Below are 197,345 nucleotides of genomic sequence, written 5' to 3' on the forward strand. Positions count from 1 at the left end.
GGTGCCGCTGCTCAAGTCCTGACCCCGTCCGAACGACGAGAAGGACGCCGGCGGAGCCCGCCGGCGTCCTTTTCGTCGGTACGGCTACCTCAGCGAGCGGGCGAACGCGCGGACGTCGCCCACCAGCAGCTCCGGCTGCTCCATGGCGGCGAAATGGCCGCCCCGCTCGAACTCGGTCCAGTGGCTGATCGTCGGGATGTCCCGGTCGGCCAGCCGGCGCACCGGCACGAAGATGTCCTTGGGGAAGACCGCCACGCCCACGGGGACGGTGATGGGCGGCGGCCGGTGCCCCTCGGCGGCCATCTTCAGCCCCGCCGCGCCCTCGTAGTAGAAGCGCGCCGACGACCCGGCCGTCGCGGTCAGCCAGTAGATCGACACGTTGGCCAGCATCCGGTCCCGGTCCACGGCGTCCTCGGGCGACTTGTCGGAGTCCGTCCAGTCGTGGAACTTCTCCACGATCCAGGCCAGCTGCCCCACGGGCGAGTCGGTGAGCGCGTACGCCAGCGTCTGCGGGCGGGTGGACTGCAGCTTCATGTAGCCCGACAGCTCCTCGTCGAACCGCGCCAGCCCGGCCAGCCGCCCCTGCTCGGCGGGCGTCAGGCCGGCCAGCTCGGCCGGATCGCCCGAGGGGAAGGCCATCAGCATGTTGACGTGCGCGCCGATCACGTGCTCGGGGGCCAGCCTGGCCAGCTCCAGCGAGATCACCGCGCCGGCGTCGCCGCCCTGCGCCAGGTAGCGGTCGTAGCCCAGCCGGCGCATCAGCTCGGCCCACGCCAGCGCCACCCGGTACGGATGCCAGCCCGCCTCCCTGGTGTGCCCCGAGAACCCGAACCCCGGGATCGACGGGATGACCAGGTGGAAGGCGTCGGCCGGGTCGCCGCCGTGCGCGCGCGGGTCGGTGAGCGGCCCGATCACGTCCAGGAACTCGGCGACCGAGCCCGGCCAGCCGTGCGTCAGCAGCAGCGGCACGGCCTGCGGCTCGGGCGAGCGCACGTGCAGGAAGTGCACGTCGGCGCCGTCGATCTCGGTCACGAACTGCGGGTGCCGGTTCAGCTCGGCCTCGGCCGCCCGCCAGTCGAAGCCGTGCCGCCAGTGGTCGGCCAGCTCCTTGAGGTAGCCCAGCGGCACGCCGCGCTCCCAGCCGGTGCCGGGCAGCTCGTCCGGCCAGCGGGTGGCGTCGATCCTGCGGTGCAGGTCGGCCAGGTCGGCCTCGGGGATGTCGATGCGGAATGGACGCATGGGTGGGTTCGCCCTTCTCTTGTCAGGGGTGGGTCGAGCGGGTCAGCCGGTGCCGGTGCGCCGCAGCTCCTCGAAGGAGGACAGGTCGGGCACCGTCCAGCCGTCCAGGTCGTACTCGCCGAGGCAGCGGTCGACGAAGGCCGCGTACTCGTCCAGCTGGCCGCCGGCCATCTGCGAGAACAGCAGCTCGACCCGGGTGTTCTCGTGATTGCCGCCGTAGTTGCGCTCGTAGAGCTCGTGGCGGCCGCCGAACTCCGAGCCGATCGCGTCCCACAGCAGCTTCATCACCTTGACGCGGCCCTCGGCGTCGGTGCCGTCCGAGCCGCGCAGGTATTTGTCCAGGTACGGGCGGATGTCAGGGTTCTTGAAGTCGGCCGCGCCGGAGTTGACGTAGATAAGCCCGCTGGCCACGTCCTGAAGGACGATCTCCTTGATCCGCGGGTAGCCGATCTGCATGAACCAGCGGTAGGCCAGGCCGTACTGCGGGTTGGGCAGCAGCGCGCCGTTGCGCCACTCCACCGGGTTGCGGGCGGCGGCGTCCGACAGCGCCCAGAACAGGTTGCGCCAGGCCAGCACCTCGCCGATCCGGGTCTGCACGCCGCGGAAGTCCTTGGTGCCGGTGATCTCCAGCGCCCTGACCAGCAGCCCGGCGATGAACTCCAGCTTCACCGCCAGCCGGGTGCAGCCGTGGAAGGTGAACCGCTCGGTGAAGCCCGACTGGCCGGTGAACAGCTGCGCCTTGCCGAGGTCGCCGTAGATGAACACGTTCTCCCAGGGGATGAGCACCTTGTCCAGGACGAGGATGCTGTCGTTCTCGTCCAGCCGGGAGGAGAGCGGGTAGTCGAACGGGCCGCCGGTCAGCGCCGCGTTCATGCCGTAGGACGGGCGGCAGATCAGCTTCAGGCCCTGCGCGTCCATCGGCACGGTGGCCACCAGCGCGAACTCGCGCTTCTTGACCGGCAGGCCGTAGTGGGCGATGAAGTTGTAGTGCGTCAGCGCCGAGCCGGTCGCCACCACCTTGGCGCCGCTCACCACGAGCCCCGCGTCGGTCTCCCGCTCGACGTGCACGTAGACGTCGTTGACCTCGTCCGGCGGCCGGTTGCGGTCGACCGGCGGGTGCACGATCGCGTGGTTCCAGAACAGCACCTTCTCCTGCGACTCGCGGTACCAGCGGCGGGCGTTGCCGTCGAAGGGCGCGTAGAAGCCGGCGTTGGCGCCCAGCGTGCCGAGGAAGGAGGCCTTGTAGTCGGGGCTGCGGCCCATCCAGCCGTAGCTCATCCTGGCCCACGTCGCGATGGCCCGCTGGTCGGCGACCAGGTCCTCGACCGTGCGCGGGGTGGTGAAGAAGCGGTGCGTGTAGCCCTCGCCGCCGCTGTCGGTGGGGCAGGTCAGCAGCTCACGGGTGCCGTCGGCGTGGAGGGCGTCGTAGAGCCTGGCGGTCATCCGCACCGGGTTGTGGAACGCCGGATGCTCGGTGACGTCCTTGACGCGGTCACCGTAGAGGTAGATCTCACGATCGTCACGCAGGCTCTCGACGTACTCGCTGCCCGTGAGCGGGCGGGTCTTCGGCGCGGCATCGGGCATCGGACATCTCCCTGGGCAGGCAGCACGGTGCATCCTCAGCGTGGCACCCGCGCCCGCGGCGGCCATCTCGCGATGTGCGCTGTTCGGCCGGCGCGGGCGCGGGCGGCATTCTGGAAGGTGCCCGTGCGCGCGCCCCGATGTGACGATGACCGCGTGACGGAGCATCGCCTGTGGGCGCTGGCCCACCTCGGAACCCCGATGGCGATCCGGGTGGCCGCGACGCTGAGGATCGCCGACCGGCTCGCCAAGGCGCCGGCCACCGGCGCCGAACTCGCCCCCGCCGTGGGCGCCGACCCCGGCGTGCTGGAGCGCCTCATGCGCTACCTGGCCGCCAGGGGAGTGCTCGGCCGCGACGACGACGGCAGGTACACGCTGACCGCCATCGGCGAGGAGCTGCGCGACGACCATCCGGCCGGGATGCGCGCCATGCTGGACATCGAGAGCTGGGAAGGCCGGGCCGAGCTGGCCTTCGCCCACCTGCTGCACAGCGTGCGCACCGGTGAGGCCGCCTTCCCCCGGCAGTTCGGCCGCTCGTTCTGGGCGGACCTGGCCGCCGACCCGGCCCGCGCCGCCGCGTTCGACGCACGCATGGCCGCCGAGGTCCCCGGCCGGGCCCCCGCCATCGTGGCCGGCTACGACTGGGGGAGCCTCGGCCGGATCGTCGACGTCGGCGGCGGCGACGGATCCCTGCTCATCGCGCTGCTCACCGCCTACCCCGGGCTGCGCGGCACGGTCGTCGACCAGCCCGCCACCGCGCGGGCCGCCGCCGCGGCGCTGGCGGCCGCCGGGTTGTCCGGCCGCGGCGAGGCCGTGGCGGGCAGCTTCTTCGACCCGCTGCCGCCGGGCGCCGACGGCTACCTGCTGTCGTGGATCCTGCACGACTGGAGCGACGACGACGCCGCCGTCATCCTGGGCCGCTGCGCCGAGGCGGCCGGGCCGGGCGGCTCGGTCTTCGTGGTGGAGGACTTCGGCCCCGACGGCGAGTCGCCGCGTACCGGGATGGACCTGCGCATGCTCGTCTACTACGGCGGCCGCGAGCGCGCCGTCGCCGACCTGCGGGCCCTGGCCGCGCGGTGCGGCCTGGAGGTCGCCTCGGTGCATCCGGCGGGCGCGCTGCGGATCGTCCGGCTGGTGGCACGCCCGTGACCCCCGCCGAGATCGTCGCCGCCCTGGTCGCCCCCGAGGGCCGCCGCGACCCCTACCCGCTGTACGAGCTGCTGCGCGCCCACGGCCCCGTCGTCCCGGTACGCCCCGGTCTCACCGTCGCCGTCGGGTACGCCGAGATCAACCGCGCGCTGCGCGACAACCGCCTCCGCGTCCAGGACGCCGCCGGGTACGACCACATCTATCCCGCCTGGCGCTCGCACTCCTCATTGCGCGGCTACACCGACTCCATGCTGTACCGCAACCCGCCCGGCCACACCCAGACCCGGCGCCTGGTCAGCAGCGGCTTCACGCCCGCCCGGGTGGCCGGGATGCAGGAGTCGGTCGAGCGGATGGTCCACCGGCTGCTGGACCGGCTGGCCGACCTGGGCGCCGGCGGCACGCCCGTCGACTACGTCGCCGAGTTCGCCTCCCGGCTGCCGATCGCCGTCATCAGCGCGCTCATCGGCGTGGCCGAGGAGGACCAGAAGTGGTTCCGGCAGGTCGCCTCGGACCTGACGATCGCCCTGGAGGGCATCACCAACGTCGCCAGGCTGTCCATCGCCGACAAGGCCATGGACGAGCTGGCCGGCTACTTCGGCGAGCTGATCGACGACCGCCGCCGCCACCCCGCCGACGACATGCTGACCGCACTCGTCCGCGCCCACGACGACGGCACCCGGCTCAGCCACGACGAGCTGGTCGGCAACCTCATGCTGCTGCTGACCGCCGGGTTCGAGACGACGAGCTTCCTGCTCGGGCACGGGCTGCGGCTGGCGTTCGAGCATCCGGGCCTGGCCGCGCGGCTGCGCGCGGAGCCGGGGTTCGCCACCGCGTACGTGGAGGAGGTCCTGCGGTTCGAGGCGCCCGTCCAGGCGACCAGCCGGTGGGCCGAGACGGCGACCGACGTCTCCGGCGTCCCGGTGCCGGGCGGGACGAAGGTCGTCCTCATGCTCGCCGCCGGCAACCGGGACCCGCGCCGCTTCCCCGATCCGGCCCGCTTCGACCCGGACCGTCCGGACGTCCAGCCGCTCAGCTTCGGCGCCGGGCCGCACTTCTGCCTGGGGGCGCCGCTGTCGCGCATGGAGGCCCGCATCGCGCTGCCGCTGCTCCTGCGGCGTTTCCCGGCGCTGTCCGCGGCCGAGCCGCCGGACCATCGCGACCGCTGGGTGGGCCGCGGCCTCCACCGCTTCCTCGTCACCACCTCCTGACCTCCAGGCGCCCGCAGGACATCGTGCGGGCACCAGGCGGTCACGCCCTGACGCGCATCCGCCGGGCCGCCGCCAAGGAGGTCACCACGAGAACGGTGAGCACGCTCCAGTACAGGAAACCGCTCACCCGGGTCACCAGCAGGTTCTCGGCCAGGTGGACCAGGCCGGGAACCAGGTAGACGGCGGCGGCCAGCGCCCAGCGGCCGTCCCGGGCGGCCAGCGTGGCGGCCAGCACCAGCAGCAGGGCCACCACCTCGACGCCGGCCCGTACCACGCCCCAGACCGTCTCGTCCGCCGGCCCCCGCGCGAGCTGCAGCGCCCAGCAGACCGGCGGGACGACCAGCCACCACGGCGACCGGACCGGCATCGTCCCGCCCCACCACCGGGCCTGCCCCGACGCGCGGCCCGCCCCGGTCCGCCGGACGGCGAGCACCGCCGACGCGGCCGCGACCACCCAGTAGGGCGCGACCGGCCCGAGGTCGCCGTACAGCGGGCCGACGTCGACCACCGGGCTGTGCAACCATCCCAGGACGATGGGCCAGCTCGTCAGGAGCGCGGCGATCGCCGCGACAGGAGCCGCGACCCGCGTCCATCCCCGCACCAGCGCCACCACCAGGACGACCCCGACCCCGGTCCACACCTTGAAGACGAGGTAGGGCAGGACGGGCAGCTGCGCGACGGTGACGACCGCCACGGCCAGCGCGCCGAGGTGCAGACCGTCGGCCCACCCCGGCACGCCGGCGCGGTAGCCCTCGGGACAGGCGCGCAGAAGACGGCGGTACCGCTTTTCGAGAACGTGGCCCATACGCTCCTCACCCCGTCCGGCCGCAGGACAAGTGCGGCGGCGCGCCACGACCGGACCATCGCCGCCCCCGCGCTGCTCACTGAGAGCCTGCCGCAAATGTCGCACAGGTGGATCGATCCCTCAATGCCGGCCGGTTGGCGACGTGGCTCATAACGCTTCACGACGATTCGTCCAAGTAGGGGTGTGGCACTCACAACTTTGCGAACAGGATTAGTGGCCGCCGTACTGGCCGGTTCCTTGGGAGCCGTCACGGCTCAGGAACCCTCCCTTGCCGCGGCCCCGGCAGGAACCGGCCCGGTCGTGGCCGGTAGCGTGACGCTCCTGACCGGGGACAAGGTGACGGTCAGCGGCCGGGGCCACCGGGTGGAGAGCGCCCCCGGACGGCGGGTCCGCTTTTCGACGCAATTTCGCGACGGACACCTCTACGTGATCCCCTCGGACGCGTTCCCGCTGGTCAGCGAGGGCCTGCTCGACGATCGGCTCTTCGACGTGACCCGGCTTCTGGCGTGGAAGTACGGCGACGCCGACACGGACGAGATCCCGCTGATCAGCCAGACCCTGGGGGAGCAGCCCGCCCCGGCACTGAGCGGCACCCGCCTGACCCGCAAGCTCGACGACCTCGGCGTGGCGGCGGTGCGGCTGCCGAAGAGCACCGCCGCGCGGACGTGGCGGGACCTGGTGAGCGGGGCTCGTACGCCGGCCGCGGGGAAGGGCAAGATCTGGCTCGACGGGCGCCGGTCCTTCTCGCTGGACCGCAGCACCGCGCAGATCGGCGCGCCCGAGGCGTGGAAGCAGGGGTTCACCGGCCAGGGCGTCACGGTGGCCGTGCTCGACAGCGGCTACGACGCCGGTCATCCCGATCTCAAGGGCGTCGTCACCCAGGAGCGCAACTTCTCCGACGAGCCGGACATGACCGACCGCGTCGGCCACGGCACGCATGTCTTCTCGATCGTCGCCGGAGCCGGGACGAAGTATCGGGGCGTCGCGCCGGGGGCCCGCATCGCCGTGGGGAAGGTGGGCGGCGTGGACGGCATCGCCGACTCGGCGTTGCTGGCGGGCATGGAGTGGGCCGCCACCGAGGTCCGCGCCAAGGTCGTCAACATGAGCCTCGGCACGGTGGACGAACCCGGCGACAATCCCGTCGAGCAGGCCGTGAACACCCTGTCGGAACGGACGGGCACGCTCTTCGTGGTCGCGGCCGGCAACGGCGGCGGCGAAGGGACCGTGTCCAGCCCGTCCACCGCGGACGCCGCGCTCTCCGTGGGCGCCGTCGACCGGTCGGACCAGGTGTCCAGGTTCTCCAACCAGGGCCCCAGAACGGGCGATCACGCGATCAAGCCCGAGATCACCGCCCCTGGCGTGGACATCGTCGCCGCCGCGGCGGAGGGCACCGCCGACGGGCCGTACGTGGCGCACAGCGGGACCTCCATGGCGGCGCCGCACGTGAGCGGCGCGGCGGCGATCCTCGCCCAGCGACACCCCGGCTGGACCGGGCAGCAGCTCAAGGCCGCGCTGGTCGACAGCGCCAAGCCCACCAGCGGGACCGGCCTCTACGAGCAGGGCGCCGGGCGGGTGGACGTGCCCCGCGCGCTGGCGCAGCAGGTGATCGCCGCTCCCGCCACCGTCTGGGCCGGTTTTCCGTGGCAGCACACCGGCGGCGACCAGGCCACCCGGACGATCACGTACACCAACGACGGGGACGCCCCCGTCACCCTGAACCTCACGACCGACACCGACGTGCTGAAGCTGCCGCAGGACAAGCTGGAGGTCCCGGCGCGCGGGCAGGCGTCCCTCACCCTCACTCTCGACGTCACCGGCAAGCCCGCGGGCGACTACCCGGGCGTGCTCACCGCCGCCTCCGGCGACACGATCCTGCGTACCCCGGCGGGCGCGTACGTGGAACCGGAGTCCCATGACGTCACCGTCACCGCTGTCGCCAGGTCGGGCGCTGCGCCCGGCGTGGCGTTCGGAATGGTCTACGACCAGGCGCGCGGCGCCCAGCGGATGCTCACCTTCCGCGACGGGGTCGCGAAGACACGGCTCCCGAAGGGCGCCTGGAACCTCTACACCGAGATCTACGACTTCGACCCCGTCGTCCTGACGGTCGGGCACCGGCCGCTCGCGGTCGGTGCCGACGACCTGCGCGTCACGGTCGACGCGCGCGAGGGCAGGCAGGTCCGGTTCGCCGTGGACGACCCCACCGCCGCGGCCGACCGGGAGTTCGGCCTCTACCTCGCCAACGGTCCATGGCAGTACGGCTGGTACGCCTCCGGCCAGGACCCCAATGCGGGCTACTACGTCATTCCGGTCCGGCAACCCGGGCTCACCTACGAGTCCTGGACCGTCTGGCACAAGAAGGACGCCGCGCCCAGCCCCTACCGTTACGACCTCGTCGACCGCCGCACCGGCGGCATCCCGGACGACCCCACCTATTCCGCGCGGACCAGGGACCTGGTCAAGGCGTCCGAGACGTTCCGCTCCACGGGCGCGGCCGGCACCGGCACCATGTGGACGGGACCGCTGGACCCGGCCGGCACCGGAGCGCTCACCCTGCCCACCAAGGACATCCCGCTGCCCTCCGCCATGACGCACTACCGCAGCCCCGGGCTCGCCTGGTCCTCGGAGTTCCAGACAGGCGGTTCCCGGCAGATCGGCACGAGCCCGGTGCGCGAGCGCGGCTTCTCCGAGGTCTGGAACGCCGCGGTCGCGGGCCCGTCGTTCGCCACGCCCGGCGGCAGCCGCACCGGAGACACGCTCCAGTTCTTCGCGGGCCGGCTCCACACCGACGGCGTCGCGGGGCTGACCGGCATGGACGCCACCGCCACCGGCACCCTGACCCTCTCCCGCGACGGCAGGCAGCTCGCCACCAGCGACATCGCCGGGTGCGCGCCGGGCGACAGCGACCAGTGCGCGCTGTCCGCGACGCTGCCGCAGGACGCCGGCACCTACACCCTCGCCGCGTCCTCGCGCCGGGACACGTCCGTGAACACCCTGTCCACGGGCGTCGACGCCGTCTGGACGTTCCGCTCGGCCCGTACGGCGCAGGCCACGCCCCTGCCGCTGACGGCGGTCAGGTACGCGCCCAAGGGCCTCGACACCGCGAACCGGGCCAGACCCGGGTCGCGAACCCCGCTGTCCATCTGGATCGAACGCAACCCCGGCGCCCGCGGCGCCGCGGTGCGCACGGTCGAGCTGGAGTTCTCCACCGACGACGGCGCCACCTGGCAGCCCGTCAGGACCCGGGCGGCCGACTCCGGCTGGACGGCGACCGTCGCCAACCCGGGCTCCCCGGGGTTCGTCTCCCTGCGCGCGACGGCCAAGGACACCGCCGGTGACGGCGTCACCCAGACGGTGACCCGCGCGTACGCGGTCGGCTGACCGCGCCCGGGCCGCGGGACGTCCCGCGGCCCGGTCCTCGCCCGGGGACGTCCCGTCCCGGCCGCGCCCCGGGGCGGTCTCAGCCGGTCACGGTGAGGACGAGCTTGCCGCGGGTGCGGGCGGTCTCCAGGCGGGCGTGGGCCGCGGCGGCCTGCTCCAGCGGAAAGGTCTCCGCCACCTCGACGGCGACCTCCCCGGCGTCGATCAGGCCGGCGATCGTGGTCAGCGCCGCGGCGTCCGGCTCGACCAGGTACGGAGTGACGCGCACGCCGGCCGCCTCGGCGGCCCGGGCCAGCTCCGGGGACACACCGGCCGTGAGGGCGACCAGCAGGCCGCCGGGACGCAGGACCTTGAGCGATCGGGTGCCGGTCCGGTCATGGGCGTCGCCCACCAGGTCGATGACGACGTCGACGTCGGTGGCGGCGTCCTCGAAGCGGGTGGTGGTGTAGTCGATGGTCTCGTCGGCGCCGAGCTCCTTGAGCCAGGGGTGGCGTGCGGCGCCGGCGGTGGCGATCACGTGGGCGCCCAGGCGCCGGGCGAACTGGACCGCGAAGTGACCGACCCCGCCGGCGGCGGCCGTGATCAGGACGCGCTCGCCGGCCCGCACGTGGGCGGCGTCGGCCAGGGCCTGCCAGGCGGTCAGCGCCGCCAGCGGCACGGCGGCCGCGTGCGCGTGGTCGAGGGTGGACGGTTTGCGGGCCCACTGGCGGGCCGGTGCGGTCACGTACTCGGCGTAGCCGCCGGCGGCGCGCGGGAACCACGGCATGGCGTACACCTCGTCGCCGGGGGCGAGCGTGGTGACGCCGAAGCCGACCTCTTCGACGACGCCGGAGACGTCCCAGCCCAGGATCAGCGGCAACGTCTGCAACTCCGCCATGCCACGACCCTCGCGGGTCTTCCAGTCCACCGGGTTGACGCCGGCGGCGTGCACCCGCACCAGCACCTCGGTCGGCAGCGGCTCGGGGCGCGCGACCTCCTCGACGGTCAGCACCTCCGGCCCGCCGAACTCCCTGACGGTGACAGCCCGCATGATGTGCTCGCTCATGTCCGTCTCACTCTCTGTTCTGCCGGGACTGGCCGGCATCGACCTGTGCCTGCACCTGGTCCGGCTGGACCACGGGGCGGCGGTGGCCTCGACCGCCGCCCGGCACTGCGTGGTGGCGCCGTGGCGCGAAGGCGGGCAGGCGCAGTTCATCGAGCACCCGGTTCCGCAGGACACCGGGCGTTCCACCTCGGCGACCCGGCAGTGGGCGCTGGACCGGCTGGCCGAGCCGGTCACGCTGGAGGACCTGGCCCGGCACGCGCACATGAGCGTGCGCACCTTCACCCGGCGGTTCCGCGGCGAGGTGGGCAGCAGCCCGCAGAAGTGGCTGGCCCAGCGGCGGCTGGCGCACGCGCGGCTGCTGCTGGAGTCCACCGACCTGAGCGTCGCGCGGATCGCCACCGCCTGCGGCTTCGGCGACCCCGTCGCCCTGCGCAAGCACTTCCACACGTACCTGGGCCTGTCACCGCTGGCCTACCGTCGCGCCCACAACGCACCGGATCCGACGACGGCTCGTCAGGGTTGCTTCAGTCCGTAGGCCCTGTGGATCGTCTGGTCCACGGTGTTGCCCTCCTGGTCGGTGGCCTGGGCGCGGAGGCCGACGGCGCCGTCGGTCCGGGACAGGGGCGGGTGGGTGATGGTGCCGGTGAAGGCGTGGTCGCCGGAGGCTGACATGGGGACGGGCACCCAGTGGGCGCCGCCGTCGAAGGTGGCCGAGAGCCGGAGCGCGGTCAGCTTGGCGTCGGGCTGCCCGAAGGAGCCGTTGTAGCCGCTGACGGTGATGCGGCGGGTGGCCCCGGCCGTGGCCTGGTTGTCCAGGTCGAGGTCCAGGTCGTAGCTGAGGTTGAGCCGGCGTACCGGCGCGCAGGGAGCCAGGACCTGGGTGACGAGCCAGCCCGCGCACAGGCCGTCGGTGAGGTCCTTCATCCCGGATTCGGGGCGCTTGGAGCGGAACGTCCAGGCCGTTTCGACGTCGGTCGCGAACCGCTGTCCCGGCTGCGGGGTGTGGAAGGTGTCGGTGAGCCGGTATTCGGCCTCCTCGGGCGGAAGGGTGAAGGTCGGCAACTTGATCGCGACGGGACCGAGCGCGCCGATCTTCTCCTCCAGGGGAACCTCCCGGCCGTCGCGGTAGAGGTGCAGCTCGTCCTTGCCGCCGGCCCACGCCTGGAAATTGGCGCTCCAGGTGAAGGGCTCCTGGTGGTGGGGTTCGGGGCCCATGACGGGCACCGCCGAGGTGAACAGGTCGCCGGTACGGCACGCGAAACAGGTGACCGTGCCCGAGTCGATCACGCGGTCGCCGTCGCGCGGGCCGCCGGGGACCCTGGGCTGCATGCCCCACCGCTCGGTCCGGCGTCCCGCCTTGGTGAAGACGTCGAGCGCGACCGTGGTGTAGCCGGTCCTGGAGAGGTCGCCCTCGTCGTACCGCATCCTGACCTCGCGCTGCCAGGTCACGTCGGGCGAGACCGGCCCGACGTACTCGGTCACGGTGGTCCGCGCCTGCCAGGCGCCGCCGAGACCCCACGCGGCGAACGGTTCGGAGCCGTTGATCAGCACGGGGGTCCAGCTCATGCGCACGGCGCCGGGGCGGTCGGAGTGGAAGCGGTCGTCGATCTCCTGGAGGTTCTTCCTGGTCACCCGGTAGTCGAGACCGGCGGGGATCCGGCCGCGCTCGGGGAAGAACAGCGAGTACATGTACGGCGTGGCCGGGCTGCCCTCGACCTTGACGTCCACCGGCTTGCGGGCCAGCGCCCTGCCCTGGTCAGCGGGCAGGCTCATGGTCGGGATCGGGTAGAAGGCCCAGCTTCCGGTCGGGTCGAGGAAGGCCCGTCCCGACGCGCCGTAGCCGAGCACGCCCACCGCGCCGGCGGCCGCCAGGGCCTGCACGCGGTCGAGCCCGTCGCCGGAGCAGGTCGTGTCCGGGCAGAGGTCGCCGAGGTCGAGCAGCGCGAGCTTGCCCCGTACGTCCAGGCCGGACAGGTCGACGCCGTGGCCCACGTCCACCAGCGGGAGGGTCTGCTTGCCGGTCAGCTTGGGGAGGTCGGGGGTGACGCCCGCGTAGCGGGGGGCGAGCGTGCGTCCGCCGGCCTTCATCGTGACGAGCGGCGCGCCCTGCCAGAACTGGCCGGTGAGGTCGAGGGCGCCCTGCTTGACCGGTTCGGTGGGCAGCATCCAGTAATGGTGCAGCCCGTACGCCGGGTAGGAGGAGAGGAAGTCGGCCACGACGCCGTTCGCGGTGGTGCGCCGCAGGGCGTAGTGGGACAGGTAGGTCTCGGTCGTGCGGGGGGTGTCCAGGCGGACCTCGCGGGCCTTGCGCAGGTCGAGGGTGACCGTGGTGTCCCGGTCCACCTGGACCTCGGGGGCGGTCGGCAGCGACTGCTGCCACTCGCCGTCCTCACCCCGCCAGGCGGCGATGGTGTTGACGCTGAAGGTGCCCGGGTAGACGCTCGCCTCGCCCTCGGCCGTCTGGTAGAAGGAGTCCAGGTCGTCACGGTCGTCGGTACGCAGGAACAGCCACGGGACGGAGACCGCGTCGGCCGCGCCGTCCGGCATGATCAGTTCTGTCCTGAGCTTGACCCTGCGCGGCTCGACGAACGCGCCCACGGCCGTGCGCACGACCACGTCGCCGCCGGTGGCCGCCACCGAACCCGCGTACCAGGTGGCCGGTCCCGACGGGTCGAAGGCGACGGCCACGTCCGCGGCGCCGTGGGCGGGGACGGTCACCGTGTCGCGGTCCAGCTTGAGCGCCTGCTCGGGGGCGGCGCCGCGGTGGGCCGCGATGCTCGCGCGCAGGGTCAGCGTCACCGGCTGGTCGCCGTCGTTGGTGTAGGTGATCTTCTTGGTGACCGGGCCGCTCTGCGGGGAGGTCAGGAAGCCGAAGTCGAGGTTGCCCGAGCCGCGTACCTGCTGGGTGACCGCCCTGGCCACGTCGATGCGCCCGGCGCCCTGCTGGTAGGCGGTCAGGCCGTCGTCCTTGGCGGTGCCGATGAGCGCCGCCTTGAGTCGCGGGCCCGTCCAGTCGGGGTGTTGCCCGGCGAGGATGGCCGCCGCGCCCGACACGTGCGGGGTCGCCATCGAGGTGCCGGAGGCGGCGGTGTGGAGCTCGTCCACGGGCGAGCCCATCGACGTCCCCCGCGCGCGGGCCGCGACGATGCCGACGCCGGGCGCGACCACGTCGGGCTTGAGCCCGTAGTCGAACGGGGCCGGGCCTCTGCTGGAGAAGGGGGCCAGTCTCTCCTCACGGTCGACCGCGCCGACCGTCAGCGCCGCCGCCGCGGATCCCGGCGCGTTGACGGTACGGCTTCCGCCGTCGTTGCCGGCGGCCACGACGAACAGCGTGCCCGTCTCGGCGCTGAGCGTGTTCACCGCCTGGTTGACGGGGCCGTTCTGGTCCTCGTACTCGCCGCCGATGCTGATCGAGACGACCTTGGCCTGCGCGGCGGCCCACTGCATGCCCGCGATGACCTGCGACGAGGTGCCCGTGCCCGACGAGCTGAGCACCTTGCCCACCAGGAGCGTGGCCTCGGGCGCCACGCCCGTGTACCGGCCGGAGCCGGCGATCGTGGAGGCGACGTGGGTGCCGTGGCCGTGGCCGTCGCGGGTGTCGGGATCGTCGGTGAAGTTGGCCGTCGCCCCGATCCGGCCGGCCAGGTCGGGGTGGTCGGGATCGACGCCGGTGTCGAGCACGGCGACCTTGACGCCCTTGCCCCTGTAGCCGGCGGCCCAGGCCTGCGGCGCGCCGATCTGCGGCACGCTCTTGTCGAGCACGGCCTTCATCTTGCGGTCGAGCCAGATCGCCGTCGGCGCGGTCGCGCGCGCGGAGGGGGACGCGGTGGGGGACGCGGTGGGGGACGCGGTGGGGGACGCGGCGGCCGCGGCCCAGAACTCCCGCGCCGCCTTCTTGTCCACCTTGACGGCGGCGCCTCCCACGCTGGCCAGGGCGACGGGCGAGGCGGTGGCCGGGAGCGCGTCGGCCCGTGCCGACAGCGTCGCGGCGGCCTGCTCGGCGGCGCCGTACTGGACGATGACCGGCAGGGTCGGGCGTTCGGCGTCGGTGTAGCCGTTGGCGGCCAGGTACGCCACGTCGAACAGGCCCTTGTCCACCTGGCCCGAGGCCACCGGGGCCAGCGCGTCGGAGGGGAAGACGTAGAAGGAGTCGCCCTTGCGCAGGGTCATGAAGGACACCGGCGCTCCTCCGGCGCGCCTGGCCGGTTTCACGTCGGCGCGCGGGGTGCCGTCGGCGGCCTTGGCGTACGTCACCACGTCGCCGGTGATCAGGGTGAGCTGGGTGGCGGCGGGTAAGGCGCCCGGGGTGGGGGCCGGGGTGTCGGCGGACTCGGGTGAAGGGGAGGGCGTGGCCATCCCCATGGACAGGACCAACCCCAACGCGGTCAGCCCGGCGAGCGGGCGGCGAGCCATGATTCTCCTCGGAGTAGTTCATGATCGAGCACACAAAACCTCCCATTCCGCGCCATATCAGGAAAGATGACCTTTCGTCCTCTTCACGCCGTTGGCGGGAAGAGGACACGATGGGCGCATGCTCGAATCCCTGGGCCTGTCGACGGCCGAAGAGGCGCTGTACCAGACGCTGATCGAGGTATCGCCGATCACCGCCGCCGACCTTGAGCGGCTGGCCGGCCCGCAGGCCGCGCTCTGCGCGAGGCTCCAGGAACTCGGCCTGGTCACCCGGCTGCCGGAGGACCCGCCCAGGTACGCCGCGGTCGCCCCGAGCATGGGCCTCGACGCGCTGATCAGCGCCAGGGCCAGGGCGCTGACCGCCGCCCGGGCCCGCATCGCCGGGCTCAGCGCCGCCTTCCACCGGGCGGGCACCGAGCGCGACGCCGCCGGGCTGGTCGAGGTGGTGATCGGCAGACAGGCGGTGAACGACCGCTTCGAGCAGGTCCAGCGGGAGACGCGCCGCTCGATCCGGGTGTTCGACGCGCCGCCGTACGTGGGGGTGGTCGGGGCGAACGCGCGCGAGTTCGACCTGCTGGCAAGGGGAGTGAACTACCGCGTCCTGTACGACAGGAAGGCGATGGAGCTGCCCGGGGCGCTGACGGTGGTCACCGACTACATCACCGCCGGCGAGCAGGCCCGGGTCGGCGAGGTGCCGATGAAGCTCGTCCTGAACGACCGGCCGACGGCGATCGTGCCGCTGCGGCACGACCGGCACCTGGTCGAATCCGCGCTGGTGGTGCACGACCCGACGCTGCTGGCGGCGCTCGGCGCGCTGTTCGAGATGAACTGGCAGCGCGCCGTCCCGCTGGGCGTGCGGCAGGGGCAGGCCCGGCTGCCCGAGGAGCGGAGCCCCGCCGACGCGCACGAGGACCTGCTGCCGCTGCTCATCTCCGGGCTGACCGACGCGGCCATCGGGGCGCAGCTCGGCTGGAGCGCGCGCACGGTGCGCAGGCGGGTGCAGGCGATGATGGTCCAGCTCGACGCGCAGACCCGGTTCCAGGCCGGCTACCAGGCCGTCCTGCGCGGCTGGCTGCGGTGACGCTCGAAGCGCTCGGGCTGGGCCCGGCCGAGGAGGAGCTCTACGAGCTGCTCGTCGAGTGCTCGCCGGCCACCCTCGACCGGCTCGCCGCGGGCTTCGCCGGCTCCGGCCTGCCCGCGCTGCTGGCCGGGCTGGAGAGCAAGGGCCTGGTCGACCGGCTGCCGGACGAACCGGCGCGGTACGTCGCCGTCGCCCCCGACGTCGCGCTCGACGCGCTGCTCACCGTCGCCGAAGAGGGGCTCGCGCGAGCCAGGGAGCGCGCCGCCGACCTGGACGACGCCTTCCAGCAGCGCGCCTGCGGGCAGCAGCCGCCGCTGGTCGTGGAGGTGATCACCGGCGCCGCCGCGGTACGGCAACGCCTCCTCCAGCTCCAGCGCGCGGCCCGCCACCAGGTGCGGACCTTCTCCCAGCCGCCGTACTTCGACCGGCACGCCAGCGTGGCCGCCCACCGCGAGCTGCTGGAGCGCGGCATCACCAGCCGGGTCATCTACGAGCGCGACTTCATCGACCGGCCGGGCGCGCTGCGGCTGATCGAGGGGATGATCGGCGCGGGCCAGCTGGCGCGGGTGCTGCCCAGCCTGCCGATGAAGCTCTACCTGGTCGACGACCGGTTCGCGCTGCTGGTGCTGCGCTACGAGTCACCCGACTCCGCGGCGCTCCTGGTGCACCCCTCCGGGCTGCTGGAGGCGCTGAGCAGGCTGTTCGAGGGGCTCTGGGCGCGGGCGCTGCCGATGCGGCTGACCGGTTCGCGCGAGGCGCCGCAGGACGACGAACGGCTGATCGCCCTCCTGCTGACCGGCCTGACCGACGAGGCCATCGCCCGCCAGCTCGGCATCGGCTACCGCACCGCCCAGCGGCGCATCGCCGAGCTCATGGCCAGGCTCGGCGCCCACACCCGCTTCCAGGCCGGCGTGCAGGCCGCCCGCTCCCAGGCCCGGAGCACCCCGCAGGACCCGCACGGCCCGTACGGGCGGCCGGGCTCATGAGCCTTCCCGGCCGGCCGACGGTGGGGTGACGGTCGGCCGCCTGATGCGCATGGCCACGGCCCCGAGGACGGCCATCGCCGCGAGACAGAGCCAGGCGAACACGTCCCCGATACGCGCATATATCGTCGGATCACTGGCGACAGGCACATACGCCGCCATCGTCTGCTGCCTGGTGGTGAAGTAGTCGGCCGAGGTGAGCGTCCGGCCCTGCGGGTCGAAGACCGCGGCCAGGCCGTTGCCGGCCTGTCGGATCAGCGAGTAGCCGTTCTCGACCGCCCGGACGGCCGCCTTCTCGGTGTGCGTGGCGCCGAAGCCGTACCAGTCGTTGGACGGCACCAGCATCAGGTCCACGTCGGCGGCCTGCCTCATCAGGGCGGGGAAGTCGGCGTCGAAGCAGATGACGTTGGCCAGGCGGCCGAACGGGGTGTCGGCGGTGGGCACCCTGCCGTCCCCGGGGGCGAACGGGTCCATGCCCGGCACCGGGCGGGCCTTCTCGTACGTCCATCGGGCCCGTCCGTTCGGATCGACGAGCACCGTCTCGTTGCGCATGTACGGCGGCGCGCCGGTGATCACGATCAATCCGGCGTCCACATAGCTGCCGGTCCGGACGGCGACCGCGGCGATCGCGTCGATCAGCCGCTGCTTGTCGGCCTCGCGTGCCGCGCCGCCCGCCTCAGGCCAGACCACGATCCTGGCTCCGGCGCTCGCCTCCCGTTCGGTGGCGGTCAGCAGGGAGTCGTTGACCGGGGCGAACGCCCGCCGAACCGTGTCGGGATCGGCCCCTGCGAGCTGTTCCGGCGAGGGGAAGCCGTTCAGGGCCTTGTCGGACGCCTCCAGAACCGAACGTGCGGGACTGACCCCGGCCACCCGCACGGTCTCGCCGGCTGGCGCCGCGAGCGCCAGGCGCATGCTTCCGCCGACGAGCACGAGCGTCAGCACGGCACCGAAGGGCGCCACTCGCCGCCAGGTGAATCCGTCCTGCCAGAGGTGGTTGCAGACGGCGGCGAACCAGGCGATGAGGAAGCTGACGCCGTAGCCGCCGGTCACCGAGACGAGCTGGAGCAGCGGGAGGTTGTCGTGCTGGGTGGCGGCCAGCGAACTCAGGATGTTGCCGACGGGACTGACGTTCGCGAGCGCGTACTCCACGCCGACCACCCCGAGGGGGAAGACCAGCGTGGCCCACGCGCCGGGTAAGCGCGCCGCGACGAGACGGTCGAGGGCGTACGGCACGACGCCCGTCAGCGCCATGACCAGGGAGAGCGCCAGCACCGGGCTGAACACCGGCAGCCCGCTCTCGTAGAGCCAGAACGTGGTGGACACCACGGTGGCGAGTGCGATGCCGCCCAGCGCCGGAAGCGTCCGGCTCGTGCGGGAGAAGCGCAACAGCAGGATCAGATGGATCCACGCCGCTCCGGCCACCTCCCATCGGCCGTGCGCGGCCACGAGCGAGAGGGCGGTTCCGGCAGCGAGCGCCGCCCAGCGAGTCACATGATTCATGCGGCGAATGTAGGCAGCGCGGCCCTCATCTCCCCATCCCGAACTCCCCCGAACCGCAGTAGGGAATACCCCCGGCAGCGGCGGGCCGCCGGGACGGCAGGGTGCCGGTGGCGCGGCGGGGCCGCGCGGCATCACGGTGAACGTGGTCGCGCCGGGGTTCATCGAGGACACCGAGTTCTTCGGCGGCGCCCTGGACGACGACCGCCGCGCCACCCTCGTCGCCCAGACCTGCACCGGCCGCCCCGGGACGCCGGGAGACGTCGCCGAGACCGTCCACTGGCTCGCCTCGCCCGGCGGCAGTCATGTCACCGCCCAGGTCGTCCAGGTCAACGGCGGCGCCGAACGTGGCCGCTGACCTGCCCCGCGACGGAGCCGACGCGATCCAGGACGCCTGGCGGCGTGAGCTGCCGGGCGTCCCGGTGGACTCGACCGGGGTCATCACCCGCATCTGGTGGGCCGCCAAGGTCTTCGGCGACGAGCGCCGCCGCCTGCTCGCCGGTCTCGGCGTGGACGTCGCGACGCTGGACCTGCTGTCCACCCTGCGCCGTGCCGGGCCGCCGTACCGGATGAGCCCCGGCGCGCTGGCCGAGGCGTGCATGGTGACGCGCGGCGCGATCACCCAGCGCGTGGATCGGGCCGTCACGGCGGGGCTGGTCGAACGGACCACCGCCGGATCGGGCTACCACACCCGTGCGGTCACCCTCACCGAGGCCGGCCACGCCCTGCTCGACCGCGTCGTCGCCGGTCTGCTCACCGCGGAGGACCGCCTCGTCGGCCACCTGCCGCTCCAGCGCCGCGAGCAGCTCGCCGACCTCCTGCGCGAACTCCTCGCCGGATTCGGCGGCCCCGAGCCCACCGGCCAGGTCGGCGACTGACTCCCGGACGGCGGCTGCCACGCCGACGTGACGCTCGTCCGCCTTCCCATCGACCGCAGGCGCGAGCCTCGGCGGCGGGTTCTTGCTCAAGAAGCCGGGGCTCGTCCCAGGCTTCTCCGCCGCCGGGTCAGGGCGGCCGCGGCGGTGAAGGCCAGGGCCGCGCACCCGAGCTGGGCAAGGGCCGTGAAGGTCGGCACCGACGGCAGGTCCCCGAGGTCGCCGAGGGCCGCCGCGGGCACGAACAGCAGCAGCGCCGCCCGCCGCCCCACGGCCGACCGGCACGCGTACCCGGCCGCCAGCCCGACCACGACGAGCCACGGCACGGGTTTCCAGCTCACGATGTCCTGGTGGGTGATCACGTCCACCCAGCGCACGATGGCCTTGCTGGCGGTCAGCCCGACCAGGGCGAGCGGCCCCCACAGCAGGAACGCGCGCCGCGGAACGGCCGTGATCGCGCGATGCGCCGCGGGCGCGAAGGCGATGGCGACGGACGCGAGCTGGGCCAGCAGGACCGGGCCGTGGTTGGGGAACAACAGTGTGTCCAGATCCAGGAGACCGGGAAATGGATTGCCTGCCTGATACAGCGCAAACGCGACCACGCCGAGCACGGCGATCCACCGCCGACCGAGCAGCACGGCCAGCGCCGGCAGGGCCGCGATGACGATCGGCCCGGCCAGGTACAGGATCCAGACCGGCCGCTCCACAGCGGCGGCCCCTACGCCTTCTACGGCTTCGGCCCCCTGAAGCAGCCCGGTCGCCAGCGCACCTGCCAGCATCAGGAACGGCCACAACGCCACGGCGAGCGCCAGCCCGGCGCGCCAGGCCGGCGAGGATACCGGGCCGAAGGCGCGCCGCCCGTGGACGCGCAGCGCGCCCCACAGTAAGTCCGCCGCGTCGGCCGGATGAGGACGGGTCTGGCCCGGCCGCGCTCCGGCGAGGAGCACGCCGATCATCTCTTCCTCATGCCGCGCCCGGTGGTCTCGCGGGTAGGTGGCCAGGAGGCGGCGGTAGCGGGCTTCGAGCAGGCTCATGCCACGCCCCCCGAACCGATCGCGCGCAGGCGTGCGGTGGCCGCCTTGGCGTGCCTGCGCATCCGCTCGGCCTCCGCCGCCAGTCTCGCGGCGCCGTCGCCGGTCAGCCGGTAGTAGCGGCGCACCCGGCCGTCGACGATCTCCTCCCGGTCCTCGGCGATCAGGCCCTCTTCCTGGAGCCGGTCGAAAGCGGCGTACAGGGTGCCGGCGCGCAGGCGGACCTGGCCGTCCGAGATGCGCTCCACGTCGGTGATGATGCCGTATCCGTGTTGTGGACCGGCAGCCAGCGCGGTCAGGATCAGGAAGGTCGGCTCCTGCATCTGTCTCATGTGATCAATATATACCGGTCACCTACCTATCGACGGTACGGCCTTCACAACCGATCCGCTCTAGCGGCGGCGGCCGGTGGATTTCCTGGTGCAGGTGGTGCAGCGGCGCTTCCATGACGGTGTCGAACCGCCGTCGTCGTCCGCGCAGGAGGCGCCGATCGTCGTCGAGCAGCTTCCGCTGTAGGTACGCGTACGGGTGCCGCCGTCGTCGGTGACGGTCGGGGGCTCCTGCTCGACGATCGCCTTGCTGCCCTTGCCGCCGCTCGGGCGCGCCCTGAACCATGAGGAGTTCTCGTTCGAGAAGAAGGAGCCCTTCGCGGCCTGCTTGCCGACCGCGGGGATCTGGCCGGACAGCAGAAGGTAGTACCAGCCGTAACCGGACCTGTCGTTCTCGCAGTGCTTGTCGGCGGCGCGGACCCGGGTCTCCTCGCGGACGCAGATCTCGATGCGGTCGTCCTCGTCCAGGATCATGTTCGTCACGCCCTTGCCGCCCTTCCTGGGAGCTCGGTACGTCAGACCGGTGTACTCGCCGGTCACTCCCTTGCCGACCTTCCTGCCGATGGCGGGGATCCTTGCGGTGCCGGTCAGGAGGCGGCGGGCGTAGCCCTTCACCTTGTCGTCGCAGAACTGGTAGTCGACCCTGACCGACGTGGCCTTCCTGACGCAGACCTCGACGCGATCCTCATCCGCGTCTTCCGTGCTGTCTGCCGCGGAGTCGCCGCTCCAGGCCTGCGAGGGCTGGACGGCCTGCTCGGTTGCAGGGGGTGCGGCGGAGCAGCCTGTGGCGAGGAGGAGTGCCGCCAGCGAGAGGCAGGCGAGGCGTAAGACGGTCGGCGACAAGGGACCCACTTTCCGGAGATGTCGGCATATCGCAGTCGTGACGATCAACGGCTCGCCTCAGAACCGGGGTTCCCCCATTCAGGTAGGGCGGACTTCCTCTTCGAGCCGGCCGCCGGCTAGGGACACACCTTTCTGTACGGCAGCGCGTGTACGATCACCCGCCACTGGGCCGCGCTCAGCCCGCCCGCCTTCGCGCACACCGCCGCCGCCACCGCCTCCCCGCCCACGGCGTGCCGCCTGACGAGGCCGTTGCCGTCCACGGTCAGCACAGCCGACCCGTCGGCGGTGAACGCCACGTCGAGCGGCTGCCCGATCTCCGGGTCCTGACCGCCGCCCTCGTCGAGCAGCGTGCCCAGGTCCGTGCCCGACATCACGTCGACGAGCCGCACCCTGCCGCCCACCTGGAGGCTGGCCAGCAGGTCCTCGCGCGGCGAGTAGGCGGCGGGGACGTCGAACCCGCGCGCGGTGGCGAGCCTGCGGCGCGTGGCCACGTCCCAGACCGTCATCCGACGCCGCGCGTCGAGCACCACGACCGCCCTGCCGGAGCGGGTGAAATACGCGCGCACCCCCTCGGCGTCCCTGCCGCCGCCGCCGAACGCCGGCGCCATGGCCTTGCCGCCGGCCGTCTCCAGCAGGTGCACCCGGTCGCCCGCCACCACCAGCGTCCGCCCGTCGGCGGAGAAGGCCGCGTACGTCGCCGCGCCCGCCTTGGCCGACCACACCCGCCGCCTGGTCCGCCGGTCCCACAGCTCGACCCCGCCCTGCTCGGTGACCACGGCCAGCCTGGCGCCGTCGGGGGAGAAGGCCGCCTGCGCGGCGGACGTGCGCAGCGTGCCCTGGACGGCGGCCGAGGCGGTGTCCACGATCCGCACCTCGGGCCCGTACATGGCGACGAAACGGGCATCCGGGCTGAACACCGCGTTCTCCGCCTCCGGCAACGCGCCGATCTTCCGCCCGCCGACGGCGGACAGCTCGCCGTCGCGGACCACGAGGCGCCCGTCGCCGCTCAGCGCCGCCATGCCCACGAGGTGATCGTCGTTCTCGACGCTCAGGTCGGCCACGTCCACCGAGAAGACCTGGTCGCCCAGCAGGTAGCGGAAGGTGCTTCCGTCGAAGGCCCCCTGCACTGCCCCCTCGCCCCCACGTACCTGGACCGAGGTGAGCAACTGCGTGTCCGACCTGCGCCAGAACTGGATGGACCGCGGTCCCGCCGTCGCGATGAGGCCAGGGCCGAACACGGCCGCGCCGCCGTTCCAGGTTCCCTGGGTGCCGGCGCCGTCCTTGTCGCCGATGACGTCCTTCGCCCCGGTCCTCAGGTTGGTCAGCTCCAGCAGGCGACCGCGCTGTGCGGCCCGCCAGACCCCGTCCCGGCTGAACGTGCCCGCCGGGGCGGGCCCGAGCGCCTTGGCGGCGCCGGTTCGCAGGTCCCAGCGGGTACGCCGGTCAGCCTCCTGGAGCAGGACGGAGTCGTCCCGCTCGAACGTCACGTCGACCCACTCGCTCGTGAAGTCCTTGGCAGTGGGGAAGGCGTGGTCGCTGATCGGCCTGCCACTGGCGAGGTTCACCGCGGTGGCGCGACTGGCCGTCACGGTCACCAGCACCTTGCCCGACGGGCTCAGCGTCACGCTGTCCAGCGGCTCGGCCGCCCGGGTGGCGAGCGTCCGCAGGAGGCGGCCGTTCCGCACGTCCCAGACGCGGGTCGTGGTGGAGTCGGCGCTGATCAGCGTGCGGCCGTCGGCGCCGAGCGTCCGTACCGTGTCGCCCGCGGTGGACGGGTCGCCGAACATCGCCGTCTCGCGTTGCGCCAGCGAGGCCACCAGGGCCGCTCTGGTGGCCGGCGTGTGGTCCAGTCGCCAGGCCGCGAGGCTCGCCAGCATCGCCTGGCGCGGGTCGCTCCGGCGGGTCGTGGCCGCCGCCGCCAGCCTGGCCGCCTCCGATCTGGTCAGCTGCCCGGCGATCTGCTCGGCCCGGTCGTCGGCCACCGCGCTCTGCTGCACGGCCAGCCCGCCGGCCACCAGCGCGATCACCAGCAGCCCGCCCAGGCTCAGCGAGGTCAGCCGGGCCCGCCTGGCCCTGTGCCTGGCCAGGGTGGCCGCCGCGGCCAGGAAGTCGCGTTCGGTGGGCGACAGGGTGATGTCGCGGCGGGCGGTGGCCGCCCACTGCATCGCGTTCTCCAGGTTGCTGCCCTGGAACAGGTCGCCGTCCCGGCGTCCCGCCGCCTCCCAGCGCCGCGCCGCGGTGAGGATCTGCCGGTGTACGGCCAGGCCGTCGAGGTTGGACTCGATCCACCGGCGGTACCGCGGCCAGGCATGGGGCAGGGCCGGCCTGGCCAGCCGCACGCCGCCGTCCTGGTCGGCCAGGAGGTAGCCGAACACGGCCAGGATCCGCCGCACGGCGGCCGCCTCGCGCGGTGCCCGCCCCTCCACGAGCTCGGCCAGCTCGGCGTGCCGGGCCGACAGCTCGCCCGCCTCGTCCACCGTCACCAGCCGCAGGAACACCTCGGGGACCAGCTCGCGCTCGGCCGGATCGAGCATCGTGTACGCCTGCTCGGCCAGCGTGCCGAGCGCGGGATCGTGCCCCTGCGCGCCGATCCCGGCGGCCCGCTGGCCGCCCTGGGCCAGCAGGCGGGCCGTGTCGAGGGCGCCGTCGCCGCTGACCAGCGCCAGCAGCAGCTCGCGGGCGGTCGGCCGCTGGGCCGGCTCCTTGGACAGCGCCGAGGCGACCAGCCGGCGCAGCGTCCTGGGCAGCGCGGACAGGTCGGGGGTGGCCGACAACACCTGGTGCATGATGCTTCCCAGGTTCTCGGCGTGGAACGGATCACGGCCGGTGGCGGCGAAGACGATGACGCCTCCCCAGGCGAACACGTCCGCCGAGGCGTCCGCACGCTGGCCGATGAACACCTCAGGGGCCATGTAGGTGGGCGTGCCGCTCACCACGCCGGTCGCGGTGAGCGACATCTCGGCGGTCCTGGCGATGCCGAAGTCGATCACGCGGGGACCGTCCGGGCCCAGCAGCACGTTGTCGGGCTTGAGGTCGCGGTGGATCACCCCGGCGTCGTGGATGGCGGTCAGCGCCGTCGCGATGGCGGTGGCCAGGCGGTGCAGGTCGTCGCCCGCGAAGATCCGGCCCGCCGTGCGCAGGCTCGGGCCCTCCACGTACTCGCTGACGATGTAGGGGCGCGGGCCCTCCAGCCTGGCCTCGATGATCGGCGCGGTGCAGAACGAGGCCACCCGCTGGGCGGCCGCCGCCTCCCGGCCGAGCTGGGCCGCCTGATCGCCGTGCAGCACCTTGATCGCCACCCGGCGTCCGTCCTCGGCGTAGGCCTCGTACACCACGCCCTGGCCGCCGGCGCCGAGCCGCCCCGCCAGCCAGTAGCGGCCGAGCCGCTGAGGGTCTCCTTCGATCAACACGCTGGGTTTGATGCGCTCATCACGGATGAAGTTCCGCCCAAAATGCCGTGAAAAGAGTGCCGAACCCTTCTTGATCCGGACGCATCCAACCCTGACATGCACAAGATTCAGAACCTTGCCGCCCTGGCCGTGCTCCCCGTCGCCGCAGCTCTCGTGGCCCTCCCCGCGCAGGCGGCGGAGCGTCCCAGCTGTCCCGCCCCCTCCAAGGCGGACGTGCGGCGCTCGTCGGCCGCGAAGGTGGACAAGCCCGCGCGAGGCGCGGCGGCGATGAAGGGGGTCCGCGTCGACCACATCCCGAAGGGCTTCACCTACGGGCAGGTCCTCGTCAACAAGCACGACGGCATGGTCGAGTACAGCTACCAGTGGTCGGACGACCGCGACGACATGAGCCGCCGGCACCGGTCGCTGTGGGTCAGGGTGGTGTGCTGGCCGAAGGCGACCTCGGTGGCGCAGCTCAAGAACGCGCCGTTCCACATCGGGACCTTCTCCGGTGACACGACCACCACGAAGATCGGCGATCGCGAGGTGCTTCGCCAGGGGGGTGACGGCGCGCTGGGTGCCGGTGTGTACTCGGGCTGGGTCGAGCGCCCCGGGGTCGTCGTCACCGTGATGGCGACCCCGCCTCTCGTGCCGGGGCTGACGAAGATCATCAGGGGCATCCGGCTCTGATCCTGCCGATTAGGTTTCCGCGCCGCGCCCGTCTGTACACGTGACATCGACTCACGGAAGGCCGGCACGATGCGGAAACTGATCTTCGGCATGAACGTGACCCTGGACGGCTACATCGCCGCGCCCGGCGACGACATCGGCTGGAGTGCGGGGGAGGGGCCGGACTCGTCGCCGAGCGCCGAGCTGTTCCAGTGGTGGTACGACCAGATGCGGGCGAGCGAGCTGACGCTGTACGGCCGCAAGTTGTGGGAGGCGATGAGCTCCCACTGGCCGACCGGCGACCAGCGGCCCGACGCCACCCCTGCGGAGATCGCGTTCGCGCGCCTGTGGCGGGACATGCCGAAGGCGGTGTTCTCGTCGACGATCGACAAGGTCGACTGGAACACCCGCCTGGTCACCGGCGACGCGGTCACCGAGATCACCAGGCTCAAGGCCGAGGACGGCGGCCCGATGGACATCGCCGGCGCGACGCTCGCCGCGGCGGCCATGCGGGCCGGGCTGATCGACGAGTACGCGATCGTCACCCATCCCGTCCTGGTGGGCGGCGGCACGCCGTTCTTCACCGCGCTGGACGGCTGGGTGAAGCTGAACCTGGTCGAGACGCGCACCTTTCCGGGCGGCGTGGTGCTGACCCGATACGAGACGCGGCGATGAGCACAGGGCCGACGCGCTGAGGACGAGGAGGACGGTGACGCCGGCCCGTGCGCCGGCCCTGTCCGATCACAGCGTCGCGGGCAGGCTCAGCCATGGCTTGTCGGTGGCGTCGAACCCGGTCAGCTCGGCGATCCTCCCGTCGGCGATGCGCAGGACCGCGATGGTGAACAGACGATGTTCCGGGCCGTCGGCGGTGCGGAGGTACAGCGCGGCGGCGGGCATGAGGTTGACCGTCGTGGCGATGCAGCGCCAGTCGTCGTAGCCGCGCTGGAAGAGCCCGTGGGAGACCCAGCCGTCCACCGCGTCCTCGGCCGTGACGATCAGGGTGCCGGGGTCGGGCAGCATCGTGAAGCGCAGGTCGTCGCGGAGCAGGGCCGTCAGCCCGTCGAGGTCGTTGCGTTCATGGGCGTCCATGTACGACTTCACCACGCCGCGCTCGTCACGCGACAGCTCGTGCGTGGCAGGGCTCCGCCAGTCGAGGCGGCGGCCGGGCAGCTGCTCGCGCATCGTCACGCGGGCCCGCTGCAGTGCGCTGGTCACCGATGCGACGGTCAGCTCCAGGGCGCCGGCGGCCTTCGAGGCCGGCCAGCCGAGGACGTCGCGCAAGATGAACACCGCTCGCTGCCGCGGCGGCAGGTGCTGGACGGCGACGATGAACGCCAGCTCGATCGTCTCCCGCGCCACCACCGATTCCTGCGGATCCTCCGGGAGCATCCGGTCCGGGTAGGGCTGCAGGTGGCGCACTTCCGAGCCGGCGCCCGGCAGCTCGGCCGGCACGGGTGTGCGGTCGTTGCGCTTGTCCAGGAAGTCGAGGCAGGCGTTCGTCGCGATCCGGTACAGCCAGGTCCGCAGCGTGGCGTGGCCCTTGAACGACTCCCGCTTGTGCCACGCCCGCAGGAACGTCTCCTGCGTCATGTCCTGGGCGTCGTCGTAGTTCGCGAGCATCCGGTAGCAGTGCACCTGGAGCTCACGCCGGTAGGGCTCCGTGATGAGCGCGAACCGTGCCGCGTCATGCGAGCGGGCCACCGCGATGAACGTGGCTTCGTCGTCGTCTGCCGGTCTGGCGTCGGTCATGGTCGTCAATCCTTCCGCGGGTGGCGAGGGGCTGCCAGTACTGACGACGTGGCGGAGCATTTCTGAGCGGTGCACCCGCTGACACCGGGCCGCTCGTCAGGGAGGCCCGCTCGCCTTGACGTAGCCGGGTCCGAGGACGTCCAGAAGCGCCAGGGCCTCGGTGTCAGTGCGGAAGGCGCCAGTGGCAGTCGCCCTCGATGCACAGTTCGGTGGTCGTCCCGCCCAAGCTACTTGAAGGTGATCGCGCCGGTGACGGTTTCCCCGCTCAGCCGTCCGTTCTTCAGCAGGGCGGCCAGGGTCGCGGGCTCGGCCGGGTTGACGAGTTGCTCGTCATGGCCGAGCAATTCGGTGTGCCAGAGGTGCAGCCGGTGATTGTCCTTGCGCCGGCGTTCGGCTCGTTCGCCGGCGCCACCTGACAGGGTGGTCGTCTCGGTGAAACGCATGCCGCGTCCGGCCGCCAGCACGGCCTTCACCGCCTGCACGGGATCCTTGCTCACCCTGCGCGTGGGCCTGCGGAGGCGGGGGCGTGTTCGCGTTCTGGGGAGCGGTCGAGTGGGGGGCGATTGAGCAGTAATTTGTCCAATTTGTCCAAGCTTCGATCTTGTGAGCGGACGCGGGCTACAGTGACGACGGCCAGCAGTCAATGGCAGTAAAGGCTGGCCGAAACCCGAGGAGAAGATGAATGAGAAGAACGTGGCCAATGGCGTTGGTGGCGCTCGCCGCTGTCGTCATGGGCGGCGCGACGCCGGCGAGTGGCGACGCCGGCGATCCGGCGACCAAGACGACGACGACGGCGACGACGGCGACGACGGCGACCAGAACAGCCACGGCGACGGCGAAGGCCGCGGTCTGCGGAAGCGCGTCGCTGAACGGCCCCACCACCCCGCCCGCCGGCGCGGAGGTGGTGCCCGCGGGCGACAACAGCGGCGTGAATTTACGCAAGGCGAACACCACGTACTACTTCGAAACCGGCACGCACACGCTGGAACAAGCCCAATACGCCCAGATCCTGCCCGGTGAGAACGCGACGTTCATCGGCGCGCCCGGCGCGGTGCTGGACGGGAAGGGCGTGAACCAGTACGCGTTCGGCGACACGGCGACCGGCGTCACCATCCGGTACCTGACCGTCACCGGGTTCGTCGCGCCGCAGGAAGAGGCCGTGGTCAACCACAGCGCCGCCGACGACTGGATCCTGGAGCACAACACGTTCCGCGACAACTCCGGCGCGGCGCTGATGGCCGGGGCCAGGAACCAGATCCGCGGCAACTGCATCAAGGACAACGGCCAGCTCGGCCTGAACGCGTCCCAGCACGGCGACCACATCACCGGCCTGGTGGTGGCGGACAACGAGGTCACCGGCAACAACACCGACGACTGGGAGCACCAGGGCCAAGGGTGCGGATGCACCGGCGGCCTGAAGTTCTGGGCGGTGAACGGCGCCGACGTGACCGGCAACTGGGTGCACCACAACCACGGCCCGGGGATCTGGGCGGACACCAACAACAACGACTTCCTTATTGAGAACAACCTCATCGAGGACAACGAGTCGATCGGGATCTTCTACGAGATCAGCTACAACGCGGTGATCCGGAACAACACCCTCCGCCGCAACACCTGGAAGGCGGGTGCCGAGCGGGCGGCGAAGGGCGACTCGTTCCCCGACGCGGCGATCTACCTGTCCGAGGCGGACGGTGAGCCGCGCATCCCGGCGCGGACCGGCAAGATCGAGGTCGCCGGCAACCTGCTGGAGAACAACTGGGGCGGCATCACCGCGTGGGCGAACGCCGACCGGTTCTGCGGCAGCGCGGCCTCGACCACCAGCGACTGCACGCTGATCGTCGGGCCGGCCAACACCTCGAAGTGCGCGCCGCCGGCCATCAAGGACGAGCCGCTCTACACCGACTGCCGCTGGTGGACGAAGAACCTCGACATCCACCACAACACCTTCTCCTTCGACCCCGGTGCCGTCGACGGCGGCTGCTCGACGCAGTACTGCGGGCAGATGAGCCTGCTGTCCAACTGGGGCACGGCGCACCCGGAGTGGTCCCCGTACCTGGGGGAGAAGATCGAGAAGTCGATCGTCTTCCAGTCGAACAACTCCTGGCACGACAACACCTACACGGGGCCGTGGCAGTTCAGGATCTACGACATGGGCAGACGCGTCACGGCCGCGGAGTGGGTCGGCCCCCAGTACGGCCAGGACGCCGGCAGCACGTTCGACGGCAAGGCGCCCGAGGTGCCGCCGATCACCGAGCAGACCTTCGAGGACGTCTCGACGGCGCCCTACTCCGCGTGGTACGGATCCAGCCTGGCGCACCAGACCGGCGACGCGCACGGCGGCACGGGCTCGCTGCAGCTGACCAGCACCGAGGGGTCGGGCAGCGCGGTGGCGCTCGACAAGTACCCCGGATACAGCGGGGTGATCGCCGGCAAGAGCTACCGCGTGTCGCTGTGGCACCGGGAGGCCGCGGCCACGATGCCCACCGTCACCTGGAACGTGCGCTGGCGCGACGAGGACGGCGCGGTGTTGCGCACCGACCCCGTCCCGCTACCCCGGAAGACGGCCTGGACCGAGGCGGCCGGCACGTTCACCGCGCCGGCGGGCGCGACCCGCGTCGACTGGACCTTCGTCTGGAGCGCCCCCACCGGGTCCGCGTTCCGGATCGACGACGTGGCGATGCGGGCCGCGCAAACGTAGTAGGCATGAAGAACACCGAGGCCCCTCCGGTGGGGGGCCTCGTCCCGACGCCGTCGTTCCGGCACCGAAACGCAGACGGAGGAGATCACTCATGCCTGATCAACCCAGGCTCATGCGGACGGGACGGGCGATGGCGATCGCCACCTTCGTCTCAAGGGCCACCGGCTTCGTCCGCACGCTGGCGCTGGTCGCCGCGCTCGGGCTGGGAACCAAGCTGCTGGACGCCTACACCGCGGCGAACGTCACCCCCAACACCGTCTACGAGCTCGTCTTCGGCGGCGCGCTGGCCGGCGTGCTCGTGCCGCTGCTGGTCCGCACGGCCGCCGACCGCGACATCGACGACGACCTGTTCGCCCAGCGGCTGCTGTCGCTGGTGGTGTACGGCCTCGGAGCCGTGGTGATCGTGACGATCGTCGCCGCGCCGTTCGTCGTGGACCTCTACGTTCCGGGGTTCAGCCCTGACCAGCGGCATCTGGCGGTCGTGTTCACCCGGTACTTCATGCCCCAGATCCTGTTCTACGGAGTGAGCGCGACCCTGGCCGCGATCCTCAACGCGCGCAGCCGCTTCGTCTCGCCCATGTGGGCGCCGGTGGCCAACAACCTTGTCGTCATCGCCACCGCCTCGGCCTTCCTGCTGATCGGCGGCACCGGGAAGCTGGAGTCGCTGACCGGCGTCCAGGTGCTGCTGCTGTCGATCGGCACCAGCGCGGGGGTCGCCGCCCAGATGACGGTCCTCGTCGTGGTCAGCCGGCGAACCGGGTTCCGGCTGCGGCTGCGCGCCGACCCGCGGGGCATCGGCGTCCGGCGCATCGTCGCCCTGGCCGGATGGACCATCGCGTCCGTGGCCGCGGCCCAGGCCGTCTTCCTCGTGATCACCCGGATCGCCTCGCAGGCCGGGCCCGGCGCCGTCGCCGTCCACTCCAACGCCTACACCCTGTTCCAGCTGCCCTACGCGGTCATCGCGGTCACCGTCATCACCGCGGTCCTGCCCAGGATGAGCCGGGCGGCGGCCGATCGTGACCTCGCCCGGGTGACCGCCGACCTGTCCCGGAGTCTGCGGCTCACCGGCGTGGTCCTGGTTCCCGTCGCCGCGGCTCTGATCGTGCTCGGCCCGCAGCTGACGACCGTGCTGTTCGCCCACGGCAACGCCTCGCCCGCCGCCGCCCGCCTCACGGGCTCGGTGCTCGCCGTCCACGGCCTCGCCCTCGTCCCGTTCGCCGGCTACCAGATCATGGTGCGGGTCTTCTACGCGCTCGGCGACACCCGCACCCCGGCTCTGCTGAGCGTCGGCGTCTCCGCCGTCACCGTCGCCGCCGGCCTGACCGCCGCACGACTCGCGCCAGGACCGAACGTGGTCATCGCCCTCGCCGCCTGCTCCGCCGTCGCCTACACCGCGGGGATGCTCCTCACGGCCCAGATGCTGCGCCGCCGGATCGGCAGAGTCGACGGGCACCGCCTTCTCGGCACCCACACCCGGATGCTCGCCGCGGCGATCGTCGCGGGTCTGGCCGCGGCCGTCGTCAACCGCGTCCTCGGCGCCAGGCTCGGGACGGACTGGACCGGCTCGCTCGTCACCCTCTGCACCGCGGCCGCGATCGGCGCCGCCCTCTACGCCCTGGCCGCGCGGGTCCTGCGCATCACCGAGTTCAGAGCCCTCACCGCCGCCCTCCGGTGGCCGGTCAGGCCTTGACGGCGAGGCCGCCGTACATCGAGACCATGGAGTCCTCCACGAGCAGCGCCCGGTCGTCGGGCCGCCACCGGTGCACCGGCACCACACCCGGCTCGATGAGCTCGAACCCGGTGAAGAACTCCTCGATCTGCGCCCTGGTACGGGCCTTGGACATGATGCCGCGCCGGTTGTACTGGGCGACGGCCTCGCTCACCAGCCGGCTCGGCGCGCTGTCCAGCGTGATGGTGGACAGGGCCAGGAAGCTGCCCGGCGGCAGCGGCTTCATCAGGTGCTCGATGATCGAGCGCACGTCGGAGTCGTCGGGGATGAAGTGCACCACGGCGATCAGGCACAGCGCGACGGGACGGGTGAAGTCGAAGGTGTCGCGGACCTCGGCCGAGCCGATGATGGCGTCCGGGTCGTTCAGGTCGGCCTGGATGTAGCGGGTTCTGCCCTCCGGGCTGCTGGTGAGCAGGGCGCGGGCGTGGACGAGGACGAGGGGGTCGTTGTCCACGTAGACGACCCGGGCGGCGGGGTCGGCCTGCTGGGCCACCTCGTGCAGGTTGGGCGAGGTGGGCAGCCCGGTGCCGATGTCGATGAACTGGTCGACGCCGCGCTCGGCCGCCAGGTGGCGGGTCACCCTGACCATGAAGTCGCGGTTGGCGCGTACGGACGTCGGCATGTAGGGGGCGATCTTGATGACCTCCTCGGCCGCCGTGCGGTCGGCCGCGAAGTTGTCCTTGCCCCCCAGGAGGTAGTCGTAGACCCGCGCCGAGTGCGGCACGTTCGTCCTGAGATCGACCCCCGTCCGCCTGCCGCCGGCCACCCCCGCACCTCCGCGTTGATCAACTGCCATGTGCCCCACGTTAGCGGGATTCAGGGGGTGGAATCCGGCGAATCTCACCTGGAACAACAACATCCTGGGTTCAGCGAGAAGAGGGCTTGCTCTTCTTGCGGGCGCGGCGGTCGGGGACGGGGGAGCGGCCCGCGGAATGGTCGGCGAACGCCTCGGCCGCCTTGGCGGGGTCGCCGTCGCGCAGCAGCGAGACCAGGCGGCCGTGCTCGTCGGCCATCGCGTGCCAGTCGCCGTCGAAGAGCGGGTCGGCGATGGCGCGCAGCGCGCGCAGGCTCGGTTCGAGGACCTCCCACATCCGGGTCAGGAACGGGTTCCCCGCGATCTGGCTGACCCTGGTGTGGAAGGCGATGTCGATGTCGCGGAACTTGCCGACGTCGTTCATCGCCACGGCCTGGTGCATCTGCTCGACCAGGTCCTCCAGCTCGCGGAGCTGGTCGTCGGTGACGTGCCCGGCGGCGAGCTGGGCGGCCAGGCGTTCGAGCGGCTCGCGCACCTGGCGGGCGTACTCGGCGTGCTCGGTGGAGATCTCGACGACGAAGTTGCCGCGGCGTGGCACGTGCACGAGCAGCCCCTCGCGGGCCAGCTGCTTGACGGCCTCGCGAACCGGCGCTTGACTCACGCCCAGACGGCGTGCGATCTCCGACTCCACCACGCGCTCGTTCGGCGCGAGGTCGCCCTCGACGATGGCCTGGCGGAGCAGCTCGTACACCCGATCGGAGATCAAGGTGGGACGGACCGAGTCTTTGCTCGTGGCCAGTCTGGAGGCGAAGTCACTGTTGGCTTGCCGTGTCGATGCCATGAAGTCCTCATCATGCGATCTCGCGCGTCCCCGATCCCCGCTGTCATGATACGCGATCATCGGTTAGCAGGTATCGATTGCAGCCGGTCCGCCAGCCAGGCGAGCTTGACGGCCTCGTGCGCCGGGCCGCCGCCCTCGTGGTCGTTGAACGGGTAGACGCTGATCCGCTTGCGCGCCTCGGGCAGGTCGTGGAGCGCGCCGTAGTGGTTGAAGGCCGCGTACACCGTCGAGGGCGGGCAGATGCGGTCCATGAGGCCGACGGAGAAGAGCGTCGGCGCGTTGGCCCGGCGGGCGAGCGTCGCGCCGTCGAAGTACGACAGGGTGCGCATCGCCGTCTCGGCGTGTTCCCGGTGCAGCTTCACGAACCGGGTGAACTCCACGTACGGCGGCTGGTCGGTGAAGGTCGTCGCCCGCCCGAAGTGGCACAGGAACGGCACGTCCGGCATGACGGCCACGAGATCGGGGACGAGCCCGGCCACGGCCAGGGCGATCCCGCCGCCCTGGCTGGTCCCGGTCACCGCGATCCTGGACGCGTCCACCTCCGGATGCGTGCGCACCGCCGCGACGGCCCGCACGGCGTCGGTGTACAGGCGGCGGTAGTAGTACCGCTCGGGGTCGAGCACGCCGCGGGTCAGGAAGCCGGGGGCCGCGACGTCGCCGGTCGCGGGATCGGGGTCGGGCGTCTCGGCGCCCTGGCCGCGGGTGTCCATGACGAAGTGCGCGTAACCGGCGCACGCCCAGAGCCGCTTCTCGTGGGCCACGCCGCGGCCGCTGCCGTAACCGAGGTACTCCACGACGGCGGGCAGGGGGCCGGTCCTGGTCACCGGCAGGTGCAACCAGCCCTTGACGGGGTGGCCGCCGTAGCCCGCGAACGTGACGTCGAAGGTGTCGATCGTGGCCAGCCCGTTCGGCGCCGGCTCGGCCGTCATGGCGAGGTCGATGCCGCTGGTCCCGGCGAGCGTCTTCGCCCAGAACGCATCGAAGTCCGCCGGTTCCGGCAGGGTCGGCAGGTACCGTTCGAGCTGGTCCTGGGGCAGGTCGAAATGGGCCATCGATTAACCAATCATCGCTTATCGATCAACTGTCGCATCGAAGCAGGGGCTCCGGAGCGTTGTCAACCGGGGGTGCCAGGCGGTACGCGCGTTCGGCGGTGGTGCGCAGCACCCGCTCGCGCTCCGCGGCCGTCAGCCCGGCGAGCCCGAGCGTGGCGAGCCGCAACGACTCGGCACGGGACCCCCGGGGCAGGCAGATCGGCCAGTCGGACCCGACGACGCACCGGCCCGGACCGAACGCCTCGACCACGTGGGCGACCAGTGCGGCCACCCGTTCCGGCGGCACGCCGTGCTGCTGGGTGAGCAGTCCGGAGATCTTCATGATCACGTTCGGGGTGCGGGCCGCCCGGCGCACGTGCTCGCGCCACTCGCCCGGGTCGGCCGCCAGCAGGTTCGGAGGGTTGCCGAGGTGGTCGACGACCACGGTCAGCTCCGGGTGCCGCGCGGCGACCTCGGCCGCGACGCCGACGGCGGCGGCGTGCAGGTTGAGTTCGAGCGCCACCCCGAGCTCGGCCAGCACGGGGACGAGCGCGCGGGCCGAGGCGGGCGTGGCCGCCCACGAGGGGCCGCCGAGCCGCATCCCGTTGGGGCGGGCCTCGTCCATGAGATCCCGGAACCGGGACGGCTCGATCCCGGCGTGGACGTTGAGGTTGCCGACGTGCCCGGCGATCAGGCCCGGGTGACGCAGGCGCAGGTCGCGCAGCCGCCCGGTCTCGCCGCGGTCGCCCCTGGACGCCTCGACCAGGATCGTCCCGGTCAGGCCGAGGCCGTCGCCCGCCGCGGCCAGGTCGCCGGCCGTGAACGACCGGTGGTGGGGTGACTCCGGCGTGATCCACGGATAGCCGCCGTCGAGGTCCCAGAGGTGGGCGTGGCAGTCGATCACCTGTGCTCCGTATGTTCGGCCAGTATTGACACGTTGATCCGCGCTCATGATGATTCTAGTCATCGGCTATCGATCAGCGATTACAGGTGTACTCATGCGCATGGCAGCAAGACGTCCCGGCGGCGCGGCGGAGCGGGGTGGCAGGCAGTGACGGCCTTCGACGCCTCGCGCGTGCCGGAGGTGCGGGCCTCCCGCGGACTGACGACCCCGCCGCGGTGGGCCGTGTTGGAGCGGGAGCTGTTCGCCGTCCAGGACAAGGCGTGGCGGATCTTCGCCGACCGCTACACCGAGGACGACGGCCGGCTGGTCTTCCGCGACAGGCTGGGGGAGGGGCTCGACGGCCGCGACGGCGTCGACGACTTCTACGAGGCGTTCTTCAACTGGCCGACGTTGTACCTGCTCGGCGGCAGCGCGGACGTCCTGGCGGCGGCGCGACGGCACTGGCGGGGCGTCACCGCCCAGCTGACCGGGATGGGCATGCTGGTCGACGGGTTCGAGCGCGGCTACGACTGGTTCCACCAGGGCGAGGGCATGCTGCTGTTCTACGGGCTCTGCCTCGCCGCGCCCGGCGACGGCGAGCTCAGGGAGCTGGCCGGGCGCTTCGCCGACCTCTATCTGCCCGGCGGCCCCAACTACGACCCCGAGCACCGGATCATCCGCGCGCCGCACAACGGCGCCGCCGGCCCCCGCTGGGGCTTCAGCGACCACGACGTCTACTTCCCGTGGAGCCTGGCCCTGCGCCCCTACGGGCTGCCCCTCGACTGGATCGACGAGGCCGCGCCCTTCGACGACCTGGCCGCCGATCCGGCGCGGGCCCGCGCGTACGGCCGCGTGATGTGGGAGCGCATGGGCCGCGGCGACACGATCGTCAACCTCTGCGCGACCAGCCTCGTCACCAACGCCTACCTGCTCGGCGGCGAGTCCCGCCACGCCGACTGGGTGGTGGAGTACGTCGACGCCTGGCGGCGGCGGCTGGACGGCCGCGACGTCGTCCCCGACAACGCCGGCCTGCACGGCGTGGTCGGCGAGCACCTGGACGGCCGCTGGTACGGCGGCCACTACGGCTGGTCCTGGCCCCACGGCCTGCCACCCGTCGGGACGGCGGCGATCGTCGGCGCGTCCAACGCGACGTTGCTGACGGGCGACGCCTCCTACCTGGACCTGGCCAGGAACCCGCTGGACGTCGTGCTCGGCCGGGCCGAACGGCGCCGCCCCGCCGACGTCTCCACCATCACCAAGCGCTGGCGGCCCCACCTGCGCGGGCTGGAGCACGAGCCGACCCTCATGGCGCCCATGCGCCGCGACGACTCCGGGTGGTTCGACCACAACATCATGCCGACCCAGCTGCCCGTGGCGTTGTGGCAGTTCAGCCGGGCCGCCGCCGACCGGGAGCGCGTCGACCGGCTCCGCGAGGAGGCGAGCTGGGACTGGACGGCGGTGCACACCCAGCGCACCAAGGAGGAGTCCGGGCACGAGGAGCCCTGGTACGAGTACCTCGCCGGCCGCAACCCCGGCTTCCCCGAGCGGATGCTGCGCAGCGCCATCGACACCTGCGCCCAGCGGCTGGAGTCCATCGCGGCCGACCCGGTGGACCCCGCCGTCGGCCCCGACGCGTTCGGCATCCACGACTGGCAGGACCGCAACCCGGTCGTCACGGAGGCGCTGCTGCAGCTGACCACCGGATCGCCGCAGGTGCTCTACAACGGCGCGCTGGCGCAGATGCACCTGCGGTACTTCGACGCCGAGGAGCGCCGTCCGGGCCTGCCCGCCGACGTCGCCGCGCTGGTCACGAGCATCGACGCCGAGCACACCGTGGTCGAGCTGGCCAACCTCGGCCAGGCGCCGCGCTCGCTCGTCGTGCAGGCGGGCACGTTCGCCGAGCACGTCATCCACGAGGTCCGCGCCGACGACGAGCCGCCCACTCCCGTCGGGGGGCCGCATGTCCACGTGCGGCTGCCGGGCTCGACGCACGTGCGGCTCACCCTGACGATGACGCTGCGCGGCGGGACACCCACCTACGAGGCTCCGCCGATGCAGGTGCGGCGGTGAGGGCCGAGCTGCCGCGGCTGGGCCTCGGCACCGCCCCCATCGGCAACCTGTTCCAGGACGTCTCCGAGCAGGACGCGGCCGCCACGGTGGCCGCCGCCGTCCAGGAGGGCGTCACCTACTTCGACACCGCGCCCCGCTACGGCCACGGGGTCGCCGAGGAACGGCTCGGCCGCGCGCTCGCGACCGGTGGCGGGGCCGCCGAGCCGGTGATCTCCACCAAGGCGGGCTGGCTGCTGCGCCCCGGGCAGAAGGTGGTCACCGACTGGACGGAACGCGGCATCCGCCAGTCGCTGGAGTCCAGCCTGGAACGGCTCCGGCGGCCCTCCGTCGACATCCTGTACCTGCACGACCCCGACGACTTCCCCGAGGACGTGCGCCGTACCGCCTACCCGGCCGTGCGCAGGCTGCGGGAGGAGGGGCTGGCCGGGGCCGTCGGCTTCGGCATGAACCACAGCGAACCGCTGGCCGCGTACGTGGCCGAGTTCGACGTGGACGTCGTCCTCATCGCCGGGCGTTTCTCGCTGCTCGACCACGACGCGCTGACGACCCTGCTGCCGCTGTGCCTGAAGACCGGCACGGCGGTGGTCGTGGGCGGCGTCTTCAACACCGGGCTGCTCGCCGATCCGCGTCCGGAGGCCATGTTCGACTACCGGCCGGTGCCGGGCGGCGTGCTGGCGCGGGCCGAGCGCTGCCGCGCCGTCTGCGCGGAGTTCGGGGTGCCGCTCGCCGCGGCGGCCGTCCAGTTCCCCTTCCTCCATCCCGCCGTGCGGTCGGTCGTGGTGGGCTGCCGGTCGGCGGCCGAGGTGAAGGACAACGCGGCCGCCTGGCGTACGGACATCCCGCCGGAGCTGTGGCGCCGGCTCGCCGAGGAGGGCTTCGTCCCGCACGAGCTGCTGGACGGATAGAGGAAGACCCCGGCGGGGCGGGTTCGCCGCCCCGCCCCCGTTTCTCAGTCGTTCTCGCGAGCGGCCAGGTACTCGGCGAGGCCGGCTCCGGTCAGCGGGTAGTAGTCCGACAGCCGGCCGCCCTCGTCCAGGCGGCGGCGGGCGAACTCCTCGCGGTCCTGGTGCAGGAGGGCGTCCTCGGCCACGGCCAGGGCGCTGCGCTGCGGGACGACCACCGCTCCGTCCTCGTCGGCGACGATCAGGTCGCCGGGCGTCACCAGCGTGCCGCCCACCCCGACCGGGACGTTGAAGGCCGAGGGGAACAGCTCGGCCTGCGAGGCGTAGTGCGGCGTCACGCCCGTGCACCAGATCGGCACGCCGAGCGCGCGCACCCGCTCGGCGTCGCGCACCCGCCCGTCCACGACGATGCCGGCTCCGCCGCGCAGCTTGAAGTAGCGGACGAGCATGTCGCCGAGGCAGCCGGTGAAGTGGCTGGCCTGCGCGGAGATGACCAGCACGTCGCCGGGCCGGATGGATTCCAGCACCGCCCACAGCGCGGTCTTGCGTTCGGCGTCCTCCTGTCCGGTGCCGGAGAAGACGTCCTCGCGCTGGGGCAGGAACTGCAGGGTCACCGCGCCGCCGGTGATCCGTACGCCCGGCTCCCGGTGCAGGGGGACGGGGCCGTCGATGAAGGTGCGGGTGATGCCCATCTGGTGGAGCTTGGCGCACGCGGTGGCGGCGCTCACGTCCGCGAGGGCGTCCACCAGGCCCGCGCCGGGCCGGACGAAGGGCGAGGAGTGCGCCGGTCCCAGCATCGTCTCGTAGACGCCCGTCTCCGGTGCCCCGACATGCCCGTTCGTGCTCATTTCTGCCTCATCCCAACACATCGACAATTATCGCCTATCGATGGTAGATGTAACTGCCGACCGATGAGGGCTGTCAACCGTGAGAGGAGACCGGGATGCCGGCGGGGCCGACGGAGTGGTTCGAGGAAGCGCGGTTCGGGATGTTCGTCCACTTCGGGCTCTACAGCCTCGCCGCCCGGCACGAGTGGGTGCGCAGCCGGGAGAAGATGTCCGACGAGGACTACGACCGCTACCTGGAACAGTTCGACCCCGACCTGTTCGACGCGGCCGAGCTCGCCAGGAACGCCCGCGCCGCCGGGATGCGCTACGCGGTGCTGACCGCCAAGCACCACGACGGGTTCTGCCTGTTCGACTCCGAGCTCACCGGCTACACCAGCGCCCGCGCGACGGGCCGGGACCTGGTCGCCGAGTTCGCCGCGGCCATGCGGGCCGAGGGCCTGCGCGTGGGGCTCTACTACTCGCTGCTCGACTGGCGTCACCCCGACTTCACCATCGACCAGTACCACCCGCTGCGCGACAGCGCGCCGCCGGACGCGAACGCCACGCGCGACATGGCCCGCTACCGGGCGTACATGAACGGGCAGATACGCGAGCTGCTGACCGGGTACGGCCCGATCGACCTGCTCTTCTTCGACTTCACCTACCCGGCGAAGGGGCCCGCCGACTGGGGCGCGGAGGAGCTGATGGCGACCGCGCGCGCCCTGAACCCCCAGATCGTGGTGAACGACCGCCTCGGCATCCCCGGCGACTACGTGACGCCCGAGCAGTACCAGCCCGACCGGCCGCTCACCCGCGACGGCGTCCAGGTCAGGTGGGAGGCGTGCCACACGCTCAACGGCTCCTGGGGCTACGACCGCGACAACCACGACTACAAGGACCCGGCGCTGCTGATCCGGATGCTCGTCCAGTCCGTCGCGTGCGCCGGCAACCTGCTGCTCAACGTCGGGCCCACCGGCCGGGGCGCGCTCGACCCGCGAGCCCGGCACACGCTGGGCGCGATCGGGGAGTGGATGTCCCTGCACGCCAGGGCCGTGCACGGGGCTGGGCCGAGCGCGTTCACCCCGCCGCCCAACGCCCTCTACACCCAGCGGGCCGGCCGCCTCTACCTGCACCTGCTGTCCTGGCCGCTCAAGCACGTCCATCTGCCCGGCCTCGCCGGACGCGTGCGCTACGCCCAGTTCCTCCACGACGGCTCCGAGGTGCGCTTCCACCAGGCGGACGGAGACCAGCACGAGCACAACAACCTCGCCCTGCCGGGCCAGCCGCCGGGCACGCTCACGCTGACCCTGCCCGTCGCCGCGCCGGACGTGCCGCTGCCGGTCGTCGAGCTCGTGCTGCGCGACGACGATGGTTCCTGACGTCACCGCGCGGCCGGTGTGGGACGCGGTGCCCGCCGAGGCCCGCGACGCCGTCCTGACCGCCGCGGCCGAAGAGCTGGCCCGGCCGGCCCCGCGCCTGTCCCCGGACGACTGGGCCCGGACGTTCCGCGACGGGGCGCGGGCCGTCCACGAGGACAAGGCGCGGCGGATGCGCGAACGCGTGGACGTCCTCGCCCTGGCCGCCGTGCTCACCGGCGAGGTGGCCCCCGCGACCGCGCCCCCCGGGGCGTGCCCGCACCTGGACGCCGTCGTGGACGGGCTGATGGCGCTCGCCGAGACGAGCACGTGGTGCTGGGCGCCGCACGATCGCGGGGCCGCGGCCCGGGGCGAGGTCGTGCCCGACCCCGACGACCCCTTCCTCGACCTGGGCGCGGCCGAGATCGCGGCGCTGTTCGCCTGGGCCGACCACGCGCTGGGCCCGCATCTGGACGTCAGGGCCCCGGGGCTGCGCCGCAGGTTGCGCCGCGAGGCCGACCGGCGGGTGCTCACCCCGTTCGAGCGGGTGCGCGACTGGCACTGGATCGGCCGCGACGGCCGGGCGAACAACTGGAACCCCTGGATCCACGGGGCCGTCCTGGCGGCCGCGCTGCTGCTCTGCGACGACGTCCGGCGGCGCGAGCGCCTGGTACGCCTGGTCGCCGAGGGGCTGGACCACTACGTCACCGGGCTCCCCGACGACGGCGGGATCGACGAGGGCATCGCGTACTGGTGGCAGGGGGCGTGCCGGCTGCTGGAGGCGCTGGACCTGCTGGACGACCCCGGCCCGCCGGTGCTGCCCGCCCTGCTCGCCTACCCGCCGCGCATGCACCTCGGCGCGGACTGGTACGTCAACACCGGCGACGCTCCGGCCCGGCTCACCGGCGAGCGGCCGTGGCAGGTGCTCTTCCGCTGGGGCGAGCGCCTGGGGCGACCGGAGACCGTGGCGTACGCGGTGGCCGCCGCACGCGGGTCCGGCGGCGTCGTCCAGCCCAGGGCCGGGCTCGGGCGCGCCATGACCGCGCTGGCCGACCGGCGTTGGCGCCGGGCGGTCGCGGCCGGCGGGACGCCGGACGGCTCGCCCTGGCTGGCCCGCGAGTGCTGGCTGCCGCGCATCCAGGTCATGGTCGCGCGCGAGCGGGCCGGGAGCGCGGACGGGCTGACCGTGGCGGCGAAGGCCGGTCACAACGGCGAGCACCACAACCACCTCGACGTCGGCTCCTACTGGGTGGCGCTCGACGGACGTCCGATGGTCGTGGACGTCGGCCAGCCGACCTACACCGCCGCGACGTTCGGCCCGCGCCGCTACGAGGAGTGGCCGTTCCAGAGCGCCTGGCACAACGTGCCCGAACCGGGGCACGGGCAGCTCCCGGGGCCGGAGCACGGCGCGCGGGACGTCGCCGTCCGGTTCGACGAGGGCCAGGCCGTCCTGCGGGCGGACCTGAGCGCCGCCTATCCGGCGGGCCTGCTCACCCGCTGGGAGCGCGTCGTCCGGCTGGTGCGCGACGGCCCGGAGCCGTACGTCAGCGTGGAGGACGAATGGGGCGCGGGCCCGCGGACCGTGCTGTTCCGGCACGTTCTCGCCGGCGAGGTCGAGTGCGGGCCGGGCCGGGCGGTCGTCACGGCGGACGGGGGACCGCCGCTCGAACTGCGCTGGGATCCCGCCGTCGGCGCCGCGTCCGTCGAGCACCGGGACATCGGCGACCCGCGTCTCGCGCGCAGCTGGGGCTCCCGGCTGACCCGGCTGACGCTGGCCGTCACCGGCCCGGGGAGCGGCGGCCGGTTCGCCGTGAGCTTTCGCCGGCACGCACGAAATGACTCTTGAACAAGTTAGGTATGCCACATAACATCACCTATCGATAGGCGATGGACGTTGATGGTGGTCGATGTCGCCGCGTCGATCGTGTCGAGCCGTCACGCCGTCCGCCACGCCGGCCCGCGCAGCCCGACCCCCTCACTCAGGTGGCCCCCGGGCGGGCGGCTCCCGAAGACGGCCAGTCCACCCCCGACCTTCCACCGGTCATGACTATGCAAATGGAGCGTGCAGCGGATATGGGAACACAGTTGCGCCGGGCGTGCGCGGTCGCGGTCGCCGCCACCACCGTGGTGGCCGCGGCCACCGCCTGCGGCGGCGAGGACCCGGCGCAGGCCGGCGCCACGACTCTGCGGATCATCGTCAACATCAGCCCGAACCTGACCGAGCAGTACTGGAAGGGACTGTTCGCGAAGTACGAGCAGAGCCACCCGGGGGTGAAGGTCAACCTGGAGCTCACCGGGACCGTCTCGGCGACCGCCAAGCTCACCCAGGACCTCGCCGCCGGCGACCCGCCGGACATCGCCCAGCAGATCACCCCGACCAAGGAGAACGCCGCCCTGTTCGCCGACCTCACCGGCGAGGCGTGGACCGGCCAGACCCCGCTGGCCGACCAGTACGCCGTCGACGGCAAGCGCTACCTGGTCGGCGTCGGCCAGCAGATCCAGTCGCTGGTCTTCTACAACAAGGCCGCCTTCGCCAAGGCCGGTCTCGACGCCACCGCCATCAAGACGCTCGACCAGTTCCAGGACGCCATGGCCAAGCTGAAGAGCGCCGGCTACACGCCGCTGCAGAGCGCCGGGCAGTGGGTGCCGGGAGCGCAGTTCTCCCTGATCGCCGACTCCGGCGTGCTCACCGCCGACCCCGACTGGACGGTCAAGCGCAAGCAGAACCAGGTCTCCTTCAGCACCGGCGACTACCTGAAGTACCTCCAGCGCTTCCGGAGCTGGATCGACCAGGGCTACCTCGACAAGAGCGCGCTCGGCCTGACCTACGCAGACGGGCAGACGGCCTTCCTCGACGGCAAGTCCGCGATGTACGTCATGGGCTCCTTCTTCGTCCCGGCCGCCGACGCGGCGAAGAAGAGCGACGAGATCGGCGTCTTCTCCATGCCGACCGACGGCTCCCACCCCACCGGCCAGTACGGCAACATCGCCAGCCCGTACGTGGTCGTCAACGCCTCCAAGCACAAGGCCGCCGCGATCGACTTCGTGAAGTGGCTGGTCACCGACCCGGCCGCGATCGAGAGCCAGCTCGCCGCCGACGGCAACCTGCGCAAGGGCTTCACCTACAAGATGTCCAGCCTCGGCACGCAGGTGCAGAAGATCCTTGAGGAGGCGCCGTCCGTGCTGGTCAAGTCGGGCGAGCGCCAGCCGGTCGAGGGCTATCCGGCCGAGCTCAACACGCAGGTGCAGAAGCTGTACACGGGCGCCACGGCCGAGCAGGTCGCCGCCGGTTTGGACAAGTGGTGGAACTCGCAGAGCTGACCCGGCGGCCGGAGCGGCAGGCGTCCGAGCCGCGGCGCCCGCGCCGCGAGTGGCTGCCGGCCAGGTACCGGGCCAAGGCGGTGACCTTCGGGCTCGTCGCGCCGTCCGTGCTGGTCTACACGGTGATGACCGTCGTCCCGGTGGGCGTGGCGGTCTACCTCAGCCTGACGGACTGGAACGGCTTCTCCGACGCGGTGTTCGTCGGCTTCGAGAACTACCTGCACCTGTTCGACGACCCGAGCTCGACCAGCGCCTGGTACGTGACCGCCCTCGTCGCCGTCACCGGCACCCTGCTCATGATCGGCGGCGGCCTGGCGTACGCGCTGCTGCTCAAGGAGCGCTCGCGGACGAACTCGTTCTTCCGCACGCTCGCCTACTACCCGCACGTGATCAGCGCGCTGATCCTCGGCTTCCTCTGGGCCGCGATCCTCGGCACGAACGGCGCCGTCAACAGCACGCTGCGGCACTTCGGCATCGGGCCCGTCGGCTTCCTCTTCGAGGAGAACCTCGCCCTGGTCTCGCTCATCGCGGTGATCGTGTGGGCCGGCTTCGGGTTCAACGTCGTGCTGTTCGTCGCCGCGCTCCAGACGGTCCCCGCCGAGCTGCTGGAGGCCGCGGCGATCGACGGCGCGACCCGGCGCCAGGCCAACCTGCGCGTGGTGGTCCCGATGATCTCCCCGGTGGTGACCGTGGCCACCGTGCTGAACCTCATCGGCCTGATCAAGACCTACGACCTGGTCGTGAGCCTCACCAACGGCGGCCCCGCGGGCGCCACGCAGACGTACTCGTTCCTCATCCTGGCCAGGTCCTTCGAGGGGACGAAGGTCGGTTACGCCAACGCGCAGGCCGTCTTCCTCATGGTCGTGTGCGCCGGCCTCGCCCTGCTGGTGACCGCCGCGCGCAACCGGCAAGACCGCGCCACGACGAGTTAGGGGACGGTGATGATCGAACAAACGCAAGCCGGCCACGGCAGGCGCCGCTCCTTCGTGCGCCCGGTCATGCTGGCGCTGCTCCTGGTGGCCATGACCGTGCCGGTCTACCTGCTCGTGGTCAACAGCTTCAAGTCCCAGGACGACATCCTCGGCAACCCCTTCTCGCTCCCGTTCGGCGACCTCACCTTCGACTACCTCGCCAACGCCGTCGACAGCCCCCAGTACAACGTGATCCGCAGCTACGGCTTCACGCTGTTCCTCGTCGTCGTCGTGGACGTCCTGTGCATCCTGCTGGCCGGCCCCGCGGCGTACGCGATCGCGCGCAGCCTCAGCCGCCGCTCCCAGCTGCTGCTGCTGTACTTCCTCGCGGGCACCTTCATCCCGGGCGCCGCGCTGGTGATCCCGGTGATCTACGTGCTGCGCTCGGTCGGCCTGGCCAACACCGTGGCCGGCCTCGTGGCCCACGACGTGGCCTCGACCCTTCCGGTGAGCATCTTCCTGTTCGTCGGCTTCATCCGTACCATCCCGGCCGCCATCGACCAGGCGGCGATGATCGACGGCGCGGGGCGGCTGCGCACGTTCTGGACGATCATCTTCCCGCTGATGCGGCCCGCGGTGGTCACCGTGCTGATCCTCAACTCGATCGGGATCTGGAACGACTTCGTCAGCCCGCAGATCCTGCTCAGCCCCGGCTCCGGCCGGTACACGGTGACGACCGCCATCTACGCCGGGATCAGCCAGTACTCGACCGACCTGACGCGGGTGTTCCCCAACCTGCTGCTGGCGGTGGCACCGGTCGTCATCTTCTTCGTCTACATGCAGCGCCACATCATCAGCGGCCTCACGGTCGGCGCGGTCAAGGGCTGAACGGCCCGTCACGGAAAGAAGGACCATGACGTTCTTACGCAATCGGCGGCCGCTCGCGGCCATGGTGATCGCGACGGTGCTGGCAGCCCTCCCGGCCGTCCCGGCGGCGGCCGAGCAGGGCGCGAGCGCGGGCGGCACCACCTACCACGTCGCGCCGTGGGGCAGGGACTCGGCCGGCGGCCGGTCGGCCGCGACGGCCTACCGCCACATCCAGCGGTGCGCCGACGTCATGACGCCCGGCGACACCTGCCTGATCCACTCGGGCACGTACGAGGAGACCGTCGTGCCCGCCCGGTCGGGCGCCGCCGGACTGCCCATCACCTACCGGGCGGCCCCCGGCGCGCGCGTGACGGTGAGCGGCGCCAAGCGGATCAGGGGCTGGTCCCCGGTCACCGGCCAGGACGTGGCCCGCATCGCGCAGTCGGACCCGTACGCGCCGGGCTCGCCCTTCGCCCAGGCCGTGCGCGACGGTCACGTCTACAGCGCCCGCGCCGACCTCGGACCCGACGTCACGACCGTGCAGACCTTCACCGACAAGCGGATGAACGTCGAGGCCCAGTGGCCCTACCCCGGCCTCGACCTGCTCGAACCCGCGGTGCGGTACGCCGGGCCGGGCAGCGCGGAGGCCACCGTCGCCGACGACGCGCTGACCCGCCCGGCCGGCTACTGGAACGGCGCCCGCGTGACGACGAACTACTGGTACATCACCGCGACCTCCACGATCAAGAGCTCCGACGTGGGCTCGGTCGTGCTCGACGTGGCGCCGCCGTGCGTCCACAAGGTGATCCCGAAGGACACCCGGTACGCGCTCACCGGCAAGATCGGCGAACTCGCCCACCCCGGCACCTGGTTCTACGACCCGGCCGGCAAACGGCTCTACCTGTACAGCGAGGACGACCCCGACCGGCACGTGATCGAGGCCAAGGCCCGCACGCTGGCCTTCGACCTGCGGAACGCGAGCCACACGACGATCGCCGGCGTCGGCCTGTTCGCCTCCACCGTCGAGACCGGGCCCGGCAGCAGCCACGTCGTGATCGACGGGATCACCGGCACGTACCTGTCGCACTACACCGACATCACCCGCGGCGCCGCCGACTGCGGCTCCACCGTCACCCGGGGCGTCGCCGACACCGGCATCGTGCTCAACGGCACGGACAACAAGGTCGTCAACAGCGACCTGTCACTCAGCGCCGGCAACGGCATCGCGCTGCGCGGCATGCGGAACACCGCGACGAACAACGTCATCCACGACGTGGACTACCTGGGCACCTACGCGGCCGGCGTCGCCGTGCAGGGCAACAGCCAGACGGTCACGCACAACACCATCTACCGGGTCGGCCGCAGCGGCGTGAACCTGCAGTGGGACAACGCCGCCGGCGGCACGCCGGGGCCGGACCGCATCGCCTACAACGACATCTCCCAGTACGCCCGGCTGAGCCTGGACGTGGCCGCGGTCTACACCTGCTGCGGCTCCGACATGCTGGGGACCTCGATCGACCACAACGTGCTGCACGATCCGGCGCCGAGGTGGGGCGCCACCAAGTTCGGGGTCACCGGCGTCTACGCCGACAACGGGCAGAGCAACATCACCATCGCCGCCAACGTGGGCTGGGGCAACCCCGAGGGGACCGTCATGCTCAACGGCCTCGGCGGCGGCTCGCACAACAACGGCGTCTACAACAACACCGGCGGCATGACGATGTTCTACGTCAAGGAGCCCGGCAACTCGACCGGCACCAAGGTCTACAACAACATCGGCCCGATCCGCGGCCTCGACGGCGCCACGAACGGCGGGATGGTGCTGTCCAACAACCTGCCGGCCGACGTCGACCCGCTGTTCGTCGACCCGGCCGGGCGCGACTACCGGTTGTCGGAGGCGTCCCCGGCGCGCAACCAGGCGATCCCGCTGCCCGGCGTCAACGACGGCTCGACGGACCCGCTCCCGAGCCTCGGCGCCTACCAGTACGGCGCCCCCAAGTGGGTGGCCGGAGCGACCCGGTAGGACAGAAGCAGCCCGGCGTCCGTGGCCTCCACCATGGGCGCCGGGTCCGGCGCGCGGTGCGCCTTCCGGGAGGTCGTCAAAGGGCGCGGTACATGATGTGCAGTCCGACGTAGCCCTTCGCCGGGCTCCGGAAGCCCTCCGGCACGGTGCAGAGCACCTCGAATCCGAGCTTCCGGTACAACCGCACCGCCGTCTCGTTGGTCTCCACGACCGCGTTGAACTGCATCGAGCGGAAACCCGAGGTGCGGGCCCACTCGATCGTGTACTCGCACAGCGCGCGGCCCACACCACGCCCGGAATGGGCTGGATCGACCATGTAGCTGGCGCTCGCGACGTGCGAGCCGTTGCCCATCTGGTTGTTGTTCATCTTCGCGGTGCCGAGGATCGTCCCGTCGTCGTCGACCGCGACGACCGTACGGTTCGGGGCGGGCAGCAGCCACCAGCCGCGCCCCTCCTCCTGACCGAGATCGAGCGGATAGGTGAAGGTCTCACCGGCGGCGACGATCTCGCGGAAGAACGGCCAGATGGCCGACCAGTCGTCCACGGTGGCTTCCCTGATCAGCATCCGCCCAATATACCGGCGACGCCGAGACGTCAGCAGAGCCTCCGGAGCGCTCTGATGCTGTCCTCCCGCAGGGGCCGTACCCGGATGCGGACATGACGCGGCTGGCGCAGAACGGCTGCCTTCCCAGAATGCGCATCAAGAAGTCGAAAAGGGATGACACCGGGATGGCGTGGGTCGGGCCGGCCCCGGAGGACTGGCCTCGTCACAGGACCGTCTACTGCCTGGCCGCACGCATGGACGGCAAGAAGGCGACAGGCCGGGTGGTCGAGTGATCACCGATCCATGGCGGTCATGACCGCGGTCGTCGTCAGGTGGACTTGATGAAGGTGTGCAGGTCGTCGTTGAAGCGGTCGCGGTGGGTGACGAACAGGCCGTGCCCGCCGGTCGGGTACTCCAGGTACGTCGCCCCGGGAACCAGCTTGGCGGTGCGCCGCCCGCTGACGGCCACCGGTATGGAGGCGTCGGCGGCCCCGTGCACGACCAGCGCGGGCACGGCGATCTCGGCCAGCGAGGCCCGGTGGTCGAAGGTCATGGCGGCCCGCTGGTACTGGCGGATCGCCCACGGCGAGACCTCAAGGCACTGCCGCAGCGTGAATTCCACCTGTGCGGGGGAGATCTCGTTGCCCAGGTGCGTGGCGAAGAACGCCTGCGCCCGCTGGGCCAGCCACTTGGGACGGTCGGCGTCCAGGGCCGCCATCGAGGCCTCCAGCACGGCGCCCGGCACTCCCTCGGGGTTGTCGTCGGTCTGCAGCAGGAACGGCAGCATCGCCGAGACGAACGCCACCCGCGCGACGCGCTCGTCGCCGTGACGAGCCAGGTACCGGGCGACCTCGGCGCCGCCCATCGAGTGACCGACCAGGGTGATGTCACGCAGGTCGAGCAGCTCGATCAGCTCGGCCAGGTCGTCGGCGCCGGTGTCCAGGTCGTAGCCCGTCGAGGGACGGTCCGAGCGGCCGTGGGCCCGCCGGTCGAGGGCGACGCACCGGTAACCGCGCTCGACGAAGTACGGGATCTGGTACTCCCACATGTCCGCCGAGAGCATCACGCTGGCGACGAAGACGATGGGCTTGCCCTGGCCGTAGTCCTCGTAGGCGAGGCGGGTGCCGTCCGTGGTCTGGAAGAACATCTCATGACTCCTTATGTCGTGCGATGTCCTGAGTTTTTCAGTCAGAGGTAAGGGCGACAATTACGTCTCAGGTAAGCGTGCGCGACGGCCTGCCCGCCATCCCTCGCCTCGGCATGTTGACGCTGTTGGCGCCGCATGTTGTGATCCACACAGGCGTATTTCGTACTTAATTAGTATGAAATGAGGTGGTCATGAGGCTCCTCCAGAGTGCGGCCGCGGTTGTCATGCTCCTGGTGAGCGCGGCCGGCATCCAGACCGTGCAGAGCGGACCGGCGCAGGCGGCTCTGCCCACCGCCGCCGTCGCGCTCGGCGACAGCTTCATCAGCGGCGAGGGCGCGGGGAACTACCAGCCCGTCGTCGACGCCTCCGGCACGGCACAGGCCTTCCCCGGCTGGTCGGCGGCCAACAGCAACGCCTACTTCTGTCACCGGTCGGCGAACGCCTCGGTGTTCGCGGCGTCGCTCCCGGGCATCCAGCAACGTTTCAACCTCGCGTGCTCGGGCGCCCAGCCCGCCGACATCGCCGCGCCCTCCAGCGCCCGGGCCGAGGGCCGCACCGTCGCCTCGCAACTCGACCAGCTGCGCGCCGTCGCCCGGACGCACGACATCGACGTCGTCCTCGTCGGCCTCGGCAGCAACAACACCCAGTTCACCTTCGGCGACGTGGCCACGCTGTGCGCCAACCGCTTCATCGCCGACGCCTGGACGGGCTGGTGGGAGTTCTGGGCCTACCTGAAGGGCGAGGTGCCGCAGCGGCCCTGCACCGCCTCCGACCTGGCCACCGACACCGAGGTCGCCGCCGCCACCGCCGAGACCACCGCGGCCCTGCGCCAGATCCTGGACACCCTCGACCAGATCGACGCCGACGGCGTCCACCAGGTGATTCTGCAGACCTACACCAACCCGCTGCCGCCCGACGTCGCCCCGCAGTACTACGACGAGGACGGCCGCACCGACACCCGCGACAAGTTCCGCGCCCTCGGCGCCGAGCGCTACGCCGCCGGGTGCCCGATCCACCGCGCCAGCCTCGCCCCCGGGCACGTGTTCTCCCAGAACCTCGGCTCACTGGTCAAGAACGCGTTCACCACACTGGCAGCCGAACGCCCGGCGGCCGACCTGCGCGTCCTGGACGTCCAGAGGGCCTTCGACGGGGCCAGGCTCTGCGAGAACCCCGGCAGCCCGGCCGGTGCGCTCGCGACGCCGGTCCGGGTGCAGGACGGGCCGTCCGGCACGTTCATCACCAGCCTGTCCGGCTGGGACAAGATCGGTATCCAGCGGGCGGCGAACACCTGCGTCACCTACTTCCAGACCTGTCAGGAGTCGTGGCACCCCAACGCCGCGGGCCACACGGTCCTCGGCCAGTGCCTGACCGGCGCCCTCGCCGCGACGCCCCGCGCGATCGTCACGTGCGCCCGTAATCCGGACGGCACGCTCACCATCTCCTGAATTCGAGGCGGGTGACCGGCGGGGACGCGCCGCGACTGAGGCGCCGGCTCAGGAGCCGCCGGCTTCGAGAAGACCGTGTTCTCGTACGAGGTCGAGGAAACCGGTCGTCAACGGGCCGGACCGCCCGTCCTTCCACACCACGGCAATCTGCCATTCGGCCGCCGGATGGCGAATCGGCGTGATCGTGACCGAGGACGGCGCGATTCGGCGGGCGCTGGCCGGCACGAAGGCGACCCCCGCGCCGGCCGCCACCAGCGCGAGCACGGTCTGCAGGTCCTGAGCCTCCTGGACGACGGCAGGGCGGACCGCGACGACGGTGCACAGGTGGTTGATCTGCCGTACCAGTCCGGGCCCTCTCTCCTGCGCCAGCTGGAGGAAGTCGTGGCGGGCCGCCCATCTCGCGAGATCTCCGACGTCGTGCGGGGGCCGGTCGTCATGGTCGGCCCAGGCGAGGGCGAGGCGGTCGCCGGCCAGCGGCAGTCGTCCCCATCCGCCGTCGAGCGGCAGCCGGACGAAACCGACGTCGAGGTCGCCCGCGTCGATCCGGTCAAGCTGGGCCTGTGACGACATGTCGTCCAAAGTGACGTGCGCGTCGGGGTGGCGCCGCCGGAAGGCGGCGACGATCCGAGGGGCCAGGTCGATGCTCGACAGCCCGAAGCCGACCGACAGCCTTCCGATCTCGCCGGTGGCCATTCTCGCCATCCGCCGGGTGAGCGCGTCCGCCCGCCGCAGGAGAGCCTGCGCGTCCGGGAGCAGGACGGCGCCCAGGTCGGTCAGCACGGCGCCGTGCCGGCCGCGGTCGAACAGCCGGCCTCCCACCTGCGCCTCCAGCGACTGGATCTGTTTCGTGAGCGTCGGCTGGGTGACGTTCAGCGTTCGCGCGGCGCGGCCGTAGTGACCGTGCTCGGCGACCGTGAGGAAGGCGCGAAGCAGAACCAGATCCATTCCGCAAGTCTATCGAACAGCGAAAAAGATTCATTGGACGAATGGGACGCGCATGCGGTCTGCTGGTGAGCCACCCCGCGGATCCGGAGGTTCGAGATGGCAGAAAACGACGAGGCGGCCGAGACCCCCACGCCGACGTTGCGGTGCGCGACCGTGCAGTTCGAGCATCGTCCCGATGACAAGACCTACAACCTGGCCCAGGTCGAGCACCACGTGCGCGTGGCGAGCGCGGACGGCGTGCAGGTCATCGCCTTCCCGGAGATGTGCCTGCTGGGGTACTGGCATCTCCGCCGCCAGACCCCCGAGCGGCTGCGGGAGCTCGCCGAGCCGGTGGACGGTCCGTCCGTCACGGCGGTCCGCGCGCTGGCGGCCGGGCACGGCGTCGCCGTGGGAGTCGGCTTCCTGGAGAGCGACACGGACGGGCGGCTGTTCAACAGCTATGCCCTCTGCCTCCCGGACGGATCCGTCCACCGTCATCGCAAGCTGCACGCCTTCGAGCACCCGGCGATCAGCAGCGGCGACGCCTACACCGTCTTCGACACCCCGTGGGGCGTCCGCATGGGCATCCTCATCTGCTGGGACAACAACCTGGTCGAGAACGTCCGCGCCACCGCGCTGATGGGCGCCTCGATCCTGGTGGCGCCCCACCAGACCGGCGGCACCGCCTCGCGCAGCCCCCACGGGATGCGCCCGATCCCCGTGGAGCTCTGGCGGAACCGGCACAGCGCCCCGGAGGCGATCGAGGCCGAGCTGCGCGGCCCCAGCGGACGCCAGTGGCTGATGCGCTGGTTGCCCGCCCGGGCTCATGACAACGGGCTGTTCGTCCTGTTCAGCAACGGCATCGGCGAGGACGACGACGAGATCCGCACCGGCAACGCCATGATCATCGACCCCTACGGCCGCATCCTCGGCGAGACCTGGGCGGCCGGTGACGACATGGTGACCGCCGACCTCGACCTCACCCTGCTGCCGCTCTCGACCGGCCGCCGATGGCTCCAGGGACGACGCCCGGAACTCTACGGCATCCTCACCCACCGGTTCGGGGACGAACGCGAGCCTCGCGCCGCCCGCTTCGCCACCGACCCGGTGCCACTCCTCCGCACCTCCGGCAACGGGGCCGGCGACGATGTCCTCGGTCTGCCGCGCCACTGAGCATCGCTGCCCGTCGTCCTCGGTGATCGCGGGCTGGAGTGGCCGCCCACCGTGCTCGGCCTGCTGGGGCAACTGCCTTGTGTCCTGTTGCGGCCACAGCGGTAATGACCGCGCCGTTCCAGCGAAAGGAGAACGCAGGCATCTCGTCGATCGGCGATGGAGGGCACATGCGCGATGAACGGTTCGTCCGCACGGGTCACCGACCCAGGCGTTCCACGACGACGCGTCGGCTCGTTCGGGCCGGCTGCTCCGTCCTGCTGCTGACCGCGACCGTCGGGCTCGGCCGGGCCGCCGCTGCCTCCGCAGGCGCCCCCGTCACCTGCGGGAGCGTCCTGACAGCGAGCGTCACCCTGACCGGGGATCTGAGGTGCCCCGGTGACGCGCTGATCGTCGGCGCCGACGACGTGACCATCGACCTGGCCGGGCACACCCTCCAGGGCGCGGGCATCGGCACCGGCGTCCAGGTCAGCTCCCAGGGGACCGCCTGGACCGGAACCGTCATACGCGACGGCCGGATCGAAGGGTTCGCCACCAGCGTCGGCGACGACGCCCTCACCCCCCACATCACTGTCGCCCTTCGCGACATGACGATCACCGGCGGCCCCGTGAAGCTGCGCGGCGGCGCCTGGCCTGAGCTCTCGATCAGCGGTTCCCCCCGCCGATGCGACGTGGACGCCGTGGACGCCCGCCAGATCCGCCTGACCATCGACGGCTGCACTCTGCACCGCGTCTCGGCCCGCAGCACCTACACGACGCTCACGTCGAGCAGAGTGATCTCGGGCAGCCTGTCCTTCAACGAGAACAACGCCGGACTCGTCACCGGCAACGTCTTCGACAACGCCCCGATCAGCGCGGACAACAACAGCTGGAACGTCGTGCTGCGCGACAACGTCTTCAAGAACGCCGACATCGCGGTACGGGCCGGCTGGGCGCCGGACACGCTCGTGGAGGACAACACGTTCAAGAACAACTCCATCGGCGTGTACGGTTACCTGATGGACGCCACCATCGCCCGCAACCGGTTCATCGGCAACCGCACCGCCGGCATCTACGTCAGGGACTCCACCACGTCGTCGTTCATCGACAACGTGTTCAAGGGAAACGGCCACGATCCCAGCGGGCTCACCGACGAGGCGGGCCTTCCCGTACGTGGCGCCATCCACATCGGCCGGAGAAGCTCCCCGATCACCCTGACGGGGAACGTGGGCAAGCACAACGCCGGCTACTTCGTCTGGATCACGCCGCCCTCAGGAGCGATCGACGGCGGCGGCAACCGGGGCCGTCCCTGCGGTCCCCAACCGCTCCCGCTGGCCTGCCACTGACCCCTCGCGGACACGCTCCCGCCCGCGCCGCGACAGGCAGGCCGTGCCGCGCGCTCGGCCGCTGCCTGCCGAAGACCGCCGCCGAGGACCGCCCCGGCTGACGGTGCGCGCAACTTTGTCGGTCGTGCCCGCCATACTCGCCGCTGTCGATCAAGAGGACGACGGGATGCGGCGTGGAGGTATCGGCATGAGCGTGGAGCGCACGCTGACGTTCGTCGGCGGAAGTTCGGCCAAGTTCTGGGAGGTGCGCCAGGACGGCGCGGAGCTGCACATCCGGTACGGACGGCTGGGCGCGGCCGGTCAGACGCAGGTCAAGTCGTTCGGCTCGGCCGCCGCCGCCACTGCCGCCGCCGACAAGCTGGTGGCGGAGAAGATGGGCAAGGGCTACGCGGAGGACCAAACGGCCGCCTCGCCGCAGGCGGCTTCACCCGCGGCCGCCGGAGGCGTCGAGGACGAGGACCGGCTGGCGTTGCCGCCCGCCTGGTTGCGCGCTCTCCACCCCCGGCGAGGCGGAGCGAAGGCCCCGGTGCGGCGGCCGGACCCGGGCGCGCCGCAGAAGCTGGCCGCCGAGCTGGCCAACCGCGCGCAGCTGCTGGCCGACATGGTGGCGAAGTGCCCGGATCCGGAGCTCGCGGCCGCGGGCGCGGCGTACCTGGCGGGGGAGCCCGCCGGCACACCGCTGGGCGCGGCGGTGGTCGCCAAGGCGGTGGCCGCGTCCCTGCCATGGAACGAGCGCGAGGTGTCGTCCCTGTTCCCCGAGACCTGGCTGGCCGAACGCGGCCCGGTGTTCGCGGCGGTGGCCGTGACCGAGCTGGCCTCGCTGGACTACGTCCACGACGGGGGCACCTGGATGGTCCGCCGGCTGGCCGACGGCGAGGCCCCCGACCGGTGGTACGGCTGGGCCTCCGGCGAGCAGATCGACGCCCGGGTCCGCGCCGTGCTGGCCGCCGCGTCCGACGCCGAGTACGCCGAGGTCGTCGCGGCGCTGGCGGTGAGCCGCGCGGGCGGGCTCCACCACCGCGTGGCCGCCTCCTACCTGGCGCCCACCCAGACCGGGTGGGTCGCGGCCGACTGCGCCGAGGTGAGCCAGGTCCTCCCGGCTCTCGCCTTCCGCCTGATCGCCGCCATCAGCACGCCGGAGCACGCCGAGCTGATCGCGGACCACGTGCGTGGCCCCTACATGGGGGACTCCTTCGCCCTGCCGGCCACGGTCGTCGACGGCATGGGCGAGGCGGCCGTGCCGCTGCTGGCCGTCTGGGTGGACCACGCCTACGGCGCGGACAGCCGCAAGCGGCTGCTGCACGTGCTCGCCGACCTGCCGTACGACACGGCGATGCGGGCGATCCTCGACCGCGTCGAGCAGAAGTACACCCAGCCGGCCTTCCTGCGCGCGGCCTCCCGCTTCCCCCGCCGCGCGATGCGGATGCTGGCCGAGTCCGGCGGCAAGGTCGTCGACCTGCTGCTGCGCACCCATGTGGCGGCCCGTCCCGACCTGGTGGACGAGGTGCGCGCGAGCCTCGGCGACGGCGCCGCCGAGCGTCTCGACAGGATCGCGACCGCCGGCGCCGTCGCCGCCGCTGCGCCGGAGGCGCTGCCGGAGGTGCTGGTCAGCCCGCCCTGGACCCGCCCGCGCAAGGCGCGCAAGGTGGTCGTGGTCGACGGCCTGGCGTGCACCGACGGACCGGCCCTCGTGTGGGCGCCGGGCGAGCAGGACAACTGGCGTTCCTCCCGGGCGAAGAATTCCTGGGGCCGGTCCTGGCGCCGGAGCTGGCAGGACATCGCCCGCGCCATCGCCGAGGGCCGGGGCGCCCACTGGTCCGACGAGGTCGCCCTGTTCGTCGCCGGGCCCGAGGAGCTGGCCGCGCCGCTGATCGGGAAGTGGCGCCCTGTCGACCTGTGGGGGGCGGGCGACTGGATGCCGATGGTGGTGGCCAGGCTCGGGACGGCGGCGCTGCCCATGGTGGTCGACAGCGCCCGGCGCGGCCCCAGCTCGGTCGCCGCGTCGCTGCTGCCGTTCGCGGCGCCGGAGGTCGCCGTGCTGATGGCCGACTGGCTGGCCCGGCTGAAGTCGGTCCGTGCCACCGCGCTGGCCTGGCTGAACCGTCACCCCGCGGCGGCCGCCAGGGCGCTGGTCCCGGCGGCTCTCGGCAAGCCCGGCGTGGCCCGGCTCCGGGCCGAGCAGGCGCTGGCGGCGCTGGTCGCGGGCGGCCACCGCGACACCGTGGCCGAGGCCGCCGCAGGGTACGGGCCCGCCGCCGAGGCCGCCATCGCCGACCTGCTCGTGGCCGACCCGCTCGACGTGCTGCCCGCCAGGATGCCCGTGCTGCCCGAGTGGACGGAGGTCGCGATCACGACCCCGATCCACCTGCGCGGCGACGCGGGCGCGCTGCCCCCCGAGGCGGCCCGCCACGTGATGACGATGCTGGCGATCTCCAAACCGGGCGACCCGTACGCCGGTCTCGCCGTGGTCAGGCAGGCCTGCGACGGCCGCAGCCTCGCCGACTTCGCCTGGGCGCTGTTCCAGTGCTGGCAGGCGGCGGGCTACCCGTCCAAGGAGAGCTGGGTGATGGACGCGCAGGCGTTGCTCGGCGACGACGAGACCGTACGGCGGCTGACCCCGCTGATCAGGACCTGGCCGGGCGAGGGCGGGCACGCGCGCGCGGTCACCGGCCTGGACCTGCTGGCCTCCATCGGCTCGGAGGTGGCGCTGATGCACCTGCACGGCATCGCCGAGAAGGTCAAGTTCGGCGGGCTGAAGAACCGGGCCAAGCAGAAGATGGCCGAGGTCGCCGCCGAGCTCGGCCTGAGGCCGCAGGAGCTGGCCGACCGGCTGGTGCCCGACTTCGGCCTGTCCGACGACGGCAGCCTGACCCTCGACTACGGCCGCAGGCGGTTCGTGGTGGGCTTCGACGAGCAGCTCAAGCCGTACGTGGCCGACCCCTCGGGCAAGCGGCTGAAGAACCTGCCCAAGCCGGGCGCCAACGACGATCAGGAGCTCGCGACCGCCGCCTACCGGCGCTTCGCCGGGCTGAAGAAGGACGTGCGCTCCGTGGCCGGGGACGCCATCCACCGCCTGGAGCAGGCCATGGTGAACCGGCGTCGCTGGAGCGCCGGCGACTTCGGCCGGCTGCTCGTCGGCCACCCGCTGCTCCGGCACATCGTCCGGCGGCTGGTGTGGGGCCTGTACGACCCGTCGGGCCGGCTCATGGGCACCCTGCGCGTGGCCGAGGACCGCAGCTTCGCCGACGTCGCGGACGACACGCTGACGTTGCCCGAAGACGCCCTCGTAGGCGTGGCACACCCGCTGGAACTGGGGGAGGACCTGGCCGCCTGGTCCGAGGTGTTCGCCGACTACGAGATCCTGCAGCCGTTCCCGCAGCTGGGCAGGGAGACGTACGAGCTGGATCCGGCGCTGGTGGCCGAGATCGAGGCCGCCAGGATCCCCACCCGCGCGGTGATCGGCCTGGAGCGGCGCGGCTGGCGGCGCGGCGCGCCTCAGGACGCCGGCTGGCAGGGCTGGATCGAGCGGGACGTGCCCGGCGGCAGGACCATCACGATCGGCCTCGATCCGGGCATCTCGATCGGCTACCTCGACCTCGCCGACGAGCAGACCCTGGTCGAGCTGGGGCTCGATGGCCTCGATCCGATCACCACCTCCGAGATCCTCCGAGACCTCAGGGACATCACCCGATGAACGGACACGCCCAGCGGCCCCCGGCCGAGATCCGCTACGCCGGCGAGCTGGCCAGGCTGCGGGAGCACGACACCGACGACCGGCCGCCCGGCTGGGCGCTCAGCCTGCGGGCCGCCCGCCGTTTCGTCCTCGGCGACGAGAAGCTGGGCATCAGCCGCAAGTTCGTGGGCGATCCCTCGCTGATCGACCGGTCCCTGGTGACGCTCGCGACCAACCGCGGGCTGATGCTGGTCGGCGAGCCCGGCACGGCCAAGTCGCTGCTGTCCGAGCTGCTCGCCGCGGCCGTCAGCGGCACCTCGACGCTCACCGTCCAGGGCGGCGCGGCCACCACCGAAGACCAGATCAAATACTCCTGGAACTACGCGCTGCTGGTCGCCGAGGGCCCCTCCACCCGATCGCTGGTGCCCGCGCCGCTGCTGCGCGGCATGGCCGAGGGCAAGGTGGTGCGCTTCGAGGAGATCACCAGGTGCCCGCTGGAGGTGCAGGACTGCCTGCTGTCACCGCTGTCGGACCGGGTGCTCGCCGTACCGGAGCTGAGCGGGCCCGAGTCGATGGTGTTCGCCCAGGAGGGGTTCACGATCCTGGCCACGGCCAACACCCGTGACCGCGGCGTCAACGAGATGAGCGCCGCGCTCAGGCGCCGCTTCAACTTCGAGACCGTCTTCCCGATCGCCGACTTCGACACCGAGCTGGCGTTGGTGGAGGCGGAGGCGGTGGCGCTGCTCGAACGCTCGGGCGTCACCGCGCCGCCGCGCCGCGACGTGCTGGAGGTCCTGGTCACCACCTTCCGCGACCTGCGCCAGGGGCACACCGCGCGCGGCGACGCCACCGACCGGCTGTCGGGGGTGATGAGCACCGCGGAGGCCGTCTCGGTCGCCCATGCCGTCGGGGTGCGCGGCTGGTTCCTGCGCCGCGAGCCGGGCACCGCCGCCGACCTGGTCTCCTGCCTGGCCGGCACGGCCGCCAAGGACAACCCGGAGGACCTGGCCAAGCTCCGCAGGTACCTGGAGCGCAGGCGGCACGGCGACCAGTGGCAGGCCCTGTACGAGGCCCGCCACCTGCTGCCGGGCTGACCGATGACGGTCATCTTCCTCGGCGTGCGGCACCACAGTCCCGCCTGCGCCCGGCTGGTCGCCGACACCATCCGTTCCGTACGTCCCGCGTACGTGCTGGTCGAAGGCCCGGCGGAGATGAACGACCGGATGGACGAGCTCCTGCTCGGCCACGAGCTGCCGATCGCCGTCCACACCGGCTACCGCGACCACGAGCGGCGCCACGGTTCATGGACGCCGCTGTGCGACTACTCCCCGGAGTGGGCGGCGCTGACCGCGGGCCGCGCGGCCGGCGCCGAGCTGCGCTTCATCGACCTGCCCGCCTGGCATCCCGCGCTGGCGGACGTCAGCAACCGGTACGCCGACGCCGAGGCCCGCTACGCCGAGGCGACCCGGCGGCTCTGCCGCGCCTTCGCCGTGGACAACATGGACGCGTTGTGGGACCACCTGTTCGAGATCGAACCGGCCGACGGGCTGGCCGAACGGCTGGCCACCTACTTCGACCTCGTACGCGGCGACACCGGGGCCGATCCTGGCGACACGGCCCGCGAGGCGTACATGGCGCAGTGGATCCGGGCGGCCGCCGGCGACGCGGGCGAGCGGCCGGTGGTCGTGGTCACGGGCGGCTTCCACCGTCCCGCGCTGATCCGGCTGGCCGAGCAGGGCGAGCGGAGCTGGCCGGAGGTGCCGCAACCGCCCGAGGGGGCGGCGGTCGGCAGCTACCTGGTGCCGTACTCGTTCCGCCGGCTGGACGCCTTCGACGGCTACCAGTCGGGCATGCCGTCGCCCGGCTACTACCAGGACCTGTGGGAGCACGGCCCCGACGGAGCCGCCCGCAGGCTCGTCGAGGCGGTGACGGCCCGGCTGCGCGCCCGGCGCCGGCAGGTCTCCACCGCCGATCTGATCGCCGCGCGCGCCACCGCCGACGGGATCGCGCTGATGCGCGGTCACCCGCATCCGGCCCGCGTCGACGTGCTCGACGGCCTGGCCACCGCGCTGGTCGGCGAGGCGATCGAGATCCCGCTGCCCTGGGCGTCCCGCGGGCCCCTCCAGGCGGGCCACCACCCGGTCGTCGTGGAGATGATCGCGGCGCTCAGCGGTGACCGGGCAGGCCGCCTGCACCCCTCGACCCCGCTGCCGCCGCTGGTCCACACGGTGCTCGCCGAGCTGGGCGGCCCCGGCGACGAACGGCTCGACCTCGGCGGGCAAGCCGGCCGCGCGCGCAGCCGCTTCCTGCACAGGCTGCGCGTCCTGGGCATCCCGGGCGTCGTCCGCACCGCGGGACCCCGCCCCGCGGGCGGCGCCGAGCTGGTCGAACAGTGGACGTTGAGCGAGACCGACGACCGCCTGCCCGCCCTGATCGAGGCAGGCGGGTACGGCGTCGACCCGCAGGAGGCGGCGGCCTCCGTGCTCGCCGAGCGGATCAGGGGCGCCGACCTGGACCGGCTGGCCGACGTGCTGTTCGACGCCGCGCTGTGCGGCATCGGCGAGCTGGCGGGGCAGGTGCTCGACGACCTCGCGCGGGCGATCGCCGCGGCGGCCGACCTGGGCTCGCTGGGCCGCACGCTCACCGTCGCCCTGGCGATGTGGCGCCACGACGAGCTGTTCGCCACCAGCGGCAGCACCACCTTGGGGACCGTGGTCCGGGCCGCCGCCCTCCGGGTGTTGTGGCTGGCCGAGGGCGTGCGCGGCGGGCCCGTCCCCGCCGATCCGCGGCGCATCGGCGCCATGGCCGCCGTCCGCGACGCGCTCAGGCACGCCGGGCCGCCGCTGGGCCTGGACCTGGACGCGGCGCTGGGCGTCGCCGACCGCGTCGCCGCCTGCCAGGACGCGCCGCCCGACCTGCGCGGAGCGGCGCTCGGGCTGGGCTGGTCACTGCGTGGCACCGCCGCCGCGGACCCCGCGTGGGCGGTACGCGGCGCGTTCGTCCCCGCGTCGGCCGGCGACTGGCTGGCCGGGCTGTTCGCGCTCGCCCGCGAGGAGGTCCTGCACACCGGCGGCATGCTGGAGCTGCTCGACGAGCTGGTCGCGGCGATGAGCGACCACGACTTCCTGGTGGCCCTGCCGGCGCTGCGCCAGGCGTTCGGCTACTTCCCGCCCCGCGAGCGGCACCTCATCGCCACCCGCCTGGTCGAACTGCGCTCCGGCGCGGGCGCGTCCGCGTGGGACCTGATGCGGCTGGAGGCGGCGCCGGAACTGGTGGCCGCAGGCATGGCACTGGACGAACGAGTCGATGCGGCACTGCGCCGGGAGGGACTGATCACGCCATGACCGACCCCACCCTCGTACGGTGGCGGCTGCTGCTCGGCGAGGCCGGCGGCGCCTGCCTCGGCGGCGGGCAGCTCGACGAGGCGGCCGCCGGCCGCGACGTCGCCATGGACTGGCTGTACGGCCGCGACGAGGAGCTGCGCAGGCGCGGCGTACGGCGGCAGGCCGGAAGCGGCCCGTCGAACCTGACCACCTTCGACTGGCTCGACGACATCACCCGCCTGTTCCCCAAGGAGACCGTCGAACGCCTGCAACGCGACGCCGTCGAACGCTACGAGATCCACGACCTCGTCACCGACCCCGACGTGCTCGCCCGCATCGAGCCCAACCCCGCGCTGCTCAAGGCGGTCCTGCACACCAAACACCTGATGAACCCGCAGGTGTTGCGGCTGGCCAGGCGCATCGTGGAGCAGGTCGTCCGGCAGCTCATGGACAAGCTCGCCACCGAGGTGCGCAGCGCCTTCTCGGGCACGAGAGCGCGCCGGCCGGGCCGGCTGCGGCAGGCCCGCAACTTCGACATGGTCCGGACCCTGCGCGCCAACCTCGGCCGCTACCAGCCCGACACCGGCAAGGTCGTGATCGAGACCCCGCTGTTCTTCTCCCGCACCCGCCGCCACCTCGAACAGTGGCAGGTGATCCTGCTCGTCGACCAGTCCGGCTCGATGACGGACTCGGTGATCCACTCGGCGGTCACCGCGGCCTGCCTGTGGGGCCTGCCCGGCGTACGCACCCACCTGGTCGCCTTCGACACCGACGTGGTGGACCTGACCTCCGACGTGGACGATCCCGTGGAACTGCTCATGAAGGTCCAGCTCGGCGGCGGCACCGACATCGCCCGCGCGGCCGCGTACGGCGCCGGGCTGGTGGACCAGCCGCGGCGGGCCGTCGTCGTGCTGATCTCCGACTTCTACGAGGGCGGAGATCGTCACCGGCTGGTACGCATCGTGCGTGACCTGGTCGAGCAGGGCAGCAAGGTCCTCGGCCTGGCCGCCCTCGACGAGCAGGCCAACCCCGACTACGACCGGGAGCTCGCGCAACGCCTGGCCGACGCCGGGGCGTACGTGGGCGCGATGACCCCCGGCGAGCTGGCGTCCTTCGTCGCGGAGCACGTGGGCCGATGAGAACGGATCTGCTCGGGCTCACCACCGACTCCCTCGCCGCGCTCACCAACCGCGGCCTGGTCAAGCGGGCGGGCAAGGAGGCCGCGCCGGACCTGCGTACCGACGCCGACGGGACCGTGCACGGCGACTTCGCGGGCGGGCCGACCGCGAGCCTGCCACCCGGCGGCCTCGACGCGGCCCGCTGCACGTGCGGCGCCACCGGGGTCTGCCGGCATGTCGTCGGGGTGGTGCTGGCGTACCAGCACCAGCACGCCGCGGCCGTCGAGACCGTCGAGCATCCGCAGGCGGAGGGCCCCGTCCCGGGACCCTCCGCCTGGTCGCCGGGGCAGGTGAGCGACGACGAGCTGACCGCCAGGATCGGCGCCCGCCTGATGGCCGCCGCCCGCCGTACCGAACGGGCCGGATACACCGCCCGCGTGCGCCGCGCCACCGCTGCCGATCCCGCGCCGCAGGTCGAGCTCGCCACCGCGACCGTGCGTTTCCTGATCCCCGGCGACCTCGGCTTCGTGCACACCGACGCCGTCGCGGGCAGCCGCGACGACGTCATCGCCCTCGCCGTGTGGGCGTTCCGGGTCGCCGACGAGTTGCATCCCGGGACGCCGGAGGCACGGGTCGACGTCGGCGGCGAAGCCGGGACCGGCGCCGGATCCGGGCTGGAGCGGGCCCTGGGGCTGGCCGGCACGGTCCTGCGCGACGGCGCGGCGCACCTCGGCCAGGGACTGGCGGCCACCATCGCCGACGTACAGCGCCATCTGGACGCCGCCGGATCGCGCTGGCCGCTGCTGGCCGTCGGCGACCTCGCCGAGCAGCTGGCCGCCTACCGCGACCGCGGCGCCCACTACCGTCCCGAACTGCTCGCGAGCCACCTCGTCGAGCTGCACGCCCGGCACCGGGCCGTGACCCGCCCCGACGCCACCCTCCGCAGCAGCGTGCTGGGAACCGCAGAGGCCGCCGAGACCCCGTTGCGCCGGGCCCGCCTGGAGAGCCTGGGCTGCCGGATCCGCAGCGCCGGCGACCGGCGGATCGCCGAGATCTACCTGGCCCACGGCGACAGCGCGATGGTCCTGGTACTCCGCCGCGAATGGGACGGCGAACGGGACGGAGACGACGGCGACGGCGCCGCCCTGGCACGGCGACGCGTCGCCGGCTCCACGCTGGCCGCCCTGGCCACCGGCAACCTCGTCACGGAATCCGCCGTCCGCAGCGCCAGCCGTACCGTGCGGCTGGCCACCGGGCGGATCGCCAGAACGACGGTCAGCCCGTCGCGGGGCGACTGGGGTGGGCTCTCGCCGTCCCTGGTGGTGACCGACCTCGCCGCGCTCGGCCGGGAACTCGACGCCCTCACGCTCCGGCCCGTCCGCCCGCGCGTCGAAGCGGAGCTGGTCCGCGTCGTCGCCGTCTCCGAGGTGGTGGCCATGACCTACGCCGCCGGTGACCAGCGCCTCGACGCCCTCATCGCCGACCAGGCGGGCAACCTCGCCACCGTCACCGCCACCCACACCGGGGCCGCCCCCGGCCGCCTCGACTCGCTGGCCGCCGTGCTCGCCGGGGAGGAAGGCGAGCTGCGTTTCGTCAGCGGGGTGGTCGGCCGTACCGCGGGCGGCGTCGTCATCGACCCCATCGGCCTGGCCGCCGGCGGCCGGGTCGTCGTGCCCGACCTGCGACCCGCCGGCGGCGGCCGGCTCGCGGCCGCCGAGGACGTCCGGCACGACCCGCTGACCGCCGTGCTGATCGACACTCGCGGGCTGCTCGCGGAAGCGGCCCACCACGGCCTGTCCCACCTGCCGCCGACCTACGACGCCCGCCTCGGCACCGCCGCGCGGCGGCTGACCACGCTCGGGCTCCATCGCATCGCGCGGGCCGTCACGGCGTTCGCGGCGGCGCGGTCCCAGGACTCGGGCGATGCGGCCGAGCAGACCTGGGTCGACGCCTACCTGCGCCTGGAGGTGGCCCTGGAACTGACCTGACCCGATCCGCGGCATCGCCGCGCACGTGGTGCTGATTTGACTTCTGTCGAAACAGTGGCACATGATGACTCCTGCTTAGATGAACTTCTATTCAGGAGGTTGCGTGATGCGCGCTCCGTTCAGCCGCCGCCCGTCCGTCGAGCGTGCCCGCCTCTACGTCACGTTCCCCTCCTTCCGCTGACCCCTCTCTCGCCACCTGGAGAAACAGTCATGAGCGACAGTTGCTGCGGCCCCGCCACGATCGCGATCGAGCAGCTCACGGCCCCTCGGCAGGCCACCTCAGGGTGGCGAAACGACCTGCCCGTGGTCGTGATCGGCGCGGGCCCCGTCGGCCTGGCCGCCGCCGCGCACCTGACCGAGCGCGGCATCGACTTCCTGGTCCTGGAGGCCGGCGATCGGGTCGCCGCGTCGATCGCGCAGTGGGGGCACGTACGGGTGTTCAGCCCCTGGAAGTACGACATCGACGCCGCCGCCCGCCGCCTGCTGGAGGCCGACGGCTGGACCGCGCCCGACCCCGAACGGCTGCCGACCGGCGCCGAGATCGTCGCCGGCTACCTCGCCCCGCTGGCCGAGCTGCTCGGCGACCGGGTACGCACGAACGCACGAGTGACCGCCATCAGCCGCCTCGGCCACGACCGCGTACGCACGGCGGGCCGCGAGCAGGCCCCCTTCCTGATCCGCCTGGCCGACGGCGGCGAACTGCGGGCAGGCGCGATCATCGACGCCTCCGGAACCTGGAGCACGCCGAACGTGCTGGGCGCCGCCGGCCTGCCCGCCCACGGCGAGGACGACGTGCCCGTCGACCACGCCCTGCCCGACGTCCTCGGCGCCGACCGCCACCGCTACGAGGGCAGGCGCGTCCTGGTCGTCGGCGCCGGCCACTCGGCCGCCACCACGCTGCTCGCCCTGGCCCAGCTGGACGACACCCCGATCACCTGGGCCATCCGCGCGGGCGACGCCGGCCGCGCCTACGGCGGCGGCGACGCCGACGCCCTCCCGGCCCGCGGCGCGCTCGGCACCCGCCTGCGCGCCCACGTCGCCTCCGGTCGCATCACGTTGCTGACCGGCTTCTTCACCCACCAGGTACGCGCCACCGGCGACGGCGTCGAAGTGACCAGCCGCGCCCCCTCCGGCGCCGAGCAGTCGATCATCGTGGACCGGATCGTCAGCGCGACCGGCTACCGTCCCGACCACTCCATCGCCACGGAACTGCGTCTCGACCTGGACCCGGTGCTCGGCTCCACCCGGGCCCTGGCCCCGCTCATCGACCCCAACCGGCACTCCTGCGGCACCGTCCCGCCGCACGGCGTGGACGAGCTGGCCCACCCCGAGCCCGGCTACTACGCCATCGGCGTCAAGAGCTACGGCCGCGCCCCCACCTTCCTGCTCGCCACCGGGTACGAGCAGGCCCGCTCCGTCGTCGCCGCGCTGGCCGGCGACTGGCAGGCCGCCCGCGACGTGCGGCTCGACCTGCCAGAGACCGGGGTGTGCTCGTCCAGCCCGGCCGAGGACCAGGAGCGGCGGGCCGGCCTGGCCACGGGCCTAAGCGGCGGCCTGCTGTCGGCCCCGCTCCCGCTCGCCACCGTCAGTGCCCCGGCCGGTGCCGGTGCCGAGTCCGGCGGCGGCTGCTGCGGCTGAGAGGGACGCCGCGCCACGGCCGTGGCGTGTGCCGTCTCCGCGTTCGCGCCGGTCGCCTGCCACCGCCTATGATTTAGACCGGCATCGAATTAAGGAGTCACGCCATGGCCGCCCCCGCCACCGCCCAGTGCTGTGCGCCGATCGCCCGCGAGCCGCTCGGCGAGGCCGACGCCGCCGAACTGGCCGCCCTGCTCAAGGCCGTCGCCGACCCGGTACGGCTGCGCCTGCTGTCGCTGATCGGCTCCCACCCCGGCGGCGAGGCGTGCGTGTGCGACCTGACCGGCGTCTTCGACCTGACCGCTCCCACCATCTCCCACCACTTGAAGGTGCTGCGCACCGCCGGGCTGATCGACGGCGAACGCCGCGGCACCTGGGTCTACTACCGGATCATCCCCGAGACGGTGAACAGGCTGGGCGCGCTGTTCACGCCGCTCGCCGTCCCCGCCAAGGCGCAGAACGGCCCGGTGGACGTGGAACTCCTCACCGTATAGCTGACAGAACGCCTGCTCAGCAAGGACGACACCATGGCCGACCTCGGTTGGGCGGAGAGCCGGCCCCCTCGCTGGAGGAGCAGGCCCGGCGTCTGGAGGACCAGGCGGCCAGGCTGCGGGCCGGGGCGCGGCAGGACGGCCGGTGACTGACGCGACGCTCGGGAGCCGCCGCGCCGCGCGCCTAGACTTGGCACCTGTCCGAAGAAGGAGTGAAGGTGGCCGGCGCAAAGACCCCTGATCCGCCCGCCGAAGTGCTGGCCGAGGCTGCGGCCGCCTTCGCGCTGCTGGCCTCGCCGCCCAGGCTGCACATCGTGTGGGCGCTGGCGCAGGGCGAGTGCGACGTGTCCGGGCTGGCCGAGCGGGTGGGGGGCGCGCTGCCGGCGATCAGCCAGCACCTGGCCAAGCTGAAACTGGCCGGCCTGGTCCGCTCCCGCCGGGAGGGCCGCAGGGTCGTCTACCTGATCGACGACGAGGACGTCGTGGCCACCGTGCGCGGGCTCGTCGGACGGCTCTCGCAACGGGCCGGCGCCTCCGGAGGACGCGTCCATGGTCTGGGCGCCTGACGCGCCGACCACGCCCGGCTCCGGTCCGGCCCCGCTGAGCCAGCTCCAGACCCTGCGCCTGCTGGACACCGGGCCACGCGGCCTGACGGAGGAGCAGGCCGAGGCCCGCCTGCTGGAACACGGCGAGAACACGATCCCCGCCCAGCGTCCGGTGTCCTGCTGTCTGTGGCTGGTGCTCGTGGCCGTTCTGTACGGCGGGGCGCTGGCCGTCCTCAACCGCCGCAGAAGGTTGTAGAGTTGCGCAATGTAGCAACTGTCATGGCCGTCGAACCGCTGGGGCGAACACATGCGCGCAGGGGAGCGTCAACGAGTCGCCGCACTCGTCATGTGGGCGCTGGTGTGCATGCTCGACCTCTGCCTGTGGGCCTGGGGCGACTGAGCCGTGTTCCGTCAGGCGGGCTCGTCGCCTCCTTCGATCGCCACCGATGGCTGGTCAGTTCGCGTCGGCGCGGCCGTCGGTCGTGACCGCCTCGCGCGACAGCAGCAGCTGGTCGAGTTTGGCGTTCACCGCCGCCAGCTGCTGCTTCACCTCCGCCAGCTCGGCCTGGGTCCGCGCTTCGGCCGGGGACGGCTCGGCGTCGTTCATGGCGTTGACCACCACCGCGATGAACAGGTTCAGCGCCACGAAGGTGGACATCAGGATGTAGGCGATGAAGAAGACCCACGCCCACGGCTTGTGCTCCATGACCGCCTGGGCGACGTTGCCCCAGTCGTCGCCGGTCATGATCTGGAATAGGGTGAACAGCGAGCGGGGCAGTTCGTCGAACCGTTCGGGCATGATCTCGCCGAACAGCTTGGTCGCGATCACCCCGGCGATGTAGATCATCAGGACGAGCAGGCCGATGATGGAGGCCATCCCGGGCACCGCCGACAACAACGCGCTGACCACGCGGCGCATGCTGGGCACCGCCGAGACCAGGCGCAGCGCCCTCAGGATGCGCAGCGCCCGCAGCACCGAGGCCGGGCCGGAGGCCGGGACGAGCGCGATCGCCACGATGACCGTGTCGAACCAGTTCCACGGGTCGGCGAAGAACGCGCGGCGGTAGGCGAACAGCCGGGCGGCGATCTCCACGGTGAAGACGGCCAGCGCGATCCGGTCGACGGCGTGCAGGAGACCACCGGCCCGGTCCATCAGGTAGGCGCTGGTCTCGCAGCCGATCGTGGCCGCGTTGAGCACGATGACGCCGATGACGGCCCGCTGGGTGAGCCGGTGTTCGAGCACGGCCCGCACGCGTTCTTGCCCGGACGACACTGGATCGCTCCTCACAGTGAAGATCACAAATCGCTGATCATGGTAGAGGCGACGAGAGGCTCCCCATGCAACCGAACCCGGCTGAGACGCGGATCGCAACCGGCACTTACGCTCGCCCATATGCGTTGACCTGGGAGAAGACGCCCCGGTCAGGATTGGCCTGTCCGGGGTCGGTAACGTCCGGACCAGGAAGCCGCAGCCGACGCGCTGCGGCGGAGAACACGAAACGGGAAGGATCGGTGGTGGTGTCCGTGTCAGCGGACCCGAGCAGTAGCCCCAGCCTCAGGTACGGCCTTCGTCTGCGGGGTGCACAGCCGCGATGAGTGTCGCCCTCGGCCTGGTGGCCATCGTCCTGCTCACCCTCGCCACCGGCTACTTCGTCGCCCAGGAGTTCGCCTACGTCAGCGCCGACCGGCTCGCCCTGTCCCAGCGGGCCGCCGCCGGTGACAAGAAGGCGGCCAAGGCGGTCAAGGTGATGGAACGGCTGTCGTTCATGTTGTCCGGCGCGCAACTCGGCATCACCGTCACCGCTCTGATCGTGGGTTTCATCGCCAGGCCCGCGCTGGCCGAGCTGATCGCCCCCGCGCTGGAGGCGGCCGGGGTGCCGCAGGCGGCGATCGGCGGCATCGCGCTCGGCATCGGGTTCGCGCTGGCCACCGTGATCCAGATGGTGCTGGGCGAGCTCGCGCCCAAGAACCTGGCACTGGCCCGTCCGGAGCCGCTGGCTCGCGCCCTGGCCGGCTCCACCCTGGTCTACCTGGCCATCGCCGGACCGGTCGTCAAGCTGTTCGACACCGCCGCCAACAGACTGCTGCGCGCCGTCGGCATCGAGCCGGTCGAGGAACTGCACCACGGCGCCACCCTGGAGGAGCTGGGCCACATCATCGGCGAGTCCGAGGCCCACGGCCACCTGCCCGGCAGCCACGCCGACGTGCTCGAACGGGCCCTGGCCTTCTCCGACCACACCGCCGAGGAAGTGATGGTGCCACGCGTGGAGGTGGTCGCCGTGACCGGCGCGGCCACCGTGCCGGACCTGGACGAGATCGTCGCCGCCCACGGCCACACCCACTACCCGGTGCTCGGCGCCACCCTCGACGAGGTGATCGGCCTGGTCAGCCTGGGCGACCTGGCCGCCGTCCCGGTCGAGAAGGCCGCCGCCACCCGCGTCGCCGACCTCGCCCGCGACGTGCTGATCGTGCCCTTCTCGATCAACCTGCCGGACCTGGTGGCCCAGATGCACACGCGCGGCGAGGAAGTGGCCTGCGTGGTGGACGAGCACGGCGGCCTGGCCGGACTGGTCACCTGGGAGGACGTCGCCGAGGAACTGGTCGGCGAGATCGCCGACGAGAACGACGCCGACACCCCCCGGGCAGTGCGCCAGGGCGACGGCTGGGAACTGGACGCCGCCCTGCGCATCGACGAGATCGCTCTGGAGACGGACGTGAACCTGCCCGACGAGGACGAGTACGACACCCTGGCCGGGCTCATCCTGCACCGGCTGGGCCGCTTCGCCGTCCCCGGCGACGTCATCATCGCCGACCTGCCGGCCACCCTCGACCCCCATGCCCCCACGCACGCCCGCATCGAGGTGCTGACGCTGGACCGGCACGTGCCCGACCGCGTCCGCCTGACCCCCTATCGTGACGAATCGCAGGAGCAGGCATGAACCTGTCCGTCGGGCTGCTGCTCACCCTGCTGCTGCTGATCGGCAACGGCTTCTTCGTCGCCGCCGAGTTCGCCCTGGTCGCCGCCAAGCGGCACCGTCTGGAGAAGGCCGCCGCGCAGGGGAGCAAGGCCGCCTCCGCCGCCCTGTCGGGGATCAAGGAGCTGTCGCTCATGCTGGCCGGGGCGCAGCTCGGCATCACGCTGTGCTCGCTCGGGCTCGGCGTGGTGTCCGAACCGCTGATCGCCGGCACCCTCGTCCCGCTCTTCGACGCCGTCGGCCTGCCCGAGGCCGCCGCGCACGCGGTGGCGTTCGTCATCGCGCTGGCGGTCGTGACGTTCCTGCACATGGTGCTCGGCGAGATGGCGCCCAAGTCCTGGGCCATCGCCCACCCCGAGCGCTCGGCCACCCTGCTCGCGCTGCCGTTCCGCGGCTTCACCCTGCTGGTCCGTCCGCTGATCAGCGCGTTGAACGCCGTCACCAACGGGCTGCTGCGGCTGTTCGGCGTCCGTCCGGACGAGGCGGGCGCCAAGGCGCGCACCCCCGACCAGCTCCGGCACCTGGTGGAGGAGTCACGCCGGCTCGGCCTGATCGAGCCGGACGACCACGTCGTGCTCAGCCAGGCCCTGCGGGCGCCGCAGTCCGGCATCACCGCGCTGATCACGCCGGCCGAGCAGATCATCGGCGTCCCCGCCACCGCCGCCGCCCAGGACGTCATCGACGCCTGCAACCGGTCCGGGCTCACCCGGCTGATCGTGTGGTCCGACGCCGGGCCGAGCGGGGTCGTGCACCTGCGCGACGCCTACCTGGCCCGCCGGCGCGGCACCGCCACCACCGCCGCTCAGCTCGCCTACCGCGTGCCGGACCTGCCTCAGCAGACCTCGGTCGCCGACGCGGTCGCCCGGCTGCGCGCCGCGCACAGCCAGATCGCCCTGATCCGCGACGACGCCGGCGCGGTCATCGGCCTCGTCACCCTGGACGACCTGCTCACCACCCTCCTGGTGCCCGCCTGACGATCGGCCCGTGTCACCGGACGGCTGTGTCTGCGGAGTAGGCGCTCATATTCGGCATATCGGGAAATTCCTCTTTGTTTATAAATGCGCCCGCCTCCTCTCGTCGGCCTTTCTTTGCCATTGCCTTATCTGTCGGTGTGTGCTCAAATTATGATTCGATTTACCCATTCCGGCCGGGATGCTAGGCGGCAGATTTGCGACATGGATAGACATGTCGCTTTCGGCGGCTGCAGAATCGACATTTCGCACAATCGACGGAGGAAGATCGCCATGTTCAAGAAACTGCTGCGTTTCCTTCCCGCCGGCCTCGCGGCCGGCTCGCTGCTGGCCACCGTGGCCCTGCCCGCTCCGGCGTCGGCGTCAGCCTCCCGTGCCGCAACGCGGCAGAATGTCGTCACCGTACTCGGCTACAACAGCACCGACTGGAAATACCTCCAGGTGCCGTCCGGGGCCAACGCCCCGCGTTTCTACGAGCCGGACTTCGACGACGGCGACTGGGCGAGCGGGCAAGAAGGATTCGGCACCACCAACGGCACCTGCGCGTGGAACAATTCCACCAACGTCAAGACGTCCTGGGCGGTGAACACCGACATCCTGGTACGCCACTGGGTGCACATCCCGCGCAACGCACGACTGGTCCGCATTCAGGGAACGATCGACAACGATGCGAGGGTCTACTTCAACGGCCGCCTCGTCCAGACCGTCAGGAGCGGCCGCTGCGCCGCGGGCGCCATCAACGTCGTCCTACCCGCCAGGCACCTGGAGCGCTGCAACCTCCTGGCCATCCGTGGCCATGACTACGGCGCCGCCACCTATCTGAACGTCGAGGTCAGCTACGTGAGGCTGACCCCCTCCGCCTGAACGAGCACCGCCGCGAGCCCCCGGCCCCCTCGAACTGCGAGAGGGCCGGGGGCTCTGGCGTGGCCGTCGCGGCGGGCTCGTCGAGGAGGGCGGCCCAGGCGGCCGTGGGCATGGCCCTTGAAACGATCCTCGTCAAGGCGTGGAATTTTGAACTGAGAGGAGAGGGCGGGCACAACCGGCCCGGCCTGTCCGCAATTGCCGCGCAGCGCTCGGCGTGAGCTTCGCCGCACAACAAGGCGAACCCCTTCGCCGAGTCCCATCAGCCCGCCGAAGCCCCCACCCGCACCGGAGGCACGCGTGACCCCCACGCCCGTGGTTCTCGACAGCAGCGGACGCCGCATCTATGAGCAGGCCGACTCCTTACGAGCCGCCGGACCGGCCGTGCCCGTCCGACTGCCCGGCGACCTCACCGCCTGGTCGGTGACCGACGGGGACGTCGTCAAGCACCTGCTGACGAATCCCCACGTCTCCAAGGACGCGCGCAAGTCCTGGCCCGGCTACCGCCCCTACGCGATCGGCTGGCTCACCGCCTGGGTGGACGTGAAGAGCATGTTCACCACCGACGACCCCGACCACCAGCGGTTGAAGAACCTGGTCGGCAAGGCGTTCACGCCCCGCCGCGTGGAGGCGATGCAGCAGCCGATCACCGCCATCGTCACCACGTTGCTGGACGCCCTGGCCGCCGAAGCTCCGGGCGACGTGCTGGACCTGCGGGCACGCTACTCCTACAAGGTCCCCACCCAGGTCATCTGCGACCTGTTCGGTGTGCCGCCGGACCAGCGGCCCGCCATGCTGGCCACCATCGACGCCGTGCTGGACACCAGCCTGTCGGCCGGGCAGACGACCCGCGTCCAGCAAGAGATGATCGCCTCGATGCACCGTCTCATCGAGGCCAAACGAGCCCAGCCCGGCGACGACATGACCAGCCGGCTGATCACCGCCAGGGACAGCGGACTCGACCAGCTCAGCGACGACGAGCTCGTCAGCACGCTGCTCCTGATGATCGGCGCGGGCAGCGAGACCACCGTTTCTCTGCTCGACCATGCCGTCATCGCCATGCTCAGCCACCCCGAGCAGCTCGCTGTCGCCCGCCGCGACCCCGCACGCTGGGACGACGTCATAGAGGAGAGTCTGCGCCGGCACCCGCCCGTCATGCATCTGCCGATGCGCTACGCCACCGCGGACATCCCCTTGGACGGGCAGACCGTCATCCGCGCCGGAGACCTCGTCCTCATCGGCTTCGGCGCTCACGGGCGTGACCCTGCCGTCAATGCCGATCCTGACCGCTTCGACATCGACCGGCACGACCGGGCGCACCTCGCCTTCGGCTACGGCATGCACCATTGCCTGGGCGCGCCGCTGGCCCGGCTGGAGGCACGCGTCGCTCTGCCCGCGCTGTTCGACCGCTTTCCCGATCTGCGGCTGGCCACCGGCCCGCAGGATCTCCAGCCGCTGCCCTCCTTCATCGGCACCGACGTGCTCCGACTGCCCGTGACGCTGACCTCCGGCCGCAGAGGTGGCGCCGACGAACGATGAGCGGCGAGCCGAGGTCGGGCTGGGACCGCACGCCGACTACGACAGCTTCCTGCGTCAGCAGTCGGGGTGAGACCGTCGGCCGCCCGCGGGGCCCGCGGTGCTGCGGAGACGGCGTACGTCACGAACACTGAACGCGGCCGCCGCACCGGCGACGACGCCGCACCGCCCTCCAGGTGGCGTGCCGCGTACAGCGGCCCCAGGACCGTGAACCCGGCTCCCCAGCATGCCGACGTCAGCGCCGGGAGGCCGGTCAGCGTCCACAACCAGCGGCGACCGGCGAACGCGGACAGACCCTCGATCAGCTCCCCGGCGAACCCGCGCCGCCCGGGACGGACCGCTGCGGCCGGCACGCGCACCATGAGGAACACCGCGCCGGGCAGCCCCGTTCAGCCGGCACGTGCCGCTGGGGGGCGACCGTGGCGCTCGGGACGGAGATCCCCGGCGACGCCAAGGCGATCAGCTCGCCTGGCCGAGGAGGACCAGTCCGTGATCCAGCAGCTTCGTGCACGGCCCCTTCTCCGGACCTCTCACGCGCTTGCTCGGTCCAGCGTCTCACCTGGCCGATGTCCCATCTGGTCGGCGTGGCAGGCGCGCGCCGACCGGTCGCACCTGTACGGTGCGAAGCCTCCTCTCGGTCAAGGAGCAGACTGTGTCAGTGCTCATCGCTCATCTCGTCTCAGCCGTCGGTCACCAGGAGCTGCCCCGTCGGGCAGGTGCGGGAGCGACCTGTGGCGATCACTGACGCGGACATATCGAGCGCCGTCCGGGACCACCTCTCGCGTTTCCCGGACGAGGCCGCGCTGCTGTCCGAGCCGCTCCGCCTGCTGGCCGAGGGCCGCGATTTCGCCTCGCGGCGGAACTTCCCGATGCACGTGACCGCCGGCGCGCTGCTGGTCCGCGACGGCACCGAGGTCCTGCTCGTCGAGCACCGCGCCTACGGGATCCTGTTGCAGCCTGGCGGCCATCTGGAGCCGGCCGACACCTCACTGATCGACGCAGCGGTGCGCGAGCTGGCGGAGGAGACCGGGATCGACCCCGCGCAGGTCATGCCTGCGTCGCAGACCCCCGTCTACATCGAGTACGCCCGCGTTCCGGCCCGACCGCAGAAGGGCGAGCCGGCGCACCATCACCTCGACATCGGGTACGCGTTCGTGACGCACGCGGACCTGGGGCCGATCCAGGAGTCAGAGGTGACGGACGCGGCCTGGTACCCGCTCGGCGAGGCCGAGCGGCTCGTCGGCCCGCGCATCGCGCGAGCCGTGCCGGGCCGCGATCAGAACCCGTCAGCCGCGGCGTCCCTCAGTCGAAGGACGGTCTGACGCCCCGCCCCCGGCTCCGCTTGAGCTCGAAGAAGTCCTCCGTCCCGGCGACCAGGACCAGGCCGTCCCAGAGCCTGCCGGCTGCCTCGCCGCGTGGCGCCTGCCTGATCACCGGGCCGAACAGGGCCATGCCGCCGACGCGGAGAACGGGAGTTCCGACGTCGAGCCCCACCTCGTTGAAGGCCTCATCGTGGGAGTCCCTGATGAGCTGATCCAGCGCGTCGCTGTCGGCGGCTGCCGCCAACGCGGCGGGCAGGCCCACCTGTGCGAGGGCTTCGGTGACGACCGTGGGGTCGTCGCGACGCTTCTGGTTGTGGAAGCGGGTGCCGATCGCGGTGTACAGCGGGCCGAGAACGCCGCGGCCGGCGTGCTCGGCGGCGGCCGCGCAGACCCGCACCGGCCCCCAGGCCTTCTCCATCTGGTTCCGGTAGTCCTCGCTCATCCCCTCGCCCTTGCGCTGGACGAGGTTCAGGTGGGCCAGCGACATGACCCGCCAGTCGGCGCGCACCGGCCGTACCTTCTCGACCTCCAGCAGCCAGCGCGAGGTGACCCACGCCCAGGGGCACAGCGGGTCGAACCAGAACGGGACCTCGACGAGCTCCGGCTCTTTCGTGGTCGTCATGATGCCTTCCTTCCTCTCGGACCGATCTCGCAGAGGGGGCGACGTGCGCCGGCAACGTGTCGGGTTCGTGGCTGGGCAGGCTGAGGATGAGGTGCTTGGCCATCGGGATGGTGTCCAGAAGGTCGATGCGGGCCAGCGTTCGCCCTGGTTGTATATCACGCCGGCTCCGGTCACGGCGTGCTGAGCCGCCGGCGAGATCCCGATCCGAGTGACCGTGCGCCCGGCTTCCACCGCCGGTTGAGGCTTTCCCGCCCGCTCTTCCGGCGCTCCCGGGCCGAAGTCTCCGGGGCTGGTTCAACGACAGCCTTGACGTATGAGCGCTGCGGACCACGACGGTTCCCGCCGGTGGCCGTCCTCGGCCCTGCGCGGACGACACGACCGAGGTGAGGAGAGATCATGACCGATGCCCTGCCGGATCCGGTGACGTTCCCGATGCCCCGCGCGACCGGCCGCCCGTTCGACCCGGCGCCCGAGCTGACCCGTCGCAGCGCGGAAGCGCCCGTCTCACGCGTCCGTCTGTGGGGCGGCACCACCCCCTGGCTGGTCACCCGCTACGACGACGTCCGCGCGGTGCTCGCCGATCCGCGCGTCAGCGTCGACGTGGCCGAGCCCGGCTTCCCGCACACCAACGCGGTGAGCAAGGCACGCGACGCGCGGATGAAGACGCTGATGCAGATGGACGCCCCCGAGCACACCGCGCACCGGCGCCTGCTGACCGCCGACTTCATGATCAGGAAGATGGAGGCGCTGCGGCCCAGGATCCGGCGGATCGTCGACGACCTCATCGACGACCTGCTCGCCGGTCCCAACCCGGCCGACCTGGTGCGGGCGGTCGCGCTGCCCGTCCCGTCCCTGGCGATCTGCGAACTGCTCGGCGTGCCCTACGCGGACCGGGCCTTCTTCCAGCGGGCGGCGGCCGAGCTCGTCATGGACGAAGGCGACCCCGCGCGGGCCCTGGCCGCCGCCGAGGAGCTGAACGGCTACCTGGAGGCGCTGGTGGCGGCCAAGAGCGACGACCCGGGCGACGACGTCCTCAGCAGGCTGGCCGTGGAGCAGTACCGGACGGGCGCGATGACCCTGACCGAGATCTCCACGATGGGCCAGCTCCTGCTGGTGGCCGGGCACGACACCACCGCCAACATGATCGCGCTCGGCACGGCCGCCCTGCTGGCGCACCCCGACCAGCTCGCGGCGGTGCGCGACGGCGACCCGGCGCTGGTGGCCAACGCCGTCGAGGAGCTCCTGCGCTACCTGTCCATCACCCACACCGAGGCCCGCCGCGTCGCCCGCGAGGACCTTCAGGTCGGTGGCACGACGATCCGCGCGGGCGAGGGCATCGTCGTCGTGAAGAGCACCGCCAACCGGGACCCGGCGGCCTTCCCGGACCCCGGCGTCCTCGACGTCCGCCGCGCGGTCCGCCATCACGTCGCCTTCGGGTTCGGCGCCCACCAGTGCCTGGGGCAGTCGCTGGCCCGGGTGGAGCTGCAGGTCGTCTACGGCACGCTCTACCGGCGCGTCCCCACGCTGGCGGCGGCCGTGCCGCTGGAGGAGCTGGCGTTCAAACAGCAGGCCGTCTTCTACGGCGTCCGCGAACTGCCCGTCACCTGGTGATCGAGCGAAGGAGTCAAGCACATGAAGGTCACCGTGGATCAGGACGCCTGCACCGGCTCGGGGCAGTGTGTCCTCGTCTGTCCCGACGTGTTCGACCAGCGTGACGAGGACGGCATCGTCGTCCTGCTGCGGGACAGCCCGGAACCGGGGCTGCGCGAGGGCGTCGGCGAGGCCGCCCGGATCTGCCCGGCCCGGGCGATCACGCTGGGCGCGTCGTGAGCCGCCCCTCCCGGATCGTGGTCGTGGGCGCCTCGGCGGCGGGTCTGTCCGCCGCCGAGGCCCTGCGCCGCGACGGATTCACCGGCTCGCTGACCCTGGTCGGCGCGGAGCGGCGGGAGCCCTACGACCGGCCGCCGCTGTCCAAGCAGATCCTGCTCGGCAGGTGGGCGCCCGACCGCGTGACGCTGTGCCGCCACGAGCCTCGCGCCGCGCTGGGGGCCGACTGGCGGCTCGGCGTCGCCGCCACCGCCCTCGACACCGGCGCGCGCGAACTCGCGCTGTCCGACGGCGGCGTCCTGCCCTACGACGGGCTGGTGATCGCCACCGGCGTCGTCCCGCGCCGGCTGCCGTCGGGGCACGAACTCGGCGGCGTGCACGTGCTGCGCACCCTCGACGACGCCCTCGCCCTGCGCGAGGGGCTGCTCGCCGCCCGGTCGGTGGTCGTCGTCGGCGCGGGCTTCCTCGGTACGGAGGTCGTCGTCGCCGCCCGGCAGCTCGGCCTGGACGTCACCCTGGTCGATCCGCTCCCCGCGCCGTTGATCGACCGGCTCGGCGACCGGGTGGCGCGGCTGCTGGCCGGATTGCACGCCAGGCACGGCGTCCGCCTGCGTCCCGGCGCCCTGGTCACCGGCCTGACCGGCCTCGACGGCCGGGTGAACGGGGTCGATCTGGACGACGGCACGCACGTCCCCGCCGACCTGGTGCTCGTTGCCGTCGGCTCGGCCCCGGCGACCGGCTGGCTGACCGGCAGCGGCCTGGACGTGGAAGACGGCGTCAAGTGCGACCATCGGTGCCGGGCCGCGCCCGGCGTGGTCGCCGCCGGCGACGTCGCCTCCTGGCGGCACCCCAGCTTCGGCCGCCTGCGCGTCGAACACCGGCTGAACGCCACCGAACAGGGCACGGCCGCAGCCCGGACGCTCCTCGGCGGCCAGGCCCCCTTCGCACCCGTGCCCTACTTCTGGACCGACCAGTACGACGTGAAGATCCAGGTCCACGGCGTCACAGGCGGCGACGCCCGGTTCCAGATCGTCGCCGGGGACCCCGCCACCGGCCGGTTCGCCGGCCTGTACGGCGGCGGCCAGGTTCACGTTCCCCGTGCCGTCGGCCCGGGCTCAGAACCGGTAGCGGAGAACGCGTGCCCCTTGCCGGGACAAGGTCGTGCTGCGGGCGGTGAGACGGGTCAGCGCCCGCAGGGGTTGCGGGAACCGGGCCACTTCCGGCGCGCGGGAGAGGACCTGCTCCTCGATCAGTTCGAGGCCGGCGTCCCAGGACTCGGGTTCGTGCGCGTCGTCGAAGCCCTGGGCGGCCTTGATGCCGAGTGCCTTGATGGTCGGGTGGTACTTCATGGCCCAGGCGGCGAAGCGGGTGTAGCCGTTGAGTGCGAGCTCACCCGCAGGGAAATGGCCGGTCAGCGCGCGGGTCATCGCCTGGAAGGAGTCGCCGGGCATGAAGGGGAGCAGCCCTTCGGCGACGATCACCGCCGGCCGGTCATCGGGGACGGCCGAGAGCCAGCCGGAGCCGGTGAGGTCGGCTCCGACCAGGTGGGAACGGCCGGGCAGGCGTTCGGCTCGCAGGTTCACCACTTCGGGGAAGTCGACGTCGTACCAGTCGACGCCCGGCGGCGGAGCACAACGGGACATCCTGGTGTCCAGGCCACAGCCCAGGTCGAGCACCACGCATCCGGGGTGAGCGGCGACGTAGGCGCGGACCACGTCGTCGAGCTTCCTGGCGCGCAGTGCCGTGGTGAGGACGAGGCTGGGCTTGACCTTCAGCCTGCCGAAGTCGTAGTCGATGGTGGCGGCCAGGTCGGCGGAGAGCGTGTCGCCGAGGATCGGATGGGGGAGCCCGGCGTCCAGAGCTCTTGCCTGGAGGGTGAGCAGCAGCGTTTCCTGGATCAGCCCGAGCTCGGGTTTCCAGCGGTGCATGGAGATTCCTTAACGGCGTAGCGGATGGTGGGCCGCGAGGTTCTGCAGCCATGTCAGGGAGTCGTGGGCGGCCTTGATGCGCTCGGTGCGCCGCCCCTCGCCGCCCGCGATGTCGAGCCCTTCGTCGGCGATCTCGCCGAACGCGCTCAGGCTGTCGAGCTTGCGCTGGATGACCTTCTGCCAGGCGTCGTCCTCGATGCGGTAGTAGGAGGTGCGATCCCCGGGCCTTCGCACCTTCTCGACCAGGTCGATGGCCGTGAGAAAGCGCATGTTCGAGGTGAGCGAGGCCCGGCTGGCCTGGATGGCCTCGGCGATCTGGCCGGCGGACTGCTCGGCCGGGTCACAGATCATGAGCCAGCCGAGGATGCGTCCGGTGATGGGCGGCAGCCCCCACTCCTCGACGCAGAATGCGGCCACCCGCTCCACCCATCGAAGCAGCCGGTCCTGCTGTTCCTCAGCGCTCATCGTCGCGTCCTCCCTTGGTGATCGTGTGCCGGTTCACTGTGTCATGGCGGCCACCGACTCGTAGGTGGGTGCTGGGGTGAGGCCGGCGAGCGCGGTCCTGCGCAGGTAGAGGTCGAACCAGTCGATGGCGAGCGCCATCGCCTCCTGCAGGCCGGGCCCGGTGTAGAGACCGAGCACGTCGTACGGCAGCACCGCGAGCCGCTTGGGCTCGCCCGCCTTGGCGAAGGCGCTCTGCGCCTCTTCGAGCATGTGGTACGGGTCCCAGCCGCCGTTGGCGATCATCAGCAGCGGCGTAGGCGCGAGCCGGTGGATGAGGTTCTCCGGGGCGAAGGTGAGCAGGTGCTCGGCTGAGTCGAGGGTCTTCTCGTTGCGGTAGGCGGGAAACAGGCGGGTCGAGATGTCCGGAGCGTCCTTCACGCTGTCGCCCTCCAGCGTCAGGTGCGGCACGCGAGCGCTCGGCTCGCCTTCGTAGCGCCGCTGCCAGTCCTGCTCCAGCCGGTCGCGCAGCGCGTGAACGCCGGCGCGGCCCAGGAGGCGTTCGGTGTACCGCCATCCGTCCCACACGCTGGGGCTCTGCACCACTACGCACTTGATGCGCCGATCGAGCACGGCGGCCTGGGCCGCCACCGAGCCGCCGATGCTCACCCCCCACACCCCGATCCGCTCCGGCTGCACTTCGGGACGGGTCCGCAGGTAGGACACGGCGCTGCGGAAGTCCTCCACCTGCCGCTCCGGGTGGTCCAGGCCGCGCGGCTCGCCCTCGCTGGAACCGACCGTGCGGTAGTCGATGGCCAGCACCGCGAAGCCGGCCTTGACGAAGTGCGGCGCGAAGAACGCCAGCGCCTCCTTGACCATCACCCCGCTGTGCCCGAGCACCAGCCCGGGGACCGGATCGCTCGTCTCCGGCAGGTAGAGATCGCCCGCGCAGCGGGTGCCGAGGCTGTTGAAGGTCACGTGTTCCATGGCGCGCTCCCTAGTAGTTGCTAGTCATTTCAATCATGACTGAAATGACTAGCAACTTCAACAGAGTCGACGCCCTGGCGCCATCAGGGCAAGGGCGTCAGCCGGCGACCCTGCCGAACAGGTGGTTGGCGGGAGCGTCCGGGTCGTCGCCGTAGAAGAATTCCGTGACCGCCTGGTGGAACTCGGCGCGGTCCAGCACGCCGGAGCCGTCTCGGTCCAGGGCGGCGAAGACCGCGGCGCAGTCCTCGCCGGGGACGCCGCCGACCGAGTCGAACATCTGCTGGAACTCCGCCTGGTCGATCCAGCCGTCTCCGTTGAGGTCGGCGAGGTCGAAGAAGCAGTTGGTCACCGGCTCGATCTGTGCCGGGTACAGGGCGCGGTCGGTCAGGGCCTGCCTGAACCCTTCGGTCATCTCCCGCAGATCGACCTTCCCGTCACCGTCGTGATCCATCGGGGCGATCACGTGCGTCCAGAATGCGTCCATCCTCTCGGTGAGCAGGCGGGCGGTCTCGGAGCCAGGCGCGGCGCCGCGGACGGCGATGTAACGCTCGCTCATCATCCGGACGTCCCGCTGGGTGATGAACCCGTCGCCGTCGACATCGGCGCCCCGGAACCACTGGCCGTACTTGAGGTCTTGCAGTCGAGTCATGATTACGCAAAGTATTCGATCGATTACGGCAAAGCAAGCGGCCGGAGTGCTTTGGCGTCAACCTTCGAGGCGTGGCGGGGTGAAGGCGAGCACGTCGGGATGAGGGCCGTCGTAGGGCTCGACGTCGACCAGCGCACTGAGAGCGCTCGGCCCTTGGGACAGCTGCGAGCACGGCCGATCCGCCGTGAGGACGTTGGGATTGCCGTGGCGGTCCAGTGTTCCGCTCACGCCTGGCTCGACCGGATCCCACCACGCGCCGGTGGACAGCTGGACGACGCCTGGCATGACGTCGTCCGACAGGACCGCGCCCGCCAGGCAGCTGCCCCGGTCGTTGTGGATGCGTACGATCATGCCGTTCTCGATGCCGCGCGACGCGGCATCCAACGGATTCATCGTCACGGGCTCGCGGCCACGGATCTTCGAATCGAGGCTGTGGCCACCGTTGTCGTACTGGCTGTGCAGGCGTGAGGCGGGCTGATTCGAGATCAGATGCAGCGGGAACCGGCTCGACAGGTCGGCGCCGAGCCACTCCGCTGGTTCGAACCACATCGGATGCCCGGCACAGTCGTCGTAGCCGAACGAGTCGATCTCCTCGGAGAAGATCTCGATCCGGCCCGACGGCGTCGGCAGGGGGAAACGCCGCGGATCTGCGCGGAGCGCCTCGAAGCTGCCGGGAAACGGTCCGGTCAACGCGGGCAGCTCGGCGGTGGAGCTGTGCCAGAAGTCGTCGAAGCCCGGCAACGCGGCATCGTCGCCGAGTCCGGCCCGCGTCTGCTCGTACAGGTGCCGGACCCAGTCGAGCTCGGAGCGCGACTGCGTGAACTCCTGCTCGTATCCGAGCCGGGAGGCCAAGGCGGCGAAGATGTGATGGTCGGTGCGTGACTCTCCCGCCGGCTCGCGGACCTTGGGCATCGCGACGAGGTGGGGATCGGAGAATCCGGCGGCGAAGTCGTCGCGCTCCAAGCTGGTGGCGACGGGCAGGACGATGTCCGCGAACTTGGCCGTGGTGTTCCACCAGGCTTCGTGCACCACCACCGTGTCGGGGGTCTGCCAGGCTCGGGCCAGCCGGTGGAGATCCTGATGGTGGTGGAACGGGTTCCCGCCGCACCAGTAGATCAGGCGAAGCTCCGGCAACGTGAGGCGCCGCCCGTCGTAGCCGATGGTCCTGCCCGGATGCAGCAGGGCGTCGGCGATCCTCGCGACCGGGATGAAGTCCGGGACGGGGTTGGCGACCCCGGGCACCGCCGCCACGGAGGGGCGGCCTCTGGCCACGCCTGTCGCGTCCATCGTGGCGTAACCTGCTCCCCAGCCGCAGCCGGGCCGGCCCATCGAGCCCGCCATGGCGGCCAGCACGACGGACATCCAGATCGGCTGTTCGCCGTGGTCCGCCCGCTGCACCGCGTAGTTGACCATGATGAGAGAACGCCGCTCGGTCAGGCGGCGAGCGAGGTCGACGATCGCCTCGCGACCGATGCCCGTGATCCTCGCCGCCCAGGCGGCGTCCTTGGGGACGCCGTCGAGCTCGCCGGTCACGTACGAGGCGAAGCGGTCGAACCCGACGCAGCACCGGCGCAGGAAGTCCTCATCGTGCCACCCGTTGACCAGCATCGTGTGGGCGATGCCCAGCATCGCCGCGGTGTCGGTGTTGGGGACGACGGGCAGCCACTCGGCGTCGAGGAAGCCGGCGACGTCGCTGCGGATGGGGCTGACGTTCACGAACCGCACCCCGGCCGCACGGCACTGTCGCTGCAGGACCTGCGTCTGGTGCCTGGCCAGCCCGCCGGGGTTGATCTGGCTGTTCTTGAGTGCCAGCCCGCCGAACGCCACCACGAGCTCACAGTTGCCGGCTATCTCGTCCCACATCGGCATCCGCGACTGGTAGCTCCAGGGATGCCCGCCGATCACATGGGGAAGGATGACCTCCAACGCGGCGGTGCTGTAGGTGTTGCGGGAGTCGGTGAAGCCCCCGCCCAGCGCCAGGAACCGGTGGAGTTGACTCTGCGCGTTGTGGAACACGCCCGCGCTCGCCCAGCCGTACGACCCGCCGAACACCGCGCTGTCCCCGTGCTGCGAACGCACTCGACGGAGTTCGTCGCTCACCAGCGTGATCGCGTCGTCCCAGCTCACTTCCACGAAGGCGTCCGCGCCTCTGGCGGCGTCGTGGACGCGCGGCCGGCCGTTGAGCCAGCCCTTGCGGACCGCGGGGCGCAGCACGCGAGCGCCGTCGTCGGCGGCTGTCACCATGCCGGGGCCGATGGGTGACGGGACGGGGTCGTCGTCCCTCGGCTCAATTCGTACTAATCGCCCGGAATCGACCACTGCGATGAGACTGCCCCAGTGCGTCGCGACCGACATGCGTCGTTCCACCATGCATCCACCCCATCCCTGAAGTTCCCCCCGCTTTCCACCAGCGGTTGCTGGCGTGGCAGGGGCCTCCACTCCAGTCGACGGCCCGCAGGACGGAGACTTTCCCCCATGCCCGGCTGCTCAACCCCGTCAGGGGGCGCCGGCTGCCTCATGACCGGGACGCCTCGTCCAGCACCCGGGCCGGCAGCACCGGCTCGGTGATCATCGCCCGGTGCCCGGCGCCCTACGAGATCGGGCTGGTGTCCCCGGCGGCGACGTGGCCGTGCATGGCGGCGCCTGATGTCAGGGTTGCGATATCTGCGCGAACCGTACGGTGACCGACAAGCCGCCTTCAGGGCGTGCGTCGGTGGTGAGGGTGGCGCGGTGAGCTCGCGTGACGGCGTCGACGATGGCGAGGCCGAGGCCGTGGCCGTCGCCGCGGCCGTGACGGTCGGGCGCCAGTCTCTGGAAGGGCCGGCGCAGGCGCTGGAGATCGTCGGCGGGGACGACCGGCCCGCTGTTGGTGACCGTGAGGGCCACCTGCGTGCCGGACGTCTGGGTGGTGACCTCTACGTGCCCGTCCGGGCGGTTGTGGCGGATGGCGTTGTCGACGAGGTTGGCGACGAGGCTCTCGATCAGTCTCGGGTCCCCGGCCGTCACCGCGGGCGTCAGGTGTTCGGAGAGGCCGATGCCGCGTTCCGCGGCCTGTCGGCGGCGCGAGGCGAGCACTGTCCCGACGACGTGGGCGAGGTCGAGGCACCTGGGCGGCCGACCGGCGATCGCTCCGACGGGCGAAGGCGGTGTCGGGGTGCGTGAGCAGGCGGCGTGCCGGAGGTGAGGCACGATGGCGGATGCCAGGGCGAGGGGGTGCGATGGGATGATGGGCCCGTTATGACCGCCTCCTTGCCGTTCCGTCTCGCCCGTGCCGCGGTGTTCGCCGTGGTCTGCGTGGCGCTGGGCGTGCTGGCGCACCTGTTCGGCGGGGGATCGGTCACGGGGCCGGTGGTGGCCGGTGGGCTGCTGCTGGCGTTCGGGGGCGGGGTCGTGGCCTCGGCGCGTGAGCGCACGCTGGCGCTGATCCTGCCGTTGCTGGCCGGCATGCAGGTGGTGCTGCATGTGCTGTTCTCCCTCAGCCATGCCGCGGACGCCTACGCCGCGCTCGTCCACGGCCATTCGGGACTGGTGCCCGGCGTCGGCATGCTCGTCACGCACGCCGGCGCCACCGGGCTGATCGCCCTGTGGCTGGCCCGCGGCGAGGCCGCTCTGTGGGGGCTGCTGCACCGCCTGGCCGCGCGGCTGTGCCGGGTCCTCCTGGCGCTCTTCCCGCGTCCGCCGCACGAGCCGGTCGTCGTGGTGACGGCGCCCGAGCCGGGCCGGCTGCGCTCGGCGGTGCTGGCACACGCCGCGCCCACGCGCGGTCCGCCGTTCACGCAGGTGATCGCTTTCTCCGGCTGACCCTCATGGTGAGGCTGGAGTACGTCGTCATGCCCGGCTCCGTCCGGGTTCGCGCGGCTGCCGACGTCGCGGCCGCGTCAAGCGCCCCTGCCTGATCCGCCTCCGGCGCGGTGGGAAACGCCACCGCGCGCCGAGGCCTGCCTGGAAAGGCCCACCATGCACACTCTCCGTTCGCGTTCTCCGCTTCTTCCCGCCGCGGCGCTGGCCGTGGCCGTGCTCGTGTCCGGCTGCGGCGGCCAGAGCACGACCGCGTCGACCGCGTCGACCGCGTCGACCGCGTCGGCGTCACCGGCGGCCGCCACCGCCGCCGCCACCCCTTCGCCCGCCCTGACCATCACCGACCCCTGGATCAAGACCGGCGGCAAGGGGATGACCGCCGCCTTCGGCACCCTGGTCAACAACACCGACGCGGAACTGACGGTCGTCTCCGGCGCCTCGCCGCTGTCTCCGACGGTCGAGCTGCACGAAGTGGTGGACTCCGGGGGCAAGATGGTGATGCGCCCGAAGAAGGGCGGGTTCGTGGTGCCTGCTCGCGGTTCTCACCAGCTGGCGCCCGGCGGCGATCACATCATGCTGATGGGGGTCACCGGGAAGGTGGAGCCCGGAGCCGAGGTGCCCTTCACCCTGACTCTCGCCGACGGTTCCACCCTCCAGTTCACCGCGATCGGCAAGGACTTCGCCGGCGGCAAGGAGAACTACCAGCCGGGCGAGGGCAAGCACTGATGGACGCCCACACCGGCAGCAGGTCCCGCCTGACCCGGCGGAGCCTGCTGGCCTCGACCGCGGCCGCCGCGGCCGGCGCGCTCGCGACACAGGCCGCTTCGGCGGGCCCGGCCCAGGCCGCTTCGCCGGGCTCGGCGGTGGAGCCCTTCCACGGCCCGCACCAGGCGGGGATCGCCACCGTCCCGCAGGCCCACGCCGTCTTCGTCGGCCTGGACCTGCGCGAGGGCGTCGGCCGTGAGGCGGTGGCCCGGATGATGCGGCTGCTGACCGACGACGCCCGCCGCCTGAGCGCGGGCGGCCCCGCCCTGGCCGACACCGAACCGGAACTGGCGGTGCTGCCCGCCCGGCTGACCGTCACCTTCGGGTTCGGGCCCGATCTGTTCGACGCGGTGGGCCTGGCGGAGGCGCGCCCGTCCTCGCTGAAGGCACTGCCCCGCTTCTCCATCGACAAGCTGCGGAACCAGTGGAACGGCGGCGACGTGCTGGTGCAGATCTGCGCCGACGACCCGCTGACCGTGGCCCACGCCCTCCGCATGATCATCAAGGACGCCCGCGCGTTCACCCGCGTCCGATGGGTCCAGCGCGGGTTCCGGCGGGCCGCCGGGGTGCAGGCGTCCGGGCTGACCCAGCACAACATCATGGGGCAGCTCGACGGGACCGCCAACGCCGTCCCCGGGAGCCCTGTCTTCGACCGGGTGGTGTGGGCCGGCGCGGACGCGCCCGCCTGGCTGCGCGGCGGCACCACGCTGGTGCTGCGGCGGATCCGGGTCGAACTGGAGACCTGGGACGCCGCCGACCGGGTCGCCAAGGAGTTCACGATCGGACGCCGCCTGGACACCGGCGCCCCGCTGACCGGGACCGCCGAGCACGACCCGCCCGACTTCGCCGAGCTCACGCCCGTGGGGTTCCCGGTCATCTCCGAGTACGCCCACATCAGGCGCGCGCACAGCGCCGACCCGGCCAAGGGGATCTTCCGTCGCCCCTACAACTACGACGAAGGGCTCACCGCGGCCGGACACTCCGACAGCGGCCTGCCCTTCGCCTCCTACCAGGCCGACGTCGGCGCGCAGTTCCTGCCGATGCAGCGCCGGCTGGCCGAGGCCGACCTGCTCAACGAGTGGACCACGCCGATCGGATCGGCGGTGTTCGCCATCCCGCCGGGCTGCCCGCCCGGCGGCTGGATCGGGCAGGGGCTGCTGGCATGACGCGAGGGGGCCCGCCGACCTGGCGGCGCGACCTCGGCGTCAGGTCAGCGGTCCCCCGGTGACGGGCGGCGCAGCAGGTACGTGTCCATGATCCAGCCCTTGCGGTCGCGGGCCTCGGCACGCAGCCGCCGGATGCGGTCACCGACCTCCGGCACCGGCCCCGACACCAGGATCTCGTCCGGCGTCCCGAGGTAGGCGCCCCAGTAGATGTGGAAGTCGTCGAGACCGGTGAAGGAGCAGTGGGCGTCGAGCATGACCACCACGTCGTCGGCGGTGGGGCCCTGCTCCGCCAGGCGGCGGCCGGTGGTCAGGTGCGTGGGCCGGCCGACCTGGGTCAGGCCGATGCGGTGACGGGCGGTGAGGGCGGCCACGCTGCTGATGCCGGGGACGACCTCGACGTCGAACGTGACGTTCCCGCGTCGCCGGATCTCGTCGAGGATGGCGAGCGTGCTGTCGTAGACGGCCGGGTCGCCCCACACCAGGAACGCGCCGGTCTCGCCGGCGCCCAGCTCGTCGTGGATGAGCGCCTCGCAGGCCAGCGAGCGGCGCGAGCGCCAGTCCTCGACGGCGGCGGTGTAGGCGGGGGCGGTGCGGTCCCGTTCCGGGTCGCGGGCCTCGGCGATCCGGTACGGCTCGCGACCGTGCTCGGCGATCAGGTCGAGGCGGAGCTGGATCAACTCGTGCTTGATCTCGCCCTTGTCGACGATGAAGAACACGTCCGTGGCGGCGATGGCCTTGACCGCCTGCAGGGTGAGATGGTCCGGATCGCCGGCGCCGATCCCGATGACGAGAAGCCGTTTCACCCGCCAAAGTCTGCCAGATAGGCAGATATACGATATCCCTCGCACTTTGCCATCGAGGAGGATCGTGAACCTGGCCGAGCAGGGCGACGCCTTCGCCGCTTCCCGTCAGGAGCGGCTTGCCGAGGAGATCCAGCTGACACGGCGCGACGCGTGATCACGGTCGTCGGGATCGGCGCGGACGGCTGGGACGGGCTGACCCCGGGCTCGCGCCGCGCGGTGGAGGCCGCCGACGTGCTCATGGGCAGCGTGCGGCAGCTCGACCTCGTGCCCGCGACGGCCGCCGAACGCGTGGCGTGGCCGTCGCCGCTGCTGCCCGCCCTGCCCGCCCTCATGGACCGGTACGCCGGCCGCGAGGTCTGCGTGCTGGCCAGCGGCGATCCGATGTTCTACGGCATCGGCTCGACGCTGGTCCGGCTGCTGGGCGCGGAGCGCGTAACGGTGCTGCCGCACGTGTCGTCGTTGACGCTGGCCTGCGCCCGGCTGGGCTGGCCGGCCGAGCAGGTGGACGTCGTCAGCCTGGTGGGCCGTCCGCCCGCGGCGCTGGCCACCGCGCTCCAGCCGGGCCGCCGGGTCGTCGTGCTCGGCGCGGGGCCCGGCTCGCCGCCGGTGGTCGCCGGGTTGCTCGTCCGGCACGGGTACGGACCCAGCCCGATGACGGTGCTGTCGGAGCTGGGCGGCCCGGGGGAGTCCGAACGGCGGGGCACGGCCGAGAGCTGGGCGGAGGGCCAGGCGTCCGCGCTGCACGTGATCGCCGTCGAGTGCGTCCTCGCCCGGGACGCCGAGCCCCTGGCCAGGGTGCCGGGACTGCCCGACGGCGCGTACGAGCACGACGGGCAGCTCACCAAGCGGGAGGTCCGCGCCGTCAGCCTGTCCCGCCTGGCCCCGAGGCCCGGCGAGCTGCTGTGGGACGTGGGCGCGGGGGCGGGCAGCATCGCCGTCGAGTGGATGCGCAGCCACCCGTCGTGCGCCGCCGTGGCGATCGAGAGCCGGGCCGACCGGGCCGCCGCCGTCCGGCGCAACGCCGAGCGGCTCGGCGTGCCGTCGATGCGCGTGGTCGAGGGCAAGGCCCCCGGGGCGCTGGACGGGCTGCCCGAGCCGGACGCGGTGTTCGTCGGCGGCGGCGCGACCGCCCCCGGCCTGCTGGAACGCTGCTGGACCGCGCTGCGCCCCGGCGGCCGGCTGGTGGTGAACGCCGTGACCCTGGAGTCCGAGGCCGTCCTCGCCCACTGGTACGGCAGGCTCGGGGGCGACCTGGTGCGCCTGAGCGTTCAGCGGGCCTCGCCGGTCGGCGGGTTCACCGGCTGGCGGGCGGCGATGCCGGTGACCGTCTGGTCGATCACGAGGAAGGAACAGCCGTGACCGTGTGGTCGATGACGGAGGAGGACCGGCCGTGACCGTGTACTTCGTCGGAGCCGGTCCCGGCGCCGCCGACCTGATCACCTTGCGCGGCCTGCGCCGGCTGGAGGCGTCGCCGGTCTGCCTGTACGCCGGGTCGCTGGTGCCGCGCGAACTGCTCGACGCCTGCCCGCCCGGGGCCAGGCTGGTGAACACGGCGGACCTGACGCTCGACGAGATCGTCGCCGAGCTGGCCGCCGCGCACCGCGACGGTCTCGACGTGACGCGGCTGCACTCGGGCGACCCGTCGGTGTTCAGCGCCGTGGCCGAGCAGATGCGCAGGCTGGACGCCCTCGGCGTGCCGTACGAGGTGGTGCCCGGGGTTCCGGCGTTCGCGGCGGCCGCGGCCGCGCTGGGCCGGGAGCTGACCGTGCCCGGCGTCGGCCAGACGGTCATCCTGACGCGCACCTCCGCCCGCGCCACCCCCATGCCGGACGGCGAGGACCTCGGCACGCTCGGCGCGAGCCGGGCCACGATGGTGCTGCACCTGGCCGTGCAGCGGATCGACGCGGTGGTCGCCGAGCTGCTGCCCTCCTACGGCCCGGACTGCCCGGTGGCCGTGGTCGCGCGGGCGAGCCGGGCCGACGAGGTGATCCTGCGCGGGACGCTGGCCGACATCGCCGGGCAGGTCCACGACGCCGGGATCCGGCGGACGGCCGTGATCGTCGTGGGCCGGGTGTTGTCGGCGACGCAGTTCCCCGACAGCCACCTCTACAGCGACGCCAGGGAGCGGGCGTGCGACGGGTCCTGATCCTCGGCGGCACCGCGGAGGCGCGGGCCCTGGCCGCCGAGCTGGCCGCCGATCCCGGGCTGCACGTGGTGTCCTCGCTGGCGGGGCGGGTGAACAACCCGCGGCTTCCCGTGGGCGAGGTGCGAGAAGGCGGGTTCGGCGGGCCGTCGGGCCTGGCCGCGTGGCTGCTGGAGGAGCGCATCGACGTGCTGGTCGACGCCACGCATCCGTTCGCGGAGCGGATGACCGCCTCGGGGGTCGCGGCCTCGTCGGCGACCGGGGTGCCGCTGCTGGTGCTGCGGCGTCCGGGATGGCGGGAGGGGCCGGGCGACGCGTGGCTGCGGGTCGGCTCCCTCCAGGAGGCGGCCGGGCTGCTGACCACGGCCCGGTGGGGCGCGACAGGCCGTGACACCCGGGTCTTCCTCACGACCGGACGCCGGAGCCTGCCGGTGTTCGCGCCGCTGCCCGGCGTGTGGCTGCTGGCCAGGTCGGTGGACCCGCCGGAGGGGCCGGTGCCGGCGAACGTGCACATCCTGCTCGACCGCGGGCCGTACACCGTCGAGGGCGAGCGCGCCCTGATCCGGGAGCACCGCCTGGACGTGCTGGTGACCAAGGACAGCGGCGGCGGCATGACCACGGCCAAGCTCGGCGCGGCGCGTGAGCTCGGCCTGCCGGTGATCATGGTGGACCGGCCGCCGCTGCCCGCGGGCGTCCGGGCCACGGACAGCGTGGCGGCGGCGGCAGCCTGGGTTCAGGGGTAGCGGCGCGGGGTGTAGACGACGCCGCCTTCGGTGGCCCGGGTCGTGGACGAGCCGATGATCAGCAGGCAGCGCATGTCCACCTGGCCGGGGTCCAGCTCGCCGAGCGTGGTGACCGTGACGCTCTCCTGCGGGCCGCCGACGTCGCGGCCGATCACCACGGGGGTGTCCGGCGCGCGATGCTCCAGCAGCAGGTCCCGGGCGGCGGCGACCTGCCACGTACGGCTGCGCGAGGCCGGGTTGTAGATCGCCAGCACCAGGTCCGCCCGCGCGGCGGCGGACAGCCGGTCGGCCACCACCTCCCACGGCTTGAGCAGGTCGGACAGCGACAGCACGCAGTAGTCGTGCCCGAGCGGCGCGCCCGCCCTGGCGGCGACCGCCTGGGCGGCGGTCAGTCCCGGCACGACCCGCACCGGCACGTCCGGGAAGTCGGCGGCGGCTTCGAGCACGGCGCTGGCCATGGCGAACACGCCCGGGTCGCCGGACGACACGACCGCCACGCGGGCCCCGTCCCGGGCCAGCTCAAGGGCGTGCCTGGCGCGTTCGGCCTCCACCCGGTTGTCGGTGCGGTGGCGGCGCTGGCGCGGGTTCGGCGCCACCCGGTCCACGTACGGGCCGTAGCCGACGAGGTCGGTGGCCGCGGCCAGCGCCTCCTGCGCCTCCGGCGTCAGCCACGGCCGCCCGGCCGGGCCCAGGCCGACCACGGCCACCTCGCCCCGCCCCTCGTCCGCCGGGCGCTCGGGGACGAAGGTGCGCTCGGCCGGGCTGGCGAGCAGGGCCAGCGAGAAGTACGGGACTCCGTCCGGGTCCACGTCCTTGAGCGGGGCGACCCGCTCGGCGCCCATGGTGGCGCGCTCGACGTACCAGGCGTCGTCGAGGCGGCCCGCCTCGGCCAGCGCGTCGCGCACCTTCCCGAACGTGCGGCCCAGCTTGAGCACGGCGGCCGAGTCGGTGTCGCGCAGCCGCTCGGCCAGCACCTGCGCGGGCAGCGTGCCGGGCAGCACGGTCAGCACCTCGTCCCGCTCGACCAGCGGCCGTCCCAGCACGGCGGCGGCGGCGCTGACCGAGGTCACGCCGGGCACCACCTCGGTCGGGTAGCGGTGGGCGAGCCGCTTGTGCATGTGCATGTAGGAGCCGTAGAACAGCGGGTCGCCCTCGGCCAGCACGACCACGGTGCGGCCCGCGTCCAGGTGGGCGGCCAGGCGTTCGGCGCAGTCGGCGTAGAAGTCGTCGAGCGCTCCCTGGTAGCCGCCGGGGTGGTCGGTGGTCTCCGTGGTCAGCGGGTAGAGCAGCAGCTCCTCGATCTGGCCTTCGCGCATGTACGGCAGCGCGATCGAACGGGCGATGCTGCGGCCGTGCCGGGCGGCGTGGTAGGCGATCACGTCGGCCTCGCCGATCAGCCGGGCCGTCCTGACCGTGACCAGCTCGGGGTCGCCGGGGCCCAGGCCGACTCCGTACAGGCGTCCTGACATGGTCGTCACTCCGTCTCGTTCGCGATGGCGTTGATCGCGGCGGCCGTCATCGCACTGCCGCCGCGACGGCCGTGCACCACCAGGTACTCCAGGTCGCCGCCGGCCAGCGCCTGCTTGGACTCGGCCGCGCCGATGAAGCCGACCGGGATGCCGAGCACGGCCGCGGGGCGTCCGGCGCCCTCGGCCACCAGCTCCAGCAGCCGGAACAGGGCGGTCGGCGCGTTCCCGATCGCCACCACCGCGCCCTCCAGGCGGTCGCGCCACAGCTCCAGGGCCGCGGCGCTGCGGGTGGTGCCGAGGCGTTCGGCCAGCTCGGGCACGCGCGGATCGCCCAGCGTGCACAGCACCTCGTTGCCCGCGGGCAGCCGGCGCCGCGTCACGCCGGAGGCGACCATCATGGCGTCGCACAACACCGGCGCGCCGCCGCGCAGCGCCTCCCTGGCCCGCGCGACCACCTGCGGCGACCAGGCCAGGTCGGTGACGAGGTCGGTCATGCCGCACGCGTGGATCATGCGCACCGCCACCTGGGCGACCTCGGGCGGCAGGCCCGTGAGGTCGGTCTCGGCGCGGATGGTCGCGAACGAGCGCCGGTAGATCTCGGCGCCGTCGCGGATGTAGTCGCTCACTCCTGGCGTTCCTCGTATCCGTTGATGGTTGCGATCAGCTGGCGGACCGGGCCGCGTGGCAGGCCGCAGCGCCGCTCGCAACCGGCCCAGTGGACGGGCGTGGCGGGTGCGCTGCCGAGGCCCCGCACCCATTGCCGGGCATCGGCCCGCACGTCGGCGAGCGCCTTCGCGCAGCCGGGACGGCCGGTGCAGGCGGTCACCCCGGCCCAGGGGGAGTCCGGGTCGGTGGCGAGCCCGGCGGCGGCGAGCGCCCGCTCGGTCCGATCCGCCTCGCCGGGGGAGAGGTCCGGCAGGACGACGGTCCGCCAGGGTGTCAGGCGCACCGGCCGTCCGAGGTCCGCGAGGGCTCCGGCCTGGTCGGACGTCAGGCGGCCGAGCGGCACGAGCGCCTCGATCGCCACCCGGCCGTCCCGCTGGGCGATCCTGCCCGCGGACGGGCGGCGTGCGGCTTCCGCGGCATCCGGGGCGTCCGGGGCGTCCGGGGCGTCCGGGGCGTTCGCGGCGTTCGCGGCGTCAGGGGCGTCGATCAGGCTTGGTTCGCCGGCGCGCAGGCGGGTGGCGATTCTGGCGGGGCCGTCCGGGAGGTCGCGGATGCGCCAGGCGCGCGGGCCGTCGGGGGACAGCTCGTCCAGGAACGCCTCGGCGGCGTCGATCATGAGCGGGACGGCCGCGTCCGGGGCGACGGTCAGCCCGGTGTCGGCGCCGGCGAGCAGCAGCCGTCCGGTCGCCACGTAGGTGACGTCCGCGCCGAGCCCGGCGACGTCCCGCGTGCCGTCGTCCAGGGCGAACAGGAACCGTCCCGGCAGCGCGGCCAGCCGGGGCCGCGCGCACAGCGCCCGGTCCAGGGCGTCCGCCATCGCCGGCACGTCCAGCAGCCCGTCGGGACCGCGCCCGCCCAGCGGCGAGGCCAGGATGTTGCGCACCCGCTCGTGCGCGGGCGACGGCAGCAGCCCGGCCGCCGCGATCCGCCCGGCGAAGACCTCCGGCGCGCGCAGCCCCCGCACCTGGACGTTCGCCCGCGACGTCAGCTCGATCACGCCCGTTCCCAGCTCGGCCGCGCACCCGGCGAGCACGCGGAGCTGCGCGGCCGACACCGCGCCGCCGGGCAGGCGCACGCGGGCGAGCGGGCCGTCGGCGGCCTCGTGCACCTGGAGCGCCCCCGGACAGGCATCGGGACGCGTACGTCCGGAAGATTCACCTACGGGCACGAAGGGATCGTAACGCCACTTCTGGGACGGGTCGCTCCTGTCGTAAGCTTCGGCGTAGACGATGGCAATGGGAGGAAGCCGGTGTGAATCCGGCGCGGTCCCGCCACTGTGACCGGGGAGCGAACCCCACCACGAGGCCACTGTCCGGCGACGGGCGGGAAGGCCGGGGTGAGCGTCGATCCGGGAGCCAGGAGACTCCTGCCGTCGTGTCACCCGCGACCGGGGCGAGGACCCCGAGGGAGGAATGCGCCGTGCCTGGCGACAGCCGTACCGTTCTGCTGCTCTCCACCTCCGACACCGACCTGCTGAGCGCTCGCGCCTGCGGGGCGGGCTACCGCCTGGGCAATCCCGCCCGGCTGACCGCCGAGGACGTCCCCGGCCTGACGGAGGGGACCGGCCTCGTCGTGGTGCGCCTGCTGGGCGGGCGGCGGGCCTGGCCGGAAGGGCTCGACGCGCTGCTGGCCGGGCCGCGCCCGGTGGTGGTGCTGGGCGGGGAGCAGGCTCCCGACGCCGAGCTGATGGAGCTGTCCACTGTCAGCGGCGGGGTGTGCGCCGAGGCGCACGCCTACCTGGCCCACGGCGGCCCGGCGAACCTGGCCGAGCTGCACGCGTTCCTGTCCGACACCGTCCTGCTGACCGGGCACGGGTTCGAGCCGCCCGTCCCCGCCCCCACCTGGGGACGGCTGGACCGCCCTGCCAGGACCACCGGCGGTCCCGTGGTGGGGGTGCTCTACTACCGGGCCCACCACATGGCCGGCAACACCGCGTTCGTCGAGGCGTTGTGCGACGCCGTCGAGGACGCGGGCGGGCAGGCGCTGCCGGTCTTCTGCTCGTCCCTGCGCGCGGCCGAGCCGGAGCTGCTGGACACGCTGCGCGCGGCGGACGCCCTGGTCGTCACGGTGCTGGCGGCGGGCGGCTCCCGTCCGGCCACCGCGGGGGCGGGCGGCGACGACGAGGCCTGGGACGTCGGCGCGCTGGCGGAGCTGGACGTGCCGATCCTGCAAGGACTCTGCCTGACCACCACCCGGCAGGCATGGGAGGAGAACGACGACGGGCTGTCGCCGCTGGACGCCGCCTCCCAGGTCGCGATCCCGGAGTTCGACGGGCGGATCATCACGGTGCCGTTCTCGTTCAAGGAGATCGACCCCGACGGGCTGACCGTCTACGTCGCCGACCCCGAGCGGGCCGCCCGGGTGGCGGGCATCGCGGTGCGCCACGGCCTGCTGCGGCACACCCCTCCCGCAGAGCGGCGGCTGGTGGTGATGTTGTCGGCGTACCCGACCAAGCACTCCCGCGTCGGCAACGCGGTCGGGCTGGACACCCCCGCGAGCACCGTCCGGCTGCTGGCCCGGCTCGCCGAGGCGGGTTACGACCTGGGCGACGGCTTCCCCGGCGTGGCCGACCAGGACGGCGACGCGCTCGTGCACGCGCTGATCGCCGCCGGCGGCCAGGACCAGGACTGGCTGACCGAGGAGCACCTGGCGGGCAACCCGGTGCGCATCTCCGCCGCCTCCTACGAGCAGTGGTACCGGACGCTGCCCGCGGCCCTGCGCGAGGAGATGGAACGCCACTGGGGCCCGCCGCCCGGAGAGCTCTTCGTGCACGAGGGCGACAGCGGGACCGACATCGTGCTGGCCGCGCTGCGGGCCGGGAACCTGGTGGTGATGGTGCAGCCGCCGCGCGGCTTCGGGGAGAACCCGATCGCCATCTACCACGACCCCGACCTGCCGCCCAGCCACCACTACCTGGCCGCCTACCGCTGGCTGTCGGCCGAGTTCGGCGCGCACGCGATGGTGCACGTCGGCAAGCACGGCAACCTGGAGTGGCTGCCCGGCAAGTCGGCGGGGATGTCGGCCGCGTGCGGCACCGACGCCGCCATCGGCGACCTGCCGCTGGTCTACCCCTTCCTCGTCAACGACCCGGGGGAGGGCACGCAGGCCAAGCGGCGCGCGCACGCCGTGCTGGTGGACCACCTGGTGCCGCCGATGGCGCGCGCCGACACCTACGGCGACATCGCCCGGCTGGAGCAGCTCCTGGACGAGCACGCCACGATCGCCGCCATGGACCCCGCCAAGCTGCCCGCGATCCGGGCGCAGATCTGGACGCTGATCCAGGCCGCCAGGCTCGACCACGACCTCGGGCTGGCCGACCGGCCGCACGACAGCGAGTTCGACGACCTCATCCTGCACGTGGACGGCTGGCTGTGCGAGGTGAAGGACGCCCAGATCCGCGACGGGCTGCACGTCCTCGGCCAGGCGCCCACCGGCCAGGTGCGGGTGGACCTGGTGCTGGCCATGTTGCGCGCCCGGCAGATGTGGGCCGGCAGGGAGACGCTGCCCGGCCTGCGCGAGGCGCTCGGCCTGGCCGAGGACGGCACGGCGGCGCTGGGCGACGTGGACCGCGCCGAGGCGACCGCCCGCGCCCTGGTCGAGGCCATGGAGCAGCAAGCCTGGGCCCCGGACGCCGCCCCCGCCGTCGCCCGCGCGGTATTGGGTGGCGTGGCCGAGGGGCGGGTGGAGCTGGTGGCGCGGGTGCTGGCGTTCGCCGCCACCGAGATGGTGCCGCGCCTGGCCCGCACCACCGACGAGCTCGACCACGTCCTGCACGCCCTGGACGGCGGCTACGTGCCCGCCGGCCCCAGCGGCTCCCCCCTGCGCGGCCTGGTCAACGTGCTGCCGACCGGCCGCAACTTCTACTCCGTGGACCCACGGGCGGTGCCCAGCCGCCTGGCCTGGGAGACCGGCCAGGCGATGGCGGAGTCGCTGCTGGAGCGCTACCGCGCCGACACCGGCGAATGGCCGCGCTCGGTCGGGCTGTCGGTGTGGGGGACCAGCGCCATGCGCACGGCGGGCGACGACGTCGCCGAGGTGCTGGCCCTGCTCGGCGTCCGCCCCGAATGGGACGAGGCGTCGCGTCGCGTCATCCGCCTGGAGCCGATCCCGCTCGCCGAGCTGGGCCGCCCGCGCATCGACGTGACGGTCCGCATCAGCGGCTTCTTCCGCGACGCCTTCCCGCACGTGGTCGGCATGCTCGACGACGCCGTACGGCTGGTCGCGTCGCTGGCGGAGCCGGCCGCGGACAACTACGTCCGCGCCCACGTGGCCGCGACGGGCGGCGACGAGCGGCTGGCCACGATGCGCGTCTTCGGCTCCGCGCCCGGCGCGTACGGGGCCGGGCTGCTGCCGCTCATCGACAGCCGCAACTGGCGCGACGACGCCGACCTGGCCGAGGTGTACGCCGTGTGGGGCGGCTACGCCTACGGCCGCGACCTCGACGGGGTCGCCGCCCGCCCCCAGATGGAGGACGCCTACCGCCGCATCGCCGTCGCCGCCAAGAACGTCGACACCCGCGAGCACGACATCGCCGACTCCGACGACTACTTCCAGTACCACGGCGGCATGATCGCCACCGTGCGCGCGCTCACCGGCAAGGCCCCGGCCGCCTACGTCGGCGACAGCACCCGCCCCGACGCCGTGCGCACCCGCACCCTGTCGGAGGAGACCTCACGGATCTTCCGCGCCAGGGTGGTCAACCCGCGCTGGCTGGCCGCCATGCGCCGCCACGGCTACAAGGGCGCCTTCGAGCTGGCCGCCACCGTCGACTACCTGTTCGGCTACGACGCCACCACCGGCGTGATGGCCGACTGGATGTACGACAAGCTCACGGAGACGTACGTGCTCGACCCCGAGAACCAGGCGTTCATGGCCCGCTCGAACCCCTGGGCGCTGCACGGCATCGCCGAACGCCTCTTGGAGGCCGCCGAGCGCGGCATGTGGCAGCACCCGGACCCGGAGGTCCTGCGCGGCCTGCAGGAGGTCTACCTCAAGACCGAGGGTGACCTGGAGGACGACACCAGCCGCTGAGCCAGGCGCGGCGCGCCCGCCCAGTGCAGATGCAGGTAGGACGCGGTCACGCCGGGGTCGCCGTACCCGTCGTGGCCGCCGTCCCAGCGGAACAGCGGCTCGCCCGCGTACGTGACGGCCGTCCGGTGGAACTCGTGCCCGCGCAGCCGCTCGCCCGTCCTGGTGAGCGGCGAGCGGCGCAGCGCGACGGCGTCCCGGTAGCCGAGCGTCAGCCGGGACGTCATCCGCGCCCGCCCGGGGACGCGCCCGCACATGCGCTGACCGTCCAGCTCGTCGCACAGGTACAGCAGCCCCGCGCACTCGGCGGCGATCGGGCCGGGGAAGGCGGCCACCTGCTGCCGCAGGGGCTCGTTGGCGGCCAGCTCGGCGGCGTACACCTCCGGGAAGCCGCCGCCGATCACGATCGCGCCGGTCCCGTCCGGCAGCCGCGTGTCGCGCAGCGGATCGAAGACGGCCACCTCCGCCCCCGCCGCCCGCAGCAGCTCGACCTGCTCGGCGTAGCCGAACGTGAACGCCGCCCCACCGGCCACGGCCACCACCGGCCGGCCGCCCGTCGCGGTGGGCGTCGCAGTGGGCGTCGGGGTGGGCGTCGGGGTGGGCGTCGCGGCGGGAAACGGCGGCGTCCAGGTGGGGCCGCCCAGCGGGGGAGCGGAGCGCGCCAGCCGCAGCAACGCGTCCAGGTCGCACGAACGCGCCACCAGGGCGGCCAGCCGGTCCACGGCGGCGACCGCCTCGGTCCGGCGCTCGGCGGCCGGCACCAGCCCCAGGTGCCGGGAGGGCGTGGTCACGGCGTCGTCGCGGCGGATCGCCCCCAGCACCGGCACGCCCGCCGCCGCCAGCGCCGACCGGCACAGCTCCTCGTGCCGGTCGGAGCCCACCCGGTTGAGCACCACTCCGCCCACCCGCACGTCCGGGTCGAAGGTGGCGAACCCGTGCACCACCGCCGCCACCGACCTGCTCTGCCGGGCCGCGTCCACGACCAGCACCACCGGCGCGTCCAGCAGCGTCGCGACGTGCGCGGTCGAGGCGAAGCCGGTGTCCCCCCTGCCGTCGAACAGGCCCATCACGCCCTCGACCACCGCCACGTCGCACCCGGCGGCGCCGTGCAGGAACAGCGGGGCGACGAGCTCCTCCCCGACGAGCCACGGATCCAGATTGCGGCCGGGACGGCCGGCGGCCAGCGCGTGATAGCCCGGGTCGATGTAGTCGGGCCCCACCTTGTGCGGCGAGACCCGCAGCCCGCGCGCCCGCAACGCCGCCATGAGCCCGGTGGCCACCGTCGTCTTGCCGCTGCCCGACGACGGCGCGGCGATCACCAGACGGGGAACTACCACTCGATGCCCTTCTGCCCCTTCTGCCCGGCGTCCATGGGGTGGCGTACCTTGCCCATCTCCGTCACCAGGTCGGCGACCTCGATCAGCCGTCCGGGCGCGTCCCTGCCGGTGATCACGACGTGCTGGCTGCCCGGCCGGTCCGTCAGCGTCTTCAGCACGTCGTCCAGGTCCAGCCACCCCCACTTCAGCGGGTAGGTGAACTCGTCCAGCACGTAGAACCGGTACGTCTGCGCCGCCAGGTCGCGCTTGATCTGCTCCCAGCCCTCACGGGCGTCGGCCGCGTGGTCCTCCTCGCTGCCGGGCCGCTGGATCCACGACCAGCCCTCGCCCATCTTGTGCCAGGTCACCGGGCCGCCCTCGCCCGTCTCGCCGAGCACCTTGAGCGCCCGTTCCTCGCCGATGCGCCACTTGGCCGACTTCACGAACTGGAACACCCCGACCGGCCAGCCCTGGTTCCAGGCCCGCAACGCCATCCCGAAGGCGGCCGTGGACTTGCCCTTGCCCGGTCCGGTGTGCACCATCAGCAGCGGACGGGTCCGCCGCTGGCGCGTGGTCAGGCCGTCGTCGGGCACGACAGCCGGTTTTCCCTGAGGCATGTTCAGACCGCCTTCCTGTGGTCACGGACGACCGAGCCGAGATCGGCCAGAGAGTCGAGAGGCACGAGCCGCGCGCGCAGCCGGGCGGCCAGCCGGACGGCCAGGCCGAGCCTGACCGGCCCGCTCTCGCAGTCCACGACCACCGACGCGGTGCCGGCCAGCAGCGCGGCGGCCCGGTCCACGTCGCCGCCGGCCGTGGCCCGTCCGTCGGTGACCAGCACCAGCAGCGGACGCCTGGCGGGGTCGCGCAGCCGTTCCACGCGCAGCACCTCCGCCGCGCGCACCAGCCCCGCCGCCAGCGGCGTGCGCCCTCCGGTGGGCAGGGAGCGCAGCCGGGCCGCGCCTGCCTCCACCGACGAGGTGGGCGGCAGCGCCACCTCCGCGACGGCGCCCCGGAAGGTGATCAGTCCTATCTTGTCCCGCCGCTGGTAGGCGTCGAGGAGCAGGCTGAGCACGGCCGTCTTGACCGCGGTCATCCGCTTGCGCGCCGCCATCGAGCCGCTCGCGTCCACCACGAAGAGCACGAGGTTGCCCTCCCTGCCCTCGCGCACCACCTCGCGCAGGTCGTCGCCGCGCAGCGCCAGCCCGGGGCCCTGGTGGCCGCGTTCCCGCTGGTGGGGCGCCGCTGCCAGCAGCGTCGCCGGCACATGGAGGTCGCGTACGGGGCCGGGCGGGCGGCGCGCGCCGGCGCTCCGGCCGCGCCGGGTCCGGGACCGCGACCGCCGGCCCACCGCTCCCTCGCCGACCCCCGGCACCTCCAGCAGCGGCACCCGGTACGGCGCGGCCACGCCCGCCACCTGCGCGGCCGCCTGGGAGGCCGCCTGCGAGGCCGTCTGGGAGGCCGCCTGGGGCGCCGATGCTCGGGAGGCCGCCGTCCCCGTGGCGGTCGCCGCGTCCGGAGCGGGGTCTCCGGCCATCGGCGGCGCGTCCGCACCGGCGGCCGTGGACGCCGGTGGGTCAGCGGCGGCCGTCCGGCCGTCCGCCGAGGGCTCGGCGCCGGTCGGGTGGTTCCGCGTTTCGGGTCCGGTGCCGTCGCCCGGTGGCGGCGTCCCGCCAGGTCCGCCGGGACCGGAGCCGTCGGGGCCGCCGTCCGGGGCGTCGTCGCCTGAGGTGCGTTCCAGCAGCTCGTCGAGCAGCGCCTCGTCCAGGCCCGGAGCGTCGAACGGATCGCGCCGCCGGCGATGCGGCAGCGACAGCCGGGCCGCGGCCCGCACGTCCTCGGTCGTCACCGTGTCGCGGCCCTGCCAGGCGGCGTGGGCGATGGCCGCGTTCGCCGTCACCAGGTCGGCACGCAGGCCGTCCACCTCGAAGGCGGCGCACACCGTCGCGATCTGCCGCAGCCGGGCGTCCGGCAACCGCACGCCGGGAACCCGGGACCGCGCGGCGGCGATGCGGGCCGACAACGCCGATTCCGCTGCCGTCCATCGACGCGCGAACGCCGCCGCGTCCGCCTCGAAGGCCAGCCGCCGCCGCACCACCTCGGCGCGCTCCTCCGGGTCGCGGGACGCCCTGACCTCGACCGTCAGCCCGAACCGGTCCAGAAGCTGCGGACGCAGCTCGCCCTCCTCCGGGTTCATGGTGCCCACCAGCAGGAAGCGGGCGGCATGGCGGACCGACACCGACTCCCGCTCGACGTAGCACGTGCCCAGCGCGGCCGCGTCGAGCAGCAGGTCCACGAGGTGGTCGTGCAGGAGGTTCACCTCGTCCACGTACAGGACGCCGCGGTGGGCGGCCGCCAGCAGCCCCGGCTCGAACGCCTTCACCCCCTCCGTCAGCGCCCGCTCGACGTCGAGCGAGCCGGCCAGCCGGTCCTCCGACGCGCCGACCGGCAGCTCCACCAGAGCGGCCGGCCGTTCCACCCGCTCGGCGCCGGGCTCGTGCGGCCCGTCCGGGCACTCAGGGTCGGGTACGGCGGGGTCGCAGGCGAACCGGCAGCCGGGCACCACGCACACCGTGGGCAACTGGGCCGCCAGCGCCCGCACGATCGTGGACTTCGCCGTTCCCTTCTCCCCGCGGACGAGCACCCCGCCCACCCGGGGCGACACCGCGTTCAGCACCAGCGCCAGCTTCAGGTCGCCGAGCCCGACGACGGCGCTGAACGGATAGGTGACGATCAAGACTCAGCCTTCCGGTTGACGTGGACCACCCGCCAGCCGTCCCGCGCGACGGTCAGCTCGGTGGTGGACAGAGGAGCCAGGTCGAAACGGGCCGCGCGCAGCGGATCCAGCCCCAGGGCATGGCCGAGCGCCGCTCTGATGACGCCCGCGTCGCAGACCACGACGGCCCGCGGCTCGTCCCGTACCGAGTCGAGCCAGCCCGCCACCCTGGCGGCGAGCGCGCTCAGTGACTCACCGCCGTGCGGGGCGGCGTGCGGGTCGGCCAGCCAGCTCGCCAGCGCGTCCGGCTCCGCCAGCGCGACCCGTCCGTACGGCAGGCCCCGCCACCGGCCGCAGTCCGCCTCCGCCAGGGCGGGAACCTCGCGGGCCGCCAGCCCCATGGCGGCGGCCGTCTGCCGCGCGGCCCTGCAGGGAGCGGCCCATGCCGCCGCCGCCTCGACGGGCCCCGCCGCCGCGGCCCTGGTCAGGCTCGCCGCGTCGGCGTCCTCGTCGGCGGGAAAGCACCCGGCCCGCATCCCCGGTGTCGTGGCATGCCGGACGAACAGCACCTTGCTCAGCTCGGCGCCGCGACCAGCGGGTGAGCCGCCGTACGCCGCTCCGCCCGGTCGCTCGCCCAGCCGAACAACACGCCGAACGCCGCCCAGAAGACGAGCTGCGTGCCGAGCGAGGCGAGCCGGAACTCCCACAGCAGCGTGGCGGGGAACCCCTCGGGCACCTCATCGACCGCCGGCAGCAACCACCACGCGGCGACGACGGGCACCAGGAACGCGACCGCCGCCGCCGTCCAGCGAGCCCACGGGCCGCCGTCGACGCGGCGGGCCGTCGCCACCGCGATCGCCGTCGCCGCCAGCCCGACGAGGATCATCACCACGTAGAGCAGCGTGCGGCTGTTGATGGTGTCCGGATCGCCCACCGCAGGCGGGTTGGCTGGATATTTCACGAAGGGCACGAGGATGATCGCGGCGAACGCCGTACCGGCCGCGGCGACCGCCAGCCGCCCGTCGGAACGCGGGCCGACCCGCCCGCGCAGCCCGGCGAACACCAGGGCGAACACCCCGCCCACGGCCAGCCCGTAGAGCCCGGTGGCCAGGAACAGCCCCGCCTTCTGCACGGGCCTGCCGACCACGGCGTCCTCGCCGTGACTGTGCTCGGCCGCTTCTGCGTGGCCGTGCCCGGCCGTCCCGGCGTCCGGATCGGGCGCCTCGGCCTGGGCGGCGGCCTCCTCCAGGGCGATCGCGTGGTCCACGCGAGGTTCACCGAAGGCGAAGGCGAAGGCGCCCGCGATCAGTCCGGCCAGGAGTCCGACGAGCAGACCTCTGGCCAGGAAGGTGCGTACCATGACGGGCCCTCAGTGGCAGGGCACGCCGAGCAGGTGACGCCCGTCGTGCATCAGCTCGTGCAGGAAGGTGCCGGTCTGGGAGATGGCGCCGTTGTCCATCAGAACCAGGTAGGCGACCAGCAGCAGCACGGGCACGGCCAGCAGCAGCCAAGGGCGCAGGCGCGGAAAGGGAATCGTCGACGGGGTGGACAACCCGGTCATGTCAAGCCTCCTCAGGGGTCACGCGTCCCATATCACGAGGTCACGGCTGCCAAGCGACCTGGCTCCCGGGATCTACGTCCCGGATACAGTGGCGCGTCCGCACCGGCATCTCACCGGATTTCCCTTGGACAACCGTGAAATCTACCGGAACGTATCCTTTCCTCACGTTCGCGTCAACAGGCGACCGGTGCCCCTCGGTCTCCTGCCGCCCCGCCGCGCGCCTTTGCGAAAGGCCCAGAATTCTACCTCGCCGAGTATGCGGATCTAGCTTGCGTTGGTCATTCGACCGCATATCGACAGCCACGCTGGGCATCGAGCGAATAGTAGGAGGACCCGGTGCCATGAATGTTGCCCGCGAGGTGCGCGACCGCTATACGGACGCGTTCAACGCCCACGACATGACGGCACTGCTCGGCACTTTCAGCCCGGCCGGAGTGTCCATCAGCCCCGAAGGCGTATCTCAGGGACACAGCGAGCTGGCCTCCTATCTGGAGGAGTTCTGGACGGCGTTCCCCGACGTCCGGGCCGTGATCACGGAGTCCTCCGAGGGTGAGGCGACAACCGTCGACGAGCTTCTCATGGTCGGAACTCACCGAGGCCCATACACCATGCCCGACGGTCAGGTGCTGCACGCGACGGGCCGCCCTGTTCGTTTGCGATGCTGTTATGTCTGCACAGTGGAAGACGGACTCATCACGAGCTTGCGCCTCTATTTCGATCAACTGGAGTTGCTCACCCAGCTCTCCGACTCGGTGATTCTGCAACGTCCTTAGCGAATTGCCGGACGCGACGGATCGCCCCCCGCGTCCGCCCGTCCTGCACCTGACAGATGTACCCTCAGCAGGGCTCTGGTTGATCTTCGCGGCCGGCCGCACTCTGGCCGCATGACGACGGACGCTCACGACCTGACCGCCGCTGACACGACCCCGCGATAGGGGCTGCTCGGCGTGAGGGTCATGACGCCCACCTCCGGATGCCGGTAGTCGCGCGAGATGGAGGCGCGGTTGCTCACCGGGTGCTCGGTCCACATCGCACGGAACTCCAGGCTGAGCGCCGGCAGCTCGTCGACCAGCGCGTTCAGCCCTTCGTCGGTGGGGAAACGGATGTCGCCCCGCCGGCCGACCGCGATCGCGGGCCGGTCGGTGAAGGCGTCCGCATCAGCCTGATGCCGGGACGCGGCTGCTCGGGCTTGGCCCTCGCCCCGGCCCGGGCGGCCCTGGCCAGCCGGTGCAGGTGGGGCAGCTCGTCGTCGTCCAGCCGCAGGACGCGGGCGACAGCGTCCAGGACGTCGTCCGAGACGTTGGGGCTCTGCCCCTGCTCCAGGCGGGTGTAGCAGCCGACGCTGACTCCGGCCAGCGGCGCCAGCTCCTCCCTGCGCAGCCCCGTCACGCGCCGATGCCTGACTCCTGAGCTCAGGCCCACGTCCTCGGGACGCAGTCGGGCCCGTCGGGACCGCAGGAACTCGCCAAGTGCAGAAGCGGGATACATGGCAGCAAGACTGCCAAACTCCCCACCCGCACAAAGCCACCCGCCGCCCTCGGCGGCTGGCTGAACGGATGTCCGGTTCGCCTCGCCCGGGATCTGATACGGCGGTCGTTCGGCCGAGTTGCCGGGTGCGACGGCCACCGCGTCGAGGGCGAGGCTCAGATTCTGCACCCCGCCCGTTCCATGAGGTGGTGCGCTTGCCGGAAGGCGCACATGTCGCCGCGCATGGCTCCACTGCGGTGGGGGAGACGCTTCCGCTGGTGCTAGCGTGCCGCGAATGATCGAGGTACCGGAGGCGTTCGCGCGGAGCACCGTCGAGCGTGAAGGGGAGGGCGCCGCGAAGTGGCTCGCCGAGCTGCCCGGGATCGCGGAGGAGTTGCTGGCGTCATGGAGCTGTGTGCCGGACGGCGCCGTCCTGCATGGAGGGGTCGGGATCATCGTCCCGGTGCGGCGGGCCGGGGAGGCCGCTGTGCTGAAGGTGTCTTTCCCGCATCCCGGCAACGTCCACGAACCGGACGCCTTCGCCGCGTGGGGCGGGCGCGGCGCCGTCCGGCTGTACGAGCGCGACGACGAGCGTTTCGCCATGCTGCTCGAACGGGCCCGGCCGTCGAGGCTGGCGGAGCTTGAGGACGGTGATGAGGTCGTCACGGTCGCCGGACGGATCAGTCGCCGGCTGGCCGTCCCCGCGCCGCCCGGTCTGCCCCGGTTGCGGGAGCAGGCCGACGCCTGGGAGGAGCAGCTGCGTAAGGACGCCGCGGAGGTGACGCGCGCACCGGGGCCTCAGGTGGTGGAGGCCGCCGTGGCGACCGTCCGCGAGCTGGGCCGCGTGCAGCCGGATCTCCTCGTCCACGGCGATCTGCACGCCGGCAACATCCTGCGGGCCGATCGCGAGCCCTGGCTGGCCGTCGACCCCAAGGGGTACGCGGGTGACCCCGCGTATGACGGCGGCACGCTGCTCAAGTCGCGCGCGCTGACGCTCCTGGAAGCCGGCGACCTGCGCAAGGCCGTCCATCGCGTGCTGGACGTCTTCGCCGAGGCCGCGGAGGTCGATCGGGAGCGTGCCCGGCGGTGGGCCCAGTTCCATGCCGTCCAGGCCGCGTTCTCGGGGCGGCGCCACGGCTTCCGCATCGCCCGGAGCGGAGCACGCCTGGACTGGCTCACCGCCTTCGCGGACCGCCTGGCCGAACTGCTCACCGAACGCCCTTGAGCCGGGGGAGCCGCCTTGTCCTGCGGGCCCGGACGGCTGACAGCAGCCGACGGCAGGTCCAACTCCTCACAGGCGTGTCGCCTCGCCTGTCACGAGGCCGGCGTTCTGGAGAATCAGCCCGACGGTCCGGGCCAGGGTGCTGCTCTCGTCGATGATCGTCTCCGTCGCGCCGGGCAGGACGTCCTGTTCGAGGTACCAGCGCCGCATGTCGTCGAAGCTGAACCGGGTGCGCTGAGGCCGCGTCCGGTGCCTGGCGAGCGTCTCCTCTGGGGATCCAGGATGACGTGGTAGCCGGCGTTCCGTGCGTGGCGGCACATCACGTCGAGCAGCCTGATGTTCACGCCGTCCGCCGTGTCGCGCTCGCGGAGGATCTCCCGGCGTACGACGTCCTGACCGATGAGGGCCATGCCGCGCTGCTTCACTCGTCACCTGGTCCTCTGGACGGCGGTCGGCGCGGCGCGGCGGGTGGGCGGGGAGTCAGACGGCGATCGGGGCTTGGTGTTCGGCGGTCTTCGGCGACGTCCGTGGCCGGGGCAGGACGAGGTAGGTGAGGGCCAGTCCGATCAGGCTCAGTGCTGCGCCCGCCAGGCCGGTCCACCGCAGGGCGCCGGCGGCGACGATCGCGCCGCCGATGACCGAGCCGGCCGCGGCCCCGAGGTTGAAGGCGCCGACGTTGGCGGAGACCGCCAGGTTCGGGGCGGCGCCCGCGTGGTGCAGGATCAGTCCCTGGAGCGGGGCGATGGTCGCGGTGGCGAGCAGGCCGAGCACCAGGACCGCGGCCACCGCGGCAGGCTGCCACACCACGGCGAACGGGACCAGCAGGAGCGTCCCCGCCAGCCCGCCGAAGACCCCCCGTACGGTGGCGCTCATCGACTTGTCGGTCAGCCGTCCGGCAGTGAGATTGCCGATGAAACTGCCCGCGCCGTAGGCGAGCAGCAGACCGGAGACCGCCGCGGGGGAGAAGCCGGAGACGCGGATCAGCAGCGGGGCGATGTAGGTGAACACCGTGGCGACCCCGGAGAAGCCCACCGCGGTGGTGGCGATGGCGAGCATGACCGGCCGGCGCGTCACCACGCGTATCTCGTCACGCAGTCGCGTGGACGGCGCCTCCTGCCGGGGCAGGACGACGGCCAGGAGCATGGCGCCCACCAGGGACAGAACGGTCAGCACGGCGAACGGAGCCCGCCAACCGGCGCTCTCCCCGAGCAGTGCGCCCAGGGGCACTCCGAGGAGCGTGGCCACGGTGAAGCCGGAGGCCACGGTGGCGATGGCCGAGCCCGTCCGCTCGGCCGGGACCACCCGGGTGGCCGTCACCAGCGCCAGAGCCAGGAAGGCGGCGTGGCTGAGCGAGGACACCACGCGGCCCACCAGGAGCAGGCCGAACGACGGCGCCGCCGCGCTGATCGCGCTGCCCGCCGCGAACAGCAGCATCAGCCCGACGGCGAGCCCCTTGCGCGGCAGCCGCGAGGTCAGCAGGGCCATGAGCGGCCCTCCGGCCACCACTCCGAGCGCATATGCGGTCACCGCCTGTCCGGCGGTTCCCACGGAGACGTCAAGATCAGCTCCGACCTGGGGCAGCAACCCGGCGATCAGGTACTCCGAGGTGCCCACGACGAAGACGCTTGAGCACAATGCCGCGAGCGTCGCGAAACCCTTGTCCATCTTCATGGCGTAGACGCTAAAGTCTCACATCGATATGAGAGTCAAGAGGAGCAGGGTGATGACCGGCTCGCCGTCAGGAGGTCGTCGTGCGCATCGGTGAGCTGTCCCGGCGGACCGGCGTGGCCGTGCACCTGCTGCGCTACTACGGGGAACAGGGGCTGCTCCACCCGCAGCGGCGCCCCAGCGGCTACCGGGAATACGCCGAGGAGGACGTCGCCGTCGTCCGCCGCATCCGCAGCCTGCTGGCCGCCGGCCTGAACACCTCGACGATCATGACGGTCCTGCCGTGCCTGCGGGACGCCGGCGACCGCCTCGTCCCCACCTGCTCGGACCTGCTGGCCGACCTCCACCAGGAGCGCGCCCGCATCGCCCAGGCCATCAGCGACCTTCAGACCTCCATGGACGCGCTCGACGACGTCATCGCCGCGGCCCCGGCCGACGTCACCCGCCGGGCCCTGGCCTCACTCGGCGGCTGAATCCCCTGTCGTGCTGACGCGGCACGTGGAAGATCGTCAGGATGGCGGCATGAGTTCATCGCAGCCCTTCGCCGACCACGGGCCCGAGCCGGACACGACCTCAGGGGAGGCGGTGGATGGCGCCGGCGCGGCGTCCCCCACCTCCGGGTCCGTCCCGGATCACCGCTACCTGCTCGACAACGCCAGGAGGGAGGCGGGCGAGCGGTTCACCTGGCTGGCCGAGCTGTTCGACGGCGTCACACGGGGGCACTTCGACCGGCTCGGCGTGCAGGCGGGCTGGCGTTGCTGGGAAGTCGGCGCGGGAGGCCCCGGCATCCCCGAGGCGCTCGCCACGGCCGTCGGGCCGACCGGTCACGTGCTGGCCACGGACATCAACCCCACCTGGCTGGACCCGCACGCCGGGTACGAGGTGCTCCGGCACGACGTCGTCGCGGACCCGCCGCCGCAGCCGGGCACGTTCGACCTGGTGCACGCCCGGCTCGTGCTCGTCCACGTGCCCGACCGGGCCAGGGCGCTGGCGACGATGGTGGCGGCGCTGCGCCCCGGCGGCCGGCTGCTGGTCGAGGACGCCGACACCGAGCTGCAGCCGCTGGCCTGCCTCGACGAGGCCGGCCCGGCACAGCAGCGCGCCAACCGGCTGCGGCGCGCCGTCCGGGAGTTGCTGACCCGCCGTGGCGCCGACCTGCGCTTCGGCCGGACGCTGCCGCGGGCGTTGCGCGCGGCCGGCCTGGTCGACGTCGCGGCGGCCGGCTGCTTCCCGGTCGGCGGGGTGGCCTGCGACCGGCTGGAGGCCGCGACGGTGCGCATGGTCCGCGCCGAGTTGCTCGCCGCCGGTCTGGCCGACGACGCCGAGATCGACGCGCACCTGGCCGCCGTCGAGGCCGGCGAGCTCGACCTCACCCTCGCGCCGCTGATCTCGGCATGGGGACGCCGCCCGGAACAGCCCGAGGCGTCCGACCCGCGGTGAGGCGCGGCCGGTGAACACGCCGCCGGCCGGGACGGGGACGACGCCGCTGACGTGCTCTCCTCCCGGCGGCTCCCCGGTGGTCGTCAGGCGAGGACGGGGAAGTTGCCGCGGAAGGTGCCGCGGGGGTCGCGGGACCGCTTGACGTCCCGGAGGCGGGCCAGGTCGTCCGGGGCGAAGGCGGCGGCGGCGCGCTCGCCCGGCGCGAGGAAGGTGAACGGCTTGCGCCCCGACGTGCAGGGCACCAGCGCCCCCGTCAGCCGGTCCATGCGCTCGCGCACGGCGGCGCCCCCGTCCTGCCCGGGGATGCCGAACAGGTACAGCGCGTACGGCTCCGCCAGGTGCCCGGCCGGGATGCCGGAGGGCCGGGCCAGCGCGCCGCCCAGGTGCCGGACCTGGACGCTGAGCAGCGGGTCGATGGGCTGCTCCAGCAGCACGGCGGCCACGTCGTCGGTCAGCCCGGTCAGCAGTTCGGCGCGGGACATGCCGGGGCCGGGGTCGGTGGGTTCGGCGGTGATGGCGCCCAGTCCGGCGACCGGCAGCACGGCGCGGGAGTCCGACAGACGTCCCGCGATCTTCTCCAGTGGCCGCATCAGCGTCTCGGCGTCGCCGCCCGCGCCCAGGTAGGTGGCGTCCACGGCCACCAGCGGGGCGGCGCCGGGGAACTGCAGGAGGTCGTACCAGAGGGTCAGTTCGTCGGGTGCGGTGGCGGTGATCTCGCGGTAGGCCTCCAGGACGGCGGGGGCCGTCGCGGCGGGCCACAACATGCGGCCGCCGTAGAGGTCGGGGGCCGGGTGCAGGTCGAATTCGAGCGCGGTGACGACGGCGAAGTCGCCGCCGCCGCCGCGCAGGGCCCAGAACAGCTCGGGGTCGTCGTCGGCGGTGATCCGGGCGCGCGTGCCCGTGGCGTCCACGATGTCGAAGGCGCGGACGCTGCCGGCCGCCCAGCCGTGCCGGCGGCCGAACCAGCTCAGGCCGCCGCCCAGGGTGTAGCCGGTGACGGTCACCGCCGGGCTGCTGCCGGCCAGTCCGGTCAGCCCGTGCGGGCTCGCGGCCTCCTGGACGCGGCCCCACTTCACGCCGGCCCCCGCGCGGGCGACGCGTTCGGCGGGGTCCACGTGCAGGTGGTCGAGGCGGGCGGTGCGCAGCAGGATCGCCTCGCCGGTGTCGCCCGTGGCTCCGTGGCCGCTCGGCTGGGTGGTGATGGTCAGTCCTGCCAGGTGGGCGTGCCGGACGAGCGCGGCCACATCCTCGGCGTCGACGGCCTCGACCACGGCCCGCACGGGCTGGTCGATCGCCAGGTTCCAGGGCCGCCGGGCCTGCTCGAACCCTTCGTCGCCGGCCGCGAGCACCGTGCCCCGGACCACTCCGCGCAGTTCGTCCCCGATGTTCATGTTCACGCCTCTCTCGTCGATGGCTCCACTTTGTCGGGTGGGGGCTGGGGTCGAGCTGGGATCGAGTTGAGGTGCCGTAGGGTGGAGACGGACATGGCAGGGTTGGAGTTCCGGCTGTTCGGGCCGCTTGAAGTCGCCGGCGGGCAGGGTGTGCTGGATCTCGGTACGCGTAAGCAGCGTGCCCTGGTCACGATGCTGGCCCTGGAGCCCGGCCGGGTGGTGTCGCTCGACCGGCTCATCGACGAGCTGTGGGCGGGGGAGCCGCCCGCCGGGGCGACCCGCACTCTGCAGGCGTACATCGCCCATCTGCGCCGGGTGCTGGAGCCCGACCGGCCGCCGCGTACCCCGCCGCGTGTCCTGCTCACCCGTGAGCCGGGCTATCTGCTGGCCGTCGCGCCCGGTCAGGTGGACCTGTGGCGGTTCGCCTCCTGGGCCGGCGAGGGCCGCGCGGCGCTGGCGGGTGGCGCGCCCGGCCGGGCCGTCGAGCTGCTCGACCGGGCGCTCGGGCTGTGGCGGGGCGAACCGCTGGGGGAGTTCGCCGGTCAGGAGTTCGCCCAGCCGGTCGCCGCGCGGCTCGCCGAGATCCGCCTCACCGCTCTGGAGGACCGTTTCGACGCGCGCCTGGCTCTGGGGGAGGACGCGCCTCTGATCCCCGGTCTGGAGGCGCTGGTCGAGGCCGAGCCGTACCGGGAGCGGGCCTGGTCGCTGCTCGTGCGCGCGCTCTACCGGGCCGGACGGCAGGCCGACGCGCTGGCCGCGCTGCGCCGGGTGCGTGAGCGGCTGTCGGCCGATCTCGGGCTGAGTCCCGGCCCCGACCTGCGGGAGCTGGAACGCGCGGTGTTCGACCAGGCGCCCGAGCTGCGTCCGCCGGTGGCCGAGCCGGTGGCGGCGTTCGTCCCGGCCGCGCCCGAACCGGAGGGCGAGGTCCTCATCGCCCGCTCGGCCGAGCTGGAGCTGGTGGCGCGGCGGCTGGGCGCCGCGCGGCGCGGCGACGGCGGGGCCGTGCTGGTCATGGGGGAGGCGGGCATCGGCAAGACCCGGTTCGTCCGGGCCGCCGCCGACCTGGCCGCCGCGCGCGGGTTCCGGGTGGCGTGGGGACGTTGCGTCGATCGCGCCGCCTCGGCCTTCTGGCCCTGGACGCAGATCCTGCGCGAGGCGGGCGATGCCACCGGGCTGCTGTCCGGCCGCGCCCGCGACCCCGAGCAGGATCTGTTCGGCCTGTACGAGCAGGTCCTGGACGTCCTGACCCGGCCGCAGGCGCCTTTGGCCGTCGTCTTCGAAGACCTCCACTGGGCCGACGTGTCCTCGCTGCGGCTGCTGGAGTTCGTCGCCGAGTCCGCGCTGCGGCGTCCGCTGCTCGTCCTGGTCACCTGCCGTCCCGAGCCCGGCGACCACCCCGGCGAGCTGCGCGGGACGCTGGCGGCGCTGACCCGGTCGGGCGAGCGCCTGGAGCTGCCGCCGTTCACCTCCGGCGACGTGGCCGCCTTCCTGCGGGCCAAGCGGGTCGCCGACGAGCCCGGCCTGGTCGGCGACCTGCTCGACAGGACCGGCGGCAACCCCTTCTACCTCGGCGAGGTGCTGCGCCTGCCGCGCGGCGAGCGCACGGTTCCCAGCGGCGCCCGTGACGTGATCGAGCGTCGCGTCGCGCGCCTGCCCGACGAGACCCGGGTCCTGCTCGCCGCCGCCGCCGTGGCCGGCCGTGACGTGGACGCCGGCCTGCTGGAAGCCGTCACCGGCAGCACCGCCGAGCAGGTGATGGCCGCTCTGGAGCCGGCCGTCGCCACCGGTCTGCTGACCGAGCCGCCCGCCGGGCCCGACTACCGCTTCTCGCACGCCCTCGTCCAGGAGGCCCTGTACGCCGGGCTCGGCAGGCTCGACCGTTCACGCCTGCACCTGCGTACGGGCGAGGCGCTGGAAGGCGTCCTGCCCGAGTCGCGGTCGGCCACGCTCGCCCACCACTTCTCCCAGGCGGGCCGCCTCGACGTCGCGGGCAGAACCGTCAGGTACGCCTCCCGCGCCGCCCGGCACGCCGGCGCGCAGCTCGCCCACACCGAGGCGGCCGGTTTCTGGACGCTCGCCCTGTCGGCGCTCGAACCCGGCCGCGACGCCGAACGCGCCCGCCTGCTCACCGAGCTCGGCCACGCCCACCGCGCCGCCGGTCAGCCGCAGGACGCGCACCGCGACTGGGAGGAGGCGATCGGCCTGGCCAGGGCCGCCGGCGACCGGGAGGCGCTCATCTCCGCGGTCACCGCCATCGGCGGCCCGGCCCTGTGGAACTGGCGCCCGTACGGCGTCGTCGACCCCGACCTGGTCGCCGTCATCGAAGAGCTGCTCGACGGCCCGCTGCCGGACGCCGACCGCGCCACCCTCCTGGGCACCCTCGCCCTCGAACTGCACTACGGTCCCCGCGGCGCCGAGGGCGAACGCCACGCCGCCGAGGCGGTCGCCCTGGCCAGGCGGACCGGTGACACGCCGCTCCTGGCCCGCACGATGAACAACTACCTGCTCGCCGCGTTCCGCCCCGGCGGCAACGCCGCGCGGCGCGCGATGGCCGAGGAACTGGCGGCCCTGCCCGGCCTGCCGGTGAGCGGCGAGGTGCTGGCTCGGGTCTCCCTCATGTCCTGCCTGCTGCGCGACGGCGACCTGCCCGGCTGGGACCGGGAACTGGCCCGCTGCGAGGCGCTGCTGGCCGGATCGCCGCGCCCGGAGCTGGAGTCGATGGTGCGCATCGCCCAGACCCCCCGTGCCACCCTCGACGGCCGATGGGAGGAGGCCGAGGACCTGCTCGCCCGGTACGGCGACATGCGGTTCGCCCCGACCATGTGGGGCCGCAGGTTCCACCGGCTGGTGACCACGTTCACCTGCCGGCGCGGCCAGGGGCGGGTGGCCGAGATCCTGGAGGAGCTGGTGGCCGCCGCGGAGGAGCCGCGGTTCGTGCCGCTGCGGCCCGTCGCCGTGCTCGCCGCCGCCGAGTCCGGCCGCGTCGAGCTGGCGCACGAGCTGCTGACGCGCTGGGGGACCGACGTCCCCGACGACTGGGTGGCCGACTTCCTCGTGCCCGTCTGGGGCCTGGTCGCCGCCCGCCTGGGCGTGCCCGATCCGCGCGCGCTCTACGACCGGCTGCTTCCGTACGCCGACCTGCTGGTGGTGGCCGGCATGGGCACCGCCTGCTGGGGGTCCACCCATCTCGTGCTGGCCGAGCTGGCCCGCCGCCTCGGCGACGAGGACGCCGCCCGCGCCCACGCCGCCGCCGCTCGGCCGGCACCGGCGGGCGGCCGGCGGATCTCGCGCAGGACCACGCCGAGCAGCCGGTCGGCGCTCGGATAGCCCGCCCGGCCCGAGTCGTGGGAGCGCGCCGCGGCGCCGCCCGCACGCCGGCGTGCGCCGCCCGTCTCAGCGCAGTCTCAGTGCTTCCCCAACGCTCTGGCCTGCTCCCTGACCTGCTCCGCGCGGGCGTCGCCGAGCTGGTCGAACCACTCCGCCGCGCGTTTCCACGCGTCGAGCGCCGCCTCGGCCTCACCGGCCTGCGCGTGCGTCTGGCCCAGCCTGACCAGCGTCTCCGCCGCGGGATACAGGTCGTCGCAGCTCCGCAGCAACTCCGCGGCGCGTTCGTAGCAGGCCACCGCCTCGGCGTGCTGGCCCATGGCGTCCAGGACGTAGGCGACGCTGTCCCAGGCGTGCCCCTCGCCCTGCGGGTATCCGAAGCCGGCCAGCAGGCGCTGCGCCCGGCGGCAGTCGGCCAGCGCCTGCTCGTACTCGCCGCGCTGGGCGCGCCACCAGCCCGCGTTGTTCAGCGCCCGCGCCTCGCCGACGACGTCGCCGCCCTGCCTGAACAGCTCCATCGCCCGTACGGCGTGCCCCAGCTCCCGCCCCGGCCTGATCCGGCTCAGCGGGACGGTCAGCCCCAGGTGGACGTGCGCCTCAAGGACCGGCTCGGCGAACCGGCGGTGCAGCTCCAGCGCCCGCTCGTAGTGCGCCACCGCCTCCCGGTCGTGTCCCAGCTTGACGTGGGCGCGGGCCATGGCGTTGTGGCAGCGCGCCGCGGCCAGCCCCTCGTCGAGACGCTCGGCCGCCGACAGCGCCACCGCCTGGACGCCGAGGATCTCGGCCCACGGGCCGCGCCGCTGCATGAACTCCGTGAACGCCCAGGCGAGCTGCCAGGCGTGCCGGTCCAGCCCGGCGCCGGTGGCCTCGGCGAGCAGCGCGGGCAGGGGCAGCGACTCCGCGGCGAACCAGCGCAGCGCCTGCGCCGCGCCGGCGAAGCGCTGCACCACGACGCCCGCGACCGGCGGTGGCGGGTGCAGCCGCTCCCGATGGGGATAGCAGACCTCGCTCGCGGCCAGGCCGGTGTGCACGTAGTGGTCGAGGAGGCGGTGCGTCGCCGCCCGGCGCACCTCCTGGTCGTCGGTCGTGCGGCCCTGCTCGGCCGCGTAGACCCGGAGCAGGTCGTGCAGGCGTACGCGGCCTTCCGCGCGCAGCTCGACCAGGTTGGCGTGGTCGAGCCGGTCGACCGTCTCCCGCGCGCGGTCGACCGGCAGCCCGGCCAGGCTCGCCACCGCCGCGAGCGGCAGGTGCACGCCCGATTCGCGGCCGAGCAGCCGGAAGAGGCGGGCGGCCGGTTCCGGCAGGTCGTGGTAGGAACGTCCGAGCACCTGACGCAGGTCGATGGCCGGATCGGCGTGGACGAACGGCTCCAGCCCCGGACGCGCCAGATCGGCGGCGGCATCGGCCAGCGACAGCTCCGTCCTTCGGGACAGGCGCGCCGCGACGATCGCCAGCGCCAGCGGCAGGTGGCCGCATCGGCGCACGATCCGCGCGGCGGCCTCGGGCTCGGCCGACAGGCGTGCCGCGCCCAGCCGCGCCGACAGCAGCCCGCGGGCGTCGCCGTCCGGCAGGACGTCCAGGCGCAGCAGCGACGCGCCCGCGGTCACCGACAGGCCGGACAGGTCGGAGCGGGTGGTGATCAGCGTCAGGCAGCCCGGCGCGCCGGCCAGCAGGGGACGCACCTGGGCCGCGTCGCGGGCGTCGTCCAGGACGACCAGCACCCGGCGGCCGGACAGCAGGCTGCGGAACAGCCCGATCTGCGCGTCGAGGCTCGCGGGCACCCGTCCCTCCGGCACGCCGAGCGAGCCGAGGAAGCGAGGGAGCACCGCGGCGGCGTCACTCGCGTCGAGGTCCGCGTGCAGCTGGCCGTCGGGGTAGCGCTCCCGGCGCAGGTGTGCCCAGCGCAGGGCCAGCGACGACTTGCCCACCCCCGGAGGGCCGTGGATCACGCGGACGGGGGCCCGCTCGCCGTCCAGCCGCTCCAGCTCGGCGGCCCGGCCGACGAAGCAGCCGAGGTCGAGCGGGAGCTGGGCGGGCGCCACGGGCTCGGCGGCGCGGGCGCCCCGATCGGGGTGCAGCATCCGCTGGTGGACGCGGTGCAGTTCGGGCCCCGGATCGACGCCCAGTTCCTCGGCCAGGAGGGCGCGCACGTCCGCGAAGCGGGTCAGCGCCTCGGCGGTCCTGCCCCACTCGTGCAGCGCCTCGATCAGCGCCGCCGCCACCGGCTCGTCCAGCGGGTACTCCTCGGCCAGCGGCGACAGCGCCGCCACAGCCGCTCCCGGATCGGCGCGGGTCACGGCGCGCGCCCAGCGCAGGCGGACCTCCTTGTGCTCGTCACGAAGAGCGCGGCGCGCCCGCTCCGCCCACTCGCCCGGCAGCCCCATGAGCGGCTCGCCGCGCCACAGCCCGAGCGCCTCGCCCAGCAGCGCCTCAGGCTCCGGGACGGACGCCGCCCGCTCGGCCAGGCCGCGGAACCGGACGAGGTCCACCGCCGTCTTCTCCACGTCGAGCAGATAGCCGCCGAGCCGGCGCAGCACGTCGCCGTCGTCGCCCAGCACCTCGTGGCGGAGCTGCGTGATGATCGTGTAGAGGGTCCTCCTGGCGCCGTCGGGCACCTGCTCGCCCCAGATCCTCTCCTGCAGCGCCTCGACCGGGACGACCCGGCCCACCTCCCACGCCAGGGCGGCCAGTGCGAGCGCGACCTGCGGAGGCCGTACCTGGCGGATCCGTGCCTCGCGTTCCAGTTCCACCGGCCCAAGCAACCGAATCAGCATGATCTTCGAGGGTAGTCATGGAGACGGCATTGAGAAATCGCCGAGCCGGCGGACGCACAATCGAACGCCTCCCTGTTCCGGTAGCCTCATCGGCGCCTGGCCAAGGTGATCAGGAAAAGGGGCTGGTGGAGTACGTGATGTGCGAGCCGAAGCATGGCGAGGTCGAAGAGGTCGACGCGGCGGAGACGGACGAACCCGAGAGCGGAGGGATAATTTCGATTCTGTCCCGCATCGATTACCGCATCGAGGATTTTGACCGGCTTCTCGAAGAAGGGCGCAAGTCCTACCGGCGGATACAGCCTGACGCGAGCCCGGAAGAAGTGAACGACGCCGTACCGGACCTGCGGAGTGCCATTTACGAGATCATGCACGCGAACGAGGATCGCATCCCCTTCCCCTTCCCGTCCGGGGTGCCGATCGCGGGCATCACGTGGTTTCTGGAAGTGGACGAGGCGCTGGGGAAAGACGTGGAGAGATCGCCCGAGCAGCCCTTCGGGATAGCCTGCACCATGGAAGACGGCGATCTCATTCATCAACATCGCGACATTTACTACCTGACGGCAGAGGCGCTGGAGTCACCGAGAGAGCCCGACCTCCACTCCGGAGAATAAGTCCGGACGCGCCGCCTGCCGGTCGGCCTCTGGCAGCAGGCGGCCCCGGACGCCCCGAAGGGGGACGGCGGCTACCGCCGAAGTTGCAGGCGGACGAACCGCCGTACGGCGGTTGATAGACGAAAAATCTCTATTTTTCGCTGTATTTCACGAGCTCAGGGTCATTGATAGCGTCAGCCGCGCAACACGGAGTGATCCTCCGCCAGGAGGCCGGTGCGGTCGTGCGATGGTTGGCAGCGCTCATCCTGGTCTTCTCCGGGATCCTCGTGGTGACGGGGGCCACCACCACGGTCAAGGTGGCGGGAGCTCGGCCCGGACGGCGCGCTGAAGGTCAAGAACACCGGCACGGCCGCCGTCAACGTCTACGCCGACGTGCACGGGTACTCCACCGCGACGGCCGCCGCGACGGCGGGAGCCCGGTACGTGCCGCTGGACACCGGCCGGGTCATCGCCAACCAGACCGTCGCGGCCAGGCCCGGCGACGAGAGCGAGCCGGTCAGTTCGAAGGCCGATCCCGGGCCGGCCGGCGCCGCCACGCCACTCTTGTCACCGCCGCACCTCTGTTACATCACCACGCTACGGCTCGACCCAGAAGCGGTTGCGCCGGTCTGACCCTCTACAAGGTCATCCGCGAGTCACAACTGCTGCTCGCGACCTGGACCGGCGCAGCCCCACCTGCCGTCAGAGGCTCAAACCGTCACGCCGCAACAGCCACCGACAGACCTGACGAAGCACTATCAGGCGCGCTCGGGCCAGACAGGGCCCTCGTCGGTCCACACGACACCCTTGTTGCGGCAGAGACAGAAGGGGTGGCCGACGGGGTCGGTGTAGACACGCCACCCGTAGCCGTTGGGGCCGATGAAGTCCTGCCGCAGGGACGCGCCGAGGGCCAGGACGCGGCTCTGTTCGGCCTCGATGTCGTCGACTTCGAAGTCGAGATGGAACTGCTTGGGGTGCTCGCCGTCGGGCCACTGCGGGGCGCGGTAGTCCTCCACCGGGTAGAAGGCCAGCTCGATCTCGCCGAACCGGATACCGGCCCAGTTCTCGTGGCTGCCCTCCCTGATCGGGCGACCCGTCACCGCGGAGTAGAAGGCCGCCAGTTTCATCGCATCCGGGCAGTCGATGATGAAGTCGGTGAGTCGCAGCATCCCGCGATCCTGCCACAAGATCTGATCCGCCGGGACTTCGAGACAGGCCCGCAGGCAGATCTGACGGCGTTGGCGGCGGGCATCCCGTTCTTGCCGTTGATGCTGCTCAGCGCCCTTGTGGCCCAGTCCTCCGCGCAGATCGCGTTGTCGGCAGCCCACACCCCGGCCGCCGTCGCCGTGCCGGAGCGGCCGACGGCCGACTTCGAGATCATCGACCCCAGCTGTCGGTCATGCGGGCCGGTTCGATGAGCGGCCGGACGTGTCGGCGCTCGCCGCCGTCCAGGATCACGGGGATGGTCATGGCGAGGCAGGTGCTACCGCGCCGGGCGTCAGGGCCGCCTGCACGATGCGGAGCGCTTCGGTCGCGTCGAGGCCGACGCTGGCGATCACGGCGGCGTAGTCGGCGGCGGCCCGGCGGGCCCGTTCCCGGCCTTCCTCGCCGGCGGCCGACACGAACGAGCCCGCCCGCCCGCGCGTCTCGATCAGCCCCGCCTCCTCCAGCTCCCGGTACGCCCGGCCGACCGTGTTGACGGCCAGCCCGAGGTCGGCCGCCAGGTGGCGGATGGTCGGCAGCCGGGCGCCCACGGCCAGCGTACGGTTCTGGATCTGCCGGGCGAGCTGGGCCCGCAACTGCTCGAACGGCGGGACCGGCGAGCCCGCATCAATGACGATCATCGCAGGCCCACCGCGCGCCGCGCCGTGGCCGCGTACGACGGCGTCCTGACATGGACGGCGACCAGGGCGAGCACCCCCAGCACCAGGAAACCCACCGAGGCGGCGCTCCACCACCCGGGCGCGAACCCGGACAACAGCACCACCGGCAGCGTCCACAACACAGGGGGCGCGGAGCTCTCGCGCGCGTCCTCGATCCGCATGACGACGTCGGCCGTCAGCGAGACCTCGTCCTCGGCCACGACGGGCCGGGCCAGCATCTCGCGCAGCTGCAGGACGGCGCCGAGGGCGACTCCGGTCACGGCGACCAGCAGCACGACGGCAGCATGCCGTGCGGTTCCCTCGGTGACGACCAGCGCGCTCACCCCCAGCGCGAACGCGCAGGCGAAGGTGGCGCCCGCCATGACGGCGTAGGGCCGTCCGAGCAGGGCGGCCCAGCCGAGCTGCACCGGATGGGTCACCCGTCGCGGCAGTGCGGCCCCGGCACGCCGGTCGACGCGCCGCACCCAGGCGTCCAGCAGGGCCTGGGTCAGCAGCAGCGCGACGATCGACCCGCTCAGCGCCAGCATCGGCGCCAGCCGATTCGATCCGGACCCGCCGGAGGCTCCTGGCAGGGCGGCGACCTGTGCCAGGGAGGCCGCGATGATCAGCACGGCCAGAAGGACGCTGCCCAGCAGCCGCACCCGCCGCCGCACCGCCAGGCGCGTGGCCAGTAACGGCGTCGGCGGGCCGTCGCCCAGGCCGTGCCTCCGCAGCCAGGCCTCGGCGGAGCGGACGTCGGCCGACGGCGGTCCGGCCCCGGACATGGAAGCGTTCGTCATGCCTCCTCCTTTTGTCGCAAGCTTTGTAGCAACATCGTGCGTCATACCTTGCGACAAAGTCAACGCCCGGGACGCTCGTCCTCCCGAGGATGCAAGCCCCCGCTCGGCGGTGGTCGCGTGGGCCCGCGGTCGGCACCGCCCACGCCACTGACTACACCGGCTGACTCACTGTGCCCGGCACCCGCCCCCTCGGCAGCGGCCGGCGGCGGACGGCGCCGGGCGCATCTCATCCTGCGGGCCGCAACCTGGCAACCGTCCGCGCGGCCGCGGCCGGGACGTGCGCGGGGGGTGCCGGTTACCCGGCAGTGGCGTGCGAGGGGGAACTGGTTACCCGGTGGAGACTGTGATGTCTCCGGAGCCCGTGGTCAGTGACATCTTGCGCGGGGAGGAGCCGTCCTTCTTGACCGAGACGCTGGCGTCACCGGAGGCCGTGCTGGCCTTCACGTCGAAGGTCTCGTCGGGGACGGTGAGCACGACGTCGCCCGACCCGGCCGACAGCTCGACGCTCTCCGGCGCGACCGCGTACTTCAGGGTGACGTTGCCGGATCCCTCCTTGACCAGGAGCTTCTTGCCGCCCAGGCCGTCACCCTTGATGTCGCCGGAGCCGGCCTCCAGGTCCAGAGGGCCGGTGAGCGACCTCAGCGTCAGATCACCCGAGCCGGTGTCCAGGTCGACCGGCACCCCCTTGGGGACCTCCACCTGGTACTCGACCCCGCAGGTTCCCCACGACTTCTCGCAGTCGTAGGAGACGGACAGCGTGCCGCCCTCCACCTTGTGTGCGGCCCGCGGCTTGTCGTTGCTCCAGTAGAGCCTCTCGGTCACGCTGACATGGGCGGCATCCGACTCGGTGACGGTCACGTTCCCGCTGCCACTTCTGAGGTGAAGCCGCTGCACCTTCTCCTTGACCTGGTACGTACTGGTCTCCTCGTTCTTCGGTTTGCCGATGGCGTCCAGGCCGCACCCGGTCAGGAGCACCGCGGAGGCCAGCAGGCCGCCCGCGATCGCAGTGATCTTCATGCCGTCAATCCTGTCGGGCCTTCCCTGCGGCCTGCATCAGGGATGCCCCCGACAGGTCCCCGGGAGAACCCTCACTCCGACGCCCCCTGTCCGTCCGCCGGGCAGCGGCGTCACCACGGTCAGTGTCAGCGGAGGTCGCGGAGGAGGACGCCGATGACGGCGTCGACGCGGGCGGAGTCGAACTCGTCCGTGCCGATCAGGAGGGTCACGGGGCGCTCGCCGTCATGGGTGACGGCGTTCCTGAACGTGTGGCCGCCCGCCATGCTGCCCGCGTGCCCCCAGCTCGGGCTCGATCCGGGCCTGCCCGTCGCGGTGGCCGCGTTCGCCACAGCGTCGCCCCCGCCCACACCTCGTCGATCGTGGCCACCCGGCACGGTCCCGGCGCGCCCGGCCGGTCGGCGAGCGCGCGGAGCACGAGATCGCCTGGAAGCCCGGGTCGGCTGGTGACGCCCGTCGCGCTGCGGGGCGACGGGCGCCGGCTCGGTGAGCGGGAACGCAGGTAGCGGGGGCAGAACGGGCCTGCCCCGCCACGGCGGTCACTGCACGGAGTAGGCGTCGGTGAGGACCTGCTGGACGGCGTTGCCGTCCCTGTCCTTCGCCTCGACCTTGATCGAGATGCCGCCCGGACCCTTGGGGTTGTGCACGAGCACCTTGTCGCCGGTCACTGCCGGCGACCGACCTGGCCCGGTGGACCGGCGGCTCGGTGCAGGTCACCGTGGAGACGGCGAGACGGCGTGACGGCGTGACGGCGTGACGGCGTGATGGCGTGACGGCCCGTCAGGCGCCCGCGGCCAGACGGCTCAGGCGGCCGTAGAGGCCGAACAGGCGGACGGCGCCGGCGTCCTTGCCCGTCTGCTCCTCCAGCAGCGACCAGCAGCGCGCGGCCAGCGCCCGGGCCCGGGCGCCGGGCCAGGGCCGGGGCAGCAGCTCGGGGGGAAGCAGCGGGTCGGCCTCCATCGCACGGGTGAATTCCGCGGCCAGCTCCACCGCGATGGTCAGCCGCCGCGGCTCGGACGATCCGGGCTTGTCCGACGGCTCGGCGTGCTCCTGGAGGAACCGGAGCCGGGGCTCGGCCACCGCGGCGAGCCGCTCGTAACGCTCGGCGATCTCGCCCAGCGGCCACATGGCCCGGGCGAGCGCGACGGGATCGCTCTCCTCGCCCCGGCGCAGGTCCCGGGTGGTCAGGAAGGTGACGTGGCCGAGGACGTCCAGGCGGCGGGCGTGCTCCTCGACGTGGGGCTCCCACGGATTGGCGCTGACGTACAGGCCGCCGTGGACGGGGGCGCCGCCCAGCAGGGTGAGCGCGGCACGCAGCGCGTCGCGCGCGGGCCGGGCGCTCTCCGGGACGGTGAAGGCGACGAGATGCCAGGCGCCGTCCCAGGGGGCGAGCCCGGCGTCCTGGCGGTAGGCGTGGGTGACGAACTCGACGTCGAGGCCCATCGCGCGTCCGGTGCTGCCGGTGGCGCGCAGGATCGCCTTGCGCCCCCGCCCTTCCTGGACGAACCGCCCCTCGGCGACCAGCCGTTTGATGCACAGGCGGACCTGCTGGTCGTTCATGTCCAGCAGGTTGGCGGTGGCGTAGAGCTCGCCGGCGTCGACCGTGAGATCGGTGCGGACGAGCGCCTCGACGAGCATCCGGGTGGGGACATGGACGCCCATGCCGACTATCGTATCGAATCCGATCGTTACGCGCCGATGACCTGGGCCATCGCGTCCAGCAGGGTGCGGTGGCGGGGGTCGGCCAGGGCGTCGGGGGGCATCGCCCGCGGCAGGAAGGCCAGGGCGAGGCCCGTCCACCAGCCGTACGAAGTAGTCGGGCGCGTGACGACGAGCCTTACCGTCACGCCAGTGCAGCCAGAACGGCCGCGAGGCGATCCCTACGACCTGCGGGTCGAAGTCCAGCAGGATCAGCCCGTCCCGCTCCAACCAGGATTCCTGACCGACATGGTCGCCGGTAGTTGCTGACCAGTACCAGCGGCGAAGCCTCGGCCGCCCTTGGGCCACCGGAACCCCCGCACCGGCGGCAGGCCGTACGCACCTGCCGGTTCCCTCACCGTCTCTCCTGGAACTCAAGTGTCCCTGTGGTTGCGATACCGGCCCCGCTCAGCCTCGCGCCTATTCGTCCATATCCGGATAGCTCGACTTGCGCGCCAGCCACCACCAGCCGTCACCCAGGCGGCTGCACCACCAGTAATCGTCGAACGTGGTCGCGGTGAGATCACAGGGACTTACCCGCGCGGCGTCAGGCCGGTCGTAGATGTAGAGGAACATGTTCTCCGGCACTTCCTCGTTCGACAGGCCCATCGTGAGAACACGTCCGGGGTAGAGCTCGATCGGCACATCCTGCGTACTGCGATGATCAAATTGCAGGACATCGAACTCATCAGGCAGATGCACCCAGCCACCCGAAGGCATGTCCGCCGACAGCTTCCTGTCCTTGGCCAGCTGGGCCAGCGCGGTGAACTTGCCGTGATGGACCGCGAACCACGTACGTCCGAAGATCCCGTTCCAGGGCAGCACCACAACGGCGGCGCACAGGACGACCGCCGCACCGGCCGCGACGTAACTGCGGACGTCACCACGGCGGCGTATGAGTCTCTGCGCCCACCACAACGTGGAAAGCCCGGCCACGACGAACGCGATCCCAAGGATCAGCTGCTCGATGATCCGGTCGTAGTACTCCAGCCACAGCAGATACCGTCCAGTCACGACCACGAGCCAGCTCGCCGCCATGGTCGCGGTGAACGCATGCGATCGTTTCTCGATCACGCCTCCAGACCCGGTCGGCGATCACTGCTCCACGTGTGGACGGCCTTCCGCCAACTTGTGAATCCAACCCGCGTACTGCAACCCGCCTCGTCTAACGGGACATCGCACGAGCCGCGGTCCCCGGCGGCGTAGCAGACCTCGAACGTCGCTGTCGGTGAGATGCGACAGATGTCCGGCCCCAGCAATCAGTCAACCTTCGGTGAGACACCGTAGTGGTCATCAACCTTCGATGACAATGCTCAGTTCTCGCGCCCTCCAGCAGCCAGGCCTGCGGGTGGCGGTAACGGGTGGAGGCCTCGGCGTAGATCTCGCGGTGCTTGAGATGACGGCAACGCGGATCCGGCTGGGCACCGGCGTGCTGGTGCCGCCACTGGAGGACCCGCTCAAGATCGCTGAGGACGCGGCGACGCTCGACGAGCTCAGCGGCGGCCGGCTCGAGCTGGGGGTGGGGTCGGGTCCCTTCCCGGGGGTATGGGAGGCGTTCGGGAAGGCGCGGTCCTTGCTCGCCGCGGCCGAGGAGGCCGCGGGCGCGCTGGGCGCTCGACGCGTCATCCTGCAAACCGGCGACCGCCAGCCTGACGCGATCCGCCTGTACGAGCGGGAGGGCTACACCCGCATCCCGATCTTCCCGCCCTACACCTCGATGACCTGCTCCACCTGCTTCGAGAAGCGGATCGTCGGCTGAGCCCTCGCAGGATGAACCCGCCGATGTCACGGAGCACGACCCCCGCCCACAGACCCCCGGCTCCGGAGCCGTTCCGGTGACCACGGGCTTCGCCGCCGCTGGGCGCCGGGTCCTGGTCGTCTGCGCCGCCGGCGGATTCACCACCTTGCTCGACAAGTCCCTGCTGAACGGCGACATCCGGGGCGGGAAGCCGTTCTTCCTCGCCGGAACGGCGATCTTCACCGTCGGACCGCCGCTGGGCGGGGCCGTCAATCGCGGCCTTCGGTCCGGGCATGGGCTGGCGGCTGGTCTTCCTCCTCGCGGCGCCGTTCGGCTTGGTCGCGCTGGTGCTCGCGGCCCGTCGCCTGCCTTCGGCTCGGAGCCGCTTGGGCTCGCCGGACCTTGACATGGTCGGCCTGCTGCTGACGGGCGGCCTGACCATGTTCCTGCAGAAGGGGCCTCGGGCTGTCGGCGTGCGCCATGCTCGCGCGCGGTCTCGCCGGGCTGTTCGCTCTCCGGGCCGGCCTGCCCGTGCTGCCGGCGGCGTGCGCCAGGTGCCGGAGCGCCGCCGCAGGGCTGGTCGTCTCGCCTCTCCAGGCGTCGGTGCTCCAGCACGCGCCGGCGGAGGTTCTTCGCGCGCGCTGCCCGGCCTCCTTCGGAGGGTCGCCGAGGCGTCGGGAAGGGGGCGCAAGTCCGGCGCCCGGCCGTGACGGGCCGTCCTCGCGGGCTGGACGGCGTTGGTGGCTCCATGGGTTGACATCAGAGTATTCCTACCTGAATAGTGGGTTGAAGCCCGTCGTGAAGGAGCACCCATGAGGGAATCCCTCCGTCCCTTCAGCCGGCCCGCCCTTCCGGGGGCCACCGATCTCACCAGGCGGGTCCTGCTCGCCGGGACAAGAGGGGGAGCCCTCTCGCTCTTGCCGGCCGCCTGTGGTGCAGGTGGCGGTGCTCCGCTGACCGGCGCGGACGGCGGGGCCCCGCAGTCCGGTGTGGACGCCGACGCCGCGGTGTCCGCGCCACCCCGACGTGGCGGGACCCTGCGCGCCGGCTCCCCTCCACCGCCGTTCTCCGGTCACATGCTCACCAAGTGGACAAACGGCCGCCTGTCCGCGGGTACGCACCGGGTGGTCGCGGGTGGTTCGGTCACCAGGCGTTCGACCGGCGTGTTCTGGCAGCCCGGCCTGGACACCGTGATCGAGCCGCTGGCCCCGTTCGTCGGCCCGGAGGGCTCCGACTACGAGCCCGTACTGCTGTGGGACCAGGCCAAGCGGCAGGTCGAGGAGTATCTGGAGGTGTTCGGCCGGCCGGACCAGGTCGCGGCGTGGCGCGAGGGCCGCCCGTACAAGGGGGTGGCCTCCTACTGGGCGTTCGCGCCCTGCGGATCTCCCATGAGGAGGGAGTCATGACCGATCTGGATCTCATCGCAGACGTCCTGGTGGCCGGCGGCGGGCCGGCCGGCGCCTGGGCCGCCGTCAAGGCAGCCGAGTCGGGCGCCGACGTCGTCCTGGTCGACAAGGGCTACCTGGGCACGAGCGGCGCCACTGCTGCCGCCGGCACCGGAGTCTGGTACGTCGATCCCGACCCGGCCTCCCGCGAGGCGGCGATGGCCTCCCGGGAGGCCCTGGGCGGTTACCTCTCCGATCGCGCCTGGATGGCCCGGGCCCTGGACCAGACGTACGCGAACATGAACGAGCTGGCCGAGGTGAGCCGCTACCCCTTCCCGGTGGGTGAGGACGGCCGGCAGATCCGGCGCGGCCTGCAGGGCCCGGAGTACATGCGCCGCATGCGCATCCGCGCGCGCCGCTCGGGGGTGCGCGTGCTCGACCACAGCCCTGTCACCGAACTGCTGGTGGACGCGGACGGCGCGGTCGCGGGCGCGGCCGGCCACCGCAGGCAGCACGATCGCTCCTACCGGGTGCGCGCGGGCGCGGTGGTGCTGGCCACCGGCGGCTGCGCCTTCCTCAGCAAGGCGCTCGGCTGTGACGTCAACACCGGCGACGGCGCCCTGTTCGCGGCGGAGACCGGGGCCGAGCTGTCCGGCATGGAGTTCTCCAACGCCTACGCGATCGCTCCGGAGTTCACCTCCGTGACCAAGACCGCCTTCTACTCCTACGCCACCTTCTACCATGCCGACGGAAGTGTCCTGGAGGGTGCGGGCAGCACGCACGGCCGGTCGATGATCGCGCGGGCGCTGCTGTCCGAGCGCGTCTTCTGCCGCCTCGACCAGGCGGGGGAGGGGATCAGGCCAGCGATGCGGCTGGCTCAGCCCAACTTCTTCCTGCCCTTCGACCGGCAGGGGATCGACCCGTTCACCGAGCTTTTCCCCGTCACGCTCCTGGCGGAGGGGACCGTACGCGGAACCGGCGGGATCCGCCTGACCGGCTACGACTGCGCCACCTCCGTCGCGGGCCTGTACGCCGCCGGCGACGCGGCCACCAGGGAACCGATCTGCGGGGGCTTCACCGGCGGCGGCAGCCACAACGCGGCCTGGGCGATGTCCTCCGGCACCTGGGCGGGGCAGGCCGCGGCCCGTCACGCCCGTGCTCTGGGCGCTCAGGCGGCCACGCGGACCGTGCGCGGGGCGGGCGGCGCCGGATTGCGGCCGACCGGCGGCGACCCGGCCGGGCATCGCGAGATCATCGAGGCGGTCCAGGCCGAGGTGCTGCCGTACGAGAAGAACTACCTGCGCCACGGCGACCGGCTCGCGCCCGCGCTGGCCGCGCTCGACGAGACCTGGAAGCGGGCCAGGCAGGGCCTGTACGCCGACGGCCCCGACGTCGTGCGCGCCCGCTCGGCCGCCGCGATGGCGGCCCACGCCCGATGGATGTACGCCAGCGCGCTGGCCAGGACCGAGAGCCGCGGCATGCACAAGCGTGCCGACCACCCCGGCTCCGACCCCGCCCAGCACCACCGGCTGATCTCCGGTGGGCTCGACGAGGTCTGGGTGCTGCCGGAGACCGGGTGGCCGCTGGCGGTGGCGTCGTGATCGAGATCGTGCTGCGCGACCGGTGTATCGCCTGCGACAAGTGCGTCGAGGCCTGTCCGACGGACGTGTTCGTACGCGGGGACGACGGGGTGCCGCTGATCGCGCGGCAGGGCGATTGCCAGACGTGCTTCATGTGCGAGGCGTACTGCCCGGTGGACGCCCTCTACGTGGCCCCGGCCGCGCACCCGCTCCCGGAGCCGCCCGATGTGACGGAACTGGCCGAGCGTGGGCTGCTGGGCGGATACCGCCGGCAGATCGGCTGGGGACACGGGCGCACCCCGGGCGCCCGGCGGGCGATCGGGCCGGCGCTGCCCTCGACGTCGCAGGCGATCATCTCGTGATGGGGAAACGCCGGTCGTGCTAGTCACGGGAGCCGCCTCCGGGGTCGGGCCGCCGTGCCCGCCCTGCGCGTCCGGGGGCGACCCCTCGTAGGCTCCCTGAAGACGAACTGCACCCCATTTCCGTTGGCGTTCGGTTCCAGGGAGGGGCGACGCGGTCCCCGGCGGTCCTGTTGTCCTCCCGGGCCTGCGCCCTGACGGCGCCGGTCACGCAGACCTTGTCACCGATGAAGGCCGCTCAGCCCCGCGGGCTCACCCCCGCGGGCTCACCCCCGCCACGGCCAGCTGGAACAGCCGGTCCGCGCGGGCCGCCGGGTCAGGGTGGTGCTCCGTCGCGAGGACGACACCGACGATCAGCGCGATCAGGTCGGCGACGGTGACGCCTTCCGCCACCGCCCCGTCCTGCATGGCGCGCTGCAGCAGGGGGTTCCCCGCCTCCGCCATCATCGCCGAGCAGGTGTTCTCGTGTACGGGGTCGGTCTCGGCCCCGTCGTAGGCCAGTGCCGCCGCCAGCCCTCGGGCCGCGACGCAGTAGGCGACGACGTCACTGAGCCATTGCAGGAGCGCGTCACGGCTGTCGCCCTTGCCTGTCAGCTCGCGGGCACGGGCGGCCAGGGCCTCGATGCGTTGATGGGAGACCGCCTCCAGCAGCGCCCGGCGGGTCGGGAAGTGGCGGCGCACGGTGGCCGAGCCGACCCCCGCGACGCGCGCGATCTGTTCCAGGGAAGCGCCTGCCCCGTACGCGGCGACCTCCTCCTCGGCCACGGCGAGGATGCGCGCATAGTTGCGCCGGGCGTCTGCGCGCTGGCGGTCGGGCATGGGCGTCATCTCCAGGGTTGCTAAATGGCGGGGCCCGCCATATCTTATCGCACAGAAAACGGCGACCCCCGCCGTTTATAGCTCCGAGGAGCGCAATGACTGCACATCCCGCACCCGTCCTGGTCACCGGCGCCACCGGCAGGCAGGGCGGCGCCACCGCCCGAGCCCTGCTCGCCGCAGGCGTACCCGTACGCGCCCTGGTGCGTCACCCCGACACCCAGCGAGCCAAGGCCGTCGAGGCGCTGGGCGCCGATCTGGTCACCGGTGATCTCCACGATCGCGATTCGGTGGTGCGGGCCGCCACGGGTGTCCGCGCCGTCTTCTCCGTTCAGATGCCCGCCCTGGCCGCCGAAGGTTTCGATTTCGACGGAGAGGTGGCCCAGGCCGTCAACCTCATCGAGGGCGCGCAGGCTGCGGGAGTGCCGCAGTTCGTGCACACCTCCACCAGTGGCGCCGGTCAGCACACCGAGGCTCCCGGCTGGGTCGCAGGCCGCTGGGGCTCCTTGGACGCCAGCCTGGGAGCCAAGAGCACGATCCAGGACCGGGTCCGTGCGGCCGGCTTCTCCCGCTGGACGATCCTCAAACCGGGTTTCTTCATGGAGAACTTCCTGCCGTCCATGGCTTTCCTGTTCCCGCGGGGTGTGGAAGGCGGTTTGGTGAGCGTCGTGAAGCCGGACACCCGGCTGTCCCTCGCCGCGGTGGACGACATCGGCAGGGCAGCCGCCGCAGCCATCGCCGAGCCGGAGCGGTTCCACGGGGTCGAGCTGGAGCTGGCGAGTGACTATCTGTCCATGACGGAGGTCGCCGAGGTTCTCTCCCGCGCGCTGGGCACACACCTGCCCGCGCCGGACATGACCGAGGAACAGGCACTCGCCGCCGGAATGCCGGCGATGGGCGCCTCACACGAGTGGATGAACATAGCCGGCCAGCCGGCCCGCCCGCAGTACGCCAGGGACCTCGGCCTTCCGCTCACCAGCTTCGAGGAATGGGCTCGGCAGCACCTGCGGCCCGCGGCGTCCCTGACACTCCACAAATGCAGCTGACCAGCTGTTTCGCTCGTCAACCCGAGATCACCATCGAAGACGGGGCAGTCGAGGGTCACCGAGGCGGAGTCACGCCTTCTCGCTGAAGCGCTGCGACGGTCGCCGCGGACCTCGGTGGGCGGGCGATCGACGCCGGTCACGGGGTCCGGTCCACGGTGACCACCTCGTCGCGGCCGGCGCGCGGCGGGTCGCAGTGGACGGCCAGCTCCGCGAAGTACCTCTCCGGGTCGAGCGCGGCGTCCGGGGGATGGACGCCGGCGGCGCGCACCGAGCCGTCGAGGATCTGCGCCGCCGCCAGCGACAGCGGGATCCCGGTCGCCCTGGCCATCCCGCGCGGCGAGCCGATCAGCCGCGCGCCGATCCGGCACGGCCGGCCGTCCCGGACGCCGGCGGCCAGCGCGAAGAAGGGCGGCAGCGAGCCGGGGCCGCGCAGCGAGAGCCGGCGCACGGCGGAGCGGGCGAAGCGGCCCGCGGTCGGGCGCTCGATCGCGGGCCGCGGCCTGCTCCAGGGAGAGCCCGCCCCGGTCGATCTCCTCGCGCAGGGTCATCAGGTACGCGGCCGTCTCCGGCCTGACCACCATGACGCAGGCGGAGTCGCCGGTGATCGAGCAGGTGGCCGGGAGCGTCAGCGGCTCGGGATGGCCGACGGTGTAGGCGGTGCCGGGGCCCAGCCCCGGGTAGTCGAGCCTGACGGGTTCGAGCGGCGGCCGTTCGGCGGGCGCGCCGCCGGCCCAGAGGCGGATCGTGCCGGACAGCTGCTGCATCCAGTGGACGACGGCGGCCGACTCCCCGCCCGCCGAGGCGTCGGCGGGGTCGTCGCCGACGAACGGGACGTCCACCGGCCAGGCGGTGTGGACGCTCTCGACGGCGTTCAGCTCACGGGTCGCCAGCGCGGCCAGCATGTTGCTGGTGCCCGGGCTCGCGCCGGCCCCGATCACGGCCGTCACGCCCGCGTCCCGCGCCTGGGCGTCCATGGCGAGCATGTCCAGGGTCGGTTCCCAGTCGTCGCAGATGTCGGCGTAGTGGGTACGGCTCTCGATCGCCGCCCGCAGGATCGGCACGCCGAGCCGGAAGAACGGGCCGGTGGTGTTGACGACCAGGTCGGCGTCGCGGAAGAGCTCGCGCAGCCGGACCGGGTCGGCGGCGTCCACGGTCGCGGCCGAGGCGTTCGCGTACTTGACGGACAGCCGCGCGGCGGCGGCGGTGTCGCGGTCGGCGATCACCAGGTCGGCGATGTCCGGCCGCCCGGCCAGCGCCTCGACGACGGGCCTGCCCATCGCGCCGGCGCCGCCCAGGGCCACTACCCGGTACTGCTCACCCATCGAAGATCATCCCCTTGCGGACGTCGAGGAACGCCGACCGCAGCCGGTCGGTCGGGTGGTTCTGGCCGGCCGTCCACGGCGCGCGGTCGCCCTGCTGCGGGAACAGGTGCGCCGCGCGCTGGACGTAGGCGGAGGTCAGGCCGAGCAGCGGACGGCGGGCGACGTCGCGCGGCAGCGCGGGCAGCATCGCGGTGGTCAGGCCGTGCCGCCGCATGTGGTCGAGCAGCCGGACGACGTAACGGGAGGACAGCTCCGCCCGCAGCGTCCACGACGCGTTGGTGTAGCCGACGCAGATGGCCAGGTTGGGCAGGCCGCTCAGCATCAGCCCGCGGTAGGCGGTGGTCTCGGCCAGATCGACCGGGCGGCCCTGCACCGACACGGCGATCCCGCCGAGGGGGATCAGCGACAGGCCCGTCGCGGAGACGATCACGTCCGCCTCCAGCGTGCGCCCGGCCTCCAGCTCGATCCCGTGCTCGGTGAGACGGGCGATCCGGTCGGTGACCATCGACACGCGCCCGGCGGCCACCTCGCGGAACAGGTCGCCGTCGGGGACGACGCACAGCCGCTGGTCCCACGGCTGGTACCGGGGGGTGAAGTGCCGGTCGAGGAGGGCCGGGTCGGGCAGGTACCGCTGGATGCCCTTGCGCAGGTGCCGCTTGGTCTGCTCCGGGTAGCGCCGGCTCAGCCAGTACGTGAGCCGGCTGCTCAGGACGTTCTTGGCGCGGAGCAGCCGGTGGGCCGTACGCGCGGGAAGCAGGCGGCGCAGCGGGGCCGCCGCCGGGTCCACGTCGGGCAGGGAGGTCAGGTAGGTCGGGGAGCGCTGCACCATCGTGACGTGCCCCGCCCGCTTCGCCAGCGCCGGCACCAGGGTGACCGCGGTGGCCCCGCTGCCGATCACCACGGTGCTCTTGCCGGTCACGTCGAGGTCGTCCGGCCAGAACTGCGGGTGCACGAACCGGCCGCCGAAGTGCTCGGCGCCCTTGAACTCCGGCTGGTGGCCGTGGTCGTAGTCGTAGTAGCCAGCGCAGACGTAGCCGTGGTCGCGGGCGGTGTCCTCGATGTAGCGGCGGATGGCGTCGCCGTCGGCCAGGGACTTGCGGCCGCGCCAGGGCTGGAAGGCGTAGCTGAGGGGGAAGATGTCGGACGCCCGGATAGCGGAACAGGTCCCACGTGCCGCCGAGACGGTCTCGGGCCTCCAGCACCGCGTAGGTCCTGCCGGGTCGCCGCTGGAGATGCCATGCGGTGCCGATGCCGGACAGGCCGGCACAACGTAGCAATTCCGAGCGATTGATTCGAGGCATGGCGAAGCGCGCCCCGGCCCGTGCCCGCAAGGGCCGGGGCGGGGGCGGAGGTCAGCGCTGGTTCAGGAGGCCGGGCTCCGGTCGACCCAGGACGGGTCCGCGACCAGGGTCCGCAGCTCGTTCACGAGCCGGGCGGAGTGGAACCCGTCGGCGGCGGCGTGGTGCGCCTGGAGCGCGAGGGGGAGCAGGACCCGGCCGTCGCGCTCGGTGTACCGGCCGAGGGTGAAGATGGGGGCGAGGTGGTCCCAGTTGTCGCCGATGTTGAGGTTGAACCCGGTGAAGGACGTCCACGGCAGGCTCGACACGTCGAACGTGTTGGGCGGCGGCGGCCCCTGCGGGAAGAACTCGGTGGCGCGGGCGTGCTCGGCGAGCAGGGGAGCGGCGACGTCGTGGAAGGCGGCGAAGCCGGGATCGTAGGGCGCCCACACACACGCGAACGTCTCGCGTTCGGGGTTGAAGACCGTGAAGGCCGGATGCACGACGGGCCAGACGGCCGGGTCGCCGGAGGCGGTCAGGCACATCCTGAACTCGTCGTGCCGGTTGACGACCGTGGCGATCGCCCAGACCTGCGCGAGGTAGGACTTGCGCCGCGACCGGCCGAGCGCCGCCGTGAACGCGGTGACGTCGATCTCCACCGTGATCGAATACGTGCACGGGACGGCCCGGCGGTAGTGCTCGAAGTGCTGCCGGCGCGGCCAGGCATCGGTGTCGACAGGGATGGGGGCGTCCATGCGCTCATCATCCCAACCGCCGGGCCGCACGGAATGTCGGCCCCGGCGGATACGGTCGCCTGCCATGAACCCCCAGTACGGCTGGTCCGCCCTCTTCGCGGCGAAGGGCCTGACCCCCGCAGCCCCGAAGGCCCGCCGCCCGCCCCGGGCGACGGCCTGCACCCCCCGGCCGGTGAGGCGGAGGTCAGCCGGCTCGAAGACCGGCTGGGCACGGCCCTGCCGCCGAGCTACCGGCAGTTCCTGCTGTTCGCCGACGGCTGGGGCGACGACGAGTCCGGCCATGTCGTGCTGCCGGCCGCGCGGGTCGGCTGGTTCCGGGACCTCGCGCCCTGGCTGCCGGGCGCCGATCGCCACAGGTCCTTCTGGGACCTGATGAGAACGCAGTAGCCTCCGGAAGGCCGGTCTCACCCCGGCGCGGGCACGCCGGCGACCGGGGCCTGCTCCCCGCGGACGGGCAGCAGGCGGGCCAGCAGGGCCGTGGCCAGCGCGGCGATCAGCGCGGCCTCCAGCATGCGCTCCAGGATGATCATGTGGATCAGCCACGGCAGCGCCGTCCGCAAGGGCAGCCACACCAGCTCCAGCGCGAGGGCGTAGAGCACGGCCGCGGCCAGCCCCGTCAGCATGCCCTTCGCGACCGGCGACGTCCCGGACAACCCGGCCACGCAGGCCGCCAGGGCGGCGCCGGCGGCGGCTCCGGTCGCGATGACGCCCGACAAGGCGGTGCCGGAGCTCTGGAAGACGTAGCCGTTGACCGTGCCCGACACCATCGCCGTGACCAGCGCCGCGGCGGCCGCGCAGCCCACCGCCAGGACGACGCGGCCGGTGCGCCGGGGCGCGGGCGGGCGGCGTTCGCCGACGGTGACGAAACGTACCGCCATCGGGGCCAGCATGAGCAGGACGACGGCGAGCAGCAGGAGGACGCCCGCCGACAGGCGGGAGTCCAGCATGATCTGCGCGCTGATCAGGACCTGCGCCAGCGGGTCGGAAACGGCGGGATATCTCTGGACGTGGGCGATGATGATGTCGGCCTGGACGTCGTAGAACCCCCGCGCGCCCAGCGTCACGACCACCGCGATCAGCAGCAGCGGCCCGAACGCCGACCGCGGCCCGTGCACCCGCGGCGCCCACACCCGCGCCACCCACCGCACCCACACCCCCAGCAGCAGGCCCGCCGCCGCCAGCACCACCAGCCCGGCGAGCTGCACCGACACGGGGAACGGCGCCAGCGCATGGTCGGTCATCCTGCTCGGGGCCAGCACCCAGCCGCCCGCCAGCCCCACGGCCAGGCCCAGCGGCACGTGCACGGCGTCGCCGCGCGCCCCCACGGCCCGCAACGCCCGCAACCCCAGCGCGACGGCCAGCAGCAGGGCGAACACCTCCGCCGGCCACGGCAGCGTGTTGGTGCGTCCCTGCGCGGTCAGCGACGTGGCCGGATCCATGGTCAGGGAGAAACAGCCGCCCAGCGCCAGCGGGAAGACGAAACCCTGGCGGACCAGCGGCTCCTCGTCCTCCAGCGCGGCCCGCCGGACGGCGAGATGCGGATGGGTGCGCACCCGCAGCGACACCGGCCACCGGCGCGGCGCCGGCGCCTGTTCGAACACGCGGCGCAGCGGCGTCGCGTCCCGCTCCCACGACAACACGCGGGCGTCGGCCATCAGCTCACGCGACTGCAGCACCACCGAACGGGTCAGCCACGACAACACCGCCAGCCCGGCGATCTGGGCGGCGAACAACCACGACAGCGCCGCGCGCGCCCCGAACGGCATCAGCTCCGCCCGCAGGAACGGCGCCTGCCCCGACACCACCCCGTTCACGGCGGCGAGCAGGCCCGGCACGAGGATCACCGCGGCGTAGGACCGCCACATCGCCAGCGTGACCGCCGTGATGGTCAGGTCCCTGTTGCGCACGTGCGCCAGCTCGTGCAGCACCACCGCCCGGAACAGCGGCCGATCGCGCTCGAACGACATCCAGGTGCCCCGGCTGATCACCACGTACCGGCGCCCGGCCCGGCCGAAGGCCAGCCCGGCCACCGCGGGGTCGAGCACGTCGAGCAGGAAGACGACCCGGCGGCCGCCGAGCACCTCCGCCGCCGTCCGCCGCAACTCCTCGCCGACCTCGCCGCCGACCGGACGCAGCCGCCGGCGGCGGATCCGCCAGGCCGGGCCGAACCAGTACTGCAGCCCGGTGAGCAGGACGAGCGTCGCGAAACAGAGCGACACGCCGAGCCGGAGATCCTGGTGAGCCCCGCGGCTCATCACGTCGCACGCGGGATCGTCCAGGCCCTTCAGCGCCGCGAGCTGGCACGCCTCTCTGACCTTCGCCGGGACCTCCGCCCCCTGCACCGACAGCAGGTCGAAGATCCCCGGCCGGTAGATCGCGGTCGTCGCGAACGCCAGGCTGATCAGCAGGACGAACGCGGACGTGGTGGCCGACGGGAGACGGCCTCTCATGACGGGTTGCGGGCCAGCTCGCTCACCACCGCGTCGGCCAGCGCGTCGGCCTGCGCCTGCGACATGCCCATCCGGCGCGCCTTGTGGTAGGCGACCTTGCGGATCTCCGTCAGCCGGGCCGGCGGCAACGGCGCCGGCCCCGCCGGCTGCGCCTCGGGCAGCTCCCGCGGACGGCGGCGCAACCGGCCGATCAGCCGGCCGGTCCACGAGCCGACGTCCTTGCCCACGTCCGCGAGCACCGTGGTCACGACGCCGGAGACGATCGCCGTCACCAGCAGCTCGTCCACCCCCGGCAACCCGAAACCGAGCGGATCCCGATGCGACCTCGGCCTGGTCCTGCCGCCGAGCGCGTCCCAGGTCTGGTCGAACAGCGGCAGTTCGGCGGGAGCGATCCTGGTCACGACCCGGCGGCTGAGATCCTTGGCGAACACATCGGACACCTAGCCCTCCAACAGGAGAATTCCGTTGCCTGAAATATAGGCAGCTCCGAGGCCGGATGTCCTTGGATGCCGGATGTCCTTGGATACTGACGGCCCGGCCCGGCTTCCGCCGCATTTCCTCCGCGTTCCTCCGTGGCCCGTCCGATGACCAGGGCCCTGGTCAGGGCGCTTTTCTGGCTCTTGGGCAGCCTCTGGATCTAGAAGGGCCGGCCTCTGGGGCTGGAGGGAACCGGCGTCCTGCTCGCCGTTGCGGCGTGGGCCTAGGTGGCCTGGCCGGAGTCGTCGGTCAGAGCAACCGCGGTCAAGGTGAGGTGCCGGACCAGGACCTCGGCCGCGGTGTCGGCGTCGCGGGCCAGCGCCGCCTCCTCCAGTCTGCGGTGCTCCTTGGCGCCGTCCCGGCCGGGGTTGCGGTGCGCCGACCAACGGCGGGCCAGCTCACTCGCGGTCCACAGCCGGTCGAAGGTCTCCAACAGCGCGCGGTTGCCACACCCCTCCAGCAACGTGCGGTGGAAGGCCCTGTGAGCCTCGGCCCAAGCGCCGGTGTAGTACTCGCCCTCCTCCGGCACGTACGCCGGAGTGCGAACCAGACGATGGTGGGCGGCCCGCACACGGGCCTCCCAGTCGAGGTCGCCGCGCTCGATGGACATACGCAGGACGACCGGTTCGACGGTCCGACGGGCCTCCGCGACCTCCTGCCAGCGGCGGTCGGAGAAGGCCGGGACGGCGAAGCCGCGGTTGGGCAGCCGGTCGGCGAGCCCCTCGCCGACCACCCGCACGAGCGCCTCGCGCACCACGGCCAGGCTCACGCCCTGCTCCTTGGCCAGGTCCTGCGGCTTGAGCGGGGCGCCAGGAGGGTGGTCGCCGCGCATGATCGCGTCCCGCAGGTGTGCGTAGACCTGCTCGGAGAGCATCTGCTTCCCCGGCGAGATCGAGGGGTGCGCCATCTGAGCCATGAGCTCATCATAGACGATCCTCGAATAATCGATTATTTGTGCTACGGTCGATTAAGTAAGTCGCACTCGTCCGGAAAGGAACGACCGCTGTGCCTGCCAACGACCCCTTCGCCCGCTTTCCCAAGGCGGCCTCCTTCACCGTCACCAGCACCACCGTCACCGACGGCGCCCCCTGGCCGCCCGAGCAACGCTCCTCCGGCCTGCCCGGCGGGAAGGACACATCCCCGCAGCTGTCCTGGACCGGCGCCCCGGACGGCACCAAGAGCTATGCCGTCACCGTCTACGATCCCGACGCCCCCACCGGGTCCGGGTTCTGGCACTGGGCGGTCGCCGACATCCCCGCCACCGTCACCGAACTGCCCGAGGGAGCCGGCGACGACACCGGCTCACAGCTGCCGGAGGGCGCCTACCAGTTGCCCAACGACGCCCGCGTGGCCCGCTACATCGGCGCCGCCCCGCCGGCCGGACATGGCCCGCACCGCTACTTCGTCGTCGTGCACGCCCTCGACATCCCCTCGACAGGCGTCCCGGCCGACGCCACGCCGGCCGTCCTCGGCTTCACCATGGCCGGTCACACCCTCGGACGCGCGATGTTGATCGCGACCGCCGAGACACCCGCCTGACAGCACCGCCCGACTCCCCGGAGAGACAACCACGATGCACCTTCCCGACTCCGCCCGCCCCGGCGACGGCTTGATGGACCTGAACGCCGTCCGTGACATCAGCCGCGCCATCAGTGCCGCCCACCTGTTCATCTATCTCGTCCCCGAAACCGCCGAGGAGGCGGTCGAGCTCGGCGTGAGCGACCGCGGGCCGGCGTATCTGGCCTTCAGGTCGGCCGCGATGGGCGCGGTTCCGTGGCAGGTCACGCTCGCGGCCTTCTACAACTTCAGCCCGCGTGCAGTGCGGGCCATGGCGGGCGTGTGGGACGTCGCACCGCCCGGGCGATGGCAGGCCGCCCGCTTCCTGGCCGCCGGCCGGGCGATGCGACGCGTCAACGTACAGCTCACCGACGACCACCTTGCCGAGGCGCGCTCGCTGATCGACCCGGTCGTCGCCGGCGCCGACTACGCCGGCAAGGTGCTGGCCGCCGCGAACGCCTCGGTCGTGCTTCCCGCCGATCCTCTCGTCGCGCTCTGGCAGCAGATCACGGTGGCGCGCGAGTGGCGCGGCGACGCCCATCTCGTCGTACTCGCCGACAACGACCTCGGGCCGTGCGACTGCCTCGTTCTGCACACCGCAACCGGCCGCCTCCCGACGGCTCTCGCACGAGCGACCCGCCAGTGGGACGACGAGGAGTGGAGCGCGGCGACGGCACGCCTCGTCGCGCGCGGCTGGCTCGACTCCAACGCTGTGATCACCGCCGCCGGCAGTGCGGCACGTGAGCGCATCGACGTGGAGACCGACGAGCACTGCGCCGCTCTGTGGGCGCCGATCGGCGACGCGGGTGCCCGCCGCCTGGCCTCGCTCATCGCGCCGATCGCCAGCGCGTTCACCGCGGCGGGAACGTTCCAGACCGTTCGCGGGCGGTCCGATCTTGCCTGAACGCTCCTTCACGACCGTTCGCGGGCGGTCCGATCTTGCCTGAACGCTCCTTCGCGCGAAGGGGCCCGGTCGGCGGCTCTTGCGAGCGCTACGGCCGGCCCTCGGCCGAGCCTGAAGTGGAGCAAACCGGTACTGGACACCGAGCCGCGGGACGTCGCGAACGCGCCGGCGCTCAGCGTCGTCGCCGCCACGGCGGCGGTGCAATCGGTGGCCGCGGACATGCGCCGCCGTGGCCGTGGCACGCTGTTGTTCACCACCGGCGGCGCCGCTGTCGAACCGCACCGCGACCGGGCGGTGTCCGCGGTCGCCCATGCGGCCGAGTCAGCCTACGTCCGCATGCTCCACGACGGCGCTCGGCGACGACGGGGTCCACGCCGCGCAGCTCACGGTGGTCGGCCCCATCGGCCCTGGCGCCCGCCACGAACCGGACGCGGTGGCCGACGAACTGTGGCAGCTGCACACCCGGCGCGAGCAGGGCGTGTGGTCCCCGACGGGTCCCCAAGCAGGCGGTTCAGAGGGGGATCCGCCACAAGGCGGCCCATACGCAGGATCCACCAGCGCGTTTTACTACCCGGTCATCCTGAACAAGGGCTACCGCGTAAGCAGGGATGTACAGGTAGGGACGACCGCCGGGAAGCCGGAATTGGGAAATGATCAGCAGAAAGCCCTCGCCGCCAGATTCTGGCTCAACTCCGATCGGTGGTCATCTGAAGCGTCTTTGTGATGCGCAACCCAGACTGATCCCCGCAGGATCGCGCACCATAGACGCTGTTCCGACGACTCGGGGACCCCCGCCCGAGGGGTTCCAGGCCGCCCGTTCTGTGGCAGTTGCCTGCTGCCCGGCAGTGCGGAGATGGTGAACCGCGATGTCAGGTACGCCCGGCCGTCCGGCGCACGGACGGCACGGACGTGCCCGACCTTGTGAGCTGCCAGTTGGCGTCGCTGATGGGCTCCAGCCGGAACTTCTCGTTGTCTTGGTGGCCGGAGTCGTACTGGTTCACGCTGGCACCGTCCTTGAGGCCGGCGTTCTCGATGGCCGGCACCTTGCCCGAATGCTTGACGATCAGCCGGGCGCGAGAAGGGAAGGAAGCCATGGTTACCTCCTTGGTAGGGGAAATCGGGGGGTAGGGGCCTGACACACACCGGACGGCGTGCCCTCTGCCAGTGGTCTCCACATTGAGCCGGTCGACGCTCAAGGGGCAACACAGAAAAAGCGGCCATATATTCTTCGGCCATGAATTCCGGTAGATGCGCCCGTCAAGAAAGCCTGTGATGAGCTGCCGAACCACGGCGCGAGCAGCAGCGGCGTGCCCGCAGTGGTGGAGTCCACGGACAGCATCTGGTTGAAAGCGGTGCACCCTCGATGTCAATCACCAGCCCCCATTCGGTCGGTGATCGAGGCAACGACGCCCGTTCGTCTCTATGAAACTTGATTACGGGCGGGAAATCACCCTCCAGTCCTGGCCCGCATCTGGACAGGATTCAAGCCTCCGCCACTTAATCCCACCAGCGGTGCCAGGCAAGATCACCACGAGGTGTCCGGCAGTCCGTCCGAGGAGCCGGCGCAGGCGACTGTCACCGTTCAGATCCGATGACAATGGCAGAAGTGGGGTCGAGGGCCGGCCGTACGGAGAATTGATGTCAAACTACGCCGGGCCAAAGCACTGGTGCTGGTCGGGTTATCGCCCATGGAGAGATGACTGAATGGCCATGTCCATGTGACGCCGGCGCTTGGTCGCTATTGGCCAGTAGGCAGGTGATTGTTGACGTGCGCACGTGAAAGCGGCAGAGCCGGGGGTGAGGCGATGTCGTTGCGTTCTCGGTTGGGTGCACATGACGTCCACGCACGCTTGACCAGGATCGAGACCCGGCCGACGACGAACTCACCGCCCGCGGGACGGAACAACCTGATCACTGATCCGGCGGCGGGCGACAGCGCGATCTCCAGTAGAACGTTCTGCGGCGAGGCGCGCCTGGGTGTCGTACTCGCCCATCACACCCCGCATCTCCATCCAGGCATCGGCGCAGGACCAGGCCGATCGCGTCGGTGACCGTCCGCCGGTGGGCCTGCGAGCCGCGTAGCCGCTTCGGAGAACATGCAGCTCAAGCCCTGTGTGATGGTTTGACGCGGCACAGGGCGAACGGGGGTCTATGCGACGCCGGTCTGAGCGCGGACCATCCGCGCGTACCATCCGTGCCGGTCGCCGAGCAGGTCGAGGCGATCTCCGTGTTCCGCTACCCGGCCCTCGTCCAGGGCCACGACGGTGTCGAAGGACTCGAGGACGCCGAACCTGTGGGTGATCATCACCGTCGTCCGTCCCGCCCGCTCGGCCAGGATCGCCTCGACGACCTCCAGTTCGGTCATCGGGTCGAGCGCGGAGGTGGCCTCGTCGAGAACCAGCACGGACGCGCCGGCCAGGAGCGCGCGGGCCAGGGCGATGCGCTGTCGTTCGCCGCCGGACAGCAGCGCCCCCCGCTCTCCCACCAGCGAGTCGTAGCCGTCCGGGAGTGCCATGATCCGCTCGTGGACGCGGGTGAGCCGGCAGGCGCGCATGAGATCGTCCGCGGTGGCGTCGGGGGCGGCGTATCGGAGGTTGTCGGCGATCGACCCCTGGAAGAGGAAGGGCTCCTGCGTGGCGATGCAAACCTGTCCGGGCGACGGACGGGTGATCTTCACCCCGTCGATCCGGACCGAGCCCTCGATGGGCGTGTGCAGGCCGGCCAGCAGGTGGCCGAGTGTCGTCTTGCCCGAGCCGCTCGGGCCGACGACCAGCGTGGTGGATCCGGCCGGGAGGGCGAGACTCACAGCGTCCAACGCCGGACGGCCCCGCTCCTCTGCGGCGTACCGGAACGTGGCCCCATGGACGGCGAGCGCGCCGGGCCCGGGAGCGGGGTCCGGCCGTGCGTCAGGTCCGGGCTCCGGCTCGGGCTCCATGTCGAGGTAGTCGAAGACCCGCTCGAAGGCTCCCTGGGCGGAGCGGAACTCGGTGGAGATGTGCAGGAGTTGCCAAAGGGGCTGGTAGAGCCTGGCCTGCAGCACGGTGAAGGCCACCAGTGTGCCTGGGGTGATCCCGTCGGACAGGCCCGCCGCCACGAACACCAGATAGGGGGTCAACACGAAGAAGACGTGTCCCGCGCTCAGCACCCCTTGGGCCACCAGTCCGGAGCGTACTCCGAGCCGGATCAGCCGCCGGCTTTCCGTGGCGAATCGGCCGGCCTCGTCCGCGCTTCTGCCGTGGACCCTGGCCAGGATGACGGCGCCCAGGCTCAGCCGCTCCGCCACGATGGCCGACAGTTGCGCGCGAGAGTGCTGGCTGACCTCCGACAGGTTCTTGAGCGCTCGCCCGGAGCGGGAGGCCACCCAGACGACGATGGGCGCGAGAATCAGGGCGGCACCCGCGAGCTGGGGGGATAGTGCCACCATCGCGCCGGCGGCGGCCACGAATCCGATGACGCCGGACAGCGTGCTGGGCAGGGTGTCCTTGACGGCGTTCTCGATCTGAGCGGTGTCGTTGGCCAGCCGCGACTGGATCTCGCCACCTGGTGTCGCGGCGAAGAAGGCCAGCGGCATGCGCTGGAGACGGCCGAACAGTTCCACGCGCAGCGCGTGCACCACTTGCTGCGCGACGCGGGCCGACACCCACGACTGGCCGAGGTCCACCACACCCACCGCGCAGGCGGTGGCCGCCGCCAGGCCGGCGATCAGCGCGAGCAGCGGCAGGTCGGGACCGCCCGCGCCGAACAGCGCCCGGTCGAAGACCAGCTGGGTCAGCAACGGGACGGCGGCGTTCAGCGCGGAGTAGGCCACGACGAGCAGGACGACGAAGCAGATGGCGAGCCGGTGCGGCATGAACAGCCGCACGACCCTGCGCCAGGTTCCGGGGGCGGGAGGCTTCTCCGGAGCGAAGAAGGGACGATCGTGCACGGGCCGGGCCTGTCCTTGTCTGCATCGAACGTCTGGTGACCGAGCGTCTGGTAGATCGAGCGTCTGGTAGATCGAACGTCTGATGATCGAACAGAGCCCCGCCCGCCCGTGTCCGGGCGGGCGGGTTCGACTGTCAGTTGTCGGTGCAGCCGAAGTGCTTGATGCAGTTGGTCAGCCGGAGCGCCTCGTTGGCGCCGGGCTCGAGCTCCTGGAGCGCCTGCAGGTCCTCGACGTCGAAGGACATGGTCGTCACCTCCTTGTGAATGCCGGGGCCGCCAGTGGCGCGGCCGTCTGTCATCGCCGTCCCGCTGCGGGAGCGGCGAGCCTGGGGGCCTCCTCCGGCATCCACAACCGGGCGGACCGGTCGCGCAGTCGGATGAGGAAGGCGACGATCCCCGCCGTACCGGCGAGAAAGGTCGGCGGGAAGTCTCCCTGGGGTCCAGGGACGAGCAGGCGGCCGCGACGATCGGCCGCACGGATTTCGAGGCAGCCGGCCAGATCTCGCGCCCACCGCCGGTAGTGGTCGTCACCGGTGAAGTCGGCCATGTCGAGCAGGAATTCACCGTCGCCGGGCAGTCCGTGGCACGGCACCGGCCCTGACTGCCATCGAGTGCGGTGCACGGCCGCCGCGGCCTTGCGCGCCAGGTCCAGCGCGGGCGGGTCGCCGGTGGCACGCCAGTACCTCACGAGGAAGGAGCCGATCCCGGAGGAGCCGCTGCACCAGTGCGGCCGGCGCGGGCGCACCGTGGACAGGTCGCCGCGCTGCGTCGGCCACCAGGCGGTGTCGCCGTCCACTTCGGCGTGTTCGTAGAGGGCGCGGGCGACCTCGTGGACGGTCGCCGTCCAGTCAGGCCGTTGGAGGGCCCGGCCCGCGTGGAGCAGCGCGGTCCCGATGCCGGCGACGCCGTGCGCGAAACCGAAGTGGTTGGCCCCGGCCAGGCCCGAGTCGAACGTCTGCGGCGTCGGCCACTGCGGGTGGCCGTTGCCGTACGACCGCGCCTGATGCAGGTTCTGGAGGGCCTCGGCGGCCCGGTCCCGGAGCGGGAGATCTCCCGAGGCCAGGGCGATGTGCAGGAGCGCCATGCCGCATCCGGCCAGTCCGTGCGTCACGTCGGAGCCGGGGTGGTCGGTCGGCAGTCGCCGCGCCGTCCGTACCGCGAACCGGGCCAGCTCGGCGTCGCCCGTGGCCGTCGCCGCGTCGTACAGCGCCCACACGGCGCCGGAGCGCCCGAAGTGCAGGCCGGGCGGCCAGACGTCCTCGGCCGCCAGCCGCCGCCTCAACCAGCGGGCGAGTTCGGCAGCCGCCCTCGCGTGCGGTTCGGCCCGTGTCAGGACGCCGAGGATTCCCGCCGCGCCGCCGTTGACCGAGCACGGATCGGCCTCGATGCCGTCGGCGGCGTCGGGCCACGGCGACGGGGCGTCCTCGCTCGTGTCCATCGTCTCCACCAGGTGCGCGATCCCGTCGTCGATCAGGCGGCCGATCCGCTGCGGCGGCCGGGACCGGTGGTGGGGGGCGGCCCGCTCCGGGGCGGGAGCGGTGAGGAAGCGGAGGCAGCTGTCCAGCGACCAGCGCCGCTCCGGTTCTGTCGCCAGCAGGCCCTCCACGAGCGGTCGCAGCAGGGCGAGCGTGGGGTTGGCCGCGGCAACCGCTGCCACCCTGGCCGCCTGGCCGGGGCCCGGCGGGTCCAGGTGGGCGCCGACCGCCAGGAAGTACGCCATCGCGCCGAGACTGTAGAGGTCGGCGCTCGCGTGCGGGGCGGGCCGGAACTCCCCCGTGTGGCCCGCCAGCTCCGGGGCGAGGTAGCCCGGAGTCCCGCCCACCATGACGGTGGTGCCCGGCACGGCCGCGTGTTCCAGGTCGATGAGCCGTAGTTCACCGCCGGGCGAGAGCATCACGTTGTTCGGCGACAGGTCGCCGAACACGTAGCCTCGGCCGTGCAGCGCCTTCAGCAACGTGGTCAGGCGGCTGATGATGGGCAGGACCTGCGCCGGCGCGCTGCCGAAGCCGTCCTCGCCCAGTGGCCCGGCATTCTCGTCCGACCAGCGCTGCAGCGTGATCCCCGGCACGAGCTCCTCGACGAGGAAGGTGTGGCCGCCCTGCTCGAAGAAGTCCACCACGGCCGGTGTGATCCCGGCCGTGGCGAGGGCTTCCAGGCAGGAACGTTCGGCCGCGATCCGATCCCGCGCGTCGCGGCCGCTCAGATCGGCGCACGCGTGCGGACGCCCCTCCTTGACGACGACCTCGTGGCCGGTGGCGGTGTCCTCGGCGAGGTAGACGCCGCCCCGGTTGGCATGCCGTACGGCCTTACGGACGATGAACCGGTCATTGAGCATCACCGCAGACGCCCGCGGGCGCCGGCTCGCCACCGGAACCTCGAACGGGCAGGTCGCGAACGGCGGCGGGGAGAAGCTGGGCCGCCGTTCGTCGGGAACGAGCCGGCCCTGCGGCGAACGCAGCCGAATCTCGTAGAACCCGTCGTTGCCGAGCACGCGGTGCCCACTGAAGGCGCCGTAGCGGTAGTGGACGATCCCGCCCGCCCGGTACGGACGATCGGAAAGGACCACCGGACCGGGAAGTCCGCGGGTGGCGTCATCGAGCAGGGCGGCCAGGCGTACCGACTCGGCGTCGTCGAGGGGATAGACGGTGATGAACTTCCCGGCCTGCGCCCGGCTGCAGTGCGGCTCAAGGAGTTTCCAGTAGTCGCTCAGCCGGGCGGGGAACTTGAAGGCGCAACGGGCCTCGGCGAGTACTCGCGAGACGCGGGCGAGCGCCAGCGGGGCGGAGAGCATCGTCGCGGAGACGTGCAGCTTCCATCCCTGGTCGGGCATCGGGTAGGCATCGGGGGTGACCTTGCACCAGAGGTTGTCCTCGACGATCGACCAGTCCTGTGCGCCCGCGCGCCCGAGTTCGGCGGTCACGATGTCGCGCAGAATGGCCGGGTCTTCTGAATGCATGCCCACGTGACCCGCTTCCACCGTCGCCGCTTGCCTGCGGAACCGAGAGTCGCGAAGCGCTCTTGCAGATGAATGGGAAATGAATTGAATGCGAGGTGAGAGCTCGTCTCCCGGCCGGAGGAGAGCGCCACTCCTTGTATCGGTCGTATTCAGCTGAGATGCCGGAGGTGAGGCACGGCGCGAAGCAGCCCGGATGCTTTCTGGGCGAGAGCTCGACGGCCGAGGTTTGCGCCTTCGCTTTCGACCCCCATTCCATTTTCCGATTTTGCGGTTTTGGACTGCCCGATTTTAAACGCTCAAACCTTTTCCCGTGGTTCTCACGCAGTTCTCCTGGCGCTCAGGCTTTCATCATGTCATGTGTGACATGCTACTGCTCGTGTGCGGCGCGAGGCCGCACGCCCGATCATCAAAGGGGAAATCGTTGAAGCAGATCGTCAAGCGTGGAGCCGCGGTACTCGCCGCAGGGGCGGCGGCCGCGGGGGCGCTCGCGTTGAGCAGCCCGGCATCCGCCGCCACGACTACGACCACCTGCAGTGACAGCGTCCTGATCTCGGGCCTCTCCACCAAGGCCTGCGTGGATCTCACCGGCACCCAGGCACGGTTCTACGGCACCGTCGGCGCGCCCGGCATCGCGGAGCCTGGACCCGGCGGAGTCATCACCCCACAGCGCGCAGAGGTGGAGGTGTCCGGCCAAGTCGTCGGTGGCCTGTTCCTCGGCTCCCGGCGGCAGTCGGTGAGCATCTGGAACAACACCGTGACCGTTGAGGGCGCCACCGCGACCGCCCCCTGCGGATCGACGGTTCGCGCCGAGGTCAAGCTGTCCCAGGGGCCCGTGGGTCCCGGCGGGCCCAGCTTCTACGGCCCTGCCTCCGTCACGGTGGACGCGCCGGTCGGCTGCTGAAACAGATGGATCGACGGTGGGCGCGGAACAGCCGTTCCGCGCCCACGTGCGCATGCCCGCGGCAGCGCTGAGGTCGTAGCGCTGGAAGGGCAGGTGGTTGCCCGCCATCGACACCGTGCCGGCCGAGCTGGAGATCCGCCGAGGAGATCCTCGAATCCCTCGCTGAATATTGCCGGCGAATTTCAGGCGGATGACACTAGTCGCCGTGGAGCCCGTCGGGGTCGCAGTAGTCGATCTCGTTCGTCGGCTTGAAGTCGGCCACGATGATCTCGCGCCGGAACGGGCCGCCGCTCTCCATCTCCTCGGCGGACGCCTCGAAGGTGAAGCGCTGCATGGGCCGCAGCAGCCTGCCCGCGATGACCACCGGCCTGCGCACCGAATAGATGGCGGGGAACGGGCAGCAGTAGTAGCTGCCGAGCGGCTTGCCCGCCGCGTCTACGGCGTAGGCGATGGCGCCGTCCCGGAAGGCGGCGTCGATCTGCGCCTGGATGTGCAGCGTGGCGGCCGGGTCGGGGTCGTACTCCCACATCTCCTTGACGGCCTGCCGGGCCTTGGGGTCGGCCTGCCAGTAGTCCCGCCGTTGCGGGTCGGTCAGGCACCACGGGTCGAGGTCGCGCAGATTCGCCTCAAGGGACTTGTACGTCGCCGCGGGCCTGGTGACGGTGCTCTGGTAGGTGGCGATGTGCCTGGGCATGGCGATGAGCTGGCCCACGTGGTAGTAGAGCTCCAGGGACCGCTGCAGCCGTTGCTCGATCGCCTCGTGCAGGCTCGGCTGCGGATCGGCCTTGAGCAGCCCCTCGGCGTAGTCGGCGGCGGTGGCGGCCTCGGCCACGAGCTGGCGCAGCCGCTGCAGGTCGGCCTGGTGGTCGTGGTCGTCGGCGACGGTCTGCTCGAACACGCCGAAGGCCACCTCCGCGTGCCGGCGGATCGCGCGGGTGGCGGCCAGCATGCCGTGCAGGTGGGGCAGCGGGCACGGATCCGCCTCGGCCCATTCGGGCAGGTCGGCGGGCAGCTGGAGCTCTGTCTCGACCAGATAGCGGGTGTTGCCGGCCGCCTGCCGGGCGCGCGACACCCAGCCTTCCACCTGCGCGAAGCAGGCGGCCACCTGCCGGCTGGTGACCGGCGGCACGTAGCCCGCAGTGCGCGGGTCGGCGCTGTAGTCGGAGTCGAGCAGCTGCTCGCCGATGGTCTGCAGCACGAACGCGTTCCAGGTGCACAGCAGCTGCCCGGAGGCGGACTGCGGGCCGTGCCAGAGGTTGACGCCGTCCTGGACCAGGCGTAACCGCAGCTCCTCGGCACGCTCCAGCTCGGTGTAGACCAGGCCCCCGGCCCGCCGGTACGCCTCCAGCTCGTCCGCGCGCACCTCGCCCTTGTACGCCGCGACCATCCGCGTCATCAGCGTCGGCCGCCCCGGATCATTGGCCATCATGTACGTCCCCGTCCTCTTCCCCCGTGACCATTGGTGATCCGTACCCTAAGCCGCCATCCCCTCGGCGGGCCATCCATGGCGAGCTCCGGAATCAGCCCGCGCGGCACGGAGGTGACGCCCTACGATCGGGGGATGGCCGTCCCCGAGCTGATCCGCATCGTGACGCGTTCGTCTCCCATGGCGCTCGCCCAGGTCGAGCGCGTCCGGCGGGAGCTGGCCGACCGGCATCCCGGCATCCGCACCGAGGTCGTCCCGGTCACCACGTCCGGCGACCGGTGGCAGGGGGCGCTGTCGGCGCTGGGCGGCAAGGGCGCCTTCACCAAAGAGGTCGACGAGGCGCTCCTGGCCGGCCAGGCCGACCTGGCGGTCCACTGCATGAAGGACGTGCCCGCCGACCGTCCGCTGCCGGCCGGCACGGTGTTCGCGGCCTTCCTCAAGCGTGACGACCTGCGCGACGCGCTCGTGCACCCCGGCGGCCTGAAGCTGGACGCGCTGCCCGAGGGCACCCGGATCGGCACGTCGTCGGTGCGGCGCGTGGCCCAGCTCGCCGCGTCCCACCCGCAGCTGCGCTGCGTGCCGATGCGCGGCAACGCCAACCGGCGCCTGGAGAAGCTGGACGCGGGGGAGGCCGACGCGCTGCTGCTGGCGGTGGCCGGGCTGGAGCGCATCGGCCGGCCGGAACGGATCACCGAGGCGCTGTCGCTGGAGACGATGTGCCCGCCGATCGGCGCGGGCGTGCTGGCCCTGCAGTGCCGGGAGGACGACCCGGCGACCGTCGACGCGGTCGCCGGGCTGGGGCATGCCGACACGTGGCGGGAGATCACGGCCGAGCGCATGCTGCTGCACGTGCTCCAGGGCCACTGCAACTCGCCCATCGCCGGGTACGCCCGCGCCGAGCGCGACGGCCGGTTGTCGTTGCGCGCCCGGGTCTTCTCCCCCGACGGCAAGCGCGTGCTCGACGCGCACGAGTGGGCCGGCCCGCTCGACCCGGCGACGCTCGGCACCTCCGTCGCGGTCGCGCTGCTCCGCCAGGGCGCCCGGGAACTGATCGACGCCATCCCCCACTGACGGCGGGCCGCCTATGTCGTGGCGGCCGCCACCTCGTCCTGGTCGCGGAGGGGTTCGTCGCCGTGCAGCAGCCACTCCAGCGTGGCGGGGGTGGCGTCGAAGTGCCCGGCGTGCCCGGCGTCGGGCTGGACGGTGAGGGTGGCGGTGGGGATGCGGGCGGCGAGCCAGCGGGCGTGCGCGACCGGCACGACCCCGTCCAGCTCGCCGTGCCACAGCCGGACCGGAACGGTGATGGCGGCGGGGTCCACCCCCCAGGGCCTGCCGAAGAGGGCGATGACGTCGTCGGCCCAGCCGCCGAGGCCGGGACGGACCGCCTCGGCGTAGGCGGCCGCCAACATGGCGCTGACCTCGGGCCGCGTCAGGACGGCGGCCTCGAACGGCGGCAACTGCGGCGGCCCGGACGAGTCCGCCCCCAGGTGGGCGATCATCGCGTCGCGATCCTGGAGGGCGACGGCGGCGCTGCGCCGGTTGCCCTCCATCATCCCGGCCGTCCAGTCCAGGCCCTCGGCGTCGCGTGGGGCCAGCGCCGCCAGCGAGGCGACCCGGACGGCCCGGCCGGGGTGGCGGGCGGCGAACGCCAGCGCGTGCGGCCCGCCGCCGGAGACCCCGTACACGGCGAACTCGTCGAGGCCGAGCGCGTCGGCCACGGCGGCGACGTCGTCCGCGCCGTCCACGACGCGCCGCCCGGGCAGCGGCGTCGAGCCGCCGAGGCCGGGGCGGTCGAAGGTGATCAGCCGGATGCCGAGCCTGGTGTACAAGGAGTCGTCGGGGTGGCGGGCCAGGCGTCCCACGGGGGTGCCGTGCAGGTAGAAGACGGGTGTCCCGTCGGGGACGCCCCACTGCTCCACGGCAAGGGCGCGGCCGTCTCGCGTGATCACTGTGTGCACTCCGCCACGGTAGCCAGCAGGGACACCTGCGCACCGCAGGTTTCATTTCCGGCGAAACAGACGAATCGCCAGTCGGGTCAGCGGGTGCGGGCAAGGGGGCGTCCGGGGTGAAGTGCTTGCGGGCCCGCCCGGCTTCCGCGAGGGAGTGGCGGTTTTCCGTAGGAAAAGCGGAGGGACTTCGCCATGGTGGCGGAACGAGGGTGATCCATAGCGTTGGGCGGGTGCTCAGAGACATCGTCGCCGTGTTCTGCCTCGCCCTGCCGCTCGCGTCCGGCCCGGCCCCGCCCCAGGACCTCGCCCCCGCGTCGGTGGACGCCTTCGTCACGAGGTACCGCGAGGCGACCGGGCTCCCCGGGGTCGCGGTCGCGATCACCAAGGGCAGGCAGGTCGTCCACGCCGCCGGGTACGGCCGGACCGCCTCCGGCGAGCCGGTGACGACGGACACACCCATGGCCGTGGCGTCGGTCAGCAAGTCCTTCACCTCGCTCGCCGTCCTGCAACTGATGGAGAAAGGCCAGGTCGAGCTGGACAGGCCGGTGCGCGGTTACCTGCCCGAGTTCACCATGGCCGATCCCAGGGCCGCCCGGATCACCGTGCGGCAGTTGCTCAACCAGACCTCCGGCATGGCCGACTCGGCCTTCCGCGAGAAGAGCCTGCCCCAGCCCCGCACGCTCGAAGGCGCCGTGGCCCGGCTGAGGACGGCCCGGCTCGCCGCGGAGCCGGGCACCGCCTTCAGCTACCACAACACCAACTACCAGGTCGCCGCGCGGCTGGTCGAGGTGGTGAGCGGGCAGCCGTTCGCGGCGTACCTGCACGAGAACGTCTTCACGCCCCTCGGCATGCGCCACAGCAGGACGGTCGACACCGACCGCGACCTGCCCGGCAGCGCCCGCGGCCATCTGGTCGTGCTCGGCCGGGCCGTCGCCGTGCCGGAGCCGCCCGGGTTCGGCAACGGCTCGGGCGGGATCCTCAGCACCGCCGGCGACATGGCCCGATGGCTGATCGCGCAGAACGACGGCATCCTCTCCCCGCGAAGCGTCAAGGAGATGCGCACGCCGTCCGAGCAGGACGGGGAGTACGCCCTCGGCTGGGAGATCGGCGAGACCGCGCGCGGCACCCCCGTCGTCCGGCACGACGGCGACCTGTTCACCTCCACGGCCGCCCAGCTGCTGATGCCGGAGCGGGGGTACGGCGTCGCGGTCATGGCGAACACCGGGACGGCCTTCGGCGACGCCGGCGCCCTCATGGACGGCCTGGTCGCCCTGATCGAGGGAGGCACACCCGAGATCCCCTCCTCGCCGCCCTACCTCGGCACCGACATCCTGTTCGTCCTGCTGACCCTCGCGACCGTCGGGCTGGCCGTACGGGGCGTGGCCCGCTCCCGGCGCTGGGCCGTCAGGTGCGTGGGGTGGCGGCGGTCGCGGCTGCTGCCGCTGCTGGCCCCGCTCGCGTTGTGCGTCACGATCGTCCCGATCATGCGGGTGCTCCTGCGGGGTGGCGACATCATGTGGATCCAGGTGGTCTATCTGTATCCGACGTTCATGATCTGGTTGGTGACGGCCGCGGTCGCGGGCGCGGCGGTGACGGCCGCACGGCTGCTCGCCGCGGCCCGCACGGGCAGGTTGACGTGAGAGGGCGAGAAGGCATGGACGTGTACGAGGCCGTGGACAGCCGCCGGGCGGTGCGGGCGTTCAGCGACGAGCCGGTCCCCAAGGAGGTGCTCGAACGCGTGCTGACCGCCGCGACGCGGGCCCCGTCGAGCGGGAACCTTCAGCCGTGGCGGCTGTACGTCGTGGCCGGTGAGCCGCTGGCCGAGCTGAAACGGCGGGCGACGGCCAGGGCGCTGGCGGGCGACCCGGGTGACGAGCGGGAGTACCCGATGTACCCGGCCGAGCTGACCTCGCCGTACCTGGACCGGTTCGCCGCCGCCGCCGACCAGCGGTACAAGGCGCTGGGGATCGAGCGCGACGCCCCCGACCGGCCGCGGCGGATCGCCGCCTTGAACTCGGCGGCGTTCGGGGCGCCGGTCGTCCTGTTCTGCTACCTCGACCGGGCGATGGGCCCCGGGCAGTGGGCGGACGCGGGGATGTACCTGCAGACGGTCATGTTGCTGCTGAGGGCGGAAGGGGTGCACAGCTGCCCCCAGGTGATGTGGACGATGTACCGCGAGACCGTCAGCCGGACCGTCGGCGCCCATGACGGGCTTGTCCTGCTCTGTGGGGTCGCGGTGGGCTTCGAGAGGGAGGACGTGCCGCGGCTGCGTACCGGGCGGGCCGACCTGGCCGAGACGGTGAGCTTCGTCGGAGTGTGACGCCAGGCGGTCGGGATCGGCGGGCGGTCAGGATCGGCGGGCGCGGGAGGCGAGGCGGCCGGCGACGGCGAGGACGAGGTCGCGCAGCTCATCGGGACGCTCGATGACGAACGGGCGGTCGAGCGCGGCGAGCACGCCGGGCAGCCAGTCGAGCCGTTCGGCCCGCAGCTCGACCCGCCACCAGCGCTCGCCCGCCGGCCCGGCCTCCCCGGCGGGCTCCCCGGCGGGCTCCCCAGCGGGCTCCTCAGCGGGGTCGTCAGCGGGGGCGTCAGCGGGGTCGTCAGTGGTATCGAGGGCGGGCTCGTCGGTGATCTCCTCCATGGTGGCGACGGCGGCGGGCAGGCGGGTGCGGATCTGCTCGGCCGTCCCGTGGATCCGCAGGGTCACCTCGTGCCGGTAGGACGCGGTGGCGAACCCCGACAGGACGCGCTGCGCCGGATCCGGCGCAGCGCGTCCAGCAGGCGCCTCGAACGAGCCTGGCAGGGCGCGGGCGTCTGCGACGCGGTCGAGGCGGAAGGTCCGCTCCTCGCCGAGGCCCGGGTCCTCGCCGGTGACGTACCAGCGGCCCGCGTGGCTGACGATCCCGTACGGGTGCAGCGTGCGGTCACTGCGCCGGCCGACGCGGTCGGCGTACCGGATCGAGACGGGCCGGCGGTGCCGTACGGCGTCGGCGATCGTGAGCAGGACGGCGCCGTCCGGGCCGGCGGGCCTGCCGGACGGGCCGGTGAAGGCGAGGGACTCCATGAGCGCGTCGAGTCTGCGGACGAGCCGTTCCGGCAGCACCCGGCGGATCTTCGCGGCCGCCGTCTCGCTCGCCGTGTCGCTCGCCGTGTCGCTCGCCGTGTCCCCCGCGTCGCCCGCCGTACGCCGGTTGGCGATCAGGCCGAGCAGCACGGCCAGCGCCTCGTCGTCGTCGAGCATGAGCGGCGGCAGGCGGTAACCGCGGGCGAGACGATAGCCGCCGTAACGGCCGCGCACCGACTCGACCGGCAGCCCGAGGTCGACGAGCTGACCGACGTACCGCCGCACGGTACGGCCGTCCACGCCGAGCCGGTCGGCCAGTTCGGCCATCGTCCGGACGCCGCCCGACTGCAACAACTCCAGGAGCGTGAGCACACGACCGGTGGGTGGCGACATGAATACGAGCCTATGGCGAATAGTGGACCGAATCCGTCCAGTATCAGTCGTACCGTGCGGGGTGCCAAGAGCTGCACGAACACTGAAGGAACGTCATGAACTTCGTATCGATCCGCATCATCACCGACGACGTCGCCCGCCTCGCCGGGTTCTACGAGCAGGCCACCGGGACCCCGGCGACCTGGTCCACCGAGGACTTCGCCGAGATCAGGACCGGCACCGCCACGCTGGCGATCGCGAGCACCCGCACCGTCCCGCTGTTCGCCCCGGGCTCCTCCCGCCCGGCCGACAACCACAGCGTGATCGTCGAGTTCCTGGTGGACGACGTGGACCGCGTGTACGAGAACCTGACCGGCTTCGTCACCGACTTCGTCAACGAGCCCACCACGATGCCCTGGGGCAACCGGTCACTGCTGTTCCGCGACCCCGACGGCAATCTCGTCAACTTCTTCACCCCGGTCACCCCGGCCGCCGTGGCGAGATCCGCCCGCTGATCAGAAAACCAGCGGGCGGGGTCAGGCGGCGGGGGTGCGGCGGCGGGACTGCCAGGCCAGGTGGGCGTCGCGGACCTTGGTCCACAGGGCCTCGCGTTCGGCGCCGTTGACGTCGTCGAGGCGCAGCCCGAACACCTCCTCCAGGGCCCCGAACCACTCCCGCCGGGTGGACAGCTCCCGCTCGGTCCTGCCGTCCGCGCCGATCCGGCGCAACATGCAGCCCACCAGGCAGTCGGCGCCCGTCGCGTCGCGCCGCAGCACGACGGCGGCCCGCACCAGCCGGGACTCGGGCGACGTGCACAGGTACGGATGCCACTCCACGAAGTCCCCGGGCTCGGCGGGGGCCCGCTCGACGTCCAGCCCGGCGATCGACCCGCGCGGGTCGTGGTCGAACCGCCAGCCGCCGGGCTCCACGTCCGAGGCGGACAGCCGGAACTCGAACGGCCCCTGCCGGTACGTCCCCGCCCGCAGCGGCAGCGGCTCGTGCAGCCCGTCGCCGAGCCCGATGTCCACCAGCCAGTCCTGCCCGTCGAGGGCGACGGTGAGCGCGAGGTGCGGCGCGAACGACGCCGGCGAGGCGGGCGCCCGGACGGCGGCCTGCACCCCGGCCCGATGCCAGGTGACGTCGTAGCCGAGCACGGTCAGCAGCGTGGCGAACGCGCCGTTGAGCTGCACGCAGTAGCCGCCGCGCCCGCGCAGCACCCGCTCGACCGACTCGCGCGGGTCCACGGTGATCCGCCGGCCGAGCTGAACCTCCAAGGTCTCGTACGGCACTCGCTCCACGTGCGCGCGGTGCAGGGCGCGCAGCGCCGGGAGTGACGGCTCGCCGGGGTCGCCGACGTCCAGCCGGTCGAGGTAGGCGTTCAGGTCACGGTCACGAGTTCGCCGCATGGGCCCTCCCTTCGGTCGCCGCGTCCATCGTGGTCCGCCGCGCGGCCGTCCCGCACCTCGCGGATTGCTCGCCCGGCGGCGATGCACGGCGGCGATGCACGGCGGCGATGCGGGACGGCGATGCGGGACGGCGGGCGGACGTACCGCGCAATCCACGAGATGCGGCGGCGCGCGGCCGCGACCGACGATGACCACGATGACGCTGCCCTGAGCGGTTCACCGGGAGGAGACGACCAGATGCGCAACCAGACTGTCGCACCGGAGCGGGTGAGCGCCCGATGGGAGGATCACCTGCCCGACCTGCTGGACAAGCTGGGATTGCCGGCCGAAGGGGCGATCCAGGTGGGCGCGCACCGGGGCCAGGAGGTGGAGGCGCTCACCAGGTGCGGGTTCCGCCGCCTGGTCATGATGGAGCCCAACGGCGACCACCTGCCCGCGCTGCGCGAGCAGCTCCGGCTGCACCACCTGGCCGCCGGGCTGCCCGAGCCCGAGCACGGCCACCCGGCCCGCGAGGTCGTGGCGGCGTGCGCCGGCCGGGAACGCGGCCAGGCCACGCTCAACGTCACCCCCTACGACAAGCAGTCCAGCATGCTGCCGCCGCTGCTGCCCATGGCCGTCGTCCGGCAGGACGTCGTCCCGGTGATCCCCGTCAGCGAGGTGCAGCACGGCTGCAACGTGCTGGTGGTGGACGCCCAGGGCGCCGAACTGGAGGTGCTGGCCGGGACCGACCTGAGCCGGCTGCGGCTCGCCGTCATCGAGGGCAGCGTGACGGCCCGCTACAGCGGCGGCTCGACCCTCGACAGCATCGCCGAGCACATGACGGCGCACGGCTGGCGCGAGGTGGCCGCCTGGCCGCACCAGCGTCCCGGCGTCGTGGACGTCGCCTGGCTGGCCCCCTGGCCCACCCCGTTCTGATGGACCGGCCGTCGGACGGGGGCCTGGCGTGCGAGCGCCGCGGGGCGGTGGCCGTCCTGCGGCTCGACCGGCCCCGCGTGCGCAACGCGCTCGGGTCCGGGCTGGTCGCGGCGCTCGGCTCCGCGCTGGCCGAGCTGGACGACGACCCCGGGGTGCGCGCCGCCGTGCTGACGGGCGCGCCGCCGGGGTTCTGCGCGGGTTCGGACCTGAAGGAGCTGTCCGGGATGACGCGTGAGGGCATGGTGCGGCACGAGGCCGACACCGGGCGCGTGGCCAGGGCCGTCCAGCATCTCGGCATCCCCGTGGTGGCCGCCGTCGAGGGCTTCGCGCTCGGCGGCGGCTTCCTGCTGGCCACCGGCTGCGACGTGGTGGTCACCGCCGAGGACGCCCGCTGGCACCTGCCTGAGGTGCGGCTCGGCTGGGTGCCGCCCTGGGGAATCCAGAGCCTGGCCGCCCGGGTCGGGCCGGTCGCCGCGCGGCGGCTGGTCTGGGGCGACCGCCCGCTGACCGGCCGCGAGCTGCACGGGATCGGCGGCGCCGACGAGCTGGCCGCGCCGGGGCAGGCGCTGGCGTGCGCGCTGGAGGTGGCGGCGGGGCTGGCCGCGCTGCCCCCGCACGCGGTCGCCTCCGCCAAGCGGGCGCTGACCGACGCGGTGAGCGGGCCCGCCGAGACGCTCGACGCGCGCACGGCCTGGATGTTCGGCGCCGACTGCGCCTCCGCCGCGGCCCGCGAGAGCCTGGCCCGCTTCGGAGCCCGCCCATGACCGCCCCGGACCAGGCCCCTGACCAGGGCCCGGAGCAGGCCCCGGACCAGGGCCCTGAGCTGGTCGCGGGCGGCCGGACGGGCAAGGTGTGCGGGGTGGCCGAGGCCGTCGCGCTCATCGAGGACCACCAAGCGGTCGCCAGCACCGGCGTCATCGGCTGGCTCACCCCCGACGCCCTGCTGGCCGCGCTCGGCGAGCGCTTCGCCGCCACCGGCGCCCCGCGCGAGCTGACCTTCTACTTCCCCTGCGCCACCGGGGACGCCGTCGGCATCGGCGGCATGGACCACGTGGCCAGGAAGGGCCTGATGCGCCGCATCGTGTCCGCCTCGTTCATCAACCCCCGCCACCCGGTGACCGGCGCCCGCCCCGCCCTGACCGAGCTGATCCAGAACGACCTCGTCGAGGCGTACAGCTGGCCGATGGGCGCCGCCATGCACTGGCTGCGCGAGGTGGCCCGGCGCGGCCCCGGCTACCTGACCCGCGTCGGCCTCGGCACGTACGCCGACCCTCGGCACGGCGGCGGCAGGTTCACCCGCCTGGCCCAGGAGGACCTGGTGGAGCTGGTCGAGCTGGGTGGCGAGGAGTACCTGTTCTACCCGTCCTGGCCGCTGCACGCCGGACTGGTCCGGGCGAGCGCCGCCGACCCCGACGGCAACCTGTCCTTCGAGGACCAGCCGCTGTTCTCCAGCGCGCTGGCGATCGCCCTCGCGGTGAAGGCGTGCGGCGGCACCGTGATCGCGCAGGTGTCGCGGATCGTGCCCGCCGGCTCGTCGCCCGCGCGCGAGATGCGCGTGCCCGGGGCGCTCGTCGACCGGGTCGTCGTGGTTCCGGACGCGCCCATGACCACCGGCGTGCGGCACGACCCCGGCTACCTCCGGCACGTGCCCGACGCCGTCGCGCGGGTGCCGCGGCTGCCGTCCGGCCCGGACAAGGTGATCGCCCGCCGGGTCGCCAGGGAGGTCAGGCCGGGGGAGACCTCGATCTTCGGGTTCGGCGCCTCCTCCGACGCCGTCCTGGCCATGGCCGAGGACGGCCTGCTGGACGACGGCCGCCTGGACGAGCACCTGTTCACCACCGAGCACGGCTCCTTCGGCGGCATCGTGATGAGCGGCTGGCAGTTCTCGGCGAACTACTCGCCGCGGGCGCTGCTCGACGGGCCCTCGCAGTTCGACTTCATCGACGGCGGCGGCTGCCCGTTCGCCGCGCTCGCCTTCGCCCAGATCGACGCCGAGGGCAACGTGAACGTCAGCCGGTTCGGCGCGGCCAACCCCGGCGCCGGCGGGTTCGTGGACATCGCGCACAACGCCACGCGGCTGGTCTTCGCCGGCACGCTGACCACCGACGGCCTCCGGGTGAGCTGCGCCGACGGCGCGCTGCGGATCCTGGCCGAAGGGCGGGTGCGCAAGCTGGTGCCGCGGGCCGGTCACGTCACGTACCGGCTGGGCGAGGGGGTGCGGCGCGGGCAGTGGGCCCGCGTCGTCACCGAGCGGGCCGTCTTCGACGTCACCACCGGCGGCCTGGAGCTGGTGGAGCTCGCGCCCGGCGTGGACCTGCGCCGCGACGTGCTCGACCAGATCGGCTTCCCGGTCCGCGTCTCGCCGTCGCTCGTCCCCATGGACCCGGCCCTCTTCCGCCCCTGACCGTCGGCGGGTGCAAGGCCGGACCGGGGCCGGGGCCGGGGGCGGGTGCCCGGCTGTGGGCCGCCACCCCCTCCGGTCCACGCCGCTCGCCTCACGCCCGGTCGCCCCCGGCCGTCCCTCCGGTTCACGCCGCTCGCCTCGCGCCGGCCGTCGCGCCGGACGGCAGTGAGCGGATCTCCGCGGCGAGCCGGTCCATGGCCGCGTGCAGCAGCGCGTCCGACAGGTACGGCGCCGGCCCGAGCCGCAGGTACTCGCCCCGGCTGTCGGCCTGCACCCCCCGCGCCGCCAGCCCCGCCCGCAGCCGTCCCGCGTACGGCGAGCGCAGCGCCAGGAACCCGCCGAACTCCTCGGGCGCGGCGTCCAGGTCCCGGCTGACCACGTGCGCGGCCGCGCCGATCTCGTCGAAGCGCGCCGCCAGCAGCCCGCGCTGCCGCAGCGACACCGCCCGCAGCACCTGCGGCGTCAGCCCCTGCGCGGCGAAGAAGTCGAACACCCGGGCCGCCCGGTAGTGGCTCACCGGGTCGTAGGTCGCCCCCGCGAACCGGGCCGCCCCCGCCGGGTAGCCGACCCGGCCGCCCGCCCGCGGGTCCTCGGCCAGCTCGGCGAACTCCGAGTACCACCCGGTCACCACCGGCCGCAGCCGGTCGGCGTGCGCCGGCAGCCGCAGCACGCAGTTGCCCTCCCCGAGCTGCAGGTACTTGTACCCGCCCGCCACCACCCAGGCCGAGTCCAGGCCCGCCGTCGAGAACGGCACCACGCCCAGCGCGTGGTAGGCGTCCACCAGCAGCTCGGCCCCCCGCGAACGGCAGGCGGCGGCGAGCTCGTCCAGCTCCGGCACGATCCTGGCCGTCTCGAACAGCACCGCCGAGACCAGGACGGCGGCCGTGCGCCCGTCGGCCGCGTCCGCCAGCCGCGCGGCCAGCGTGCCCACCGGCTCCGGCGGGACGACGACCACCTCCACCCCCTCCTCGGCCAGCCGGGCGAGCTGGCGCCGCAGCGTGTGGAACTCGCCGCCGGAGGTGACCAGCCGGGGCCGGCCACGCAGGTCCAGCGCCGACAGGAAGCGCAGCACCAGCTCGTGCGTGCTGGACCCGAGGGCCAGCTCGGCGTACGGGTCGCCGAGGAAGAGCCGGAACCCCTCCCTGACCCGGTCGGCCTTCTTGAACGCGGCGGCCCACTTGTCGTCCACGTCCCTGGCGGCGTCGTCGAACGCCTCGATCTGCCCGGCCAGCGCCACGTCCGGCCAGGCCTGGTGGGAGTGGCCGGTGAGCAGCAGCCGGTCCGCCGCGCGGAAGGCCGAGTAGTGCGGCGCCAGACGTCCCGAGATGTCGTTCATGCCATGCTCCTGACCGCCCACAGGTCGGGGAACGACGGCGTCAGCGAGGCCCGCAGGTACGCCCCGCCGCTGGAGCCGCCGGTGCCCGGCCGGGCGCCGATGGTGCGCTCGACCATCTTCAGGTGCCGGTACCGCCACTCCTGGAGGCATTCGTCCAGGTCCACCAGCCGCTCGCAGAGCTGGGCCGCGCCGGTGTCGTCCCGGTAGACCCGCAGCAGCAGGTCCTGCACCGGCTCCGACGGCTCCAGCGGCAGCCGTACGTCGCGGTGCAGCCGGTCCTGCGGCACCTCGTAGCCACGCAGGTACAGGTACGTCAGCAGCGAGTCGTACAGCGTGGGCCTGGCCATCGCCGCCTCGATCCGGGCGCGGGCCGGGGTGCCCTCGGCCTGGCCGAGCAGCATGCGCTCGTCGCGCCGGCCCAGCACCGCCTCGATCTCACGGAACTGCGCCGACTGGAAGCCGCTGCTGGTGCCCAGCTTGCCGCGGAAGGCGGCGAACTGGAACGGCGTCATCGTCTCCATGACGTCCATCTGGGAGACCGCGAGCCGCATCAGCTTCAAGGACCGGTGCAAAGTCCGCATGGCGTGCGCGGTGAATCCGCCGGCGAGTTCGAGTTGCAGCTCGGCGAATTCGTGCAGCAATTGTTTGAACCACAGCTCGTACACCTGGTGGACGATGATGAACAGGGTCTCGTCATGGCTCTCGGAAACCGGTCGCTGCGCCGTGAGGATCTCCTCCAGCGCCAGGTAGGACGAGTACGTCAGAACGGTGTCTTCTCTCATGGCCCCAACGATGCGCGCCCCGGGGAACGGGCGACAGGCCATTTCCGGGCAGCTACCTGCCCCGCCGGGACCGCTTCCTGCAATTCTCCGGAAAAGCATTTCGGAAGATGTGGAAAAGGCCGTCCGGCGGCACGGGGAATTCAGCACGACACGAGATGCGGCCGCCCGCGGCCCCGCGTGACGATGGCGCCGAGGGGGCGCCGAGCCCCATCAGCGAGCGAACTGCGAGGAAACATGCCATGACCTCACCGGAGATCATCAAGAGGGGCGGCCCCGGCAAACGTGCCCCTCGGCTCGACGGGCTGCGCGGATATCTGGCACTGGGCGTGATCGTGGTGCACGTCGCCTTCGCCGCCGGCGTCATCGGCTTTTACGACAAACCGTCCGTCGGCATCTGGCCCGTGCTGATCCAGGGTCTCAACGTGCTGCTGCCGCCCTTCTTCGTGATGTCCGGCCTGCTGTTGTACCGGCCGTTCGCCAGGGCGACGATCGTCGGCACGCCGCGTCCTGAGCTCAAGGGCTACCTGATCAAGCGCATGCTGCGGATCCTGCCCGCGTACTGGCTGGTGGCCGTGGCGGCGCTGCTGCTGCTCAACCTCAAGAGCGTCGACGGCCTCTGGTACGTGCTCAGCCCCCTGCTGCTCATGCACTACTACGTGCCGGGCCCCGAGGCGGGCTACGCCGGGCTGGAGCCCACCTGGACCGTGCCCGCCGAGGTCACCTTCTACCTGGCGCTGCCCATCCTGGCCTGGATCTTCGACCGGTACGCCAGGAAGGCCGCCGACCCCGGCGCCAAGGCCCGCCGCCTGCTGGTCCCGCTGGGCGTCTTCGTGCTCGTCGGCCTGGCCTGGACCGCGTACACGCACCTGGAGTCGATGGGCCCCTTCCCGTACGAGTACTTCTGGGTGATCGGCTTCACCGGCTTCCTGGCCATCGGCATGGGCCTGGCCATCCTGTCGGCGTACGCGGAGGCCAAGGACACCACGCCCGCCTTCTACCGTCTGGTGGCCCGCCGGCCGCTGCTGTTCTGGCTGGGCGCGGCCGTCGTCTACGTGATCAACTGCATCCGGCCGTTCGGCAAGCCCGGCATGGCCGACTACGCCACCGTGCCCGAGGCGATGGCCGAGATGGTGCTGTTCCTGATCTTCGCGCTGCTGGTCATCGCCCCGGTGGTGGTGCCCGGCGTGCACTCGAAGGTCATCGACGCGGTGCTCACCAACCGTCCGATGCGCTTCTTCGGCCGCATCTCCTACGGCGTCTACCTGTGGCACTTCATCCTGCAGTACCTCTGGCTGCAGAACGGCAGCGTCTTCGGCGCGCCGCCGGTGCCGATGCCGGTGGTGATGGGCAAGTCCGGCTTCTGGGAGCTGCTGGCGGTGGTGCTCGTGGGCACGGTCGCGGTCGCGACGGTCAGCTACTACCTGGTCGAGCTGCCCGCGATGCGGCTGCGCGAGCGCCTGGTGGCCCGGCGCGCCGAGACCGAGCCGCGCCGCCCGGCCGAGAGCCCGCGCGTCCCGGTCTAGCGGTTGGGGGGTGGCCGGGGCGGTGGCCTTGCCGCGGCGGCTGTTCAGGTCAGGCCGAGGACGTCAGGAGCAGGTGATGGCGATCTTGCCGAGGGTGCCCGCGCGGAAGGCGGCGAACGCCTCGGGGGCCTGCTCCAGCGGGTAGGTGGCGGTGACCGGCACCCGCAGCGCACCGGCGGCGACCCGGGCGGCCAGCTCGCTCAGGGTCCGCGCGTTCGGGTCGGCCATGACGGTGTGCACGGTGACCGCGGCCCCTTGGACGGCGTCCTGGACGGCGTCCTGGGTCAGGCCGAGGGTCGAGGCGAGCCGGCCGCCGCCGCGCAGCAGTCCCGCCAGCTCGGCGCCGTCACCCGCCAGGTGCAGCACGGCGTCCACGCCCGCCGGGGCCAGCGCGCGGACCTGGGCGGACAGGTCGCCGCCGTGGTCGACGAGCTCGACCTCGGCGGCGGTGAGCCCGGTGACGAAGTCGGCCTCGGCGCCGGGACGGGCGGTGGCGATCACCCGGGCGCCGCGGGCGGCGGCCAGCTGCACGGCCAGCGCGCCCACGCCGCCGGTGGCGCCGGAGATCAGCACCGTCTCGCCCTCGGCCGGGGCCACGGCGTCGAGGCTGTCCAGCGCCGCGGTGCCGGCCAGGCCCAGCGCGCCCGCCGCCGCGGCGGCCAGCCCCTGGGGGAGCGGGGCGATGCCGTAACCGGCGGACACGGTCACGTACTCGGCCAGCGAGCCGGGGCCGAGGAACGGCTTCATCACCACGCCGAAGACCGGCTGCCCGACGGTAAAGCCCTCGGCGCCTTCGCCGAGCGCCTCGACGGTGCCGGCGAAGTCCTTGCCCACCACCAGCGGGAACCGGTGCTCCATCATCTGCTGCAGATAGCCGGCGGCCACGGCCAGGTCGAAGCCGTTGACCGCGGAGGCGGTGACCTTCACCAGCACCTCGCCGGCCTCCGGCCGCGGGACGGGCAGGTCGGCCAGGGCCGGGTCGGCGGGGACGGAGTTCAGCATGACAGCACGCATGAGCTGCACCTCTCAGAAAAGTGGAACGGGCTACCCGTTTCGTTCTGCCAGCGTAACAAAGAAAATGGGTAGGTCGTTCCACTTGGGTAGGATGGAGGCATGGATCATCCCGCCGACGCCTCCGAACCCTCCGGCGAGCAGCCCGGGTCGGGCCTGCGCGCCGACGCCGAGCGCAACCGCGAACGCATCGTGGCCACCGCCCGCCGCCTGTACGCCAGCCACGGCCTCGGCGTCTCCATGGCCTGCATCGCCCGTGCCGCCGGGGTCGGCAAGGCCACCCTGTCGCGCCGCTTCGCCACCCGCGAGGAGCTCATCAACGCCGTCTTCGCCGACCGCATGGACGCCTACGCCGCCGCCGTCGCGCAGGCGCTGGCCGACCCCGACCCCTGGCACGGCTTCGTCGGCTACGTCCAGGCCGTGTGCGCCATGCAGGCCGCCGACCGCGGCTTCGCCGACGTGCTGGCCATGACCTTCCCCGCGGCCAAGGCCCTGGAGAAGCGCCGGGCCGCGGCCTACCACGGCTTCCTCGACCTCATCGAGCGCGCCAAGGCCACCGGCCGCCTGCGGGCGGACTTCACCGACCAGGACATGGTCATCCTGCTGATGGCCAACGCCGGTGTCATCGCCGCCACCGGGGACGCCGCCCCGGACACCTGGCGCCGCCTCGTCGGCCAGATGCTGCGCGCCTACGCCGCCCCCGGCGCCGACCTGCCCCCGCTGGAGCCGACCCCCGCGCCCACCGCCCTGTACCGGGCCATGGTCCGCCTCACCCGCCCCGCCCCCGGCCCGGACGGCGACCTGGGGTGAGCAGCCGGGATCAGCGGGGGCGGGTGGCGGTGGCGCTGACCCACGCCTGGGCGAACATCGCGCCCGGGTCGGCGGCCCACGCGCGCAGCCGGTCGGCGTGGGCGGGCTGCTCCGCCAGGTCGAGCTGGCGCGCAAGGTAGCCGGCGATGTGGGACGGATCGGCGTGGCGCTCGTAGTGCACGTCCAGCCAGACGTCGGTGAATCCCGCGTCGCGCAGGTACAGCCCGAGTTTGCGGCCGACGTGCGGGTCGCCGCCGTTGGCCCGCTGCAGGCGGGTGTAGGCGGCGACGACGTCGTCCAGGGGAGGGCTGAGCAGGAAGCCGCCCCAGTCAGGGCTGCACAGGCCGACCGTGCCGCCGGGCCGCAGGACCCGGTGGATCTCCGCCAGCGCGCTCGCCGGATGGGCCAGGTGTTCCATCAGGGCGTGCGAGAAGACGCGGTCCACCGAGCGGTCCGCCAGCGGGATGTCGTAGCAGGATCCCTCCTGGAACCGGACGTTCCGCAGGCCCCGTCGCCGGGCCGACGCACGCGCGCCCGTGAACTGGGCCACGTGCTGGTCGAGACCCAGCACGTGGCCCGGTGCGACGGCGGCGGCGAGGTCGTTGGTGATGGTGCCGGGCCCGCACCCCAGGTCCAGCAGCGACGTCCCCGGCGCGAGATGCGGCAGGAAGAAGTCCGCGTGCGTCGCGGCGCGCCTGGCGGCCATGAAGTCGACGGCGAAGGAGTCATGACCGGGCGTGTAGCGCTCGACGTCGGGAGTCATCGGCCGACCGCCTCCTTGGCGCGTGCGTCGATCGCTCCCGAGCAGAGCGCGAGGGCGAGCCCGGCGGCGGCCAGCACGGCGCCGACGGTGTTGGGGCTGGTGTAGCCGAACCCGGCGCTGATCATCAGCCCGCCGAGGAACGCGCCGAGCGCGTTGGCCACGTTGAACGCCGACAGGTTCAGCGCGGAGGCGAGGGTGGGGGCGCCGGCGGCCTTGTCCAGGATGCGCATCTGCAGGGCGGGGACGGTCGCGAAGCCGAACAACCCCAGCAGGAACAGCGTGCAGGCGGCGAGGATCCTGCTGTGCGCCGTCACCACGAACAGGCTCAGCACGACGGTGAGCCCGGCGAGGAACACGTACAGGCTGGGCATGAGCCGGCGTCCGGCGAAGTGGCCCGACAGCAGGTTGCCCGCGCCCATGCCCAGGCCGAAGACGACCAGCAACGCCGTCATGCTGCCGCTGCTGAAACCCGCGACCTGGGTCATCATCGGGGCGACGTAGGTGAAGGAGGCGAAGACGCCGCCGAAACCGGCCGTCGTCACCGCCATCGCGAGCCAGACCTGCGGCCGGCGCAGGGTCGACAACTCCGAACGCAGCCCGGCCTCGCCCCCGGGACGCAGCCGACCCGGCACCAGCGCCGCGATGCCCGCGAGGGACGACACGCCGAGCGCGGCGATCGCCCAGAACGTGGCCCGCCAGCCGGCGGCCTGTCCCAGCCAGGTCACCAGCGGCACCCCGGCCACGTTCGCCAGGGTGAACCCGCCGAACATGATCGACATCGCCCGTCCGCGGCGTTCCGGCGGAACGAGCTCGGCCGCCACCACCGACCCGACCCCGAACAGCGCACCCTGCGGGACACCCGCGACCACCCTGGCCGCCATCAGCAGGCCGTAGCCCGACGCGACCGCCGAAAGGACGCTGCCCGCCGTCAGCAGCGCCGCGACGATCAGCAGGGTCGTGCGGCGCGGCAGGCGGGCCGAGACCGCGGTCAGCAGCGGCGCCCCCACGATCACGCCTACGGCGTACCCGCTGATCAGCACGCCGGCGGCCGGGATCGACACCCCGACCCCCGTGGCGACCTGCGGCAGCAGGCCCATGATGGCGAACTCCGAGGTTCCGACGGCGAAACCCGCGACGGCCAGGGCCAACAGAGCCAGCGGCATGGCATTGCGCTCCTCATCTCATCCGGGACGAACGCCTCCAGCCTGGCCGCCGGGCCCGTCGAGCCGTGAGTGGCAGAAACGCACATGTGGGATAGTTTTCCGCCATGCGCAGTGTGGGGATCCTGGTCACCGAGCACGTCCGCGTCTTCGACTACGCCGTGGCCGCCGAAGTCTGGGGCCTGGACCGGACCGATCGCGGCGTCCCGGCGTTCGACCTGCGCACGTGCGGGCCGCGCGGCCCCGCGCTGCCCATGGGCCCGGGCGTGACCTGCGTCCCCGATCACGGCCTGGACGGCCTGGACGAGTGCGACCTGGTGGTCGTTCCCGGCGTCCAGGACCCGGCCCGGCCCGTCCACCCGGACGTGATCACCGCGCTCCGCGCCGCGCGCGACCGTGGCGCGACCGTCGCGTCCCTGTGCTCGGGGGCGTTCGTGCTGGCCGCCGCGGGCCTGCTGGACGGCCGCAGGGCCACCGCCCACTGGCTCGACGCCGAGCAGCTCGCGCAGCGCCACCCCGAGGTGAGCGTCGACTCCGGCGTGCTGTTCGTCGGGGACGGCACCATTTGGACCTCGGCGGGCGTGGCCGCGGGCATCGACCTGTGCCTGCACCTGGTCCGCCGCGACCACGGCGCCGCCGCCGCGGCCGAGATCGCCCGCACCATGGTCACCGCGCCGTTCCGGTCAGGCGGCCAGGCGCAGTTCATCACCCGCCCCGTCCCCGCCGGGGGTGGGCCGTCCGACAGCCTGACCGGCCTGCGCGAACGCATGCTCGACGACCTGGCCCACCCATGGACCGTCCCGGAGCTGGCGAACCTGGCCCGCATGTCCGAGCGCAGCTTCGCCCGCCGGTTCGTCCAGACCACCGGCGACACGCCCCTGCAATGGCTGCTGACCCAGCGCGTCCTGGCCGCCCAGCACCTGCTGGAGGTCAGCGAGCTGCCCATCGCCGCCATCGCCCACCGCTGCGGTTTCAGCACTCCGCTGACCCTGCGCCACCACTTCACCCGCCACGTCGGCCTGCCGCCGCGCGACTACCGCCTGGCCTTCGGCAGGAGACCTGAGGCGGAACGCGACAGCACGGCGAGGTAGCCGGGCCGGCCAGGACGCCACGACACCGGGATGCCCGCGCTACCCCGCCCGGGTCATGGTGGCCTCGTAGCCGCCGCCCGGCCACTCCCACCGGCCGCTGATGGTCCGGCCGTCCTCGCTGAAGGCGCCGCTGAACCCGGCCGGCGAGCCCTCCGCGCCGAACCAGATGTTGAGGTCGCGCCCGTCCAGCTTCCACACGTAGACGAAGTTGTTGCCGGTGCTGTCGAAGTAGTGCGAGCGCAGCGCGCCGCTCTCGGGGTCGTGGCCGATGTACTCCACGCCGGTCATCGTGCCGCCGCCGTGGCTCATCTCGACGCGCTGGACGAGGAAGAAGCCGCCGTCCATCCACTCGAAGACGAGCCGGCCGCCGGTCGCCTCGCCGGTGCCGAAGTCCTTGCCCGTCATCTCCCACGTGCCGACCAGCGGCTGCAGGGTCTGCAGCGAGGGGTCGGGGGTGGGCAGCTGGTTCTGCGGGTTGGCGGTCTCGGTCATGTTCCCTCCACGGGACAGGTCGATGCCCGGTACGCCGATCGCGTACCGGGCGGGGGTGAGCTCACTTGGCGCCGAAGAACGCCTTGACGCGGGACCAGCGGCCCCAGACGACCAGTGCCAGGACGACCAGCAGGACGGCCTCGATCACGGGGACGCCGCCCAGCACGATCGCGTTGGTGCCGGCCGCGCCGATCATCAGGCCGATCAGCGCCAGCGCGGCCACGCCGCTCAGACGCGGGATCAGCAGCCCGATCGCGCCGGCGATCTCCAGCACGCCGACCACGTAGCGGAACCACTGGCCGGCGCCGATGTCGTCGAACATGGCGACCATGGTCGGGTCGCCGGCGAGCTTGAGCACGCCGCCCAGGCCGACCTGGAACGCCAGAAGGACCTGGGCGACCCAGAGGGCGATGTTGACGCCGCGGCCGGTGGACCGGCCGACGGCGGTCGTGCTGTTCGTGGTGCTCATGCAGTCCTCCTTGAGGAACTAGTTGATGATCTCCATCTGGCCCATCATCCCGATGGCCGAGTGCTCCAACATGTGACAGTGGTAGACGTATCGCCCCAGGTAGTCGCCGAAGCTGGCCTGGAAGCGCACGGTCTCGCCCGGCTGGATGAGCACCGTGTCCTTCCATCCCGCCTCGCCCGGCTGCGGCGGCGTGCCGTCGCGGTCCAGGATCCGGAACTGGGCGAGGTGGGTGTGGAAGTTGTGCGGGACGCCGAAGCCCGAGCCCCCGACGTTGGTGTCGGAGTTGGTGACCTCCCAGACCTCGCTGGTTCCCCGCTTGACCTGCATGTCCACCCGGTTGGCGTCGAACGCCTGATTGTTGATCAGGGCCTGGATGTTGACCGGGTCCAGGCTGAGGGTGAGCTGCCGGGTCTGCGTGGCCGCGGCCAGCGGGACCATCGCGCGCAACTGGCTGGGCACGCGGCTGCGGTCGACGGCCCGCCGTGCGACGTCGAAGCGGAGCACGGACCCGCTCACGTCCTCCAGCGTGATCTGCGTGCCCAGCGGGAACGCGCCGAAGTCGATCACGACCTCGGCCCGCTCGCCCGAGGAGAGCACCAGCTTGGACGTCGGCACCGGCGCCGCCAGCAGGCCGCAGTCGGTGGCGATCTGCGTCATCTGGGCGCCGTTGCTCAGCGACAGCTCGAAGATCCGGTGCGTGGAGCCGTTGAGCAGGCGCAGCCGGTACTTGCGGGCCGCGACCTTGAAGTACGGCTGGGCCTTGCCGTTGGCGATCAGCGTCGGCCGGTTGTAGGGGTCGGCCGGGTCGAAGACGAGCCCGCCCTGGTCGTCGAAGAGCGCGTCGCGCAGCAGGATGGGCACGTCGTAGGCCCCGGACGGCAGGCCGAGCTGCTGCTCGTCGGCGCCCTCGACCAGGTAGAAGCCGTGCATGCCGCGGTAGACGTGCTCGGCCTCCATGTGGTGGGTGTGGTCGTGGTACCACAGCGTGGCGCCGGCCTGGGCGTTCGGGTAGTCGTAGGTCTTCGACTTGCCGTCGGCGATCAGGTCCATCGGGTACCCGTCGCTGGCCGCCGGCACGCGGCCGCCGTGCAGGTGCACGTTCGCCTCGTGGCCGAGCCTGTTGTCGAAGGTGACCAGCGCCCTGCGGCCCTGCCGGGCGCGGATGGTGGGGGCGGTGAACTGGCCGCCGTACGTCAGCACGGGCGTGCTCACGCCCGGCAGGATCTCGGTGGTCGCCTGCTGGATGGACAGCCGGTAGAAGTCGATGCCCGGCAGGGTGGCCACGGGGGCCAGCACCGGGGGCACCGGCATCGCGACGCTGAAGGGCGCCGCGGTGGCGCCGGTGCGGACCGCGGGGACCCGGCCCCCGTGGTCGTGCATGCGCATCAGGTGCTGTTGCTGCGCCTGCTGTTCCGGCTCGCCGAACAGCCCGCGGGACACCGGGGTGAGCGCGGCGCCTCCTGCCAGGCCACCGAGAACGATCAAGCGCCGTCGGCTTAACATACGGGAACTCCCATCGCCATGTCCGAGCGTGGCATCGCCCGCCGGCACGGTCTTCTTCTGAAGTGCTCACTTCACGGGCGGATGCCGTGGGAGCGGTGCCGCCGCCCGGAAGGCGGCGGTGGTTCAGCCCACCGACAGGCGGCGCGGGGTGCGCCCGTCCAGGCAGTCGGCGTTGTAGGCGTCGAGCAGGCCCTGAGCCCGCCGCGACGCCTCGGCGAAGCAGGCGTCGGGGTCGGCGCCGTCCAGCACCCGGGCCATGGCCTGCGTCATCAGGTCCTGGATCCCGGCGAAGTCCCCGAGCACCGCGCCCAGCGCGGCGGGGGAGCCGTCGGCCGCGCGGAGCTGGGCGGTCGCGGCCCGGTGCACCGGGTGCCGGTCGAACCAGCCCTCCGCCTCCAGGAGGCCGGCCGCGGCCCTGGTGACCGGCAGGAAACCGGCCTCCCGGTGCCACCGCGCCGCGTTGCCCGCGCTGAGCAGGTGCTGGACGAACGCCAGCGCGCCGTCCCGCCGCTCCGGCGGCAGCCCGTCGGTCAGCCAGAGCGCCTGGCCGGAGACCAGGTGCCCGGCGCGCGGCAGGCTCTCGTTGTGCGGCAGCGGGCTCGCCGTCACCTCGAACCCGGACTCCCGTCCGCGCTCGGCGATCATGCCGGCCACCACCGAGGACGCGATCGTGAACGCCACCCGCTGCCCCAGGAACGCCCCCAGCGCCGGACCCCAGTCACCTGGCTCGCCCGCGCGCAGGTAGTGGCCCTCGGCGTGCAGGCGCCGCCACCAGGCGGCGTAGGCCAGCAGCTCCTTGGAGGCCAGGTCCACCCGTCCGGCGCGGCCGGCGCGGCCGTTGTCGTGGTCGGCCAGCAGGCCGCCCTGCCCGGCGACGGCCTGCTGGAACAGCCAGCCGTGGTTGGCCCAGGAGACGCCGTGCGGCGGGCCGCCGGGCAGCGCCCGTACGGCGGCGCAGGCGCGCTCCAGCTCCTCCCAGGTGCGCGGCGGCGCGTCGATCCCGGCCGCGCGGAGCAGGGTGGCGTTGGTGAGCAGCACCGCCGTGGTCGCCGTCGCGGGCGCGGCGACGAGCTCGCCGCGGTAGGTGTAGTGGCCGCGGACGGCCGGTTCGAGGTCGGCGAGCACGACCGGCTCGCCGAGGATCTCGGCGCGTCCCCCGACGGCGCGCTCGATCGGCGTGAACAGCGGCGCGCCGGAACGCGCCCGGGTGTCCAGCGCGAGCCGGGTGGCCGTGGCGTAGTACTCCGCCAGGTCCGGCGGCTCGCCGCGGCCGGCCGCGGCGGCCACCTCCGCGGGCAGCTCGCGGAAGCCGTGCCCGGTGATCTCGATCCGGAGGTCCGGGTGCGCGGCCTCGAAGTCGGCGGCCATCCTCCTGATCGGGCCCAGGTAGTCCGGCAGGGGATGCTCGGCGATCCAGACGCTGATGACCGTTCTCATTCGCCTCATGATGAACGCGGCCACCCCGCCGCACATCTTGTGAAATGCGGTGTTTCGTGAGCTCAGACAGCAATTCAAAGGATGTGGGCCCCGCGACGTGAATGTGACCCTGACTGCGAGTCGCAGAGCGGCGAAACGGAGGAGCACGGTGATCAATACTCATGACGAGTTCGACGTTGTCGTGATCGGCGGAGGCCCTGGCGGCTCGGGTACGGCGGGTTTGCTGGCCCAGCGCGGGCACCGGGTTCTGGTGCTGGAGCGGGAGAAGTTCCCGCGCTACCACATCGGCGAGTCGCTGATCACGGGGTCCATGCCCACGCTGGAGGAGCTGGGACTGAAGGAGCGGCTCGACCAGATGGGGTTCGTCAAGAAGTACGGCGGCACCCTGTTGTGGGGCAGGAACCAGGGCACCTGGGATTTCCGCTTCGCCGAGGCGTCCAACTACGAGTACGCCTACCAGGTGCGCCGTGCCGACTTCGACTCCCTCCTGCTGGCCAGGGCCAGGGAGCTGGGCGCGACGGTGTTCGAGGAGGCCACGGTCAAGGACCTGGTGTTCGACGGCGAGCGCGTCACCGGCGTCACGTACACCGTGAAGGGTGACGCCGAGCCGCGCACCGCCCGCTGCCGCCTGCTGATCGACGCCACCGGGCAGCAGCACCTGCTGGCCCGCCGCTTCGACCTCATCGAGTACCACGACGACCTGCGCAACATCGCGGTCTGGTCGTACTGGCAGGGCTGCAAGCGCTACGGCGGCACGCGCTTCGGCGACACCGTCACCGAGAACCGCCCCGCCGGCTGGTTCTGGTTCATCCCCCTGCACGACGGCACGGTGAGCGTCGGCTACGTCACCCCCATCGAGGAGTACAAGAAGTCCGGCAAGAGCCTGGAGGACCTGTACGCCTCGGAGCTGGCCGCCGCCGAGGAGGTGCGGGCCCTGACCGAGGGTGCCACCCGGGTCAGCGGCTTCCGCAGCATCCGCGACTGGTCCTACACCTGCACCCGCTTCCACGGCCCCGGCTGGGCCCTGGTGGGCGACGCGGCGGCCTTCATCGACCCGCTGCTGTCCACCGGCGTCGGCCTGGCGCTGCGCGGCGCCCACGGGCTGGCCGGCGCGGTGGACGAGATCCTGAACGACCCGGCCTCGGAGGAGGCCGTGCTGGCGCGCTACGAGAAGGACTACCGCGAGTTCCTGGACTCCCTGCTGGACTTCGTGCGCTTCTTCTACGACCGCACCAAGCACAAGGAGGAGTACTGGGACAGGGCGCAGAAGACCCTCGACCCCAGCAAGCTCCGCCCCCGCAAGATCGACTTCGCCACGATGCTCTCGGGCGTCTCCGGCATCCACGCCATCTTCCACGACGACTGAGGAACCCGTTGATGTCGCCTACAACTGTGCACGGACACGTCGCCGAGCAGGCCAGGCGCACGCCCGACGCGGTCGCGGTGTCGGCGGGCCCGGTGCGGCTGACCTACCGGGAGCTCGACGAGCGGGCCAACCGCCTCGCCCACCGCCTGCGCGGGCTCGGCGCCGGCCCCGAGACGCCGGTCGCGGTGCTGATGGAGCGCTCGGCCGAGCTGGTCGTCACGCTCCTCGCGATCCTCAAGACGGGCGGCTGCTACCTGCCCGTCCACAGCGCCTACCCGGCCGACCGCCGGCAGTGGATCGTCGACTCCTCCGGGACGCCCGTCCTGGTCGCCGACCGCGCCAAGGCCGCCGCGGGCCTGCCGTCGGCCCCCGCGACGCTGCTGGCCGACGACGACCCCGCCACCGCGCAGCAACCGGCCACGGCGCCGGACGTCGCCACCGGCCCGGACGACCTGGCCTACGTCATCTACACCTCGGGCTCGACCGGGCACCCCAAGGGCGTCGCGGTCACCCACTGGGACGTGCTGGGCCTGGCCCTCGACCCCTGCTGGGACACCGGCGCCCACGAGCGCGTCCTGATGGTCGCGCCGTACGCCTTCAATGTCTCGACGTACGAGCTGTGGGTGCCGCTGCTGCACGGCGGCACGATCGTCGTGGCGCCGCCCGGCGAGCCGGACCTCGACACCCTGCGCCGGCTGATCCGCGAGGAGCGGATCACCGGGCTGCACCTGACCGCCGGACTGTTCCGCGTCGTGGCCGAGGAGGGGGCGGACTGCCTGGCCGGCGTCCGCGAGGTGCTCACCGGCGGCGACGTGATCGTGCCCGCCGCCGTCCGCCAGGTGCTGGCCGCCTGCCCGGGGACGACCGTGCGGGCCATGTACGGCGCGACCGAGGCGACCCTGTTCTCCACCCACGCGCCCCTGACCGCCGGGACCGAGCTGGGCGCCAGCGTGCCGGTCGGCGGCCCGATGCGGGACGTGCGGCTCTACGTGCTCGACGACCGCCTCAGCCCGGTCCCCGGCGACCTGGAGGGCGAGCTGTACATCGCGGGCAGGGGAGTGGCCCGGGGCTACTACGGCCGTCCCGACCTGACCGCCGAGCGCTTCGTCGCCGACCCGTTCGGCGGGCCCGGCGAGCGCATGTACCGCACCGGCGACCTGGTCCGGCGCAACGACGACGGGCAGATCGAGTTCATCGGGCGGGCCGGCGACCAGGTCAAGATCCTGGGCTTCCGGGTGGAGCTGGCCGAGGTGGAGGCCGTGCTGGCCGGCTATCCCGGGCTGGCGCACGTCGCCGTCGTGGCCGGGCAGTCGCGGCAGGGCGACAAACGCCTGGTCGCCTACGTCGTGCCGGCCGCCGAGGCCCCCGACCCCGCCGCGCTGCGCGCCCACGTGCGTACGTCGCTGCCGGACTACATGGTGCCCACCGCGTTCGTCGTGCTGGACGCGCTGCCCCTGACCGCCAACGGCAAGGTGGACCGCGCGGCCCTGCCCGACCCAGACACCGAGCCCGGCTCGGCCTACCGCGCGCCGCAGAACCCCCGCCAGGAGGTCCTGTGCACGGTGTTCGCCGAGGTGTTCGGCGTCGAGCGGGTCGGCGTGGACGACAGCATCTTCGACCTGGACGTCCAGTCGCTGCTGGCGATGCGGCTGGTCAGCCGGATCCGCGCGGCGCTCGGCGTGAACCTGTCCATCGGCGACCTGTTCGACGCGGCGACCGTGGCCGGCCTGGACGAGTGGCTAGAGGCCGGCGCGCGCACCCAGTGAGAGGGACGAGATGAGCAACCCATTCGACGACCGGGACGCGGCCTTCCGCGTGCTGGTGAACCACGAGGGCCGGCACTGCCTGTGGCCCGCCTTCGCCGACGTGCCCGCGGGATGGGAGGTCGCCTTCGGCCCCGCCGTCCGCGACGCCTGCACCGAGTACGTCACCGCCCACTGGACGGACCTGCGCCCGCGCGGTCTCGCCGCCCGGACGGACGCCGGATAGCCCATGACCACCACGACGATCTTCGACGACCTGCGCCTGGACCACATCGGCTTCTACGTCGGCGACCTGGACGGCGAGACCGCCCGGCTGACCGGCTCCCTGGGCCTGGCGGCCTACGCCACCGCCCAGGACGGCCGGGCCCGCGCGGCGGCCCTGGGCGCGAACCGGATCAGGTTCGTGCTCACCCAGCCGCTGGCCGCCGACCACCCCGGCGCCGGCTACCTCGACCGGCACGGCGACGGCGTGTCCGACATCGCGCTGGGCGTGCCCGACGCCGCGGCCGCCTACCACGAGGCGGTGCGGCGCGGCGCCCGTCCGGTCTCGGCCCCCGCCGGGCGCGACGGCTTCGTCACGGCCGCCGTCCACGGGTTCGGCGACGTGCTGCACACGTTCGTGCAGCGCCCGGCCGGGGCGCGGGAGCGCGCGCTGCCCGGCTTCCGCGACACCGGGCCGACCGGCCCAGGGCCGGCCGATTCCGCACTCGGGCTGCGGGAGGTGGACCACCTGGCCGTGTGCGTCCCGGCCGGGGAGCTCGACGCCACCGTCGAGTGGTACCGGCGGGTCCTCGGCTTCGACCTCACCTTCGCCGAGCGCATCGCCGTCGGCTCGCAGGCCATGACCACCAAGGTCGTCCGCAGCCGCGGCCGCGGCGAGGTGACGTTCACGCTGATCGAGCCGGACGTGACCAGGACGCCCGGCCACATCGACGAGTTCCTGCGCGACCACGGCGGCGCGGGCGTGCAGCACCTGGCGCTGGCCGCCGCCGACATCGTGACCGCGGTGGAGGGCACCGCGGCCCGCGGGGTGGAGTTCCTGACCGCCCCCGACGTCTACTACAGCCTGCTCGCCGAACGGGTCCGGCCGGTGAAGTACCGGCTGGAGGACCTGGCCCGGCTCGACATCCTCGTCGACGAGGACCACGACGGGCAGCTCTACCAGATCTTCGCCCGCTCCACCCACCCCCGCGACACCTTCTTCTTCGAACTCATCGAGCGACTGGGCGCCCGCAGCTTCGGCAGCGGCAACATCAGCGCCCTCTACCGGGCCGTGGAGCTCCAGCGCAGCGGCCGACGCGATGCCCGCACGGAGGCGGCAGCATGACCATTTCCCCGCCGGCGATCCGGTACCCCCTGTCCTACACCCAGCACTTCCTGCGCCTGTTCGACCAGGGCGACGCCCAGGGGCCCTTCAGCGCCCGCTACAACATCGTCGTCGGCTGGCGCCTGCGCGGCCGCATCGACGTCGACACCCTCCAGCTCGCCATGGACGACGTCGCCGACCGGCACGACGCGCTCAACATGACGATCACCCGGGGGGAGGGGGAGGCGTACCAGGTGCGGCAGCCGTCCGCGCCGGCCCGGCTGCTGGTGGTCGACCTGCCGGCCGCCGCCCCCGAGGAGCGCGCGCTGCGGGCCGAGGAGCTGCTGACCGAGGTCGAGGCCGGCTCCTACAGCCTCCAGGAGCTGCCGCACCTGCGCGCCATCCTCGGCCGGTTCGACGACGAGGACGCGGTGCTGGCGCTGATCGTGCACCACACCGCGGGCGACGGCTGGTCCATGCAGCTGCTCATCCGCGACATCGTCACCCGCTACGCCGAGCGCCGCGGCCACGCCGTGCCGCCGCTGCCCGAGCCCCGGCCCTACCACGAGTACGCCGGACGGCAGCAGGAGCAGGCCGGCAGCGCCGAGACCCAGGCCGCCCGCGACTTCTGGGCCGAGCGGCTGCGCGGCGCGCGCATGCTGGCCGTCCCCACCGACCACGCCAGGTCGGCCGGGCTGGCCAAGCTCTGCCCGGTCCACCGGTTCTCGCTGCCCAAGGACGTCTCCGCCCGGGTGATCAGCTACGCCAGGACGATGCGCAGCTCGCCGTTCATGGTGCTGCTGGCCGCCTACAACGTGCTGCTCAGCCGGATCACCGGGGCCACAGACCTGGTCGTCCCGGTGATCAGCTCCGGACGCGGGCAGCCGGAGTTCCAGGAGACCGTGGGGCCGTTCTTCAACTTCCTGCCGCTGCGCACCGGCCTCGACGGCTGCGCCACCTTCCGGCAGGTCGTCGAGCGCTCCCGCCGCACCTGCATGGACTCCTACGCCAACGAGATCCCGTTCCTGCAGATCGTGGCCGAGGCGCCCGAGCTGATGGCCGACGCCGCGCTGGAGAGCAAGGCGCTGTGCGCGCTCCAGGTCTGGCAGTTCGCCACCGGCCTGGACGGCGAGCGCGTCGGCGACCTGGAGATCGCCGAGGTCCGCGAACGCCTGCTGGACCAGCCCAACGGCACCGACATCCCCGACGGCGCGCTGCTCACCTTCGACATCGCCCCCTCCGGCGAGATCTTCGGCAACTTCGCCTACAACAGCAACCTGTTCACCGAGAGCACGATCGTGACGATGGTGGCCGACTTCGGCGAGATCCTGCGCGCCGGCCTGGCCGCCCCCGACTCGCCTCTGGAGTGATCGCCATGCGCGTGATGTTCACCGTCTTCCCCGCGACGGCGCACTTCCTGCCGATCGTGCCCTACGCCTGGGCGTTGCAGGCGGCCGGGCACCAGGTGGTGGTGGCGGCCCCGCCGGGCGTCGACACCGGGGTCTCGGTGCCCGACTTCCACCGGTCGGTGAACGCGGCCGGGCTGACCGCGGTCTCCTGCGGCGCGCCCGAGCCGCTGTCGGTGCACGACCGCGGCTACCCCGGGTTCGCCGGCCTGATCCCGACGATCGAGGAGTCGGAGCGCCTGGTCGCCGCGCTCGGCATCACCGAGGCGGAACGCCCGCCTTGGGACGTCTTCTACCACTTCGCCCTGCTGACCATGCGCAACTACCATCCGCCGGAGCCCCGCCAGGACGTGCGGGCCGTCGTCGAGTTCGCCCGCGAGTGGCGGCCCGACCTCGTCCTGTGGGACCCGTGGTTCCCGTGCGGCGCGGTGGCGGCCCGGGTCTGCGGCGCCGCCCACGCCCGTACGCTGCTGGCCCCCGACTACACCGCCTGGGCCGCGGACAAGTTCGCCGGCAGCGGCGAGCGGAACCCCATGACCGGGGTGATCGGCCCGCTGGCCGACAGGTACGGCGTGACCGTCGACGACAACCTGCTGCTCGGCGACTGGACGGTGGACCCGTTCCCGCCCGGGATGAGCCTGCCCACGCCCGGCGTGCGCCGCCTGCCCGTCCGGTACGTCCCCTACACCGGGGCGAGCGTCGTCCCGGAGTGGCTGCGGCGACCGCCGGAGCGGCCGCGGGTGGCGATCTCGCTGGGCGTGTCGATGCGCACGTTCTTCAAGGGCGACTGGGGGCGCACCGCCAAGCTGATGGAGGCCGTGGACGGCCTGGACGCCGAGGTCGTCGCCACCCTGGACGCCAACCAGCTGCTCGACCTGGACCGCCCGCTGCCCGCCAACGTGCGCGTGTTCGACTACGTGCCGCTCGACCAGCTCCTGCCGACCTGCTCGGCGATCATCCACCACGGCTCGATCGGCACCTTCGCGGCCGCCTCGGCCATGAACGTCCCGCAGGTCGTCTGCGACACCGACGAGCACAACCGGCTCGTCGGCACCCCCGTCGAGGGCGGCATCGACTGGCAGCTCCAGTGCCAGAAACAGCTCACCTCGACCCGAACCTCCCGGTACGTCACCACGCGCGGCGCCGGCGTGCGGATCAACCACCAGACGCAGTCCGCGGCCGAGATCCGCGACGAGGTGCTGCGCGTGCTGAAGGACCCCTCGTTCACCAAGGGCGCGGCCGCCATCCACGAGGACTGGCTGGCCACGCCGAGCCCGACCGACATCGTCGCGGAGCTGGAGCGGCTGACCGCCGCCGCCCGGTAGCCGTCGACCCCTCAGACAGGAGGCGGACCATTGCGGATCCTGGTCACCGGCGGCGCCGGTTTCATCGGCTCGGAGTTCGTCAGAGCCACGTTGCGCGACTCGCCGGGCACGCGGGTCACCGTCCTGGACAAGCTCACCTATTCCGGCAACCTGGAGAACCTCGACCCGGTGGCCGGCCACCCGGGGCTGCGCTTCGTGCAGGGCGACACCGCCGACCCGCTCGTGGCCGACGAGGTGGTGGCCGGGCAGGACGCGATCGTGCACTTCGCCGCCGAGACGCACGTCGACCGGTCGATCGTCAGCGCGACCGGCTTCGTGCGCTCCAACGTGCTGGGCACCCAGACCCTGCTGGAGGCGGCCCTGCGGCACGGCGTCGGCCGCTTCGTGCACGTCTCCACCGACGAGGTGTACGGCTCCATCGCCGAGGGCTCGTGGACCGAGGAGACGCCGCTCGCGCCGAACGTGCCGTACGCGGCCTCCAAGGCCGGCTCGGACCTGCTCGCGCTGGCCTTCCACCGCACGCTCGGCCTGGACGTCGTGATCACCCGCTGCACCAACAACTACGGCCACTACCAGTTCCCCGAGAAGGTCATCCCGCTGTTCGTCACCAACCTGCTCGAAGGCCGCCGGGTGCCCCTGTACGGCGACGGCGGCAACCGGCGCGACTGGCTGCACGTCTCCGACCACTGCCGGGCCATCCGGATGGTCCTCGACCGCGGCCGGGCCGGCGAGGTCTACCACATCGGCGGCGGCAGCGAGCTGAGCAACCTGGAGCTGACCGCCCGCCTGCTGGAGGCGTGCGGCGCGGGCTGGGACATGGTCGAGCACGTCCCCGACCGGCCGGGGCACGACCTGCGCTACTCCCTCGACATCTCCAAGATCGAGCGGGAGCTGGGCTACGCGCCGTCGGTCGACTTCGAGACCGGGCTGGCCGCGACCGTCGCCTGGTACCGGGACAACCGGTCCTGGTGGGAACCGCTCAAGCACCGCGAGCTCGCCGTGGCCGCCCACTGAAGATCATGAGGAGAAGCCATGCAGGACATTGTCCGACGTCTTGACACGTGCCGGGTCTGCGGGCGCGACGACTGGCTGGAGGTCACCTCCTTCGGGTCCGTGCCGCTGGCCAACGGCTTCCTCGACCCCGCCGACCTCCCGGCCGAGGAGCCCGCCTACCCCGTGGACGTCATCGTGTGCCGCAACTGCCGGCTGATGGCCATCCGGCACGTGATCAGGCCCGACGTGCTGTTCCGGCACTATGTGTACGTCACCTCCGAGTCCGACCAGATGACCGGCCACATGCGGCGCATCGTCGGCTGGTGCACCCGCCGGGCCGGGCTCGCGCCCGGCGAGCTGGTCGTCGAGCTGGGCAGCAACGTCGGCCTGCAGCTCGCGCTCTTCCAGGAGCAGGGGCAGCGGGTCGTCGGCGTGGACCCGGCCGAGAACCTGGCCGAGATCGCCAACGCCCGCGGCGTGCGCACGCTGCCCGAGTTCTTCGGCGCCGACCAGGGCCGCCGCATCCACGCCGAGCAGGGCGAGGCCAAGCTGGTGCTCGGCCGCCAGTGCTTCGCCCACATCGACGACGTGCACAACGTGCTGGACGGCGCCACCGCCGTGCTGGCCCCCGACGGGCTGGTCGCGATCGAGGTCCCGTACCTGCTGGACCTGCTGGAGGAGAACCAGTTCGACACGATCTACCACGAGCACCTGTCGTACTACTCGGTCACCACGCTGAGCCATCTGTTCGCGCGGCACGGCCTGCGCATCGTGGACGTCGAGCGGGCGGCCGTGCACGGCGGCTCGATCGTCGTCTTCGCCGCCAGGGAGGGCTCGGCCCACCCTGCCCGCCCCTCCGTGAACCGGCTGCTGTCGCTTGAGCGGCAGAGCGGCCTCGACTCCGACGAGGCCTACCTGGCCTTCGCCGAGCGCGCCCACCAGGTGATCAAGCAGATCGGCGACCTCGTGCGCGACCTGGCCGGGCGCGGCCTGACCGTCGCGGGGTACGGCGCGCCGTCCAAGGGCACCACCCTGCTGCAGTTCTGCGAGCTCGGCCCGGCCGAGGTGCGCTTCTGCAGCGACACCACCAGCCTCAAGCACGGCCGGCTGCTGCCCGGCACCCGCATCCCCTGCCGCTCGCCCGAGCAGGCCCGCGACCAGCAGCCCGACTACTACCTGCTGCTCGCCTGGAACTACGCCGACGAGATCATCTCCAAGGAGCAGGACTTCCTGCGCCGCGGCGGCAAGTTCATCATCCCCATCCCGCAGCCGAGGGTCGTGACGGCCGAGCCCGTCCCGGCGGTGGCCTGAAGGAGATCTGCATGGAATACGGATCCGACCACGCCGAGTACTACGACCGCGTCTTCCGCAGCCGCGGCAAGAGCTTCGAGGGCGAGGCCCGGGAGCTCGACCGGATCATCAGGGAACGGTCGCCGCACGCAGCCTCGCTGCTCGACGTCGCCTGCGGCACCGGCGCGCACCTGGAGACCTTCGCCAAGCTCTTCGACCACGTCGAGGGGGTCGAGCTGTCGCCCGACATGCGGGAGGTCGCCGGACGGCGGCTGCCCGGCGTGCCGCTGCACGCCGGCGACATGCGCACCTTCGACCTCGGACGCACCTTCGACGCCGTGACCTGCATGGGCAACGCCGTCGGCGAACTGGGCTCCTACGACGAGCTGGTGGAGGCCGTCGGCCGGATGGCGGCCCACCTGGCGCCCGGCGGCGTCCTCGTCGTCGAGCCCTGGTACTTCCCGGAGAACTTCCTCGACGGGCACGTCGGCGGCCACACGCTGGTGGAGGAGGGGCTCGTCATCTCCCGCATGACGCACTCGCGCAGGGAGGGCGGCAAGAGCCGGCTGGAGGTGCGGTTCAGGGTCGCCGACGCCTCGGGTTTCAAGGAGTTCGCCGAGGTCCTCTACTCCAGCCTGTTCACCTGCGACCAGTACCTGGAGGCGTTCGCCAAGGCGGGCTGCCGGGCCGAGTTCCGGCCCGCGTTCAAGCTGGCCGACGGCCGGCCCAACAGCCCCGGGCTGTTCGTCGGCGTGCGCGAGGAGGCCGGCGATGGCCTCCGGTGAGCCCCTCGTCGTCGGCCGGCCGAACGCGGGGGAGCGGGCGCGCCTGCTGGAACGGCTCGGCGGCGTGCTCGACCGGCTCTGGCTGACCAACAACGGCCCGCTGGTGCGCGAGTTCGAGGCGCGCCTGGCCGACCTGACCGGCGCCCGGCACGCGGTGGCGACCTGCAACGCCACCACCGGCATCCAGATCGCGGCCAGGGCCGCCGGGCTGCGGCCGGGCGACGAGGTGATCGTCCCCTCCTTCACCTGGGTGGCCACCGCCCACGCGCTGGAGTGGATCGGCATCGTCCCGGTCTTCTGCGACTCCGACGAGATCACCGGCAACGCCGACCCCGACCACGTCGAGCGCCTGATCGGCCCGCGCACCCGGGGCATCCTCGGCGTGCACGTCTTCGGCTACCCGTGCGACGTGGACGCCCTGGAGCGCCTGGCCCGCGCGCACGGGCTCGTCCTGCTGTTCGACGCGGCGCACGCGCTCGGCTGCACCTACCGGGGCAGGCCGATCGGGACGTCCGGGGACGCCGAGATCTTCAGCTTCCACGCCACCAAGTTCGTCAACAGCGTCGAGGGCGGCGCGATCGTCACCGACGACGACGACCTGGCCGCGCGGGTCAGGGAGCTGCGCAACCAGGGCATCGACGCGGCCGGGCAGATCTCCGGGGCGGGCACGGTGGCCCGGATGAGCGAGTTCCACGCGGCCATGGGGCTGACCTCGCTGGAGGCCATCGACACGATCGTCGAGGCCAACCGGCGCAACCAGCGGGTCTACGAGGAGCTGCTCGCCGGGCTGCCGGGCGTCGTGGTGCGCGGCCAGGCGCCCGGCGAACGGGCCAACTTCCAGTACCTCGTCATCGAGGTGGACGAGGCCGTCGCCGGCGTCTCGCGGGACGCCGTGCTGGCGGCGCTGCTGGTGGAGAACGTGCACGCGCGCCGCTACTTCTCCCCGATCTGCCACCAGGTCGAGCCGTACCGGTCGGACCCGGGCAGGCACTTCCCGCTGCCCCTGCCCCGCGCCGAGGGCCTGGCCGCCCGCGTCCTGTCCCTGCCGACCGGTCCCACGGTGGACGCCGGGCACATCGCCGGCATCTGCCGCGTCGTCCGGGAGACGGTCCGGGCGGCCGACCGCCGGCTGGTCGCCTGACCTGCGACGAGGGCGCCTCCTTGACGGGGCGCCCTCGTCCTGCGGTCAGGCCGTACGGCTGGGTTCCGCCTCGGGGACGGGGGTCACCCGGCGGCGGACGGCCAGGCCGAACAGGGCGACCAGCAGGCCGCACGCGCCCGCCAGCGCGAAGGGGGCCGCGGGCCGCCACAGGTCGTAGAGCCAGCCGCCGACCCCGGAGATGACGAAGATGCCGATCGCGCCGCAGAGCGTCTGGACGCCGAAGCTGGAGCCCCGGTAGCGGGCCGGCACCTGCTGGGCCAGCAGCGGGCCCGCCGTGGTGATGACGCCGATCTCGCCCAGCCCGACGGCCGCCGCCACCAGCATCATCCCCGGCCCGAGCGGATCGCTGACCAGCAGCGTCGACAGGTACGCGGCCCCGGCCAGCGCCTGGGCCAGGATCACCACGTCCTGCCGCCGCATCCGGTCGCCGAGCCAGCCGAACAGCGGCGCGCCCACCACGATCACCATGTACGCGATGCCCACGATCGCGCCGCTCTTGGCCAGGGCCTCGGTGGCGGACATGCCGCGCACGGCCTTGGCGTGGTCCACGATCCACAACGACAGGAAGCTCGCCACCAGCGCCAGGTCGGCCCTGGCCACGAAGGACGCCGCGTACGACAGCGCCACGCCGGGGTCGCGGGCCAGCCGCACGCCCTCGACGACCAGCCGGCCCAGCCCGGCCCGCTCACCGGCCTGCTGCCCGGCCGAGTGCCCGGCGGGCGGCTCGACGGACGTGGCCAGGCCGGGGGCCAGCGTGCCGCGCAGGGCCAGCGCGCCCAGCAGCACCAGCCCGGCGACCACCAGGAAGCCCACCCTGGCCGCCGTGGCCGGGGCCATGCCGCCGTCCTCCAGCATGTTCGGCAGGCGTACCAGCACCAGCACCGCGATCACCGCGCCGATGCCGCTGAACAGGCCGAGCCAGCCGTAGGCCTTGCCGCGCGCGCGGTCGCGCACGTAGTCGGCGGTGATCGCGGACATGGTGACGTTCAGGGCGGCGATCCCGAGGGCGAACACGACCCGCAGGGCGACCAGGACGGCGACGTTGCCCGCGAACGGGTAGAGCGCCGCGCCCAGGGCGCACAGCAGCAGCCCCGCCACGGCGACCGGCCGCCGGCCGATCCGGTCGGCGAGCGCGCCGTACCAGGCCAGGCTCAGGATGAGCGCCGCCTCCGCGGCGACCTGGAGGTAGCCGGTCGTGCGGCCCAGGTCGTCGCCGGACAGCCCCAGCGCGTCGGTGAGCAGGTACGGCTGGGCGGCCGGCAGGAACGTGATGACCGCCGTGCCGAGGAGCCCGAGCCCCATGCATGCCCAGAGGTTGGTCCTGCTGATCCCCGTCGCGGGGTCGAGACCTAACATGGCAGAGATCATCCCAACGTCAGCCCTAGATCGTCTAGGTTTGGCACATGATGAGTGACCGAGTCCCGCCGGGCGTCAGCGCCGCGGTGCCCAACGTGGCGCGGATGTACGACTACTACCTCGGCGGGAAGGACAACTTCGCGTCCGACCGGGCCGCCGCGGAGAAGGTGCTGTCGATCATCCCCGAGATCAGGGGCGACGCCCGCAACAGCCGGGCCTTCCTCCAGCGCGCCGTGCGCCACCTGCGGCAGGCGGGCGTCGACCAGTTCCTCGACATCGGGTCGGGGCTGCCGACCGCGGGCCACGTGCACGAGGTGATCGAGGGCGCGAAGATCGTCTACGTGGACAACGACTCGGTCGTGCTCACCCACTCCCGCGCCCTGCTCGGCCACTCGCCCGACGTCACCGTCCAGGAGGGCGATCTGCGGCGGCCGGAGGCCGTCATGGAGCGGGCGGCGGAGGTGCTGGACTTCTCCCGGCCGATCGCGCTGCTGGTGGTCTCGCTGCTGCACTTCGTCACCGACGCCGAGGACCCGGTGGGCGTCGTCCACCGTTACCGCGACCTGCTGCCCGCGGGCAGTCACATCGTGCTGACGCACGTCGCCCCCGACACCATGCCCAGCAAGGCCGACGACGTCAGCGCCGTCTACCGCAACGCGACCTCGCCGTTCACGGCCCGCAGGCGGTCGGTGTTCGCCTCCATGCTGGACGGCTTCGACCTCCTGGAGCCGGGCGTCGTCAACACCCGCGAGTGGCGTCCCGACCCCGACACCGACCCGTCCCCGATCGACGGCGACTACCACCTGTGCGCGGTGGGCCGCAAGCGGTCCTGACCCGCGCGGCTTCCCTCCGACGTGGCCCATCACCTCCGGGTGGTGGGCCACGCGTGTTTCTGCTCGCCCCACCGTTTCGAACATGTGATCTAAAACTTGTGGGCTTCCGTCGCCGGCCGTGCTTACGATCTTGGTGTTCGCCGGCCGGGCCGTCCGGCCGGCCCCACCGGACGGAGAGATGTCCTTGATGCGTGCAATGATCGCGTCAGCCGCCGCGCTGAGCCTGCTGACCCCCGTCGTCGTGGCCGGGCCCGCGCGGGCGGCCACCGTCGCGACGGTCCCGCTGGCCACCGTCGTGGACAAGGCCAGGGAGGTAGCCGGGTTCTGGCTCGCCGACGACGCCGCCAACCTGCGGGCCGCCACGCCGTACACCGTGCTGGCCGCGGCGATGGGGGCCGAGCGCCTGTCCACCGGCGTCGTCCCGGACGGGCCCGCGGTCAGCACCCCGCCGATCGGGGCCGAGAACCCGCCGCCCGGCGACGAGGTCGTGACGTCCGGCAAGGTGTTCTTCATCGGCGGCGACGGCCTGCCCCACTGGTGCACCGGCACCTCGGTGCAGTCGGCCTACCGCAACCTGGTGGCCACCGCGGGCCACTGCGTGTTCGACATCGAGGCCCCGATGGGCGCGCTCGGCAAGTGGGTCTTCGTCCCCGCCTACTCCGGCGGCGCCACCCCCTACGGCCTGTACGTCGGCAAGCAGGGCATCACCCACTACGACTTCGAGGACCTGCACGACTTCGACCGGGACTACGCCTTCGCCACCGTCCACAGCGGCGTCGTCCTGTCCGCCCCGGACACGCTGACCACCGTCGGCCGCCTCGGCGACAACGTCGGCGGCCTCGGGATCGCGGCCAACCAGCCGCTCCCGCCCGCGGCTGACGTCTTCGGCCACCCCTCCGGGCCGCACCCCGACGGCTCCGGCCCATATACGGGCCAGATCCTCGAACGCTCGACCGGGCCGACGTTCGCGGTCAAGCCCTCCGGCCTGCGCGCGGACCGGCCCGTCGGCGTGGACTCGCCGTTCACGGCCTCGCTCGGGGCGGCGTGGGTGACCGGGTACGACGCCGAGACCCGCGCCGGCTACCTGACCGGCCTGACGATCAGCGTCGCCGACACCGACGCCGACGGGCGGTACGACACCGGCATCTCCCCGTACTTCGACACCGGGCTGTTCCAGGTCTACCGGGACGCGGCAAACCGCTGGACCGGCTCCATCACGTACGTCTCCGGCTGACCCGGGACGCGCGGCTGGTGGCGGCCGGCTGGGACTATCTCGTGATCGCCGCCTGGCTGACGGTGCCGGCCGCGGTGTTCGTCCCGCTGAGTCGCGCGGGAGCGGGGCCGTCGCCCTGACGCCTCCTTGAGGCGATCAGACCTCCGGCAGGGAGGGATCGGGCTGCCAGGGGCTCGGCGCGGTGATGGACCAGCGTTCGTGGTCGCGCCAGGCGCCGTCGATGTAGAGGTAGTCGGGCGACAGCCCCTCGTAACGGAAGCCCAGCCGCCGGGCCAGGGCCAGGGACGCCTTGTTCGCCGGCTGGATGTTGGCCTCCAGGCGGTGCAGCCGCAGGTCGCCGAACGCGTGCCGCAGGGCGAGGGTGAGCCCGTCGGTCATGTAGCCGCGCCCGGCCGACGGGGCGAAGGCCGCGTAGCCGAGGGACGCCCCCTGGTAGCGGCCCCGGATGATCGAGTTGATGTTGACCGTGCCCGCCGCGGCGCCGGTCTCCCGGACGCGGATCAGGAAGCCCAGGTTGAGGCCGTCGTCGAAGCGGCGCATCCAGGTCCGGAAGTCCTCGGCGGTCGAGGGCAGCTGCATCCACGGCCGGTGCAGTTCGGCGCTGGCCCGGACGAGCGAGCAGAACTCGTCCTGGTCGGAGAGGGTGAGCGGGTGCAGCTCCACCCGTGACGGCGTTTCGGACATGGGGCAACCTTAGGGCGTGCCGCGCGAGGCGTCGCCCCCGTCAGCTCGCCGTGGTGGTCCAGGCGCGGTGGGCCGTCTCGCGGATCTCCTCGTCGGCGGTCTGCTCGACCCGGGCCATCGCCGCGCGCAGGATGGGCGGCGTCATCAGCGAGGTGACGATCGCGACCAGCACCACCAGCGTGTACGCCTCGACGCTGAGGATGCCCAGCCGCAGGCCGACCATGGCCACCACGACCTCGATCACGCCGCGCGCGTTGAGCCCGGCGCCCAGGGCCAGCGCCTCCCAGCGGTTGAGCCGGCTCAGCCGGGCGCCGGCGTACGCGCCGACGAACTTGCCGACGATCGCGACGGCCAGCACCGCGAGCCCGGCCAGCAGCACCGGCGGGCGGGTCAGCGCGGTCAGGTCCATCCGCAGCCCGGCGGTGGCGAAGAAGACGGGGGCGAAGCCGTACAGCGTCACCGTGCGCAGTGGCGCCAGCCGGGCCGGGTCCACCCGTCCCGCGCCGCCGATGAGCATGCCCATCACGAACGCGCCGAAGACCGACTCCAGGCCGAGCGCGTGCGTCCCGGCCGAGGCCAGCACGAGCAGCAGGATCGCCATGCCGACCGTCGGGCCCGCCTCGGGCGACCGGGCCGCCAGCCGCATCGCGCCGCGCACCAGCGGACGCCCGACGGTCAGGGCCACCACGACGATGGCGACCAGGTAGGCCAGCGAGGTGAGCACGGTGCCGGTGCTGACCGCGTTGACGGCCATGGCGCTGACGATCGAGAGCATGAACCAGCCGAACGCGTCGTCGATCATTCCGGCGGTGAGCGTGAGCTGGCCGATGTTGCGGTGCAGCAGCCGCATGTCCATCAGCGTCTTGGCCAGCACGGGGATCGCGCTCACGCACATCGCCACGCCCATGAACAGCGCGAACACCGTCGCGTCGGTGCCGTCGGGGACGATCATCCGGGGCAGCAGGAACCCGGTGGCGATGCCGAGCCCGAGCGGGATGACCAGGCCGCCCACGCTGATCCCGGCCGCGGTGGCCGCCCGCCGGCGCACCAGGTTCAGGTCCATGTGGATGCCGGTCAGCCCGACCAGCAGCAGCACGCCGACCTGCCCGACGGCGTCCAGCAGGTGGAACTGGCCGGGGTCGGCGGGGAAGAGCCAGCGCTGGAGGTCCGGCGCGACGTGCGCCAGGATCGACGGCCCGAGCACGACCCCGGCGAACAGCTCGCCCACCACGGCGGGCAGCCGGAACCGGGCCGCCAGCGCCCCGAGCCCCAGGGCCAGGCCGAGCAGCACTCCGATCTGCAACAGGAACACGAGCATGCCGTGCGCGCCGATGGGGGCGATGGGCGTCTGCATGAATACCCCTGGAGGTCGATCCTGGTTTCCGAACCCGGATATTCAGCAAAGAACGCCCGGCGCGGACGCCGCAACGGACCCGTTCGCATGCGGCAATCTGCGAGAAGGCAGCCCACGAAGATCCGCAATCACGGAGAAACCGGCGGAGCTCAGCCGGTGGCGCGCGGGCCGAGCAGCACCGGCAGGGCGCGCACGCCGTTGTCCAGCAGCGAGGTGAGCCGGGGCAGGTCGTCGAGCGGCCCGGCGGCCCGCATCTCGGGGAACGTCGCGAACAGGGCCGGCAGCGCCACCTCGGCCTGCAACCGGGCCAGCGGCGCGCCCAGGCAGAAGTGCGGCCCGTGCCCGAACGCCAGATGCGGCACGGCCGGCCTGGTCACGTCGAAGTCGGCGGCGTTCGCGCCGAACCGCTCGGGGTCGCGTCCGGCGGCGGAGAAGCAGGCCAGCACCGCCTCGCCGGCCCGCAGCCGGACGCCCTCGATCTCCACGTCCTCCATGGCGTAGCGCATCGGGAAGTAGGCGTTGGGCGACTCCCAGCGCAGCGCCTCCTCCACCGCCGCGCTCCACGGCACGGCCCCCGAACGCAGCAGTTCGAGCTGCTCCGGACGGCCCAGCAGGGCGCGCACGGCGTGCGCGATGAGGTTGATCGTCGTGACGTGGCCGGCGATCAGCAGCACCTGCACGGTGTCGCGCAGCTCGGCGTCGTCCAGCCGGCCCTGGGCGTGCAGCGCGATCAGCTCGCTCGTCAGGTCCTCGCCGGGCGTGCCGCGCCGCACCTCGATGATCTCCCCGACCAGCTCGAACAGCGCCCTGCGACCCTCCGGGCTGTCCGGCGGGCTCTGGTCGAGCTGCACCACCTCGTCGGTGAGCGCGCGCAGGCGCTCGCGGTGGGAGTCGGGCACGCCCAGCATCTCGACGATGACGCGCAACGGCAGCGGGTAGGCGTACTCGGCGCGCAGGTCCACCGGCTCGCCCGGCGGCCTGGCCGCCAGGTCCTCCAGCAGGTCGCCGACGATGGAGGTGATCCACGGCTCCATCCGCTGCACCTGGCGCGCGCTGAACAGCTTGACCAGCGGGCCGCGCAGCCGCCGGTGCTCCTCGCCGTCGGCGTTGAGCATGGACGCGTCGGTGACGAGCCGCATCAGCGACGTGCCCTGGGGGGCCGCGGCGCGGGCCTTCGGGTCCCAGTACCGGATGTCGCGCGTCATCGCCGGGTGCGACAGCACCGCCTCCAGCGTCGCGTGGCTGGTGGCGGCCCAGGCCAGCACCCCCTCCACCCGTACCGGGACGAGCGGGCCGGCCCGGCGCAGCCGCTCGTCGCTGTCGTGCAGGTCGAGGGTGGCCGGGTCGAGGACGAACTCGGGTTCCATGGTCATCCTGTCTGTCTGGTGCGGTCGGGCGGTCATCGGCTCGACGTCGCCCCGCTGTAGCGGCGGGGGAGGACCATGACCGGGTTGTCGTCGAGGATCACGTCCGGCGGCCCGAAGCGTTCGGCCACCCGGCGGATCTCGGGGTCGTCGAGCAGCAGCAGCCGGCCGTCGAGGACGAGCGGCTCGTCGTCTGCGTACAGGGTGGGCCGGTCGACCTGGCAGTCGCAGTGGGCGAAGCCGGGCGCGGTGGTGACGGCCACGCCGTCGGTGAGCGCGTCGAGCCCGCAGTAGAACGCGCCGGCGTGCTTCTCCCGCTCGAACTGGCTGCCGCCGGCCACCCGCACCTTCGGGTTCAGCCCGATCAGGGCGTGCCGCAGGTAGAAGCCGCCGGGGGAGAAGCGGCGCAGCCGGTCGGCGGCCGTCCCGCCCTCGATCTTCTGCACGACGTTGCCGGCCAGGTGGACGCTCAGCGGCTCCTCGGGCACGCCGGTCACCGTGCAGTCCTCGACGACGAGCACGCCCTCGGTGTCGGCGGGCCAGAAGTTGACGCCGCCGTACGGGAAGGGCCGCCACTGGCCGGGGCCCGGCGGCTCGGCGTCCGGCATGAGGGTCAGCCCGGACAGCGTCAGGTCCGTGCCGGCCGTGGAGGTGACCCGGATCCTGGTGGTCGCGGCCAGCTTCTCCAGCGTGCGGTGCGCCAGGGCGTAGAAGACCTCGTTGGGCAGGCGCGCGCCGGTGAGCAGCGCGCCCGCCGTGGCGCTCATGTGCAGGGACGCGAACCGCACCGGCAGCGCCGCGATCTCGTCGAAGAACAGCGGCGCGGTGTGCACCTCGCCCCACCAGGTGCAGGCGATGACGACGTCGGACGCCCCGACCGCCGCCCGCTCGACGTGGTGCCCGGCCCCGCTGTCCCAGCCGCCCGGGCTGAACGGCGCCACCGACAGGATGTGCACGTCGGCGTCCCGGTAGGCCGCCGCGGCCGCGATGGCCTGGACGACCACCGGGTCGACGGTGTGCTCGGCCAGCACCAGCACCCGCTCGCCCGGCGCCACCCGCAGGTAGTGCACCAGGTTGCGGGCGCCGGGCATGAGCTCGACGATCGAGTACGGCGCGGCCGTCGGCTCGGCCGCGTAGCCGACGGGCGCCGTGGCGTACGGATTCGTGGTCATCGTTGTCTCCCCCGGTGCCGGTCGTACCCGCTGCCGTGCCAACCCGCGGCAACGCCACGCCTCGATCACGGAAAGGATGCGGCGTCGGCGCGGGCGGCACGAGTCCGGGTGCGGTGTCAGCGCGAGCGTCGCCGCGACCCGGCCGACAGCTCGATCGGGTCGAAGCCGAACGCGTCCGCCGGGTCGTGGCCCAGGTACAGGTCACGGACCAGCTCCCCGGCCGCCGGGGCGTTGCACAGCCCGTGGCCGGAGAACCCGGTGGCGTACAGGAACGCCGGCGATCCGGGCAGCCGGCCGATGAAGGCCGACCGGTCGGGGCTGGCGTCCCTGGGGCCGCGCACCGCCGTCTCCAGCCCGGACAGGTCCAGGTCCGGGTACGTGGTGGCGAGCTGGGCCCTGGCCTTGACGAACCAGGCGTCCCGGTCGGTGCCGGGGTTGCCCATGCCGATCAGGATGCGGTCGCCGCGCCGGCGGATCAGCAGCCCGCTGGCGGCGTGCAGGGTGACCGGCATGTCCGGCACGTCGGGCAGCGGGCCGGTGGTGAGCAGTTCCTGCACCGCCGGCCCGGTCAGCGGCAGGTCCACGCCCGCCGCCGAGGCGATCCAGCCCGACCAGGCGCCGGCCGCGCACACGATCGCCTGCGCGGTGAGCGTGCCGTCCGCGGTCTCGACCCGTCCGGCGGCCGGATCGACGGCGGTGACCGGGCAGCCGGTGCGCAGCGAGGCCCCCGCCCGCGCCGCGCCCTCCGCGTACGCCTCCACGATGGCGGCCGTGTCGCTCACGAACGCCTGCGGCGACCACGCGGCCGCCAGCAGCGACGGCTCCTCGACCAGCGGGTTGAGCCGCCGGGCCTCCTCCGCGCCGATCAGCGACACGTCCACGCCCGCGGCACGCTGCGCCGGCAGCTCGGCCTCGAACCTGTTCACCTGCTCCCGTTCGGTGAACAGCACGAGGTAGCCCACCTGCCGCATCGGCAGCTCGGCGCCGGGCCAGCGCGGGAACGACTGGTAGGCCGACAGGCTGCGCACCGCCATGGCGGAGCTGACCGGGTCGCCGGAGAAGTAGGCGCGCAGCACGTCCGCGGTGGCCCGCGAGGCGCCGGAGGCCAGGTCGTCGCGTTCCAGGACGACGGTCTCGACCCCTGCCTCGGCCAGGTGGGCCGCGATCGACAGGCCGATCACGCCGCCGCCGATGACCACCACCTCGGCCCGGTCGGCCTGGCTCATGCCGGGGCCACCGTCCCGCCCTGGAAGGGAGCCAGCATCGAGCCGGAGATCGGGGCCACCGAGCCGTCCGCGCGCAGGTGCTCGTCGACCTGCCACGGGAAGAGCTGGAGGTTCCAGGCGCCCAGGCAGTTGACGTACAGGGCCATGTGGCTCATGAGCGCGACGAAGTCCTCGCGGTCCTGGAGCTGGTCGGCGACCTCCAGCGCGCGCTCGGTGAACTGGTGCAGCTTGTTCAGCCCGCAGTAGCCGAGGAACTCGGCCGGGGTGGCGGCCATGATGCGCGCCATCTGCTGCAGGAACTCCAGCGGGAGCTGCTGCTGCTGGGCGGCCCTGACCAGGCCGGAGTAGCAGCAGTAGCCGAGCGGGCGGGTCTCGCCGTTGACGAACAGCATCGTGGTCAGCGTGGTGCCGAAGCTGCCCGCGCCCGAGGCGATGCGGCCCTCGTGCAGGTCGACCAGCTCCTGGGGCGGGTCGAGCCAGATGCGCTCGATCTCGTCGTGCAGCTCGGCGAGAAGCTGCTCGGCCTCGGTGTGCCGGGCCGTCGGACGGCGCAGCTGGTGGCCGCCGCCGTCGCCGGCCCTGCGCACCTCGACGATCACGGGGTCGCCGCCGGAGTACACCGACTGCCACACCGCCTTCCCGGCCTCGGCGAGCGCGTCGAGGTCCTCCTCGCGGACGGTGCCGATGGGCGTGGCGGGCATGGGCTCGCTCAGCGGGCCGTACTTGATGCCGAGGTGCTGGAGACGGGAGCAGAACACCGATCCGTCGGGCGCGATCCGCCGGTCGATCTTGTGGACGCCCGGGACGTGCAGCAACTCGGGCATCGGGGCCAGATGGTAGAGGTGGTGGCCCGCCACGAGGGCGTGGCCTTGCAGGCTGCGGTAGGGCAGGGTGCGCCACAACGCGTCGGCGAGGTCGCGGTTGCGTCCGTCAAGGTCTGCTGTGACCGATACGCCGATGGTGGGCCAGAGAATTTCGATCTGCCGCTCAGTGGCCGATTTGTTCATAACGCGGACAGTAACACAGCCGTTACGATCCGTAATTGAGGGGGTCGGGCGGCGGCCGGAAGGGGAATTGTCCGTAAAGAGGGCGCCTTGGGCGGTCGTCGCGCGCGCCGGCGGAGGAGGTTTGGCGCCCCAGTCGTTGCCGACTGGGGCGATGCCCACATTAGGGCGTTTTGTCTGGTTTGTATAGGTTCTTTTACGCGAACGTGCGGGCCGCGCCTGCACGCGACCCGCACGGAGATCGGCTCACCCGCGGTCAGCGGCCGATCAGAAGACGTTCACCCCGTAGGCGCTCAGCGCCTCGGTGACCGGCTGGAAGAACGTCGTCCCGCCGCTGGAGCAGTTGCCGCTGCCGCCGGAGGTCAGGCCGAGCGCGACGCCGCCGGAGAACAGCGCGCCGCCGCTGTCGCCGCCCTCGGCGCAGACGTTGGTCTTGATCATCTGGCGTACGGTGCCCTCGGCGTAGTTCACGGTGGCGTTGAGCGCCGTCACCGAGCCGCTGTGCACGTGCGTCGTGCTGCCGCTGCGCTGCACGGACTGGCCGACGTAGGCGTTGCCCGCGCTGGTGATGTCACGCGAGCCGCTGTAGAGGTCCACGCCGCCCGGGTGGGCGATGCTGGTGTTGGTGTACTTGACGATGGCGTAGTCGTTGCCCGGGAAGCTGGATCCCGTCGTGTTGCCCAGGGTCGTGGTCTTCGCGGAGTTGGCGTACCACGTGGAGGCGATGTTGCCGCAGTGGCCGGCGGTCAGGAAGTAGTAGGTCGAACCGCTGACCACGTTGAAGCCCAGCGAGCAGCGGTACTGGCCGCCGTAGATCGCGTCGCCGCCCTGGATGAAGAGGCTGAACCTGCCGGGCTCGTTCTCGACGCGCACCGCGGGCGTGGCCGCCTCGGCGCTCTGGCCCTGCGCGGCGGCCGCCTGCGTGTTGGCCTGCTGGACCGCGATCTGGACCTTGGTGCGCGCGCTGCTCGCGACGGTGCTGTCCACCCAGACGACGACCTGGTTGGAGGCCGGGTCGACGGCCCACGCGGTGCCGGGGACGGCGGCCGTGCGGTCGAGGAGGGACATGATGGCCTCAAGCGCGGGGCCGCTGCGGGACACGACACGCGGCACGGCGCCCGAGGCGGTGATGGCCTCGGCGTCGGCCGGATCGGTGGTGGTGACCACCATCTTGCCCTGTGCCTGGTCGAAGTAGGAGCCGGCGGTGCGGGCGCCGAGCTGCCCCTCCAGCCTGGCCGCGGCGGCGGCCGGGTCGGCGGCGGGCTGGGCCGGCGCGGGCGATGCCTGGGCGGGTACGCCCGTGACCGCGCCGGTGAGGAGTCCGGCGGTGGCGACGATCAGTGCGGCGCGCCGGATCCGTAAGCCATGGATGCTCACTGGAGCCTCCTGAGGGTGGGGTGACTTGCCCGCAAATATGAACAAAATCCCCAAGGAGGGCAAGGGGCTGTCATACTGATTTTTTGACCGGGAGTAATAGATCAAGGAAGGGGTGTGGCCACCTCAGGCGCGCTGCTGACCTGGCGTTATGTTCCGGCAAATGAGATCGCATCGGCCCGAGCAGGACTCATGAAAAGTTCGACCCGGCATTTTCGGCGATGTCAAGAAAGTTGTTTGTGCCGTGCAGGAACGTCGCGGCGAAGACGTCCCGGCCCAGCACGGCGACGGCGGACGCGGTGATCCGCTCCACGTCGCCGCGTTCGGCGGCCGGCAGCGGGGTGCCCATGCTGCCGCGCAACCCGTCGGCCGCGCCGAGCAGCAGCGCGGCCCGTTCCGCCGCTCCGGCCAGCGCCGCCGCTCCGGCCAGACCCTCCAGGGAGAGCGCCAGGGTCCGGGGCTCTCCGGTCGAGCGGGCGATCTCCAGGCCGCGCCGGTGGCTCGCGGCGGCCGACTCGTGATCGCCGCGCAGCTCGGCCACGAACCCCAGCTCGGCATGGACCAGGTGTGCGCCCGCGGGTGAGGAGGGATAGACGTCGCGCAGGCGGGCCAGGAAGGACTCGGCGGCGTCGAGATCCCCGGACCGCCGGGCGCCGAGAGCCAGGCCCATCACCGCGTGCACCTCGCCGTAGAGGTGGCCCTGCCGCGCGGCCAGGTCTCGCGCGCGCTCGTGCAGGTCGCGGGCGCGGTCCCAGTCGCCGGCCAGCAGTGCCAGGCGGCCGAGCCCGGAGTGGCGGACCGACAGCTCGCCCGCCAGGCCCAGCTCCTCGGCGATGCGCAGCCCCTCCTCCTGGAGCCGGGCCGCCTCGGCGTGATCGCCCTTGATCTCGGCGACGGACGACAGCGGCGGCACGGTCTGCAGCTCGCCCCAGCGGTCGCCGAGCTCGCGGAACAGCTCCGCGCCGCGGCGGGCGTCCCGGTCGGCTCCGGCCAGGTCGTCGCGGAGCATCGCGTGCGTGGCGCGCAGGGCCAGCGTGGCGGCGGTGGTCCACCGGTCGCCGGACGCGGCGGCCACGTCGAGCGCGCCCGTGCCGAGGTCGCCGGCGCTGAACAGGGCGTAGGCGTACAGCCAGGCCAGATGTCCCGGCACGGCCGCGCCGTCCGGGGCGGGAACGTCGCAGGACGCCGGGCCGGGGCGCTCCCCGGTCAGCAGCCGGAACGCCGCGTGGGCCACCTGCGCGCCGGCCGACTCGGGGTCCGCCGCGGAGGCCGCCTCGGTGGACATGGCGCACACCCGCGCCAGGCTGCGGCGGCCCTCGTGCAGCCGGCCGCGCAGCAGCCACCACCACGACAGGGCGGCGGCCAGGCGCCCGGCCAGGACGGCGTCGCCGGTCCCGACCGCCTCCTCCAGCGCCGCGCGCAGGTTGGCGGCCTCGGCGTCGAGCCGGGCCAGCCACTCCCGCTGGCCGGGGCCGCGCAGCTCGGGCTCGGCGCGCTCGGCCAGGTCCGTGTAGTAGCGCAGGTGCCGGCCGCGCGCCTCGCCGAGGTCGTCGGCCTCGCCCAGACGTTCGGCGGCGTACGCGGCGACCGACTCCAGCAACCCGTACCGGGGGCCCGCGGGGCCGTCGGTCATCACGGCGAGCGAGCGGTCGACCAGCCTGGTCACCAGGTCGAGGACCTCCTCGGCGGCCACGCCGTCACCCGGGCACACCGCCTCGGCGGCCTCCAGCGTGCAGCCGTCGCGGTGGACGGCCAGGCGGCGCAGCACGACGCGTTCGGGCGTGCTGAGCAGCTCCCAGCTCCAGTCGATCACCGCGCGCAGCGTCCGCTGCCGCTCCGGCGCGCCGCGGCGTCCGCGGGTGAGCAGCGCGAACCTGTCCTCCAGCCGCACCGCCAGCTCCCGTACGCCGAGCCCGCGGACCCGGGTCGCGGCCAGTTCGAGCGCGAGCGGCAGGCCGTCGAGGCGGCGGCAGAGCTCGGCCACCAGCTCGCGGGTCTCGTCGTCGGGGGAGAAGCCGGGCGCGGACGCGGCGGCGCGCTCGACGAACAGCCGGACCGCGTCGGCCGGCCGCAGCGGCTCGACCAGGAACACCCGCTCACCGGCCAGGTCGAGCGGCTCGCGGCCGGTGGCCAGGATCCGCAGCCCGGGCGCGGCGGCCAGCAGCCCGGCGGCCAGGCCGGCGGCGGCCTCGACGACGTGCTCGCAGTTGTCCAGCACCAGCAGGATCTCGCGCTCCCGCAGGGCGGCGGCCAGCCGCGCCCCGGGCGTCCCGGCCGCCGGGCCCGCGCCGAACGCGGGGGCGTCGTCGCGGACGTCGAGGACGGCGGCGACGTGCTGCGCCAGATCGCCGGCATCGCCGCGCCACCCGGCCAGCTCCACCAGCCACACCCCGTCGCCGAACCCCTGGGACCCGTGGGCGGCCCGGCGGGCGGCCTCCAGCGCCAGGCGCGTCTTGCCGACCCCGCCGGGACCGGTCAGCGTCACCAGCCGGACGTCCCCGAGCAGCCGGCCCACCTCGGCGACCGCCGCGTCCCGCCCGACGAGGTCGCCGAGCGGCGCGGGCAGGTTCGTCCGCGCCTCCCGGCCGGGCTCCGCGACGCCGCCCGCGACCGGGCGAACGGGTCCCCCGGCGCTCGCGGTGGGCAGGAGGGCGGGATCCTGGCGGAGGATGGCCTCGAACAGGGCGGTCAGGGCGGGGGACGGGTCGACGCCCAGCTCGTCGGCGAGCCGGTCGCGCAGGTCGCCGTAGGAGGCGATGGCCTCGCTCTGGCGCCCCGCCACGTACAGGGCGCGGAGCTGGACGGCGCGCAGCCGCTCCCGCAGCGGATGACGGGCCACCAGCCCCGCCAGCTCGCCGGCCAGCAGCAGGTGGTCGCCCGCCGCCAGCCGCGCCTCCGCCTGCTCCTCCAGCACGGACAGGCGCTCCTCCGCCAGCCGCCGCGCCGCGATCCGCGCGAACTCCTCGTCGGCGACGTCCGCGAACGCGGGTCCGCGCCACAGCCCGAGCGCCTCGGTCAGCAGCGCGGCGCGCTCGCGCGGGTCGCCGGCCGGGCGGGCCAGGGTGACCAGGGACCGGAAGCGCGCCGCGTCCACCTCGTCGGACGCCTCCAGCCGCAGCCGGTACCCGGCCGCCTGGTACGGCACCCGGTCGCGCCCCAGAGCCGCGCGCAGCCGCGACACCTTGGCCTGCAACGCGTTGCCGGCCCGCCCCGGCGGCTCGTCGCCCCACAGGTCGTCGATGAGCCGGTCGGCCGGCACCGGCCGCCCCTCGTGGACGAGCAGGTCGGCGAGCAGGGCCCGGACCTTGCTCTCGACGATCTTGACGGGCCGCCCCTCGTCGTCCCACACGGCGAGCGGGCCGAGCACTGCGAACCGCATGGGAGAACCGTACACACGCGCCGGAGGAGGACCGTCAGCAGATCGTCAGGATCCCCGCAGCGCCCGGGTGCAGAGTTCGGTCACGGATCACGGCGATCCGCCTCGCACAGATCGGAAGCACTGACATGTCCGGCACGTCGCCCCTGTTCCAGCCCACGACGCTCGGCTCGCTGAGCCTGCCCAACCGCCTGGTGATGGCGCCGATGACGCGCAACCGCGCCGCCGCCGACGGCACGCCCACCGACCTCATGGCCGAGTACTACGCCCAGCGGTCGGCCGCCGGGCTGATCATCGCCGAGGCCACCACGCCCAACGCCGTCGGCCAGACCTATCCGAACATCCCCGCCCTGCACCTGCCCAGGCACGTGGCCGGCTGGCGGCGGGTCACCGAGGCGGTCGCCGAGGCCGGCGGCCGGATGTTCGTGCAGCTGCAGCACGGCGGCCGGATCGGCCACCCCGCCAACAGCGGCCTGCGGCCCGTCGCGCCGTCCCCGGTGGCCTTCCCCGAGCCGGTCGCCACCCCGGACGGGAACCGCCCGGCCGTCGTGCCGAGGACGATGAGCCTGGAGGAGATCGAGTCCACCGTGGCCGACTTCGCCGCCGCCGCCCGCCGGGCCGTGGACGCCGGCTTCGCCGGGGTGGAGGTGCACGGCGCCAACGGCTACCTCATCCACCAGTTCCTGGCCGACGGCACCAACCACCGCACCGACGCCTACGGCGGCCCGGCGCATGCGCTTCGCCGTCGAGGTGGTGCGCGCGGTCGCCGCCGCCGTCGGGCCGGAACGGGTCGGGCTGCGGCTGTCGCCCGGGTTCCCCGGGCAGGGGATGAGCGAGAGCGACACCGACGTGCTCTACCCGGCGCTCGTCGAGGAGCTGTCCGGCCTCGGGCTGGCCTACCTGCACCTGGTGTGGGCCAAGCCGGACCAGCCGCTCTACCGGCGGCTGCGCGCCGCCTGGCCGGGCGCGCTGATCGCCAACCCGGCCCAGCCCTGGCCGGGCCCGCTGCCCGCCGACGGCGGCCGGCGCGAGGCGGAACGGCTGCTCGACGCGGGCGCCGACCTGGTGTCGCTCGGACGGGCCTTCCTGGCCAACCCCGACCTGCCCGAGAGGCTGGCCGCCGGGGCCCCGCTCAACCCCGTCCGCATCGAGCACTGGTACGGCGGCGACCACACCGGCTACACCGACTACCCGACCCTGCGCCAGCCTGTGCCGGCCTGAGACCACCTGCTCCCACCGGCGGCGTGGCCGCGGCTCCCGGCCGCGGCCAC

Annotated in this window: 173 protein-coding genes, 5 pseudogenes and 2 riboswitches (1 of these 180 only partly in view); of the genes and pseudogenes, 90 read left to right on the top strand and 88 right to left on the bottom strand. The window is 72.8% G+C overall.

Translation table 11 applies throughout. The features are described from left to right. On the top strand, positions 1–22 hold the end of the coding sequence (locus AB0C33_RS34970; protein ID WP_358295642.1) for an FAD-dependent oxidoreductase. It extends 1,358 nt beyond the left edge of the window; the window shows 22 of its 1,380 coding nt (coding positions 1,359–1,380); its start codon lies beyond the left edge, outside the window; the stop codon is at positions 20–22. Positions 23–84: 62 nt separating this feature from the next. On the opposite strand, the gene AB0C33_RS34975 is transcribed toward AB0C33_RS34970, so the two are convergent. Continuing rightward, entirely contained in the window at positions 85–1,239 is a 1,155-nt protein-coding gene (locus AB0C33_RS34975; RefSeq protein ID WP_358295176.1) for an epoxide hydrolase family protein, read from the bottom strand. 42 nt (positions 1,240–1,281) lie between these two features. Next, entirely contained in the window at positions 1,282–2,823 is a 1,542-nt protein-coding gene (locus AB0C33_RS34980) for a 4-hydroxyphenylacetate 3-hydroxylase N-terminal domain-containing protein (RefSeq protein ID WP_352359656.1), read from the bottom strand. Positions 2,824–2,976: 153 nt separating this feature from the next. On the opposite strand from AB0C33_RS34980, the gene AB0C33_RS34985 reads away from it, so the two are divergent. Both AB0C33_RS34985 and AB0C33_RS34990 read left to right on the top strand, forming a co-directional pair. Further along, the gene (locus tag AB0C33_RS34985) at positions 2,977–3,969 is read left to right on the top strand and encodes a methyltransferase (RefSeq protein ID WP_358295179.1); all 993 of its coding nucleotides are present in this window, start codon (positions 2,977–2,979) and stop codon (positions 3,967–3,969) included. Then, entirely contained in the window at positions 3,966–5,177 is a 1,212-nt protein-coding gene (locus AB0C33_RS34990; protein WP_358295182.1) for a cytochrome P450, read from the top strand. Before AB0C33_RS34985 ends, AB0C33_RS34990 begins: the two co-directional genes overlap by 4 nt. Positions 5,178–5,217: 40 nt before the next feature. Here the strand turns inward: AB0C33_RS34990 and AB0C33_RS34995 are convergent, their stop codons facing one another. Beyond that, a complete protein-coding gene (locus AB0C33_RS34995; protein WP_358295185.1) occupies positions 5,218–5,982 on the bottom strand; it encodes a hypothetical protein in 765 nt (254 codons plus the stop codon). Positions 5,983–6,282: 300 nt separating this feature from the next. Here AB0C33_RS34995 and AB0C33_RS35000 point away from each other — a divergent pair, with 300 nt between their 5' ends. Then, positions 6,283–9,360: a S8 family serine peptidase gene (locus AB0C33_RS35000; protein WP_358295188.1), complete on the top strand. Its 3,078-nt coding sequence runs from the start codon at positions 6,283–6,285 to the stop codon at positions 9,358–9,360. A gap of 79 nt (positions 9,361–9,439) precedes the next feature. On the opposite strand, the gene AB0C33_RS35005 is transcribed toward AB0C33_RS35000, so the two are convergent. Continuing rightward, positions 9,440–10,405, bottom strand: coding sequence for an NADP-dependent oxidoreductase (locus tag AB0C33_RS35005; protein ID WP_358295191.1), 966 nt, complete (start codon positions 10,403–10,405; stop codon positions 9,440–9,442). Between AB0C33_RS35005 and AB0C33_RS35010 the strand changes: the two genes are divergently transcribed. Further along, positions 10,404–10,940 (top strand): helix-turn-helix domain-containing protein, encoded by a 537-nt coding sequence (locus tag AB0C33_RS35010; RefSeq protein WP_358295194.1) that lies wholly within the window; start codon positions 10,404–10,406, stop codon positions 10,938–10,940. The two genes, AB0C33_RS35005 and AB0C33_RS35010, sit on opposite strands and share 2 nt — an antisense overlap. On the opposite strand, the gene AB0C33_RS35015 is transcribed toward AB0C33_RS35010, so the two are convergent. After that, positions 10,919–14,818: a S8 family serine peptidase gene (locus AB0C33_RS35015; protein WP_358295197.1), complete on the bottom strand. Its 3,900-nt coding sequence runs from the start codon at positions 14,816–14,818 to the stop codon at positions 10,919–10,921. The genes AB0C33_RS35010 and AB0C33_RS35015 overlap by 22 nt on opposite strands. 118 nt (positions 14,819–14,936) lie before the next feature. Between AB0C33_RS35015 and AB0C33_RS35020 the strand changes: the two genes are divergently transcribed. Both AB0C33_RS35020 and AB0C33_RS35025 read left to right on the top strand, forming a co-directional pair. Next, positions 14,937–15,896: a transcriptional regulator gene (locus AB0C33_RS35020; protein ID WP_358295200.1), complete on the top strand. Its 960-nt coding sequence runs from the start codon at positions 14,937–14,939 to the stop codon at positions 15,894–15,896. Then, positions 15,893–16,882, top strand: a complete 990-nt coding sequence (locus AB0C33_RS35025) for a LuxR C-terminal-related transcriptional regulator (RefSeq protein ID WP_358295203.1) — start codon at positions 15,893–15,895, stop codon at positions 16,880–16,882. Before AB0C33_RS35020 ends, AB0C33_RS35025 begins: the two co-directional genes overlap by 4 nt. Here the strand turns inward: AB0C33_RS35025 and AB0C33_RS35030 are convergent. Continuing rightward, positions 16,877–18,379: a nitrilase-related carbon-nitrogen hydrolase gene (locus AB0C33_RS35030; RefSeq protein ID WP_358295206.1), complete on the bottom strand. Its 1,503-nt coding sequence runs from the start codon at positions 18,377–18,379 to the stop codon at positions 16,877–16,879. The genes AB0C33_RS35025 and AB0C33_RS35030 overlap by 6 nt on opposite strands. A 127-nt stretch (positions 18,380–18,506) precedes the next feature. Here AB0C33_RS35030 and AB0C33_RS35035 point away from each other — a divergent pair. Beyond that, a pseudogene (locus tag AB0C33_RS35035) lies at positions 18,507–18,734 on the top strand (SDR family oxidoreductase); the annotation flags it as partial. Further along, positions 18,724–19,254, top strand: a complete 531-nt coding sequence (locus tag AB0C33_RS35040; RefSeq protein ID WP_358295208.1) for a MarR family winged helix-turn-helix transcriptional regulator — start codon at positions 18,724–18,726, stop codon at positions 19,252–19,254. The pseudogene AB0C33_RS35035 and the gene AB0C33_RS35040, both read left to right, overlap by 11 nt. Positions 19,255–19,340: 86 nt before the next feature. Here AB0C33_RS35040 and AB0C33_RS35045 read toward each other — a convergent pair whose 3' ends face one another. From AB0C33_RS35045 to AB0C33_RS35060, 4 genes are all read right to left on the bottom strand, one after another. Continuing rightward, positions 19,341–20,285 (bottom strand): hypothetical protein, encoded by a 945-nt coding sequence (locus AB0C33_RS35045; protein WP_358295211.1) that lies wholly within the window; start codon positions 20,283–20,285, stop codon positions 19,341–19,343. After that, positions 20,282–20,614, bottom strand: a complete 333-nt coding sequence (locus AB0C33_RS35050; RefSeq protein WP_358295214.1) for a helix-turn-helix transcriptional regulator — start codon at positions 20,612–20,614, stop codon at positions 20,282–20,284. The genes AB0C33_RS35045 and AB0C33_RS35050 overlap by 4 nt, the downstream gene beginning before the upstream one ends. 60 nt (positions 20,615–20,674) lie before the next feature. After that, on the bottom strand, positions 20,675–21,454 hold the full coding sequence (locus AB0C33_RS35055) for a hypothetical protein (protein WP_358295216.1): 780 nt from the start codon (positions 21,452–21,454) through the stop codon (positions 20,675–20,677). Positions 21,455–21,570: 116 nt separating this feature from the next. Further along, entirely contained in the window at positions 21,571–24,864 is a 3,294-nt protein-coding gene (locus AB0C33_RS35060) for a serine/threonine-protein kinase (RefSeq protein WP_358295219.1), read from the bottom strand. A gap of 96 nt (positions 24,865–24,960) precedes the next feature. Between AB0C33_RS35060 and AB0C33_RS35065 the strand changes: the two genes are divergently transcribed. Both AB0C33_RS35065 and AB0C33_RS35070 read left to right on the top strand, forming a co-directional pair. Continuing rightward, positions 24,961–25,533: a hypothetical protein gene (locus tag AB0C33_RS35065; RefSeq protein ID WP_358295222.1), complete on the top strand. Its 573-nt coding sequence runs from the start codon at positions 24,961–24,963 to the stop codon at positions 25,531–25,533. Between the two features lie 69 nt (positions 25,534–25,602). Next, complete coding sequence (locus AB0C33_RS35070) at positions 25,603–26,187, top strand: dihydrofolate reductase family protein (RefSeq protein WP_358295225.1); 585 nt, start codon at positions 25,603–25,605, stop codon at positions 26,185–26,187. Positions 26,188–26,253: 66 nt separating this feature from the next. Here the strand turns inward: AB0C33_RS35070 and AB0C33_RS35075 are convergent, their stop codons facing one another. The 3 genes from AB0C33_RS35075 to AB0C33_RS35085 form a co-directional block, all read right to left on the bottom strand. Further along, positions 26,254–27,261: an RNA polymerase subunit sigma-70 gene (locus AB0C33_RS35075; protein ID WP_358295228.1), complete on the bottom strand. Its 1,008-nt coding sequence runs from the start codon at positions 27,259–27,261 to the stop codon at positions 26,254–26,256. A gap of 227 nt (positions 27,262–27,488) precedes the next feature. Beyond that, positions 27,489–27,734 (bottom strand): hypothetical protein, encoded by a 246-nt coding sequence (locus tag AB0C33_RS35080; RefSeq protein WP_358295231.1) that lies wholly within the window; start codon positions 27,732–27,734, stop codon positions 27,489–27,491. A 145-nt stretch (positions 27,735–27,879) separates the two neighbouring features. Further along, on the bottom strand, positions 27,880–28,212 hold the full coding sequence (locus AB0C33_RS35085) for a hypothetical protein (protein ID WP_358295234.1): 333 nt from the start codon (positions 28,210–28,212) through the stop codon (positions 27,880–27,882). Here AB0C33_RS35085 and AB0C33_RS35090 point away from each other — a divergent pair. Further along, entirely contained in the window at positions 28,190–29,959 is a 1,770-nt protein-coding gene (locus AB0C33_RS35090) for a right-handed parallel beta-helix repeat-containing protein (protein ID WP_358295237.1), read from the top strand. The two genes, AB0C33_RS35085 and AB0C33_RS35090, sit on opposite strands and share 23 nt — an antisense overlap. Before the next feature lie 91 nt (positions 29,960–30,050). Next, complete coding sequence (gene murJ / locus AB0C33_RS35095) at positions 30,051–31,649, top strand: murein biosynthesis integral membrane protein MurJ (protein ID WP_358295240.1); 1,599 nt, start codon at positions 30,051–30,053, stop codon at positions 31,647–31,649. Here murJ and AB0C33_RS35100 read toward each other — a convergent pair. The 4 genes from AB0C33_RS35100 to AB0C33_RS35115 all read right to left on the bottom strand — a co-directional run bounded on the left by AB0C33_RS35100 (position 31,639) and on the right by AB0C33_RS35115 (position 35,218). Next, complete coding sequence (locus AB0C33_RS35100; RefSeq protein WP_358295243.1) at positions 31,639–32,484, bottom strand: SAM-dependent methyltransferase; 846 nt, start codon at positions 32,482–32,484, stop codon at positions 31,639–31,641. The genes murJ and AB0C33_RS35100 overlap by 11 nt on opposite strands. A 70-nt stretch (positions 32,485–32,554) precedes the next feature. Beyond that, positions 32,555–33,283, bottom strand: a complete 729-nt coding sequence (locus AB0C33_RS35105) for a GntR family transcriptional regulator (RefSeq protein WP_352323582.1) — start codon at positions 33,281–33,283, stop codon at positions 32,555–32,557. A gap of 56 nt (positions 33,284–33,339) precedes the next feature. Beyond that, positions 33,340–34,335, bottom strand: coding sequence for an acetylxylan esterase (locus AB0C33_RS35110; protein ID WP_358295247.1), 996 nt, complete (start codon positions 34,333–34,335; stop codon positions 33,340–33,342). A 25-nt stretch (positions 34,336–34,360) separates the two neighbouring features. Further along, positions 34,361–35,218, bottom strand: coding sequence for an amidohydrolase family protein (locus AB0C33_RS35115; protein WP_358295250.1), 858 nt, complete (start codon positions 35,216–35,218; stop codon positions 34,361–34,363). Between the two features lie 147 nt (positions 35,219–35,365). On the opposite strand from AB0C33_RS35115, the gene AB0C33_RS35120 reads away from it, so the two are divergent. Together AB0C33_RS35120 and AB0C33_RS35125 are read left to right on the top strand one after the other, a co-directional pair. Further along, complete coding sequence (locus AB0C33_RS35120; protein WP_358295252.1) at positions 35,366–37,267, top strand: hypothetical protein; 1,902 nt, start codon at positions 35,366–35,368, stop codon at positions 37,265–37,267. Next, complete coding sequence (locus AB0C33_RS35125) at positions 37,264–38,172, top strand: aldo/keto reductase (protein ID WP_358295255.1); 909 nt, start codon at positions 37,264–37,266, stop codon at positions 38,170–38,172. Before AB0C33_RS35120 ends, AB0C33_RS35125 begins: the two co-directional genes overlap by 4 nt. Positions 38,173–38,216: 44 nt before the next feature. Here the strand turns inward: AB0C33_RS35125 and AB0C33_RS35130 are convergent, their stop codons facing one another. Further along, positions 38,217–39,017, bottom strand: coding sequence for a hypothetical protein (locus AB0C33_RS35130; protein WP_358295256.1), 801 nt, complete (start codon positions 39,015–39,017; stop codon positions 38,217–38,219). A 95-nt stretch (positions 39,018–39,112) separates the two neighbouring features. Between AB0C33_RS35130 and AB0C33_RS35135 the strand changes: the two genes are divergently transcribed. From AB0C33_RS35135 to AB0C33_RS35160, 6 genes are all read left to right on the top strand, one after another. Next, positions 39,113–40,375: an alpha-L-fucosidase gene (locus AB0C33_RS35135; protein ID WP_358295259.1), complete on the top strand. Its 1,263-nt coding sequence runs from the start codon at positions 39,113–39,115 to the stop codon at positions 40,373–40,375. After that, a complete protein-coding gene (locus tag AB0C33_RS35140) occupies positions 40,365–42,197 on the top strand; it encodes a heparinase II/III family protein (protein WP_358295262.1) in 1,833 nt (610 codons plus the stop codon). Before AB0C33_RS35135 ends, AB0C33_RS35140 begins: the two co-directional genes overlap by 11 nt. A gap of 227 nt (positions 42,198–42,424) precedes the next feature. Then, positions 42,425–43,672, top strand: coding sequence for an extracellular solute-binding protein (locus tag AB0C33_RS35145; RefSeq protein ID WP_358295264.1), 1,248 nt, complete (start codon positions 42,425–42,427; stop codon positions 43,670–43,672). Then, on the top strand, positions 43,654–44,604 hold the full coding sequence (locus AB0C33_RS35150) for a sugar ABC transporter permease (protein WP_358295267.1): 951 nt from the start codon (positions 43,654–43,656) through the stop codon (positions 44,602–44,604). The genes AB0C33_RS35145 and AB0C33_RS35150 overlap by 19 nt, the downstream gene beginning before the upstream one ends. A gap of 9 nt (positions 44,605–44,613) precedes the next feature. After that, a complete protein-coding gene (locus AB0C33_RS35155; RefSeq protein ID WP_358295272.1) occupies positions 44,614–45,471 on the top strand; it encodes a carbohydrate ABC transporter permease in 858 nt (285 codons plus the stop codon). Between the two features lie 25 nt (positions 45,472–45,496). Continuing rightward, a complete protein-coding gene (locus AB0C33_RS35160) occupies positions 45,497–47,473 on the top strand; it encodes a right-handed parallel beta-helix repeat-containing protein (RefSeq protein WP_358295294.1) in 1,977 nt (658 codons plus the stop codon). Positions 47,474–47,549: 76 nt separating this feature from the next. Here the strand turns inward: AB0C33_RS35160 and AB0C33_RS35165 are convergent, their stop codons facing one another. Next, positions 47,550–48,038: a GNAT family N-acetyltransferase gene (locus AB0C33_RS35165; protein WP_358295296.1), complete on the bottom strand. Its 489-nt coding sequence runs from the start codon at positions 48,036–48,038 to the stop codon at positions 47,550–47,552. Positions 48,039–48,130: 92 nt separating this feature from the next. Between AB0C33_RS35165 and AB0C33_RS35170 the strand changes: the two genes are divergently transcribed. After that, a complete protein-coding gene (locus AB0C33_RS35170; protein WP_358295299.1) occupies positions 48,131–48,310 on the top strand; it encodes a hypothetical protein in 180 nt (59 codons plus the stop codon). Between the two features lie 35 nt (positions 48,311–48,345). Here the strand turns inward: AB0C33_RS35170 and AB0C33_RS35175 are convergent, their stop codons facing one another. Next, positions 48,346–49,164, bottom strand: a complete 819-nt coding sequence (locus tag AB0C33_RS35175) for an alpha/beta hydrolase (RefSeq protein ID WP_358295301.1) — start codon at positions 49,162–49,164, stop codon at positions 48,346–48,348. Between the two features lie 191 nt (positions 49,165–49,355). Between AB0C33_RS35175 and AB0C33_RS35180 the strand changes: the two genes are divergently transcribed. Then, positions 49,356–50,609, top strand: coding sequence for a hypothetical protein (locus AB0C33_RS35180; protein ID WP_358295304.1), 1,254 nt, complete (start codon positions 49,356–49,358; stop codon positions 50,607–50,609). Positions 50,610–50,657: 48 nt separating this feature from the next. On the opposite strand, the gene AB0C33_RS35185 is transcribed toward AB0C33_RS35180, so the two are convergent. Then, positions 50,658–51,554, bottom strand: a complete 897-nt coding sequence (locus AB0C33_RS35185; protein WP_358295307.1) for a LysR family transcriptional regulator — start codon at positions 51,552–51,554, stop codon at positions 50,658–50,660. Positions 51,555–51,650: 96 nt separating this feature from the next. Here AB0C33_RS35185 and AB0C33_RS35190 point away from each other — a divergent pair, with 96 nt between their 5' ends. The 11 genes from AB0C33_RS35190 to AB0C33_RS35240 all read left to right on the top strand — a co-directional run bounded on the left by AB0C33_RS35190 (position 51,651) and on the right by AB0C33_RS35240 (position 67,057). Next, positions 51,651–52,706, top strand: a complete 1,056-nt coding sequence (locus tag AB0C33_RS35190) for a nitrilase family protein (protein ID WP_358295310.1) — start codon at positions 51,651–51,653, stop codon at positions 52,704–52,706. A 167-nt stretch (positions 52,707–52,873) separates the two neighbouring features. Next, positions 52,874–54,028 (top strand): right-handed parallel beta-helix repeat-containing protein, encoded by a 1,155-nt coding sequence (locus tag AB0C33_RS35195; RefSeq protein WP_358295313.1) that lies wholly within the window; start codon positions 52,874–52,876, stop codon positions 54,026–54,028. Between the two features lie 187 nt (positions 54,029–54,215). Next, complete coding sequence (locus tag AB0C33_RS35200) at positions 54,216–57,722, top strand: DUF4132 domain-containing protein (RefSeq protein WP_358295315.1); 3,507 nt, start codon at positions 54,216–54,218, stop codon at positions 57,720–57,722. Beyond that, positions 57,719–58,795 (top strand): AAA family ATPase, encoded by a 1,077-nt coding sequence (locus AB0C33_RS35205; protein WP_358295318.1) that lies wholly within the window; start codon positions 57,719–57,721, stop codon positions 58,793–58,795. The genes AB0C33_RS35200 and AB0C33_RS35205 overlap by 4 nt, the downstream gene beginning before the upstream one ends. 3 nt (positions 58,796–58,798) lie before the next feature. Further along, the gene (locus AB0C33_RS35210; RefSeq protein ID WP_358295321.1) at positions 58,799–61,045 is read left to right on the top strand and encodes a DUF5682 family protein; all 2,247 of its coding nucleotides are present in this window, start codon (positions 58,799–58,801) and stop codon (positions 61,043–61,045) included. Continuing rightward, on the top strand, positions 61,042–62,163 hold the full coding sequence (locus AB0C33_RS35215) for a VWA domain-containing protein (protein ID WP_358295324.1): 1,122 nt from the start codon (positions 61,042–61,044) through the stop codon (positions 62,161–62,163). Before AB0C33_RS35210 ends, AB0C33_RS35215 begins: the two co-directional genes overlap by 4 nt. Continuing rightward, positions 62,160–64,130 carry a hypothetical protein gene (locus AB0C33_RS35220; protein ID WP_358295327.1) on the top strand — a complete coding sequence of 657 codons (1,971 nt, stop codon included), beginning with the start codon at positions 62,160–62,162 and terminating at the stop codon, positions 64,128–64,130. The genes AB0C33_RS35215 and AB0C33_RS35220 overlap by 4 nt, the downstream gene beginning before the upstream one ends. Before the next feature lie 210 nt (positions 64,131–64,340). Further along, a complete protein-coding gene (locus AB0C33_RS35225) occupies positions 64,341–65,768 on the top strand; it encodes an FAD-dependent oxidoreductase (RefSeq protein ID WP_358295331.1) in 1,428 nt (475 codons plus the stop codon). A 104-nt stretch (positions 65,769–65,872) separates the two neighbouring features. Continuing rightward, complete coding sequence (locus tag AB0C33_RS35230; protein ID WP_358295334.1) at positions 65,873–66,259, top strand: metalloregulator ArsR/SmtB family transcription factor; 387 nt, start codon at positions 65,873–65,875, stop codon at positions 66,257–66,259. A gap of 215 nt (positions 66,260–66,474) precedes the next feature. Continuing rightward, on the top strand, positions 66,475–66,822 hold the full coding sequence (locus AB0C33_RS35235; RefSeq protein WP_352359749.1) for a metalloregulator ArsR/SmtB family transcription factor: 348 nt from the start codon (positions 66,475–66,477) through the stop codon (positions 66,820–66,822). Then, positions 66,806–67,057, top strand: coding sequence for a cation-transporting P-type ATPase (locus tag AB0C33_RS35240; protein WP_358295337.1), 252 nt, complete (start codon positions 66,806–66,808; stop codon positions 67,055–67,057). Before AB0C33_RS35235 ends, AB0C33_RS35240 begins: the two co-directional genes overlap by 17 nt. Before the next feature lie 198 nt (positions 67,058–67,255). On the opposite strand, the gene AB0C33_RS35245 is transcribed toward AB0C33_RS35240, so the two are convergent. Beyond that, positions 67,256–68,074, bottom strand: a complete 819-nt coding sequence (locus AB0C33_RS35245) for an ion transporter (protein WP_358295340.1) — start codon at positions 68,072–68,074, stop codon at positions 67,256–67,258. A gap of 319 nt (positions 68,075–68,393) precedes the next feature. On the opposite strand from AB0C33_RS35245, the gene AB0C33_RS35250 reads away from it, so the two are divergent. From AB0C33_RS35250 to AB0C33_RS35270, 5 genes are all read left to right on the top strand, one after another. Then, on the top strand, positions 68,394–69,740 hold the full coding sequence (locus AB0C33_RS35250; RefSeq protein ID WP_358295343.1) for a hemolysin family protein: 1,347 nt from the start codon (positions 68,394–68,396) through the stop codon (positions 69,738–69,740). Continuing rightward, positions 69,737–70,750 (top strand): hemolysin family protein, encoded by a 1,014-nt coding sequence (locus AB0C33_RS35255; protein ID WP_358295345.1) that lies wholly within the window; start codon positions 69,737–69,739, stop codon positions 70,748–70,750. The genes AB0C33_RS35250 and AB0C33_RS35255 overlap by 4 nt, the downstream gene beginning before the upstream one ends. Positions 70,751–70,951: 201 nt before the next feature. Next, entirely contained in the window at positions 70,952–71,611 is a 660-nt protein-coding gene (locus AB0C33_RS35260; protein WP_358295348.1) for a hypothetical protein, read from the top strand. A gap of 297 nt (positions 71,612–71,908) precedes the next feature. Continuing rightward, complete coding sequence (locus AB0C33_RS35265; RefSeq protein ID WP_358295351.1) at positions 71,909–73,147, top strand: cytochrome P450; 1,239 nt, start codon at positions 71,909–71,911, stop codon at positions 73,145–73,147. A gap of 728 nt (positions 73,148–73,875) precedes the next feature. Further along, a complete protein-coding gene (locus AB0C33_RS35270) occupies positions 73,876–74,466 on the top strand; it encodes an NUDIX domain-containing protein (RefSeq protein WP_358295354.1) in 591 nt (196 codons plus the stop codon). Here the strand turns inward: AB0C33_RS35270 and AB0C33_RS35275 are convergent. Continuing rightward, positions 74,447–75,088: a DsbA family protein gene (locus AB0C33_RS35275; protein WP_358295357.1), complete on the bottom strand. Its 642-nt coding sequence runs from the start codon at positions 75,086–75,088 to the stop codon at positions 74,447–74,449. The genes AB0C33_RS35270 and AB0C33_RS35275 overlap by 20 nt on opposite strands. A 396-nt stretch (positions 75,089–75,484) precedes the next feature. On the opposite strand from AB0C33_RS35275, the gene AB0C33_RS35280 reads away from it, so the two are divergent. From AB0C33_RS35280 to AB0C33_RS35290, 3 genes and pseudogenes are all read left to right on the top strand, one after another. Continuing rightward, entirely contained in the window at positions 75,485–76,699 is a 1,215-nt protein-coding gene (locus AB0C33_RS35280; RefSeq protein ID WP_358295360.1) for a cytochrome P450, read from the top strand. Between the two features lie 21 nt (positions 76,700–76,720). Further along, a complete protein-coding gene (locus AB0C33_RS35285) occupies positions 76,721–76,918 on the top strand; it encodes a ferredoxin (protein WP_358295363.1) in 198 nt (65 codons plus the stop codon). Between the two features lie 23 nt (positions 76,919–76,941). Next, a pseudogene (locus AB0C33_RS35290) lies at positions 76,942–77,976 on the top strand (FAD-dependent oxidoreductase); the annotation flags it as partial. Positions 77,977–78,030: 54 nt separating this feature from the next. On the opposite strand, the gene AB0C33_RS35295 reads toward AB0C33_RS35290, so the two are convergent. The 6 genes from AB0C33_RS35295 to AB0C33_RS35320 form a co-directional block, all read right to left on the bottom strand. After that, positions 78,031–78,843 carry a class I SAM-dependent methyltransferase gene (locus AB0C33_RS35295; RefSeq protein WP_358295645.1) on the bottom strand — a complete coding sequence of 271 codons (813 nt, stop codon included), beginning with the start codon at positions 78,841–78,843 and terminating at the stop codon, positions 78,031–78,033. Between the two features lie 9 nt (positions 78,844–78,852). Continuing rightward, positions 78,853–79,308 (bottom strand): transcriptional regulator, encoded by a 456-nt coding sequence (locus AB0C33_RS35300; protein WP_358295366.1) that lies wholly within the window; start codon positions 79,306–79,308, stop codon positions 78,853–78,855. A 33-nt stretch (positions 79,309–79,341) separates the two neighbouring features. Further along, positions 79,342–80,271: an alpha/beta fold hydrolase gene (locus AB0C33_RS35305; RefSeq protein WP_358295368.1), complete on the bottom strand. Its 930-nt coding sequence runs from the start codon at positions 80,269–80,271 to the stop codon at positions 79,342–79,344. Between the two features lie 97 nt (positions 80,272–80,368). After that, positions 80,369–80,920 carry an EF-hand domain-containing protein gene (locus tag AB0C33_RS35310; protein ID WP_358295371.1) on the bottom strand — a complete coding sequence of 184 codons (552 nt, stop codon included), beginning with the start codon at positions 80,918–80,920 and terminating at the stop codon, positions 80,369–80,371. A gap of 57 nt (positions 80,921–80,977) precedes the next feature. Then, positions 80,978–83,290: a molybdopterin-dependent oxidoreductase gene (locus tag AB0C33_RS35315; protein WP_358295374.1), complete on the bottom strand. Its 2,313-nt coding sequence runs from the start codon at positions 83,288–83,290 to the stop codon at positions 80,978–80,980. Between the two features lie 279 nt (positions 83,291–83,569). Continuing rightward, the gene (locus AB0C33_RS35320; protein WP_358295377.1) at positions 83,570–83,995 is read right to left on the bottom strand and encodes an ATP-binding protein; all 426 of its coding nucleotides are present in this window, start codon (positions 83,993–83,995) and stop codon (positions 83,570–83,572) included. Positions 83,996–84,169: 174 nt separating this feature from the next. On the opposite strand from AB0C33_RS35320, the gene AB0C33_RS35325 reads away from it, so the two are divergent. The 3 genes from AB0C33_RS35325 to AB0C33_RS35335 all read left to right on the top strand — a co-directional run bounded on the left by AB0C33_RS35325 (position 84,170) and on the right by AB0C33_RS35335 (position 86,649). Continuing rightward, the gene (locus tag AB0C33_RS35325) at positions 84,170–84,721 is read left to right on the top strand and encodes an MFS transporter (RefSeq protein ID WP_358295380.1); all 552 of its coding nucleotides are present in this window, start codon (positions 84,170–84,172) and stop codon (positions 84,719–84,721) included. 156 nt (positions 84,722–84,877) lie between these two features. Then, a complete protein-coding gene (locus AB0C33_RS35330) occupies positions 84,878–85,444 on the top strand; it encodes a copper chaperone PCu(A)C (RefSeq protein WP_358295383.1) in 567 nt (188 codons plus the stop codon). Beyond that, the gene (locus tag AB0C33_RS35335; protein WP_358295386.1) at positions 85,444–86,649 is read left to right on the top strand and encodes a Dyp-type peroxidase; all 1,206 of its coding nucleotides are present in this window, start codon (positions 85,444–85,446) and stop codon (positions 86,647–86,649) included. The genes AB0C33_RS35330 and AB0C33_RS35335 overlap by 1 nt, the downstream gene beginning before the upstream one ends. A 44-nt stretch (positions 86,650–86,693) precedes the next feature. Here AB0C33_RS35335 and cobF read toward each other — a convergent pair whose 3' ends face one another. Continuing rightward, positions 86,694–87,452 (bottom strand): precorrin-6A synthase (deacetylating), encoded by a 759-nt coding sequence (gene cobF, locus AB0C33_RS35340; RefSeq protein WP_358295389.1) that lies wholly within the window; start codon positions 87,450–87,452, stop codon positions 86,694–86,696. A gap of 150 nt (positions 87,453–87,602) precedes the next feature. Here cobF and cbiE point away from each other — a divergent pair, with 150 nt between their 5' ends. The 3 genes from cbiE to AB0C33_RS35355 are packed head-to-tail and all read left to right on the top strand — an operon-like array spanning position 87,603 to position 90,338. Continuing rightward, positions 87,603–88,811 (top strand): precorrin-6y C5,15-methyltransferase (decarboxylating) subunit CbiE, encoded by a 1,209-nt coding sequence (gene cbiE / locus AB0C33_RS35345; protein WP_358295392.1) that lies wholly within the window; start codon positions 87,603–87,605, stop codon positions 88,809–88,811. A 31-nt stretch (positions 88,812–88,842) separates the two neighbouring features. Next, positions 88,843–89,598, top strand: coding sequence for a precorrin-4 C(11)-methyltransferase (cobM, locus tag AB0C33_RS35350; RefSeq protein WP_352359788.1), 756 nt, complete (start codon positions 88,843–88,845; stop codon positions 89,596–89,598). After that, on the top strand, positions 89,583–90,338 hold the full coding sequence (locus tag AB0C33_RS35355) for a cobalt-precorrin-6A reductase (protein ID WP_358295397.1): 756 nt from the start codon (positions 89,583–89,585) through the stop codon (positions 90,336–90,338). Before cobM ends, AB0C33_RS35355 begins: the two co-directional genes overlap by 16 nt. Here the strand turns inward: AB0C33_RS35355 and AB0C33_RS35360 are convergent. The 3 genes from AB0C33_RS35360 to cobG are packed head-to-tail and all read right to left on the bottom strand — an operon-like array spanning position 90,329 to position 93,641. Beyond that, entirely contained in the window at positions 90,329–91,807 is a 1,479-nt protein-coding gene (locus AB0C33_RS35360) for a precorrin-2 C(20)-methyltransferase (RefSeq protein ID WP_358295399.1), read from the bottom strand. The two genes, AB0C33_RS35355 and AB0C33_RS35360, sit on opposite strands and share 10 nt — an antisense overlap. A 5-nt stretch (positions 91,808–91,812) precedes the next feature. After that, the gene (locus AB0C33_RS35365; RefSeq protein WP_358295401.1) at positions 91,813–92,433 is read right to left on the bottom strand and encodes a precorrin-8X methylmutase; all 621 of its coding nucleotides are present in this window, start codon (positions 92,431–92,433) and stop codon (positions 91,813–91,815) included. Then, positions 92,430–93,641 carry a precorrin-3B synthase gene (gene cobG / locus AB0C33_RS35370; RefSeq protein ID WP_358295404.1) on the bottom strand — a complete coding sequence of 404 codons (1,212 nt, stop codon included), beginning with the start codon at positions 93,639–93,641 and terminating at the stop codon, positions 92,430–92,432. Before cobG ends, AB0C33_RS35365 begins: the two co-directional genes overlap by 4 nt. Before the next feature lie 10 nt (positions 93,642–93,651). Beyond that, a riboswitch (cobalamin riboswitch) is annotated at positions 93,652–93,862 on the top strand. A gap of 30 nt (positions 93,863–93,892) precedes the next feature. On the opposite strand from cobG, the gene cobN reads away from it, so the two are divergent. Then, positions 93,893–97,504, top strand: a complete 3,612-nt coding sequence (gene cobN, locus AB0C33_RS35375; protein WP_358295407.1) for a cobaltochelatase subunit CobN — start codon at positions 93,893–93,895, stop codon at positions 97,502–97,504. Here the strand turns inward: cobN and AB0C33_RS35380 are convergent. From AB0C33_RS35380 to AB0C33_RS35405, 6 genes are read right to left on the bottom strand one after another with little or no spacing between them, the layout of a single operon-like run. Continuing rightward, positions 97,459–98,823, bottom strand: a complete 1,365-nt coding sequence (locus AB0C33_RS35380; RefSeq protein ID WP_358295648.1) for a cobyrinate a,c-diamide synthase — start codon at positions 98,821–98,823, stop codon at positions 97,459–97,461. The genes cobN and AB0C33_RS35380 overlap by 46 nt on opposite strands. Before the next feature lie 8 nt (positions 98,824–98,831). Next, positions 98,832–99,434: a cob(I)yrinic acid a,c-diamide adenosyltransferase gene (cobO, locus tag AB0C33_RS35385; protein ID WP_358295410.1), complete on the bottom strand. Its 603-nt coding sequence runs from the start codon at positions 99,432–99,434 to the stop codon at positions 98,832–98,834. Positions 99,435–99,436: 2 nt separating this feature from the next. After that, positions 99,437–101,551, bottom strand: a complete 2,115-nt coding sequence (locus tag AB0C33_RS35390; protein ID WP_358295412.1) for a VWA domain-containing protein — start codon at positions 101,549–101,551, stop codon at positions 99,437–99,439. Next, positions 101,548–102,099, bottom strand: coding sequence for a histidine phosphatase family protein (locus tag AB0C33_RS35395; protein WP_358295415.1), 552 nt, complete (start codon positions 102,097–102,099; stop codon positions 101,548–101,550). The genes AB0C33_RS35390 and AB0C33_RS35395 overlap by 4 nt, the downstream gene beginning before the upstream one ends. 5 nt (positions 102,100–102,104) lie before the next feature. Continuing rightward, the gene (locus AB0C33_RS35400) at positions 102,105–102,890 is read right to left on the bottom strand and encodes a CbtA family protein (RefSeq protein ID WP_358295417.1); all 786 of its coding nucleotides are present in this window, start codon (positions 102,888–102,890) and stop codon (positions 102,105–102,107) included. Between the two features lie 9 nt (positions 102,891–102,899). Further along, a complete protein-coding gene (locus tag AB0C33_RS35405; protein ID WP_352320001.1) occupies positions 102,900–103,091 on the bottom strand; it encodes a CbtB domain-containing protein in 192 nt (63 codons plus the stop codon). 34 nt (positions 103,092–103,125) lie between these two features. After that, positions 103,126–103,255, bottom strand: a riboswitch (cobalamin riboswitch). 177 nt (positions 103,256–103,432) lie between these two features. Here AB0C33_RS35405 and AB0C33_RS35410 point away from each other — a divergent pair. Then, the gene (locus AB0C33_RS35410; protein ID WP_358295421.1) at positions 103,433–103,864 is read left to right on the top strand and encodes a nuclear transport factor 2 family protein; all 432 of its coding nucleotides are present in this window, start codon (positions 103,433–103,435) and stop codon (positions 103,862–103,864) included. 125 nt (positions 103,865–103,989) lie between these two features. Here AB0C33_RS35410 and AB0C33_RS35415 read toward each other — a convergent pair whose 3' ends face one another. Both AB0C33_RS35415 and AB0C33_RS35420 read right to left on the bottom strand, forming a co-directional pair. Beyond that, a complete protein-coding gene (locus AB0C33_RS35415) occupies positions 103,990–104,220 on the bottom strand; it encodes a hypothetical protein (RefSeq protein WP_358295651.1) in 231 nt (76 codons plus the stop codon). Further along, positions 104,169–104,579 carry a helix-turn-helix transcriptional regulator gene (locus AB0C33_RS35420; RefSeq protein WP_358295424.1) on the bottom strand — a complete coding sequence of 137 codons (411 nt, stop codon included), beginning with the start codon at positions 104,577–104,579 and terminating at the stop codon, positions 104,169–104,171. The genes AB0C33_RS35415 and AB0C33_RS35420 overlap by 52 nt, the downstream gene beginning before the upstream one ends. Positions 104,580–104,853: 274 nt before the next feature. Between AB0C33_RS35420 and AB0C33_RS35425 the strand changes: the two genes are divergently transcribed. Further along, entirely contained in the window at positions 104,854–105,783 is a 930-nt protein-coding gene (locus AB0C33_RS35425; protein ID WP_358295427.1) for an aminoglycoside phosphotransferase family protein, read from the top strand. 66 nt (positions 105,784–105,849) lie between these two features. Here AB0C33_RS35425 and AB0C33_RS35430 read toward each other — a convergent pair whose 3' ends face one another. Both AB0C33_RS35430 and AB0C33_RS35435 read right to left on the bottom strand, forming a co-directional pair. After that, on the bottom strand, positions 105,850–105,990 hold the full coding sequence (locus AB0C33_RS35430; protein WP_358295429.1) for a hypothetical protein: 141 nt from the start codon (positions 105,988–105,990) through the stop codon (positions 105,850–105,852). Between the two features lie 270 nt (positions 105,991–106,260). Then, positions 106,261–107,451 carry an MFS transporter gene (locus AB0C33_RS35435; protein ID WP_358295432.1) on the bottom strand — a complete coding sequence of 397 codons (1,191 nt, stop codon included), beginning with the start codon at positions 107,449–107,451 and terminating at the stop codon, positions 106,261–106,263. Positions 107,452–107,531: 80 nt separating this feature from the next. Between AB0C33_RS35435 and AB0C33_RS35440 the strand changes: the two genes are divergently transcribed. Beyond that, a complete protein-coding gene (locus AB0C33_RS35440) occupies positions 107,532–107,921 on the top strand; it encodes a MerR family transcriptional regulator (RefSeq protein WP_358295435.1) in 390 nt (129 codons plus the stop codon). Between the two features lie 49 nt (positions 107,922–107,970). Next, complete coding sequence (locus AB0C33_RS35445; protein ID WP_358295438.1) at positions 107,971–108,888, top strand: methyltransferase domain-containing protein; 918 nt, start codon at positions 107,971–107,973, stop codon at positions 108,886–108,888. An 83-nt stretch (positions 108,889–108,971) separates the two neighbouring features. Here AB0C33_RS35445 and AB0C33_RS35450 read toward each other — a convergent pair whose 3' ends face one another. Beyond that, positions 108,972–110,279: an FAD-binding oxidoreductase gene (locus AB0C33_RS35450; protein ID WP_358295441.1), complete on the bottom strand. Its 1,308-nt coding sequence runs from the start codon at positions 110,277–110,279 to the stop codon at positions 108,972–108,974. 93 nt (positions 110,280–110,372) lie between these two features. On the opposite strand from AB0C33_RS35450, the gene AB0C33_RS35455 reads away from it, so the two are divergent. Continuing rightward, positions 110,373–113,606: a BTAD domain-containing putative transcriptional regulator gene (locus tag AB0C33_RS35455; protein WP_358295444.1), complete on the top strand. Its 3,234-nt coding sequence runs from the start codon at positions 110,373–110,375 to the stop codon at positions 113,604–113,606. 77 nt (positions 113,607–113,683) lie between these two features. Here the strand turns inward: AB0C33_RS35455 and AB0C33_RS35460 are convergent, their stop codons facing one another. Continuing rightward, the gene (locus AB0C33_RS35460) at positions 113,684–116,377 is read right to left on the bottom strand and encodes a BTAD domain-containing putative transcriptional regulator (RefSeq protein WP_358295447.1); all 2,694 of its coding nucleotides are present in this window, start codon (positions 116,375–116,377) and stop codon (positions 113,684–113,686) included. A gap of 125 nt (positions 116,378–116,502) precedes the next feature. On the opposite strand from AB0C33_RS35460, the gene AB0C33_RS35465 reads away from it, so the two are divergent. Then, positions 116,503–116,988 (top strand): hypothetical protein, encoded by a 486-nt coding sequence (locus AB0C33_RS35465; RefSeq protein WP_358295450.1) that lies wholly within the window; start codon positions 116,503–116,505, stop codon positions 116,986–116,988. Positions 116,989–117,360: 372 nt separating this feature from the next. Continuing rightward, entirely contained in the window at positions 117,361–117,600 is a 240-nt protein-coding gene (locus AB0C33_RS35470) for a hypothetical protein (RefSeq protein WP_358295453.1), read from the top strand. A gap of 125 nt (positions 117,601–117,725) precedes the next feature. On the opposite strand, the gene AB0C33_RS35475 is transcribed toward AB0C33_RS35470, so the two are convergent. The 9 genes from AB0C33_RS35475 to AB0C33_RS35515 all read right to left on the bottom strand — a co-directional run bounded on the left by AB0C33_RS35475 (position 117,726) and on the right by AB0C33_RS35515 (position 123,415). After that, on the bottom strand, positions 117,726–118,136 hold the full coding sequence (locus AB0C33_RS35475) for a VOC family protein (protein WP_358295456.1): 411 nt from the start codon (positions 118,134–118,136) through the stop codon (positions 117,726–117,728). Between the two features lie 297 nt (positions 118,137–118,433). Continuing rightward, a complete protein-coding gene (locus AB0C33_RS35480; protein WP_358295459.1) occupies positions 118,434–118,811 on the bottom strand; it encodes a GntR family transcriptional regulator in 378 nt (125 codons plus the stop codon). Then, positions 118,808–119,629: a hypothetical protein gene (locus AB0C33_RS35485; RefSeq protein WP_358295462.1), complete on the bottom strand. Its 822-nt coding sequence runs from the start codon at positions 119,627–119,629 to the stop codon at positions 118,808–118,810. Before AB0C33_RS35485 ends, AB0C33_RS35480 begins: the two co-directional genes overlap by 4 nt. A gap of 327 nt (positions 119,630–119,956) precedes the next feature. Then, the gene (locus AB0C33_RS35490) at positions 119,957–120,646 is read right to left on the bottom strand and encodes a DUF4097 family beta strand repeat-containing protein (RefSeq protein WP_358295464.1); all 690 of its coding nucleotides are present in this window, start codon (positions 120,644–120,646) and stop codon (positions 119,957–119,959) included. Positions 120,647–120,771: 125 nt separating this feature from the next. Then, positions 120,772–120,975 (bottom strand): hypothetical protein, encoded by a 204-nt coding sequence (locus AB0C33_RS35495; RefSeq protein WP_358295466.1) that lies wholly within the window; start codon positions 120,973–120,975, stop codon positions 120,772–120,774. Between the two features lie 207 nt (positions 120,976–121,182). After that, positions 121,183–121,311, bottom strand: coding sequence for a hypothetical protein (locus AB0C33_RS35500; protein ID WP_358295468.1), 129 nt, complete (start codon positions 121,309–121,311; stop codon positions 121,183–121,185). 112 nt (positions 121,312–121,423) lie between these two features. Beyond that, positions 121,424–122,305 (bottom strand): PaaX family transcriptional regulator C-terminal domain-containing protein, encoded by an 882-nt coding sequence (locus tag AB0C33_RS35505; RefSeq protein ID WP_358295470.1) that lies wholly within the window; start codon positions 122,303–122,305, stop codon positions 121,424–121,426. A 26-nt stretch (positions 122,306–122,331) separates the two neighbouring features. Next, positions 122,332–122,490: a hypothetical protein gene (locus AB0C33_RS35510; protein ID WP_358295473.1), complete on the bottom strand. Its 159-nt coding sequence runs from the start codon at positions 122,488–122,490 to the stop codon at positions 122,332–122,334. A 271-nt stretch (positions 122,491–122,761) separates the two neighbouring features. Further along, positions 122,762–123,415, bottom strand: coding sequence for a hypothetical protein (locus AB0C33_RS35515; RefSeq protein WP_358295476.1), 654 nt, complete (start codon positions 123,413–123,415; stop codon positions 122,762–122,764). 235 nt (positions 123,416–123,650) lie between these two features. On the opposite strand from AB0C33_RS35515, the gene AB0C33_RS35520 reads away from it, so the two are divergent. The 5 genes from AB0C33_RS35520 (at position 123,651) to AB0C33_RS35540 (ending at position 127,406) form a co-directional block, all read left to right on the top strand. After that, positions 123,651–124,100 carry an LLM class flavin-dependent oxidoreductase gene (locus AB0C33_RS35520; RefSeq protein ID WP_358295654.1) on the top strand — a complete coding sequence of 150 codons (450 nt, stop codon included), beginning with the start codon at positions 123,651–123,653 and terminating at the stop codon, positions 124,098–124,100. A gap of 76 nt (positions 124,101–124,176) precedes the next feature. Further along, positions 124,177–124,485, top strand: a complete 309-nt coding sequence (locus tag AB0C33_RS35525; protein WP_358295479.1) for a hypothetical protein — start codon at positions 124,177–124,179, stop codon at positions 124,483–124,485. A 406-nt stretch (positions 124,486–124,891) separates the two neighbouring features. Next, positions 124,892–125,485, top strand: a complete 594-nt coding sequence (locus tag AB0C33_RS35530; protein WP_358295482.1) for a hypothetical protein — start codon at positions 124,892–124,894, stop codon at positions 125,483–125,485. Beyond that, positions 125,482–127,065, top strand: a complete 1,584-nt coding sequence (locus AB0C33_RS35535) for an FAD-binding protein (protein ID WP_358295484.1) — start codon at positions 125,482–125,484, stop codon at positions 127,063–127,065. Before AB0C33_RS35530 ends, AB0C33_RS35535 begins: the two co-directional genes overlap by 4 nt. Then, positions 127,062–127,406 (top strand): ferredoxin family protein, encoded by a 345-nt coding sequence (locus tag AB0C33_RS35540; protein ID WP_358295486.1) that lies wholly within the window; start codon positions 127,062–127,064, stop codon positions 127,404–127,406. The genes AB0C33_RS35535 and AB0C33_RS35540 overlap by 4 nt, the downstream gene beginning before the upstream one ends. A 249-nt stretch (positions 127,407–127,655) precedes the next feature. On the opposite strand, the gene AB0C33_RS35545 is transcribed toward AB0C33_RS35540, so the two are convergent. Then, a complete protein-coding gene (locus tag AB0C33_RS35545; protein ID WP_358295488.1) occupies positions 127,656–128,222 on the bottom strand; it encodes a helix-turn-helix domain-containing protein in 567 nt (188 codons plus the stop codon). Positions 128,223–128,317: 95 nt separating this feature from the next. On the opposite strand from AB0C33_RS35545, the gene AB0C33_RS35550 reads away from it, so the two are divergent. Beyond that, positions 128,318–129,265: an NmrA family NAD(P)-binding protein gene (locus AB0C33_RS35550; RefSeq protein WP_358295490.1), complete on the top strand. Its 948-nt coding sequence runs from the start codon at positions 128,318–128,320 to the stop codon at positions 129,263–129,265. 136 nt (positions 129,266–129,401) lie between these two features. Here the strand turns inward: AB0C33_RS35550 and AB0C33_RS35555 are convergent, their stop codons facing one another. Further along, positions 129,402–129,713 carry a saccharopine dehydrogenase C-terminal domain-containing protein gene (locus AB0C33_RS35555; RefSeq protein WP_358295492.1) on the bottom strand — a complete coding sequence of 104 codons (312 nt, stop codon included), beginning with the start codon at positions 129,711–129,713 and terminating at the stop codon, positions 129,402–129,404. A 296-nt stretch (positions 129,714–130,009) separates the two neighbouring features. On the opposite strand from AB0C33_RS35555, the gene AB0C33_RS35560 reads away from it, so the two are divergent. Beyond that, on the top strand, positions 130,010–130,288 hold the full coding sequence (locus AB0C33_RS35560) for a hypothetical protein (protein ID WP_358295494.1): 279 nt from the start codon (positions 130,010–130,012) through the stop codon (positions 130,286–130,288). On the opposite strand, the pseudogene AB0C33_RS35565 reads toward AB0C33_RS35560, so the two are convergent. The 4 genes and pseudogenes from AB0C33_RS35565 to catA form a co-directional block, all read right to left on the bottom strand. Beyond that, positions 130,261–130,587, bottom strand: a pseudogene (locus AB0C33_RS35565) (saccharopine dehydrogenase NADP-binding domain-containing protein); the annotation flags it as partial. The gene AB0C33_RS35560 and the pseudogene AB0C33_RS35565 overlap by 28 nt on opposite strands. After that, positions 130,580–131,821 (bottom strand): NAD(P)/FAD-dependent oxidoreductase, encoded by a 1,242-nt coding sequence (locus AB0C33_RS35570; protein ID WP_358295657.1) that lies wholly within the window; start codon positions 131,819–131,821, stop codon positions 130,580–130,582. The pseudogene AB0C33_RS35565 and the gene AB0C33_RS35570, both read right to left, overlap by 8 nt. After that, a pseudogene (locus AB0C33_RS35575) lies at positions 131,784–131,888 on the bottom strand (hypothetical protein); the annotation flags it as partial. The gene AB0C33_RS35570 and the pseudogene AB0C33_RS35575, both read right to left, overlap by 38 nt. Before the next feature lie 62 nt (positions 131,889–131,950). Further along, positions 131,951–132,619 carry a type A chloramphenicol O-acetyltransferase gene (catA, locus tag AB0C33_RS35580; protein ID WP_358295496.1) on the bottom strand — a complete coding sequence of 223 codons (669 nt, stop codon included), beginning with the start codon at positions 132,617–132,619 and terminating at the stop codon, positions 131,951–131,953. Between the two features lie 33 nt (positions 132,620–132,652). Here catA and AB0C33_RS35585 point away from each other — a divergent pair, with 33 nt between their 5' ends. Next, on the top strand, positions 132,653–133,006 hold the full coding sequence (locus AB0C33_RS35585; protein WP_358295498.1) for an SMI1/KNR4 family protein: 354 nt from the start codon (positions 132,653–132,655) through the stop codon (positions 133,004–133,006). 17 nt (positions 133,007–133,023) lie between these two features. On the opposite strand, the gene AB0C33_RS35590 is transcribed toward AB0C33_RS35585, so the two are convergent. The 3 genes from AB0C33_RS35590 to AB0C33_RS35600 form a co-directional block, all read right to left on the bottom strand. After that, on the bottom strand, positions 133,024–135,069 hold the full coding sequence (locus tag AB0C33_RS35590) for a M48 family metalloprotease (protein WP_358295501.1): 2,046 nt from the start codon (positions 135,067–135,069) through the stop codon (positions 133,024–133,026). Further along, positions 135,066–135,509 carry a hypothetical protein gene (locus AB0C33_RS35595; RefSeq protein WP_358295504.1) on the bottom strand — a complete coding sequence of 148 codons (444 nt, stop codon included), beginning with the start codon at positions 135,507–135,509 and terminating at the stop codon, positions 135,066–135,068. The genes AB0C33_RS35590 and AB0C33_RS35595 overlap by 4 nt, the downstream gene beginning before the upstream one ends. Before the next feature lie 260 nt (positions 135,510–135,769). Beyond that, positions 135,770–136,462: a GntR family transcriptional regulator gene (locus tag AB0C33_RS35600; RefSeq protein ID WP_352325548.1), complete on the bottom strand. Its 693-nt coding sequence runs from the start codon at positions 136,460–136,462 to the stop codon at positions 135,770–135,772. An 89-nt stretch (positions 136,463–136,551) separates the two neighbouring features. Here AB0C33_RS35600 and AB0C33_RS35605 point away from each other — a divergent pair, with 89 nt between their 5' ends. Both AB0C33_RS35605 and AB0C33_RS35610 read left to right on the top strand, forming a co-directional pair. After that, the gene (locus AB0C33_RS35605; RefSeq protein WP_352325547.1) at positions 136,552–137,085 is read left to right on the top strand and encodes a YbhB/YbcL family Raf kinase inhibitor-like protein; all 534 of its coding nucleotides are present in this window, start codon (positions 136,552–136,554) and stop codon (positions 137,083–137,085) included. Positions 137,086–137,119: 34 nt separating this feature from the next. Continuing rightward, positions 137,120–138,007: a hypothetical protein gene (locus AB0C33_RS35610; protein WP_358295508.1), complete on the top strand. Its 888-nt coding sequence runs from the start codon at positions 137,120–137,122 to the stop codon at positions 138,005–138,007. A gap of 869 nt (positions 138,008–138,876) precedes the next feature. On the opposite strand, the gene AB0C33_RS35615 is transcribed toward AB0C33_RS35610, so the two are convergent. The 3 genes from AB0C33_RS35615 to lanL all read right to left on the bottom strand — a co-directional run bounded on the left by AB0C33_RS35615 (position 138,877) and on the right by lanL (position 144,887). After that, entirely contained in the window at positions 138,877–139,101 is a 225-nt protein-coding gene (locus AB0C33_RS35615; RefSeq protein WP_358295511.1) for an RICIN domain-containing protein, read from the bottom strand. 1,055 nt (positions 139,102–140,156) lie between these two features. Continuing rightward, complete coding sequence (locus tag AB0C33_RS35620; RefSeq protein ID WP_358295514.1) at positions 140,157–141,932, bottom strand: ABC transporter ATP-binding protein; 1,776 nt, start codon at positions 141,930–141,932, stop codon at positions 140,157–140,159. Positions 141,933–142,226: 294 nt separating this feature from the next. After that, positions 142,227–144,887, bottom strand: coding sequence for a class IV lanthionine synthetase LanL (gene lanL / locus AB0C33_RS35625; RefSeq protein ID WP_358295517.1), 2,661 nt, complete (start codon positions 144,885–144,887; stop codon positions 142,227–142,229). A gap of 421 nt (positions 144,888–145,308) precedes the next feature. On the opposite strand from lanL, the gene AB0C33_RS35630 reads away from it, so the two are divergent. Further along, positions 145,309–145,788 (top strand): hypothetical protein, encoded by a 480-nt coding sequence (locus tag AB0C33_RS35630; RefSeq protein WP_358295519.1) that lies wholly within the window; start codon positions 145,309–145,311, stop codon positions 145,786–145,788. Between the two features lie 196 nt (positions 145,789–145,984). On the opposite strand, the gene AB0C33_RS35635 is transcribed toward AB0C33_RS35630, so the two are convergent. After that, the gene (locus AB0C33_RS35635; protein ID WP_358295522.1) at positions 145,985–147,217 is read right to left on the bottom strand and encodes a hypothetical protein; all 1,233 of its coding nucleotides are present in this window, start codon (positions 147,215–147,217) and stop codon (positions 145,985–145,987) included. A 132-nt stretch (positions 147,218–147,349) separates the two neighbouring features. Between AB0C33_RS35635 and hemC the strand changes: the two genes are divergently transcribed. Further along, positions 147,350–148,285, top strand: a complete 936-nt coding sequence (hemC, locus tag AB0C33_RS35640; RefSeq protein WP_358295525.1) for a hydroxymethylbilane synthase — start codon at positions 147,350–147,352, stop codon at positions 148,283–148,285. An 11-nt stretch (positions 148,286–148,296) separates the two neighbouring features. On the opposite strand, the gene AB0C33_RS35645 is transcribed toward hemC, so the two are convergent. Continuing rightward, positions 148,297–149,172 carry an alpha/beta hydrolase gene (locus AB0C33_RS35645; protein ID WP_358295528.1) on the bottom strand — a complete coding sequence of 292 codons (876 nt, stop codon included), beginning with the start codon at positions 149,170–149,172 and terminating at the stop codon, positions 148,297–148,299. Positions 149,173–149,393: 221 nt separating this feature from the next. Here AB0C33_RS35645 and AB0C33_RS35650 point away from each other — a divergent pair, with 221 nt between their 5' ends. Both AB0C33_RS35650 and AB0C33_RS35655 read left to right on the top strand, forming a co-directional pair. Next, positions 149,394–150,803 (top strand): serine hydrolase domain-containing protein, encoded by a 1,410-nt coding sequence (locus tag AB0C33_RS35650; RefSeq protein WP_358295531.1) that lies wholly within the window; start codon positions 149,394–149,396, stop codon positions 150,801–150,803. Positions 150,804–150,817: 14 nt separating this feature from the next. Next, positions 150,818–151,483: a nitroreductase gene (locus tag AB0C33_RS35655; protein WP_358295533.1), complete on the top strand. Its 666-nt coding sequence runs from the start codon at positions 150,818–150,820 to the stop codon at positions 151,481–151,483. A 27-nt stretch (positions 151,484–151,510) separates the two neighbouring features. Here AB0C33_RS35655 and AB0C33_RS35660 read toward each other — a convergent pair whose 3' ends face one another. After that, positions 151,511–152,620 (bottom strand): WYL domain-containing protein, encoded by a 1,110-nt coding sequence (locus tag AB0C33_RS35660; protein WP_358295536.1) that lies wholly within the window; start codon positions 152,618–152,620, stop codon positions 151,511–151,513. Positions 152,621–152,715: 95 nt separating this feature from the next. Here AB0C33_RS35660 and AB0C33_RS35665 point away from each other — a divergent pair, with 95 nt between their 5' ends. Continuing rightward, positions 152,716–153,114, top strand: a complete 399-nt coding sequence (locus AB0C33_RS35665; protein WP_358295539.1) for a VOC family protein — start codon at positions 152,716–152,718, stop codon at positions 153,112–153,114. A gap of 21 nt (positions 153,115–153,135) precedes the next feature. Here the strand turns inward: AB0C33_RS35665 and AB0C33_RS35670 are convergent, their stop codons facing one another. Further along, positions 153,136–154,005 carry an arylamine N-acetyltransferase gene (locus AB0C33_RS35670; RefSeq protein WP_358295542.1) on the bottom strand — a complete coding sequence of 290 codons (870 nt, stop codon included), beginning with the start codon at positions 154,003–154,005 and terminating at the stop codon, positions 153,136–153,138. A gap of 237 nt (positions 154,006–154,242) precedes the next feature. Here AB0C33_RS35670 and AB0C33_RS35675 point away from each other — a divergent pair, with 237 nt between their 5' ends. The 3 genes from AB0C33_RS35675 to AB0C33_RS35685 are packed head-to-tail and all read left to right on the top strand — an operon-like array spanning position 154,243 to position 157,324. Continuing rightward, positions 154,243–154,920 (top strand): FkbM family methyltransferase, encoded by a 678-nt coding sequence (locus AB0C33_RS35675; protein WP_358295545.1) that lies wholly within the window; start codon positions 154,243–154,245, stop codon positions 154,918–154,920. Next, on the top strand, positions 154,920–155,684 hold the full coding sequence (locus AB0C33_RS35680; RefSeq protein ID WP_358295548.1) for an enoyl-CoA hydratase/isomerase family protein: 765 nt from the start codon (positions 154,920–154,922) through the stop codon (positions 155,682–155,684). Before AB0C33_RS35675 ends, AB0C33_RS35680 begins: the two co-directional genes overlap by 1 nt. Beyond that, complete coding sequence (locus tag AB0C33_RS35685; RefSeq protein WP_358295551.1) at positions 155,681–157,324, top strand: CoA-transferase; 1,644 nt, start codon at positions 155,681–155,683, stop codon at positions 157,322–157,324. The genes AB0C33_RS35680 and AB0C33_RS35685 overlap by 4 nt, the downstream gene beginning before the upstream one ends. A 124-nt stretch (positions 157,325–157,448) precedes the next feature. Here AB0C33_RS35685 and AB0C33_RS35690 read toward each other — a convergent pair whose 3' ends face one another. Next, entirely contained in the window at positions 157,449–158,660 is a 1,212-nt protein-coding gene (locus AB0C33_RS35690) for an aminotransferase class V-fold PLP-dependent enzyme (RefSeq protein WP_358295554.1), read from the bottom strand. Beyond that, entirely contained in the window at positions 158,657–159,442 is a 786-nt protein-coding gene (locus AB0C33_RS35695; protein WP_358295557.1) for a tryptophan 2,3-dioxygenase family protein, read from the bottom strand. Before AB0C33_RS35695 ends, AB0C33_RS35690 begins: the two co-directional genes overlap by 4 nt. Positions 159,443–159,681: 239 nt before the next feature. On the opposite strand from AB0C33_RS35695, the gene AB0C33_RS35700 reads away from it, so the two are divergent. Continuing rightward, positions 159,682–160,965 (top strand): acyltransferase, encoded by a 1,284-nt coding sequence (locus AB0C33_RS35700; protein ID WP_358295559.1) that lies wholly within the window; start codon positions 159,682–159,684, stop codon positions 160,963–160,965. 63 nt (positions 160,966–161,028) lie between these two features. Here AB0C33_RS35700 and AB0C33_RS35705 read toward each other — a convergent pair whose 3' ends face one another. Further along, on the bottom strand, positions 161,029–161,979 hold the full coding sequence (locus AB0C33_RS35705; protein WP_358295562.1) for an NADP-dependent oxidoreductase: 951 nt from the start codon (positions 161,977–161,979) through the stop codon (positions 161,029–161,031). A 99-nt stretch (positions 161,980–162,078) separates the two neighbouring features. Here AB0C33_RS35705 and AB0C33_RS35710 point away from each other — a divergent pair, with 99 nt between their 5' ends. Next, positions 162,079–162,786 (top strand): helix-turn-helix domain-containing protein, encoded by a 708-nt coding sequence (locus tag AB0C33_RS35710; protein ID WP_358295564.1) that lies wholly within the window; start codon positions 162,079–162,081, stop codon positions 162,784–162,786. A 10-nt stretch (positions 162,787–162,796) separates the two neighbouring features. Here the strand turns inward: AB0C33_RS35710 and AB0C33_RS35715 are convergent, their stop codons facing one another. Together AB0C33_RS35715 and AB0C33_RS35720 are read right to left on the bottom strand one after the other, a co-directional pair. Continuing rightward, a complete protein-coding gene (locus AB0C33_RS35715) occupies positions 162,797–163,549 on the bottom strand; it encodes a methyltransferase domain-containing protein (protein ID WP_358295567.1) in 753 nt (250 codons plus the stop codon). Beyond that, positions 163,546–164,712 carry an MFS transporter gene (locus AB0C33_RS35720; RefSeq protein ID WP_358295570.1) on the bottom strand — a complete coding sequence of 389 codons (1,167 nt, stop codon included), beginning with the start codon at positions 164,710–164,712 and terminating at the stop codon, positions 163,546–163,548. Before AB0C33_RS35720 ends, AB0C33_RS35715 begins: the two co-directional genes overlap by 4 nt. Positions 164,713–164,816: 104 nt before the next feature. Between AB0C33_RS35720 and AB0C33_RS35725 the strand changes: the two genes are divergently transcribed. Further along, positions 164,817–165,800, top strand: coding sequence for a helix-turn-helix domain-containing protein (locus tag AB0C33_RS35725; protein WP_358295573.1), 984 nt, complete (start codon positions 164,817–164,819; stop codon positions 165,798–165,800). A 39-nt stretch (positions 165,801–165,839) separates the two neighbouring features. On the opposite strand, the gene AB0C33_RS35730 is transcribed toward AB0C33_RS35725, so the two are convergent. The 4 genes from AB0C33_RS35730 to AB0C33_RS35745 all read right to left on the bottom strand — a co-directional run bounded on the left by AB0C33_RS35730 (position 165,840) and on the right by AB0C33_RS35745 (position 169,701). Continuing rightward, complete coding sequence (locus AB0C33_RS35730) at positions 165,840–166,292, bottom strand: DUF1579 family protein (RefSeq protein WP_352359900.1); 453 nt, start codon at positions 166,290–166,292, stop codon at positions 165,840–165,842. 61 nt (positions 166,293–166,353) lie between these two features. Then, on the bottom strand, positions 166,354–166,761 hold the full coding sequence (locus tag AB0C33_RS35735; RefSeq protein WP_358295576.1) for a DoxX family protein: 408 nt from the start codon (positions 166,759–166,761) through the stop codon (positions 166,354–166,356). Positions 166,762–166,779: 18 nt separating this feature from the next. Next, positions 166,780–168,246 (bottom strand): multicopper oxidase domain-containing protein, encoded by a 1,467-nt coding sequence (locus tag AB0C33_RS35740; protein WP_358295579.1) that lies wholly within the window; start codon positions 168,244–168,246, stop codon positions 166,780–166,782. 141 nt (positions 168,247–168,387) lie between these two features. Beyond that, on the bottom strand, positions 168,388–169,701 hold the full coding sequence (locus AB0C33_RS35745; RefSeq protein ID WP_358295583.1) for an extracellular solute-binding protein: 1,314 nt from the start codon (positions 169,699–169,701) through the stop codon (positions 168,388–168,390). A gap of 148 nt (positions 169,702–169,849) precedes the next feature. On the opposite strand from AB0C33_RS35745, the gene AB0C33_RS35750 reads away from it, so the two are divergent. From AB0C33_RS35750 to AB0C33_RS35795, 10 genes are read left to right on the top strand one after another with little or no spacing between them, the layout of a single operon-like run. Further along, complete coding sequence (locus tag AB0C33_RS35750; RefSeq protein ID WP_358295586.1) at positions 169,850–171,067, top strand: NAD(P)/FAD-dependent oxidoreductase; 1,218 nt, start codon at positions 169,850–169,852, stop codon at positions 171,065–171,067. 11 nt (positions 171,068–171,078) lie between these two features. Then, positions 171,079–172,833 (top strand): non-ribosomal peptide synthetase, encoded by a 1,755-nt coding sequence (locus AB0C33_RS35755; RefSeq protein WP_358295589.1) that lies wholly within the window; start codon positions 171,079–171,081, stop codon positions 172,831–172,833. Between the two features lie 10 nt (positions 172,834–172,843). Further along, positions 172,844–173,056, top strand: coding sequence for an MbtH family protein (locus AB0C33_RS35760; protein WP_352359912.1), 213 nt, complete (start codon positions 172,844–172,846; stop codon positions 173,054–173,056). Positions 173,057–173,059: 3 nt separating this feature from the next. After that, on the top strand, positions 173,060–174,157 hold the full coding sequence (gene hppD, locus AB0C33_RS35765) for a 4-hydroxyphenylpyruvate dioxygenase (protein ID WP_358295593.1): 1,098 nt from the start codon (positions 173,060–173,062) through the stop codon (positions 174,155–174,157). Beyond that, complete coding sequence (locus tag AB0C33_RS35770; RefSeq protein WP_358295596.1) at positions 174,154–175,506, top strand: condensation domain-containing protein; 1,353 nt, start codon at positions 174,154–174,156, stop codon at positions 175,504–175,506. The genes hppD and AB0C33_RS35770 overlap by 4 nt, the downstream gene beginning before the upstream one ends. Positions 175,507–175,511: 5 nt before the next feature. Further along, on the top strand, positions 175,512–176,867 hold the full coding sequence (locus AB0C33_RS35775) for a nucleotide disphospho-sugar-binding domain-containing protein (RefSeq protein ID WP_358295599.1): 1,356 nt from the start codon (positions 175,512–175,514) through the stop codon (positions 176,865–176,867). Between the two features lie 30 nt (positions 176,868–176,897). Beyond that, the gene (rfbB, locus tag AB0C33_RS35780) at positions 176,898–177,881 is read left to right on the top strand and encodes a dTDP-glucose 4,6-dehydratase (protein WP_352327799.1); all 984 of its coding nucleotides are present in this window, start codon (positions 176,898–176,900) and stop codon (positions 177,879–177,881) included. Positions 177,882–177,899: 18 nt separating this feature from the next. After that, positions 177,900–179,171, top strand: a complete 1,272-nt coding sequence (locus AB0C33_RS35785; RefSeq protein WP_358295601.1) for a class I SAM-dependent methyltransferase — start codon at positions 177,900–177,902, stop codon at positions 179,169–179,171. Between the two features lie 11 nt (positions 179,172–179,182). Then, positions 179,183–179,935, top strand: coding sequence for a class I SAM-dependent methyltransferase (locus AB0C33_RS35790; RefSeq protein WP_352359922.1), 753 nt, complete (start codon positions 179,183–179,185; stop codon positions 179,933–179,935). Continuing rightward, positions 179,922–181,076 (top strand): aminotransferase class I/II-fold pyridoxal phosphate-dependent enzyme, encoded by a 1,155-nt coding sequence (locus AB0C33_RS35795; protein ID WP_358295605.1) that lies wholly within the window; start codon positions 179,922–179,924, stop codon positions 181,074–181,076. The genes AB0C33_RS35790 and AB0C33_RS35795 overlap by 14 nt, the downstream gene beginning before the upstream one ends. Positions 181,077–181,121: 45 nt before the next feature. Here AB0C33_RS35795 and AB0C33_RS35800 read toward each other — a convergent pair whose 3' ends face one another. Beyond that, a complete protein-coding gene (locus tag AB0C33_RS35800) occupies positions 181,122–182,399 on the bottom strand; it encodes an MFS transporter (protein ID WP_358295608.1) in 1,278 nt (425 codons plus the stop codon). 101 nt (positions 182,400–182,500) lie between these two features. On the opposite strand from AB0C33_RS35800, the gene AB0C33_RS35805 reads away from it, so the two are divergent. Both AB0C33_RS35805 and AB0C33_RS35810 read left to right on the top strand, forming a co-directional pair. After that, entirely contained in the window at positions 182,501–183,286 is a 786-nt protein-coding gene (locus tag AB0C33_RS35805) for an SAM-dependent methyltransferase (RefSeq protein ID WP_358295611.1), read from the top strand. A 196-nt stretch (positions 183,287–183,482) separates the two neighbouring features. Continuing rightward, complete coding sequence (locus AB0C33_RS35810; protein WP_358295614.1) at positions 183,483–184,520, top strand: hypothetical protein; 1,038 nt, start codon at positions 183,483–183,485, stop codon at positions 184,518–184,520. Between the two features lie 135 nt (positions 184,521–184,655). Here the strand turns inward: AB0C33_RS35810 and AB0C33_RS35815 are convergent, their stop codons facing one another. The 8 genes from AB0C33_RS35815 to AB0C33_RS35850 all read right to left on the bottom strand — a co-directional run bounded on the left by AB0C33_RS35815 (position 184,656) and on the right by AB0C33_RS35850 (position 196,077). Beyond that, on the bottom strand, positions 184,656–185,204 hold the full coding sequence (locus tag AB0C33_RS35815) for a GNAT family N-acetyltransferase (protein WP_358295618.1): 549 nt from the start codon (positions 185,202–185,204) through the stop codon (positions 184,656–184,658). 40 nt (positions 185,205–185,244) lie between these two features. Further along, on the bottom strand, positions 185,245–186,558 hold the full coding sequence (locus tag AB0C33_RS35820) for a cation:proton antiporter (protein WP_358295621.1): 1,314 nt from the start codon (positions 186,556–186,558) through the stop codon (positions 185,245–185,247). A 149-nt stretch (positions 186,559–186,707) separates the two neighbouring features. Beyond that, positions 186,708–187,925 (bottom strand): cytochrome P450, encoded by a 1,218-nt coding sequence (locus AB0C33_RS35825; RefSeq protein ID WP_358295624.1) that lies wholly within the window; start codon positions 187,923–187,925, stop codon positions 186,708–186,710. Between the two features lie 32 nt (positions 187,926–187,957). Next, entirely contained in the window at positions 187,958–189,094 is a 1,137-nt protein-coding gene (locus AB0C33_RS35830) for a hypothetical protein (protein ID WP_358295627.1), read from the bottom strand. Between the two features lie 116 nt (positions 189,095–189,210). Beyond that, the gene (locus AB0C33_RS35835) at positions 189,211–190,320 is read right to left on the bottom strand and encodes an FAD-dependent oxidoreductase (protein WP_358295630.1); all 1,110 of its coding nucleotides are present in this window, start codon (positions 190,318–190,320) and stop codon (positions 189,211–189,213) included. After that, positions 190,317–191,327, bottom strand: a complete 1,011-nt coding sequence (locus tag AB0C33_RS35840; RefSeq protein ID WP_358295633.1) for a hypothetical protein — start codon at positions 191,325–191,327, stop codon at positions 190,317–190,319. The genes AB0C33_RS35835 and AB0C33_RS35840 overlap by 4 nt, the downstream gene beginning before the upstream one ends. A 264-nt stretch (positions 191,328–191,591) precedes the next feature. Then, on the bottom strand, positions 191,592–192,701 hold the full coding sequence (locus AB0C33_RS35845) for a S1 family peptidase (protein ID WP_358295636.1): 1,110 nt from the start codon (positions 192,699–192,701) through the stop codon (positions 191,592–191,594). Between the two features lie 187 nt (positions 192,702–192,888). After that, entirely contained in the window at positions 192,889–196,077 is a 3,189-nt protein-coding gene (locus AB0C33_RS35850) for a BTAD domain-containing putative transcriptional regulator (protein ID WP_358295639.1), read from the bottom strand. Between the two features lie 203 nt (positions 196,078–196,280). Here AB0C33_RS35850 and AB0C33_RS35855 point away from each other — a divergent pair. Further along, positions 196,281–197,295 (top strand): annotated as a pseudogene (locus AB0C33_RS35855) (alkene reductase). Positions 197,296–197,345: the final 50 nt, after the last annotated feature.

The sequence above is a fragment of the Nonomuraea sp. NPDC048881 genome (assembly GCF_040649795.1).
Classification (GTDB): Bacteria; Actinomycetota; Actinomycetes; order Streptosporangiales; family Streptosporangiaceae; genus Nonomuraea.

Bases quoted from the DNA above. Each gene is read 5' to 3' on its own strand.
- AB0C33_RS34975 (WP_358295176.1), bottom strand. From the start codon at position 1,239: ATGCGTCCATTCCGCATCGACATCCCCGAGGCCGACCTGGCCGACCTG.
- AB0C33_RS34980 (WP_352359656.1), bottom strand. From the start codon at position 2,823: ATGCCCGATGCCGCGCCGAAGACCCGCCCGCTCACGGGCAGCGAGTAC.
- AB0C33_RS34995 (WP_358295185.1), bottom strand. From the start codon at position 5,982: ATGGGCCACGTTCTCGAAAAGCGGTACCGCCGTCTTCTGCGCGCCTGT.
- AB0C33_RS35010 (WP_358295194.1), top strand. From the start codon at position 10,404: ATGTCCGTCTCACTCTCTGTTCTGCCGGGACTGGCCGGCATCGACCTG.
- AB0C33_RS35005 (WP_358295191.1), bottom strand. From the start codon at position 10,405: ATGAGCGAGCACATCATGCGGGCTGTCACCGTCAGGGAGTTCGGCGGG.
- AB0C33_RS35015 (WP_358295197.1), bottom strand. From the start codon at position 14,818: ATGGCTCGCCGCCCGCTCGCCGGGCTGACCGCGTTGGGGTTGGTCCTG.
- AB0C33_RS35020 (WP_358295200.1), top strand. From the start codon at position 14,937: ATGCTCGAATCCCTGGGCCTGTCGACGGCCGAAGAGGCGCTGTACCAG.
- AB0C33_RS35030 (WP_358295206.1), bottom strand. From the start codon at position 18,379: ATGAATCATGTGACTCGCTGGGCGGCGCTCGCTGCCGGAACCGCCCTC.
- AB0C33_RS35045 (WP_358295211.1), bottom strand. From the start codon at position 20,285: ATGAGCCTGCTCGAAGCCCGCTACCGCCGCCTCCTGGCCACCTACCCG.
- AB0C33_RS35050 (WP_358295214.1), bottom strand. From the start codon at position 20,614: ATGAGACAGATGCAGGAGCCGACCTTCCTGATCCTGACCGCGCTGGCT.
- AB0C33_RS35065 (WP_358295222.1), top strand. From the start codon at position 24,961: ATGCACAAGATTCAGAACCTTGCCGCCCTGGCCGTGCTCCCCGTCGCC.
- AB0C33_RS35070 (WP_358295225.1), top strand. From the start codon at position 25,603: ATGCGGAAACTGATCTTCGGCATGAACGTGACCCTGGACGGCTACATC.
- AB0C33_RS35075 (WP_358295228.1), bottom strand. From the start codon at position 27,261: ATGACCGACGCCAGACCGGCAGACGACGACGAAGCCACGTTCATCGCG.
- murJ (WP_358295240.1), top strand. From the start codon at position 30,051: ATGCCTGATCAACCCAGGCTCATGCGGACGGGACGGGCGATGGCGATC.
- AB0C33_RS35100 (WP_358295243.1), bottom strand. From the start codon at position 32,484: ATGGCAGTTGATCAACGCGGAGGTGCGGGGGTGGCCGGCGGCAGGCGG.
- AB0C33_RS35105 (WP_352323582.1), bottom strand. From the start codon at position 33,283: ATGGCATCGACACGGCAAGCCAACAGTGACTTCGCCTCCAGACTGGCC.
- AB0C33_RS35110 (WP_358295247.1), bottom strand. From the start codon at position 34,335: ATGGCCCATTTCGACCTGCCCCAGGACCAGCTCGAACGGTACCTGCCG.
- AB0C33_RS35130 (WP_358295256.1), bottom strand. From the start codon at position 39,017: ATGAGCACGAACGGGCATGTCGGGGCACCGGAGACGGGCGTCTACGAG.
- AB0C33_RS35135 (WP_358295259.1), top strand. From the start codon at position 39,113: ATGCCGGCGGGGCCGACGGAGTGGTTCGAGGAAGCGCGGTTCGGGATG.
- AB0C33_RS35140 (WP_358295262.1), top strand. From the start codon at position 40,365: ATGGTTCCTGACGTCACCGCGCGGCCGGTGTGGGACGCGGTGCCCGCC.
- AB0C33_RS35145 (WP_358295264.1), top strand. From the start codon at position 42,425: ATGGGAACACAGTTGCGCCGGGCGTGCGCGGTCGCGGTCGCCGCCACC.
- AB0C33_RS35155 (WP_358295272.1), top strand. From the start codon at position 44,614: ATGATCGAACAAACGCAAGCCGGCCACGGCAGGCGCCGCTCCTTCGTG.
- AB0C33_RS35160 (WP_358295294.1), top strand. From the start codon at position 45,497: ATGACGTTCTTACGCAATCGGCGGCCGCTCGCGGCCATGGTGATCGCG.
- AB0C33_RS35165 (WP_358295296.1), bottom strand. From the start codon at position 48,038: ATGCTGATCAGGGAAGCCACCGTGGACGACTGGTCGGCCATCTGGCCG.
- AB0C33_RS35170 (WP_358295299.1), top strand. From the start codon at position 48,131: ATGACGCGGCTGGCGCAGAACGGCTGCCTTCCCAGAATGCGCATCAAG.
- AB0C33_RS35175 (WP_358295301.1), bottom strand. From the start codon at position 49,164: ATGTTCTTCCAGACCACGGACGGCACCCGCCTCGCCTACGAGGACTAC.
- AB0C33_RS35180 (WP_358295304.1), top strand. From the start codon at position 49,356: ATGAGGCTCCTCCAGAGTGCGGCCGCGGTTGTCATGCTCCTGGTGAGC.
- AB0C33_RS35185 (WP_358295307.1), bottom strand. From the start codon at position 51,554: ATGGATCTGGTTCTGCTTCGCGCCTTCCTCACGGTCGCCGAGCACGGT.
- AB0C33_RS35190 (WP_358295310.1), top strand. From the start codon at position 51,651: ATGGCAGAAAACGACGAGGCGGCCGAGACCCCCACGCCGACGTTGCGG.
- AB0C33_RS35195 (WP_358295313.1), top strand. From the start codon at position 52,874: ATGCGCGATGAACGGTTCGTCCGCACGGGTCACCGACCCAGGCGTTCC.
- AB0C33_RS35200 (WP_358295315.1), top strand. From the start codon at position 54,216: ATGAGCGTGGAGCGCACGCTGACGTTCGTCGGCGGAAGTTCGGCCAAG.
- AB0C33_RS35205 (WP_358295318.1), top strand. From the start codon at position 57,719: ATGAACGGACACGCCCAGCGGCCCCCGGCCGAGATCCGCTACGCCGGC.
- AB0C33_RS35210 (WP_358295321.1), top strand. From the start codon at position 58,799: ATGACGGTCATCTTCCTCGGCGTGCGGCACCACAGTCCCGCCTGCGCC.
- AB0C33_RS35215 (WP_358295324.1), top strand. From the start codon at position 61,042: ATGACCGACCCCACCCTCGTACGGTGGCGGCTGCTGCTCGGCGAGGCC.
- AB0C33_RS35220 (WP_358295327.1), top strand. From the start codon at position 62,160: ATGAGAACGGATCTGCTCGGGCTCACCACCGACTCCCTCGCCGCGCTC.
- AB0C33_RS35225 (WP_358295331.1), top strand. From the start codon at position 64,341: ATGAGCGACAGTTGCTGCGGCCCCGCCACGATCGCGATCGAGCAGCTC.
- AB0C33_RS35230 (WP_358295334.1), top strand. From the start codon at position 65,873: ATGGCCGCCCCCGCCACCGCCCAGTGCTGTGCGCCGATCGCCCGCGAG.
- AB0C33_RS35240 (WP_358295337.1), top strand. From the start codon at position 66,806: ATGGTCTGGGCGCCTGACGCGCCGACCACGCCCGGCTCCGGTCCGGCC.
- AB0C33_RS35250 (WP_358295343.1), top strand. From the start codon at position 68,394: ATGAGTGTCGCCCTCGGCCTGGTGGCCATCGTCCTGCTCACCCTCGCC.
- AB0C33_RS35255 (WP_358295345.1), top strand. From the start codon at position 69,737: ATGAACCTGTCCGTCGGGCTGCTGCTCACCCTGCTGCTGCTGATCGGC.
- AB0C33_RS35260 (WP_358295348.1), top strand. From the start codon at position 70,952: ATGGATAGACATGTCGCTTTCGGCGGCTGCAGAATCGACATTTCGCAC.
- AB0C33_RS35275 (WP_358295357.1), bottom strand. From the start codon at position 75,088: ATGACGACCACGAAAGAGCCGGAGCTCGTCGAGGTCCCGTTCTGGTTC.
- AB0C33_RS35280 (WP_358295360.1), top strand. From the start codon at position 75,485: ATGACCGATGCCCTGCCGGATCCGGTGACGTTCCCGATGCCCCGCGCG.
- AB0C33_RS35285 (WP_358295363.1), top strand. From the start codon at position 76,721: ATGAAGGTCACCGTGGATCAGGACGCCTGCACCGGCTCGGGGCAGTGT.
- AB0C33_RS35295 (WP_358295645.1), bottom strand. From the start codon at position 78,843: ATGCACCGCTGGAAACCCGAGCTCGGGCTGATCCAGGAAACGCTGCTG.
- AB0C33_RS35300 (WP_358295366.1), bottom strand. From the start codon at position 79,308: ATGAGCGCTGAGGAACAGCAGGACCGGCTGCTTCGATGGGTGGAGCGG.
- AB0C33_RS35305 (WP_358295368.1), bottom strand. From the start codon at position 80,271: ATGGAACACGTGACCTTCAACAGCCTCGGCACCCGCTGCGCGGGCGAT.
- AB0C33_RS35310 (WP_358295371.1), bottom strand. From the start codon at position 80,920: ATGACTCGACTGCAAGACCTCAAGTACGGCCAGTGGTTCCGGGGCGCC.
- AB0C33_RS35315 (WP_358295374.1), bottom strand. From the start codon at position 83,290: ATGGTGGAACGACGCATGTCGGTCGCGACGCACTGGGGCAGTCTCATC.
- AB0C33_RS35330 (WP_358295383.1), top strand. From the start codon at position 84,878: ATGCACACTCTCCGTTCGCGTTCTCCGCTTCTTCCCGCCGCGGCGCTG.
- AB0C33_RS35335 (WP_358295386.1), top strand. From the start codon at position 85,444: ATGGACGCCCACACCGGCAGCAGGTCCCGCCTGACCCGGCGGAGCCTG.
- AB0C33_RS35360 (WP_358295399.1), bottom strand. From the start codon at position 91,807: ATGTCAGGACGCCTGTACGGAGTCGGCCTGGGCCCCGGCGACCCCGAG.
- cobO (WP_358295410.1), bottom strand. From the start codon at position 99,434: ATGCCTCAGGGAAAACCGGCTGTCGTGCCCGACGACGGCCTGACCACG.
- AB0C33_RS35400 (WP_358295417.1), bottom strand. From the start codon at position 102,890: ATGGTACGCACCTTCCTGGCCAGAGGTCTGCTCGTCGGACTCCTGGCC.
- AB0C33_RS35405 (WP_352320001.1), bottom strand. From the start codon at position 103,091: ATGACCGGGTTGTCCACCCCGTCGACGATTCCCTTTCCGCGCCTGCGC.
- AB0C33_RS35410 (WP_358295421.1), top strand. From the start codon at position 103,433: ATGAATGTTGCCCGCGAGGTGCGCGACCGCTATACGGACGCGTTCAAC.
- AB0C33_RS35420 (WP_358295424.1), bottom strand. From the start codon at position 104,579: ATGTATCCCGCTTCTGCACTTGGCGAGTTCCTGCGGTCCCGACGGGCC.
- AB0C33_RS35425 (WP_358295427.1), top strand. From the start codon at position 104,854: ATGATCGAGGTACCGGAGGCGTTCGCGCGGAGCACCGTCGAGCGTGAA.
- AB0C33_RS35430 (WP_358295429.1), bottom strand. From the start codon at position 105,990: ATGCGGCGCTGGTACCTCGAACAGGACGTCCTGCCCGGCGCGACGGAG.
- AB0C33_RS35435 (WP_358295432.1), bottom strand. From the start codon at position 107,451: ATGAAGATGGACAAGGGTTTCGCGACGCTCGCGGCATTGTGCTCAAGC.
- AB0C33_RS35445 (WP_358295438.1), top strand. From the start codon at position 107,971: ATGAGTTCATCGCAGCCCTTCGCCGACCACGGGCCCGAGCCGGACACG.
- AB0C33_RS35450 (WP_358295441.1), bottom strand. From the start codon at position 110,279: ATGAACATCGGGGACGAACTGCGCGGAGTGGTCCGGGGCACGGTGCTC.
- AB0C33_RS35455 (WP_358295444.1), top strand. From the start codon at position 110,373: ATGGCAGGGTTGGAGTTCCGGCTGTTCGGGCCGCTTGAAGTCGCCGGC.
- AB0C33_RS35460 (WP_358295447.1), bottom strand. From the start codon at position 116,377: ATGCTGATTCGGTTGCTTGGGCCGGTGGAACTGGAACGCGAGGCACGG.
- AB0C33_RS35475 (WP_358295456.1), bottom strand. From the start codon at position 118,136: ATGCTGCGACTCACCGACTTCATCATCGACTGCCCGGATGCGATGAAA.
- AB0C33_RS35480 (WP_358295459.1), bottom strand. From the start codon at position 118,811: ATGATCGTCATTGATGCGGGCTCGCCGGTCCCGCCGTTCGAGCAGTTG.
- AB0C33_RS35485 (WP_358295462.1), bottom strand. From the start codon at position 119,629: ATGACGAACGCTTCCATGTCCGGGGCCGGACCGCCGTCGGCCGACGTC.
- AB0C33_RS35490 (WP_358295464.1), bottom strand. From the start codon at position 120,646: ATGAAGATCACTGCGATCGCGGGCGGCCTGCTGGCCTCCGCGGTGCTC.
- AB0C33_RS35505 (WP_358295470.1), bottom strand. From the start codon at position 122,305: ATGGGCGTCCATGTCCCCACCCGGATGCTCGTCGAGGCGCTCGTCCGC.
- AB0C33_RS35520 (WP_358295654.1), top strand. From the start codon at position 123,651: ATGCTCAGTTCTCGCGCCCTCCAGCAGCCAGGCCTGCGGGTGGCGGTA.
- AB0C33_RS35530 (WP_358295482.1), top strand. From the start codon at position 124,892: ATGAGGGAATCCCTCCGTCCCTTCAGCCGGCCCGCCCTTCCGGGGGCC.
- AB0C33_RS35535 (WP_358295484.1), top strand. From the start codon at position 125,482: ATGACCGATCTGGATCTCATCGCAGACGTCCTGGTGGCCGGCGGCGGG.
- AB0C33_RS35545 (WP_358295488.1), bottom strand. From the start codon at position 128,222: ATGCCCGACCGCCAGCGCGCAGACGCCCGGCGCAACTATGCGCGCATC.
- AB0C33_RS35550 (WP_358295490.1), top strand. From the start codon at position 128,318: ATGACTGCACATCCCGCACCCGTCCTGGTCACCGGCGCCACCGGCAGG.
- catA (WP_358295496.1), bottom strand. From the start codon at position 132,619: ATGGACGCCCCCATCCCTGTCGACACCGATGCCTGGCCGCGCCGGCAG.
- AB0C33_RS35585 (WP_358295498.1), top strand. From the start codon at position 132,653: ATGTCGGCCCCGGCGGATACGGTCGCCTGCCATGAACCCCCAGTACGG.
- AB0C33_RS35590 (WP_358295501.1), bottom strand. From the start codon at position 135,069: ATGAGAGGCCGTCTCCCGTCGGCCACCACGTCCGCGTTCGTCCTGCTG.
- AB0C33_RS35600 (WP_352325548.1), bottom strand. From the start codon at position 136,462: ATGGCTCAGATGGCGCACCCCTCGATCTCGCCGGGGAAGCAGATGCTC.
- AB0C33_RS35610 (WP_358295508.1), top strand. From the start codon at position 137,120: ATGCACCTTCCCGACTCCGCCCGCCCCGGCGACGGCTTGATGGACCTG.
- AB0C33_RS35615 (WP_358295511.1), bottom strand. From the start codon at position 139,101: ATGGCTTCCTTCCCTTCTCGCGCCCGGCTGATCGTCAAGCATTCGGGC.
- lanL (WP_358295517.1), bottom strand. From the start codon at position 144,887: ATGCATTCAGAAGACCCGGCCATTCTGCGCGACATCGTGACCGCCGAA.
- AB0C33_RS35635 (WP_358295522.1), bottom strand. From the start codon at position 147,217: ATGATGGCCAATGATCCGGGGCGGCCGACGCTGATGACGCGGATGGTC.
- hemC (WP_358295525.1), top strand. From the start codon at position 147,350: ATGGCCGTCCCCGAGCTGATCCGCATCGTGACGCGTTCGTCTCCCATG.
- AB0C33_RS35655 (WP_358295533.1), top strand. From the start codon at position 150,818: ATGGACGTGTACGAGGCCGTGGACAGCCGCCGGGCGGTGCGGGCGTTC.
- AB0C33_RS35660 (WP_358295536.1), bottom strand. From the start codon at position 152,620: ATGTCGCCACCCACCGGTCGTGTGCTCACGCTCCTGGAGTTGTTGCAG.
- AB0C33_RS35665 (WP_358295539.1), top strand. From the start codon at position 152,716: ATGAACTTCGTATCGATCCGCATCATCACCGACGACGTCGCCCGCCTC.
- AB0C33_RS35670 (WP_358295542.1), bottom strand. From the start codon at position 154,005: ATGCGGCGAACTCGTGACCGTGACCTGAACGCCTACCTCGACCGGCTG.
- AB0C33_RS35675 (WP_358295545.1), top strand. From the start codon at position 154,243: ATGCGCAACCAGACTGTCGCACCGGAGCGGGTGAGCGCCCGATGGGAG.
- AB0C33_RS35680 (WP_358295548.1), top strand. From the start codon at position 154,920: ATGGACCGGCCGTCGGACGGGGGCCTGGCGTGCGAGCGCCGCGGGGCG.
- AB0C33_RS35685 (WP_358295551.1), top strand. From the start codon at position 155,681: ATGACCGCCCCGGACCAGGCCCCTGACCAGGGCCCGGAGCAGGCCCCG.
- AB0C33_RS35690 (WP_358295554.1), bottom strand. From the start codon at position 158,660: ATGAACGACATCTCGGGACGTCTGGCGCCGCACTACTCGGCCTTCCGC.
- AB0C33_RS35695 (WP_358295557.1), bottom strand. From the start codon at position 159,442: ATGAGAGAAGACACCGTTCTGACGTACTCGTCCTACCTGGCGCTGGAG.
- AB0C33_RS35700 (WP_358295559.1), top strand. From the start codon at position 159,682: ATGACCTCACCGGAGATCATCAAGAGGGGCGGCCCCGGCAAACGTGCC.
- AB0C33_RS35705 (WP_358295562.1), bottom strand. From the start codon at position 161,979: ATGCGTGCTGTCATGCTGAACTCCGTCCCCGCCGACCCGGCCCTGGCC.
- AB0C33_RS35710 (WP_358295564.1), top strand. From the start codon at position 162,079: ATGGATCATCCCGCCGACGCCTCCGAACCCTCCGGCGAGCAGCCCGGG.
- AB0C33_RS35715 (WP_358295567.1), bottom strand. From the start codon at position 163,549: ATGACTCCCGACGTCGAGCGCTACACGCCCGGTCATGACTCCTTCGCC.
- AB0C33_RS35720 (WP_358295570.1), bottom strand. From the start codon at position 164,712: ATGCCGCTGGCTCTGTTGGCCCTGGCCGTCGCGGGTTTCGCCGTCGGA.
- AB0C33_RS35725 (WP_358295573.1), top strand. From the start codon at position 164,817: ATGCGCAGTGTGGGGATCCTGGTCACCGAGCACGTCCGCGTCTTCGAC.
- AB0C33_RS35730 (WP_352359900.1), bottom strand. From the start codon at position 166,292: ATGACCGAGACCGCCAACCCGCAGAACCAGCTGCCCACCCCCGACCCC.
- AB0C33_RS35735 (WP_358295576.1), bottom strand. From the start codon at position 166,761: ATGAGCACCACGAACAGCACGACCGCCGTCGGCCGGTCCACCGGCCGC.
- AB0C33_RS35745 (WP_358295583.1), bottom strand. From the start codon at position 169,701: ATGAGAACGGTCATCAGCGTCTGGATCGCCGAGCATCCCCTGCCGGAC.
- AB0C33_RS35755 (WP_358295589.1), top strand. From the start codon at position 171,079: ATGTCGCCTACAACTGTGCACGGACACGTCGCCGAGCAGGCCAGGCGC.
- AB0C33_RS35760 (WP_352359912.1), top strand. From the start codon at position 172,844: ATGAGCAACCCATTCGACGACCGGGACGCGGCCTTCCGCGTGCTGGTG.
- hppD (WP_358295593.1), top strand. From the start codon at position 173,060: ATGACCACCACGACGATCTTCGACGACCTGCGCCTGGACCACATCGGC.
- AB0C33_RS35770 (WP_358295596.1), top strand. From the start codon at position 174,154: ATGACCATTTCCCCGCCGGCGATCCGGTACCCCCTGTCCTACACCCAG.
- AB0C33_RS35775 (WP_358295599.1), top strand. From the start codon at position 175,512: ATGCGCGTGATGTTCACCGTCTTCCCCGCGACGGCGCACTTCCTGCCG.
- AB0C33_RS35785 (WP_358295601.1), top strand. From the start codon at position 177,900: ATGCAGGACATTGTCCGACGTCTTGACACGTGCCGGGTCTGCGGGCGC.
- AB0C33_RS35790 (WP_352359922.1), top strand. From the start codon at position 179,183: ATGGAATACGGATCCGACCACGCCGAGTACTACGACCGCGTCTTCCGC.
- AB0C33_RS35795 (WP_358295605.1), top strand. From the start codon at position 179,922: ATGGCCTCCGGTGAGCCCCTCGTCGTCGGCCGGCCGAACGCGGGGGAG.
- AB0C33_RS35800 (WP_358295608.1), bottom strand. From the start codon at position 182,399: ATGGGGCTCGGGCTCCTCGGCACGGCGGTCATCACGTTCCTGCCGGCC.
- AB0C33_RS35805 (WP_358295611.1), top strand. From the start codon at position 182,501: ATGATGAGTGACCGAGTCCCGCCGGGCGTCAGCGCCGCGGTGCCCAAC.
- AB0C33_RS35810 (WP_358295614.1), top strand. From the start codon at position 183,483: ATGATCGCGTCAGCCGCCGCGCTGAGCCTGCTGACCCCCGTCGTCGTG.
- AB0C33_RS35815 (WP_358295618.1), bottom strand. From the start codon at position 185,204: ATGTCCGAAACGCCGTCACGGGTGGAGCTGCACCCGCTCACCCTCTCC.
- AB0C33_RS35820 (WP_358295621.1), bottom strand. From the start codon at position 186,558: ATGCAGACGCCCATCGCCCCCATCGGCGCGCACGGCATGCTCGTGTTC.
- AB0C33_RS35825 (WP_358295624.1), bottom strand. From the start codon at position 187,925: ATGGAACCCGAGTTCGTCCTCGACCCGGCCACCCTCGACCTGCACGAC.
- AB0C33_RS35830 (WP_358295627.1), bottom strand. From the start codon at position 189,094: ATGACCACGAATCCGTACGCCACGGCGCCCGTCGGCTACGCGGCCGAG.
- AB0C33_RS35835 (WP_358295630.1), bottom strand. From the start codon at position 190,320: ATGAGCCAGGCCGACCGGGCCGAGGTGGTGGTCATCGGCGGCGGCGTG.
- AB0C33_RS35840 (WP_358295633.1), bottom strand. From the start codon at position 191,327: ATGAACAAATCGGCCACTGAGCGGCAGATCGAAATTCTCTGGCCCACC.
- AB0C33_RS35850 (WP_358295639.1), bottom strand. From the start codon at position 196,077: ATGCGGTTCGCAGTGCTCGGCCCGCTCGCCGTGTGGGACGACGAGGGG.